Source organism: Segatella hominis, assembly GCF_019249725.2.
Lineage (GTDB): Bacteria > Bacteroidota > Bacteroidia > Bacteroidales > Bacteroidaceae > Prevotella.
The window spans coordinates 1,775,857-2,006,542 of sequence record NZ_CP137559.1 but is presented as its reverse complement, the minus strand read 5'-3'; the positions used below and the strand labels follow the sequence as shown (position 1 = coordinate 2,006,542).

Annotated in this window: 187 protein-coding genes, 3 tRNA genes, 14 pseudogenes and 1 CRISPR repeat array (2 of these 205 running past the window's edge); of the genes and pseudogenes, 123 read left to right on the top strand and 81 right to left on the bottom strand. The window is 44.1% G+C overall.

The genetic code is table 11. The features are described from left to right. The 7 genes from trpS to KUA50_RS08350 form a co-directional block, all read left to right on the top strand. Positions 1 to 849 carry the 3' portion of a tryptophan--tRNA ligase gene (gene trpS / locus KUA50_RS08380; RefSeq protein ID WP_218457298.1) on the top strand. Its footprint begins 243 nt before the window's first position, so only the last 849 of its 1,092 coding nucleotides appear in the window; its start codon lies off the left edge, out of view; the stop codon is at positions 847 to 849. Next, the gene (locus KUA50_RS08375) at positions 833 to 2,125 is read left to right on the top strand and encodes an MATE family efflux transporter (RefSeq protein ID WP_413777457.1); all 1,293 of its coding nucleotides are present in this window, start codon (positions 833 to 835) and stop codon (positions 2,123 to 2,125) included. Before trpS ends, KUA50_RS08375 begins: the two co-directional genes overlap by 17 nt. Before the next feature lie 161 nt (positions 2,126 to 2,286). Continuing rightward, a complete protein-coding gene (locus KUA50_RS08370; protein ID WP_022110403.1) occupies positions 2,287 to 2,466 on the top strand; it encodes a tetratricopeptide repeat protein in 180 nt (59 codons plus the stop codon). 68 nt (positions 2,467 to 2,534) lie between these two features. After that, positions 2,535 to 2,768 carry a 4Fe-4S binding protein gene (locus KUA50_RS08365; protein WP_022110402.1) on the top strand — a complete coding sequence of 78 codons (234 nt, stop codon included), beginning with the start codon at positions 2,535 to 2,537 and terminating at the stop codon, positions 2,766 to 2,768. Next, positions 2,768 to 3,868, top strand: coding sequence for a 3-methyl-2-oxobutanoate dehydrogenase subunit VorB (locus KUA50_RS08360; RefSeq protein ID WP_218457299.1), 1,101 nt, complete (start codon positions 2,768 to 2,770; stop codon positions 3,866 to 3,868). Before KUA50_RS08365 ends, KUA50_RS08360 begins: the two co-directional genes overlap by 1 nt. Positions 3,869 to 3,875: 7 nt before the next feature. Continuing rightward, positions 3,876 to 4,643, top strand: coding sequence for a thiamine pyrophosphate-dependent enzyme (locus KUA50_RS08355; RefSeq protein ID WP_218457320.1), 768 nt, complete (start codon positions 3,876 to 3,878; stop codon positions 4,641 to 4,643). Between the two features lie 21 nt (positions 4,644 to 4,664). After that, positions 4,665 to 5,207 carry a 2-oxoacid:acceptor oxidoreductase family protein gene (locus KUA50_RS08350; RefSeq protein ID WP_022110399.1) on the top strand — a complete coding sequence of 181 codons (543 nt, stop codon included), beginning with the start codon at positions 4,665 to 4,667 and terminating at the stop codon, positions 5,205 to 5,207. Positions 5,208 to 5,406: 199 nt separating this feature from the next. On the opposite strand, the gene KUA50_RS08345 is transcribed toward KUA50_RS08350, so the two are convergent. From KUA50_RS08345 to KUA50_RS08330, 4 genes are all read right to left on the bottom strand, one after another. Further along, on the bottom strand, positions 5,407 to 7,167 hold the full coding sequence (locus tag KUA50_RS08345) for a DUF349 domain-containing protein (RefSeq protein WP_218457300.1): 1,761 nt from the start codon (positions 7,165 to 7,167) through the stop codon (positions 5,407 to 5,409). 227 nt (positions 7,168 to 7,394) lie between these two features. Further along, a complete protein-coding gene (locus KUA50_RS08340) occupies positions 7,395 to 8,321 on the bottom strand; it encodes a magnesium transporter CorA family protein (protein WP_022110397.1) in 927 nt (308 codons plus the stop codon). A gap of 242 nt (positions 8,322 to 8,563) precedes the next feature. Then, a complete protein-coding gene (locus KUA50_RS08335; RefSeq protein WP_218457301.1) occupies positions 8,564 to 10,027 on the bottom strand; it encodes an aminoacyl-histidine dipeptidase in 1,464 nt (487 codons plus the stop codon). A 58-nt stretch (positions 10,028 to 10,085) separates the two neighbouring features. Continuing rightward, a complete protein-coding gene (locus tag KUA50_RS08330) occupies positions 10,086 to 11,084 on the bottom strand; it encodes a lysylphosphatidylglycerol synthase transmembrane domain-containing protein (RefSeq protein ID WP_218457302.1) in 999 nt (332 codons plus the stop codon). A 302-nt stretch (positions 11,085 to 11,386) separates the two neighbouring features. Between KUA50_RS08330 and rsmA the strand changes: the two genes are divergently transcribed. The 5 genes from rsmA (at position 11,387) to gmd (ending at position 15,963) form a co-directional block, all read left to right on the top strand. Next, positions 11,387 to 12,196, top strand: a complete 810-nt coding sequence (gene rsmA / locus KUA50_RS08325) for a 16S rRNA (adenine(1518)-N(6)/adenine(1519)-N(6))-dimethyltransferase RsmA (RefSeq protein WP_134842870.1) — start codon at positions 11,387 to 11,389, stop codon at positions 12,194 to 12,196. A 114-nt stretch (positions 12,197 to 12,310) separates the two neighbouring features. After that, positions 12,311 to 12,871 (top strand): ribosome recycling factor, encoded by a 561-nt coding sequence (gene frr, locus KUA50_RS08320; protein ID WP_022110392.1) that lies wholly within the window; start codon positions 12,311 to 12,313, stop codon positions 12,869 to 12,871. Positions 12,872 to 12,910: 39 nt separating this feature from the next. Beyond that, positions 12,911 to 13,843 (top strand): ribosome small subunit-dependent GTPase A, encoded by a 933-nt coding sequence (rsgA, locus tag KUA50_RS08315; RefSeq protein ID WP_218457303.1) that lies wholly within the window; start codon positions 12,911 to 12,913, stop codon positions 13,841 to 13,843. 54 nt (positions 13,844 to 13,897) lie between these two features. Then, the gene (locus KUA50_RS08310) at positions 13,898 to 14,833 is read left to right on the top strand and encodes a helix-turn-helix domain-containing protein (RefSeq protein WP_218457304.1); all 936 of its coding nucleotides are present in this window, start codon (positions 13,898 to 13,900) and stop codon (positions 14,831 to 14,833) included. 17 nt (positions 14,834 to 14,850) lie between these two features. Next, the gene (gmd, locus tag KUA50_RS08305; RefSeq protein WP_022110389.1) at positions 14,851 to 15,963 is read left to right on the top strand and encodes a GDP-mannose 4,6-dehydratase; all 1,113 of its coding nucleotides are present in this window, start codon (positions 14,851 to 14,853) and stop codon (positions 15,961 to 15,963) included. A 461-nt stretch (positions 15,964 to 16,424) separates the two neighbouring features. On the opposite strand, the gene KUA50_RS08300 is transcribed toward gmd, so the two are convergent. Then, the gene (locus KUA50_RS08300; RefSeq protein ID WP_218457305.1) at positions 16,425 to 17,324 is read right to left on the bottom strand and encodes a diaminopimelate dehydrogenase; all 900 of its coding nucleotides are present in this window, start codon (positions 17,322 to 17,324) and stop codon (positions 16,425 to 16,427) included. Positions 17,325 to 17,725: 401 nt separating this feature from the next. Here KUA50_RS08300 and KUA50_RS08295 point away from each other — a divergent pair, with 401 nt between their 5' ends. After that, a complete protein-coding gene (locus KUA50_RS08295) occupies positions 17,726 to 18,247 on the top strand; it encodes a hypothetical protein (RefSeq protein ID WP_218457306.1) in 522 nt (173 codons plus the stop codon). A gap of 105 nt (positions 18,248 to 18,352) precedes the next feature. On the opposite strand, the gene KUA50_RS08290 is transcribed toward KUA50_RS08295, so the two are convergent. Further along, positions 18,353 to 19,225, bottom strand: a complete 873-nt coding sequence (locus KUA50_RS08290; protein WP_022110386.1) for a PfkB family carbohydrate kinase — start codon at positions 19,223 to 19,225, stop codon at positions 18,353 to 18,355. A gap of 225 nt (positions 19,226 to 19,450) precedes the next feature. Between KUA50_RS08290 and KUA50_RS08285 the strand changes: the two genes are divergently transcribed. Next, a complete protein-coding gene (locus tag KUA50_RS08285) occupies positions 19,451 to 21,112 on the top strand; it encodes a putative transporter (protein ID WP_413777456.1) in 1,662 nt (553 codons plus the stop codon). A 52-nt stretch (positions 21,113 to 21,164) separates the two neighbouring features. Here the strand turns inward: KUA50_RS08285 and rsmD are convergent, their stop codons facing one another. The 3 genes from rsmD to KUA50_RS08270 all read right to left on the bottom strand — a co-directional run bounded on the left by rsmD (position 21,165) and on the right by KUA50_RS08270 (position 23,077). Next, on the bottom strand, positions 21,165 to 21,695 hold the full coding sequence (rsmD, locus tag KUA50_RS08280; RefSeq protein ID WP_218457308.1) for a 16S rRNA (guanine(966)-N(2))-methyltransferase RsmD: 531 nt from the start codon (positions 21,693 to 21,695) through the stop codon (positions 21,165 to 21,167). A gap of 103 nt (positions 21,696 to 21,798) precedes the next feature. Next, entirely contained in the window at positions 21,799 to 22,614 is an 816-nt protein-coding gene (locus KUA50_RS08275) for a DUF3822 family protein (protein WP_218457321.1), read from the bottom strand. Continuing rightward, entirely contained in the window at positions 22,598 to 23,077 is a 480-nt protein-coding gene (locus KUA50_RS08270) for a hypothetical protein (protein ID WP_218457309.1), read from the bottom strand. Before KUA50_RS08270 ends, KUA50_RS08275 begins: the two co-directional genes overlap by 17 nt. Positions 23,078 to 23,131: 54 nt before the next feature. Between KUA50_RS08270 and KUA50_RS08265 the strand changes: the two genes are divergently transcribed. Further along, positions 23,132 to 24,607: an ATP-dependent DNA helicase gene (locus KUA50_RS08265; protein ID WP_218457310.1), complete on the top strand. Its 1,476-nt coding sequence runs from the start codon at positions 23,132 to 23,134 to the stop codon at positions 24,605 to 24,607. Positions 24,608 to 24,768: 161 nt separating this feature from the next. Here KUA50_RS08265 and KUA50_RS08260 read toward each other — a convergent pair. The 5 genes from KUA50_RS08260 to potA all read right to left on the bottom strand — a co-directional run bounded on the left by KUA50_RS08260 (position 24,769) and on the right by potA (position 29,446). Then, positions 24,769 to 24,850: transfer RNA gene (locus KUA50_RS08260), tRNA-Tyr, on the bottom strand. A gap of 196 nt (positions 24,851 to 25,046) precedes the next feature. Then, on the bottom strand, positions 25,047 to 26,390 hold the full coding sequence (locus KUA50_RS08255) for an ABC transporter substrate-binding protein (RefSeq protein ID WP_218457311.1): 1,344 nt from the start codon (positions 26,388 to 26,390) through the stop codon (positions 25,047 to 25,049). A 2-nt stretch (positions 26,391 to 26,392) separates the two neighbouring features. Then, positions 26,393 to 27,187 (bottom strand): ABC transporter permease, encoded by a 795-nt coding sequence (locus KUA50_RS08250; protein ID WP_218457322.1) that lies wholly within the window; start codon positions 27,185 to 27,187, stop codon positions 26,393 to 26,395. 23 nt (positions 27,188 to 27,210) lie between these two features. Next, positions 27,211 to 27,996: an ABC transporter permease gene (locus KUA50_RS08245; protein ID WP_256624298.1), complete on the bottom strand. Its 786-nt coding sequence runs from the start codon at positions 27,994 to 27,996 to the stop codon at positions 27,211 to 27,213. Between the two features lie 46 nt (positions 27,997 to 28,042). Continuing rightward, entirely contained in the window at positions 28,043 to 29,446 is a 1,404-nt protein-coding gene (potA, locus tag KUA50_RS08240) for a polyamine ABC transporter ATP-binding protein (protein WP_218457312.1), read from the bottom strand. A 132-nt stretch (positions 29,447 to 29,578) separates the two neighbouring features. Here potA and KUA50_RS08235 point away from each other — a divergent pair, with 132 nt between their 5' ends. Further along, positions 29,579 to 30,244, top strand: coding sequence for a SprT-like domain-containing protein (locus KUA50_RS08235; protein WP_218457313.1), 666 nt, complete (start codon positions 29,579 to 29,581; stop codon positions 30,242 to 30,244). A gap of 350 nt (positions 30,245 to 30,594) precedes the next feature. On the opposite strand, the gene KUA50_RS08230 is transcribed toward KUA50_RS08235, so the two are convergent. The 3 genes and pseudogenes from KUA50_RS08230 to KUA50_RS08220 form a co-directional block, all read right to left on the bottom strand. After that, positions 30,595 to 30,795 carry a hypothetical protein gene (locus KUA50_RS08230; protein ID WP_218457314.1) on the bottom strand — a complete coding sequence of 67 codons (201 nt, stop codon included), beginning with the start codon at positions 30,793 to 30,795 and terminating at the stop codon, positions 30,595 to 30,597. 23 nt (positions 30,796 to 30,818) lie between these two features. Continuing rightward, positions 30,819 to 33,191 carry a hypothetical protein gene (locus tag KUA50_RS08225; protein WP_218457315.1) on the bottom strand — a complete coding sequence of 791 codons (2,373 nt, stop codon included), beginning with the start codon at positions 33,189 to 33,191 and terminating at the stop codon, positions 30,819 to 30,821. A gap of 225 nt (positions 33,192 to 33,416) precedes the next feature. Then, a pseudogene (locus KUA50_RS08220) lies at positions 33,417 to 33,539 on the bottom strand (Abi family protein); the annotation flags it as partial. A gap of 79 nt (positions 33,540 to 33,618) precedes the next feature. Between KUA50_RS08220 and KUA50_RS08215 the strand changes: the two are divergent. The 3 genes from KUA50_RS08215 to KUA50_RS08205 are packed head-to-tail and all read left to right on the top strand — an operon-like array spanning position 33,619 to position 35,231. Further along, the gene (locus KUA50_RS08215; protein ID WP_218457316.1) at positions 33,619 to 34,575 is read left to right on the top strand and encodes a hypothetical protein; all 957 of its coding nucleotides are present in this window, start codon (positions 33,619 to 33,621) and stop codon (positions 34,573 to 34,575) included. Beyond that, positions 34,491 to 34,883 (top strand): hypothetical protein, encoded by a 393-nt coding sequence (locus KUA50_RS08210; protein WP_218457317.1) that lies wholly within the window; start codon positions 34,491 to 34,493, stop codon positions 34,881 to 34,883. The genes KUA50_RS08215 and KUA50_RS08210 overlap by 85 nt, the downstream gene beginning before the upstream one ends. A gap of 48 nt (positions 34,884 to 34,931) precedes the next feature. Next, positions 34,932 to 35,231: a DUF5723 family protein gene (locus KUA50_RS08205; protein ID WP_218457318.1), complete on the top strand. Its 300-nt coding sequence runs from the start codon at positions 34,932 to 34,934 to the stop codon at positions 35,229 to 35,231. Between the two features lie 50 nt (positions 35,232 to 35,281). Here KUA50_RS08205 and KUA50_RS08200 read toward each other — a convergent pair whose 3' ends face one another. Continuing rightward, positions 35,282 to 36,163, bottom strand: coding sequence for an Rpn family recombination-promoting nuclease/putative transposase (locus tag KUA50_RS08200; protein ID WP_413777417.1), 882 nt, complete (start codon positions 36,161 to 36,163; stop codon positions 35,282 to 35,284). Between the two features lie 522 nt (positions 36,164 to 36,685). Here KUA50_RS08200 and KUA50_RS08195 point away from each other — a divergent pair. From KUA50_RS08195 to KUA50_RS08160, 8 genes and pseudogenes are all read left to right on the top strand, one after another. Then, positions 36,686 to 37,015, top strand: a pseudogene (locus KUA50_RS08195) (helix-turn-helix domain-containing protein); the annotation flags it as partial. A 142-nt stretch (positions 37,016 to 37,157) separates the two neighbouring features. After that, positions 37,158 to 38,099: an ORF6N domain-containing protein gene (locus tag KUA50_RS08190; RefSeq protein ID WP_218458218.1), complete on the top strand. Its 942-nt coding sequence runs from the start codon at positions 37,158 to 37,160 to the stop codon at positions 38,097 to 38,099. Between the two features lie 97 nt (positions 38,100 to 38,196). Beyond that, on the top strand, positions 38,197 to 40,287 hold the full coding sequence (locus KUA50_RS08185; RefSeq protein ID WP_218458219.1) for an outer membrane beta-barrel protein: 2,091 nt from the start codon (positions 38,197 to 38,199) through the stop codon (positions 40,285 to 40,287). A gap of 81 nt (positions 40,288 to 40,368) precedes the next feature. Continuing rightward, a pseudogene (locus KUA50_RS08180) lies at positions 40,369 to 40,557 on the top strand (helix-turn-helix domain-containing protein); the annotation flags it as partial. A gap of 53 nt (positions 40,558 to 40,610) precedes the next feature. Continuing rightward, entirely contained in the window at positions 40,611 to 41,762 is a 1,152-nt protein-coding gene (locus tag KUA50_RS08175) for a PDDEXK nuclease domain-containing protein (protein ID WP_218458220.1), read from the top strand. 262 nt (positions 41,763 to 42,024) lie between these two features. Beyond that, entirely contained in the window at positions 42,025 to 42,435 is a 411-nt protein-coding gene (locus KUA50_RS08170; protein ID WP_218458221.1) for a hypothetical protein, read from the top strand. Between the two features lie 66 nt (positions 42,436 to 42,501). Further along, positions 42,502 to 43,026, top strand: a complete 525-nt coding sequence (locus KUA50_RS08165; protein WP_218458222.1) for a hypothetical protein — start codon at positions 42,502 to 42,504, stop codon at positions 43,024 to 43,026. A 10-nt stretch (positions 43,027 to 43,036) separates the two neighbouring features. Continuing rightward, on the top strand, positions 43,037 to 43,495 hold the full coding sequence (locus KUA50_RS08160) for a hypothetical protein (RefSeq protein WP_218458223.1): 459 nt from the start codon (positions 43,037 to 43,039) through the stop codon (positions 43,493 to 43,495). Between the two features lie 67 nt (positions 43,496 to 43,562). On the opposite strand, the gene KUA50_RS08155 is transcribed toward KUA50_RS08160, so the two are convergent. Further along, on the bottom strand, positions 43,563 to 43,691 hold the full coding sequence (locus tag KUA50_RS08155; protein ID WP_256624390.1) for a hypothetical protein: 129 nt from the start codon (positions 43,689 to 43,691) through the stop codon (positions 43,563 to 43,565). A 141-nt stretch (positions 43,692 to 43,832) separates the two neighbouring features. Between KUA50_RS08155 and KUA50_RS08150 the strand changes: the two genes are divergently transcribed. Then, a complete protein-coding gene (locus KUA50_RS08150; RefSeq protein ID WP_218458224.1) occupies positions 43,833 to 44,366 on the top strand; it encodes a hypothetical protein in 534 nt (177 codons plus the stop codon). Positions 44,367 to 44,496: 130 nt separating this feature from the next. On the opposite strand, the gene KUA50_RS16880 is transcribed toward KUA50_RS08150, so the two are convergent. Beyond that, positions 44,497 to 44,661 (bottom strand): DUF6994 family protein, encoded by a 165-nt coding sequence (locus tag KUA50_RS16880; RefSeq protein ID WP_411197434.1) that lies wholly within the window; start codon positions 44,659 to 44,661, stop codon positions 44,497 to 44,499. A 47-nt stretch (positions 44,662 to 44,708) separates the two neighbouring features. Next, positions 44,709 to 45,590, bottom strand: a complete 882-nt coding sequence (locus KUA50_RS08145; protein ID WP_288698635.1) for an Rpn family recombination-promoting nuclease/putative transposase — start codon at positions 45,588 to 45,590, stop codon at positions 44,709 to 44,711. 320 nt (positions 45,591 to 45,910) lie between these two features. Here KUA50_RS08145 and KUA50_RS08140 point away from each other — a divergent pair, with 320 nt between their 5' ends. From KUA50_RS08140 to KUA50_RS08125, 4 genes are all read left to right on the top strand, one after another. Next, positions 45,911 to 46,603 (top strand): XAC2610-related protein, encoded by a 693-nt coding sequence (locus tag KUA50_RS08140; RefSeq protein WP_318346012.1) that lies wholly within the window; start codon positions 45,911 to 45,913, stop codon positions 46,601 to 46,603. A gap of 485 nt (positions 46,604 to 47,088) precedes the next feature. Beyond that, complete coding sequence (locus tag KUA50_RS08135; RefSeq protein ID WP_318346011.1) at positions 47,089 to 47,856, top strand: hypothetical protein; 768 nt, start codon at positions 47,089 to 47,091, stop codon at positions 47,854 to 47,856. Next, entirely contained in the window at positions 47,810 to 48,499 is a 690-nt protein-coding gene (locus tag KUA50_RS08130) for a DUF4840 domain-containing protein (protein WP_218456795.1), read from the top strand. The genes KUA50_RS08135 and KUA50_RS08130 overlap by 47 nt, the downstream gene beginning before the upstream one ends. Positions 48,500 to 48,836: 337 nt before the next feature. After that, entirely contained in the window at positions 48,837 to 49,757 is a 921-nt protein-coding gene (locus tag KUA50_RS08125) for a hypothetical protein (protein WP_218456796.1), read from the top strand. 168 nt (positions 49,758 to 49,925) lie between these two features. On the opposite strand, the gene KUA50_RS08120 is transcribed toward KUA50_RS08125, so the two are convergent. The 3 genes from KUA50_RS08120 to KUA50_RS08110 form a co-directional block, all read right to left on the bottom strand. Next, the gene (locus KUA50_RS08120) at positions 49,926 to 51,479 is read right to left on the bottom strand and encodes a hypothetical protein (RefSeq protein WP_218456797.1); all 1,554 of its coding nucleotides are present in this window, start codon (positions 51,477 to 51,479) and stop codon (positions 49,926 to 49,928) included. Positions 51,480 to 51,543: 64 nt separating this feature from the next. Further along, the gene (locus KUA50_RS08115; protein WP_218456798.1) at positions 51,544 to 52,581 is read right to left on the bottom strand and encodes an HlyD family secretion protein; all 1,038 of its coding nucleotides are present in this window, start codon (positions 52,579 to 52,581) and stop codon (positions 51,544 to 51,546) included. 22 nt (positions 52,582 to 52,603) lie between these two features. After that, the gene (locus KUA50_RS08110) at positions 52,604 to 53,941 is read right to left on the bottom strand and encodes a TolC family protein (protein WP_256624235.1); all 1,338 of its coding nucleotides are present in this window, start codon (positions 53,939 to 53,941) and stop codon (positions 52,604 to 52,606) included. A gap of 202 nt (positions 53,942 to 54,143) precedes the next feature. On the opposite strand from KUA50_RS08110, the gene KUA50_RS08105 reads away from it, so the two are divergent. From KUA50_RS08105 to KUA50_RS08065, 9 genes are all read left to right on the top strand, one after another. Then, complete coding sequence (locus KUA50_RS08105; protein ID WP_218456799.1) at positions 54,144 to 55,022, top strand: AraC family transcriptional regulator; 879 nt, start codon at positions 54,144 to 54,146, stop codon at positions 55,020 to 55,022. Between the two features lie 160 nt (positions 55,023 to 55,182). Beyond that, entirely contained in the window at positions 55,183 to 55,383 is a 201-nt protein-coding gene (locus KUA50_RS08100; RefSeq protein ID WP_218456800.1) for a hypothetical protein, read from the top strand. Between the two features lie 232 nt (positions 55,384 to 55,615). Beyond that, complete coding sequence (locus KUA50_RS08095) at positions 55,616 to 56,806, top strand: TlpA family protein disulfide reductase (RefSeq protein WP_218456801.1); 1,191 nt, start codon at positions 55,616 to 55,618, stop codon at positions 56,804 to 56,806. A gap of 78 nt (positions 56,807 to 56,884) precedes the next feature. Further along, a complete protein-coding gene (locus KUA50_RS08090) occupies positions 56,885 to 58,414 on the top strand; it encodes a hypothetical protein (protein WP_218456802.1) in 1,530 nt (509 codons plus the stop codon). A 109-nt stretch (positions 58,415 to 58,523) separates the two neighbouring features. Continuing rightward, positions 58,524 to 61,625 carry a SusC/RagA family TonB-linked outer membrane protein gene (locus tag KUA50_RS08085; RefSeq protein ID WP_218456803.1) on the top strand — a complete coding sequence of 1,034 codons (3,102 nt, stop codon included), beginning with the start codon at positions 58,524 to 58,526 and terminating at the stop codon, positions 61,623 to 61,625. 22 nt (positions 61,626 to 61,647) lie between these two features. After that, a complete protein-coding gene (locus KUA50_RS08080; RefSeq protein ID WP_218456804.1) occupies positions 61,648 to 63,159 on the top strand; it encodes a RagB/SusD family nutrient uptake outer membrane protein in 1,512 nt (503 codons plus the stop codon). A 79-nt stretch (positions 63,160 to 63,238) separates the two neighbouring features. Further along, positions 63,239 to 64,417, top strand: coding sequence for a thioredoxin family protein (locus KUA50_RS08075; protein ID WP_218456805.1), 1,179 nt, complete (start codon positions 63,239 to 63,241; stop codon positions 64,415 to 64,417). A gap of 177 nt (positions 64,418 to 64,594) precedes the next feature. Continuing rightward, positions 64,595 to 65,104 (top strand): sigma-70 family RNA polymerase sigma factor, encoded by a 510-nt coding sequence (locus KUA50_RS08070; RefSeq protein WP_118117510.1) that lies wholly within the window; start codon positions 64,595 to 64,597, stop codon positions 65,102 to 65,104. A gap of 27 nt (positions 65,105 to 65,131) precedes the next feature. Continuing rightward, positions 65,132 to 66,301: a FecR family protein gene (locus KUA50_RS08065; RefSeq protein ID WP_218456806.1), complete on the top strand. Its 1,170-nt coding sequence runs from the start codon at positions 65,132 to 65,134 to the stop codon at positions 66,299 to 66,301. 150 nt (positions 66,302 to 66,451) lie between these two features. Here the strand turns inward: KUA50_RS08065 and KUA50_RS08060 are convergent, their stop codons facing one another. Further along, positions 66,452 to 68,593: a M3 family metallopeptidase gene (locus KUA50_RS08060; protein WP_256624236.1), complete on the bottom strand. Its 2,142-nt coding sequence runs from the start codon at positions 68,591 to 68,593 to the stop codon at positions 66,452 to 66,454. Between the two features lie 1,218 nt (positions 68,594 to 69,811). Here KUA50_RS08060 and KUA50_RS08055 point away from each other — a divergent pair. Continuing rightward, positions 69,812 to 71,083 carry a site-specific integrase gene (locus tag KUA50_RS08055; protein WP_004312236.1) on the top strand — a complete coding sequence of 424 codons (1,272 nt, stop codon included), beginning with the start codon at positions 69,812 to 69,814 and terminating at the stop codon, positions 71,081 to 71,083. After that, on the top strand, positions 71,080 to 71,475 hold the full coding sequence (locus KUA50_RS08050; RefSeq protein WP_256624237.1) for a hypothetical protein: 396 nt from the start codon (positions 71,080 to 71,082) through the stop codon (positions 71,473 to 71,475). The genes KUA50_RS08055 and KUA50_RS08050 overlap by 4 nt, the downstream gene beginning before the upstream one ends. Before the next feature lie 104 nt (positions 71,476 to 71,579). On the opposite strand, the gene KUA50_RS08045 is transcribed toward KUA50_RS08050, so the two are convergent. Together KUA50_RS08045 and KUA50_RS08040 are read right to left on the bottom strand one after the other, a co-directional pair. Further along, positions 71,580 to 71,915, bottom strand: a complete 336-nt coding sequence (locus KUA50_RS08045) for a helix-turn-helix domain-containing protein (RefSeq protein ID WP_153094678.1) — start codon at positions 71,913 to 71,915, stop codon at positions 71,580 to 71,582. A gap of 93 nt (positions 71,916 to 72,008) precedes the next feature. Further along, on the bottom strand, positions 72,009 to 72,296 hold the full coding sequence (locus KUA50_RS08040; RefSeq protein ID WP_071122342.1) for a helix-turn-helix domain-containing protein: 288 nt from the start codon (positions 72,294 to 72,296) through the stop codon (positions 72,009 to 72,011). A gap of 240 nt (positions 72,297 to 72,536) precedes the next feature. On the opposite strand from KUA50_RS08040, the gene KUA50_RS08035 reads away from it, so the two are divergent. From KUA50_RS08035 to KUA50_RS07965, 15 genes and pseudogenes are all read left to right on the top strand, one after another. Further along, positions 72,537 to 72,857 carry a helix-turn-helix domain-containing protein gene (locus KUA50_RS08035; RefSeq protein WP_218456807.1) on the top strand — a complete coding sequence of 107 codons (321 nt, stop codon included), beginning with the start codon at positions 72,537 to 72,539 and terminating at the stop codon, positions 72,855 to 72,857. 56 nt (positions 72,858 to 72,913) lie between these two features. Continuing rightward, complete coding sequence (locus tag KUA50_RS08030) at positions 72,914 to 73,192, top strand: helix-turn-helix domain-containing protein (RefSeq protein WP_081978971.1); 279 nt, start codon at positions 72,914 to 72,916, stop codon at positions 73,190 to 73,192. 31 nt (positions 73,193 to 73,223) lie between these two features. Further along, positions 73,224 to 74,882 carry a DUF4099 domain-containing protein gene (locus KUA50_RS08025; RefSeq protein WP_218456808.1) on the top strand — a complete coding sequence of 553 codons (1,659 nt, stop codon included), beginning with the start codon at positions 73,224 to 73,226 and terminating at the stop codon, positions 74,880 to 74,882. A gap of 98 nt (positions 74,883 to 74,980) precedes the next feature. After that, positions 74,981 to 77,209 carry a type IA DNA topoisomerase gene (locus KUA50_RS08020; protein WP_218456809.1) on the top strand — a complete coding sequence of 743 codons (2,229 nt, stop codon included), beginning with the start codon at positions 74,981 to 74,983 and terminating at the stop codon, positions 77,207 to 77,209. A 179-nt stretch (positions 77,210 to 77,388) separates the two neighbouring features. Beyond that, positions 77,389 to 77,838 (top strand): DUF1896 domain-containing protein, encoded by a 450-nt coding sequence (locus tag KUA50_RS08015; RefSeq protein WP_218456810.1) that lies wholly within the window; start codon positions 77,389 to 77,391, stop codon positions 77,836 to 77,838. Then, a pseudogene (locus tag KUA50_RS08010) lies at positions 77,825 to 82,576 on the top strand (DNA methylase); the annotation flags it as partial. The gene KUA50_RS08015 and the pseudogene KUA50_RS08010, both read left to right, overlap by 14 nt. Before the next feature lie 677 nt (positions 82,577 to 83,253). Continuing rightward, on the top strand, positions 83,254 to 84,939 hold the full coding sequence (gene ltrA, locus KUA50_RS08005; protein WP_256624238.1) for a group II intron reverse transcriptase/maturase: 1,686 nt from the start codon (positions 83,254 to 83,256) through the stop codon (positions 84,937 to 84,939). Beyond that, positions 84,923 to 86,206 (top strand): DNA methylase, encoded by a 1,284-nt coding sequence (locus KUA50_RS08000; protein ID WP_218456813.1) that lies wholly within the window; start codon positions 84,923 to 84,925, stop codon positions 86,204 to 86,206. The genes ltrA and KUA50_RS08000 overlap by 17 nt, the downstream gene beginning before the upstream one ends. A 658-nt stretch (positions 86,207 to 86,864) precedes the next feature. Then, positions 86,865 to 88,790 carry a tetracycline resistance ribosomal protection protein Tet(Q) gene (gene tet(Q), locus KUA50_RS07995; protein WP_005861693.1) on the top strand — a complete coding sequence of 642 codons (1,926 nt, stop codon included), beginning with the start codon at positions 86,865 to 86,867 and terminating at the stop codon, positions 88,788 to 88,790. Beyond that, the gene (locus KUA50_RS07990; RefSeq protein ID WP_005861691.1) at positions 88,790 to 91,108 is read left to right on the top strand and encodes an ATP-binding protein; all 2,319 of its coding nucleotides are present in this window, start codon (positions 88,790 to 88,792) and stop codon (positions 91,106 to 91,108) included. The genes tet(Q) and KUA50_RS07990 overlap by 1 nt, the downstream gene beginning before the upstream one ends. Beyond that, positions 91,101 to 92,423, top strand: coding sequence for a sigma-54-dependent transcriptional regulator (locus KUA50_RS07985; protein WP_005861689.1), 1,323 nt, complete (start codon positions 91,101 to 91,103; stop codon positions 92,421 to 92,423). Before KUA50_RS07990 ends, KUA50_RS07985 begins: the two co-directional genes overlap by 8 nt. A gap of 280 nt (positions 92,424 to 92,703) precedes the next feature. Continuing rightward, complete coding sequence (locus KUA50_RS07980; protein ID WP_005861687.1) at positions 92,704 to 93,126, top strand: dihydrofolate reductase family protein; 423 nt, start codon at positions 92,704 to 92,706, stop codon at positions 93,124 to 93,126. Between the two features lie 238 nt (positions 93,127 to 93,364). Next, on the top strand, positions 93,365 to 93,970 hold the full coding sequence (locus KUA50_RS07975; RefSeq protein WP_005861685.1) for an RteC domain-containing protein: 606 nt from the start codon (positions 93,365 to 93,367) through the stop codon (positions 93,968 to 93,970). A gap of 103 nt (positions 93,971 to 94,073) precedes the next feature. Beyond that, positions 94,074 to 94,553 (top strand): Panacea domain-containing protein, encoded by a 480-nt coding sequence (locus tag KUA50_RS07970; RefSeq protein WP_004293873.1) that lies wholly within the window; start codon positions 94,074 to 94,076, stop codon positions 94,551 to 94,553. Then, on the top strand, positions 94,522 to 95,277 hold the full coding sequence (locus tag KUA50_RS07965; RefSeq protein WP_004293874.1) for a hypothetical protein: 756 nt from the start codon (positions 94,522 to 94,524) through the stop codon (positions 95,275 to 95,277). Before KUA50_RS07970 ends, KUA50_RS07965 begins: the two co-directional genes overlap by 32 nt. A 52-nt stretch (positions 95,278 to 95,329) precedes the next feature. Here the strand turns inward: KUA50_RS07965 and mobC are convergent, their stop codons facing one another. Genes mobC through mobA form a run of 3 tightly spaced genes read right to left on the bottom strand, consistent with a single transcriptional unit; the run spans position 95,330 to position 99,031 of the window. Next, positions 95,330 to 97,336, bottom strand: a complete 2,007-nt coding sequence (gene mobC, locus KUA50_RS07960) for a conjugal transfer protein MobC (RefSeq protein WP_218456814.1) — start codon at positions 97,334 to 97,336, stop codon at positions 95,330 to 95,332. Between the two features lie 37 nt (positions 97,337 to 97,373). Beyond that, positions 97,374 to 98,627, bottom strand: coding sequence for a conjugal transfer protein MobB (gene mobB / locus KUA50_RS07955; RefSeq protein ID WP_218456815.1), 1,254 nt, complete (start codon positions 98,625 to 98,627; stop codon positions 97,374 to 97,376). Beyond that, positions 98,612 to 99,031: a conjugal transfer protein MobA gene (gene mobA, locus KUA50_RS07950; RefSeq protein ID WP_032856281.1), complete on the bottom strand. Its 420-nt coding sequence runs from the start codon at positions 99,029 to 99,031 to the stop codon at positions 98,612 to 98,614. The genes mobB and mobA overlap by 16 nt, the downstream gene beginning before the upstream one ends. An 895-nt stretch (positions 99,032 to 99,926) precedes the next feature. On the opposite strand from mobA, the gene KUA50_RS07945 reads away from it, so the two are divergent. From KUA50_RS07945 to KUA50_RS07855, 19 genes and pseudogenes are all read left to right on the top strand, one after another. Further along, positions 99,927 to 100,688: a ParA family protein gene (locus tag KUA50_RS07945; protein ID WP_117587563.1), complete on the top strand. Its 762-nt coding sequence runs from the start codon at positions 99,927 to 99,929 to the stop codon at positions 100,686 to 100,688. A gap of 5 nt (positions 100,689 to 100,693) precedes the next feature. Then, positions 100,694 to 101,104 carry a DUF3408 domain-containing protein gene (locus KUA50_RS07940; protein WP_117587574.1) on the top strand — a complete coding sequence of 137 codons (411 nt, stop codon included), beginning with the start codon at positions 100,694 to 100,696 and terminating at the stop codon, positions 101,102 to 101,104. Between the two features lie 10 nt (positions 101,105 to 101,114). Next, positions 101,115 to 101,807: a hypothetical protein gene (locus KUA50_RS07935; protein WP_218456816.1), complete on the top strand. Its 693-nt coding sequence runs from the start codon at positions 101,115 to 101,117 to the stop codon at positions 101,805 to 101,807. Positions 101,808 to 101,829: 22 nt separating this feature from the next. Next, the gene (locus KUA50_RS07930) at positions 101,830 to 102,309 is read left to right on the top strand and encodes a DUF3408 domain-containing protein (protein WP_256624239.1); all 480 of its coding nucleotides are present in this window, start codon (positions 101,830 to 101,832) and stop codon (positions 102,307 to 102,309) included. Between the two features lie 156 nt (positions 102,310 to 102,465). Further along, positions 102,466 to 102,771 (top strand): DUF4134 domain-containing protein, encoded by a 306-nt coding sequence (locus KUA50_RS07925; protein WP_068856396.1) that lies wholly within the window; start codon positions 102,466 to 102,468, stop codon positions 102,769 to 102,771. Positions 102,772 to 102,791: 20 nt separating this feature from the next. Continuing rightward, a complete protein-coding gene (locus KUA50_RS07920; protein ID WP_218456817.1) occupies positions 102,792 to 103,118 on the top strand; it encodes a DUF4133 domain-containing protein in 327 nt (108 codons plus the stop codon). Continuing rightward, positions 103,115 to 105,040, top strand: a pseudogene (locus tag KUA50_RS07915) (TraG family conjugative transposon ATPase); the annotation flags it as partial. The gene KUA50_RS07920 and the pseudogene KUA50_RS07915, both read left to right, overlap by 4 nt. Before the next feature lie 561 nt (positions 105,041 to 105,601). Beyond that, the gene (locus KUA50_RS07910) at positions 105,602 to 107,413 is read left to right on the top strand and encodes a reverse transcriptase domain-containing protein (protein ID WP_218456819.1); all 1,812 of its coding nucleotides are present in this window, start codon (positions 105,602 to 105,604) and stop codon (positions 107,411 to 107,413) included. A gap of 110 nt (positions 107,414 to 107,523) precedes the next feature. Then, positions 107,524 to 108,108, top strand: a pseudogene (locus KUA50_RS07905) (TraG family conjugative transposon ATPase); the annotation flags it as partial. Positions 108,109 to 108,156: 48 nt separating this feature from the next. After that, the gene (locus KUA50_RS07900) at positions 108,157 to 108,768 is read left to right on the top strand and encodes a DUF4141 domain-containing protein (protein ID WP_370867672.1); all 612 of its coding nucleotides are present in this window, start codon (positions 108,157 to 108,159) and stop codon (positions 108,766 to 108,768) included. Between the two features lie 3 nt (positions 108,769 to 108,771). Then, positions 108,772 to 109,785 carry a conjugative transposon protein TraJ gene (gene traJ / locus KUA50_RS07895; protein WP_218456820.1) on the top strand — a complete coding sequence of 338 codons (1,014 nt, stop codon included), beginning with the start codon at positions 108,772 to 108,774 and terminating at the stop codon, positions 109,783 to 109,785. 30 nt (positions 109,786 to 109,815) lie between these two features. Beyond that, complete coding sequence (traK, locus tag KUA50_RS07890) at positions 109,816 to 110,439, top strand: conjugative transposon protein TraK (RefSeq protein ID WP_218456821.1); 624 nt, start codon at positions 109,816 to 109,818, stop codon at positions 110,437 to 110,439. Between the two features lie 11 nt (positions 110,440 to 110,450). Beyond that, on the top strand, positions 110,451 to 110,741 hold the full coding sequence (locus KUA50_RS07885; RefSeq protein ID WP_218456822.1) for a TraL conjugative transposon family protein: 291 nt from the start codon (positions 110,451 to 110,453) through the stop codon (positions 110,739 to 110,741). Continuing rightward, positions 110,722 to 112,065, top strand: a complete 1,344-nt coding sequence (gene traM, locus KUA50_RS07880) for a conjugative transposon protein TraM (protein WP_218456823.1) — start codon at positions 110,722 to 110,724, stop codon at positions 112,063 to 112,065. Before KUA50_RS07885 ends, traM begins: the two co-directional genes overlap by 20 nt. A 59-nt stretch (positions 112,066 to 112,124) precedes the next feature. Then, entirely contained in the window at positions 112,125 to 113,153 is a 1,029-nt protein-coding gene (gene traN, locus KUA50_RS07875) for a conjugative transposon protein TraN (RefSeq protein ID WP_218456824.1), read from the top strand. Positions 113,154 to 113,156: 3 nt separating this feature from the next. Beyond that, complete coding sequence (locus tag KUA50_RS07870) at positions 113,157 to 113,738, top strand: conjugal transfer protein TraO (RefSeq protein WP_218456825.1); 582 nt, start codon at positions 113,157 to 113,159, stop codon at positions 113,736 to 113,738. Positions 113,739 to 113,750: 12 nt separating this feature from the next. Further along, complete coding sequence (locus KUA50_RS07865) at positions 113,751 to 114,620, top strand: toprim domain-containing protein (RefSeq protein ID WP_218456826.1); 870 nt, start codon at positions 113,751 to 113,753, stop codon at positions 114,618 to 114,620. Positions 114,621 to 114,636: 16 nt separating this feature from the next. Then, the gene (locus tag KUA50_RS07860; protein ID WP_413777455.1) at positions 114,637 to 115,128 is read left to right on the top strand and encodes a DUF3872 domain-containing protein; all 492 of its coding nucleotides are present in this window, start codon (positions 114,637 to 114,639) and stop codon (positions 115,126 to 115,128) included. Beyond that, positions 115,125 to 115,610 (top strand): glycoside hydrolase family protein, encoded by a 486-nt coding sequence (locus KUA50_RS07855; protein ID WP_218456827.1) that lies wholly within the window; start codon positions 115,125 to 115,127, stop codon positions 115,608 to 115,610. The genes KUA50_RS07860 and KUA50_RS07855 overlap by 4 nt, the downstream gene beginning before the upstream one ends. A 168-nt stretch (positions 115,611 to 115,778) precedes the next feature. On the opposite strand, the gene KUA50_RS07850 is transcribed toward KUA50_RS07855, so the two are convergent. Genes KUA50_RS07850 through KUA50_RS07830 form a run of 5 tightly spaced genes read right to left on the bottom strand, consistent with a single transcriptional unit; the run spans position 115,779 to position 118,206 of the window. After that, a complete protein-coding gene (locus KUA50_RS07850; RefSeq protein ID WP_218456828.1) occupies positions 115,779 to 117,056 on the bottom strand; it encodes a PcfJ domain-containing protein in 1,278 nt (425 codons plus the stop codon). Further along, positions 117,053 to 117,478 carry a PcfK-like family protein gene (locus KUA50_RS07845; protein ID WP_138273797.1) on the bottom strand — a complete coding sequence of 142 codons (426 nt, stop codon included), beginning with the start codon at positions 117,476 to 117,478 and terminating at the stop codon, positions 117,053 to 117,055. The genes KUA50_RS07850 and KUA50_RS07845 overlap by 4 nt, the downstream gene beginning before the upstream one ends. Positions 117,479 to 117,501: 23 nt before the next feature. Further along, positions 117,502 to 117,741, bottom strand: coding sequence for a DUF6926 domain-containing protein (locus KUA50_RS07840; RefSeq protein WP_218456829.1), 240 nt, complete (start codon positions 117,739 to 117,741; stop codon positions 117,502 to 117,504). 12 nt (positions 117,742 to 117,753) lie between these two features. Next, positions 117,754 to 117,978 (bottom strand): hypothetical protein, encoded by a 225-nt coding sequence (locus tag KUA50_RS07835; protein ID WP_068855719.1) that lies wholly within the window; start codon positions 117,976 to 117,978, stop codon positions 117,754 to 117,756. A gap of 12 nt (positions 117,979 to 117,990) precedes the next feature. Next, positions 117,991 to 118,206 carry a hypothetical protein gene (locus KUA50_RS07830; protein WP_138273799.1) on the bottom strand — a complete coding sequence of 72 codons (216 nt, stop codon included), beginning with the start codon at positions 118,204 to 118,206 and terminating at the stop codon, positions 117,991 to 117,993. Positions 118,207 to 118,781: 575 nt separating this feature from the next. On the opposite strand from KUA50_RS07830, the gene KUA50_RS07825 reads away from it, so the two are divergent. The 3 genes from KUA50_RS07825 to KUA50_RS07815 all read left to right on the top strand — a co-directional run bounded on the left by KUA50_RS07825 (position 118,782) and on the right by KUA50_RS07815 (position 120,240). Beyond that, complete coding sequence (locus KUA50_RS07825; RefSeq protein WP_218456830.1) at positions 118,782 to 119,243, top strand: type VI secretion system amidase effector protein Tae4; 462 nt, start codon at positions 118,782 to 118,784, stop codon at positions 119,241 to 119,243. A gap of 56 nt (positions 119,244 to 119,299) precedes the next feature. Then, positions 119,300 to 119,782, top strand: a complete 483-nt coding sequence (locus KUA50_RS07820) for a WG repeat-containing protein (RefSeq protein WP_117943055.1) — start codon at positions 119,300 to 119,302, stop codon at positions 119,780 to 119,782. Between the two features lie 305 nt (positions 119,783 to 120,087). Further along, positions 120,088 to 120,240, top strand: a complete 153-nt coding sequence (locus KUA50_RS07815; RefSeq protein ID WP_318346079.1) for a hypothetical protein — start codon at positions 120,088 to 120,090, stop codon at positions 120,238 to 120,240. A 787-nt stretch (positions 120,241 to 121,027) separates the two neighbouring features. Here the strand turns inward: KUA50_RS07815 and bglX are convergent. Together bglX and KUA50_RS07805 are read right to left on the bottom strand one after the other, a co-directional pair. Continuing rightward, entirely contained in the window at positions 121,028 to 123,373 is a 2,346-nt protein-coding gene (gene bglX, locus KUA50_RS07810; protein ID WP_218456831.1) for a beta-glucosidase BglX, read from the bottom strand. A 114-nt stretch (positions 123,374 to 123,487) separates the two neighbouring features. Next, entirely contained in the window at positions 123,488 to 125,749 is a 2,262-nt protein-coding gene (locus tag KUA50_RS07805; RefSeq protein ID WP_218456832.1) for a glycoside hydrolase family 3 C-terminal domain-containing protein, read from the bottom strand. 321 nt (positions 125,750 to 126,070) lie between these two features. Between KUA50_RS07805 and KUA50_RS07800 the strand changes: the two are divergent. Together KUA50_RS07800 and KUA50_RS07795 are read left to right on the top strand one after the other, a co-directional pair. Beyond that, positions 126,071 to 126,199, top strand: a pseudogene (locus KUA50_RS07800) (glycoside hydrolase family 97 C-terminal domain-containing protein); the annotation flags it as partial. Between the two features lie 74 nt (positions 126,200 to 126,273). Next, positions 126,274 to 128,001 (top strand): alpha-amylase family glycosyl hydrolase, encoded by a 1,728-nt coding sequence (locus tag KUA50_RS07795; protein ID WP_218456870.1) that lies wholly within the window; start codon positions 126,274 to 126,276, stop codon positions 127,999 to 128,001. Positions 128,002 to 128,145: 144 nt separating this feature from the next. On the opposite strand, the gene KUA50_RS07790 is transcribed toward KUA50_RS07795, so the two are convergent. The 3 genes and pseudogenes from KUA50_RS07790 to alaS all read right to left on the bottom strand — a co-directional run bounded on the left by KUA50_RS07790 (position 128,146) and on the right by alaS (position 131,873). Next, positions 128,146 to 128,655 (bottom strand): gamma carbonic anhydrase family protein, encoded by a 510-nt coding sequence (locus KUA50_RS07790; protein WP_218456833.1) that lies wholly within the window; start codon positions 128,653 to 128,655, stop codon positions 128,146 to 128,148. Between the two features lie 61 nt (positions 128,656 to 128,716). Further along, a pseudogene (locus tag KUA50_RS07785) lies at positions 128,717 to 128,968 on the bottom strand (ATPase); the annotation flags it as partial. A gap of 241 nt (positions 128,969 to 129,209) precedes the next feature. Then, positions 129,210 to 131,873 carry an alanine--tRNA ligase gene (gene alaS, locus KUA50_RS07780; protein WP_218456834.1) on the bottom strand — a complete coding sequence of 888 codons (2,664 nt, stop codon included), beginning with the start codon at positions 131,871 to 131,873 and terminating at the stop codon, positions 129,210 to 129,212. A gap of 180 nt (positions 131,874 to 132,053) precedes the next feature. Here alaS and KUA50_RS07775 point away from each other — a divergent pair, with 180 nt between their 5' ends. After that, positions 132,054 to 132,401: a MerR family transcriptional regulator gene (locus tag KUA50_RS07775; protein WP_218456835.1), complete on the top strand. Its 348-nt coding sequence runs from the start codon at positions 132,054 to 132,056 to the stop codon at positions 132,399 to 132,401. Positions 132,402 to 132,670: 269 nt separating this feature from the next. On the opposite strand, the gene KUA50_RS07770 is transcribed toward KUA50_RS07775, so the two are convergent. The 6 genes from KUA50_RS07770 to KUA50_RS07745 all read right to left on the bottom strand — a co-directional run bounded on the left by KUA50_RS07770 (position 132,671) and on the right by KUA50_RS07745 (position 139,975). Beyond that, complete coding sequence (locus KUA50_RS07770) at positions 132,671 to 133,660, bottom strand: pectinesterase family protein (RefSeq protein WP_218456836.1); 990 nt, start codon at positions 133,658 to 133,660, stop codon at positions 132,671 to 132,673. Between the two features lie 24 nt (positions 133,661 to 133,684). Further along, positions 133,685 to 135,973, bottom strand: a complete 2,289-nt coding sequence (locus KUA50_RS07765) for a RelA/SpoT family protein (protein ID WP_218456837.1) — start codon at positions 135,971 to 135,973, stop codon at positions 133,685 to 133,687. Positions 135,974 to 136,044: 71 nt separating this feature from the next. Further along, the gene (locus tag KUA50_RS07760) at positions 136,045 to 137,412 is read right to left on the bottom strand and encodes a lytic transglycosylase domain-containing protein (RefSeq protein ID WP_218456838.1); all 1,368 of its coding nucleotides are present in this window, start codon (positions 137,410 to 137,412) and stop codon (positions 136,045 to 136,047) included. Positions 137,413 to 137,545: 133 nt separating this feature from the next. Beyond that, positions 137,546 to 138,178 carry a DUF5683 domain-containing protein gene (locus KUA50_RS07755; RefSeq protein ID WP_233524683.1) on the bottom strand — a complete coding sequence of 211 codons (633 nt, stop codon included), beginning with the start codon at positions 138,176 to 138,178 and terminating at the stop codon, positions 137,546 to 137,548. A gap of 67 nt (positions 138,179 to 138,245) precedes the next feature. Continuing rightward, a complete protein-coding gene (locus KUA50_RS07750) occupies positions 138,246 to 139,163 on the bottom strand; it encodes a ParB/RepB/Spo0J family partition protein (RefSeq protein ID WP_118117812.1) in 918 nt (305 codons plus the stop codon). A 47-nt stretch (positions 139,164 to 139,210) separates the two neighbouring features. Next, on the bottom strand, positions 139,211 to 139,975 hold the full coding sequence (locus KUA50_RS07745) for a ParA family protein (RefSeq protein WP_022110309.1): 765 nt from the start codon (positions 139,973 to 139,975) through the stop codon (positions 139,211 to 139,213). A 111-nt stretch (positions 139,976 to 140,086) separates the two neighbouring features. On the opposite strand from KUA50_RS07745, the gene surE reads away from it, so the two are divergent. Further along, positions 140,087 to 140,851, top strand: a complete 765-nt coding sequence (gene surE, locus KUA50_RS07740) for a 5'/3'-nucleotidase SurE (RefSeq protein ID WP_218456839.1) — start codon at positions 140,087 to 140,089, stop codon at positions 140,849 to 140,851. Between the two features lie 40 nt (positions 140,852 to 140,891). Further along, positions 140,892 to 142,025, top strand: a pseudogene (gene lpxB / locus KUA50_RS07735) (lipid-A-disaccharide synthase); the annotation flags it as partial. A gap of 455 nt (positions 142,026 to 142,480) precedes the next feature. On the opposite strand, the gene KUA50_RS07730 reads toward lpxB, so the two are convergent. From KUA50_RS07730 to rsfS, 3 genes are all read right to left on the bottom strand, one after another. Next, a complete protein-coding gene (locus KUA50_RS07730; protein WP_118117806.1) occupies positions 142,481 to 143,356 on the bottom strand; it encodes a phosphatidate cytidylyltransferase in 876 nt (291 codons plus the stop codon). 11 nt (positions 143,357 to 143,367) lie between these two features. Further along, positions 143,368 to 145,419, bottom strand: a complete 2,052-nt coding sequence (ftsH, locus tag KUA50_RS07725; RefSeq protein WP_218456841.1) for an ATP-dependent zinc metalloprotease FtsH — start codon at positions 145,417 to 145,419, stop codon at positions 143,368 to 143,370. A 144-nt stretch (positions 145,420 to 145,563) separates the two neighbouring features. Then, positions 145,564 to 145,923 carry a ribosome silencing factor gene (rsfS, locus tag KUA50_RS07720; protein ID WP_022110304.1) on the bottom strand — a complete coding sequence of 120 codons (360 nt, stop codon included), beginning with the start codon at positions 145,921 to 145,923 and terminating at the stop codon, positions 145,564 to 145,566. 205 nt (positions 145,924 to 146,128) lie between these two features. Here rsfS and KUA50_RS07715 point away from each other — a divergent pair. Both KUA50_RS07715 and KUA50_RS07710 read left to right on the top strand, forming a co-directional pair. Beyond that, positions 146,129 to 146,199, top strand: a tRNA-Gln gene (locus KUA50_RS07715). Between the two features lie 37 nt (positions 146,200 to 146,236). Beyond that, positions 146,237 to 146,307, top strand: a tRNA-Gln gene (locus KUA50_RS07710). Between the two features lie 175 nt (positions 146,308 to 146,482). Here the strand turns inward: KUA50_RS07710 and KUA50_RS07705 are convergent. Further along, positions 146,483 to 148,180: a pseudouridine synthase gene (locus KUA50_RS07705; RefSeq protein ID WP_413777446.1), complete on the bottom strand. Its 1,698-nt coding sequence runs from the start codon at positions 148,178 to 148,180 to the stop codon at positions 146,483 to 146,485. Between the two features lie 202 nt (positions 148,181 to 148,382). Here KUA50_RS07705 and KUA50_RS07700 point away from each other — a divergent pair, with 202 nt between their 5' ends. Further along, positions 148,383 to 149,273, top strand: coding sequence for a DMT family transporter (locus KUA50_RS07700; protein ID WP_022110302.1), 891 nt, complete (start codon positions 148,383 to 148,385; stop codon positions 149,271 to 149,273). A 28-nt stretch (positions 149,274 to 149,301) separates the two neighbouring features. Here the strand turns inward: KUA50_RS07700 and KUA50_RS07695 are convergent, their stop codons facing one another. Beyond that, positions 149,302 to 149,676, bottom strand: a complete 375-nt coding sequence (locus KUA50_RS07695) for a RidA family protein (RefSeq protein WP_006848032.1) — start codon at positions 149,674 to 149,676, stop codon at positions 149,302 to 149,304. Between the two features lie 86 nt (positions 149,677 to 149,762). Continuing rightward, a complete protein-coding gene (locus KUA50_RS07690) occupies positions 149,763 to 153,794 on the bottom strand; it encodes a two-component regulator propeller domain-containing protein (protein WP_218456842.1) in 4,032 nt (1,343 codons plus the stop codon). 263 nt (positions 153,795 to 154,057) lie between these two features. On the opposite strand from KUA50_RS07690, the gene KUA50_RS07685 reads away from it, so the two are divergent. The 6 genes from KUA50_RS07685 (at position 154,058) to KUA50_RS07660 (ending at position 164,638) form a co-directional block, all read left to right on the top strand. Further along, the gene (locus tag KUA50_RS07685; RefSeq protein WP_256624240.1) at positions 154,058 to 157,123 is read left to right on the top strand and encodes a SusC/RagA family TonB-linked outer membrane protein; all 3,066 of its coding nucleotides are present in this window, start codon (positions 154,058 to 154,060) and stop codon (positions 157,121 to 157,123) included. A gap of 59 nt (positions 157,124 to 157,182) precedes the next feature. Next, a complete protein-coding gene (locus KUA50_RS07680; protein ID WP_218456844.1) occupies positions 157,183 to 158,745 on the top strand; it encodes a RagB/SusD family nutrient uptake outer membrane protein in 1,563 nt (520 codons plus the stop codon). A gap of 34 nt (positions 158,746 to 158,779) precedes the next feature. Beyond that, on the top strand, positions 158,780 to 159,697 hold the full coding sequence (locus KUA50_RS07675; RefSeq protein ID WP_218456845.1) for a hypothetical protein: 918 nt from the start codon (positions 158,780 to 158,782) through the stop codon (positions 159,695 to 159,697). 118 nt (positions 159,698 to 159,815) lie between these two features. Next, positions 159,816 to 161,021 carry an esterase gene (locus tag KUA50_RS07670; protein ID WP_218456846.1) on the top strand — a complete coding sequence of 402 codons (1,206 nt, stop codon included), beginning with the start codon at positions 159,816 to 159,818 and terminating at the stop codon, positions 161,019 to 161,021. A gap of 17 nt (positions 161,022 to 161,038) precedes the next feature. After that, positions 161,039 to 162,262, top strand: coding sequence for an esterase (locus tag KUA50_RS07665; RefSeq protein ID WP_218456847.1), 1,224 nt, complete (start codon positions 161,039 to 161,041; stop codon positions 162,260 to 162,262). Between the two features lie 30 nt (positions 162,263 to 162,292). Next, complete coding sequence (locus KUA50_RS07660) at positions 162,293 to 164,638, top strand: glycoside hydrolase family 3 C-terminal domain-containing protein (protein ID WP_413777454.1); 2,346 nt, start codon at positions 162,293 to 162,295, stop codon at positions 164,636 to 164,638. Positions 164,639 to 164,777: 139 nt separating this feature from the next. Here the strand turns inward: KUA50_RS07660 and ilvA are convergent, their stop codons facing one another. Beyond that, on the bottom strand, positions 164,778 to 165,977 hold the full coding sequence (gene ilvA / locus KUA50_RS07655) for a threonine ammonia-lyase (protein ID WP_218456848.1): 1,200 nt from the start codon (positions 165,975 to 165,977) through the stop codon (positions 164,778 to 164,780). Positions 165,978 to 166,379: 402 nt separating this feature from the next. Here ilvA and KUA50_RS07650 point away from each other — a divergent pair, with 402 nt between their 5' ends. Further along, positions 166,380 to 169,070 carry a hypothetical protein gene (locus KUA50_RS07650; protein ID WP_218456849.1) on the top strand — a complete coding sequence of 897 codons (2,691 nt, stop codon included), beginning with the start codon at positions 166,380 to 166,382 and terminating at the stop codon, positions 169,068 to 169,070. A gap of 158 nt (positions 169,071 to 169,228) precedes the next feature. On the opposite strand, the gene KUA50_RS07645 is transcribed toward KUA50_RS07650, so the two are convergent. After that, complete coding sequence (locus KUA50_RS07645) at positions 169,229 to 170,050, bottom strand: Cof-type HAD-IIB family hydrolase (RefSeq protein ID WP_218456872.1); 822 nt, start codon at positions 170,048 to 170,050, stop codon at positions 169,229 to 169,231. Positions 170,051 to 170,263: 213 nt separating this feature from the next. Here KUA50_RS07645 and KUA50_RS07640 point away from each other — a divergent pair, with 213 nt between their 5' ends. The 5 genes and pseudogenes from KUA50_RS07640 (at position 170,264) to KUA50_RS07625 (ending at position 176,398) form a co-directional block, all read left to right on the top strand. After that, the gene (locus tag KUA50_RS07640; protein ID WP_218456850.1) at positions 170,264 to 171,418 is read left to right on the top strand and encodes a helix-turn-helix domain-containing protein; all 1,155 of its coding nucleotides are present in this window, start codon (positions 170,264 to 170,266) and stop codon (positions 171,416 to 171,418) included. Positions 171,419 to 171,576: 158 nt separating this feature from the next. Beyond that, a complete protein-coding gene (locus KUA50_RS07635; RefSeq protein ID WP_118120354.1) occupies positions 171,577 to 171,828 on the top strand; it encodes a hypothetical protein in 252 nt (83 codons plus the stop codon). A 242-nt stretch (positions 171,829 to 172,070) separates the two neighbouring features. Next, positions 172,071 to 173,888, top strand: a pseudogene (locus tag KUA50_RS16875) (family 43 glycosylhydrolase); the annotation flags it as partial. A 102-nt stretch (positions 173,889 to 173,990) separates the two neighbouring features. After that, positions 173,991 to 174,926 (top strand): annotated as a pseudogene (locus tag KUA50_RS16870) (family 43 glycosylhydrolase); the annotation flags it as partial. Between the two features lie 260 nt (positions 174,927 to 175,186). After that, positions 175,187 to 176,398 (top strand): nucleotidyltransferase family protein, encoded by a 1,212-nt coding sequence (locus tag KUA50_RS07625; protein ID WP_318346078.1) that lies wholly within the window; start codon positions 175,187 to 175,189, stop codon positions 176,396 to 176,398. A gap of 165 nt (positions 176,399 to 176,563) precedes the next feature. Here KUA50_RS07625 and KUA50_RS07620 read toward each other — a convergent pair whose 3' ends face one another. The 5 genes from KUA50_RS07620 to KUA50_RS07600 all read right to left on the bottom strand — a co-directional run bounded on the left by KUA50_RS07620 (position 176,564) and on the right by KUA50_RS07600 (position 184,489). Beyond that, positions 176,564 to 178,810, bottom strand: a complete 2,247-nt coding sequence (locus KUA50_RS07620; RefSeq protein WP_218456852.1) for an inorganic phosphate transporter — start codon at positions 178,808 to 178,810, stop codon at positions 176,564 to 176,566. A gap of 260 nt (positions 178,811 to 179,070) precedes the next feature. After that, positions 179,071 to 179,958: a Ppx/GppA family phosphatase gene (locus tag KUA50_RS07615; RefSeq protein ID WP_218456853.1), complete on the bottom strand. Its 888-nt coding sequence runs from the start codon at positions 179,956 to 179,958 to the stop codon at positions 179,071 to 179,073. A 12-nt stretch (positions 179,959 to 179,970) separates the two neighbouring features. Continuing rightward, the gene (locus tag KUA50_RS07610; RefSeq protein WP_218456854.1) at positions 179,971 to 182,061 is read right to left on the bottom strand and encodes an RNA degradosome polyphosphate kinase; all 2,091 of its coding nucleotides are present in this window, start codon (positions 182,059 to 182,061) and stop codon (positions 179,971 to 179,973) included. Between the two features lie 65 nt (positions 182,062 to 182,126). Further along, positions 182,127 to 182,903, bottom strand: a complete 777-nt coding sequence (locus KUA50_RS07605; RefSeq protein ID WP_218456855.1) for a leucine-rich repeat domain-containing protein — start codon at positions 182,901 to 182,903, stop codon at positions 182,127 to 182,129. A 287-nt stretch (positions 182,904 to 183,190) separates the two neighbouring features. Continuing rightward, positions 183,191 to 184,489 carry an NCS2 family permease gene (locus KUA50_RS07600; protein ID WP_218456856.1) on the bottom strand — a complete coding sequence of 433 codons (1,299 nt, stop codon included), beginning with the start codon at positions 184,487 to 184,489 and terminating at the stop codon, positions 183,191 to 183,193. Positions 184,490 to 184,630: 141 nt separating this feature from the next. Between KUA50_RS07600 and KUA50_RS07595 the strand changes: the two genes are divergently transcribed. Genes KUA50_RS07595 through KUA50_RS07580 form a run of 4 tightly spaced genes read left to right on the top strand, consistent with a single transcriptional unit; the run spans position 184,631 to position 186,018 of the window. Next, positions 184,631 to 184,879 carry a hypothetical protein gene (locus KUA50_RS07595; RefSeq protein WP_256624244.1) on the top strand — a complete coding sequence of 83 codons (249 nt, stop codon included), beginning with the start codon at positions 184,631 to 184,633 and terminating at the stop codon, positions 184,877 to 184,879. Beyond that, a complete protein-coding gene (locus KUA50_RS07590; RefSeq protein ID WP_256624245.1) occupies positions 184,876 to 185,100 on the top strand; it encodes a DUF3791 domain-containing protein in 225 nt (74 codons plus the stop codon). Before KUA50_RS07595 ends, KUA50_RS07590 begins: the two co-directional genes overlap by 4 nt. Continuing rightward, the gene (locus tag KUA50_RS07585) at positions 185,094 to 185,579 is read left to right on the top strand and encodes a DUF3990 domain-containing protein (protein WP_218456857.1); all 486 of its coding nucleotides are present in this window, start codon (positions 185,094 to 185,096) and stop codon (positions 185,577 to 185,579) included. The genes KUA50_RS07590 and KUA50_RS07585 overlap by 7 nt, the downstream gene beginning before the upstream one ends. Positions 185,580 to 185,634: 55 nt before the next feature. Continuing rightward, positions 185,635 to 186,018 carry a hypothetical protein gene (locus KUA50_RS07580; RefSeq protein WP_089544302.1) on the top strand — a complete coding sequence of 128 codons (384 nt, stop codon included), beginning with the start codon at positions 185,635 to 185,637 and terminating at the stop codon, positions 186,016 to 186,018. A gap of 682 nt (positions 186,019 to 186,700) precedes the next feature. On the opposite strand, the gene KUA50_RS07575 is transcribed toward KUA50_RS07580, so the two are convergent. From KUA50_RS07575 to KUA50_RS07560, 4 genes are all read right to left on the bottom strand, one after another. Beyond that, the gene (locus KUA50_RS07575; protein ID WP_218456858.1) at positions 186,701 to 188,002 is read right to left on the bottom strand and encodes a fimbrillin family protein; all 1,302 of its coding nucleotides are present in this window, start codon (positions 188,000 to 188,002) and stop codon (positions 186,701 to 186,703) included. Between the two features lie 24 nt (positions 188,003 to 188,026). Further along, the gene (locus tag KUA50_RS07570; RefSeq protein WP_218456859.1) at positions 188,027 to 188,197 is read right to left on the bottom strand and encodes a hypothetical protein; all 171 of its coding nucleotides are present in this window, start codon (positions 188,195 to 188,197) and stop codon (positions 188,027 to 188,029) included. Positions 188,198 to 188,433: 236 nt separating this feature from the next. Continuing rightward, positions 188,434 to 189,690, bottom strand: coding sequence for an ATP-binding protein (locus KUA50_RS07565; RefSeq protein WP_218456860.1), 1,257 nt, complete (start codon positions 189,688 to 189,690; stop codon positions 188,434 to 188,436). Positions 189,691 to 189,692: 2 nt separating this feature from the next. After that, positions 189,693 to 190,016, bottom strand: a complete 324-nt coding sequence (locus tag KUA50_RS07560; protein WP_218456861.1) for a hypothetical protein — start codon at positions 190,014 to 190,016, stop codon at positions 189,693 to 189,695. 264 nt (positions 190,017 to 190,280) lie between these two features. Here KUA50_RS07560 and KUA50_RS07555 point away from each other — a divergent pair, with 264 nt between their 5' ends. The 4 genes from KUA50_RS07555 to KUA50_RS07540 are packed head-to-tail and all read left to right on the top strand — an operon-like array spanning position 190,281 to position 192,906. Then, on the top strand, positions 190,281 to 191,300 hold the full coding sequence (locus KUA50_RS07555) for a type IV toxin-antitoxin system AbiEi family antitoxin (RefSeq protein WP_218456862.1): 1,020 nt from the start codon (positions 190,281 to 190,283) through the stop codon (positions 191,298 to 191,300). Beyond that, the gene (locus tag KUA50_RS07550) at positions 191,278 to 192,129 is read left to right on the top strand and encodes a nucleotidyl transferase AbiEii/AbiGii toxin family protein (protein WP_218456863.1); all 852 of its coding nucleotides are present in this window, start codon (positions 191,278 to 191,280) and stop codon (positions 192,127 to 192,129) included. The genes KUA50_RS07555 and KUA50_RS07550 overlap by 23 nt, the downstream gene beginning before the upstream one ends. Beyond that, complete coding sequence (locus KUA50_RS07545; RefSeq protein WP_318346077.1) at positions 192,129 to 192,767, top strand: PP2C family protein-serine/threonine phosphatase; 639 nt, start codon at positions 192,129 to 192,131, stop codon at positions 192,765 to 192,767. The genes KUA50_RS07550 and KUA50_RS07545 overlap by 1 nt, the downstream gene beginning before the upstream one ends. Before the next feature lie 13 nt (positions 192,768 to 192,780). Then, complete coding sequence (locus KUA50_RS07540) at positions 192,781 to 192,906, top strand: hypothetical protein (RefSeq protein ID WP_256624246.1); 126 nt, start codon at positions 192,781 to 192,783, stop codon at positions 192,904 to 192,906. 655 nt (positions 192,907 to 193,561) lie between these two features. Here the strand turns inward: KUA50_RS07540 and KUA50_RS07535 are convergent. Together KUA50_RS07535 and KUA50_RS07530 are read right to left on the bottom strand one after the other, a co-directional pair. Then, positions 193,562 to 193,666, bottom strand: a complete 105-nt coding sequence (locus KUA50_RS07535; RefSeq protein ID WP_218456865.1) for a smalltalk protein — start codon at positions 193,664 to 193,666, stop codon at positions 193,562 to 193,564. Positions 193,667 to 193,976: 310 nt separating this feature from the next. Beyond that, positions 193,977 to 194,507: pseudogene (locus KUA50_RS07530) on the bottom strand (HU family DNA-binding protein); the annotation flags it as partial. 1,644 nt (positions 194,508 to 196,151) lie between these two features. Here KUA50_RS07530 and KUA50_RS07525 point away from each other — a divergent pair. From KUA50_RS07525 to KUA50_RS07515, 3 genes are all read left to right on the top strand, one after another. After that, positions 196,152 to 197,102 carry a helix-turn-helix domain-containing protein gene (locus KUA50_RS07525; protein ID WP_218458157.1) on the top strand — a complete coding sequence of 317 codons (951 nt, stop codon included), beginning with the start codon at positions 196,152 to 196,154 and terminating at the stop codon, positions 197,100 to 197,102. Between the two features lie 128 nt (positions 197,103 to 197,230). Continuing rightward, entirely contained in the window at positions 197,231 to 198,352 is a 1,122-nt protein-coding gene (locus KUA50_RS07520; RefSeq protein WP_218458158.1) for a site-specific integrase, read from the top strand. Between the two features lie 366 nt (positions 198,353 to 198,718). Continuing rightward, a complete protein-coding gene (locus KUA50_RS07515) occupies positions 198,719 to 199,465 on the top strand; it encodes a hypothetical protein (protein ID WP_218458159.1) in 747 nt (248 codons plus the stop codon). A gap of 127 nt (positions 199,466 to 199,592) precedes the next feature. Here the strand turns inward: KUA50_RS07515 and KUA50_RS07510 are convergent, their stop codons facing one another. Together KUA50_RS07510 and KUA50_RS07505 are read right to left on the bottom strand one after the other, a co-directional pair. Then, positions 199,593 to 200,213 (bottom strand): HAD family hydrolase, encoded by a 621-nt coding sequence (locus tag KUA50_RS07510; protein WP_218458160.1) that lies wholly within the window; start codon positions 200,211 to 200,213, stop codon positions 199,593 to 199,595. Between the two features lie 12 nt (positions 200,214 to 200,225). Continuing rightward, a complete protein-coding gene (locus tag KUA50_RS07505) occupies positions 200,226 to 200,852 on the bottom strand; it encodes an NUDIX hydrolase N-terminal domain-containing protein (RefSeq protein ID WP_007897099.1) in 627 nt (208 codons plus the stop codon). Positions 200,853 to 201,108: 256 nt separating this feature from the next. Between KUA50_RS07505 and KUA50_RS07500 the strand changes: the two genes are divergently transcribed. The 4 genes from KUA50_RS07500 to mobV all read left to right on the top strand — a co-directional run bounded on the left by KUA50_RS07500 (position 201,109) and on the right by mobV (position 206,236). Then, on the top strand, positions 201,109 to 201,480 hold the full coding sequence (locus KUA50_RS07500) for a helix-turn-helix domain-containing protein (protein ID WP_007897100.1): 372 nt from the start codon (positions 201,109 to 201,111) through the stop codon (positions 201,478 to 201,480). Between the two features lie 4 nt (positions 201,481 to 201,484). After that, positions 201,485 to 202,876, top strand: coding sequence for a DUF3987 domain-containing protein (locus tag KUA50_RS07495; RefSeq protein WP_218458161.1), 1,392 nt, complete (start codon positions 201,485 to 201,487; stop codon positions 202,874 to 202,876). A gap of 114 nt (positions 202,877 to 202,990) precedes the next feature. Further along, positions 202,991 to 204,013 (top strand): DUF6371 domain-containing protein, encoded by a 1,023-nt coding sequence (locus KUA50_RS07490; RefSeq protein WP_218458162.1) that lies wholly within the window; start codon positions 202,991 to 202,993, stop codon positions 204,011 to 204,013. Positions 204,014 to 204,202: 189 nt separating this feature from the next. Continuing rightward, positions 204,203 to 206,236, top strand: a complete 2,034-nt coding sequence (gene mobV, locus KUA50_RS07485) for a MobV family relaxase (protein WP_218458163.1) — start codon at positions 204,203 to 204,205, stop codon at positions 206,234 to 206,236. 39 nt (positions 206,237 to 206,275) lie between these two features. On the opposite strand, the pseudogene KUA50_RS07480 reads toward mobV, so the two are convergent. After that, a pseudogene (locus tag KUA50_RS07480) lies at positions 206,276 to 206,518 on the bottom strand (IS982 family transposase); the annotation flags it as partial. A 182-nt stretch (positions 206,519 to 206,700) separates the two neighbouring features. On the opposite strand from KUA50_RS07480, the gene KUA50_RS07475 reads away from it, so the two are divergent. Beyond that, positions 206,701 to 208,554: a transglutaminase domain-containing protein gene (locus KUA50_RS07475; protein WP_117748686.1), complete on the top strand. Its 1,854-nt coding sequence runs from the start codon at positions 206,701 to 206,703 to the stop codon at positions 208,552 to 208,554. Positions 208,555 to 208,582: 28 nt separating this feature from the next. Next, positions 208,583 to 210,733: a hypothetical protein gene (locus tag KUA50_RS07470; protein ID WP_218458164.1), complete on the top strand. Its 2,151-nt coding sequence runs from the start codon at positions 208,583 to 208,585 to the stop codon at positions 210,731 to 210,733. An 81-nt stretch (positions 210,734 to 210,814) separates the two neighbouring features. Here the strand turns inward: KUA50_RS07470 and KUA50_RS07465 are convergent, their stop codons facing one another. Continuing rightward, positions 210,815 to 211,291, bottom strand: a complete 477-nt coding sequence (locus KUA50_RS07465) for an InlB B-repeat-containing protein (protein WP_218458165.1) — start codon at positions 211,289 to 211,291, stop codon at positions 210,815 to 210,817. 21 nt (positions 211,292 to 211,312) lie between these two features. Between KUA50_RS07465 and KUA50_RS07460 the strand changes: the two genes are divergently transcribed. From KUA50_RS07460 to KUA50_RS07450, 3 genes are all read left to right on the top strand, one after another. Then, positions 211,313 to 212,128, top strand: coding sequence for a hypothetical protein (locus KUA50_RS07460; protein WP_218458166.1), 816 nt, complete (start codon positions 211,313 to 211,315; stop codon positions 212,126 to 212,128). A gap of 20 nt (positions 212,129 to 212,148) precedes the next feature. Continuing rightward, positions 212,149 to 212,391 (top strand): S8 family serine peptidase, encoded by a 243-nt coding sequence (locus KUA50_RS07455; protein WP_117747475.1) that lies wholly within the window; start codon positions 212,149 to 212,151, stop codon positions 212,389 to 212,391. A gap of 632 nt (positions 212,392 to 213,023) precedes the next feature. Then, complete coding sequence (locus KUA50_RS07450; protein ID WP_256624365.1) at positions 213,024 to 213,266, top strand: hypothetical protein; 243 nt, start codon at positions 213,024 to 213,026, stop codon at positions 213,264 to 213,266. Positions 213,267 to 213,659: 393 nt separating this feature from the next. After that, positions 213,660 to 215,707: a CRISPR direct-repeat array (repeat unit 30 nt; unit sequence ATTTCAATTCCATAAAGGTACGATTAAAAC). Between the two features lie 214 nt (positions 215,708 to 215,921). Here the strand turns inward: KUA50_RS07450 and cas2 are convergent. The 11 genes and pseudogenes from cas2 to KUA50_RS07395 form a co-directional block, all read right to left on the bottom strand. Next, on the bottom strand, positions 215,922 to 216,185 hold the full coding sequence (gene cas2 / locus KUA50_RS07445) for a CRISPR-associated endonuclease Cas2 (RefSeq protein WP_118119984.1): 264 nt from the start codon (positions 216,183 to 216,185) through the stop codon (positions 215,922 to 215,924). 1 nt (position 216,186) lies between these two features. Beyond that, the gene (gene cas1b, locus KUA50_RS07440; RefSeq protein ID WP_218458039.1) at positions 216,187 to 217,203 is read right to left on the bottom strand and encodes a type I-B CRISPR-associated endonuclease Cas1b; all 1,017 of its coding nucleotides are present in this window, start codon (positions 217,201 to 217,203) and stop codon (positions 216,187 to 216,189) included. Continuing rightward, positions 217,200 to 217,718, bottom strand: coding sequence for a CRISPR-associated protein Cas4 (cas4, locus tag KUA50_RS07435; RefSeq protein ID WP_117693555.1), 519 nt, complete (start codon positions 217,716 to 217,718; stop codon positions 217,200 to 217,202). Before cas4 ends, cas1b begins: the two co-directional genes overlap by 4 nt. After that, positions 217,715 to 219,976: a CRISPR-associated helicase Cas3' gene (gene cas3, locus KUA50_RS07430; RefSeq protein ID WP_218458038.1), complete on the bottom strand. Its 2,262-nt coding sequence runs from the start codon at positions 219,974 to 219,976 to the stop codon at positions 217,715 to 217,717. The genes cas4 and cas3 overlap by 4 nt, the downstream gene beginning before the upstream one ends. Then, positions 219,963 to 220,634, bottom strand: coding sequence for a type I-B CRISPR-associated protein Cas5b (cas5b, locus tag KUA50_RS07425; RefSeq protein ID WP_218458037.1), 672 nt, complete (start codon positions 220,632 to 220,634; stop codon positions 219,963 to 219,965). The genes cas3 and cas5b overlap by 14 nt, the downstream gene beginning before the upstream one ends. Before the next feature lies 1 nt (position 220,635). Beyond that, positions 220,636 to 221,691, bottom strand: coding sequence for a type I-B CRISPR-associated protein Cas7/Cst2/DevR (gene cas7i, locus KUA50_RS07420; RefSeq protein ID WP_256624364.1), 1,056 nt, complete (start codon positions 221,689 to 221,691; stop codon positions 220,636 to 220,638). Positions 221,692 to 221,704: 13 nt separating this feature from the next. After that, positions 221,705 to 221,887 (bottom strand): hypothetical protein, encoded by a 183-nt coding sequence (locus KUA50_RS07415; RefSeq protein ID WP_218458036.1) that lies wholly within the window; start codon positions 221,885 to 221,887, stop codon positions 221,705 to 221,707. Beyond that, on the bottom strand, positions 221,887 to 222,957 hold the full coding sequence (locus KUA50_RS07410; RefSeq protein ID WP_218458035.1) for a hypothetical protein: 1,071 nt from the start codon (positions 222,955 to 222,957) through the stop codon (positions 221,887 to 221,889). Before KUA50_RS07410 ends, KUA50_RS07415 begins: the two co-directional genes overlap by 1 nt. 123 nt (positions 222,958 to 223,080) lie before the next feature. Beyond that, the gene (cas6, locus tag KUA50_RS07405) at positions 223,081 to 223,860 is read right to left on the bottom strand and encodes a CRISPR-associated endoribonuclease Cas6 (RefSeq protein WP_218458034.1); all 780 of its coding nucleotides are present in this window, start codon (positions 223,858 to 223,860) and stop codon (positions 223,081 to 223,083) included. After that, on the bottom strand, positions 223,850 to 224,806 hold the full coding sequence (locus KUA50_RS07400; RefSeq protein WP_218458033.1) for a helix-turn-helix domain-containing protein: 957 nt from the start codon (positions 224,804 to 224,806) through the stop codon (positions 223,850 to 223,852). Before KUA50_RS07400 ends, cas6 begins: the two co-directional genes overlap by 11 nt. A gap of 422 nt (positions 224,807 to 225,228) precedes the next feature. Then, a pseudogene (locus tag KUA50_RS07395) lies at positions 225,229 to 226,557 on the bottom strand (AAA family ATPase); the annotation flags it as partial. Positions 226,558 to 226,829: 272 nt separating this feature from the next. Here KUA50_RS07395 and KUA50_RS07390 point away from each other — a divergent pair. Both KUA50_RS07390 and KUA50_RS07385 read left to right on the top strand, forming a co-directional pair. Continuing rightward, positions 226,830 to 227,831, top strand: a complete 1,002-nt coding sequence (locus tag KUA50_RS07390; RefSeq protein WP_256624366.1) for a porin — start codon at positions 226,830 to 226,832, stop codon at positions 227,829 to 227,831. Between the two features lie 204 nt (positions 227,832 to 228,035). After that, positions 228,036 to 228,731 carry an HAD family hydrolase gene (locus KUA50_RS07385; RefSeq protein ID WP_022110868.1) on the top strand — a complete coding sequence of 232 codons (696 nt, stop codon included), beginning with the start codon at positions 228,036 to 228,038 and terminating at the stop codon, positions 228,729 to 228,731. A 49-nt stretch (positions 228,732 to 228,780) separates the two neighbouring features. Here KUA50_RS07385 and KUA50_RS07380 read toward each other — a convergent pair whose 3' ends face one another. Further along, positions 228,781 to 229,614 (bottom strand): lipocalin family protein, encoded by an 834-nt coding sequence (locus tag KUA50_RS07380; protein WP_218458030.1) that lies wholly within the window; start codon positions 229,612 to 229,614, stop codon positions 228,781 to 228,783. A 223-nt stretch (positions 229,615 to 229,837) separates the two neighbouring features. On the opposite strand from KUA50_RS07380, the gene KUA50_RS07375 reads away from it, so the two are divergent. Next, positions 229,838 to 230,686 carry the 5' portion of a GDP-L-fucose synthase family protein gene (locus KUA50_RS07375; protein WP_022110870.1) on the top strand. 360 nt of this gene lie beyond the right edge of the window, so 849 of the gene's 1,209 nt are visible here — the first part of the coding sequence; it begins with the start codon at positions 229,838 to 229,840; its stop codon lies beyond the right edge, outside the window.

The window sequence follows — 230,686 nt, the reverse complement described above, 5'->3', positions numbered from 1 at the left end:
CTCTATATCCAGAGTATGATTCCGGAATTGGCTGAGTTGACTACCTACTTGATGAACCTCATCTCTGTATCTCGTGTGCAGAGAAATCCTACCGTGAAGACGGAAATCAAGATGCGTAACTTCGAGGCTAATATCCCATTGGGCTTCTTCTGCTATCCTGTGAGCCAGGCTGCCGATATTACTGCCTTCAAGGCTACTACCGTTCCTGCTGGTGAGGACCAGGAGCCTATGCTGGAGGTGACCCGTGAGCTGGTGCGCCGATTCAATCAGATCTATGCGCCTGTATTGGTGGAACCTGAGATTCTGCTCCCTGAAAATGCGGTTTGCCGTCGCCTTCCTGGTACCGATGGTAAGGAGAAGATGAGCAAGAGCTTGGGCAACTGCATCTATCTGAGCGATGACGAGAAGACTGTTTGGAAGAAGGTGAAGAAGATGTCGAATGGTGAGCCTCGCATGAGCATGGAGGAGCCTGGACACTTGGAGGGCAATGCTGTGTTCACCTATATGGAGGCTTTCTCTACTGATGAGGACTTCGCTGAGTTCTGGCCTGAATTCAAATCTCTCGATGAACTGAAGGAGCAGTATGTGAAGGGTGGTATCGGTGATGGTACTTGCAAGAAGTTCTTGAACAGTGTGCTCAACAAGATGCTCGACCCTATCCGTGCCCGCCGTCATGAGTTTGAGCAGGATATTCCTGAGGTGTTCAATATCCTGAAGAAGGGTAGTGAGGATGCGCGTGAATTTGCTGCGCAGACAATGGATGAGGTGCGCAAGGCTATGCGTATCGACTACTTCAGTGATGCTGCTTATATTGAGGAGCAAGCAGCGAAATATAGAACGCGTGAATAAACGAATATTACAATTAGCGGTACCGTCGATCATTTCTAATATCACGGTGCCGCTTTTAGGTTTGGTGGATGTCGCTATTGTCGGACATATCGGCGATGCGGCTTATATCGGTGCCATTGCCGTGGGATCGATGCTCTTCAACGTGGTATATTGGCTGTTCGGCTTCCTGAGAATGGGGACGAGCGGGATGACTTCGCAGGCGTTGGGCAGGAGAGACTTGGCGGAGGTGATGAGGCTCTTGGTGCGCTCCTTAGGCATCGGTGTGGGGATTGGTCTGCTCTTCTTTGTGCTCCAGAAATGGCTCATTGGGGGTGGCCTCTGGGCGATGTCGCCGGAGGCTGATGTGGTGGAACTTGCCCGCAGATACTGCTATGTCTGCATCTGGGGTGCTCCTGCCGTATTGGGTCTGTATGGGTTCACGGGATGGTTTATCGGTATGCAGAATACCCGTATTCCGATGATGGTTTCGCTGACGCAGAATGTGGTGAATATCATCGCTTCTCTGCTATTGGTCTTCGTGGGCAAGATGACGGTGGAGGGCGTGGCACTCGGTACGGTCATCGCCCAATGGTGGGGCTTCCTCATGGCGTGTCTGCTTTTCCGTCTTCATTATCGCCGGTTGGGCAAGTATGATTTCCGTCAGCATCTCTTAGCTGCGGAACCTCTCAAACGGTTTTTCTCGCTCAACAGGGACATTTTTCTCCGTACGGTGTGTCTGGTGGCTGTCAACCTCTTCTTCACGGCGGCTGGTTCCAGGGAGAGTACCTTGGTATTGGCGGTGAACACCCTGCTGATGACGCTCTTCACCATCTTTTCCTACTTCATGGATGGTTTTGCCTACGCTGCAGAAGCCCTGAGTGGCAAGTATTACGGGGCTAAGAACATGGTGGCCTTTCGGGAAGTGGTGCGCAGGACGATGGGCTTCGGGTTAGCGGTGGCTGCGGGGTTCACCTTATTATATATGATAGGAGGAGAATACTTCCTTGCGCTCCTGACGGATGATGAGCGGGTGATAACGGCTGCGGGTGATTACTTCTGGTGGGCGGTTCTGATTCCCTTAGCTGGAATGGCGGCCTTTGTCTTCGATGGCATCTTCGTGGGCATCACTCGGTCGAAGTCGATGCTCTGTTCTACTGCCATCGCTTCGGCTTCCTTCTTTGCCCTGTTTTTCATCCTGCATCCACTGATGGGCAATCATGCCCTGTGGCTGGCTTTCATCATTTATCTCGTTTTGCGTGGCATCGTACTGTATGTAATCTACCAAAATAAAATGTAGTAATATCGGATATTATTCTTGAAAAATTGCACACTAAAAAGTAGTGTGCGCATTTTTTTAGAAAATCAACATTAATATAGTTTAAATCTTCCGCTTTTATTCTTTTTCTTAGCTGAAATTTAGTACTTTCGCAGCGTAAAACTTAAAAATAAATAGAGTAAATGAAAGCAGAAGATTATTATCAACAAGGTAACGCCTGGCGCAAGCAAGGCGACTTTAAGCGTGCCATCGACTGTTATCTGGAGGCCATTGCGCTCGATCCGGAGAGTCCTGCCGTGGCTGCCAAGGAGATGCTGGATGATATCATGAGCTTCTATTGCAAGGACTACTACAATCCATAATAACCGACATGTGGACAACGGCAGTTTTGGTTTACTCCAAGCGTAAAGATAATTAGAACGAAAAGAATATGAGTAAGATTAAAGGGGCTATTGTAGTCGATACAGGGCGCTGCAAGGGATGTGCGCTCTGTGTGGTGGCTTGTCCTCAACATGTCATTGCATTAGCCGAGAAAAAAGTAAATGTGCATGGTTATCGCTATGTGGAAGCGGCTGTGCCGGATGCATGCGTGGGTTGTACTTCGTGCGCCATCGTATGCCCTGATGGATGTATTACCGTGTATCGTAAGAAGGAGAATGAATAATGGCTGAACAACAGAAACGTGAAATAACTTTGATGAAGGGTAATGAGGCGATTGCTCATGCCTGCATCAGATGTGGTGTGGATGGTTTCTTTGGCTATCCGATTACTCCACAGAGTGAGATTATAGAGACTTTGGCTTTGCTCAAACCTTGGGAGACTTCTGGTATGGTGGTGCTCCAGGCTGAGAGTGAGGTGGCTGCCATCAATATGGTCTATGGCGGTGCGGGTGCTGGTAAGCGTGTGCTTACTACTTCGTCCAGTCCGGGTGTGGCTTTGATGCAGGAGGGTATTTCCTATATGGCGGGTGCCGAGATTCCGGGTGTCATCGTCAACGTGCAGCGTGGCGGTCCTGGACTGGGTACTATCCAGCCTTCGCAGGGTGACTATTTCCAGGCTACCCGTGGTGGTGGTAATGGTGACTATAATGTGATCGTATTGGCTCCGGCTTCTGTGCAGGAGATGGCTGACTTCGTGGACTTGGCTTTCACCTTGGCTTTCAAATACCGTAATCCGGCGATGATACTGAGTGATGGTGTCATCGGTCAGATGATGGAGAAGGTGGCGCTTCCTCCGATGAAACCACGCCGCACGGAGCAGGAGATTGCGGAGGAATGTCCTTGGGCTACCATCGGTCGTAAGAAGGACAGGAAGCCGAATATCATGACTTCCCTGGAACTGAAACCGGAAGTGATGGAGGAGCGCAATCTGATGATGCAGGAGAAATACAGGAAAATCCGTGAGACGGAGGTGCGCTACGAGATGCAGTATTGTGAGGATGCCGACTATGTGATCGTGGCTTTCGGCAGTGCTGCCCGTATTGCAGAGAAGAGTATCGAGAGTGCTCGTGAGCAGGGTATCAAGGTGGGACTTTTCCGTCCGATCACGCTCTGGCCTTTCCCTACTCAGGAAATCCATCACTTGGCTGAGAGTACGAAGGGTATCCTTGTGGCTGAAATCAATGCCGGACAGATGGTGGAGGATGTACGCCTGGCAGTAAACGGTTTGGTGCCTGTAGCGCATTTCGGTCGTTTGGGTGGTATTGTGCCTGAACCAGAGGAAATTGTGGAGGCGCTCAAGCGATTAATTATTGATAAGAAATAAATTATACATTATGAATGATATAATTTCGCCAGAGAATCTGGTATATAAGAAACCGACACTGATGAACGATGTTCCGATGCATTATTGCCCGGGCTGTTCGCATGGTGTGGTGCATAAGCTTGTCGCCGAAGTGATAGAGGAGATGGGTATGGAGGATAAGGCGGTGGGCGTTTGTCCTGTGGGCTGCGCTGTTTTCGCTTATCGTTATTTGGATATTGACTGGCAGGAAGCGGCTCATGGTCGTGCGCCTGCAGTGGCTACGGGCATCAAACGTTTGTGGCCCGATCGTCTGGTGTTTACTTACCAGGGTGATGGTGACTTGGCTTGTATCGGTACTTGCGAGACGATTCATGCCCTAAACCGCGGTGAGCATATCGCCATTATCTTCATCAATAATGCCATTTATGGTATGACGGGCGGCCAGATGGCTCCTACTACTCTGCTGGGTCAGAAGACGGCTACCTGTCCTTACGGTCGTCAGCCAGATCTTCATGGTTATCCGCTCAATATCACCGAACTTGCCAGCCATCTGACGGGTACTTGCTATGTGACCCGACAGAGCGTGGAAACTGTAGCGAGCATCAGGAAGGCTAAGAAAGCTATCCGCAAGGCCTTTGAGGCGAGTATGCAGGGCAAGGGTTCCAGTCTGGTGGAAATCGTTTCTACCTGCAACAGTGGTTGGAAACTTTCTCCTGTGGAAGCTAATAAGTGGATGGAAGAGAATATGTTCAAGGAGTATCCTAAGGGAGACTTGAAGGATACGACGGGAATGTAAATGAGAAATGAGAAACGAGAAATGAAGACAGAAATTATTATATCTGGGTTTGGTGGTCAGGGTGTTCTCTCTATGGGAAAAATCCTGGCTTATTCTGGACTGATGGAGGATAAAGAGGTGACTTGGATGCCTGCATACGGTCCGGAACAGCGTGGCGGTACGGCGAATGTGACGGTAATCGTGAGCGATGACCGTATCTCTTCGCCTATCTTGAGCCATTATGATGTGGCTATCGTACTGAATCAGCCTTCGCTCGATAAGTTTGAATCGAAGGTTAAGCCGGGCGGTGTGCTGATCTATGATGGTTATGGTATCATGAATCCTCCGCAGCGTAAGGACATCACCGTGTATCGTATTGATGCGATGGACAAGGCGGCTGAGATGAAAAACGCTAAGGTGTTTAATATGATTGTACTGGGTGGTCTGCTGAAGGTTTGTCCTGTGGTGAGCACAGACGGTCTGAACAAAGCGCTCTTCAAGTCGTTGCCTGAGCGCCATCATGGTTTGATCCCACTCAATATGAAAGCGGTGGAAGAGGGCATGAAAATCATAGAAAAGATGTAAGTGTGATATAAGTCCTGTTCGTGCAAGGCGAGAACAGGCTTAAGGGTCTAAAAAAAAGTCCCACAGATTTCACAGATTAACACAGATCTTTTGAAGAGAAATAAATCTGTGGATATCTGTGAAATCTGTGGGACTTTAAATTTTCATCGGTCTATGTAAGACCTATGTAAAGTCCGTGAGATCTGTGGGGCTATATATTTTACTTGTTTTCTGCATCAATAGCCTTGATCTTCTTTTTTACCAGTTCGAGATCATCCTTGAGCTTCTGCACCTTGCGGTTCATTTCCTCTACGAGACTGTTGCCCTTCTTGCTGGCAGCATTGAGGAAGCCGAGGTTGTTCTCATAGGTTGTGATATCATTGCGCAACTGGTCGTAGCGGCGCAAGAGTCGTCCACGCTCATTGTCCAAGGCATCAGAACCCTTCTCGGCCACATTCTTCAGATTGTTCTTGAAATTGTCGAGACGGCGCTTGGCATTGCTGATGTGCAAGTCCTTATAGATCTTGTCGAGCACTTCGTGATACTCCTTGTAGATATTGTCCTTTTCCTTGAAAGGCACATGACCGATGGAGTTATATTCCTCTGTCAGCTTCTGCAGTGCCTGCTGCACGTTCTCTACAGGGTTTTCGAGCAAGTCCTTCAGTTTAGCCACTACTTCGCGCTTCTTCGCCAAGTTGCTGTGCTCCGTGTTTCTGGTGCCCGCATTAGCCTTGTTGCGAGCCTCGAAGAATTTGTTGCAAGCATCGAGGAAGTCCTTCCAGAGCAGTTCACCCTGTTTGCGAGGCACAACGCCCACGGTCTTCCATTCTTTCTGCAGCGCAATAATTTTGTCGCCCGTCTTCTTCCAGTCTGTGCTATCAGCAAGTTGCTGTGCCTTCTTGACGAGTTCCTGCTTCTTTTCCAAATTGCTGGAATATTGCGATTTCAGTTCCTTGAAGAACTCAGCTTTCTTGCTGAAGAATACATCATTGATGGTGCGGAAGCGCTCAAAGATCTTCACATTCATTTTCTGAGGAGCAAAACCGATTTCACGCCATTCCTGTTGCATAGCGATTACCTCCTTGGTAGTAGCCTCCCACTGTGCAGCGGTCTTGATGGCATCCAGGTCGATAGCCTCCAACTTCTCGCAAAGTGCCGTCTTCAGTTCGAGATTCTTCTCTTCCTTAGCGCGGATATCCTCAAAGTACTGCTGATGCTTCTTGTTAATCACGGTGCTGGCAGCCTTGAATCGGCTCCAGATTTGCTCGCGCAATTCCTTGGCAACAGGACCGATTTCACGGTACTGCTGGTGCAAGTCCTGCAACTGATGGAAGGCAGAGATGACATCCTCTTCCTCATCGAGTTTTTCGGCAGCTTCGCAGAGCGCAGTCTTTGCCTCGAGGTTTTTCTTGAAGTCATATTCGCGTGCCTCACTGTTGAGTTTCAGGAGGTCGTAGAACTGCTCCACGTAGAGCTGGTAGTTGCGCCACAGCTCATTCGCCTTGTCGGCAGGCACGGCCTTGATATCTTTCCATTCCTGCTGCAGGGTCTTGAAGTCATTATATGATTGGTTAGCTTCCTCAGGAGAGGTAGCCATTGCCTTGATCTTTTCAATAATCTCAAGTTTTTTTGCTAAATTTTCCTGCTTTTCCTCTTCTTGCTCCAAGAAGATCTTGGCGCGTTTTTCCTTGATGATCTGCATTTCAGCCTTGAAGGCTTCTTCTGTGTCATCAGGTAGAAGTACGAATTTTTCCGGGTCACCACCTTTTTCTAAATACTCCTTAGTTTGAGCATCTCGTTCTGCGAGGTGAATCTTGTAGAAAGTTGTCTTCAGATGGTCGAGCTCTTCCTTGTTAGGAGCTTCGGCACTGCGAGCGATTTCTTTCACTCTTTCGAGCACTTCCTGCTTGGTGGCATACGCCTTCTTGGCAGGTTCTTCCATGGTTCCCTGTAAAAGGGCATTTTCTTGAGAGTCCATCATTTCACTGTATTTAGTTTATGATTCGATTTCTTGGCAGATAACGGTGCCGCTATCTGCCACATACACACACAATAATTTTGCAAACTTAAGTAAAAAAAGCGAAAAATCCTAATTTTATTTTTTATTTTTGCTTTTATCCTCGCTTTTTTATATTTTTTTATCATTATTTTCTGACTTCTTGTGTTCTTCTGGCGCTGTCCATGCGCTATGCGGCACTTGGCTTCCCCTTAGAGCAAGCGCTTATAGCGTAAGAATCCCCACGTCAATCCAGATACGACGATAGAGATAAGGATGGCGATGCCAAAGCCGATGGAACTGTTTTCCATACCGTTGATGAGGTTCATTCCGAAGAAGGATGAAATCAGGGTAGGCAACATCATGACGATACTGATGGACGTCAAGGTACGCATCGTGGTATTCATGTTGTTGTTGATGATGCTGGAATAGGTGTCCATCGTGGATTCCAGAATATCTGAGTAGATATTGGTGGTTTCTCGCGCCTGGGTCATCTCGATGTTGACGTCCTCAATCAGGTCGGCATCCAACTCATCCACCTGGAGTTTGAATTTCAGTTTAGACAGCAGGTTTTCATTGCCTCGGATGGAGGTAATGAAATAGGTGAGGGAATCTTGCAGACGTGACAGACCGATCAGGCTTTCATTGTTGACGCCATGATCCAGGTTGCGCTTGGCTTTCTCGATGAGCGAGTTAATCTGCTTGAGTCGCTTCAGATACCATACGGCAGAGGAAAGGAAGAGACGGAAAATCATGTCCACATAGTCGGTGAAGCCTTCGCCTCGCTTCTGCTGGAAACTCACGAAATCAATCATCATGTTGGTTTCGTAATAGCAGACGGTGATGGTGACATCCCGCTTGTGGATGATACCCAATGGCACGGTAGTATAAGGCGTGCGGCTTCTGATTTCCTTGACATAAGGAATACGGAGGATGATGAGCATCCAGCCATCGTCGTATTCGTAGCGGGCACGCTCATCGGTATCACTGATGTCCGAGAGGAAATAATCAGGGATTTTGAATTCGTCTTCCAGCAAGCGCTGGTCTTCGTCGGTTGGACAAGTTACTTGTATCCAGCAGTTAGGCTGCCATTCATTGATAGCCTTCAGATGATTCTCTGTATTCCAATATGTTCTCATTGTTGCTAATCTCCAAAAAATAAAAGTTTGGGGTATGGAGATTAGCTATGCCCCCAAAGCGGTGAATGGGTTTCTTTCTGCTGAATCTCCACGCCTACAATTCATTGTTGTTGTCCGCGTGATAATCGTCCATCTGTTTGATATTTAAAATTTCGGCTGCAAAGGTAACTAAAATAAACCAAAATGGCAAAAATAAAGCCGGGAATTTTCTTCCCGGCCCTATATTTTAACCTTTTTGTAATTTATTTGGTTGGAATCTCGGCAAGCAACTGCTTCATGAGATTCCAGAATGGTGCTACGCAACTGATCTGGCAACGCTCAAACTGGGTGTGAGGGCTGCAGAGGGTAGGACCGAAGGAAACGACATCGAGGTGTGGATATTTGCCCAAGATGATAGAGCACTCCAATCCGGCATGAACTGCCTGCACCTTGCCGTCTTCGCCGTTCTGCTCCTTATATACCTTGAGTACATGCTTCAGAATGTCACTGTCTGGGTTTGGATTCCAACCGCCATAGCTGCCGCTGAATTCCACCTTCATGCCTGCCATAGAGAAGCAGCTCTCAAACATGGTGGCGATGTAAGCCTTGTAACCTTCGTGTGATGAACGGGCGAGAATCTTGATGGCTGCCTTTCCTTCGCCGATCTCTACGATGGCAAGGTTGGATGAGGTTTCTACGATTTCTGGCATAGATGGAGCCATGCGCAGTACGCCGTCGTGGCAAGCATAGATGGCATCTACGAGATTGTCCTGTATCTCCTGTGGTACTTCCATCTTAGGAGTCTCTACGTTCTCTGTGAAGAATTCTATCTTTTCGATGTTCTCGATTCCCTTGAATTCATCCTGGAGCTCTTCCTTCCAGTCTGCTACCAAGTCCTGGAGTGCCTCTACGTTCTCCTTTGGCAAGGTGAGTACAACCTCTGCTTCGAATGGGATGGCATTGCGCATATTACCTCCGTTCCAGGAAGCAAGACGAGCGTCGAGTTCGGCAATGGCTTCACGTACGAAACGAACCATGCATTTGTTGGCGTTGGCACGACCTTCGCAGATTTCGATACCAGAGTGACCGCCCTTCAAACCCTTCAAGGTTACCTTGACAGCAGCATCTTCCTGGTCGGTTTCTACTTCCTTGTAGTCGAGGGTTGCAGTAATATCAATACCACCTGCACTACCGATGACGAATTCACCCCAAACCTCAGTATCGAGATTGAGCAGGATGTCGCCGTTCAGTTCTCCTTCAGGGAGTTCGTTGGCACCAAACATACCAGTCTCTTCATCGCGTGTGATGAGACCCTCTACCGGACCGTGCTGCAAGTCTTTAGCCTCCATGACAGCCATGATAGTAGCCACGCCCAGACCGTCGTCGCTACCGAGGGTAGTACGGTTGGCATGAACCCAGTCGCCATCGATGATAGTCTCGATAGGATCGGTTTCAAAATTGTGCTTGCTGTCTTTTGCTTTCTGAGGCACCATATCCATGTGCGCCTGCAGGATAACCCCCTTGCGGTTCTCCATACCAGGAGTTGCAGGTTTGCGCATCACGATGTTGCCTGCAGGGTCCAGGAAAGCCTCTACACCAGCTTCCTTTGCCCAGTTGAGCAAGTAAGCCTGAATTTTCTCCAAATGTCCTGATGGACGTGGAACTTGTGTCAATTTGTCGAAGTTACGCCAGATTTCTACTGGGTTCAGATTCTTAATTTCAGCCATAATACTTTATTTAATTAGAAATGTTTTTTAATTAGAAATTAGAAATGAGAAATGGTTTTTATATCTTTCTCATTTTCTTATCCGTGAACGAGAGCGAAATCCATGCATAGATGCCCAGCAGGATGACGAGCAGAGTCTGGATGGAGTGGACAATCAGCACGAAGAACAAGGCATCGTTTGATGAAATGCCATAGAGAATGAGCATCGTCTTCACGGCAAAATGCCAAGGTCCTGCTCCGTTCGGAGTAGGCACAACTACGGCGATACTGCCGATGATGAAAGTCACCAGTCCGCACATCACGCTGAGATGACTGGTTGCCTCAAAGCATTGGAAGGTGAGGAAATAGTGCAGGAAATAGCAGAGCCAGATGCCCAAGGTGAAACCGATGAAAAGCGGTACGTTCCTGACGTCCTTGAGCGATGCAACTCCCTGCCAGAGTCCCTGAAGGGTGGCTTTCACCTTATTATATATAGAAAGTTTCTTGAGCAGGAAATGTAACAGGATGAGGATGGCTATGCCGCAAATGGCAGTAACGATGTATCCCGTGGCAGTAAACTGGTGCAGAATACTTTCCATACTGGTGCCTGTCTTGTCGAAGAAATTGAGGAACACCGGTATCTGCAGGAGAAAGACACAACCGGTAATGAGTAATACCAACAGAGAGTCGATGATGCGCTCTGTTACCACGGTACCCAAGGACTTGGGGAATGAAATTCCCTCCCAGCGTTTCAGTACACCGCAGCGGGCAAACTCTCCAATGCGAGGCACCAGCAGACTTAGGGCATAACTCATGAAAATGGAGTTGACGCTGACACTATTTCGAGGGTGCTCTCCAATGGGGTCGAGTGTCTGTTTCCATCTCCAACCACGGAAGGTCTGAGCCAAGATACCGAACGGGAATGAAAGGAGCATCCAGGTCCAGTTCATCTTGTGCAGCAGGATGTCTTTCACCTGCTGGAAATCGAATCCACGGTACATCCAGTAGAGGATAGCACCTCCCAAGAGGAGTGACCAACCCACCTTCAATATATTGTTTATCGTCTTCTTGATATTCATAGTTGGTGCAAAGGTACGATTTTTATCTGCAATAGCGAATGAAAAACATTACTTTTTAGCATGTAAGTGATTATTTTTAGCATAAATAAACATCAGAAGCACTTTCCTACTGCATGAATCTTGGCTTCCAGCGCCGTCTGTTCTGATACTGATTTTGTGAAAAGTTGATAATTTAACAGAGTTAACTGCATGAATATCAAAAAAAAATAGTAAATTTGCAGAATTATTGGGTGATTTGTCGCATTGCATGGTCGAAAAAGGAATGAGACGCATCACTTCTTGAAAACAACTTATAAATTAGCATGAAAGCGGTTAAACCAAAGAAAAATCTCGGTCAGCATTTCTTGACCGACCTGAATATAGCTAAGCGTATTGCCGATACGGTGGATGCTTGTCCTGATATTCCTGTGCTGGAAATAGGTCCTGGCATGGGCGTTCTTACCCAGTATCTTGTGGAGAAACCTCGTCTGGTAAAGGCAGTAGAAATCGACTCTGAATCGGTGGCTTATCTGCATGAGAATTTCCCTCAGCTCCAGGATCGTATCATCGGTGAGGATTTCCTGCGCATGGATCTCAACCGGATTTTTGACGGAGAGCAGTTTGTGCTTACTGGCAACTATCCTTATGATATTTCCTCTCAGATTTTCTTCAAGATGCTCGACTACAAGGAACTCATTCCATGCTGTACGGGTATGATTCAGCGAGAGGTGGCTTTGCGCATTGCTTCAGAACCGGGAAACAAGGCGTATGGCATCCTAAGTGTCCTGATACAGGCTTGGTATGATGTGGAGTATCTCTTCACAGTGGATGAGGGCGTGTTCAATCCGCCTCCAAAGGTGAAGAGTGCTGTCATCAGAATGACCCGCAATGATGTGAAGGAATTGGGCTGTGATGAAAAACTCTTCAAGCGCCTCGTCAAGACCGTGTTCAACCAGCGTAGGAAAATGCTCCGCGTCAGTCTGAAACAGATGTTCCCAGGAATGACTCCACGTGAGGATTTCTATACCACAGACATCATGACCAAGCGCCCGGAACAGCTCACTATCCAGCAGTTTGTGGAACTCACCAACTATGTGGATGAGGAACTGAAACGCCTGGAAAGCGCAAAATAATTAGCTGATAATTTGGCTAATTGATAAGAAATGCCTATTTTTGTGGCGGAAAAGAAGTCCTACGGGCAGAAAAGAAATAGAAACTAACAATAACAAGTAATAAAATAAAGAATTATGATAGACGTAAAAGAAACTTTGAGTTCAGCAGGTGAGCGTATGGAGATGGCAGCGATGTATCTCGCAGAGGAGCTCTCTCATATTCGTGCAGGACGTGCCAATGTGGCTATCCTCGATGGTGTAAGAGTCAACAGCTATGGCAGTATGGTACCGCTCAATCAGGTGGCTAATATTACCACTCCTGATGCCCGTACCATCGCTATCCGCCCTTGGGACAAGAAGGCCATCAAAGATATCGAAAAGGCTATTATGGATAGTGGTGTGGGTATCACTCCTGAAAACAATGGTGAAATCGTGCGCCTGGGTATTCCTCAGCCAACTGGTGAGCGCCGTAAGGAACTCGTGAAGCAGTGTGGCAAGATTGCTGAGAAGGCTAAGGTGGAGGTGCGCAATGTGCGTAGCGAAATCAAGGACAAACTGAAGAAGGCTATCAAGGACGGCCTTTCTGAGGATTTGGAGAAGGACGCTGAGAACGAGTTGCAGAAATTGCACGATAAATACATCAAGCAGCTTGAAGCACTGATGGCTGAGAAGGAAAAAGAAATCATGACCGTATAGTCTTACTGACTCTTTGACAATCATTATTGCAGTGAGTAGATGAAAGGACTAGTCATCAAAAATACAGGAAGCTGGTACACCGTCAAAACTGACGATGGCCAGCTTATTGAAAGTAAAATCAAGGGTAATTTCAGATTGAAGGGCATCCGCAGCACCAATCCTGTGGCTGTGGGCGACCATGTGGAAATTATCACCAATCAGGAAGGTACGGCTTTTATTTCTGCTATTGAGGATAGGCGTAATTATATTATCCGAAAGTCGCCTAATCTCAGTAAACAGAGTCATATCCTCGCCGCCAACGTCGATCAGGCTTTGTTGGTGGTTACTGTCAACTATCCGCAGACTTCCACCACTTTTATTGATAGATTCTTGGCCAGTGCCGAGGCTTATAGCGTGCCGGTCATCCTCGTGTTTAATAAGCACGACCTTCTCTCTGAAGAGGAATTGCATTATGAGAAGATGATGTGTACGCTCTATGAGACCGTGGACTACAAGTGTGTTGAGATCTCTGCCGAAACGGGAGAGGGTGTGGAACAGTTGTTCCCTATCCTGAAAGACAAGATTTCTCTCCTGAGCGGCAATAGTGGTGTGGGGAAGTCAACGCTCATCAACCGCCTGATTCCTCATGCTTCCCAGCGTACTGCAGAAATCAGCGATGCGCACAATACGGGTATGCACACCACCACATTCAGTGAGATGATTGAACTGCCTGGAGGTGGTTATCTGATAGATACTCCGGGAATCAAGGGCTTCGGTACGTTTGATATCGAGAAAGAGGAACTGACCAGTTATTTTAAGGAAATCTTCCATTTCTCCAAGGACTGTCGTTTTTCCAACTGTACGCATACCCACGAACCGGGTTGTGCTGTCATCAAGGCGGTGGAAGAACACTTCATTGCCGCCAGCCGATACCAGAGCTACTTGTCCATGCTCGAAGACAAGGACGAGAACAAGTATCGTGAGGCGTTTTGAGAAATGAGAAATGAGAAGTGAGAAATGAGAAGTGAAGAGTAAAGGAATATATTCATGGCAAAGCAAGAACAGAAGGACATAAAGCAACGTATTGAGCAGGGGGAGTTTGCTCAGAGTGCAGAGATCAGTGCAAGCTATCTGGATGAGGATATTCTCATCATTGATAATATCAAGGTACTTGCCAATCCAGATCCTGTGAGACTCCAGATGAATATGATTGCTTCTTGCCAGAAAGGAAATCTGAAGCTGGAAGTAAATGGTAAGACCGTAGAAGTGGGCAAAAACGATATCTTCGTTTGTCCGCCTAATTCTGTCGTGGATATCATTGAGTTTTCATCGGATTTCACCTGCGTGGCTCTCTGTGTCACCAATCATGGAATGCAGAATATCCTGCGATCACATATTAATGTGTGGAATCGCGCCATGTATGTGGATAAGGTTTCTGTCATCAGGATGACGAGCGAGGAAATGCTGTTCTATGCCAAGTTTACCGAACTGGTGCGTCTCTGTCTGGATGAAGAGCGCATGGAGCATTCTTCCTGGAATCCTTATCGCCGCGAAATTGTGGAAACCTTATTGAAAACGGCACTTCTCGCCCTTTGCAATGCTTTCACGACCGAGGTGGCTGATGTGACTAAAAACAATTCTTCGACTTATGATATATTCGACAGATTCCTGGTGATGCTGCAACAGAATGAGGTGAAACACAAACCTGTAGAGTTCTTCGCCCAGCAGTTGTGCATTACTCCGAAATACCTTTCCATCGTCTGCAAGCGCCATAGCAATAAGACGGCTATAGAATGGATTACGGAATACACGCTTGCGGATATCACTTACTACCTGCGTTCCACCAATAAGTCTATCAAGGAAATATCAGGTATTTTAGGCTTTTCCAATACCTCGTTCTTCGGTAAGTATGTAAGGGAACATTTCAAGATGTCGCCGCTGAAATACAGGATGAGCCTAAGAGGTAATAGTATAAATGAATAATAATTAATATAGAGATCATGGATAATAGAAAAGTAGCCCTCATTACGGGTATTACGGGCCAGGACGGCTCTTATTTGGCAGAGTTACTATTAGAGAAAGGTTACGATGTGCATGGCACCATTCGCCGTTCTTCTACTGACTACCGCGAGCGTATCGCTCATCTGGAAGGTAAACCTAATTTCCACCTTCATTATGCCGACTTGGGCGACTCTATGAGTATCATTCAGGTGATGAACAAGGTGAAACCAACCGAAGTTTATAACCTGGCAGCCCAGAGCCACGTTCAGGTAAGTTTCGATTCTCCTGAGTTTACAGCCGATGTAGATGCTACAGGTGTGCTCCGTATCTTGGAGGCTATCCGCCAGTGCGGTCTGGAGAAGACCTGCCGTATGTATCAGGCTTCCACATCCGAGCTTTATGGCAAGGTAGAGGAGGTTCCTCAGAACGAGAATACACCATTCCACCCATATTCTCCATACGCCGTAGCCAAGCAGTACGGTTTCTGGATTGTCAAGGAGTATCGTGAGGCTTACAATATGTTCTGCTGCTCTGGTATCCTCTTCAATCATGAGAGTGAGCGCCGTGGCGAGACTTTCGTTACCCGTAAGATTACTCTTGCTGCAGCCCGCATCAAACAGGGTAAGCAGGAGAAACTCTATCTCGGCAACTTGGATTCTTTGCGTGACTGGGGTTATGCGAAGGACTATGTAGAGTGTATGTGGCTTATCCTCCAGGCAGAAAAGCCAGAGGACTTTGTCATCGCTACCGGTAAGCAGCACTCTGTAAGAGAGTTTGCCCAGTTGGCTTTCCATCATGTAGGTATCGAACTGAAGTGGGAAGGCAAGGATGAGAACGAGAAGGGTATCTGCGTAGAAGGTCCTGAGAATCTGATTGGCAAGACCCTCGTAGAGGTTTCACCAGATTTCTACCGTCCAACAGACGTTGTCAATCTCTGGGGTGATCCTACCAAGGCCAAGGCAAAGCTCAACTGGAATCCTAACACCACCTCTTTTGAGGAATTGGTGAAGATCATGGTAGAGAGCGATATGGCCAAGGTTGCTGCCGAGGATGCAGGTCAGAAGGTTCGTTGCAACCTCGTGGAATATCTTGAGAAGGGTATCGTAAAGTAATCATCTGATTTTGTAATGATATAGAGGGTGTGGCATCAGTCACACCTTTTTTTTGTTCTGAAATCTGTGGGACTTTATGTTTTATCTGATGAAAATACAGAAATTTGTGGGAAAAGTCAGAAAAAGGCGACAGATGAATGTAACAAATCGGTAAAAATGTGCTAAAAATCGTTCATTTGCAGCAAATTGAATGATTTTACCATTTTATGAACGATAAGTGCTAATGCCTTTTTGATAAAGTTACTATCTTTGCAGCGTGAAAACAACAATATATATTTTAGGTTAATAGGTTTTAGGTTTATTTTTGTTTAGGTAGAATTTAGTACAAAGGAAAAAAACGAGAACGCTGTGACAGCGCCCTCGTTTTTTTTGTTTGTATCCCCTTTTGATAGCGGATACCTATTTTCTTTTTCAATAAACTTAAAATGCTCTACTTGAGATGCTTTGTATAGAACAGCCTCTTATACCAAGTGAGCGATGATTTCCTCGCGAGAAGCAGGAAGCATGTCAATCACTGGAATCTCTGGCATTGTGTAGCAACCTGGTTGCAGGCGCATAGAAGCACGAGCTACGTTCACCAATACCTGAGCAGTAAGAGCAGGGTTGTTGATGCTCATGTTGAACTCGAAGCGCTGGTTCTGTGTCTTACCAGAAACACCCTTGCGAATCAGGTTCACACCATGACCCATATCCTTCACGTCGTCAACAGAAGCTACTGCGAATACGTGAGTCTCATCGTTAGCGAAATAAGGGTCTGCCTTGATTTCAGCAGTAACAGCCTCAAGAGTAGCACCTTCTTCCAACTCTACATAAACCATACGACGGTGGATGCTTTCACCCAATGGGATGGTAACAGAGAGTGCATTCTTAACACCCTTCTTGCTTTTTACGCAAACAGAGTGACCCATGCTCATACCAGGACCGAAGTTGGTATAAGTCAGACCCTTTGGAGCAAGGCTCTCCATGAGTACACGTACGATAGAGTCTGAACCTGGATCCCAACCAGCAGAGATAACACTTACCTTGCCAGCCTTCTTGCAGTTCTCCATCTGCTTGGTGCGGTAGTCGAGGATGCTGGTGTGGATGTCGAAGCTATCGACGGTGTTGATGCCAAGAGCCACAATCTTCTCTGCATACTCTGGGCATGAACGGGTAGGAGCTGCTAAGATGGCAACATCTACATCTTTCAACTTTGTGATGTCATCTACTACTTCATACTGAGCCAATTCAGCAGGTTTGTCCTTATCGCCCTGACGACGTACTACACCTGCAATCTCGAAGTCTGGAGCTGCTTCAAGAGCCTCTACAGAAAACTTACCAATGTTGCCGTATCCTATAACGGCTGCTCTGATTTTTTTCATTTCTTTTATTGTTGTTTATTGTTATTATTATATTCTCAATTCTATTCTGAATCTATCCGAATTCTCTTTCGAATCTATTTCTTTGCAATTGTTTTTAGCATGACATTGCAATATTGTTTTGGTTTTATTTCTATTTCGGTTGCAAAATTATAGCTTTTCTTTGAGATAATGAACAAAATAACAGATTTTTAACTATCTGAATGTGCAAAAAGTAATAAAATTATATATATTAGGTATTTGTTGCTTGTAAATTGTAAGGATGGCGACTTTTCCACCTTATAGTTTGATGTTTTCGTTGAAAAATATGAATAATTGTTACTTTATTTGCGAGTTTGATAATTTAATGCTATATTTGCAGCCGAAGTGAGTGACGTATTTATATTTAAAGGAGAAGTAAAAAGATGAAAAAAACAATTTTAAGTTTAGGATTTTTGCTCGCTGTTTCTCTTTCGGGTTTTGCGCAGAATGAAATCGGACAGAAGACCGTGAATGGAGTGGAGCAGAAGAAGTCTGATAATGGGGTGGAGCAAAAGAAGATGGAGAATGCAATGAAGTCGGTAGAGAAAGAGCAGCAGGTTGCATTGTCTCATGCCGGCACTTTCGCCAAGAGGTTTGAAACTTTTGTCAAGAGTGCTTCTGCCAACAGGGAATTGTCTGATGCCCAGAAAGAAAAGATAGACTCTACTTATCAGGCTTATTTGGAGGAATACAGTATTGTGAAAGATTCTATCAGCGATGAGGATGTGCGCCGCGTGAGCAAAGCCAGGGTGGCTTACCAGAAACTGCAGGTGCGCAACTTTACTGACAAGACTACTGATCAGGTTACTGATGTGGCCAATACGATAGGCACAAAAGTCTCTAAGGTTTTCAAGCGTACCAAGAAAAAGGTGCAGGGAGCCATAGAGGGATTCAAAAAAGAATAATTAAGTAATTCCTGTTTTCTCTGACAGGTCCCTCATTAAAAAGGTCCCACAGATTTCACAGCAGGTCCATATAAAACTCTGTGGGGCCTTTTTCTGAACTTACCTTTATTTCTTTATGATTTTTTCCACATCATCAATAGACCGGTTGAACGGACCATTGTGCTCCAGTTTGATGGTGCACATGGCAGCTGCAAATTTTCCAGCTTCCGTAGGAGTTGCACCCTGCAGTCTCTTATACAGATAACCAGCCGAATAAGTATCTCCGCATCCGGTGGCATCTACCACTTCGTGAGGAGGATAGGCAGGAATCTCATAGAACTTATCATCTACATAGACGAGGGAACCTTCGCTGCCAAGGGTGATAATCACCTCGGTGACTCCCCAGGCATGAATCAGTTTTGCTGCCTCATGGGCATCTTTCAGACCCGTGATGGTTTCCATTTCAGTCTCGTTCACCTTCAGGTAGTAGGTATGCTTCAGTACCTTCAACTTCTCTTTCCAGTCGATAGGATACACCTTCTCGTCTCTCACCTCGCGTAGATAACCCTGAACGTCGATGGAAACCCTTCCCTTGCTAGACAGATATTCCACCACCTCCGTTGGAAAATCATCAGCCAACAGACTACCTAAATGGAAAACCTTGGCATCTACATGCTCCAACTGCTGGATGGTAAACGGATCGGCCTTTGCCAATACGCGCTGTTTGCGCTCATTCTGGTTTTCTCCATAGATATTCTCGAAGAACACTGTGTTGCGGGAGGCATTCATCGATACGTCGATGCCAGCCTTGAGCATCTTCTCTACTGGTTCCTTTTCTGTAGGATCCATGGCTGTAACCAGTGAAAAAGTTACATCCTTGGGAAGCTGGTTGATGGCATACGAGAAATAGAATGAGGTGCCGCCAGCCATATAGACGGTACGGTTTGGAGTCACAATCTTGTCTTTTGTGATGTGACCGATACAACAGATATCTTTCATTATAATCGTTTTTATTTCTGATGAGCTGAGCCTTCACAGGAGGCTCACTTCTTTGTTCTTTTTGCAAAACGGTTGCAAAGTTACTAAAAAACCGGGAAAAAGAAAAAGTTTTCTTACTGTTTCTGAGAAATAAAATCGATTTTATTTTGTTTTGTCCCTGATTCTGATTACCTTTGCACTCGAAATTGAATAAAAACTCAATAAAACAACTATTGATAGATTTAGATCATGTGGTTTGATGGATTAATCAACGTACATTCGGCGGTGCAGGGCATCGTCATTCTTTCCTTGATTTGTACTTTGGGTCTTGCGCTTGGTAAGCTCCATATCAAAGGCATATCATTGGGAATCGCTTTCGTCTTTTTCGTGGGAATCGTAGCCGGACATCTCGGTCTGACTGTCGATCACAATATGCTGGAGTTTGCTGAAAGCTTTGGTCTCACCATGTTTGTCTATGTGCTCGGACTCTACGTGGGTCCTAACTTCTTTGGTTCCATGCGCCATGAGGGTATTTCGCTCAACCTCTGGAGCTTGGCGGTCATCTTGGTGGGCACGCTCTTCTCACTGCTCCTGTGCTGGGTGCTTCCTGTGAGTTTGCCGGATATGGTGGGTATCCTCTGTGGTGCTACTACCAATACACCTGCGCTCGGTGCTGCCCAGCAGGCTTTGCAACAGTTGGGCATGCCGAGTGGTGGTGCTGCCTTGGGCTGTGCGGTCACTTATCCCTTGGGCGTTGTGGGCGTCATTTTAGCGATGATGCTGCTGCGCAAACTCTTTGTGAAGCCTGAGGATCTGCAAATCAGAAGCAATGATGATGACGACCATACTTCCATCGGACAGTATCTGATTGTGAATCCGGCACTCAATGGTAATACGATTGCTGAAATCTCCATGCTCACTCACCGTAAGTTTATCATCTCTCGTGTCTGGCGTGGTGAACAGGTGATTGTGCCACAAGCTGATACCGTGCTTCATACAGGCGATAATGTGTTGGTGGTGACGAATAAGGACGAGGTGTCTGCCATGCAGATTCTCTTCGGTAAGAAAGTGGATAAGGAGTGGAATAATGATAAGGTGGACTGGAATGCCATTGATGCTAAGGTGGAAAGCCGCATCATCGTGGTTACCCGTCCGGGACTCAATGGTAAGCGACTCGGACATCTTCAGATGCGCAACAGCTATGGTGTGAATGTGAGCCGTGTGCTCCGTGGTGATATCCGACTGTTGGCTACCGATGATTTGCGACTTCAGTATGGCGATCGTCTTACGGTAGTGGGCGATCCTACCAGTATCGACCATGTGGAACAGTTCTTGGGTAATGCTGTCAAGACACTCAACGAACCTAACTTGGGTGCTATCTTCCTCGGAATCATCTTAGGTCTTGCCGTTGGCACGATTCCGTTTAACATCCCTGGCATGTCTGCTCCGGTACGTCTCGGTATTGCCGGTGGACCTATCGTGATGGGTATTCTGATTGGTGCTTTGGGACCTCGTGTGCATTTCATTTCCTATATGACTCGCAGTGCAGGTTTGATGTTGCGCGAATTGGGTCTTGCCTTGTATCTGGCGTGCTTGGGTTTGGAGGCTGGCGGTCAGTTCTTCGAGACAGTTGTCCGTCCCGAAGGTCTGATGTGGGTAGGCATCGGCTTCCTCATCACACTGGTTCCTGTAGTCATCGTGGGTTTCATTATTCTGAAAACCAAGAAGTATGATTTCGGAAGCATCTGCGGCATTCTCTGTGGAAGTATGGCCAATCCGATGGCGCTGAACTATGCCAATGATACCTTGGAAGGGGATACACCAAGCATCACTTACGCTACGGTTTATCCCCTGGGCATGTTTGTCAGAGTGATTATCGCTCAGATTCTCATCATGTTCTTTGTCTGATAACCATCAGCGTAGTTATCAGGCAAAGGGCAGGTTACCAGAAAAGGGGTGACTATCTGAAGAGGGAGAAGTTGACGCTGCCGTAACTTCTGTGCTCTAAAAATCTCGGATGGGCGGAAAAGTCATGGTTCTTGCCATGCTCGAAAACGAAGATGCCGTCCTCGTTGAGCAGCTCGCCGTTTAATACTAAGTCTGGAATCTTTGCCAGGTCTTCCAAAGCATAAGGAGGATCGGCAAAGATGAAGTCGAACTTCTGGTGGCAGGATTTCAGGAAGCGGAACACATCGCCACGTACCAGGATGTCTCTGTCTTCATTGAGTTTCTTGAAACATTGGCGGATGAAATTGGCATGATCACGGTCGGCTTCTACGCTTACCACTTGCTTGCAACCGCGCGATACGAGTTCCAAGGAGATGCTTCCTGTTCCTGCGAAAAGGTCGAGGGCAGTGGCATCTTCAAAGTCAATGTAACCCTGGAGCACATTGAAGATGTTCTCCTTGGCGAAGTCTGTGGTAGGGCGCGCCTTGAATGTACGGGGAATGTCAAAATGGCGTCCCTTATATTGTCCTGTAATAATTCTCATAATTCTTTCTGTTTATCAATCTGATTGTTGTTTATAAATCCTGATCCTTTCTGATTTAAATCCTGATTTTTTTGATTGAAAATCGGATATTTCTGATTTTTCTTTATTTGCTCAAGTATAGAGTCAACAGGTCGAATGGCATGCCTTTTATCTCTGTGATGGGGGCACGGTTGAACTCTGCACAAGGATTCAGTACATTCACTTTCCTGATATAGAGTTTGGTGTTGTAGAGAAGCCATTCTTTGTCTGGAATATCACCTACGAGATGCAGCTCGTCCTGCTGCTGGTCCATTCCCAACTGCTTCCATATATACATCATGAAGTAGATGGCATCCTTTGGGTGGGGTGCTTCGAATGAATTGAAGAACTTGAAACGGTTCTTTTCAAAACTGAAGATATCCACTTTTTTGTCATGGAAATAGGCAAACAACTTGCGTCTGATTCCTGCGAAACTGCGCTGGTGAAGGTAGTTCCATACGGGTTGCAGGATAGGGGTGAAGCGCACGTTGCTGAAATTGTCTTCTACCACCAACTTCAAATCCTTGTTGATAGGGAAGATGGCCACAACATTCAGTGATGGTTGCACCCGGTAGTGAAGGGCATCACTGTCGTGCTTCGTGAAAGCATGCTGGTAGAGGATGGTGAGGTTTTCCTCCTTAAAATCTTCTACCGGTACGATGAGTACAGGGGTATCTATATACACTCTTACCTTCGAGTATCCTCGTTGCAGCAAGTCGCTCTCCTTGAAAGCCTGGCGCAGGTTTGCCGCCATGGAGACTCCACTTTTCACCGTGTAAGGTTCGTATATCACTTGATGCTCGGCTTCTCTGTCCACGACGGAAAAGCTGAGTGTATTGTTGCTCACGCGGATAGTGAGTCGGGCTTGTTGCCAATTCTTGTTGTTACCAGTTACCTGCATTGTTGTTGTCTGTTGTAATGTCACCTATCTTTAGTCCAGGATATGCTCCTGAAATCATTGCATTGTCTATGAGTTCCTGTACGGCATTCTCGTCCAGTCCGTTGAGGAAGTCTTCATAAGAGGCACCGCATTCCATCAGCGGAATCTGCTTGCCGCTCTTGCTGACGATGGTTGTGGCAGAGAGCGTAAACTTCTTTCCGTCAGAATAGGGGATATACTGTAGGGATTCCTGCAGATATTTTCCCTTGATGAGTGTCTGGAAATCCCCCGAGTAGCCTCCGTGCCGTGCCTTATATCTCTCTTCTGCCGTACGTATTTTCATAAGTGTTTCCTTCACCGCCTTTTCCCGTTCTTGCTTGGCAGACTGGAAACGGAGCGGCTGAGAGATACTCAGCGTGCAGAGTACTAAAAGCACGATGACGCATGCCCCCAATATATAATTTATGTTTATTTTTCGTTTCATTTCAAAAAGTATTGTTACTTTTGCAAGTGCAAAGATACAAAATGTTTTTGAAATATGGTCAAAGAAGAGTTAAAATATCAGATATTACAACAATTTGGGTTTCAGCCTACTTCTGAACAGGCGCATGCCCTGGAGGTTTTTGCTCAATTCCTCACAGATACGACCCCTCATTGTGCGATGATTCTGCGGGGTTCTGCGGGTACGGGTAAGACTTCCCTCTCGGGTGCCATCGTACGTACCTTGCAGGCTATCCGTCAGAAGGTCATGCTTTTAGCTCCTACGGGTAGGGCGGCTAAGGTTTTTTCGCTCAACAGCGGTTGCCCTGCCTATACCATCCACCGCCGTATCTACCGTGAGAAATCTTTTGCCGGTGTGGATGGGAAATTCAATCTGAATGATAATCTCTATACCGACACCTTGTTTATGGTGGATGAGGCTTCCATGGTTTCTAATCTCGGATTGGGCGATGGTAATTTCGGAAGTGGCTTTTTGCTGGACGACCTGGTGCATTTTGTTTATCAGGGACGCAACGACCGTCTGATGGTCATTGGCGACAAGGCTCAGTTGCCGCCGGTGGGGGAGGAGGAATCTCCTGCTCTTCAGGCGATGATGCTGGAGGGCTATGGACTGAAAGTGTACGAGTGCGACCTCAATGAGGTGCTCCGCCAGAGTCAGGAGTCCGGTATCTTGTATAATGCTACGGTCATTCGCCAGATGATTACCCATGATGATATCACCCAGTTGCCTCTCATCCGCTTCCAGGGCTTTGCCGACATTGTGATGATGCCGGGCAATGAACTCGTGGAGAGTCTTGCCAACAGTTATTACCAGGTAGGACAGGATGAGACGATGGTGATTACGCGCAGCAACAAGAGGGCGAATATCTATAATAATGGTATCCGCAATATGGTACTCGACCGGGAGGAAGAACTCTCCGGTGGTGATATGCTCATGATTGTGAAGAACAATTATTATTGGACAGAGAATGAGCGGAAGCAGATGAAGGCTTCGGGCGATACGACTGAAGTGAGAAAGGAACTGCAGTCGATTCCTTCTTTCTTAGCGAATGGTGACCGGGCGAAAGTATTGAGGGTGCGTCGCCACCTGGATCTTTATGGTTTTCATTTTGCCACACTTTTGCTCCAGTTTCCCGACTATGATAATTATGAAATCAGCGTAACGGCTCTGCTGGATACCTTGCAGAGTGAGGCTTCAGCCCTTACCCGTGAGCAACAGGAACAGCTTTTCCGTGGGGTAGAGGAAGATTATCAGGATATTCCGCTGAAGGCAGACCGCATGAAGGCCATCCGGGAAGACCAGTACTTCAATGCCGTGCAGGTGAAGTATGCCTATGCCATCACTTGCCACAAGGCACAGGGTGGACAGTGGGAACATGTCTATGTAGATCAGGGATATATGACGGATGATATGTTGACACCTGATTATATCCATTGGCTTTATACCGCCTTTACCCGTGCCAAGAGTAAACTCTTCTTAGTGAATTGGCCTAAAACACAGACGCAAGCCTGAAGAGTTCCCTGCTCTGGAAATAATTTTTGCTTGGGGAGGGAGAAATTTTTCCTTGTCCAGCCAAAAATAAAAGAGTGGGCAGGTGGGTATATAAAAACGAAGAATCCGAAACCTAATGAAAGGAATCGGATTCTTTATTTTTTGAGTTGTTTTGGGAAAAGTGGGTGGTGATGGATTCGAACCACCGAAGGCATAGCCAGCAGATTTACAGTCTGCCCCATTTGGCCACTCTGGTAACCACCCTTGCTCTATGTTTTCAAAAGCGAGTGCAAAGGTAGTGTTTTTATTTCATTCCACCAAATTTTTCTGCAACTTTTTTCTCTTTTTCTTCAAAAAACTTCATTTTCCCCTATAAAATACACCTTTTCTCCTTCCTTTTCCCTCCTTTTCCCTTTCTCAAAGCCCTTTTCCCTTTTTACCTTTTTACCCTTTTCCCTTTTTACTTTTTTACCTTTATCACGTGTCTCCTGTGATGTTTTCTCGACAGTCGGCGATGTTTATAATGCTCAATTTTCTTAATCGCCACAAAGATGGTGATGGCAGCCACGATAGCCAATAAGAAGATGACGATTCCGCCACCGAGGTTGTCGCCCTTAACCTTCGACCACATATCGAGCACTTCAGGAGTATGGTCGCCTGCATCATGAATCATGGCACATCTTGCCACCACACTGCTGTCTGGGTACATGATAGGGTTGAGATGGGCTTTCCTGCCAGCCTCCCCGAAGAAGTAAGCTAAGTTCACCTGCTCCGGATAGGTCTCCTGATCGCTCATGGCATCCAGTATCTTCTTGCCTGCCACACTGCTCACATAACCCGTGGTTTCCATGTTGGCAAGTGCCACGTCCTGCTGACAGAGATAGTTGATGAAGTAGGCGGCAGCCTTTGGATTTTTGGCGTATTTAGGGATTACCCAACCGTCAAACCATACGTTGCTTCCTTCCTTTGGCACTTCATATCCTAATTCCACGCCCACATTCTTCGCCTCCTCAATAGCCCATACGGCATCGCCGCTCCAGGTCATGTTGAGGTAAGCCTTTCCCTTGGTCATGGTCTCCTTTCCGAAGTCAGCTTCCCATCCTTCGATGTTCGGTTTGAGTGCTTTGAGATTTTTCTCTACCGTAGCCACGGCGTTGGGTGAATAGTCATTCATCAGTTCTGGAACCGTAACTTTCCCGGCTTTCAGGTCCTTGCGGTGTGCCCAGATGAGTGCTGTACCGTATGAGTCGCGGTAGGAGTCTTTCATCAGCAGTCTTCCACGGTATTTCCGGTTCCATAGCGTGCCCCATGTCTGTGCATCTTTCAGAGGTACATGTACCTTATTATATAATATACCACAGGTTCCCCACATATAAGGCACGGCGTAGTGGTGGGCGATACGCTGACTATTGCTTGTAGCATCTATCTGCTCCACGATGTATGGAGAAACATTTTTTAGATAGTTGGGGGTCTTGCCAAATGCGGTGTCTATGGGCAGCAGTAGGTCTTTACGCAGCATTCGCTCGATGATGTATTCCGACGGGCAGACCACATCGTAGTCCTCATGTCCACGTTCTATCTTGGTCAGCATCACCTCATTGATGTCGAAAGTCTGGTAGATGATGCGGATGTTCTTGCCGGTCTGCTGCTTATACCAGGCAGGGAAGTTGGCTAATACATCTTCGTCAATGTAGTCAGCCCAGTTGTAAACCTTCAGTATCTCCTCCCGGTTCTCCTTGTTGTAGCAGGAAGAGAGCGGCAGGATCATCAGCAGGGTTAGGACAAATAATATCTTATTCTTCATTCTTATTTCTTCTTATTTTTGTCAGAACGACGGTTGATGATAACGAGCATGACCAGCACCAGCACAAAGATGATGGTGGATAGCGGACGGAGTTCCGGCGTAAGTCCACCCTTGCGCGCATCGGCATAGATAAAGGTGGAAAGGGTCTCCAGTCCCTCATTTCCGATGGTGAAGATGGTGACGGCGAAGTCATCGATACTCATCGTGAAGGCGAGCATAAAACCGGAAATCATACCGGGCAGTATCTCTGGAATGATGACCTTGCGGAGCGCCTGTATCGGTGAAGCTCCTAAGTCGAGTGCTGCCTCATAGAGGTTGGGATTCATCTGCTTCAGTCGTGGCATGACGCTCAGGATGACGTAAGGCAAACAGAAGGTGATATGCGAGAGTACCACCGTGGTATAGCCCTGCGGAATGCCCAACGTGATGAAGAGCAGGAAGAGCGAGATACCGATGATGATGTCGCCGTTGAGTATCGGGATATTGTTGACGAATGTAATCGCCAACCGTGCTTTCCTGTTGCGCAGGTTGTGGATGCCGATGGCGGTCAGCGTACCGAAGAGGGTAGAGACAGTGGCGGTTATCAGTGCGATGGTCACCGTATTGATCAGTGCTGCCGTCAGCGAATGGTGGGTTCCCTCTACGAAGAGATTCTTGTAGAGTTGCAGAGAGAACCCCGTCCAGTTGCCCATCACCTTTGCCTCGGTAAAGGAGAAGATGACGATGATGAAGATAGGGGAATAGAGAAGCAGCAGGAGCAGCCACAGATAACCCTGACAGAAGATGTTCTTCATCATGTTCTTGGAGAATAAGGTCTTCATCATCTGATACCTCCTTCCTGTTTGCCGTTGTCACCGGCTATGAGGGTTGAGGCTCCTATCAGGAAGAGCATGATGAGCGAAAGGGCTGCACCATAGTTCCACATGGAGTTGTTGATGTTCTCCTGAATGGTGGTTCCGAAGAGTTTGATGTTGTTCATCGTCAGCAGTTCGGAGATGGCAAAGGTGGAGATGGTAGGCATGAATACCATCAGAATGCCACTTGCCACTCCCGGCATGGAGAGGGGCAGGATCACTTTGAAGAACTGCTGCCATGGCGATGCACCCAAGTCTTCGGCAGCCTCTATATAACTGCGATCCATTTTCTGCAAGGTGTTGTAAATCGGATAGATCATAAACGGGATGAAGTTATATACCATACCGAATAGCAGTGCACCTTCACCTAATGGCAGGTCAGCAAAGTCGAAAAGTGCCACGGTGGCAAGGGTACGTACCAGGATGTTCACCCACATCGGCAGGATGAAGAGCATCACGATGGTGCTGGCATACTTCATCTTGGTCTGTGTCAGGATATAGGCTGCCGGATAACCTAACAGGATGCACAGCAGGGTGTTCAGGAATGCAATGCCTATCGAATACACGAAGGTGTTGATAGCCTCTGGATGGGCTAAGAACTTTTGGAAATTATAGAGTGTGATGTTGCCGTACTCATCGGTGAATGCGAAAAACACGATGAGTATCAAAGGCAATACCACGAAAATAGTCGCGAATATGATGTATGGAATCGACCAACTTTGTCGCGAAGAGATAAACTTAATGAGTTTCAATTTCTGATCTGCAATGTTTTATATTTTAATCTGCATCTTTTTTGAATTACTGGAATCGGATGTTTTCCTGCGGAATGGTGATGGCCACGTGGTCTCCCAAATCCCATACATCCTGCGTATCTACATAGAGCTTCTCGCCCCAGTCTGTGTCGATGGTGAGATGATAGTGGTCGCCCTTGTAGAGGATGAAGCTGATGTCGCCCGTAAAGGTTCCCTCACCCTCGTTGTCGAAGAGTTCTATTTTGTCGAAATCGATGTTTACTGGGATGACTTCCTTGCCGTCTTCATCCGTATGAATCTGATTCTTCTTCTCTTCCGGAATCTCTATCTGATATTCGCAGCCTAAGAACTCGATGGTGCCGTCACCGTTTACCTTTGCCTCGAAGGTATTCGTGGTGCGCTCCTTCTTCATGATGTGGATATTGTCGGGAATCACGTTCATACCGATGGTCTGTCCTACCTCGAAATGCTTGTAGTTTTGGATAAGGAATTCGCATCCCTTGTCACTCTCAACTAACATTTCGTAGTGTACACCCTTGAAGATGGAAGAGGTAATCTTGCCCACAAACTGGGCATGTGCTGTATCGGTGCTCACTTCGATGTCTTCCGGACGGATTACGACATCTACCTCCTGGTTGCATCCGAATCCCTTATCCACACAAGGTATTTCTGATCCGGCTACCTTTACCAGACAGTCGTGTATCATCGTTCCGCAAAGGATATTGCTTTCACCGATAAAGTCGGCCACGAAGGCATTTGCCGGTTCGTTGTAGATGTCAGTAGGGGTGCCTATCTGCTGTATTTCTCCCTCGCTCATCACCACGATGGTGTCGCTCAGGGTCAGCGCCTCCTCCTGGTCGTGGGTCACATAGACGAAGGTGATGCCCAACCGTTCGTGCATCTCCTTCAACTCCAACTGCATGTCCTTTCTCATTTTCAGGTCGAGTGCAGCCAATGGTTCGTCAAGCAGCAAGACTTCCGGTTCGTTGACAATGGCTCTTGCGATGGCGATACGCTGCTGCTGTCCACCCGAAAGCGAGTTGACGTCACGGTATTCATAGTCGCTCATGTTCACCATCTTGAGGGCGCGTTTCACCTTTGGCATGATTTCCTCCTTCGGTGTATTCTTCAGTTTCAGTCCGAAGGCGATGTTGTCATATACATTCAGGTGAGGGAACAGGGCATATTTCTGAAATACCGTGTTCACATTGCGCTTGTAAGGTGGTAGATTGGTAATGTCATTACCGCTAATGGTAATAATACCCTCTGTGGCAGTTTCAAAACCCGCCAAGAGTCTCAATAGGGTAGTTTTACCACAACCCGAAGGACCGAGTATGGTCATGAATTCACCCTTTCTCACAAAGAGGTTGATGTCATGTAGGGCTGTTTTCTCCCCAAATCTTTTTGACACATTCTGGATGTCAATGATATACTGTGCAGTTTTATTCATTTCTCGTTATAAAATTTGCGTGCAAAGTTACTCATTTTTCAATAAATATTGAATAAAATGCTGGAAAAATTGTATCTTTGCAACCGGTTTGACACAAAGATAGGGATATTCCTGTATTTATATACATTTTTTATGATTGTAACTGTTGAATGGATGGAAAAATGGTTCAGGTTCTTCGACGACGAGTACTTCGGAGGAAAGTTGCCTACACCTGAATTGGGGGTTACCCGGGCCAAGACCAGGCTCGGGCAGATGGCGTATAAGAGAGCTACCCGATGGGGGCGTACGAAACTTTATGATTTTAAAATTTCTATGTCCACCTATTACGATATGACAGAGAAGCAGGCCAAGAGTGTGCTCCTCCACGAGATGATACATTATATTATTGGTTACACTGGACTGAAGGATACGTCTTCGCATGGGCTTGTCTTTCGAGGGATGATGGATAAACTGAACCGCACCTATGGCTGGGATATCCGGGTGATGACTTCTACCAAGGGATGGAAGGTGAACGAACAGGTGGTTAAAAAGAAAAAGGCACAGGGTCCGCAGACCTATCTGATCTTAGCGATAGAAATGCAGGATGGCAAGCATTTTCTCTCACGGGTCAATCCCGGTTTTGCCCGTCGTATCGAAGGTCAGTTGGTGAAACTTCGGGAGGTGAAATCGCATTGTTGGTACACCACCCAGGAAAACTACTTTGAGGATTATCCGCAGGTGCGCAGTCTCCGTGGTCGTCGCATTTCAAAAGCCGATTTCGATCGTCTGCTGAATGTCTTGACTCCTTTTCATTTCTGATATTTCATCGTCCCACAGATTTCACAGATCTCCACAGAACTTATATAGTACTATTGAGATTGTAGAGTCCCACAGATTTACACAGATTTACACAGATTTATTTTTACTTCAAAAAGATCTGTGTAAATCTGTGAAATCTGTGGGATTTTATGATATCAGCAAGAGCCTTTATAATCTCAGCAAAACTATGTGAAATCTGTAGGATTTTGCTCTTGCAATAGAGCTGGATGATAAGGGAAAAGGATTGGTGGATTGGAAGGAAGTGTGAAAAAGACAAAGGGCTGGACTCCAAATCCGGAATCCAGCCCTTTAACGCTTTTCATTATCTGTTTCTATAGCAGACGATGGTGTCAGTCATCGCCCCACTTATCGCTGTTTCCCCACAAGTCTTTGTATTCAGTCTTGGTCGTTTGCTCGTCTTTCACGTCAAAGTTGCCGATACATTCTCCCTTGAGGTCTGCTCTATGTACGCTGGCGATATTCAAGCCTTCGTTGCAGAGAGCCTCGAGCTGTATCACTTTAATTTCTGGAATTATATAGTTCTTCTTCATTTTGCGTAACTGTTATTGTTGTCTTATCTGATTATTATCTTCTTTCCGTTCACTATATACATTCCCTTAGGCAGTCCCTCCAGGCTGCAACTGCGGCGCACCATCTGTCCGTTTATGTTGAACACGCCCTCTATGCCACGCTTGTAGGATGTGCAGTCGGTGCTGCCGTGTATGTCGGCGATGCCCGTGGTGCTGTCTTCCACTCCGTCGATGAGCAGCGATATGGATTTTGCTGTAGAAGAATTGTCCAGCTCAAACCAGCAGCGGAACGCCTTCAGTCCGTATGAATACTGTTTGCCATTCTCGTTGTGCGGCACCTGTATCAGCTTTCCCTTATACATGAAGTAGTCGCCGTTGAGGTCGTCTCTGCCCGAGATAATCTTGTTCTTACCATTTTCATCCTTGTCGTATGTCTTCGCCATTGTGCCTTTGCAGACCATCTTGCCATGGCCATCGCCGGTGGCATCGAATTTTATGGTTGATTCCCATGTTTTGGTGTTTACATACTCATTCAGCTTCTTCCTGTCGAGCGTCACCATCGTGATGTCGTAGTGGTTGGCTTCCAAGGTCTTCGTCAGTCGGTTGTTTGGGTCGGAAGACGACTCGTAGTTGGTACCCAGCCAGCTGCTGTTGTCCTCGCCTGCTGATGTGTAGAAGTGTTCTACGGTGTAGGGTGCCGACTTCACCTGTGTATATGGTGGGTACACGATATATGGCTCGAATGCTGTTACCATCACGGCATCGTCGCTGTCTGGCTCCACGGTCACGAACTGTACGCTGTTTTTCGTCAGTGCCGCAAGCTTTGCCACCTTCACGGCATCTCCGAACGTGCGCTTCATCTGTCCCCATGTCAGGTCTACGGGCAGAATGAGCGAGTTCCACATATTGTCGTTCAGCTTGCGGTTCAGATGAAGCACGCTGTTCTTGTATTCGTCTGTCGCCTTGGTCAGATAGCGCAGGTCGGTAGATTCCTCGTCGAGAATCAGCTCCGGGTTGCGTCGCGGTCCGGCATAAAGCAGCTTGAATTCGTCCACGGCGGTCAGCTCGTTGGCGTCAACCTTCGACTTGTCTGTAGGGTCGACATAGAAACCAATGCGGAGAGTCACGGGATTGTCGTTTGTTATTTCTTTCCCATTCGGGGCTTTGTCGAGACAGATCTGCACCTGGTTCTCATACTTTCCCTCGAAGAAGGCACGTCCGATACCGGCTCCTTCGTATGTATTGCCAAGCGTCTCGGCATCAGCCTGACTGATACCGTTGAGGGTTGCTGTTGAGTATTTATCTTTATTCGGATTGCCTTGGACATCGAGCTCCGTAATGAACAGGTTTGCTAACGGATTGCCGTTCTGCTTGATGTTCTCCGAACTGTTCGCTGTGCTGAATCCGTTGCATCGCAGCAGGTACCATCCTCCCTTGTGTACCTTCACGTCCTGATAGAATGTGAAGCCGCGCAAGCCTTTGGTGTAGCAGTAGAAATACTGGCCGTAGTAGGCTTGATGGGGTTCAGTTCTACCTGTCCAACTCTCATCTTTGGTGTTGCTAATTAAGTTATACGTCTTGTGCATCTTTTTGTCTCCAAAGTATACGTGGCTATTTACGTCATTAGGTAAATTTTCACCTCCGATTATCCATTTTGCAGCATCTGTATCATTTATCCTGAAATCAGGACAAGTAATAAGGAAAGAGGCATCGACAACCGATTTCATATTTGCAGGGGCTGTTTTGAAGAGTTCGTAATACTCATTCTTTGTTATTATCTTCCATAGCTGATTGTCGTATTCTTTGGTTCCAGGTGTGGCTTCGCCTATATAATTGCAGTTTTTATTTTCGTCATCAGGATATGCCGTGAGATAACCTTGGCCAGCGATATTGACGAGATATACCTTGCTCGTTTTTGAATAGCCTTCGCCTTTTTTAAAGGTGACTTTAGATCCTCCTCTGTCCATAAACAACATATTTTTTTTAAAGAATTTATCCCAGATGATACCCATATATGTGCCAGTTGAAGAACCTTTCACCTTGCTTTCCAGAAAATATGTTTTTGAATAACTATTCCAATACATATAAATAGGATGTGGTGAAACATTCAGTGCAGCTTGTGTGCCCCATAAACCACCAATGCTCAGAAACTTTTTCGCACCGACGTTATACAGACACACAATCTTGTTTCCGTCGGTTACATTTGTTCCATTTGCACAATAATCTGGCGAAGGATCAATGCCAGGAAGGTCATCAACCCCTCCTATAACCGTTTTTTCTGTTCCGTTGTTTTCCGTCGCTTTATTTTGTGCCGAGGCTACAGTAGCATTTGCAGCCATCAGTACTGCGGCTAAAGCAACTGCCGCAATGCTTCTTTTTGTTTTGGCAAAAGAAAGCAGATACCTTTTACTCTTCATAATTTATTAATCTCTATTGTTGATTTTTTTTTCTAAAAATACTTATTCATTCAAATGTGTCAATTGTGACAGCTATGTTGTCGTCCTGAGTCATCCTGATATGAAAGAACTGCAAAGATATGAATAAAATATTTACGATAAAAATTCCCCCCTGCCATTATTGTTATTTATGATTTATTAATAAAAATGAATGTATATGTATCCATTCAGCGGTAGTCAAGAATTAATGTTGCGATAAATGGCATTGACGTTTCCAATAGTAAGCAGTTCTCCTAAAATCCACGATGGTGGGTAAGGCTCTGAGTAGGTTCGTTTGAAATGGAGAATGAACTCCTCTTTAGATTTTATGATATCAGCAAGAGCCTTTATAATCTCATCAAAACTATGTGAAATTTGTGGGACTTTTCCTCAAATTTCTCCTATTTTCTTGACTGGTAGATCTTATACCAATACGTTTACCTTGAGCACCAGTTCTGCTGCCAAGGGTACCCGTGCTGCTGGTACTCATCTCAGTTATGTCTCTCCTAAGCAACAGATGTTCGTATATAATGGTACGGATGCTGCTGTGAAGAGTCTGAAAAGTGCTGAGGTGAATGGCGAAATCGTGCTGAATGTAAACCTCACTCTCAGCGGTCTTTCTTCTGCTATCGCCACGATTGATAAGGCAACCCTTACCCTTCCTGGTTATCTGCAGATTTCATCTGTCAATGGTAATGGCAATGGCGTTCCTGTGGTCAACGGTTCGAAGATTACTGTGGAAAATGTTTCTACAAGCAGCGACCTCCGACTCACCATCAAGGCTAAAAAACTGGATTTCGCAAATCAGGATGCTTATGGTAAGGTTGTCATCGGCAATAATGGCTCTATCAAGATGGACGGTTATTTCGACCTCGGTATTGAGGCTAATATAACGGGTGTTCCTACATCAGCACTGTCCATTGGTGCCAACGTGACAGTCAATGATATTTACTTGAAGTCTGCTACCGGTATCTTCGACCCGGAAATCAATATCTCAAGCTTGGGTGATGTAGCTGTGACAGGTGTTCCTGACTTCCTTTCAGAAGATGGCGTAAGAGCTGACTTGGATAATCCTCAGATTATTCTTTCTATCAAAAATGATATGGATGCAGCGGCTAAGGTGAGCGCAAAGGTGATTTCTACCAAGAACGGTCAGAACTTGGCTACCGTGCAACTCCCTGAGATGCATATGTGCCAAGCTACGAGGTTTATGCACCATTGGCATTTGCTGAGGGTGCTGTCATCGAATATGCAGATGATTTCGACGGTTGGAATGATGATTTGGATGAACTGGAATTGGCAGAGGGTACTTATCTGCGTCTTACTGCTGATGCACAGAATCTGGTTCCTGCTACCCTCATCGTAGAGGCTACTCCACTCGGAGTGGATGGTACAGACATCAGCAACCAGATAGAGGTGAATATCAAGCAGGGTACTGTGAAGGCATCTACTGATGGTGTCAAAGCTGCAACTTCTCCGCTGGAAATCGAACTCCGTGAAAAGGTAAAGGGCGCATTGCAGAAACTCGACGGACTCTCTTATAAGGTAAAAGGTAAGGCAAGCCATGATGGAACTACCGTGATCGGTATCAACCTCAACTCTGAGAAGCATACCCTGAAGTTGGAAAACATCAAGGTGAAACTCGTGGGTAAGGTGATTGGTAACTTCAATTAATGACAGAGAGTAGTAACAGAATAATAACACACATAAAAGACAAAGAAAATGATGAATAAAATATATAAGCATGTCTTGGTTGCCTCTCTGCTCATGATGGGTGGCACCGCAATGGCTCAGACGCTCAATTCCGCTTACTTTACTGACGACTACAAGTTCCGTCACGATATGAACCCGGCTTTTGAGAACAAGCAGAACTATATTACCATCCCAGCTTTGGGTAATATCAATGTCAACCTGCAGGGCAACTTCGGTTACAAGGATGTTGTGACTTTTCCCATCGGTCAGCTCCATTTTCTCACCGCACGGCAATTCTCTACTCCAAAGTATCTGATGATATTTCCTTAGCATTGTGTGCAAGACTTGGTTTTGTTACAGGAGCCTTGCGAATCAATAATCTACATCTCCGCTTTCAGCTTCTGTATCAGTTCTGCCGACAGCCCCGTTATTTCCATCACAGTCGCTTCATCCATGCCCTTTGTCAGCATCTTCTTGGCAATCTCATGGCTTTTCTTTTCCATTCCTTTTTCCATTCCTTCAGCAATACCTTCACGCTTGGCGGTGTCTACGGAATTCTTGATGTCGCGATACGCTATCTTACTGGCTTCGTACTCCCTCAATTCCTGCGGAGTAAACTTGGCAATCTCGGCTTCCTCAAAGAGGCGGTCGAAGACCTTGTCGCATAACTCCTTAGGGCGCTGGGTAAGCTTGTAGAGATTCTTCAGCGCATAGAGCCACTTGTCGTAAAGCGTCTCCAGTTCCTCCAGCGATTTGTTAAACTTGGCTATTTCTACATAGATGAACTCCAGCTTGTCGTAGAACACTTTATGAGTGGCGGTATCGCACAACTGTACACTATGGCGGATTTTTTCCTTTTCGAAGGCTTCCTCGTTCATGTCGAAGTTGAGCAGGGCAACGGTATATACATAGTTGAGTTTGAAGTCCCAATCCTTCCCCTTTGGTGCCTGTTCACGGATAGGGAATGTGGAATAGAACAGGGAGCGGTCCTTGAAATATGTCTGATAGGCATTCTGCATTTCTACGATGAACTTCTCGCCGTTTTCGCCCTCGCAGTATACGTCGAAGATGGCTTTGCGGTCGGTGTAGACGTCTCCCACATGCTCAGGGTTGAGATACGAAACGTCCTTCACAACCTGTTTGCCATCAAACAAACTGTTGAGAAAACAAATCAGCAAATCCTTGTTTATTGCTGTTCCAAAAATTCGCTTGAAGCCGAAGTCGGTCAGCAAGCTGATATATCTTTCTTCTACCTGTATCATACGCATTTTTTTTATTCCTTTGCAGGGATACGTTTTGATTCCTTTGTCTTGATACGTTTTATTCTTTTGCAAAGATACTCTGAAATTTAGTAACTTCCAAATATTTAGGCTGTTTTTTAGCTAAAATGAGTAAGCGTGCTGGATAATATCAATCATACACCTCACCGACGGCACCGATGCCTTCGATACGCTCTATATCGGCTGCGAGAAGTTCCCACAGCACGATTTATACCCATCTCATTAAGGTTGCCGAATTGAGACAATATTGGAAAGGGAACATTTATCCAGAGCGAGACAGGGCTGTTTATGAAGAGCATTTTATTAAAGCTAATGTTTGGAAGAGAAACTTGAAACTAAATCAAATTAGCGATTTTTGGAAACCGGTCGTACCGTTTTGATTATATCCAATTGGAGTTGGTGGGGTCATATAAAAATAAAAGGAATTATGGGCAAATATCGCTTTCCTCGCATACAGGAGGTTCGGAGGCCATACAATATATACGTTTTAATTCTGATATGTAGGAACAACTTATATTATTGGACGAAGAAGGGCATCCGTCCCTCTTTGCTCCTATAATGATAGCCTCGCTTTCGACCTGTGCGCAATTGGAACGTGATAATATCTCATTCCGATTGCAGTCAGGAAGGAAGCGGTATATAGAGAAAGGTGGAAAACTCGGACGCAAGATAGGCTCTGTAAAAACGGAAGAACAGATGAAAGCCGAATATAGGGACGTTATTAGTTTGCTCCGCAAGGGATATTCCATTCGGGATGTGGCAAAGTTGAGTGGTAAAGGGGTAAGTACCGTACAACGAGTGAAGCGATTAATAAGAGTACAATCATCGCAATAATACTATTAATTTTACGTTCTTTTCAAAGAAAGGGGTTGTGCAATAGTGGCTTAAAGGCTAAAAGCACTACCTTTGCATTATAATAATAAGTAACAATACGTTTGAGGTCACAATTTGTGATCTTAAAAATAAAGATAGAAATATGGCAGACATAACGGAAAAGACAGGAAACGGCGAACTGGTCACAAATCGTGACCAGTTGGTTGTTGTAGATAATATAGAGTCTCTAATAAAAGTAATTAGAGGACAGCAAGTTATGCTTGACCGTGACCTTGCCACACTTTATGGCGTTGAAACAAAGCGTCTTAATGAGCAAGTAAAACGTAATATTAAACGATTTCCTGAAGATTTCATGTTTCAATTGACCAAGGACGAATGTTTAAGGTCGCAAATTGCGACCTTAAACGAAGGACGCGGACAACATTTAAAATACATGCCTTACGTATTTACTGAAAACGGAGTCGCTATGCTTAGTAGTGTTTTACGTTCTGACACTGCGATTGAGGTGAATATTCGAATAATGCGAGCTTTCACTTCTATGCGTCACTTTCTACAAAACAATGCCGAAGTGTTTCAGCGTCTCTCGACTATGGAGTACCATCAATTGGAAATGCAACAACACTTGCAAGAATCCGACAAGCGTATAGAAGAAGTGTTTCGCAGATTGGACGAGGGCAATGCAAAGCCGAAGCAGGGTGTGTTCTACAATGGGCAAGTTTATGATGCCTACACTTTCGTGTCCGACTTGGTTAAGAGTGCAAAGAAACGTATTGTCCTTATCGACAACTATGTTGACGAGACCGTACTGACATTGCTCGATAAAAGAGATAATAACGTGTCTGCAATCATCTACACTCAGCAGATAAGCCGTCAGTTCCAACTCGACATAGACCGTCATAATGCTCAATATGCACCGATTGATGTTGAAACATTCCGTTTATCACATGACCGCTTCCTTTGTATAGACGATGATGTGTATCATATAGGAGCATCCATAAAGGACTTGGGCAAAAAGTGGTTTGGTTTCTCCAAGATGGAGATACTTACACCAGATGAATTGGTAGAAAGAATCAACAAAGGGTAATACACTACTATAATACGTATAGCAGAACATTCTCGTTTGTGTATTGTTTTTCGTACTTTTGAATAACATAGAAAAAGATAACTTAAAAAGATAAAATATGGCCAACAAGATATTTCTTTTAGGATTATTTCTGCTTTCTGTTGCCAACGTGAAAGCTCAAACTCTGACGCAAACGGATTCGCTCACAATGGAGACAATGTTGCACAATCTTCCAGAAGTGATGGTAAAAGGTTCTCGCCCCATTGTCAAGGCAGAGCGGGGTATGCTGTCGTACAATATGCCGCTACTCTTAAAACAATTGCCTGCCGACAACGCTTACGAGGCATTGACACGCATACCTGGTGTCAGCGATGCTACTGGCAGCATATCGTTCTCTGGCAATGAGGTGACGCTGATTGTCAACGGACAAGCCACCACATTGACGCAGGAACAACTGACAGAGCGTCTGAAGGCAATGCCTGCCGCACAGTTGGCAAAAGCCGAGGTGATGCTGTCTGCCCCTGCCCGCTATCACGTGCGTGGCATGGCTATCAACATCGTCACGAAAGACTACGCCGGTACCAATCAGCTTTCAGGACAAATCATTGGTGGCATGCGGCAAAACAAATACGCCAATGAGTTTGGTAATTTATATCTTTCCTTGCAAAGAGGCAAGTTTGGACTTGACGCACAATATAAATATGTAAACGGCAATTCCTACGGTGAGTCTTCACGCATAGCCAATCATCCACTTGGCAACAATCGTATACACTATAATGATGAAACCGGGCAGAAGTCGTTTGGCATTACACACGACTACCGACTAGGGATGAATTACACCTTTGGCAAGAACCATCGTCTCGACGTAGCCTATACGGGACAATGGGACAAGACAAACTCAAACAGCCGCACGACAGGTTCAAGCATAAGCGGAATGCATCGTGACAGTCATGAATATCTGCACAATGTGGATGTTAACTATGCGCTTCCTTTCGGACTAACCCTTAGCGGTTCGTACACTTACTATCGCACGCCTCAGCAACAAGCCCTCGATGGTACGATAACTACGGAAAACAAAAATGAAACAGAACGCAACCTGACAAGCGGCAGCGAGCAGACCATCAACAAATGGATGTTCACAGCCGACCAAACCCATTCCTTGGCACACGGCTGGGGATTGTCGTATGGTGTGAAAGGGCAATTCACAAGCAACAAGAGTTATCAGACCACAATAGACAAGGATGGGAGCGTTTTGCCCGATGGGACAAGCAGCGTGGACCTCAACGAGCGTATATGGAACATATATGCAGGTTTCAGCAAGCAGATAAACAAGGCTATTAGTCTTGAAGCATCTGTTGCTGCCGAGCAATATCACTCTCCCATATGGGATAAATGGCGCGTATATCCTACGCTCAATGCTTTGTGGAACGTCAATGACAACCATTTGCTCAATCTATCATTCAGTTCCAACTCTGAGTTCCCGAGTTATTGGTCCACTATGAGCAATGTGTTCTACTCGTCCACCTACACCGAGATACATGGCAATCCCGATTTGAAACCCTTCTCTTATTATAATGTCAATCTGATGTGGCAGATAAAGCGACGTTATACGCTTATGGCTTTTGCAAGTCTGAAACCTGATTATTCTGTGCAGTTGCCATATCAAACCACAGACCGCATGGCAGTGATAATGAAGGAAACCAACTTCGACTATTCCAATAGCTTTGGATTGCAAGCATCAGCCATATTCAGTGCAGGCAAATGGCTCAACGGAAACGTGTTTGCAGTAGGAACCTACAAGCACGACAAGAGCAGCCACTTCTTCGACTTGCCGTTCAATCGCAAGAAACTGTCGGTTAGACTTGGAGGCACGGCATCCGTAAAACTATGCAGCACGCAGGACTTGCGTCTCATTCTTAATCCGTTCATTCAGTCAAAGGCAATACAAGGAGTTTACGACATAAGTCCTATCTTCAGAATGAATGCCAAACTGCAATGGTCTTCGCATGATGGAAGATGGGGATTGCGCCTTAATGGCAACAACATCTTCAACAATAAATACGATACCCGTTCCGTGCAAGGCAACCAAGACTACCGTATGAAGATCAACTACAGCTGGGCATCTGTCACCTTCGCAGTTATCTATAAGTTTGGTGGCTACAAGGAGAAGACGGTCAAGGAGGTAGATACCTCGCGCATGGGACACTGAGGATGGTATAACTTTTAGCATGTAAATATAGAAATAAAAAGTGCATCACCAAGATGTTCAAGTCTCTTGGAAAATAGGGAAGAACAGATGAAAGCCGAATATAGGGAAGTAGTAAGTTTGCTCCGCAAGGGATATTCCGTTCAGGATGTGGCAAAGTTGAGTGGTAAAGGGGTAAGTACCGTACAACGAGTGAAGCGATTAATAAAAGTGCATCACCGCAATAATACTATTGATTTTACGTTCTTTTCAAAAAAAGGGGTTGTGCAATAGTGGCTTAAAGGCTAAAAGCACTACCTTTGTAAATAATATCAAAACAGAGTATAATGGAAGAAAACAATATAACAGTAGATAAAGCTGTCCAAACCATAAAAGGGGCAATTTTGCGAGCTCAAGCACAGGCGAGCCAGTCAAGTAATGCCATACAGTTGTCTTTATATTATGGTATAGGGCGTTATGTGTCTATCAATTTACAGCAAGCACATTGGGGCGCAAAAGCTCTTGATAGTATTAGTGAGAGATTGCAGCGTGAATTACCAGGATTAAGAGGCTTTTCTTCAGGCAACTTGAAGAAAATGCGTATCTTCTATGAGGAATGGCAATGCCTTTCAATTGGTTCGCCATTGGCGAACCAATTACAACAGCTTGAAAATAAGATAGAAGAAGGTGTTGAAATAGGAGAAAAGACACTCCTTTGTATTAACAGACCTATAGAGTCAGCAGACTTACGTATAGAGGATTTTGTGGGCATTAGTTTCACTCATCATATGGAAATTTTGCATAAAACTACCACTTTAGATGAGCGTATCTACTACATACATCAAGTGAACTTGCACCATTGGAACAAGTACGTATTACGGAAATACTTATCTGATGATCTATATCACCATCAAGGCAATATGCCTAACAATTTTCCGAAAGCGATACCAGACTTCAAGCAATCAATGAAAACAATATCAATGTTTAAGGATGAATATTTGCTTGATTTCATCAATACTGAAAATTTGGGATTGGAGATAGAGGATATTGACGAACGTGTAGTTGAGCAAGAAATTGTAAGAAACATGCGCGATTTCATTCTTCAATTCGGAAAGGATTTTATCTTTATGGGTAACCAGTATCGTGTCGTACTTGAAGGAGAAGAAATGTTCATAGATCTTTTGTTCTTTAGTCGAGAACTTGCAGCAATGGTAGCCGTAGAACTAAAATACGGTAAGTTCAAGCCTTCATATTTGGGACAACTATGTACATATCTACAGGCATTAGACCTTACTGTTAAAAAAACACACGAAAATCCTTCTATTGGTATTGTGTTATGCAAAGAAATGAACAAGGCTTTTGTTGACATTGTTGTGAGGAACTACGACAGCCCAATGGGAGTAGCAACATATAAAACCAAACAGGATATGCCTGAAGAATTACAGAAGGCTTTGCCTGATTTGGATAAGATGAAAGATTTATATTGCAAATCGTTGTAAATGTGTATTCACATTTTATAAAATACTTATTAAGGAGTAAGGCTATAATGTTCTTACTCCTTTTTCGTATCTGTCACAATGGATGTTAGGGGCTTTAGATGGCGATGTCGTACTTTTTATACTTTTATATACAGCAATAACTGTCATCCAAATGTTAAAATCGGACAGGATTGGCAGAAAATCCACGTAAACCTTGCAATAAAACTAGGAAATTGCCGTTTTTTATGGTGTAACTTTGTAAGGTTAAACTAAATAATAAGAAATGAAGAAATTCGTGATTTGCCTTCTCGCTTTTCTTATTTGTGGTTGTAGAAGAACGATTGATTTCGATTTCGACACCTACAAACAATCTCTCCATATCAGTAATGGCTATTTTTATAACTTATGTTTTGAAAATGACTCCGTTCTTCCAAATGGAAAATCATACGAAGGCGCATTATTTTTGATATGGCAAGATTCATTATGTGTACCTCCTGCAAAAATTGATTTGAACAACTATATTCCAAATGGATATATTGTTAGCCGTGGTGGAATACCATCATCTGAAAGAAAGATAAAACTAAAAGCGAACTCCACCTATACAATTTCATCCACAGGCTTGGGTGCTGTGGAATGTCGTATTAAGGCTTGGACAAATCGCAATGGGAAAATTTTAAAAGCAGTCAAATATTGACTATAAAAACCTAATCTTAGAATCCTTGAAAAGAAAAGTTGAATGTTCAATCAGAAATTTTACTATATGTGGCAAAAGTATTTCATAGTAATAATTTTGTTCTGTTTGTATGCCTGTAAAGGTGAAAGAAAAGAGCAAAATATAAACTCAACAATAATTGAGAAGAAATGGGCGAAAGATTGCAGTAATGATTCCAAAATTCATGTTTTATCGTCTAATGCTCAATTTGCAAATGGGAAAAAAGTTCTAACGAACAAGCAGGAATATATGCAAATGACAAAAGATTGCATATATAATGTAGAAACTCTTGTTGCGAAATATCTTGACGACAAAGATAAAAATCATTATTCTAATAAAAACAATACAATAGATTGTTATTTTAGACAATACTTATGCTATAAAGAAAATATGCATCTTTTTGTATTCGCAAATCTGTATGCATATAGAACTACAAAATATGAAATAAATACGACCAACGCATTTGCAGATAATCCTAAAAATCATGTTATTAATCCTCTCAATGGCAACAATAAGGACTATAAAATGTTGTTAGTGAACTTATCAGAAAGGTCAATATGTAGTTTTCATTAAAGTTTTCAATATGAAGTATATTATAACATTTGCAATGTGTTTGTTCTTGATGTGCTCTTGTGACAATCATGATTTTGAACTATCTGAAAAAGAACAAGTTTTTTACATCAACCAAATGCTGTATTTTTCCATTGAGCCATGGGACAGCCTTAGCAAAGCATATTCTTATGACTTTTTCCTACGAAACCCGAAACCATGCAAGGAAGTTGACACCATTTATTTAGAAAGGAAGATTCCAAATAAATTTGAAGTAATTGAAACCTCTTCATACACACGAGAATATAATCGCGACCCTTCATTCATTAAATTATTGCCAAATACACAATATATAGTAGCACATACTGGAATGGGCGCCACAGTAAATATTTTCAAATATTATTATACTGACCCTTTTGGTAAATTACATGCTAATGATTCACTGAATGAACATATTAACGTGGACTCCATCCGAATCCGCCTTAATAGATAAAGCATTTGTCTTGCGCCCAACCAACGTAGGGCAATGGCTTTTCCTTTGTGGGCAGCAGCCATCGGCATCATCTTCTGTTACGCTTCGCTTCATCTGCACCTTTTTTGGTGAGAACAAAGATTTTCTCGAACACCGTACCGATGGCACTGATGCCTTCGATACCCTCTATATCGGCTGCGAAAAAATTCCACAACACGATTTATATCCAATTGCGATTGGTGGGGTGAGATAACCAATATTTTACGTTAATAAGTCTTTAGACATTTGGAATTTCTGCAAATAAATGCTATTTTTGCAAATTAAATAATAATTTATACCTAATAAAACGAGAATGAATATGAAGAAGATTTTAACAATGCTATTTTCATTGCTAACTGTTGTGATATTAAGCAGTTGCGATGAAGTGAAAGACTCGCCCCTTTTGTTTAAGGCTACTTCAAACACTAATCCTGAATATATAAGTGTCAGCTATTATCCCGAAGAAATAGGTTATACTCTTTACCCTAAGGAATCGAAATACTTCATCTATTCGTACACTTATATTGATGGTGATTTAGAGCTGACATGCACTAACTGCGACAATATTAACTATTCATTAGATTGCAGTTTTGGAATAGTAAAAAACAATAAAGGGAAAAATATCTCTGCCACCGAGGAAGAGGTTGGTGTCTCTGTGAAAAATACCGATAATAAGACACTTCGCATTCACTTTGCCAAGTTGAAGGATGAAGATTTGCCGTTGGGCTTCTTAGGCGCACGAGCCACTATAAAAGTATATGGTCGAGTAGGAGGAAAAGATGTAACCACAAATATTTCAGTTTATCGCTCAAACCTTCGTAAGCAACCTGATGATGACGTTAGTAAAAAGTAAAGACATCAAAGACTATGAAACTTCAATGAAGTGAAATCCCTCCTAATCCGCCTTTTCAGATAAAGCCTTTGTCTTGCGCCCAACCAACGTAGGATGAAGGCTTTTCTTTTTTCAGCGGTATGCTCCGCCTTCAGCACCTCCTTCGCTTCGCTCTCCGCACCTTTGGCTTTTGCAATCTCTCAGGCGTGAGAGTCAATAACGAAAGGTAGCCATGACTTTTCCCATCGGTCAGCTCCATTTTCTCACCGCACGGCAATTCTCTACTCCAAAGTATCTGATGATATTTCCTTAGCATTGTATGCAAGACTTGGTTTTGTTACAGGAGCCTTGCGAATCAATAATCTACATCTCCGCTTTCAGCTGCTGTATCAGTTCTGCCGACAGCCCCGTTATTTCCATCACAGTCGCTTCATCCATGCCCTTTGTCAGCATCTTCTTGGCAATCTCATGGCTTTTCTTTTCCATTCCTTTTTCCATTCCTTCAGCAATACCTTCACGCTTGGCGGTGTCTACGGAATTCTTGATGTCGCGATACGCTATCTTACTGGCTTCGTACTCCCTCAATTCCTGCGGAGTAAACTTGGCAATCTCGGCTTCCTCAAAGAGGCGGTCGAAGACCTTGTCGCATAACTCCTTAGGGCGCTGGGTAAGCTTGTAGAGATTCTTCAGCGCATAGAGCCACTTGTCGTAAAGCGTCTCCAGTTCCTCCAGCGATTTGTTAAACTTGGCTATTTCTACATAGATGAACTCCAGCTTGTCGTAGAACACTTTATGAGTGGCGGTATCGCACAACTGTACACTATGGCGGATTTTTTCCTTTTCGAAGGCTTCCTCGTTCATGTCGAAGTTGAGCAGGGCAACGGTATATACATAGTTGAGTTTGAAGTCCCAATCCTTCCCCTTTGGTGCCTGCTCACGGATAGGAAATGTGGAATAGAACAGGGAGCGGTCCTTGAAATATGTCTGATAGGCATTCTGCATTTCTACGATGAACTTCTCGCCGTTTTCGCCCTCGCAGTATACGTCGAAGATGGCTTTGCGGTCGGTGTAGACGTCTCCCACATGCTCAGGGTTGAGATACGAAACGTCCTTCACAACCTGTTTGCCATCAAACAAACTGTTGAGAAAACAAATCAGCAAATCCTTGTTTATTGCTGTTCCAAAAATTCGCTTGAAGCCGAAGTCGGTCAGCAAGCTGATATATCTTTCTTCTACCTGTATCATACGCATTTTTTTATTCCTTTGCAGGGATACGTTTTGATTCCTTTGTCTTGATACGTTTTATTCTTTTGCAAAGATACTCTGAAATTTAGTAACTTCCAAATATTTAGGCTGTTTTTTAGCTAAAATGAGTAAGCGTGCTGGATAATATCAATCATATACCTCACCGACGGCACCGATGCCTTCGATACGCTCTATATCGGCTGTGAGAAGTTCTCACAGCACGATTTGTATCCAATTGCTATTGGTGGAGTAAGATAATTGCTAATTTTTGCAGAAAATAAAAAGAAACTTTGTATCTTTGTCGACAAATAAAAAGAAGTATGAAAAAGATAGTTTTTATTCTACTCATTTTTTGTAGTTTTCTTGTAGTATGGGGATGCAATAAGAATAAAACGAAATGTGTTCCACAGAAAGAAGCAACTTCTGATTCTTCTATGAGAAGTAATGACGACACTCTAAGCCTTATGATAGAGCATGAGGTTGACGATGTTGATTATGGAGTGATTATAAAACGTGGCGACAAGACCATTCATCGCTTCGGATACAAATATCCTGAAGATGATGATCTTGTACCAAATGAAGAACGTATTGATAGTTGTCTGTTGACTGACTTGAATTTTGACGGTATAAAAGAAGATGTGCTGTTTTATTTGGGTAGCTTTGGTGCTTCTGGCACTAAACATTTTGATGCATATGTTTGGAATCCTAATACTGAGCATTATGACAAAATTGAAGAATTCAAAGATATTCCAAACCCCAAAATCAGCGACAAATACAAGTGTATTCTTTCAAAAGTGCATGTTTCTTCCGCAGAGAACGAATATGTAAAATATGTATGCACCAATGGACATCTCATTAAGGTTGCCGAATTGAGACAATATTGGAAAGGGAACATTTATCCAGAGCGAGACAGGGCTGTTTATGAAGAGCATTTTATTAAAGCTAATGTTTGGAAGAGAAACTTGAAACTAAATCAAATTAGCGATTTCTGGAAACCGGTCGTACCGTTTTGATTATATCCAATTGGAGTTGGTGGGGTCATATAAAAATAAAAGGAATTATGGGCAAATATCGCTTTCCTCGCATACAGGAGGTTCGGAGGCTATACAATATATACGTTTTTTGAATGCAATAATAAGTAACAACACGTTTAAGGTCACAATTTGTGATCTCAAAAATAAAGATAGAAATATGGCGGATAATATAGAACATCAAGATAAAGGAGAACTGGTCGCAAATTGCGACCTTAAACGAAGGATGCGGACAGCATTTGAAATACATGCCTTACGTATTTACTGAAAACGGAGTCTCTATGCTTAGTAGTGTTTTACGTTCTGACACTGCGATTGAGGTGAATATTCGAATAATGCGAGCCTTTGTTTCCATGCGCCACTTCATGGTGAATAATGCTTCTATGTTCAGCCGCTTAGAAACAATAGAATATCACCAGTTGGAAATTTCAAGAAAAAGAACTTAATACATAAATATAAAGTAAGCAATGAAAAGGATTTGGATTTTTCTGATGGCGATGCTCAGCATCGTTTCTTTTACAGGTTGTGATATGACTGAGGAACCTAACGGACCAGTTACAGTTACTGACTATGACAATCTGTTCGATGGGACTTATACTATTAACAACGATGGATGCTGTGTGCTTAAAGGATTAAAGCCCGTAAGTGCTGCTGACATTGAAAATAAGGTAAAGGGCTATGGATGGAAAGTCATAGGCATGTATAAAGTGCAGGATAACGGCAGACTTTCACAAACAGACTACCGCAAGACAGTCGATAACTGCGGATATGTAGATTATTGGTTTGAGCCAGATGGTCATCTGATAGGTCTCCACCATGGCGATACCGATGGTAAGTTCTATAATAAGACAGAATGGTTTTATGATGCTGTAACTGGATTCATCATGCGTGGTTCAGCAAGTCAAAGTATGCAAAGCCGCTATATGCAAGTGTTGTCTGTAGTTACGCTTCAAGGAAAGAAGTCAAACAAATTCTATATGTACACAATGCAGAAACTGGGCGATGCAACCGATGAGCATGGAAATCTGAAACCATTCTACGGCATGGTGGTTTATAAGCGCATGACGGACAACGAACTTGAGGCAACCAAGAAAGCTTATGGTTACGATGCAAACGTAAACTATACGATAGACTCTGAACATAACAATAATAATATAGTCTCGCCGTTATATAAGAAAAACAATAGTAATGAAAAAGATATCAATGGTCATTGTGGCTATTTCAGCCATGATTAGTTTAAGCGGATGCCATGAGGATCCTACTTATGTGGATTCTTACTTCCAGCGTCAAAGTGTAATTGAGGAGCTGAGTAATGAGCTTAAAGGACAATACAGCAGTATATTCATTCCTGTAATCTATAATGCATCGCAAGAACAGATGGATTATAAAAGTTTATGGAAGGGTGAGGTCACAGAAAATGGTCAACCTATCATCCACTACACTTTTGGAGGGTACGAAAACCGGACTGTCACCTTACAGCAAGTCCCAATCAGCTGGATAAGTTTTGTCATAAAAGATACTAAATTGGCAGAAGCAGTCAAGCTGTTGCCCGATTATGATATTTCGATACTTTATTCTTTTGCAAGCTCAGACGAAGAAACAGGAGGAGCGAGCAAAATGGGGAAAATCATATATAGCGATAGCAAAGTACCAGTGACATTGAACTATGGCGGACAGCAGCATCTTGTGCTTTTCAACTTTAAATGTCCTTCGCAATTTGTTTTTGATGCAGACAAGCGTCCTATCTCTCCGGGAAGGATCCAACTGGAACTCAAATCTATTATTGTTGACAATGTAATTGTCCAAGAAATTGATGGCTATTCAGGAGAAGAGTTCTTTCTTAGTATTATGGGCAAAACAGATCCAATCTCGAAATGAATGAGACGAACTGGCGGTATCAACTATCGGCAATGTGGAATCATGGGAATTTGGCTATCGAAGCTAATGCAAACAATTTATTCATGATGAAGAATCACATTGTAGATGAATTATCTGCATCATATTATTCTTTCAAACAAATAGATCAAAGTAGTAGTTATAATCAGTAGGCAACTTTAAAGATTGTTTATAGTTTTGACTACGGCAAGAAGACATCCAAAACACCTGATTATAAACATCAAAATAGTGAAAGTGCAATCTTAAAATAAGAAGGCAAAGACATAATCAAGTCATTGGTAACATGTTCATGCGAAATGCAAATTAAAAATTACGAATTATGAAAAAAATACCATCTATAATAATTGTAGTTTGGGGAATAGCGGTATTATGTACACTATTCTTGAGTTCATGCAAGCGACCAGAGGTCTTAGACAATAGTACTCTTGTAAATAGCGCAAGAAACGTGGCTTTGACCTTTGGTCCTGCGTATGTTCCATTTTTTAAAGAGGCTAACGTATCGGATGTTCAAGTTTTCAAAAAGAAGGATTACGGAGGAGACAGCCGCCCTCAAATAAGAAAACAGATAGGAAGAAAGTTCTATACTGTAACTTTTACATATGATAGTACTGCCGTTAAATTTGATTTTGGATTTGCAGCAAGAGTCAGAATATGGAAAGATACAGGGGAACCATTAGATGTTATATTTGGTAATGGTTGGGGAAGAAATTTTTTCTTTTTAAGTTTTAAGGAACAAACAGATCATTCTGCAAATGACTATGAGAAAGTGGCTTCTGACTCTATTGTTAAAGTTCCATTGCAAACTGTACATGAACCAGAGAACATTTGGAATTCCAATGCTGACAACAAACAAGACAGCCTATCAACAAGGGATTTTCTAACAAATACAGAGAAAGAGAAAATAAAAGAATTGGCTTCACAAGTACCAGATAGCATAAGAAATCGTTTTGCAGTTTTAGTGGATAAATGGAATTTTGCAATAGACCATAATCCTAAGACGCGATATAGTGCAAGCATACATTCATATGCAAAATTGCCTGAGTTCATTCCTCTCAAATCAATGGGAAAACAAATAGTTCCACTAATTATGGAACGAATGATAAACTCTTCCGATTTTTATTTTCTTGTTCTTTATGAAGCTGTTCTGGAAGGAAATGAAACGAAAGACGATTCTAAGTTTAGCGAAAGCGAACAAATCAGAGCTATAAGGTGTGTAAAAAAATGGCTGGAAAAACAATAATAGGCAAGTTCTTCTATTATAATTGAATCTACATCATTTCTCCTGTGCCGCAGAATATATAAGATGTAACAAATGCAACTATAGAATTGGTGGAAAGGATCAAATTGGTAACGGCAACCACCAGAAAGGACCTTATAATCTCTGCAAGCCTTTATAATCTCAGCAAAACTATGTAAGATTTGTGGGTCTATGCATTATTTTCTTTTTCATTTTACGTCCCACGAAGTTCCAAGCAGGCATTTTCTTCAGCGTACTTCTTATAGGCTGAATATCCCACAGCAGAAAGATAAGCAATACGGCAATGCCGATCAGACAGGTGATGCTATAGAGCTGACGGATGCTGATCATCAGAAGATTGGTAGCATCGTAGGGCAAACCGCGCGACATATTGTCTGCCATCTGATAGCGAAGCCCGAAACTGTACAAGCCTGAGCACATCGCCGATATCGGACCATTTCTAATGATACCAGCCATCGTCAATCCCATGAAGAAATGCTGAAACGGCATCAGTTCTTCCAGATAGACAGTGAGCATGCAGAAGAAGATGGCATTGCCGATGCTTCTGAGAAAAATGGGCAGATAGAGTGCTTCGATGTTGAGTCCTGGATCAATGAGAAAATACATCATCACGGGATAGCATACCATGGCTGCCACACCTATCGTGAGCAGGCGGGTGTATTTCTGGTGAAGAACCTTGCACCAGAACAAACAGAAGAGGCAACCGACAATGGCGCCTACCCATTCCACAAAGTTGAGCACATTCGTAGTGAAGGTGCCGAAATGCAGCACACCACCCGTAAAGGCGGTTTGCAACACCTTAGGTGTACTGCCCATGAACTCCACGAAGGCGAAGAGGATGAGCAATGGGATGAGCCGCTTATACTTCCATGCCGCTGGTTCGATGTAAGGGTGTCGGATGTGGAACATTCGCTGGATGCAGAAATATCCCGTTATGATGAAAAGCAATACATCCATCTGCATCATCTTCGAATCGAGCCAGTTGTAATGCTCGCCGTAATTGAAGAAGAAAATGAATTCCAGCATCCATGCCGACCACAGGATGCAACCTAAATAGTCGATACTGATGAAGGGTAGGGGTTTCATGAAGCGGAAGTCGTGGGTGGTGACATACACGATGAATGCCACCAAGAGCAAAGCTCCCGTCATTGTCCAGTTGATGATGCGCCAATCCTGATAGATATAGATCAGGTGTTCGGTGACCCAAGGCGACAAAAACATGTTTCCCAGAACGATGCAGTAGAGCAGGGGGAAGAAGATGGTGAAATCGCGCTTGGAGGTCATCCACAACTGGATGTTACTCATACACTCGAAGGTTCCGCAGAGCTTGAAGAAGCCTGCGATGTAAGCGAGGATGCACATCACGGGCACCGAGTCGGTCCACATGATGAGGAAATTACAAGCCGCAACCACCAGTGCCGCATTCAGCAGGAGTTGGCGGTTGGTAAAGCGGAACTTCATCTTGAAGAGAAAGGGGAATGGCATCGCCACACCCACCACGTTGAACATGATGATCATGAGCACGTCTTCTCTCATCAAACTGTACTCGCCCATAACCTGGCTCATGGCTCCTCCATAGATTCCGCCCGACATCAGAAAAATGAAGGCGAAGAGGAGATAAATCCAAGGCTGCAATCGGCGAGGAATATATCCATTGAACGAAGGAACCCGGAAAGGTCCCTGAAGCATTGGAGGTCCTGGCATTTTCTATAGTTTATAGTTTATAATTTATAGAACATTCTATATGGTTTATAGTTTATAGAACATTCTATTTAATGTGAACCTTGGTTTCTACGTTCAGTCCGGCACGGAGCAAGGCTATCTGTTTCGGGTCGTTGTCCTTGGTCAGGGCGATGCGCACAGGCACGCGCTGCTCAACCTTCACGAAGTTGCCGGTGGCATTATCTACCGGAATCATCGAGTAGGCATTGCCGGCTGCAGCAGAGAGGGCTTCTACCTTGCCGTGGAAAACAACATCAGGAATAGCATCGGCAGTAAACTCCACTTCTTTGCCCACGCTGATACCAGCCATTTGGGTTTCACGATAGTTGGCTACCACCCATACATCGTTATCATCCACGATGCGGGCAAGCATCTGTCCCGGTTGTACCAACTGTCCTTCGTGGATATCCTTTCTTCCCATCACGCCGTCGCAGGTAGCCACGATGACGGTGTATGAAAGGTTGAGGCGGGCAAGGTTGAGCTGGGCCTCAGCCACACTCTCACCGGCACGAGAACCGCCGAGCTGCTGGGTCTGTACGTTGTGTACCGAAGCTGCACTTGCCTTTCTGCTGCTTGCCTGTTCATAGCGAGCCTTGGCTCCTAAATATCGGGCGTATGCATTGTCGTATTGTTGGCGGGTAACAGCATCCTTCTTCATCAGAGCAGCAAAACGTTCGAAATCCTGTTTGGCATTCAGCATATCTACACGGGCTTCCTCTATGCCGGCAGCAGCAGTCTGCACATTGCTGGTAGTGGTACCCATGCTCGCAGTCACTACCGAAGAACTGGATTTGGAACCACGCAAACCAGCTTCTGCCTGAGCCACATGCAGACGGAACTCAGCGTCCTCGATGATGACGAGTGTATCGCCCTTCTTCACATGCTGATAGTCAGTAAAACGGATTTCCTTGATAAAACCTGGCACACGGGTATTGATCGGTGTGATGTGACGGTTTACCTGTGCATCATCGGTATAGGCCACGTTGCTGCCATGAAAGAAATGACTGAAACACCAGCCGATGGCTCCCAGGAAAAGGAGGATAATCACTACATTATATATTCTCTTGATGATTTTCTTGTTCATTGCTTTAATTATTTTATTGTTTCTAAATTTCTCCAGCCACGTATTTCATGCGATAGTAGGCATAGACGATGTTGATGCGGGCATCTACTTCGCTTAATTCTGCATTGAGCTTGAGGTTGGAAGCATCTACCATATCCGTAACCAGTGCCAACTGACTGAGATAGCGGGCATTCATCACCTCGTAATTCTGCTGTGCCAGTTCTACGCTCTTCTTCTGTGTTTCCAGTTCCACGTAGGTCTGCTGGTACTGCACGTAGGCAGCCTGTACCCGGTTGTTGAGTTGTTCAGCCTGAACGGCATGTGCCTCTTTAGCCTGACGGGTCTCCACGGCAGCCTGCTTGATGCGCTTGTTGCTCTTGAAGAGAGAGCTGAGACTATATTTCACGCCCACGCCCACATACCATACGTTGAGGTTCTTATCCACCGGTGGCAACTCGAAGAGGATAGGACCGTCGAAGTTGTCGGCAGCAACGAATGCTACTTTTGGAAGAAGGTCGCTCTTGGCAATCTTCTCCTTCTGTTCGGCGATGCGGATGGCATTATTGCTCTGTTCCATGAGCGGAGAACTTACCAGACTGGCAGATTGCCAATATGCTTCACCATCCTTGGCGTAATTTTTGTCAGCTATTGTAGCATCAGGAATAATCTGTTTGCCGGCATCAATGTCCAGCGTATTGCAGAGCTGGTGGTTGAGGATGCTGCGGTTGTTGTGGAGTGCAGTCAAACCGAGTTTCAGACTCTCCATCTGCAGTTCGTAACGGGTGATGTCGTTTTTCAGCGCCATGCCCTGTTTCTGCTTTTCCTTGATGTCATCAATAAGCTGTCGGGTCAGTTCGATATTCTTTTCATACACTCGGATGCGGTTATCAATTTTATATAGGTCAAGATATTGACCGAGGGCGATGAAGCGAGCCTGTTGACGGGTCAGTTTGACGCCCACTTCAGCCTGAAGTTTCCCGAGTTCAGCCAGTTTGATACCCGCATTGATAGCACCTCCGGCATACACCACCTGTTGAGCCTGTAAGGCGAAATTATTACCCACGTGAGGGGATTTCAAACCATGAACATTAGAAAAGTTGCGGTCGGTAAGAAGGGCATTGCCGATATAACTGAAAGAAAGCGAAGCATCCAGGTCGGGCAGTCGTTTGCTTTTGGCAGATTCAATGCCGAGGTTGGCTGCTTCTACACCCGTTTTGGAAGTGCGAAGTTCCTTGTTGTTATCCTCTATCTTTTCGAAGAGTTGGCTGATAGACATAGGCAAATTCCCGTCCGAAGCCAACTTCACTTGGGGTGTTTGGGCAAGTGCCCAAGGCGAGCCTCCCAACATCAGGAAGCAGACTAACATGAATTTCTTTATCATCCGTTTTTTATTTTTAATATGATCTTTCGGTATCCTACTTATATACCAATTTTGTTTTCGGGTGCAAAGTTACGACGATTTGGACAATTTGCCGTTTTAAAAAAAACGCAGTAGATGGACGATTTGGGAACTGATATTCTTTTATCTCACATATTTTATTTAATTTTGCGCCCGAAAAGAGAATAAAAACAGAATACGACCCGTGATAGATTTATCAGAATTAAGCAGCAATCAGGAGGCCAATCTCCTCACTACTAGTTTAGAGGAATGGCAAGAAGAACCGCAGGTATTGACTTACGGTGCGATATTGATATGTCGTAGAGGAAAGGCTACACTCCACATCAATTATAAGGATTGGGAACTTCATGAGGGAGCGGTCATTACCGTTTTTCCCAATGATGTGGTGGAGTTGACGGTCTGGAAGGAAGACGGAACTCCGGTTTCGCCAGAAGTCCCCTCTTTTCAGGTAGAGATGCTCAAATACAATCCGTCTTTATTGCGAGAGGCAAGTTTACAGTTGGAGCAAACGGTATATTCAGCATTGCGTGAAGATCGCTGCCGTCAGGATACTCCCATCGTAACGAACATCATCAATGCGATGTTTTCATTGTTAAAGGTATATTTTGATCAGTCGGAATGTACCTGCATCTCCCAGTTAGTACTTTGCCAGTTGAAGGCATTTTTCATCGGTTTCCATGAGTATCTGTTGCGTAATCCCGATCAGCATCCAGACGAGGTGAAATCCTATCGTGTCCGTGAACTGTTCAATCGTTTTATGATGCTGATGGAGCGAGATTACAAAATATCGCGTGATGTAAATTACTATGCAGAACAGATGCATATAACCTCGAAGTATCTGACGAACATCGTGCGCCAGGTAACGCACCATACGCCTAAGTCCATCATCGACCAATATGTGATTCTGCAGCTCAAGATGCAACTCAAGCGCAGTTCACAGAGTATCAAGGAAGTGGCATGGGAATATCATTTTGCAGATACCAGTTTCTTCTGCCGTTATTTCAAGAAACATACGGGCATAACACCGCAGCAAATAAGAGACGGAGCCCACTTTAAAAAGTAACTGTGCGCTAAGCAAATGTATGGTATTTTTTAGAATAGCAAGAAGAAAATGAGAAAAACCTGACTCATAATTCAATAAAAAATAGTATTTTAGCAGAAAGTTCTATCGTTTACAAAGAATAGTCGACAGTTGTAAAAAAGCACGATACCAAATAGGAAGTTTGGTGAAAGACAAAAACATTTTAGAAAGAGAATATGACGCAGGATTGCTTAGATTTACTTTCAACAGCGCAGACAAGCGCTTGTCTAAAAACATCAACGTAATTGGAGTTGAAAAAACAGCTTCGAAAGTCGAAGGAATGTCCCTTCTCCAACGTATCAAAAAGAAGGAAGCCCCTTCGAAGTACCTACCAGCATTCTAAAAAGATAATGATGTATATACTCAACTTGATAATTGAAAAACCATTTCCCCATATAAAAAGAACATATAAGCCAGAATAGTTTAATGCCAAAATGTATAAAATATTGCTTGTTTAATATCATTTCTATCCAAAAACTAATATTTTTCTGTTTTTTTTGTTTTTTCATTCCCCTATTTTTCTTTCTATCCGTTATCTATATAAATTTGAAACATAAAATTAAAATTTTTAGACTATGAGAAAATTCAGTTTGATGATGATTGCTGCTTTATGCGCAGGGTGGGCTCTCCAGGGCTTTGCCCAGCATTCAGTAACTATCAAGGGTAAGGTTAAGTTTATCGAAAAAGACTTCAAGGTCTCAGTTTATCAACGTAGTGGTACTGATAAAAAAATACTTGCCGAGGTTCCTGTGAATGATGACCACACCTATTCAATTACGGTGCCTTTTGACAAACCTGGTACTGCAACAGTAGATTGCGGACAGTGGCAAGGTGTTGACGTTTGGTTGGAAGATGAAAATATGGATATTGATTTTCGTGGTATAGATACCGCTAAGATTAAAATCAAGAATCCTCCTTATGTATATATACGCGCAGGAAAGAAGAATGAGGTTATGAACCTTGTTAATTTTGTGGGTTATCGTGGGTATCAGGCAATGATTGCCATCTCACAGAATGTTTGGAAAACCAAAATTGAAGATCAGAAAGAGAAGAGTACGTTGACTAACGCAATGTATGATGCCAATTATGACAATAGTGATGCTTGGATGAAATATATCGTTGAGCACTATGCTGATATGACCAGTGTACTCGTTCCGCTTAGTCAATTGGATGAAGATAAAGATGTAGATTTGATCAATGCTACATTGAGTCATTTGGAGTCTACATCAGAATCTGCCAAGCAAATTGTGGCTGATTATCGCAAGAAAAAAGCCGAAGAAAAAGAAATGCGTGAGCGCATGAGAGAAGGTAACCCTGCACCGGAATTTACTTTCCAAAACGAAAAGGGAAAGACCATCAATATTAAAAAGTTGAAGGGTAAAATCATCGTTCTCGACTTCTGGGCAAGTTGGTGCGGTCCTTGCCGTAAAGAAATTCCTAATGTCAAGAAGGTATATGCCGAATATAAGGATAAGGGTATCCAGTTCCTTAGCGTATCAATTGATGCGAAGAAAGAAGCTTGGACTAAAGCCTTGAAAGAAGAGCAGATGCCTTGGATGCAAGGATGGACTCCTGATGCAGGTAAGAGTGTGATGAACACCTACCAGTTTGGCGGTATTCCATTTATCATCCTCATTGACAAGGATGGTAACATTTATCGCAAGAATCTGCGTGGCGAAGATATCAAGAACGCTATTGATGATTGTCTTGCAGGTAAGAAAGTTGCGCCTAAGGTAGTAATGAGCATGGGCGCAGCCATGATGTAACCGACTTTAAAACATTAACCGCTCCTTGTGTAAAAGCAAGGAGTACATTATTAATTAAAACAATAGGAGAGACTTAACATGAAGAAAAGTTTTATTTGGATGCTCGCTGCTCTGGCTGGCGTAACAATGGTTTCTTGTTCAAGTGACGATGATGGACCATCTGCTGGTCCTACCGTAGGTATTACTGCTGTGCAGGTAACACCTTCTGGTAGTGTAAAATCTTATGCCTGCGTGATTAAGCAGGATGCTATGACTATAGAGAATACCAATGACAGTGTAGATTGGGATGTGATTGATGCTTCTCTCAGCAAAACTAAGGTTATTGCTACTGCAACTTTAGGTGCTAAAGTATATTATAATGATGTAGAAGTGGGAACTCAGGGGGTTGAAGTAAATGCTTCTTCACCTGTAACACTGGTTGCCAAAGACAATAATGGTAACTCAAAATCTTATACATTGAAGGTGGTGAAGGCTAAAGTGGCTTCCGGTGCTGATATGATTAAGAAAGCAAGTACCTTTACCAACTTCCCTTCTGGTTTGATTGATTATGATATGACCTTCTTCAATGGTAAGTTCTATGCCATCACAACATCTCTTTCTGGCTCAGGAGAGGTTAAAACAGAAAACTACCAGTTGTTCAGTTCTGAGGATGGCTTGAACTGGACTGAAGTTGATTACAAAACTGATGCTACAGGTCTGACTCTTCCTGACGGTCAAACAAACTACGTCATCGGTGGTGAAGGTGCACGCTTGGCTGTGTTTAATGGAAGAATGTACATCTTGGGCGGTGCTCGTACTAAGGGAAATGATAAGTATGGCAATGAGGCTGAAGTTGACTGGGGTATGCCTTCTATCAACTACTGGAGAAGTGTTTCAACAGCTGACGGTGAGACTTTCAAGTGCGATACATTGGGCATGAAGGTACTGGATCATGAGGGTCTCGAATCCGATGGTCTTTATGAATTATCTTCTGCTTACTTCAATGTGGCAACCATCAAAGATAAGATGTTTATTCAGGGCGGTTATTATTTTGGATTTGGTATGGCACAGGGTGCAAGACGCTACGCTTACACTACTGATGGTAAGAACTGGAATGCTGTAACTCCAACTTCAAGTGATCCTGACTTTGATGTTACTCGCAGAAATGCAGCTTCTTTCTTCACTTTCAAGGGCAAACTCTGGTGTGTAGGTGGCTTCACTAACTATATTGGTAGCCAAAATTATATGAGAACCAATGTATATTCTTCTGCTGATGGTTTGACATGGGAGAAAGCAGGTGAGTTGACTGGTGCTCCTGCTATGTATCATGCAAAGGTAATTGCTGGCGATGATGTTGCTTTCATGATTGGTGGAGAATACGTGGATGCTGATGGTAGTACCCATGTATTGTCTAATAAGGTTTACCGTACCACTGATGGTGTAAACTGGACAGAGGTTACTACTGTACCTTCTAATTTTGAGGGTGTTCGTGGTAGTGCTGGTGTAGCTCTTGGAAATACCGCATTTATCTTCGGCGGTAACAAGACTGCCATTTCCGATATGTGGGGATTCCCATTGGGCGCTTCTGATGTATTTAGCACAGATACATGGATTAAACTGATTAAGTAATTACTTATACACAATTTTCAGGGAAACTTTCCGTCCAAGGATTCCTTGGGAAAGGGAAGTTTCCTTTTTTCATTTTCAGTATTTAATGATATTCTAATATATTTCGCTCATGAAAACGAAACTATATATACTCTTGGCTTTTGTCTTCTGTTCGCTGACGGCTCTTGCTCAAGAACATACGGTAACAGGACAGGTGCTTGATGAAAGTGGTGAACCTATGCCTATGATTTCGGTATCTGTAAAAGGTACCCATAAGGCTGTTTCTACAGCCGAAGATGGTACGTACAGTATTCAGGCAGAGCCTAATAGCATACTGGTCTTTTCCTTTGTGGGTTATAATCGCCAAAATATAAAGGTTGGAAACAAAAATAAGATTGTTGTTGTCATGAAAGAGAGTTCTGCCATGAAGATGCAAGACTTGATTGTTGTTGGCTACAGCAAGGTGGAGCGTCGTGACCTTACAGGATCAGTTTCTTCTGTTAAACCAAAAGACAATGTTTCATTTCAGTCTGTTGACCAGATGCTGCAGGGGCGTGTTCCTGGTCTCTTTATGTCCAATTCTTCTGGTCAGATTGGTGCAGCAAATGTATTGACCATTCGCGGTATCAGCTCTATCATGGGCGACAATAACCCTCTTTATGTCATTGATGGTGTACCTATCTATGGTACAGATAGAACATCCAATTCCGTAAACACTACTGGTGGTAGTATTCCAGGCGTGGCTTTAGGTGGTATGCAGACAGGTGGTGGAACACTTACCTATAACATTGATTTAAACAATTCCTTTGAGAAAAACCCATTATCAAATCTTAATCCAGATGATATCGAGTCTATTGAGATTTTGAAAGATGCCTTTGCTACAGCTATTTATGGCTCCAGAGGTGCTGCAGGTGTCATCTTGATTACTACAAAGAAAGGATCAAAAGGAAAAACTAAGGTCCATGTAGGTTACACTCTTGGTATTGATAATCCAATTGGAAAAGTCAAATTGTTGAATGGAGATAGCTACAGTCAGATATATTCACTGTATTATCCTCATGGTAACTATCCACAAGGCTATAATACCGATTGGCTCGATGCTATCACACGTACTGCCGTCAGCCATGGTGTAAATGCATCTGTTTCTGGTGGTAATAAAAATACAGACTATTTCGTTAGCCTTTCGTATGATAACAACGAATCATACGTAATCAACAACGATATGAAGCGTTATTCTGCAAGACTGAATCTGAATACTGTTCTTGCTCCTAAATGGAATATGGGTGTGAGTGTTTCGCTGAATAAACTCGACAATCATGCTTTGGCTGCAAGTTCTATCTATGCTGCAGCTATCAAGAAAGCTCCTAACTTGCCTGTTTATGATGAAAATGGTGAATACTACTATGGATATTCTCCAAACTCAAAGGGTGCTGCAGAGGCTTTCAACCCTGTGGCTATGGCTTATATCAATGACGAGAGCGTAGAGGATACCCGTGTCATTGGTAATGGATATATTGAGTACAAACCTTTCAGCTGGCTTTCTTGGCGTACAGAAATTGGTGCAGATATCTACAATAGTTTCTCTAATATCCGCAAGGGCGACTTACCAGATAATCTTACCGGTGTGGTGGGCAATCAGGCTACAGAATCTACCACTTTAAATTATAAGACAGTGGTCAACAACCTCCTGAATGTCAACAAGATGTTCGGTCATGATCATTTCCTCCAAGGTATCATTGGTCAGAGTTATGAATATACCAAGGAGCGCATCACATCTGTGGCAGGCGATAACTTTTTCAGTCCTGATTTGAGTGGAGTAGGGGCTGCACAAACCAAGCGTGTCACTGCAGCCTATATGCAGCAGTCTGCCCTCTTCTCTGCTTTTGCACGTGTCAACTATCAATATAAGCACACCTATATGTTGGGTCTTACTTATCGCATTGATGGTTCATCACGCTATAATCGTAATCACCGCTATTTGAGTACCCCTTCTATATCATTGGGCTGGCGTATGTCAAATGAAAAATTTATCAAAAAGGGGCTTCCTTTCGTCAATGAACTGAAACTCAGAAGTTCATTCGGTTTATCAAGCAAGGATGGTAACAACAGTTATTATGGTGCACAGGCTGTCTATGCACTGAACCAACTCACTACCTATGGAGGAAAGAATTATCTTCAGATGTCACAACCGGGAAATGAGAACCTTCGCTGGGAAAAGACCTATACCTTTGATGCAGGTCTGGACTTGGAAATGTTCGATCATAGAGTGAAAATGACTCTTGATTATTATTACAAGAAGACAACAGACATGCTCTTCTCTTCAGACCTCCCTCTCTATACTGGTTATAGCAAGGAAAATCAAAATATCGCCGACATGAGCAACCAGGGTCTGGACTTCCAGCTCATCACCACTAATATCCTGACAAAGGACTTCCAGTGGCAGACGATTCTCAACCTCTCTCGAGCTACCAATAAGATACTGAAATTGAGCTTTGAGGGTAACCAGCTTGATCAGGCAAACAGTTCATATAAGTATTATGAAGAGGGAAAGCCTGTTGCTCAGTGGTATTTACATAAGTGGGCTGGAGTGGATCCTGCTACTGGTAACCCTTTGTGGGAATACAAGGATGGTACTATCTCTACTACTCCTCCTGCTGCAGATTACAATAATTCCCAGGCAAATAAGTTTGTATGTGGTACTGCATTGCCAGACTTCTATGGTTCCATCACCAATACTTTGATGTATAAAGACTTTGAACTCGATTTCATGTTCAATTTCTCTGTGGGTAGCAAGATGATTAACAGTACTCGTGCCACTTTGCTCAATTATACGAGCGAGGATGCATACAACTTGTCTCAAGATATCATGAACATGTGGCAAATAGAGGGACAGCAAACAGATATTCCTAAGTTGAACAACAAGTCTGTGATTGGTAATTATGACTATACTACAGCCATTACCACGACTCGTTTTCTGGAGAATAACTCCTACTTGCGTCTGAAGACAATTACGTTTACCTACAATTTCCCTCAGACATTGTTGGCACGCACCAAGTTCTTCAACCAGTTAAAAGTATTTGCAACCATGACCAATGTGTTCACCCTTACAAAGTATTCCGGTGTGGATCCTGAAGTAAGTGCATTCGGTTCTTCAGCTCTGGCTGCCGGTTATGATAATATGACCATGCCTCAGTCTCGCAGTATGCAGTTTGGCGTGAGAGCAAGTTTCTAATCACATTTAACAAGCAATGAATATGAAAACAAAAATATTTCAAATCGGTGTTTTGGCAGCATCCCTCTTCTCTTTCTGCGCATGTAATCTGGACTATGCACCAGAGAATACACTCGTGGATGAAAAGGTGTACAAGACTCAGAAAACGGCAGAGGCTGCACTGCTTGGTGCATACGTGCGCTTGAATGTTTTCCTGGCTGGTGCGCCTCAAGACCAGAATAACTATGCTAATGCAGGCTATACCCTGTTGATGGGTGATATGGCTACAGACAACATGGCCATACGCTCTTCTGCAACTGGCTATTTGGCTGTAAAGACTAGCTCTTTTACTTCGTCTGAGCATGATGGACTCTTGGCTCGTATGTGGTCTTGGGGTTATAATGCCATCGATTATGCTAATAATATCATCAATAAAATCAATGAATTTGGTCAGTTTAACGAAACCATGGAGCGTCAGTATATCGCAGAAGCTAAATTCATCCGTGCTTACGTTAATTTCCAGTTGCTTTGCATGTATGGCGATCAGGCCTTGTTGGGTAACGACCAAGGTGAGGGTATTATCCTGAGAAGCGATGCTTATAATGGTTATAATCCAGATGACATTGCATCCCGCTCTACAAATGCCGATTGCTGGAATTTCATTCTAAAAGATTTGGAGACAGATGCACTTCCTGATTTGCCAGATGATGTTCCGTCAGTAACAGAAAGAATACGTGCCAATCAAACAGTAGCCAAGGCGCTCCTGAGCCGAATCTATTTGTATAAAGGCACATATACCAATAATCAGGCAGATCTGGAGAAGGCGCGCGATTATGCCAAGGAAGTAATAGCAAAGAACGGTTATTCTTTCTCTTCGTCAAGCAGCGAGTACAGTACGGCACTCTTCCCAACGAATGAGTCACCTCAAGGAAATACGTATCCTAATCCAACTACCCGCAGCAATGAACTCATTTTCTTTGAGCCGAGCCGTATCTACACAGATAATTATCCTAACGGATTGAGTTATTATCGCAAGACGAGCTATTATGTTCCTGCTTCAATGAAAGAACTCTATGATGAAAATGACGTCAGAAGAACTTATCTTATTTGGCAAGGATCCAAGACGGATTATCCGAACGACTTGACAACAATGAAATATAGCGGTTATGATGATGTTCTCTTCATCCGTATGGCAGAAATGAAACTTACTTATGCAGAAACGCTCGTCAGGACATCTGGTGCAGTATCTGCAGAAGCAGTCAAACAACTCAATGATGTACATCAGCGCGCTTATCCAAGCGGTTCAAAACCAGCTCCGTACCAAACCTCTGATTTCGATTCGAAAGAAGCATTCCTAAAAACTGTGCTGAAAGAGCGCAATCGTGAATTGGCATACGAGGGACATTACCGCTGGGATCTCATGCGAACAGATAATATCTTGGGTGACCACACATTGGGCGCCATTGAGAAAAATAGATGGAATTTGCCAATACCAAACTATGAGATTCGAATTTCATATGGTAAGTTGAAGCAAAATACTGGTTATCAGGAATAATAGCAGTTTATTGAATATTAGTTTTAGAATATAGTTAATTTGAAAGAAATTCATGATGAAAATTAGATTCTTTTTTATTATGGCTGTTTTATGTGCCTTTTCCGCAGTGCAGGCACAGGGCGAGCAGCCTGTCACAGCTACAGAGATTGTTAAATCAGAAGGAGTTGCATTTGTAGAAGGAAAAACATTTGCAGAGGTCTTGCACAAAGCCAAAGAAGAAGGCAAGATGCTTTTTATTGATTGCTATACCAGCTGGTGTGGTCCATGCAGGATGATGGCTACCCAGGTGTTCCCACAGAAGAAAGTGGGTGACTATTTCAACGAGCATTTCGTATCTTTCAAAATTGATATGGAAAAGGGAGAAGGTCCAGAACTTAAAAATAAATTTTCTGTGAGAGCTTATCCTACTTTTCTCTTTCTGGATGGAGATGGAAAAGAAATAAATAGAATTGTGGGTGGTGACTCGGATGCTGATAAATTCCTTAAATCAGTTGATGATGGAATAGGAACATTAAGTTTGTCTTCCCTTGCGAAGCGCTATGAAGGCGGTGAACGAGATACAACCTTCCTCTTGTCATATCTCAAAGCCTTGGATGGTGCCTATGATTCTAAAAAAGCCAATGAAGTGGCAGGAGTACTTTTGGAGGGCAGAGATCAGGATATGCTTACAAATAAAGGCTTGTTTGATGCCTTCCTAAAATATAATACCACTCCGCTTTCTCCTGCATTCCAGTATGTGTTGTCACATAAAGCAATGTTTATAAAAAAATATGGAGACGAACATCTTGACAGAGCAATAGAAAGTGTTTGGATGTCCTATCCACGCTCTTTTGTCACTAAGGAGTCTGATGGCAGCGTAAAAGTAGATGAGGTAGCCATGGAAGCCTACAAGAAAGAGATGAAGAAATGGAAAGTAAAGAACGCTGATGAGGTTATCCTTAACTACGATATGTATGTGGCTGAAAGTAAATCTGACTGGAAAACATTTGCAGCACTATGTACCAAGAGCATCAAGAAATATGGTGAGTATGATATGAGCATTTATAATTGGGCTTTACGTATCCAGCAGTATTGTAAAGATCCGAAAGTAAGGGAAACTGCAATCGGTTGGATAAATGCACGTATGAAGAATATTGCCAAGGAAAAAGCCAAGGAAATGGAAAGACAAAAGAACCTCGAGCCTGGCGAAATTCCTGCCATGACTATGATGGATTTCAGTCAGTACTACGTAAAAATGATTGAAGATTTGAAAAAATAAAGTGGATTTATCATAATTCATACTGTTGGGTGTCACAAGTTTTTCCTTCTCTCTCTTGTACTTGTGGCACCCTTTAAGTTTAAAAAAATATTAATTTTTTAAGTTTTGTTCGTTTATGTAAGGAATTATTCATACCTTTGTTAAAAAAAGATATAAGCTATTGTATAGAGGAGCATAATGGCAACAGACGAAATAAATAAAAGGAATCAATTTAAGGAATTGTTTGAACAAAACTATTCCAAATTGTACTATGTGGCTCTTACCTTCGTGAAGGATGAGGAAGACGCCCATGATATAGTTAGCGATTTCTTTGCAAGTTTGTGGGAGCAATATGATGGAGATGCTACTCTCTATAAGTATGGATACTTATATCGAGGTGTGCAAAGGCGCTGTATAGACTTTATCAGACATAGTAAGGTAAAGGACAGGTATAGTGAAATATATCTTTCAGAAACAATCCCATTCTTTTGTGAAGACGAAAAGGAGGATGAACGTCTTAAGAAGATAGAGAAGATAATAAATGACATGCCAGATAAAACTAAATTTGTAGTAGATCAGTGCTACTTGGAAGGTAGGAAATATGTTGAGGTAGCTGAAATGATGAGCATTTCTAGAGAAGGCGTTAGAAAACATATAACAAAGGCTTTGAATATATTAAGATCAGCCTTTAATGTAGAGAAAAAATAAATGAAATCGTAGGTATAAAATATAACTATGGACAATGAAGATAAACTATTAATACAGGAATATTGTTACATCAGGACCAAACAAGAACATAAAGCTCCTGACGTGAAGAAAGCTTGGGATCAGTTTGAGCATGAACATATCATGAAAAAACAAAGTCTCAAGACTAAAAGGCATGTCATGTTTTTGCGATATGCGGCTGCTATTGCCATTATCCTCGTTATGGTAATGGGAGGTATCGGAATCTGGTGGTCAGAAGGAGGAAAACTGGTTGTTGAAAACTACAATACCAGAAAGTACATAGAGATGCGTAAGGCAAAAGGAAAGGAAAAACTGGTTGCATTCGAATCAACCAAAGGGCCACAGAAAATTCTAATCATGGATGAAAAAAGTATTAATCCAACAAAAAGAACAACAAAGAAAACGGAGAAAGTGGATACGCTTCATCATAAGGTTTTCTTGGCCACTGATATATTGGACGTTGCTTTTAGAAAAATCATCACTCCAAGAGGAAAAACATTTGAAATAACTCTCAGTGATGGTACACAGGTTGCGCTGAATGCCGACAGTAAATTTACTTTTCCAGTTGATTTCGCAGGCAAACCGGAGCGTATCGTACAACTGGAGGGAGAAGCTTTCTTTAAAGTGGCTAAAGATGCCAAACATCCATTTGTCGTGGTTACCCCTTCAATAATTACAACAGTTCTTGGAACTGAGTTTGTTGTAAAGGCATATGCTGATGGAAATCCTCAGGTTACGCTGCTAAGCGGTTCTGTGAAAGTGAATAAGATTGGAGCTACATCCGCTCAATCTGTGATATTAACCCCAAAACAACAGCTACACCTCACTTCTGATACTCATACAATGAGTGTTTTGAATGTTGGCGATCAGGCATTTCTTTCTTTGAAATGGAAGGATGACATGTTTTCTTTCTATCATACACCATTAATGGAAGCAATTCAAGAAATGGGGCGTTGGTATAATGTAGGAGTCGAGATTTCTGATAATTCTCTTATCAAGGAAACCATAACTTTGGAGATTTCCCGTAAAGTCTCTCTTGAAGACTTTGTCAATAGTATCAATCTGACTAACAATTTATCTGCCATCTTGGACCAAGGGAAGATTATAATTTGTCCAAAGAGTGCCAGTCAGGGCATTAATTGTTTCACTATCTATGCGGCACAAGATGTTAGAAATTAAAGATAAACCAAAATTTTTCACTCTAAAAGTGTTGTCACTATTGTGCTACTCAGAAGACATACTCATAATAAAAACCCCGAAAGTTTTTTGTCTAACTTTCGGGGTTCATATCATTTATGACGTACCCTTTTATGTAGGGTAGGTTAGGGGTTATAGGCCCCTTGCTTTCAAAAAGCCGGAGGCGTCTGGCTGTTTCATGCCTGTGAAGTCGGTAAACATTTCCATCTGATCCTTGGTGTTGCCTCGACTCAGGATCTTGTCACGGAAGGACTGTCCTACGGCTGGATCTAAAGCGCCATGCTTCGCAAAGTAATCGGCAATGTTTACTGCAAGTACTTCTGTCCATAGATAACTGTAATATCCGGCTGCATATCCGCCATCCCATACGTGATTGAAGTAGGAGGTGCTGTAACGTGGTGGTATCTGTGTGTTGAGCAAACCTATCTTGTAAAGCTCTTCTTTTTCAAAGGCACCTGCCATATATGGGGATGGTACTTCATCTTCACTGATCTTGTGCCATGCCATGTCAAGACAGGTGGCTGCCAGGTTCTCGCCTAATGAATAGGCTGTCTGGAAGTTGATGCTCTTCAGCATGCGGTCCTTCAAATCACTTGGCATCGGCTTGCCTGTCTCGGTATGACGGGCATAGTGGTCGAATATCTCTGGGATGGATGCGAATGACTCGTTAAACTGCGATGGCATCTCTACGAAATCGCGTGCTACAGCTGTTCCGGATAGTGTGTTGTATCTGCAGTCTGAGAGCATGCCGTGAATGGCATGACCGAACTCATGGAACAGGGTGGTGACCTCATCCCAGGTAATCAGGGATGGCTGACCCTCTGGTGCCTTGGCATTGTTGCATACATTATATATGATAGGCAACTGACCGCGCTGCTTGCTCTGCTTGGCAAAGGCACTCATCCATGCTCCGCCACGCTTGGTTGGACGGCGGAAGTAATCACTATAGAAAAGGGCGATTGGCTTGCCGTTCTTGTCGCTTACTTCGAATACCTTCATGTCTGGGTGGTAGGTTGGTATGTCCTTACGCTGCTTGAAGTTCAGACCATATACACGGTGTGCTGCATAGAATACGCCATTTACCTGCACGCTGTCGATATTGAAATATGGCTTTACCTCGTCATCGCTGATATTGAGCATTTCCTTTTTCATTTTGGCTGAATAGTAGAAACGGTCGTATGGCTCCAACTTGAAGTCCTTGCCTTCTGTTTTCTGAGCATATTCCTCTATCGCCTTGGTCTCAACATCTGCCTTAGGTGCATACTCCTTGATAAGCTGTTTGAGGAAATCATCCACATTCTTGGAATTCTTCGCCATAGTCTTTTCCAATGAGTAGTCGGCATAGTTGTCATATCCCATCAGTTTTCCCTTCTCTGCACGGAGTTTCGCTATTTCTGTGACGATAGGGAAGGTGTTGAAATCAGGATTGGTGCCATCTGCACGATGGATGCTTGCCATATAAACCTTGCGACGGAGTTCACGGTTCTGCAGGTTGGTGAGGATAGGCTGCTGCGTGGTATTGATGATGACGATGCAGTATGGTGACTTGCTGCCACGGCTTTCTGCATCCTTCTTGCATTGTGCGATATCTGCCTCACTCAGTCCGGCGAGTTCTTCCTTGCTGTTTACCCAAACCACTGCATTGTTGGTTGCGGCTGGAAGGAGATTGTCCCACTTCTGCTGCAAATCTGAGATGCGGGAATTGATCTGCTTCATGCGCTCCATCTTCTCTGGAGAGAGCAGGGCGCCGGAACGTACGAAACTCTTGTAGATGACCTCGGTGAGTCTCTGGTCTTCTCCCTTGAGTTTCTTATATTCGTTGTCGTAAACGTACTTGATGCGCTTGAATAGTTTCTGATTGAATGAAATCTCGTTGTCCAGTTCGGTGAGCATTGGTGTCGCCTTCTTCTCTGTTTCTGCGATAGCAGGTGTTCTGTGGGCACTGGTGAGTCCGTAGAAGATGCTTGTCACTCTGTCGAGCAACACGCCACTCTCTTCGAAGGCGAGGATGGTGTTCTGGAAGGTAGGCTTCTTCTTGTTGTTGACAATCTTCTGGATGTTGGCACGCTGCTCCTTGATAGCAGCTTCGATAGCAGGAAGATAGTCACTCTCCTGAATCTTACTGAAATCAGGAGCTCCGAAAGGAAGGTTGCTCTTCTGCAAGAGAGGATTCTGACGACTGCCGCCCGCATTTTGGGCGAACGATGAGGCTGGCATCTGCAGCAGGGCAGCAGCCAAACCGAGTGTTAGGAATGTCTTGTTAAGTTTCATCATGTTTTTTGTTTATATTGCAATTATTCTACAAAGATACGCTTTTATTTCGGATTACCGCACATTTTATGGTTTCTTAATAGTGACAAAGCGTAGAGAGGCAGTATGGTAACATGCCTTGTAGCATTGTTGTTGTTGTTGATTTTTAGTTATTTTCAGGTATAAAATAGTATGTTGTTGTAAAAGTTTTTGTACTTTTGCAATAGCATAGTTTAATGATACAATATAATGATGAAACAAACTTTTATACTTCTGTTCTTCCTGTTGACGGCAAGAGTTCGCAGTCTTGAGATGGAGTGTAATTTGCTGATTTTCAGTAATATAGCTGGTAGGAAATCTACATGACCTAACGAAGCGCTTCATTAAGGTCTAATGATGCGCTTCATTAACACTTAACGATGCGCTTCATTAACACCTAACGATGCGCATCATTAGACCTTAATAAAGCGCATCGTTAGAGTTCGTACTTGCACTTCTTTAGAGGAAATGGAACTTAAATATATATTTGTTAATAAAAATGCTTAATTTTCGTTGTCTATAGCTACAGTATCTTTTTGTATTCTCGTGATACAAAATCAGCGAGGGGAAATCCCAATTTCTCTCATTCACAACTCATTTTCCTACCATTGTACCCCAAATGTGGTTTCTGCAAACGGTTTTGACCTCAAACAGCATGACTTGCGAAAATCGGGTGTTAAATTTTGTTTTGCACTCTGTTGGACATTTTCAAAAACGTGACAGAAATATCATTGTGCTGAAACCTGAGAACTTGAGGCTGGAGATGATTGGTATCTTAAAGGATATGACGAAGAGTTATGAGACGGGCGAATGCCTGAATGGGGAGGAATAAGGGCTTTATGTTTCTCTCCTGGAAAGTACATATAAAAAGTGTTTGAGAGAAGAATGAGGAAAGTTTACTGGTTATCAGTTACTTTCCTCATTTTGGTTAAAAGTGGCGAGGACAGACGAAGACGGGAATACGACAAGATGAGACAGAGGAACGTTACCTATCCGTAACCTATACCCCCAATGGGGAATGTTGAGGTTCGGAAGAATAAGGAAGGTTACGAATTGAATTTGAACGCTCTGATTTATAGTGAGTTACTGATGAGCAACGTAAAATTTTTGGTTACGAACCAAATTTGCCGTGTTCTGCCGTGAAATGCGTAGCAAGAAAAGACTCTTCATGTATTAATTTTGAACGCAAAAAAGAATGACGTTATGAAGAGTACATTTTCAATTATCTTCTACCTCAAAAGACAGGTAGTAAAGAAAGATGGTACTGTTCCAGTTATGGGACGTATCACAGTGGACGGAACACAGGCGCAGTTCAGTTGCAAGACAACTGCCAATCCAGATTTGTGGGACACCAAGGGCGGACGCATGATAGGTAAGAGTATGCAGGCTTTGGAAGTGAACCGCAAATTGGACAAGATGCGTGTGAGTATCAGCAAGCATTATCAGGAGATTATGGACAGGGACAACTTCGTCACTGCCGACAAGGTGAAGAACGCCTTTCTTGGCTTGGAGTATCGTTGCCATACACTGATGAAAGTCTATTCTCAAAGCCGTGATGAAATGGAAAAGCAATATAAGGCTGGCATGAAATCTTTGAGTACATACACGAAGTATAGAATCGGGTGTGCCTATGTGGGCGAGTTCTTGCAGACGCATTACCATGTGAAGGATATTGCTCTGAAAGAGTTATCGCTGCCTTTTATCACAGACTACGAGACTTTTCTCAGAACCGACAAGCACTTGAAGATAAACTCTGCGATGGTGTTTGTCCGCAATCTCCGTGCAATGGTATTCCGTGCCATAGATAATGAATGGCTCGTAAAAGACCCATTCAGACGATATGAGTACAAGGAAGAAGAGACCACAAGAGAATTTCTGAGCAAAGAAGAGATTCACCTGTTGATGGAAACACCTATCACAAGAAAGAAGATGAGTATGGTGCGTGACTTGTTCCTGTTCTGTTGTTTTACAGGTCTCGCTTTCATTGATCTGTACAACTTGAAGGAAGAGAACATCAAGGAATTTTTCGATGAAGGTGAATGGATTGTTATCCATCGACAGAAGACTGGAACGGAAGCCAACATCAAGTTGCTTGATTATCCCAAGCAAATTATGGAAAAATACCGTGGATTGTGTGAAGACGGCAGGGTGTTTCCAGTACCCAACTACCAAAGTTGTATGGATTCGCTCAAAAGACTGGGAAAGAAATGTGGTATCACCAAGCCGCTTTCCTGGCATATGAGCCGTCATTCGTTCGCAACCTCGGTTTGCCTCTCCAACGGAGTTCCAATAGAAACCGTGAGTTCAATGCTTGGTCACAAGGACATAAAGACAACCCAGGTGTATGCCAAGATTACCAAGGAAAAATTGAGCAAAGACGTGGAAAAGTTGTCTCAGCAAATAAATAACATTGAGGAATTCACGTTTGGAAATGTTTGCAACGATAATACTAACACTATAAATGGCAGAGTATGAAACGACAAGTGATAACAATACAAGAAGATATGGTCATCTACGCCCCACATCATGGTGAGGTGTGGATGACAGTTTGGGAGATTGCTGAACTGTTGAATGTAACGGGGACAGCAGTGAAGAATACCATCAAGCGCATTTGGAAACAAAGTGTGCTGAAAGACTTCCAGCATTCTCAATACATCAAACTTGAAAATGGATATTCTGCGCATGTCTATGATATGGAAGTGATTATCGCCATAGCACTTCAAATGGATACATACCAAGCCTTGTTGTTCAGACAATGGTTTATCAGTAAGGTTGTGAACCGCAAGGATTTCCAAGCAGAGCAAGTAAAACACGAGTATCCGATGATTATTGTGATGAACGGAACGATGCCAAGAGGTGCAAGTTAGAAATTCTCATCTTTTAATAAGATTCCTACACCTTTATAATATAATAGCGTACAGGGGGAACGATTTTTGTCGTTGTACCCTGTACGCTATTTTTTGTTTCGCTATTATGAAGCAGTACCCTCCCCTTGTGAAACATTGCCGTCGATTATCGGCTTGCGATAATTACCAGTGAGAAGTGCTTGTATCTCGGATTCCGGATAGAGGGTCTTGCCACATAATATAATGTAGGGCAAGATGCCTTGTTTGCGATATTCCTGCAAGGTACGGCGACTAAGCTTCAAATGCTCGGAGAGTTCCTTGTCGGTGAGGTATCGCTCCCCGTCCAAAGGTGGGCTGTAGGACTCGATGAATGAAGATAGCCAGTTGTTGGCTTTCTTCAAGGATTGCATGGCGGTGTCTATCGACTTGCTCTCATGCGTAAGAAGTTGGTTCATGTTCATTGTTTACAATTTGGATTAAGTGGTGAATATAAAATGTGTAGGCTCGCACAGGGTGAAGTTTTAGGCTTTGCCTTGGGCGAGTTTGGCTTTACGCTATACCGATTTGATTCTGGCGATAAGCGGAACGATGGCTTTGACCTCTTCGGGGCAGTAATAGAATTGGCGACCTATCTGGGTATGCCCCAAGAAACGGCGGTCGCGAAGTTTTTGCAAGGTGCGCTGGCTGATGCGAAGTTGCTGGCAGACCTCATGACCTGTAAGCCATTTGTTCAGACGCTTGCCGTTAGCCTTATGCTTCAGCAACTCAACTTTCTTTACCAAGGCATCATATCTTGCCATCATCAAGTCGAATGCCTTCTTTTCCATTGTTACTACTTCCATATTCTCTGTTTTATTGGTTCAACAAATTCGGGTGCAAAGTTAATGTGTGTATGTAGAAAAACAATGAAAATGAATAACTGTGGCAGTGCTTTTCTGGGGTTTGCCGACCGCTTGGCAAGAAAAATCAAGAAAATTATACGTGGGTCATTAATGAGTTGTTAAACGGGTATTTCGCAAATGGTTAATTTTGCCGCCGAGAAATAAAACAACGAATTATATAACATTTCAAACGGAATTAGAATGGAAGTAATAACAATGGAAAGTGCAGCCTTCAAAAAGCTGACAGAACAGTTGACAGAAATAGTCCAGTACGCGCGATTGGCAAAAATGGCATTTCAAGAGAACTTGACGGGTAAGGGATTGAAGCCGATGTTGACCAATGACGATGCAGCTAAGATGCTTGGTGTGAGCAAGCGCACCTTGCAGCGAATGCGCTCAGAGAACCGCATTGATTTTATTAAAATTGGCAATCAATGCCGATACCAAGTTGAAGCCATTGAAAGAATGGTTGAGGAACGAACAATAGCAAAGGAAACAAGAGCATGGAAGATGGAACATTGAGAAAACTGGAGTTATATCTTCATGACCTACACAAAAAGATAGACGGCATCTACGACATGCTGATGTTGAGACACGAACGAGAGACGGAGCAAAAAGGAAGTTCTGCCATCAATGAAAAATTGCTTGACAACCAAGACCTCTGCCTCTTATTTCAAATATCCCCTCGTTCCCTTCAACGCTATCGCAGTCTGGGAGTGCTTCCCTACAAGCGTTTGGGGCAGAAAACCTATTACACGGAAGAGGATGTGATGCAGTTTGTAGAGAATAATGTCAAAGAATTCAAGAAAGAGAATGTGGAGCATTACTTGACTCGCATTCATCAGAAATTCAAATAACAACAGTATTCACCATTAAACATTTACAATTATGGTACAAAAGAAAAAGAGTGATGAACAGGACGTGCTGGTAGTCCGTGACGAAAAGACGGGCGAAATCAGTGTCGTCGCCGGACTCAGCAGGGACGGCACACCGAAGCGAGCGCCCGCCAAGGCGGAGAACGCGCCAGACTTCCTGCGTTTTGACCGCAACAGTGACTTGATGGACAGTTTCTTCCGAAACTTCTTCCGCCAGTGCAAGGAGCCAAGCCGATTCGGATTCTACCGCATCGCGGCAGACCAGGTGGAAAACCTGCTTGGCGTGATGAAGGAGTTGCTGAAAGATCCGGAGGCTAACAAGGAGATTCTTTCCGCCCACAAGGTTGACACCTCCAATTATGAGAAAGAGGCAAAGCAATCGGAAGGTCAGGCGAAAGAAACCGCATCATCGGACGATGCGTCCAAGACGCAAGCTAACACAGAAAAAGAGAATGTATCATCTGAACAAACCAACGAAAAAGAGAACGACATGGAACAGAAACCAGAACAGACCGCAACCGAACAGCAGGCACAGACCGCTCCGGGTGTAAAGCAGAACCTCATTAGTGGTAACGATGTGAACCTGCAGGAATTGGGTGCCAAATATGGCATAGACTTCAACAGTATGAATGAGAAGGATATGAAAGCCCTGCTCAACTACGGCAAGACGGGGCTTGTGATTGTGAAGCCGACCTTCGGCGGTGAACAGATAGAGATACAGGCCCGTCTGTCATTCCGCAAGGACGATAACGACCAGTTGCAACTCGTGCCGCATTTCGTGCGCAATGAGCCAAAACTCGATGTCGCTTACAAAGGCTATACCTTCACTCCAGAGGACAAGAAGAACCTGTTGCAGAACGGCAACCTCGGAAAGGTAGTGGATTTCCCCGACAAGAACACAGGTGAGCTGCGTCCTCATTTCATCAGTATCGACCGTCTCACCAATGAGATTGTTGACATACCTACCAACAAGGTGCGCATACCCGATACCATCGGCAAGACACCTATTACCAAGGACGACAAGAGAGTGCTCTACTCAGGTATTCCGCTTCGCAAGGAGATTGAGCTTGCCAACGGGCGCAAGTTTACACCGCTGCTGCAGGTGAATGTGGAACAGCGTGGTGTGGAGTTCGTGCCTGGCAGCACAAGACAGGCACAAGGTCAGAAACAGAATGGCGACAAGAAGCAGACCGCTGACAAGCAGGAGCAGAAGGCAGAAGGTGATACGGGCGGTCAGAAGAAGCAACAAAATCCCAACCACTGGCTCAATGAGGATGGAACCATCCGCCGACTCAACACCTATTTCAAGAAGGAGTTGACCGAGCAGCAGAAGGACGACTATGTGGCAGGCAAGACCATAGAAATCAAGGAAGTGCCCAACAAGAACGGCACCGGTACCTATACCGCCTACGTAAAGTTCGACTTCGACAAGATGCAGCCACGTTCCTACCGCAACAACCCCGACCTAAAGCAGGCAAAGGAACAGATTCCTACCAATGAGAACAAGGTACAAGTCGCCGTCAACGAGCAGGGCAAGACCCATGAGGCGACCAAGCACACCAAGGAGCCGCTGAGTCCGGGACAGTCTGCGCCAAAGAACGAAAAGCAGCAGAAGGAACAGAACGCTGAGGAACAGAAGCCAAAGAGAAAGGCAAGAAGCGTGAAGATGTAGTTGCCGCCACTTGATCCACAGAGTTAATCATCCATCATAACAACCGACATCTGCGACCGTCTATCCCACGGTTGCGGATGTCACAAAAACAACAGACAATGAAGACAATCATCGCAGAGAAACCAAGCGTAGCCAAGGAAATCGCCCACATTGTGGGAGCTGACAAGCGTGAGGAAGGCTATATGCATGGCAATGGCTATTTTGTGACATGGGCATTCGGACATTTAGTGCAGCCAGCCATGCCGGAAACTTACGGCATGAAGGGATTCCATGCAGAGAATCTGCCTGTGGTTCCCGACCCGTTCGTTCTTGTTCCCCGACAAGTCAAGACAGAGAACGGCTACAAACCCGATGCAGGTGTGCTTGCCCAGATTAAAATTATCGGCAAGCTGTTTGACAGCAGTGAGCGCATTATCGTAGCAACCGATGCCGGACGTGAGGGAGAATTGATTTTCCGATACCTCTATGCGTATCTCGGTTGCAGGAAACCTTTCGACCGTCTCTGGATCAGTTCGCTTACGGACACTGCCATCCGTGAGGGACTTCAGAACCTCAAGGACGGAAAGGAGTATGACAATCTCTATCATGCAGCCAAGGCACGAAGTGAGGCAGACTGGCTCGTCGGCATCAACGGCACACAAGCCCTGACGATAGCCGCAGGACGTGGCACCTATTCCGTAGGTCGTGTGCAGACTCCGACCCTTGGCATGGTGTGCGAACGCTATTGGGAACACAAGCGTTTCGAGTCGAAACCGTTCTGGCAGGTACACTTCGGTGTGGTTGATGCAGACAGTGGCAATATACTGAAGTTCACATCTGCCAACCGATGGACAGACAAAGCCATCGCAACCGACATATATAATAAGGTGAAAGATACCGGTTCTGCCATCATAACAAAGGTCGCAACCAAGCGAAAGGTGGAGAAGGCACCGCTCCTTTACGACCTCACCACCTTGCAGAAAGAAGCCAACTCCCAGCATGGCTTCACGGCAGAGCATACACTCTCCATCGCCCAGAAACTCTACGAGGCAAAGTTCATCACCTATCCAAGAACATCAAGCCGCTATATCTCGGATGATGTATTTGCCACCCTTCCCAAACTTTTCAAAAATCTGGAGAATCATTCGGAATATGGAGAAAAAGTGAAACTCTTGCCTGGCAGTGAGGACTACAGCAAGAACAGCGTGAATGCAGCCAAGGTGACCGATCACCATGCCCTGCTCATCACAGAGAATCCTGCCATCGGTCTTTTCAAGGACGAGAAAATCGTTTATGACATGATATTGTGCCGGATGATTGAAGCGTTCTCGGCAGACTGCATCAAGGACATCACATCAGTAACGGCGCAAGTGGATCATGACGTCGAATTTGGCATCAGTGGCTCCATCATCCGACAGACTGGCTGGCGAGCGTTGTCGCTCAAGGAAAAGAACAACAGGCTGGACAAGGATGCAGACGCAACCGACAATGAGGTCAAGGAGCAAGTCATTCCCAACTGGCAAGAAGGACAGCATGTCACTCTTTCTGGCTGCACCATCACGGAGGGCAAGACCAAACCGAAGCCATTGCATACGGAATCCACATTGCTTGCAGCAATGGAAAATCCGTGCAAGCGAGAGCAGATCCAAACTTGTTTGGATTTGCCGAGTGCAGCCGGATTTGGCGGAACGCAAACCGCAGGCAAAGAGATAGAAGATGATACGATGCGCCAGGCAATGAAGGACTGCGGCATAGGTACACCAGCTACACGTGCCGCCATCATCGAAACCCTGCTCAAACGAGAGTATATGGTGCGCCAGAAGAAGAAACTTGTGCCGACAGAAAAAGGACTCGCCCTACATTCCGTGGTGAAGAACATGGCGATTGCCAATGTGGAGATGACGGGCAAATGGGAGGCGGAACTTGCCAAGATTGAACGAGGTGAAGCAAGTGCAGACGGGTTCACCCATAGTATCGAAGGCTATACCCGTGAAATCACTGCGGAGCTGTTAGGTTGTGACAGACTTTTCAGCCACAAGGATTCCGGCTGCCAGTGTCCTAAATGCAAGCAAGGCACTATGCAGTTCTTCGGAAAGGTAGTAAGATGCAGTAACAAGGAGTGCGGTATGCCAGTGTTCAAGCAGGTAGCAGGAAAGTTGCTCACTGATGCCGACATCACCGACTTGCTTACCAAGGGCAAGACCAGAACGCTCAATGGTTTCACCAGCAAGCAAGGCAAACCATTCTCCGCAGCCATAGCCTTTGACGAGAATTTCAACACGAAATTCGTCTTTGCAGAGCGCAAAACAGCAGAAAAGCGAGGAAATGTGAAGAGATACAAGAAATAGTTTGTACCTTTGCCACCGAAACATGGTTCATAAATGGTGTCTTTATTCAGGATGCTTTTATTTACTGTGGATTAAGTGGCGGCACTCGGAGGGATACCGAGTGCCTTTTCTTGCTTTCACACAAACACCAACCGCCATCCACGGTTTATTATTCACCACTTAATCCATTCAACAGACAGATGAACAGAAAGAAACAGGCACAGACAGAACTGTCCTATTACGGACTGTACCTCCTGAACCATCTCAGGGAGAACCGTTTTCCACAAGCCAACGATGCGGACTTTATCCGCGAACGTGCAGACCATGCCGCAGAAGTATATGAGCAGGCACGGCGTGATGCCCTCTTTGCCGATGCGGCACAAGAACTTGCCATGGCAGCATTGCTGAAAGGTCTCCGCTTTTCCAAGTACAGCATCCTGTATGATGTTGTTGACAGTGAGTTTCCACTGGAGGTAGCAGTAGAAGATCAGGAAGCGTTTGTCAAGAACCTCCTGCCTTTGGTTGATAACGTGTATTCCATTTACAACCTCACCGATGACGATTTTGCCCAGTCACCGGACTACGACCAGCTCTACACAGAGTTGACGGGAGCCGTAGCCCTTTTCATAGAGTCAAATGGCGTACAATAGAAAGCAACGTCTGAACGACAACATCAAGGCGATAGAGACGGCATTCATCCTTGACAGGGAACAGCGCACACCGACCGCCCGTGAGCGTCTCCTTCTGGAGCGTTACTGCGGATTCGGTGGATTGAAGTGCATCCTGAACCCTGCCAGGGAACTGGCGGATGCCGTCCATTGGGCAAAGTCAGACCTTGAGTTGTTTGCTCCAACCGTGGAGCTGCATAGACTTATCCGTGAAAACAGCAAGAACGAAAGCGAGTACAAACAGTTGATGGACAGTCTGAAACAGTCTGTCCTCACGGCATTCTACACGCCGTCAGCCATTACAGAGGCTTTGGCGGATGTATTGAAAGAGCATCATATCATCCCCGAAAAGGTTCTTGAACCCTCGGCAGGCATCGGTGTCTTTGTCGATTCCGTCTTGGATAACAATCCCAAGGCAGACATTATGGCATTTGAAAAAGACCTGCTTACGGGAAAGATACTTCGCCATCTGCACCCAAAGCAGAAAGTGCGCATAGAGGGATTCGAGAAGATAGAAAAGCCTTTCAATGACTACTTCGACCTCGCCATCTCAAATATTCCGTTTGGCGATGTTGCCGTATTTGATCCGTCCTATACAGCCATGAAAGGCATGAGGGCACTTGTCACCAGACGCATACACAACTACTTCTTTGTCAAGGCTCTTGATACGGTAAGGGACGGCGGGTTAGTTGCCTTCATCACCTCACAAGGCGTATTGAATGCCAAAAACAACAGTGCCGCGCGTTTTATGATGCTCTATCATGCAGATCTCGTGTCAGCGATTCGTCTTCCCAACAACCTGTTCACGGAAAATGCCAATACGGAAGTGGGCAGTGACCTCATCATCCTCCAGAAAAACAGCCAAAAGGAGTCGCTGCGAGGAGACGACAACCTGCTTGATACCGTCTATAATGACGAGAACCGCATTCCGACAAACAACTACTTTCTGGAGCATCCGGAACGCATTATCCATACAACAGCAAAGTTGGATACTGACCCGTTCGGCAAACCTGCAATGATATACACGCATGAGGATGGTGTGGAAGGCATTGCAGAGGATTTGCGAAAGATGCTCCATGAAGACTTTAAGAAGAACCTCAAATTGAACCGATACTTGGGGATAGAGGAAACAATGGCTGAGGAAGTTAAGGAGGTAGAAGATACAGAAAAGATAGAAAAAACAGAGAAGATAAAGCCTTCCTTTGAGGAAAAGCAGAACGATACGGTAGTATCCTTGCAAAAGCAGGAAAAGCCTACTGATGATGCAGAGCTATCCCAAAAGTCCAATCATCAGCAGCCACCAGTCCAAATGACGCTGTTTGACCTTTGGGGAATGGAAGAAGAAAACCGTCAGGCTGTACATTCAACGAAGAAAAAAGCAGAGGTAACAGTGGGTGCTGTCGCCAAGAAAGTGTCAAGAAAGAAAGCAAGTCCATTGGTAAAAAGCGTCAATCCGACTTTTGAAGTTGTGACAAAGCCTGTGGAAAAAGAAGAAAAGCCTTCGTTGACAGATGCAAAAGAGCAGGAAACAGCACAGGAGACAAAACCAATCCTGCCTGGTGATGAGCCATACGCAAGCATCTCTTGGGAAGAGAATCCGCCAATCAACGGCTTTTACGAGATGATGATGACCATGGCTCCCGAAGACAGGGTACGGCTGCGCCAAAAGGCGGAACTGCACCGTCAGGAGCAACTCAAGGCTCTGGGCGTTGAAGATACGCTTGATCCGAAGTTCAAACCTCCGATGGAACCGATAGAAGTTCTCAAAGCTCAAATCGGGCATGGACAGTCGAAAGAGAATGAGGCAAAAGAAGATTCCAAGACTCAGAACATATTGGAAGAAACAAATCATGAGCGGGAACAACAAAAAGAGCAAGAAAGAAAGCGGGAAGAGCAGGCAAGGAAGAAAGAGGATGTTATGAAGCCCCGTCCATTTGATGAGAAACTGGAAAGTTTTCATCGTGAGGGTTCTATGGTGCTCGACTCTGCCAGAAACATCGGTGTATTGAAAGACCTTACCAAGTATGGTGCTACCTTCATGCCGTTAGATCTGAATATGGAGCAGAAAGAAAAGGCAGTCTTGTATATCGCCCTCCGTGATGCTTATCAGAAACTTTACACTTATGAAGCGGAAGAACAGACGGAAAACAAGCAGATGCGTGAGAGTCTGAATGTCTATTATGACGCTTTCTTCATCCGCTTCGGCAACCTCAATGCCAAGCAGAGCGTGAAGTTCATCCTTATGGATGCCTCAGGGCGCGACATGCTGTCATTGGAACGGGTGGAAAACGGACAGTTCACAAAGTCAGACATCTTCGACCATCCTGTATCTTTTTCGCTTGACGAGGTCAGCCATGTTGATTCTCCAGAGGAAGCGCTCACCGCCTCGCTCAACAAGTTCGGCCGTATCGACTTGCCGTATATGACAGAATTATCGGATATGCCGGAACAGGAACTGACGGAAGCGCTTAAAGGACGCATCTATTACAATCCGCTCATAGACGGCTACGAGATAGCCGACCGCTTCATTGCTGGCAATGTCATAGAGAAAGCGGAGCGTATAGAAGAATGGCTGAAGGAAAATCCAGACCATGCAATCGTGAGAGAGTCGTTGGAAGCCTTGAAGGCAAGCTTTCCCGAACCGATAGCCTTTGAGGACCTGGACTTCAACTTCGGTGAGCGTTGGATACCTACAGGTGTCTATTCCGCTTACATGAGCCACCTCTTCAATACACAGGTCAGCATCGTCTATTCCGACAGCATGGACGAATATTCGGCAAAATGCAGTATGAAGACCATGGCCATCACGGATGAGTATATGGTGAAGGGATATTACCGCCAATATGACGGCATGAGTCTCCTGAAACATGCCCTGCACAACACCTGTCCCGACATGATGAAGAGCATCGGTGAGGATGAACACGGCAACGACATCAAGGTGCGTGACAGTGAGGGCATACAGCTCGCCAATGCCAAGATTGACGAAATCCGCAACGGGTTCACTGAATGGCTGGAAGAGCAGTCTGACTCCTTTAAGGAACGCTTGACAACGATGTACAACCGGAAGTTCAACTGCTTTGTGCGTCCGAAGTATGACGGTTCTCACCAGACCTTCCCCGGCTTGGACTTGAAAGCCCTTGGCGGAAAGTATGGAGTCAAGAGTGTGTATCCAAGTCAGAAGGACTGTGTTTGGATGCTTTTGCAGAACGGCGGCGGGATATGTGACCACGCCGTAGGTACAGGCAAGACCCTCATCATGTGCATGGCTGCGCATGAGATGAAACGCCTCGGTATGGCTCATAAGCCGATGATTATCGGACTGAAAGCCAATGTCGCGGAGATAGCTGCCACCTATCAGACAGCTTATCCCCATGCGAGGATACTCTATGCCTCGGAGAAGGATTTTTCCACCAAGAACCGTGTCAGTTTCTTCAACAACATCAAGAACAACGACTATGACTGTGTAATCATGTCGCATGACCAGTTCGGGAAGATACCGCAATCGCCAGAACTCCAGCGGCAGATATTGCAGGCAGAGCTTGATACCGTGGAGGAAAACTTGGAGGTGATACGCACGCAGGGCAAAGACGTGTCACGGGGAATGCTCAAAGGCTTGGAAAAGCGAAAGCAGAATCTGGAGGTGAAGTTGCAGAAGATAGCCTACAGCATCGAGCAACGTACCGATGATGTGGTGGATTTCCGCATGATGGGCATCGACCACTTGTTTGTGGACGAGAGCCACCAGTTCAAGAACCTCATGTTCAACACCCGTCATGACCGTGTGGCAGGACTCGGCAACAGCGAGGGAAGCCAGAAGGCACTCAACATGCTCTTTGCCATCCGAACCATACAGGAGCGGACAGGCAGAGACTTGGGAGCGACATTCCTGTCGGGAACAACCATCAGTAACTCACTAACAGAGTTGTATCTGCTCTTCAAGTACCTGCGCCCCAAGGAACTGGAGCGTCAGGACATCCGCTGCTTCGATGCGTGGGCGGCCATCTTCGCCAAGAAGACTACCGACTTCGAGTTTAACGTCACCAACAACATCGTGCAGAAGGAACGTTTCAGATACTTTATCAAAGTGCCGGAGCTTGCTGCCTTCTACAACGAGATAACCGACTATCGCACGGCGGAGGCGGTTGGTGTGGACAGACCACAGAAGAACGAGATTCTTCATAACATACCGCCGACACCCGAGCAGGAGGACTTCATCCAAAAACTGATGGAGTTTGCCAAGACGGGCGATGCCACCATCCTCGGCAGACTGCCACTGTCGGAAACGGAAGAGAAGGCAAAGATGCTCATAGCCACAGACTATGCCCGAAAGATGGCTCTCGACATGCGCATGATAGACCCGACTTGTGAGGACCATTCCGACAACAAGGCAAGCCATTGTGCCAAGATGATAGCGGACTATTACAAACGCTATGACAATCACAAGGGCACGCAGTTCGTGTTCTCCGACTTGGGAACATACCGACCGGGCGAATGGAACGTGTATTCAGAAATCAAGCGTAAGCTGATAGAGGATTACGGCATACCGTCGTCTGAAATCCGCTTCATTCAGGAGTGCAAGAACGAGAGGGCAAGAAAGGCGGTGATAGCAGCCATGAACGAGGGTTCGGTACGAGTATTGTTCGGCTCCACCTCCATGTTGGGTACAGGTGTAAACGCGCAAAAACGGTGTGTGGCTATTCATCATTTGGATACACCGTGGGTGCGACATGAAGTCGCATAGATAATTGTTGGAATGATACTTTAAGTATCAGTTTTAACCCGCTGTTCCGTCAGCGGTAGCCTACCGACCGATGCACCTTAATGTTGTATTAAGCGGTCGGGACAAAGTACACTTTCACAAGACAAGACAGAACCGTGAGGGGAAGTCAAGTATGGTTAGTATCATACCGTAGAGTGGCGAGGCTGGATAGTATGGTTAGCGTAAGCGAACTGTTAGTAAACTTCGTAAAGTCGTAAAAGAGTGCAAGATACTGATACACTCTACCCAAAATGGGATGCGGTCAGATAATCCTCTCCATGGTAGGATTACACGGATGTAAAGACCGTCGGAGGATGAGACAGAACCTAACCTATCCGTTAGTTATCTATGTGGAACATGGTAAGCCTGTACATCTCCTGTCAGACAAAAGACAGGTAAGCTGAAAGTAATGGATGCTGAATGATGTGCAGGTATAAGATAACAGAGAAAGCGAATGCCGTTCTGTAATGGGACGGATAGGGTTTGAGCCACTTATCACGAGTTGACAAGGGACAACATCAACCTACCACGAAAGTGGGCAGACTTCTGTGGTAATGTTTGGGAGGCAAATACCCAACATTAGCCAAATGGTAATTCTTTACAATAAACTTTTAGAACTTTTTAAAGTAGGAATGCAAATGAACGATAAAATCAAAGAAAATCTCCTCGACCAATCGTGTGCGCCGACTGACAACCTGCAATCAAATTGGGACAGAATAGACTGGACTAAGGCGGAGCAAGCTGTTAAGAAGCTTCAAGCTCGTATTGTAAAGGCTCAGAAGGAAGGCAGACATAACAAGGTGAAAGCCTTGCAATGGACGCTTACCCACTCTTTTTACGCAAAAGCCTTAGCCGTAAAGAGGGTTACTTCTAACGGGGGTGGTTGTACTCCTGGGGTTGACAAAGAAATATGGGATACCCCTAAAGCTAAAACGCAAGCAATAACCCAACTCAAACGCAGAGGCTACCAGCCAATGCCGCTGAGAAGAGTTCATATCAAGAAGAGCAACGGCAAACTGCGACCGTTGGGAATACCGACAATGAAAGACAGAGCCATGCAAGCACTCTATCTTATGGCATTGGAGCCTGTATCAGAAACTACAGCTGATACTCGTTCATACGGTTTCCGCAAGGAACGCTGCTGTATGGATGCAGTACAGCAATGTCATAACATTCTCCGAAAGGGATATTCTCCCGAATGGATTTTGGAGGGTGACATAAAAGGGTGTTTTGACCATATCAGCCATGAGTGGTTACTTGCCAATATCCCAATGGATAAGGCAATACTCCGAAAATGGTTGAAATGTGGCTATGTTTTCAACAAGCAAATGTTCCCGACCGAGGAAGGAACACCGCAAGGTGGTATAATTTCTCCGACACTTGCCAATATGACTTTGGACGGATTGCAGAAAGCTCTTGCAGATAGATATAAGCGCCATCATGTTAATGGTAAGTTGTATTCACCAATGGTGAACCTTGTACGTTATGCGGATGATTTTATCATCACTTGCGAGAACAAGGAAACTCTTGAAAATGAAATCAAGCCATTGGTTGCTGAATTTATGTCTGAAAGAGGTCTGACCTTATCAGAGGAAAAGACGGTGATAACCAACGTGCATGACGGTTTTGATTTTCTTGGCTTTAATATCCGCAAATACGGCAAGGACATATTGACCAAGCCGACAAAGAAATCCGAGAAACGCTTTATGGAGAATATCCGTAAGGTAATTAAGGAGAACAAGGGTTGCAGACAGGAGTCGTTAATCAGAATATTGAACTCTAAAATCCGAGGATGGGGAGGTTATTATCAGCATGGAGCGACACGTGATTCATTTCACAGAATCGACCATCAGATATTCCTCTCACTATGGCAATGGGCAAAACGCCGTCATTCCAAGAAAGGGAAACGGTGGATAAAAGACCGATATTGGCATGACATTCGAGGGAACAAATGGACTTTCGCTTCAAAATTCAAGAAACCAAACGGAAAGGAAGACCAATTGACATTATTGTCTCTGACTTCATCGTTTCCATTCCTGCAATACACGCAGATTAAAGGAGACATGAACCCGTTTGATGCAGACTGTCGTCTGTACTTCTATAAAAGAAAGAAGTCGAAAATGCTTGTTACGCTAAAAGGACGCAAGTCACTGCTGTACCTATGGGAAAAGCAAGGACGCAAATGTCCTATATGCGGTGAGCCTATTGATACGCACAAGGCATGGAATGTCATGCCAACCGTTCAAAACGGAAAGAAATGCAATCTGTTGGTTCATGATGAATGTTTTAAATTATCCCGCAAATCAAATGGAAACAAGAAGTAGTTTGAGCCGGTCTCTGCATACAAACAGAGGCTTAGAAAAGCTTGAGCCGTATGAGGGGAAACTCTCATGTACGGTTCTTAGGGGGGAAGAGGGCAGCAATGCCCTTGACCTACCCGATCGACCGTCAGACTTGGCACAGCGTGACGGTCGAGGCGTGCGTGCCGGCAACGAGATTGCCAAGCTGTATGCCGACAACAAGGTTGATGTCATCATCTATGCGGTGGAAAAGTCGCTTGACTCGTACAAGTTCAATCTGCTGCACTGCAAGCAGACGTTCATCTCACAGTTGAAAAGCGGAGCCTTGGGGGCGAGAACCATTGACGAGGGAGCAATGGACGAGAAATCGGGCATGAATTTTTCCGAGTATATGGCTATTCTCTCCGGAAATACCGACTTGCTTGACAAGGCGAAGTTGGAGAAGAAGATTGCTTCTCTGGAGGGTGAGCGCAAATCGTTTAACAAGGGCAAACGTGACTCAGAAACAAAGTTGCAGTCAAAGACGGCAGAGTTGGGCAACAACAAAGCCTCTCTCAAGGGAATGACCGAGGACTACGGCAAGTTTATGGGCAAAGCCAAGAAAGACAAGGACGGAAACATCCTCAACCTCATCACTCTTGATGGTGTGGAGTCCACGAACTTAGAGGTTATAGGAAAGCATCTGCAAATGTTGGCGGAGAAAGAGACAACTGGCGGACAATACAAGCGGATTGGAGAAATCTACGGATTCCCAGTCAAGATTGTCAGCGAGACAAGTTTCGAGAATGGTCTTCCATTTGTTGACAACCGCTTTTTTGTCGAGGGCAATTACAAGTACCAGTACAACTACGGTCACATTGCCAAGTCGGACCCGATAGCAGCGGCAAACAACTTTCTGAATGCCTTACAGAAGATACCAAGCTACATTGAGCAGTATGATTCAAGATGCAAGGCTTTGGAAAAGGAAATACCGCAACTGGAAGAGATAGCTGGCAAGACTTGGAAGAAAGAGGAAGAACTGAAACAATTGAAGTCTGAACTTGCCGCACTTGACCGAAAAATACAACTGGAACTTGCGCCGCCCACGCCCGAAGTCGCCGAAAAGGAGAACGAAGGGCAACAGGTCAAGCCGGAAGCGGAAGATGTGCGGAACAGGCAGGCGCAATATTCCGAAAATGCACCGCCGCAGATACGCAATCCATCGGAAAGTATTATCCCCAATCACACCATAACTGGGCATCCGGGGCTGTATGCCAAGGAGGAAACCCGGTTCAAAGGATTGAAAATATAACCTTAGGAATTTTATCTGAAGTATTAATAGGGGCTATCCCAAAAGGTCTAAAAGTAAATTTTATCCTCTCTGCAAGTATCTGTAGGATGGTAACTGCATTTTTTCTTTTTGGGCAGCCCTTATTAAAATTTATTCTTATTTTAGGTTATATACATTCATGTCCATTTATGTAAAAAATTCCTGCTGACCTTGTTTATGTCTTGTCAGTCACCATTTGCAAAACCATATTTGACCCTCAAAGAGGCTGAATTTGATAAGCAACTTGCTACATACTCATAAAAGGAGCTAAATAGAACACGAATGGGAAATACTCAAATGCCAAACTAAAGAAGATATTGGCCAAAATAAACGCTATACCGAGAGAGAAACTTGATTTTTCAACTTCCTAAAACGGTGTTGTTCAAACATTTCTACTTATTTGTACTTACCAGTTGAACCTACGCTTCCCTAATAAAATGTCTATGATAAAAAAAGTTAAAAAATCCTCCCACTTTTGTTAGATATATTTTTTTTGTGTAATTTTGTAATCGTTATGCGGCAGTAATAATATACATATTAATACGAGTTAGTAATCCTGTAGTTCTCACATGCTACGAGGAGGTATTAAAAGGTGCGTTTCGACAACGCATCTAATGTAGTATATTATTGCTTAATCCAAATGAATATTATAAATTTAGGAATTCTTGCTCACATTGATGCAGGAAAAACTTCCGTAACCGAGAATCTGCTGTTTGCCAGTGGAGCAACGGAAAAGTGCGGCCGTGTGGATAATGGTGACACCATAACAGACTCTATGGATATAGAGAAACGTAGAGGAATTACTGTCCGGGCTTCTACGACATCTATTATCTGGAACGGGGTGAAATGCAATATCATTGACACTCCGGGACACATGGATTTTATTGCGGAAGTGGAGCGGACATTCAAAATGCTTGATGGAGCAGTCCTCATCTTATCCGCAAAGGAAGGCATACAAGCGCAGACAAAGTTGCTGTTCAATACTTTACAGAAGCTGCAAATCCCGACAATTATATTTATCAATAAGATTGACCGTGCCGGTGTGAATTTGGAGCGTTTGTATCTGGATATAAAAACAAATCTGTCGCAAGATGTCCTGTGTATGCAAACTGTTGTCGATGGATCGGTTTATCCAGTTTGCTCCCAAACATATATAAAGGAAGAATACAAAGAATTTGTATGCGACCATGACGACAACATATTGGAACGATATTTGGCGGATAGCGAAATTCCACCGACTGATTATTGGAATACGATAATCGCTCTTGTGGCAAAAGCCAAAGTCTATCCGGTGCTACATGGATCAGCAATGTTCAATATCGGCATCAATGAGTTGATGGACGCCATCACTTCTTTTATACTTCCTCCGGCATCAGTCTCAGACAGACTTTCAGCTTATCTCTATAAGATAGAGCATGACCCCAAAGGACATAAAAGAAGTTTTCTAAAAATAATTGACGGAAGTCTGAGACTTAGAGACGTTGTAAGAATCAACGATTCGGAAAAATCCATCAAGATTAAAAATCTGAAAACTATTTATCAGGGCAGAGAGATAAATGTTGATGAAGTGGGTGCCAATGATATCGCGATTGTAGAGGATATGGAAGATTTTCGAATCGGAGATTATTTAGGTGCTGAGCCTTGTTTGATTCAAGGATTATCTCATCAGCATCCCGCTCTCAAATCCTCCGTCCGGCCAGACAAGCCCGAAGAGAGGAGCAAGGTTATATCCGCTCTGAATACATTGTGGATTGAAGACCCGTCTTTGTCCTTTTCCATAAACTCATATAGCGATGAATTGGAAATCTCGTTATATGGTTTGACCCAAAAGGAAATCATACAGACATTGCTGGAAGAACGGTTTTCCGTCAAGATCCATTTTGATGAGATCAAGACTATCTACAAAGAACGACCTGTAAAAAAGGTCAATAAGATTATTCAGATCGAAGTGCCACCCAACCCTTATTGGGCCACAATAGGGCTGACTCTTGAACCCTTGCCGTTAGGGACAGGGTTGCAGATCGAAAGTGACATCTCCTATGGTTATCTGAACCATTCTTTTCAAAATGCCGTTTTTGAAGGAATCCGTATGTCTTGCCAATCAGGATTACATGGATGGGAAGTGACAGATCTGAAAGTGACTTTTACTCAAGCCGAATATTATAGCCCGGTAAGTACACCTGCTGATTTCAGGCAGCTGACCCCTTATGTCTTCAGGCTGGCTTTGCAACAGTCAGGTGTGGACATTCTCGAACCGATGCTATATTTTGAGTTGCAGATACCCCAGGAGGCAAGTTCCAAAGCTATTACAGATTTGCAAAAAATGATGTCTGAGATTGAAGACATCAGTTGCAATAATGAGTGGTGTCATATTAAAGGGAAAGTTCCATTAAATACAAGTAAAGACTATGCCTCAGAAATAAGTTCATACACTAAGGGCTTAGGCATTTTTATGGTTAAGCCATGCGGGTATCAAATAACAAAAGGCGGTTATTCTGATAATATCCGCATGAACGAAAACGATAAACTTTTATTCATGTTTCAAAAAACAATGTCATCAAAATAATGGAGCGGTCAGGAAATTTCTATAAGGCAATACGGTTGGGATATATACTTATCTCCATTCTTATCGGATGTATGGCATATAATAGCCTCTATGAATGGCAGGAGATAGAAGCATTAGAACTTGGCAATAAAAAAATAGACGAGCTCCGAAAAGAAATAAACAATATCAATATTCAAATGATAAAATTTTCTCTATTGGGTGAAACGATACTGGAATGGAACGATAAAGATATCGAGCATTACCATGCACGGCGTATGGCAATGGACAGTATGCTCTGCCGTTTCAAGGTCACCTATCCAGCAGAGCGCATCGATAGTGTGCGCAGTCTTTTAGAGGATAAGGAACGACAGATGTTCCAGATAGTCCGGTTAATGGATGAACAACAATCTATTAACAAGAAGATAGCCAATCAAATTCCGGTTATTGTGCAGAAAAGTGTGCAGGAACAGTCCAAAAAGCCAAAACGAAAAGGTTTCTTGAGCATCTTCGGCAAAAAAGAGGGAACGAAGCCAACGACAACAACGACTACGCTCCGTTCATCCAATAGAAACATGGTCAACGAACAGAAAGCGCAGAGCCGTCGATTGTCAGAACAAGCCGATAGTCTTGCTGCCCGTAATGCAGAACTTAACAGACAACTGCAAGGATTGATTTGCCAAATCGAAAAGAAGGTACAATCTGATTTACAAAATAGAGAAAGCGAGATAACAGCCATGCGTAAAAAATCATTTATGCAGATAGGCGGCTTGATGGGATTTGTTCTTTTGCTGTTGGTCATTTCCTATATCATCATACACCGTGATGCAAAGAACATTAAACGATACAAACGCAAGACAACGGATTTGATCGAGCAATTGGAACAGTCCATGCAACAAAATGAGGTACTCATAACCTCCCGAAAGAAAGCGGTACATACTATTACCCATGAGTTGCGTACACCACTGACGGCAATAACCGGCTATACCGAACTTTTGCGGAAAGAATGCAATAGCGGTAATAATGGGCAATATATCCAAAATATACTGCAATCCTCCGACCGTATGCGGGATATGCTCAACACTTTGCTTGACTTCTTCCGCCTGGACAACGGCAAGGAACAGCCCCGTCTGTCACCCTGCCGGATTTCTGCAATCACGCACACACTTGAAACGGAGTTCATGCCTGTTGCCGTGAACAAAGGGCTGTCCTTGTCCGTGAAGACTGGACACGATGCCATTGTATTGACCGACAAAGAGCGAATAATACAAATCGGGAATAACCTGCTGTCAAACGCTGTCAAGTTCACAGAAGAAGGCGGTGTTTCTTTGATTACTGAATATGATAATGGAGTTCTGACACTGGTCGTTGAAGATACAGGTACAGGCATGACAGAAGAGGAACAGAAACAAGCGTTCGGTGCGTTTGAACGTCTATCAAATGCCGCCGCAAAGGAGGGTTTCGGGCTTGGGCTTGCCATAATGCGTAATATTGTGTCGATGCTTGGCGGAACAATCCGTTTGGACAGCAAGAAAGGGAAAGGCAGTCGTTTCACAGTTGAAATTTCTATGCAGGAAGCTGAAGAACAGCTTGGATATACAAGCGATACACCTGTTTATCATAACAATAAATTCCATGATGTTGTCGCTATTGACAATGATGAGGTATTACTTCTGATGCTGAAAGAGATGTATTCCCAAGAAGGAATACACTGCGACACTTGCACCGATGCTGCGGCACTGATGGAAATGATACGCCAGAAAGAATACAGCCTGTTGCTGACAGACTTGAATATGCCCGGTATAAACGGTTTCGAATTGCTGGAACTGTTGCGTTCGTCCAACGTGGGCAATTCACCAACAATCCCGGTGGTTGTGGCAACCGCTTCGGGCAGTTGTAACAAAGGGGAACTATTGGCAAAAGGCTTTGCCGGATGCCTGTTCAAGCCGTTCTCCATATCGGAACTGATGGAAGTTTCCGACAAATGTGCCATAAAAGCGACACCGGACGGAGAACCTGATTTTTCAGCCTTGCTGTCTTACGGCAATGAAGCCGTCATGCTGGATAAGTTGATGACGGAAACTGAAAAAGAGATGCAGGCGGTACAGGATGCGGCAATAGAGAAAGACCTGCAAAAGCTGGATTCTCTTACACACCACCTGCGCAGCTCGTGGGAAGTACTACGTGCCGACCAACCGCTAAGGGAACTTTACGGATTGCTTCATGGCGATACACTCCCGGATGGTGAAGCGTTAAGCCGTGCTGTGACTGCCGTGTTGGAAAAAGGAGCGGAAATAATCCGGTTGGCAGAAAAGGAAAGGAGAAAATACGAAGATGGATAAGACAAAAATAATTGTGGTGGAAGACAACATTGTGTATTGCGAATATGTCTGCAATATGCTGTCACGGGAGGGCTACCACACTATGAAGGCTTACCATCTCTCAACCGCGAAGAAACATCTGCAACAGGCAACGGATAATGACATCGTGGTTGCCGACCTGCGTCTGCCTGACGGTAACGGTATAGACCTTTTGCGCTGGATGCGAAAGGAGGGAAAGATGCAACCCTTCATTATCATGACCGACTATGCCGAAGTGCATACCGCAGTGGAAAGCATGAAGCTCGGTTCGATAGACTATATCCCCAAACAGCTTGTGGAGGATAAACTGGTCCCTCTTCTCCGTTCCATACAGAAAGAACGACAGGCGGGACAACGCCGTATGCCCGTGTTTGCCCGTGAAGGTTCCGCCTTTCAGAAAATCATGCACCGTATAAGGCTGGTAGCCGCTACCGATATGAGCGTGATGATATTCGGAGAGAACGGAACAGGTAAAGAACATATTGCCCACCACCTGCACGACAAAAGTAAACGGGCAGGCAAGCCATTCGTGGCGGTGGACTGCGGTTCACTCACTAAAGAGCTTGCACCATCAGCTTTCTTCGGACACGTCAAGGGCGCGTTCACGGGTGCGGATAGTACCAAGAAAGGGTATTTCTATGAAGCGGAAGGCGGCACGCTGTTTCTGGACGAGGTGGGCAACCTTGCGTTAGAAACCCAACAGATGTTACTCCGTGCCATACAAGAGAGGCGGTATCGCCCGATCGGTGACAAATCGGACAGAAGTTTCAATGTTCGCATCATCGCCGCCACCAATGAGGATCTGGAGGCGGCAGTGAGTGAAAAGCGTTTCCGGCAGGATCTGTTTTACCGTCTGCATGACTTCGGGATAACCGTTCCGCCCTTGCGTGACTGTCAGGAGGACATCTTGCCGTTGGCGGAGTTCTTCCGCGAGATAGCCAACAAGGAATTGGAATGCAATGTGAGCGGTTTCAGTTCCGAAGCACGTAAAGCGTTGCTGACACACGCATGGCCGGGCAACGTGCGGGAACTTCGGCAAAAGATAATGGGAGCTGTATTGCAAGCGCAGGAAGGTGTGGCGACGAAAGAACATCTGGAGCTTGCCGTAATCAAACCTACCTCACACGTCAGTTTCGCCCTGCGCAATGACGTGGAGGATAAGGAACGGATATTACGGGCGTTGAAACAGGCAAACGGCAACCGGAGTGTCGCCGCAGAACTGCTCGGAATAGGCAGAACAACACTATACAGCAAACTTGAAGAGTATGGACTTAAATATAAATTCAAGCAATCATAGCCCGTAATTCACTGAATTTGGCTATCTTTGCATAACATTTGAGAAAAACGGCGATTGGCAGGAGCTTTTTGCCGCCAACATATAGGATAAGACCGCAAGGCGTTTCAAGCGAAAATCTGGTAAATTGGAACTACGGAGACGATTGCGTGATGCTTATGCTATGCTTATGCATAGCGTGCATTCACGTACTCTCCGTAAAGGCTTTACCAGAGCCATCGCTTGAAGGTAGTGTGAATTGCACGCTACTTTTTTTACCCTTGCCTAACGAAAGGAAACGATTATGGGTAAAGTTCAGATTCTCGCCGTACTGACGATGGACGGATGTCTTTCTTCAGAGTTATATGATAAAGCACATCAGGATTTGTGCCTTGACCGTTGCGGTCTTGATGAAATCAGGGAGAAAGCCCTTTACCATGTCACACCGGACTATTCCATTTCAATGCTGCACGAATGGCGGAAAGACGGTACAAACATTCGTTACCTCGCGGAAGCCACACCAGACACGTCGGACTATATCAACGGACTGCTGCGTATGCACGCTGTGGACGAAATCATACTATACACCGTTCCTTTCATCGCGGGAACAGGACGGCATTTTTTCAAATCGGCTCTGCCGGAGCAACACTGGACGCTTTCCTCCTTGAAAAGCTATTCCAACGGTGTATGTCGCATTATCTATATCCTTGATAAAAAAGCAAGATAGCCAAAATGTGCGGCAAGCATACATTTCTATTTTCAGGAATAGAATAAATGTTCTGATTACAAACAATTTAAGTCGGAGATAATTTGTCCTTGTGAAAAAATATTGAATTTTATGCCTTTGAAATCCAGCACCTTGTAAAATTGAGTGTTGGATTTAATATTTTCTGCCGCGCTTTTTGCCAATTATATTTATGTGCGCACGCAGAAAACAAAGTGTAATTTTCAAAATTGACAGAACCATGAATTATTTCTTGTTGGCGGAAACCGACTTTTTCCGCCTGATAAACGAAGCCGGCGACTGCAATATGGAAACGGCATACACGGCTTTCGCCACCCAAGTGATCGAACTGTGCAACGGCGGCATGGACATGAACCTTACCGTCATCGCGCTTGCCTACATCGAAATCGAGTTGCAGCACCATCCCGTGCGTAATCTGTCAGAAGAAAAAAGAGAGATTGCCGCCTACGTCAGCAAGGCTCTGTCTTTCGTAAGAAAGATGCAGAAATTCCTTGCCACGCCCCAAGTGCCACCACTAATATCCGCCAATAACGCAACAGAAACCACCGCCAGCCTCCTGCAATGGACGGGCAATGCCATCGACCTCGTGGAACTTATCTACGGCATCGACGAGATGGGCTGCATCAACAACGGCAACATGCCGCTCAAACAGCTTGCCCCGCTCCTTTACAAGATATTCGGGGTTGAGTCGAAGGACTGCTACCGTTTCTACACCGACATCAAACGCCGGAAGAACGAAAGCCGCACCTACTTCCTTGACAGAATGCAGGAGAAATTGAACGAGAGGATGCTGCGCGATGATGAGTTGGATCGTATGAGGAGATAAAAAACAAATTCATTAGAATAAATCACATCAATTCAATTCATTATTTTGTTATATTAGAAAAAGATATTAACTTTGCATTGAAATTGATATAGTCATAATTCAGATGAACTCAATACACGATATAACAGACTACATTATCTTACGAGTAAAATCGGAAGATAGATTTGCGTCTTTAATAAATTTAAAGTTGCAGAAGTTATTGTATTATGTTCAAGCATGGTCTTATGGTATCAATAAAAAACCTATGTTTGACGGCGAGTTTGAAGCATGGATTCATGGTCCGGTAAATCGAGAAATCTACAATCGATTTAATTCTACAAAATATCTCTATTCAGAAATCAATATTGATGATTGCATGAATCACAATGTGAGTTTATCATCAGAAGACGCTGAATTTATTGACTTTATATTGGAGAATTATCTTAAATATAGCGGTGCTGAATTAGAACGATTGTCCCACAATGAGATGCCTTGGATTGAAACACGTGGAGATTTAAATGTAAATGAGCGTTGTGACAAGGTTATTACTCCAGAACTAATGATTGAGTATTATGGGAAAAAATGGGAAACTATTAAATCTTAATTCAGATTCTCCTAAATACGGAAACAAATCATTAGTTACCAAAGAACAAGAAAATGAGTTAAAGAGAAGGAAGATAACTTTTTCCTTCTCTTACTTTAAGCAGATACCTAATTTTCAGATTGGAGAGTGTTCTAAGGGATGGCATATTGGGCTTCTTGAACGATTAGGTGCTTTGGGTACTATGACACCGCAAGAAGTATTAGAAGAAAATAGAGGTAGTATTGCATTAAGATGTCATCCAATAGATTGGAGTGCTAAAAACATTCCTATTCAACGAAAAGATTTAGATTGGCTACCAAAAGAAATATTGGACAATGAGACAGATTTTCCAATAATGCAATTTTCGATAACAAAAAGTACGGGGCGTATTGTAGGTTATTTTGATCGGGATTCTTCTATATTTCACATAGTATTATTAGATCCTGAACATAATATACAACCGGCAAAGAAAACTAATTATCAAATACAACCAACTACAAAAGGGTTATCTCAATATGATGATTTATTAAATAAGTTGGAACGAATTAAAAGTATCGTATCAGATTGTTCTGATAAAAAGTGCAAATTGCATTCACATATTAGTGTTATAGAAGAATTACATGACAATATTGTTTATATAGGACTTGATAATGACTTCTATAGCACTTATCAAGAAATCTTAAAGAAAATTCCATTGCAAAAAATTTTGGAAAACGGAATCTTAGTAAGTATGGATAATGCTTAAGTTCTAAAAAAATGAAGAAAGGTTTATGGTAAGCCTTTCTTCATTTTTTTATTTACTTCTGCTGCAACAAATGCTTCAGGTTGTCATCGCCTGCGATGCGCTCCAGTTCATCCTGCACAATCTGCTTCACCTCTTCCTTGATGCGCCGGTAGTTCGCCTGCACCGTTTCCTTCATGTGGTCGTTGCCGTCCTCGTCCGTGAAATCGGTAATGACAGGAATTTTCTTGTAGGCACTTTCCTCCCGTTTGACCTTTTCGGCATCCACCACAATCTCGCAGTGGAAAATCTTCTGCTCGATGCGCTCGTTGAAGTTGTCGGACACAGAACCGACAAACATACCTTGGGTGAGTCCGCTAATCTTGCTTGGCGGAATGAGACTGTCCATCTGGGTATTGATGGATGTAGAGACATCCTGACGGTTGATGGAAATGGATTGACGCTTTTGGAGCACTTTTCCAAAACGCTCGGATAAAGTCTTGGCGGTTTCGCCAACGACCTGCCCGCTGAAGATATTACCAACGGTATTGATAACCACCTTAGCCTCCTTGTCTCCATAATCACGAACCAACTGCGAGAAGTCCTGAAAACCCAGGCAGACGGCAACCTTGTTGCTTCGTGCCGTGGCAATCAGATTATCCAAGCCTTTGAAATAGATAGTCGGCAACTCGTCAATGATAACGGATGATTTGAGTTGTCCCTTCTTGTTGATGAGTTTCACGATGCGGCTGTTGTACAAGCCGAGTGCAGCACCATAAATGTTCTGACGGTCGGGATTGTTGCCGACACATAGAATCTTCGGTTCTTCGGGATTGTTGATGTCGAGTGTAAACTCGCTTGCGGACATCACCCAGTAGAGTTGTGGTGAGATCATTCTTGAAAGTGGAATCTTTGCGCTTGCAATCTGCCCCGCTAACTGCTCCATCGCTCCACCTTGCCATGCATCCATGAATGGAGAAAGATAGTTCTCCAGTTCGGGATAGCTCGTCAGAATCGGAAAGACATCCTCGTATCTGCGGTTAAGCAATTCGATGGCATGGGGAAAGGTACAATACTTTCCGTTTTTATAGATGCGCAAATACCAGATGATAGCTGCAAAGAGGATAATCGGACTTTCCACAAAGAAGTCGCCCTGCTTCTGAACCCACGTCTTGTTGAGGTTGAGCATGATGGTGTATGCACTTTCGTAAGCATCGGAAATATCACTCATGAAATCCGGGTGAATCGGATTGCAGCGATGACTTCTGCGAGGATCGTCAAAGTTGATGACATAGAACTGGGGCTTGACCTTATATCCATTCTGATGGTTCATCATGTGATTGTAGGCAATCGTCGAAAGGTCGGGAAACTTGAAATCATAGATATACATCGAGTAACCCTTCTCTATCTGCTGTTTGATGTAGTTGTTCACTACAGCAAAGGACTTACCACTACCCGGTGTACCTAACACGATGGTGGCACGGAATGGATTGACCACGTTGATCCATCCTCTCTGCCATTTCTTCTTGTAGTAGAAGCGAGTGGGAAGATTGACAGAATACTCGTTCTCCATGAGTTTGGTCTCCTGCATGAAACTCTCGTTCTCATTATTGAAGACATCCTCCATGAGGTTGTGTTTCAAGAGTCTACTCATCCAGAGTCCTCCCATCAACAGGCAGATATAACCCGCTGTCATTGTAAAGATGTACAGCGTGGCATTGCCCAAATGAGATATAGGCAACAATAATATCCACCAGTTGAGGAAGAACAGACAGAAACCTACGACAAGAACCGTCCAAATCTTGCTCCAACTCATCTTCTCTGCCTTTACGCCCTTGGTTCCCAAGCATGAGAGAGCCAAGAGTAAGAGCGAGAACAATTTTGTGTAGAGGATAGAATGAAATAAACTACCTGTACGGTTGAAGTTAATCAGGATTCTGTCAACAACCCCGATTGTCACTCCCCACATGCGCATTGCCTCATAGCAATACCAATATACATTCATAATTGCGAGTATAATACTCACGGCACGGAGAAAATCCATTATTTTTCCCAATGCTCTCAAATCGTCTTCTTGTGCCATTGTTTTTCTGTTTTGAAGTTATACCTTGATAATACGATTAAAGGTTTCTCCCTTTTCGCTTCTTTTTCTTTCTGCGTAACTCTCTATCGAATGCTGCTTCCTGTGCCTCATTTGATGAACCTCCTCCAGACATAAGTCCAAGACCGCTGCCGTACTCATCGAACAAGCCAGAGCTTTGAAGTTCCTTCTCCAAGACAACGCCATCTTCCGTTGGAATGGTAAGCGGTATCGGTTGCTCATTCTCGTAAGGCAAGGTGAAGAGCTCCTGCAGGGCATTGGCAGAAAGATTCGTTCCAAGCCTTGAACCATTGAAAACGCTTTGGGTGCGGTGGTCAATGAATGTTGCTCCGTAGATACGGCCGTCAGCTGTATGGCGGAAAACAACATCAATGCCCTTTGCTTTCAGAAGTTCTATGAACTTATCCTTATGGTATGTCTGCTTCAAGACTGCTTCTACGCTATGACGGGTCATCTCGGAGAGTTTCTTGTCTTCCTTGAACTTCTTGGTAGAATAAGCGAACCGCTTTTCTATCGCCTCCACACCGACAGACTTATCAATCTTGGAAGCCTTGAAAGGATTTCCAACTTTGTTGCCCTGTCCGTCCGTGGCAGAATAGACAAAACCATGATACTCACGACCGCCAACTTCGCCTCTGACTTCCTCCAAGGATATATTATATAAGGAAAGAAGTGCACGGTATTCGCCCAAGGACTGGAACCTGTAGGTAGCGCAGAGAGATTTTACGGTATTGGCAACCTGCTTTTTCACATTGCCTTGGCTTATATCCACCTTGCGGAGTGGATTGTCTGCCTGGCGTTGCTTGCGGTCTGCCTTGTGGAGATTGTACTTCTCCTCCAAGTCACGGGTGATAGCCTTGCTCCTATGGTAGTTGTATCGGCTATCCAAACACTTGCCGTTTTCATCCACTCGGATGGTCACGATGTGCATGTGATGACGGTCGATGTCCTCATGCTTGTAAACCATGTATGGCTGGTTGCCATATCCCATGCGCTCCAAGTATTCACGGGCGATGTTCTCCATTTCCATATCCGTCAGCACATCATCTGGATGCGGATTCAAGGATATATGCACGACAGGCTTCTCTGTTCTGATGTGCGGAGAAAGGTATCGCTGGAAATCACGCAAGGCATTGGCGATGCTCGTCTTTCCCGAACAATCATCGAAGATCTTGTTTGTAGCCAAGAGTTTTCCCTCTTCCTTGTTAATCTTCTCACCATTGTATGCCAGAGCCCCATACAATGAACTTCCAAAACTTATCTTTGCGACCATCTTTCCTCAAACTTACGGGTTAGTTCAACAATCTCACGGGTAAGAGAGACCAGTTCCCTGGTGCAATTCTCCAGCTTATAGAGCAAAGCCATCGCCTTTTTCTCTGAGAAATGACAACGGAGTTCCTTGACAACCTGGTTGTAGTTGTTGCCAATCATTCGGTACTGCGAGTGAAAAGAAGAAAGCTTGGTGTAGTATTCCACCAGTGTCTTGTCCTCGCGCAGCACCTTGAACGGCTCGCCGAAGATGCGTGCCTTGGCAAAGACAGCCTTTGCCTTCACATCAGTCTGCTCATACATGACGAGGAATTTCATCCACTCGTCATCGTCGAACCGAAGCATCACATGGTGCGACTTCGGGTTCAGCTTGGGGATTCGTCCCCCTCGTTTTCTTTCTGTGTTCATATTAAAATGGATTAAGTGGTACATGCGGCAATAATGGAATTGCACAAACTATCGTCAGATTGGAACATGGGGAGCCCGACTTCGGAGAGGCTACCAACCCGGCAGGGCAAGGTCTTTGAGGTACCCTCGAACATCTGCTGCGCTCGGAAGAATGAAAAGGAACTTTTCTTCTTCACTCGCTGGCACGATGTTACGGAGAGTAACTCCAAAGGTTTTGAGTAACTCAAAACATACCTTGCTATGTCTTTGAGGACATAAAAATCCGCTTAGGGTGGATTGAAGTTAGCCTTCGTAAGAAGCTGTCCCCATCCCGAATGGAAGCTGTTCGGGAAATCCAGTCCTTTGCGGAGCATCAAGCCTTAGTTCTTCTCGGAACGATATGGATGCGCTATCCATCGCTTTGCCTTTCGGGTGCAAAATTACGGCTAAAAAAGCACCCTTGGAACAGATGCACCCCAGACAACCACTGCAACTATCGGCAACATGCTGCCACAGGATTTGAAAACCATTGTTTTTCGGATTTTTCGTTGTTACTTTGCAGCGTGAATGACAGACATACGTGTCTTGAATGATGCAAAACAGACGGCATATTCAGATGCTCCAATGCAGTCATATAAAACGTATTACATGTAATATGATAAAACGTTTGACATGCAAACAGAATGATATGGCTGCACGGAAAAGGAATGACATATAGGTGTACCATAAAACATTACAGTATGAAATTAGACAGACATTAAAACTGCTTGTCTGATACGAATACAGAATGATTGTCAAGGATGCCTGTATGTTATATGGAATACAGACCTGCATCGTAACATATTGTCTGTATCACCAACAAGAATACAGTATATTATAACAATAAACAAGATGTATAACTCATAAAAAGACAAACATGAAGAAAGAACCAACATTCATCGCCTTCTCCACCCAAAAGGGAGGGGCTGGCAAGACAACACTAACGGTGTTGATGGCAAGTTACCTTTATTATGTCAGAGGCTACGATGTCGTGGTGGTTGACTGCGACTTTCCACAGTTCAGCATCAAAGACATGAGAGAACGTGACATGCAGAGTATCGAGAGCAACGAGTATCTGTTGAGACAGACACATGAGATGATGAAACGAACTGGCAAACCTGCCTATCCAATCGTGGAGAGTCGTCCAGAAGAGGCAGTGGAAACTGTTAAGCCTTTCTTGGATATGGATACTCCGCCAGACTTCATCTTCTTCGACCTCGCAGGAACGATTGACAATCTCGGCGTGATAGATACCGTTGCTACAATGGACTACATCTTTTGCCCAATTACGGCAGACAACGTGGTATTGAGAAGTTCCATCATGTTCGCCAGCCAGTTGAATGATATGTTCGTCAGTGTCGGAAAGACCAATATCAAAGAGTTGAATATGCTTTGGAATATGGTTGATGCAAGAGAGAAGACAGACCTCTATGAGAAAGCTGGTCGTGTGATGGACGGATTGGGCTTGTCGGTTTTGGATACATTCATTCCCGACAGCAAGCGATTCAGAAAGGAATGTGCAGAGGATGGCAACAAAGCGGTATTCCGCTCCACAATCCTTCCTCCCGACAAGCAGTTGATAAAGGGCAGCAACATAGAGAAACTTGCTGACGAAATTCTATCAATCATCAAGAAGTAATGTGTATGGCAAAGAATCTGAAAGTAAACATCGACTCGGAAGAGTTCAGAAACTCATTCCGACCACACATGCCACCAAGCAGGGCGTCAACGGAAGAACCTATACAAAAGGAGGCTCCAAAGAACGAAGTCAGCAAACCGAAAGAAGCGATACCTTCCAAGGGTACTTCATATCTCATGGATGAATACCAAGAAAGGTACATCCGCAGGTCTGAGAATCCTGCTCGTTCTGGCAAGATGACATACATCCGAAAGGAGTATCATGAAACCATCATGCGCCTCGTGTCTGTCATTAACCGTGAGGACATGTCCTTGTCGGGTTATATAGACCATGTGCTGACAGAACATTTCCAAAAATATGGGGAAGTTATCAAAGAAGTGTATAAGAAGAATAACAAGGACATAATCATGTGGTAATATGGGAATAATGTTAGTGATAATTGTGCTCCTGTATTTTGTATGGAGCATAGCAGTTTTGGTGTTTGATGCCGACATCTGGCTTAGAAACAAGTTGGGAATAGAAAAGGTCAAGGTTGAACCTAAGGAGAACCCACCTATTCCTGCGGATGACTTCATCGTCAGACACATTTATACCGTCTCACCGAAAAAAGTCCCAACGGAAACTGTGCAAACTAAGCAGGAGGACGAGGGTGAAGTGATAAAGGAAAGTGAGGTTACATTCGAGGAAGACAGTTCTCCGAGGAAGTCCGCTCGCATCCCTGATGATAAGTTGGATGAAGTTTTCACAAATACACGTATTGAGGATGTTGGCGTGAAGTATGATGAATCGGAAGAAGAAGCAGTTGTTGAACAAGCAAGTGGCAATAGCTTCGAGGAGATAGACAAGGCTGTTGAAACGGCAAGCAAGCAGAATGCCACAAACAAAGAATGTGCTCATGCTGGCAAGGTGTTTTCTGAAATGGAAGGCAACGAGCTTTTCAACATGATAGCGGAGCGTTCCCAGATTATCAAACGCAGAATGAATGCGTTGATGGAATTGCACATGTCGAACATTTCCACCGTTAAGCCTATGTCGGAAAAAGCAACAAAGGTTATCGAAAAAAAGAAACTTGTTGTTCCTGAAAACTTCAAGGATTTCAATATTAGAGATTTTGTATAACAATTAAAACGTAAGAATTACGATGAAAAAAAGAAACAGTGTTAAAAGACAAATTCCTTCGATAGATGACAAGGAGTTGTATGAGATTTACATGAGAAATCATGATGAGTGCAAGAAGAAAATTCATAAGCAGATTGACGCTTGTCTTGATGAGGCTTTTCCAAACAGTTCTTCATACAAAGAGAATGATTTGGAGGGGGATGTAACATTTGGAAATTTCGAGATGGGACAGTTTGAACCAATTGATAGAACGGAGAAAAACCGTAGCGAGCAGTATGTAGATAAGTTCATGGTAGATGCAGACTTTACTGTAAGACCAAGAAAACAAATCTATATCAGAGAAGAGACCCATGAGCGCATTATGAGGCTTGTGAATGTCGTTGGCAAGGGACAGGTTTCCATGTCAAGTTACATTGATAACATCATCAACGAGCACTTCAACGTATATGATGCAGAAATTAAAACTGCATTTGAGGAAGGTATAAAGGCATATCGCCTCTAACAATAATAATAGTACACCAATGAAAAAGAAAGACTACGGCTAAAATCTCAGTTCGCCACTGAATCCACAAGTCGGCATTATGCCGCATGAGTAAACAAAAGTATCAACCGCCAAACGGGATCATCCAATCCCCAAGGCACAGACAAAAAACGATTTATGAACAAGAAAAACAGAATCATTCTTCTCGCTGCGATGATTGTCGCAGCCGTATCACAGACATTCGCGCAAGGCAACGGACTTGCAGGTATCAACGAGGCAACAAGTATGGTGACCTCCTACTTCGACCCGGGCACGAAGCTCATCTACGCCATCGGTGCCGTGGTAGGTCTCATCGGAGGCATCAAGGTGTATGGCAAGTTCTCATCAGGCGACCCGGACACGAGCAAGACTGCCGCAAGCTGGTTCGGAGCCTGCATCTTCCTCATCGTGAGTGCAACCATCCTCCGCTCATTCTTCCTATAATATAATAAGGTATAAGACTTATGGCTGACTACCCAATCAACAAGGGCATCGGTCATTCGGTTGAGTTCAAGGGACTGAAGGCACAGTACCTCTTCATCTTCGCAGGTGGACTGCTTGCCGTCTTCTTCCTTGTGGTCGTCCTCTATATGGCAGGTTCGGACCAACTGGTCTGCATCGGCTTGGGTCTCACGCTCGGATCATTGCTTGTATGGGGAACATTCCATCTGAACAACAAGTATGGTGAGCATGGACTGATGAAGCTCCTTGCCTCCAAGAGCCATCCACGCTATATCCTCAACCGAAGGAAAACAAACCGAATGTTCAAACATAAAAAGAAAGAAGAATGAGAAATATCAGAAAATCAAGCACCCTTGAAAGCAAGTTCCCGTTGCTTGCCGTGGAGCAAGGCTGCATTATCTCCAAGGATGGCGACATCACGGTCGCCTACGAGGTGACGCTCCCCGAAATCTTCACGGTAACATCGCAGGAGTATGAGTCGGTACATGCCGCATGGTGCAAGGCTATCAAGGTGCTGCCAGACTACAGCATCGTACACAAGCAGGACTGGTTCGTGAAAGAGAACTATGCGCCGGACTTGCAGAATAGCGACATGAGCTTTCTGTCAAGAAGCTATGAGCGACACTTCAATGAGCGTCCTTACCTGCATCACCAGTGTTACCTGTTCCTCACCAAGACCTCCAAGGAGCGCATGGCACACCAGAGCAATTTTTCCACCTTGTGCCGTGGGCATATCATCCCCAAGGAAATCAAGGACAAGGAAACGGTAGCAAGATTCCTTGATGCCGTGGAGCAGTTCGCAAGAATCATCAATGACAGTGGTTATATATCGTTGCGAAAGTTGACAGACGATGAAATCACAGGCACGGAACGAACAACCGGACTTGTAGGCAAGTACCTCTCGCTCTCCACTGAGAACGTGCAATGTTTGGAGGACATGGAATTGTCTGCACGAGGTATGCGTATCGGGAACAAACATCTTTGTCTGCATACCTTGTCGCAAACGGAAGACCTGCCAACGGAAGTATCTACGGACAACCGCTTTGAGCGATTGTCCACTGACCGAAGTGACTGCCGACTATCCTTTGCCGCTCCTGTTGGCTTGCTGTTGTCCTGCAACCATATCTATAACCAGTATGTATTCATAGACAACAGTGACGAGACCTTGCAGAAGTTTGAGAAGACCGCCCGCAACATGCACTCGCTGTCAAGGTACAGCCGACAGAACGCCATCAACAAGGAATGGATTGACGAGTATCTGAACGAGGCTCACTCACAAGGCTTGCAGTCTGTCCGTGCCCATTTCAATGTCCTGGCATGGGGCGAGGATATGGAAGAGTTGAAGCATCTTCGCAATGATGTGGGCAGTCAGTTGGCAAGCATGGAATGTGTGCCACGCCACAATACGGTGGATTGTCCGACACTCTTCTGGGCAGCGATACCCGGCAACGAGGGTGATTTTCCGTCAGAGGAAAGTTTCCATACCTTCATCGAGCAGTCGGTATGTCTCTTCACGGAGGAAACCAACTATATGGATTCTCCCTCGCCGTTCGGAATCAAGATGGCAGACCGTATCAGTGGCAAGCCGCTGCACATTGACATCTCTGACTTGCCGATGAGAAAAGGCGTGACAACCAACCGCAACAAGTTCGTTCTCGGACCATCGGGAAGCGGGAAGTCGTTCTTCATGAACCACCTCGTCAGACAGTATTATGAGCAAGGCACGCATGTGGTCTTGGTGGATACGGGAAATTCCTACCAGGGACTCTGCGAGATGATCAACAGAAAGACAGGCGGAAAGGACGGTATCTACTATACCTATACGGACGAGAGTCCCATCTCATTCAATCCGTTCTTCACCGAGGATAAGGTCTTTGACATCGAGAAGCGAGAGAGCATCAAGACATTGCTCCTGACGCTTTGGAAGAAGGACAACGAGCCTGCCACACGAGCGGAAGAGGTCGCCTTGTCAAATGCCGTGTCGCTCTACATCGGTAAACTGAAAGAGGAAAGCGACATCGTTCCATGCTTCAATACCTTCTATGAGTTTGTGGGAACGGAATACCGCAAGGTGCTGGAAGAAAAGAAAGTCCGTGAGAAAGATTTTGATATAGACGGATTTCTCAACGTGCTGGAACCTTACTACAAAGGTGGTGAGTACGACTATCTGCTTAACTCCGACAAGGAGCTTGACCTGCTGCACAAGCGGTTCATCGTTTTCGAGATAGATTCCATCAAGGGTGCGCCCGTCAAGGCTGCATAAATAACTATTCCATTAGCAAGGAATTAGGCAAGTGTACATTGAAAAAACCTATCATCCGCCTACTTATCCATTCAACGAAAGACGATGGGGAGTGTAGCATGTAGGAAATCCATAAGTCAATCAGCTATCAGATTGCGACTGAATGGTGGGATGAAAAGATAGACAAAGGATAAAATCTATACTGATTGAATGATAGTCCAAGCGGTATCTGCGCGTACCTGCAACGTAAGATAGCTAAACTCGTTGTATCGTGACACTCATTTTCCAGTCTTTGAGGAGAACAGAGCATGTACTTGTCACGACGCATCTGCAATAAGCAGAAAAGGACGAAAGTCATATCCTCCTGTCTATCAGGCAAGAGTTATTATGCAAGCAAACGGGGATTGCCTAAATCGGAAAGCCACTTGTAAGGCTATGAGGTGCAGACCTCTGAATATCTGACAAGGCAACGGAGCCTCCGTAGTAGTCCGAGCAGGATAATGACCTGCACATGGCAAAGGGAGGCAGTTAATTCTTTTAATACAATTAATGAAAAATGTGTGAGACATTATGAGAAATTCAGAAAGAGTATTAAACAGTCTGGCTATACACAGCCGACAACCGAACTATAAATTTGAGCGGCTTTACCGCCTGCTCTTCAATGAACAGATGTACTATGCTGCCTATCAGCGCATTTATGCAAAGGAGGGTAACATGACCAAGGGGGCAGACAACGCCACCATTGACCACATGAGTATATCACGCATTGAAAAACTGATAGTTTCGTTGAAAGACGAGTCATATCAGCCCATACCGTCAAGGAGAGTTTATATTCCCAAGAAGAATGGGAAGAAACGACCTCTTGGCATACCCACATTCAATGACAAACTTCTGCAAGAAGTTGTCAGAATGATTTTGGAAGCGATATATGAAGGTAGCTTTGACAACAATTCCCATGGTTTTAGACCCAAGCGAAGTTGTCATACAGCCTTGCAACAAATTCAAAAGTCATTCAATGGGACACGTTGGTTCATAGAAGGGGACATCAAAGGCTTCTTTGACAATATCAATCATAACACATTGATAGACATTTTAAGGAAGCGAATTGACGATGAGCGTTTTCTTCGATTGATACGCAAGTTCCTCAATGCGGGATTTATTGAAAATTGGGTATTCAACAAAACATATAGTGGCACGCCACAAGGTGGAATAATCAGCCCGATATTGGCAAACATCTACCTTGACCAACTTGACACTTATATGCGTGAATACATCCAAAAATTCAACAAGGGCAAGGAAAGAGCAGACAATCCCGAAAGGGTGAAATTTGAGTACGGCAAAAGTCGTGCAGTGTTGAAACTCAAAGCGGTAACAGACAGGGAAGAGCGCAAATTCATAGTCAAAGAAATAAAACACTTTGATAAGGAAAGAGCAAAAATTCCTTGTGGTGTGGATATGGATGCAAATTTCAGACGCCTAAAATATGTACGGTATGCAGATGATTTTCTGTGTGCTGTCATTGGAACAAAGAAAGAGGCGGAAGCCATCAAGCAGGACATCAAAAAGTTCCTTGCCGAGAAGCTTTCGCTTGAACTTTCAGATGAGAAGACACTCATTACACATGGAAGAAAGTCTGCAAAGTTCCTCGGCTATGAAATCTATATCCGCAAATCTGTATTGACCAAGAGAAACAAGGCTGGCAGATTGACAAGACCCTTTAATAATAAGGTGTACTTGAAGATGCCGACGCAAGTGATTAGAAAGAAACTCCTTGACTATGGTGCATTGGAGATAAAGATGCACAATGGAAAGGAGTTTTACAAGCCTAAGCACCGACCATATCTCATCAACAGTGATGACTTGGAAATCTTGGAAAGATACAATGCTGAAATAAGAGGTATCTATAACTTCTATTCAATAGCAAACAATTGTCATTCGCTTCATACATTCAAGTATATCATGGAGTATAGCATGTACAAAACCTATGCGTCCAAGTATAGAAGTTCTGTAGTGCAAATCTGCAAGAAATACAAGAAAGACGGAGTGTTCACAGTAAGCTATAAGAACAGAAAAGGACAAACCTTAAAGAGGCAGTTTTATCACGATGGGTTCAAGCGTAAGAAACAAGAATATGGAGATTGCTATGACAGATTACCTGTTCAATACTTTTACCACGGAACAAGTCTTATCGACAGATTAAAGGCAAACCGTTGTGAATTGTGTGGAAAGGAAAACGTAAAACTTGATATGCACCATGTGAGAAAACTCAAAGACCTTCAAGGAAAGGAAGATTGGGAACGCCACATGATTGCACGCAAGCGTAAGACGATAGCTTTATGTCGTAGCTGCCATAAGAAAGTCCATTACGGTAGTATAGACTGATAGAATTAATGGAGAGCCGGATACGCCGAAATGTGTAAGTCCGGTTCGGGGGCGAGCATTTGGAAACCTACCATAGTAATATGGCAAGGCGCTGGGTGCTTAGCCTACATCATCCAATTTTGTTCCCAGTCACGACCATCATCATCATGGAGCTGTTCATCAACAAGATGCGCCGCCTGAAAGGCATCCGCAAGATGATAGTGATAGAAGAAGCATGGAAAGCGATAGCTTCGGCAAACATGGCTTCCTATATCAAGTATCTCTATAAGACGGTCAGAAAGTTCTTCGGTGAGGCGGTTGTGGTAACCCAGGAAGTAGAGGACATCATATCCTCCGCTATCGTGAAGGACAGTATCATCAACAACTCAGACTGCAAGATACTCCTTGACCAGAGGAAGTTCATGAACAAGTTCGAGCAGATACAGTCATTGCTCGGATTGACGGAAAAGGAGAAGTCGCAGATTCTCTCCATCAACCAGTCCAACGACCCCTCACGTCTCTACAAGGAAGTATGGATAGGAGTCGGAGGAACGCAGTCGGCAGTATATGCCACAGAGGTGTCCACGCAGGAATATCTCGCCTATACGACTGAGGAAAGTGAGAAACTGGAGGTAAGGGCATTGGCGGAGAAACTCGGCGGTGACATGGAAGCCGCCATCCGGCAGCTTGCAGAGGACAAACAAGAGAACAAGTAAATTCATTATCCACTTAATCCAAAAGTAAAAATGAGAACAAAAGTAATCATGACAATCTGCCTGTTCCTGCTGATGGTGGGAAAGGCAAGCGCACAGTGGTCTGTCATAGATCCTACCAACATTGCGCAGAGTATCATCAACTCGTCCAACAACATCGTCCACACGTCTTCGACGGCTCAGAACATGATCAACAACTTCAAGGAGACCGTGAAGATTTACGAGCAGGGCAAGAAGTATTACGATGCGCTGAAGTCGGTGAACAACCTCGTCAAGGACGCACGCAAGGTGCAGCAGACCATCCTCATGGTGGGTGACATCACGGACATCTACATCAACAACTATCAGAAGATGATGCACGATGACAATTTTTCCGTGGAGGAACTCTCCGCCATCGGCTTCGGCTACACCAAACTGCTGGAAGAAAGCAACGATGTGCTGACGGAGTTGAAGAACGTGGTGAATATCACGACCCTTTCCATGACGGACAAGGAGCGAATGGACGTGGTGGAACGCTGCTACTCGAAGATGAAGCGTTACCGCAATCTCGTGAGCTACTACACCAACAAGAACATTTCCGTGAGTTATCTGCGTGCCAAGAAGAAAAACGACCTCGACCGCATCATGGGACTCTACGGCAAGTCAAACGAGAAATACTGGTAGCCTATGGATTTCGAGAACCTTCACCAGATACTGCGTTCCCTGTATGACGAGATGATGCCGCTGTGTTCCGACATGACGGACATTGCCAAGGGACTTGCAGGACTTGGGGCGCTGTTCTATGTCGCCCTGAGAGTTTGGCAGTCACTGTCAAGGGCAGAGCCGATAGACGTATTTCCGCTGCTCCGTCCATTTGCCATCGGACTTGCCATCATGTTCTTCCCGACCATCGTGCTCGGTACGCTCAACAGCGTGATGAGTCCCATTGTGCAAGGTACACATTCCATGTTGGAGACACAGACCTTCGACATGAATGAATACCGGGCGCAGAAAGACAAGTTGGAGTATGAGGCGATGAAACGCAATCCGGAAACCGCATACCTTGTGAGCAACGAGGAGTTTGACAAGCAGCTTGACGAACTCGGCTGGTCACCCGGCGACGTGGTGACAATGGCGGGAATGTATGTGGAGCGTGGCATGTACAGCATGAAGAAGAGCATCCGTGATTTCTTCCGTGAACTGCTGGAGCTGCTGTTCCAAGCCGCTGCACTGGTCATAGACGTGCTGAGGACATTCTTCCTCATTGTCCTGTCCATCCTCGGACCGCTTTGTTTCGCCATATCGGTATGGGACGGATTCCAGTCCACGCTGACGCAATGGTTCTGCAGGTACATACAGATTTATCTCTGGCTACCCGTTTCGGACTTGTTCAGTACCATCCTTGCAAAGATACAGGTGCTGATGCTGCAAAACGACATCGAGGCATTGCAGAACGACCCGAATTTTTCCATTGAGGCAAGCAACGGTGTTTACATCGTTTTCCTCATCATCGGAATCATCGGTTACTTCACCATACCGACTGTGGCGGGATGGATCATACAGGCAGGTGGCGGCATCGGCAACTACAACCGGAACGTGAACACGGCAGGCTCACTGGGCGGAAGCATCGCAGGAGCAACGGCTGGAAATGTGGCAGGACGTGCCGGAAGGCTCATCAAGAGCGGATTTAAGAAACGATAGTCATTAACGAATAAAACAACGAAAAGAAAAATGGAATTTAAGTCATTGAAGAATATAGAGACCTCGTTCAGACAGATACGCCTGTTCTGCATCGTCCTCGTCATCGGTTGCGCTGTCGTCGCAATATGTTCGGTGGTGTTCGCATTCCGATTTGCAGAAAAGCAGCGCGAGAAGATATACGTCCTTGACGGCGGCAAGTCGCTGATGCTCGCCCTCTCGCAAGACCTATCACAGAACAGACCTGCCGAGGCAAGGGAACACGTGAGACGCTTTCATGAGCTGTTCTTTACGCTATCTCCCGAAAAGAGCGCCATCGAGCACAACGTGAAACGAGCCTTGCTGCTGGCAGACAAGAGCGCATACAACTATTACCAGGACTTTGCGGAGAAAGGTTTTTACAACAGACTCATCGCGGGAAACATCAACCTGTCGCTGCAAGTGGACAGCGTGGTCTGTAATTTTGACAACTACCCTTATCAAGCCAAGACCTACGCACGGCAGGTGATACTCCGAGAGAGCAACGTGACGGAGAGAAGTCTTGTCACCGTATGCAGGTTGGTGAACGCCACACGCTCCGACGACAACCCGAATGGTTTTACCATTGAAGGTTTCACCATTGTGGAGAACAGGGACATCAGTACAGTAGAACGATAAAAATAGCAAGAATGGAAAATCCGATTAAGACAATCCAAGAAAAGGTGAATGATATGAAGGGAAGACTGCGTGACAGGCTGGATTCCCTTCCGCCAAGGGTAAGACTGAAAGTCGTGCTTGTCATGTTCGGCTTGTTTGCCCTCTGTAGCCTTTACATGATAGGTTCAGCCATCATCAACTTCGGAAACGGCAAGACCTCTAATATAGAGATTGAGCATATTGAGAGTGTAAAGTTGCCCACCGACAAGGGGCAGCAAGTGACCAACCTGAAAGAATTGATACATGGAGAAGGAGAAGAATGACAAGATGGAGCCGGCTAAGGCTCCAAAGGAAAAGAAACCTTTAACAGAGGAACTGCGTATCAAGCGCAACAAGATGATTGCCATACCGTGCATGTGTCTCGTCTGTGCATTGGTGTTATGGCTCATCTTCAAGCCGTCGGCATCAGAGGGTGAGAAAGGCAGCAAGGGATTCAACATGGAAATGCCCGATGCGGAGAAGACAGATGTGGAGGCAGACAAGCGCAAGGCATACTCCAATGAGGATCTTGCCAATAAGCAAAGGGAAAAAAGCAGGGCAATGAACACCCTTGGAGAATACATGCCAGGCATTGATTCCACAGCATCCGGTCAAGGTAAGGATTTTGACCTGATGCAGTCTGGGCAGCAGCCAACAAAAGTGGAAAGACAGGAGGCGGATGCCATCCGCTCGTCTGCCGAAGCATACCAAACCTTGAACACGACCTTGGGCGGTTTCTATGAACAGCCACAGCAAGGGGGAAGCAGCGAAGATGCTGAGTTGAGGAAACGTCTTGACGAGCTGGAGGCAAGCATGATGCAGCAGGAAAACAAGCGTTCCAATATGGATGAGCAAGTTGCCCTTATGGAGAAGTCCTACCAACTTGCGGCAAAGTACATGCCTGGTGGAAATGCCAATGCGGCAAGTCCTTCATCGGCAGAAACTGCAACAGAGGAAAACAAGGAAGCTTTCACCAAGGGCAAGAAAGCCAAGGTTTCCCCTGTAAGGCAAGTGCAAAGGCGTGTAGTCTCGTCCTTGAACCGCCCCATGAGTAACGAGGAGTTTGTCGCCTCTTACTCGGAAAAGGCTTCGGCAAGATTCAATACCGCCATCGGAAGAGGTGGTGTTTCCGACAAAAACACGATTTCTGCCTGCATCCACGGCAACCAGACCATAACGGACGGACAGGCAGTAAGGTTGAGATTGTTGGAATCTATGCGTGTAGGCAATAGGGAGATACCACGAAATTCTGTCATTGTCGGAGTGGCACGATTGCAAGGTGAAAGGCTTTCCATAGCCTTGAAGTCCATTGAGCACAACGGCATGATTATACCGATTGAGCTTGCAGTCTATGACAATGACGGTCAGGAGGGCATCTTCATCCCAAAGTCGATGGAGGTTGACGCAGCCAAGGAAGTGGGTGCCAACATGGGAAGCTCGCTGAACAGCAGCATCAACATTTCCTCCAATGCCGGGGCACAACTTGCCTCCGACTTGGGAAAAGGTGTCATACAAGGCGTGTCGCAGTATATCTCCAAGAAGATGCGTACCGTCAAGATACACCTGAAGGCTGGCTACAGGGTCATGCTCTACCAAGAGGAAGATTAGCCGAAAGGCAACAACATTTATACCACTTAATCCAAAAGTTTAATTAAAAGCAAACTAAAATGAAGAAGACAACAATCATGTTCGCCCTTATGCTGGGTGTAGCCTGCACTGCATCAGCGCAGAAGACAGGCAAGAAAAAAGCGCAGAAGTCTGTAAAGACTGAGCAAGTAAGCAATGTTTCTTCCGGCCAGGAAGAGAAACTTACCTTGACCAAGGAGGTGTATCCGCAGAAGGAAGAGAACAGCAACCTCTATCACGGCTTGACCAAGAAGCTGACCTTCGACCGCATGATTCCACCTCATGGTTTGGAAGTGACTTATGACAAGACGGTTCATATTCTCTTTCCTGCCTCTGTCAAGTACGTTGACTTGGGTTCAGAGGATTTGATAGCCGGCAAGGCGGACGGTGCGGAGAATGTTATCCGTGTAAAAGCAGCCGTGAAGAATTTCAAAAAGGAGACCAATATGAGCGTCATCACGGAGGATGGCTCATTCTACACCTTCAATGTGAAGTATGCCAAGGAACCGCTCATGCTCAATATCGAGATGGCGGACTTCATCCATGACGGTGAGGTGGTGAACCGTCCGAACAATGCGCAGGAGATTTATCTCAAGGAGTTGGGCAAGGAAAGTCCCATGCTGGTACACCTCATCATGAAGTCAATCCATAAGGAGAACAAGCGCAAGGTGAAGCACATCGGCAGCAAGCGTTTCGGAATCCAGTATCTTTTGAAGGGCATCTATGTACACAGCGACTTGCTGTATTTCCACACAGAAATCAAGAACCAGAGCAACGTGCCGTTTGACGTGGACTATATCACGTTCAAGGTGGTGGACAAGAAGGTGGCGAAGCGAACCGCCATTCAGGAGCAGGTGCTTCTTCCTGTCCGTGCCTACAACTATGTGGTGCGTGTGGCTGGCAAGAAAACGGAGCAGACGGTGTTCTGCTTGCCGAAATTTACCATTCCTGACGACAAGGAACTTGTCGTGGAGATGAACGAGAAGGAAGGCGGTCGCCATCAGTCGTTTGTCGTGGAGAACAGTGACTTGGTGCGAGCTTTGACAATCAACGAACTTAGCGTGAAGTAACGGATGAAAAGAAGAAACATTGCAATCATGGCGTTGCTTGCCCTCACCGCAGGGCAGGCATTCGCCCAACGATGCCTTCCTCAGATGAAAGGCATCGAGGTGAAGGTCGGCATGGCTGACGGAGTATATAACGGCAAGAAGTCCTGCAAGGCTGGCTATTATGCAGGTCTCGGACTTTCGAGCTATACCAAGGGTGGTGACAAGTGGACGTATGGGGCGGAATATCTGCAAGTACATCAGCCTTACCGTGAAACTTCCGTTCCAATGGCACAAATGACGGGCGAGTTCGGTTATTCCTACAACTTCCTTTCCGACAACAGCAAGACAGTGCTGTTCTATATCGGAGGTACGGCACTGGCTGGCTATGAGTCCGTAAACTGGGGCAAGAGAACCATGTCGGACGGAGCGACCTTGCAGAACAAGGGAGCGTTTATCTATGGCGGTGCCGTGGCATTGGAAACGGAAATATACCTGTCGGATGCAATAGCTTTGACCGCTTCCGTTAAGGAAAGGCTTGTTTGGGGCAACAGCACGGGACATTTCCACACGCAGTTTGGTATTGGCATGAAGTTCATCATCAACTAAAACAGTGAGCCTATGGACATCAATGAAATCAAACAAGTGCCTATTGTGGACTTTCTCTATATTCTCGGCATTGAGCCTGTCAAGCACAAGGCTTCGGGACTTTGGTATCATGCGCCATACCGCAACGACCGCAATCCTTCGCTTCGGGTATCAACGGACAAGAATGTCTGGTATGACTATGGCGTCGCCAGAGGTGGTGACATCTTCAACCTCGCAGGGGAGTTCATCAACAGCAATGAGTTTGTGGCGCAAGCCAAGTTCATATCAGAAACACTTGGTGGCAGCTTCCCGACATCGTTTCCGCATTATCAAAGGATAGCGGAAAAGGCTGTGAAGGCGAAAGGCAATCCCTTTAGTGATATTGTGGAAAAGCCTTTGAGTCATCCTGCTCTCAGGCAGTACTTGCGTGAGCGTGGCATATCGGCTGACGTGGCGAGCCGTTTCTGCTGTCAGGTGGAATACCGATATAATGGCAAACAGTTCTTTGCTGTCGGTTTTAAGAACAACAGCGGTGGCTACGAGATACGCAACCGCTTCTTCAAAGGTTGCGTGTCGCCAAAGGACGTCACTCTCATTGGCAGGAACAGCAACGTTTGCCATCTGTACGAGGGTTTTATGGATTTCCTCTCTGCCGTAATTCTCGGCATAGGTCGTGGTGAGGATCATATTATCCTCAACTCGGTGGCTAATATGCAAAAGGTGCATCATCTTTTGGATGGCTATGCACAAGTGTACTGTCATTTGGACAATGACGAGGCAGGCGAGAATGCCTGTGTAGAATTGCAAAAGCGATATGGCGATAAGGTCATTGACCATTCGCATCTATACACTGGCTACAAGGACTTGAACGAGTACTTGATGAGCCATAAGACAAGAAAGTAACAATCATTCAAAAAGCATCAAGACAATGAAGAAGAACAATAAAATCAAGAAATCAGTGAGCGTGTTGGCATTCCTTTTCGTGTGTGCCTTGTCGGTAATCCTTTCATCGTGCAGCGATGAGCTGGACATTCAGCAATCGTATCCTTTCAAGGTGGAGACGATGCCTGTACCAAAGGACATTGTGCGTGGACAGACCGTTGAAATCCGCTGCGAGTTGAAGGCGGAGGGCAAGTTTGACGGCACCATCTATACCATCCGCTATTTTCAGCATGACGGAAAAGGCTCGCTGAGAATGGAGAACGGAACGGTGTTCCAGCCTAACGACCGCTATCTGTTGGAGAACGAGAAGTTCCGTCTTTACTATACTTCGGCAAGTACGGAGACACAGACGCTGACAGTGGTGGTGGAGGACAACTTCGGCAAGTCATACGAAATGGAGTTCAGTTTCAACGATACTGATGAGGAGGAAGAGTTTGCGAGAAGTGCCAACAAACTCGGTAGCGTATGAGGTTGATGATATTGTTAGCCTTACTTCTTGTGTCGGGCAGCTTGTCTGCCCAGACGCAAGGGGCGATAAAGCGAGTTTGTCATGTGTCACGTTTTGAGTTGGCTGTCGCCTGCATCAAGAAGTACGAGGGTCTGCATGGACCGAAGCATCATCCTTATGTCGGATATGGGCACAAGCTGTTGCCTTGCGAGCGGTTCTCTCCAAAAATGACGGAACGGCAAGCCGATGCCTTGCTGCGCTCTGACCTCAGAAAGCTTTGCGCCATGTTCCGTGGTTTCGGTCGTGACTCGCTGCTCTTGGCTGCACTTGCCTACAATGTGGGATGTGGAAAGGTGATGAAAAGCCGGATGTATTCCAAGATGCGAAGTGGCAACAGAAACATCTATCGTGATTATGTGGACTTCAAAAGGTGGAATGGAAAGATAGTGCCTTCCATCGAGCGAAGAAGAAAAATGGAGTATCTGCTCTTGTTTACTCCATAGAATAAGGTTTTATAAAATAGGACAGTCCTTTTGATTGGGGGCTGTCCTTTGTTCTTTGCAAGCATCGCAGATAAGGAAAAGACGGTTTCTTTGCCACTTTCTTTTCCGCTCCTCGGCTCATGAAAGAAAGTGGCGGAACGAATTTTCATCGCTCCGCCGATATGGATTTCATGTCGTTGCAACCATACGCTGCTCTATAAGTCTTGCATTGCTGTTCACCAAGTTGATGATGTCTGCATGTTGTTCGGTGTCCTTGTTCTGTAGTCCGTGGCATTGTACGACTTTCATCTGTTCGAGTGAAAACTCCACTGTTTCAACTCTTTGTTCGGCTATTCTTGCAGAGAAGATGATGCAGTCGGGATTGAGTGAGTAGTTTGTACCGCTGCCTACGCAATGGTGCATCGCCTTACCCTCAAGAACGTGCTCCCTGACGCTTTCAAGCATTCTCACCACGATATTGCCGTCCGTGAACATCAAACCGAAGAAACGGCTCTTCATTTCCTTGAATTTGTCCTCGTTCTTCAATGCCTTGCGTATCTCCTCCTCGGTGCGCTCCTTTTCTTTCTTTGCTCTGATTTTCTCGGATATTCTGTCGTGCTCGGCTTCAAGGTTGTCGGGGCAAATGTAATGTGGACTTCTGATGTCCTTGCCCATTTCCACCAACATACAGATGTAGTCCGCCCATTTGCCGATGTCTGTAATAAGGTAATGGTTGCGGTTGGCTATCTTGTAGGCATTCCAACAAGTTTCCAAGTGCCGTGGGTGGTCTATGAAGTGGCGGACGTGTCCGTAACGACATTGTTTCATCATCGTTTCGATGCGGTGGTCTGTCAGCATCGCCTTGAACAATGTAAGCGGTTCGATGCCGTGAAACGCTCCGTCAAAGCCGTTGCGCCATATCTGAGGAATGACTTTCATATCGGGGCAGACCGGAAATGAAGCAATATGCTGATAGGTGGTGTTGTCTTTGCGCAGTTCAATGTCGGAGTCGTAGCAGAACGTGTCCATATAGATACCCATTGTGCGCTTGCGTGCCATAACCTCCACCTTGCCTTTCTCGTTCATCCAATAGCGTGCCACCTCCCAACAATAGATGTCTGCCTTTTGTCCCTTGCGGTAATAGGCTTTCATCTGATATGCTCGCATGAGTTGCAGTCCCTTACGCTCGGTGAGTACACAGAAATAGGTAGAAGACATTGCCTTCTGTCGCTTGGTGCGCTGCACTTCCAACTTTGCCTTACACTTCGGACAGACACATTTATCCGCATCCTCGTCCGTAGTCCAAGTGTGTCCGCAGTCCATGCAGGTGGTCTGTCCGTGCTTCAACTGAAAGGCATAGTGGTCAAGACACTCACGGAATGCCCATTGCATTTGCGCTCCCTTGATAGGTCGTAACCCCTTGTTTGAGGTTACGACTTGCTTCTGATATTTCGTTCTTGGTTTCATAACGTGTCGAATAATGATGGTTGGTGTATTTCGTTGTCTGCTCTCTGTGAGGTGCGCTTGGCGGTATCTCGGTTACGCATCTTGTTCATCTGCTCTTGCTGATATTGGCGGATGGCTTCCTGTCTTGCCTGTGCCTTCTCCTCTTCTGTGAGTTCGATGTGGTGGTTGACAGACACTTGGCAGTTCAATGGTTTGCCGACCTCGATGTCCTTCTCCTCGTAGTAGTGGATGGCTTGTCCATATATCTCGTCATCGCAAAAGCCGTTGCAACCGCTCTTCTGTACCCAATTAAGGATATAGGTGACGCAATCGTCTATGTTCTTGTCGGGGTTGTCATACTTGGCTGCAAAGAGTTCGTCCTCCATAGCACGCTCCTCCAAATAGGCTTGTATGGTTCTCTTGAAATATTCTGTAGTGTTCATATCTGATGTTGTTAAAGGGTTCGTTACTCATGATAGATGATGTCGCAGTCCTCAACTTCTGTAGGCAGTCCGAAGAACGGATAATGGCTGAAGTAAGGTTCTGTGCACATGTCCTCGTTGTATCTCGGACTTACTATCTCAATATTGTTCTTGCGTATGGCTTCGTCCACCATACGGACTTCCTCGTCAGTCAGTCCGCTTGCATCGCCATTGATGATGTAGCAGAGTGCCCATGTAGGTATTGCTTCAATGCTTCTGTTCATATCGCTTGCTCATTAAATGGTTTGCTTGATTAGCTCAATCGTGTATTTAGGGTTCACCTCGTTGAAGATGAAGTCCACAAAATCACGCCTTGCGTCCTTGTTCAACTCTCGGTAAATGTCCTTGAATGATGTGATGTTACCATTGATGTATGTGTCCACCATATACTCAAAGATGTTGTCCACCTCATAATATCTGCACTGCTGTGATGCAGTCTTTGAATGTCTTTTTGTTCCCATATTCTTGTATGCTTAAAGTGTCAATAACCAAATGAATGTTCCAATCAGTACCACCATAGAAAGAATGGAAATGATGATGCCGAAGATGAACTTCACAATTCCCAATATGACTTCACCGACCATGCAGAGAGCCATATATCCCAACCAAGCCACCAAAGTGATGAGGGTTGAGCCGACTGCGGAGAACAATCTCCACCAAGTCTGTGTTATATTGATGTTTGTTGTCATATAGCCTTGAATTAAATTTATTTGCGGTTCCAGGAGCTGAAGGGAAGTTCTCGTTTCTTCACCTTTTTGTCGCTCCCTTTTCCGACATTTTTTTTGCGTCTTCCTGTCGCATCGGTCGTTTCGTTTCAGGTGCCTTTCAAGGGCGGCGAGGCTGGAAATACAAGGTTTTTCGGAAAAATACTACCCAACGGTGTGGAGATTTTTTCGAAAACCGAAGGCTCGACCTTTTATTTCCAAAGCCCGCTGCCATACCTTTGCACCTGCACGATAACGGTTGATGCCAAAAGGAAAGACCCTGTGGAGGAAAGAAAATCAGAGCGGCAAATGAAAATAGAAACTTCACGGAAGTTTTTGGACTGTGCGATAAAAAATGGAACTGCGAGTTGTGGTTATAAAAGTTGCATTCAGTACTGATAGCTTAAAGTTGTTTAGACTGACACTTTGACATTATAAAATTTCCCAAATAAAATAGGCATGATGTTTGTATTTGATATTAATGAATTTTGAATGATACGACTCAGCCAACAGTCCCGGCTAAGCCGCATGGATTAAAAGGGACTTAAACGTAAGCGACAATGGCATTAACGTATAAAACATTAAGTTCAAATTTTGCTAAAGTAAAGGATAAAAGTGTTGCTCAATTAGGAACATTCATTGGTGGAAAAGTTGGAGAGAATATAAAATCTGAAGTGTTTAAAAACGGATGCGCTATCAGATTGTCATATGCTTTCAACTATTCAGGAGTACCAATATCACCATCCGATGGGGCCGTTTCTTCTGGTGCTGATAAAAAATGGTATCTCTATCGTGTGTCTGATATGAAGAAATTTATCATAAAACATATAGGAGGTACTCCTTTGAAAGGTTCTACTGCAAATAGCTTCAAAGGCAAAAAAGGCGTTATCGTCTTTAATGATTGTAATTGGAGCGATGCCACCGGACATGTTGATTTGTTCAATGGTATACAATGTGAGTATGAAGCAGCTAACGATTATTTCAATAATTGCAATTCGGAGTTACTATATACTCTCAAGTAATTTTTTTGAGGGTGTCTCTTTCTATGAATAGACACCCTCCTTTAATATTATACCCTATGAAAAAGTTCCTTTTTATTTTTCTGTCATGTTTACTTTTCCAACAGCTGACAGCTCAGACCATTGTAAAATTTGACAATGGTAATAACATTATATATAAAAACTTACAAGGAAAAACTATTGTAAAGAATAAAAAATATACAATAGCATTTACTGATACGATTTCATCTATCGGCTTTGTCGGCACGAGAAAAGGTGAAATAGTTTGTATTAATAATGCAGGTAAAGAACTATTTGAAGTATATAAGATTGACAATGGTCCAGATTATGTCAGTGATGGCTTGTTCAGAATTGTAGGAAAAAACAGCAAAATAGGTTTTGCTGATACATGTGGAGCTATTGTTATTCCACCCGTTTTTTCGTATGCTACACCTTTTCACAATGGAGAGGCTAAAGTTTCTTTTGGCGGCAAGAATGAAAAACAAGGAGAATACCAATCATGGAAAAGCAACCTTTGGTTTTTGATAAAGAAGTCCAAATAGTTTTTAAAAGCATTGGATATGTTTTTTAACAGAACTAACAAAAGTAGCAGAATATTTCCAAAGCCCGCTGCCATACCTTTGCACCTGCACGATAACGGTTGATGCCAAAAGGAAAGACCTTGTGGAAGAAAGAAAATCAGAGCGGCAAATGAAAATAGAAACTTCACGGAAGTTATTGGACTGTACGATTATCGCATACTCATTTCTGAGAAATGGATACAACGTCGTCTTACAAACGTCTTGAAAAATGGAAATCGCATACAAAAATGGCACAGCCTTCAGAGAAATTCCGGTGAAAGAAGAGTATGGCTTGTCCATGCTTCTTGCATCGGGTTTTCTCCAAGGCTGTGCAGCCAAGCATGAAAGTGGTCGTTGAGGTTTACATCAATGACTTCTTTCTTGCGGTGGAGTATGCAAACAAAATGGTACGGCAAATCAAGGAATGGTGTTTCTTTTGATCGGTTAGCCTGCAACCGACAAAAAGAAGCACTTTTCCTCATGCCGTACTACTGAGACATGAAAGGGTGGCGTGCCACTGTTTCATGTCGTTTGGATTGTGCAATAAAAATGGAACTGCGAGTTGTGGCTATAAAAGTCAGCCGTTGTCAGCACGGCAAACAAAGAAAAGTCCTTGGCAGTATAGTCTTGAAGCATTTCAAGGCATACTGCCAAGGATTTTTCTTGCCGTGCCATAGTCGGAGGAAGTTAGTCTGAGGTACGAGGACTGTCTTTCTTCGACGACGGCTGACTTTTATACAAAACACACGAAAGGATGAGAATATGCAAACGAAATAGACCATTCAAAACAGGAACCCTTACCACATATGTTTGAATGGATTGAAATGGAAATAGCAAAGAATAGAGAAGAATATGGTTTAATAAAAACAGATTTGTCCAAGCAAAAAATCGGGGATAAAAAATCTTAAAACATTCTTTATCCCCGATTAAATATCGTACCTTTGCAACCGAAAGAGTTCTTTGGGTGGTTATGCAAATCACAGCAGGATGCTACATTCTGTTTATTTCTAATTCGTAACCTCTTCTTTTTATGAGATAAAAACTTATCTCATTCTCAATCACTTATAAAAAATACGTACTTTCAATTCCGGAAAATGGAAAATTCAAGGGACTAAGCTACATTACTAAAAATCCCGGCAAGAGAATAGCTGTATGCCATCTCCTGCCGGGATTTCCTGAAAACTTACAGTCTTGTATTTATCATTGTATGTTCATTTGCTTTTGGCACTAATTCTTAACTGTAAGATTCTGGGTCTTTACCTCTTTACTGTTTCCTCCCACCATAATCTGGAAGTCGCCAGGTTCAATCACATGCTTTAATTCTGCGTTATAGAATTTGAGCATTTCAGGAGTGATGTCGAAGCTGATTTCCCTGCTTTCTCCTGCAGCTAGATGGATGCGCTGGAAACCTTTCAGTTCCTTGACAGGGCGAGAGATGCTGGCTACCATATCACGGATATAGAGCTGAACTATCTCGTCGGCATCACGGCTGCCCGTATTCTTTACGTTGATGGTGGCGGTAATCTTCCAGTCATCCATATTGACTTCATGGCTGCTCAGCTTCAAATCGCCATACTCGAAAGTGGTGTAGCTCAATCCATAGCCGAATGGATAGAGAGGACCATTGCTTACATCCAGACAATTGCTGGCAAACTTGGCAAATTTCTGATTGTCATCAGGTACTGGTCTTCCCGTATTCTGATGATTGTAGTAGAGAGGCTCCTGTCCGGTTGTCTTTGGCATGGAAGTGGTGAGCTTACCTGATGGAACCTTGTCGCCGAAGATGACGTCGCAAAGTGCATCTCCCACTTCAGAACCACCAAACCATACGTTCATGATGGCAGGAATGTGTTCTTTCTCCCATGACAAAACCGTAGGGCGACCGGCAAAGTTGAGCAATACGACAGGTTTTCCCGTCTTTGCGAGTTCTGCCAGAAGTTCTTGCTGCACATCAGGCATTTCCAGATTAGTGCGGCTTGCACATTCTCCACTCATGTCGGCAGTTTCGCCCATGGCGCATACAATCACGTCTGCTTCCTTTGCTATCTGCAGTGCCTCGTTCTTCATCTTTACCTCATCTCCCCAGGCGATAGATTTACCCAGTTCACCGTTCTTCTGAAGCTCTCTATCGCGCCAGATATTGCTGCCCTGTGCATATAACAAGGTGGCTTTGCCATCGAGCGCTTTCTCCATCGCCTCCTTGATAGTGGTGTATTTCTCTGGAGCCTGAGCTACACTCCATGTGCCGGCTATATTGTTGCGGGTATCTGCAAGAGGACCAATCAGCGCTATCTTTCCCTGTTTCTTCAGAGGAAGAAGATTTCCTTCATTTTTCAGAAGCACGAAGGTCTCGGCTGCTACGTCGCGAGCTATCTGTCGGTTTTCGGCAGAGTAGATGTCGGTCTTGTTTCGCTTGGTATTGCAGTAGCGGTAAGGATTGCTGAACAATCCCAGTTTGTATTTTGCCTCGAGTATGCGTCGGCAGGCGATGTTGATATCTTCTTCTGTCACTTTGCCCTCTGCCACACTTTGTGCCAGATGCTTTACGAAGGCATTGGAGCACATATCCATATCCGTACCAGCCAGGAGTGCCTGTTCTGATGCTTCTTTCAGATCCTTGGCAGTGCCGTGATTCAGAATCTCGGCGATAGATGCATAATCTGTTACGAGAAAGCCCTTGAATCCCCATTGTTTTCTCAAGACATCGGTCATCATCCAGTGGTTGGCGGTGGCAGGGATGTAATCTATCAGGTTGAACGAAGACATTACGCTTCCTACGCCAGCCTTTACCACGGCTTCATAAGGAGGCAGGTATTGGTTCATCATACGTATGCGACTCATATCCACGGTATTGTATTCCTTGCCGCTCTCCACGGCTCCGTAGAGGGCAAAGTGTTTGAGGCACGCCATGATTCTATCGGCTCTCAATATCTCTTCCGTGCGCATATCGGCGCCCTGGTAACCCTGTGTGAGTGCAGCACCCATCACGCCGCTCAGGTAAGGATCCTCTCCGTTACCCTCGCTGATTCGTCCCCATCGGGCATCGAGTGCAATATCTACCATGGGCGAGTAAGTCCAGTTGATTCCTGCCGCACTGGCTTCCTTTGCCGATACTTCGCCTACCTTCTTCATCGCTTCTGTATCCCAGGAGCAGGAGAGGGCGAGGGGGATAGGGAACATGGTCTCGTAACCGTGGATTACGTCCATGCCCACCAGCAGCGGAATGCCCAGACGGCTGTTCTTGATGGCGATGTCCTGGAGAGCCTTGATTTTGTCGAGCCCCTTGATGTTGAATACGCCGCCCATGTTGCCTTTTGCAATGTCGCCACCCACCTGGGTGTTCAGGGCTCCACCGGTAGTGATGTCGCCAGCCACCATCAGGTTGAGCTGACCGATTTTCTCCTGCAGAGTCATCTTTGCCATCAGCTGGTCGATATACTCCTTCATCGGCAGGATTTTACCTTTTTGAGTTGTTGTTGCAACTTTTTTCTTGCTGGCGGGTGTGTGGGCGATGGCAGGAACCATCAGCGAGCCAGCCAGCAGAAATGATAGTGATATGAATGCTGTTCTCATATTTATAATGTTAGTAGGGTTATTATGTAACTTATATCATTGTTAGTATTGTTTTGCAAAAGTAATAAAAAAAAGAGAACCCACATAGGATGAAGGGTGAAAATGTGGATTTTTTTATTTCAGTTCAAACGCCTTTTTGAGTTTCAGCTGATCGGAAGCATTTCCGACGAGCGCCTCAAACTTGCCTGCTTCAGCCTTCCAGGATGCAGCTGTTTCATCATAGAAGCTGAGTGCCTGCTTATTGATGGTGATGTTTACATCCTTGCTCTCTCCCGGCTGCAGGTAAACCTTCTGGAATCCCTTCAGCTCCTTGTAAGGGCGATCGACAGAAGCCTTTACATCATGGATATAGAGTTGGATGGTTTCTGCACCGGCACGTTTGCCAGTGTTCTTTACATTCACGGTAAAGGTGATAGAGTCATTCTGATTCATCAGATTCTTATCACTGCGAAGATTAGAGATGGCAAACTGAGTGTAGCTCAATCCATGTCCAAAGGCGAATGCAGGCTTGATGTTTTTCTTATCAGTCCAACGGTAACCTACGTAGATGCCTTCCTTATACTCCTCATCAATGATGTTGCCCTCAGTCTTGGCTCCACCTTCCTTGCGCCAGGTGCCCGGATAGGTGTTTAATGCGTGGGCACCCACTTCCTGCAATGAGTTTACCCATGTGAATGGTAATTTGCCGCTAGGATTCTTGTCACCGGTGAGGATAGAAGCCAGAGCTTCACCGCTTTCGCTACCGATAAACCATCCCTGTACGATACCTGCTACCTTCTCTTTCCAAGGCATAGCCACAGCATTACCCGAGATATTCACATAGATGAAGTTCTTGTTGGTTTTAGCCAAAGCCTCTATGAGCTTGTCTTGAGCGTATGGCAATTCAAGCTGTTTGCGGTCGTGACCTTCGCAATCCTGATAATCGCTCTTGTTCAAGCCGCCAAACATCACCACGTAATCAGCATGCTTGGCCTTTTCTACGGCTTCGGCTATCAGCTCAGTCTCGCTGCGTTTGTCCTCCAGATTCTGTCCGGTAGTTACGCCATTGTAATTTCCGCTAACATCGCCTACATAACCTCTGGCAAACTCCACTTCCACATTATCTTTTTCCAGTCGTGATTTTAATCCATCGAGTGGCGAAATCTCCCGCTGTACCTTGAGAGAAGAGCTGCCTCCGCCCACGGTCATCATCTTCACGGCATTTTCTCCTACTACCAAAACACGTTGTGCCTTCTGGGTCTTGATAGGAAGCACATGGTTCTTGTTCTGGAGCAGTACGATGCCTTCTTCGGCAATCTGTCTGGCTGCTGCATAGTGGCTGTCAGAACAGAGGAAACCGTGAGGACGGTTCGGATTCATGGTGGTGCGATAGAATAGGCGTAATACGCGGCGCACCTTTTCATCCAATTCCTTGGTGGTGTATTTACCTTCCTGGATACCTTTTATATATGGTACGGCAAGGTAGTAATTATCGTAGGCATTGCTGGCACCCATAGTCAATCCATTCGTCCATGTGCCGAACTCTATGTCGAGCCCGTTCTTCACGGCTTGGTCAGTATCGTGTGCGCCTCCCCAGTCGCTTACCACTACGCCGTCATATTTCCAGTCGCCCTTCAGAATCTTGTTCAGTGTCCACTGGTTGTGGCAGTTGTGTTCGTTCTTGTAGAGATTGTATGCACCCATGATTCCCCAAGTCTTTCCTTTCTCTACAGCAGCCTTGAAGGCTGGGAGATAGATTTCATGGAGGGCACGGTCGCTCACGATGACATTTACCTGATGACGGTATTCCTCGTCGTTATTGAGGCAGTAATGCTTTACGCAGGCTGATACTCCCTTAGACTGTAATCCTTGGATATAAGGTACAACCATGATGCTTGCCAGGTAAGGATCTTCACCCATATATTCGAAGTTGCGTCCGTTCAATGGGGTGCGATAGATGTTCACGCCAGGACCTAGAATCATGTCTTTTCCTCGATACAGAGCCTCTTCGCCTAATGATTCTCCATAGATTCTGCTCATCTGTGGGTTCCAGGATGCTGCCAGGCAGGTGAGGGCAGGGAAGGCAACGCAGGAGTCGTTGGTCTGACCAGCCTGCTCCCATTCGTCCCACAGTACATCAGGGCGAACACCGTGAGGACCGTCATCTGTCCAGAAATCAGGAAATCCCAAACGGGGAACTCCTGCAGAGGAAAACTTACTCTGTGCATGAATGATGCGAATCTTTTCTTGCAGCGTCATGCGGGCAATGGCATCGTCGATGCGTTGCTCTACTGGTTTGGTGTTGTCGAGGTAGACGGGCAACTTACCAGTTTGTTGTGCGCTGGAGGTGGCTATAGCCGCCATCGACAGTGCGCAGGATAGAATGAAGTGTTTCATGTTTCTTGTGAATATTATTTCTTATGAATATTAAATTGTTAGTTATGAAAATGCGTATCTGTCATTTTTGGATGCAAAGTTACTAAATAATTAGACATAAAACGAGTGCTTGCAAAGAAAAAGTGGAAAAATATCATTGGTGATTTTTATAAGTACCTGATAAAGAGTGCTGTATGTTTATTCCATCCACTTTCAATGGTATGGAAGATTATGGAAACCTGTTGTTAATGAGGTTGTTATTGCGTTTTTTGTCGTTTTTGTTCCACTATTTTATTAATGAGGTTAGGAAAACTCGAAAAAAACTATTAAATTTGCAATCGCAAAAATGCCAACTACAAGACCAATCCTCAGGCTTATGTCATCACCAAGAAGACTGTGACCAGCAAGTCTGTCTTGAAGTTGAACTCTGTTGCAGGTGGCGGATTTGCAATTAGCATTCTTGCACAATAACACAATAAAATGCAGAATTTTGAGTTATTATGAAAGAAAGTTTTCTTGAATTAATAATTATGCTCATGAAAAGAATGAATAAAATGCTGTTGGCTGCTGCTTTGGCGGCAACCACACTTTCTGTTCAGGCAGAACAGAAGAAGGGACCGGCTTGGTTGAGTGATGCACTTTTCTATCAGATTTATCCATCTTCCTATATGGATACTGATGGCAACGGTATTGGCGATCTGCCGGGTATCACTTCCAAGTTGGATTACATCAAGTCTCTGGGGGTGAACGCCCTCTGGCTCAATCCGATCTTTGAGTCGGGATGGTTTGATGGTGGCTATGATGTCATCGATTTCTACAAGGTGGATCCTCGATTCGGTACCAATACCGATTTGGTTACTTTGGTCAATGAGGCCCATAAGCGTGGCATCAAGGTTTGTCTCGACCTGGTGGCAGGACATTCCAGTACCAAGTGTGCCTGGTTTAAGGAGTCTTCCGAGAAAGATCCTAACCAGCGTTACAGTGATTATTATATCTGGATGAATGATATCCCTGAGAGTGAGAAGAAAGAAATAGAAGCCCGTCATCAGGAAGCAAGTCCGGAGTCTAGTACCCGAGGAAGATATGTGGAGGCTAATGCTCCTCGTGCCAAGTATTATGAGAAGAATTTCTTCGAGTGCCAGCCTGCCTTGAACTATGGTTTTGCTCATCCAGATCCAAATCATCCTTGGGAGCAGGGCGTAGATGCTCCAGGACCACAGGCTGTCCGCAGGGAGATACGTAACATCATGGCTTTCTGGTTTGATAAGGGTGTGGATGGCTTCCGTGTAGATATGGCGTCATCGCTTATCAAGAACGACCCCGACAAGAAGGAGGTTTCCAAACTCTGGAATGAGATGCGTGCCTGGAAGGATAAGTATTATCCAGAGACCGTCTTGATTTCAGAGTGGGCTAATCCGCAGCAAGCCATTCCTGCCGGCTTCAACATCGATTTCTACATCCATTTCGGTCTCAAGGGCTATGCCTCTCTGTTCTTCGACCGCAAGACTCCATGGGGCAAGTGGGAGCAGAGTTACCAGAACTGCTATTTCGACAAGCAGGGCAAGGGCTCGCTCAAGGAGTTTAGCGAGAACTATACCAAGGCATTCAATGCCACCAAGAATCTCGGCTACATTGCTGTTCCATCTGCCAACCACGATTACCAGCGTCCTAACATCGGTACCCGCAACACGCCAGACCAGTTGAAGGTGGCGATGACCTTCTTCCTCACCATGCCTGGTATTCCGTTTATCTATTATGGTGATGAGATTGGTATGAAGTTTCAGATGAATCTCCCTAACAAGGAGGGTAGCAATGAGCGTTCTGGTACCCGCACTCCGATGCAGTGGACCAAGGGCAAGAATGCCGGATTTTCTACGAGTGCACCCGATAAGCTCTACTTCCCTGTAGATACGGAAAACGGAAAGTTGACCGTTGAAGCTCAGCAGGGAGATCAGAATTCTCTGTTGTCATATACCCGTAAGTTGACCGCTTTGCGTCATTCTGCAAAGGCTCTTGACAATGAGGGTGATTGGAAGCTCCTGAACCAGAAGGGGCAGGAATATCCGATGGTATATGAGCGTACTTTGGGTGAGGAGAAGTATGTTGTTGTTGTGAATCCTGGTGCCAAGGCAGCCTCTCTCAATATCAGCTCCGTAGGTGGTAAGGCAATTTCTGTTCTTTCCACAGGAAAGGTTGTGTATAAATCAGGAAGAAAGACTGATGTGATTAAAGCTTCTGGCATAAGTGCCGCCATATTCAAGGTGGAAAGATAGAGCTTTTATAAAAACAGAAATGCGTCCGTATTGTGCGGGCGCATTTTTGTTTTACGGTCACGAATCATCTTCATTATGCAGCTTTTATTACACGTCGTTGACCTACTAATACGATGATAGTCTCCTTGCCAAGATACCTTTCTATCAATCTTCCTTCAGATACCAGTCCTTGATATATCCGGAATAATGCTTGGCAAACTCCTCGGCTTGTCCGGGATTGCAAGACTTCACCTTCCTAGCTGGAATACCAGCCCAAATCTCATGTGCAGGAACCTTAGTGCCATGGGTAACTACTGCACCTGCAGCAATGATAGCTCCTTCTCCGATATCTGCCTTGTCAAGCACAGTGGCATTCATGCCGATGAGAGCACCTTTTCTAACTGTGGCTCCATGAACGATGGCCCCATGTCCCACAGATACATCATCTTCCAGGATGCAAGGCATTGTACCGGTTTGATGAATGCAGGCGCAATCCTGCACATTTACCCTGTTTCCACATCTGATAGCATCCACGTCTGAGCGCAATACCGCACTATACCAGATGCTGCAGTCATCGCCAAGAATACAATCGCCGGTCAGTACGGCATTCTCAGCGATAAAACAATTCTTTCCCCATCGGGGAGTCTTTCCCTCTACTGTCTTTATGATAGCCATATTAAAATATGTATTTAAATTTGGGTGTAAAGGTAACAAAAAATATTGGAATCACCTTATACTATTTCAGATACTTCTTCAGCCACAAATCGAAGAACTTGTCATATACCACGTAGGCATCATCCTGCTGGGTGATGAAATCTTTTTCCAGCAATCCCTTCAAGGCAGAGTTGACAGAACTTGGTGATGGGAGGTGGTATTTCTTGGCAAAGGCTCCGCTCTTTACGCTTCTGGCTTCGCCCTCTGCAGAGATGGCAATGAAGACATTGCGCTGCTTTTCCGGCATCTGGCGTAGAAGGGTCTCGTAGGTGTCTTTTCTGCAAAGATACAACTTTTATTCCGATTATCATAAAGTGATTATCATAAAATGATAATGAAATAAGGAATTTTATCATTTGACGATTATCATAAACTAATAATTATGATATGGAGACTCCTCTAATGTCAATAGAAAAAAGGGTTGCAATCCTCGAAAATATGGATTGCAACCCTTTATACCTTATTATATATAAGAGTTAAGGTTACTCTATGATATACTCTTTGGGAGTGACTTATTACAGCTGAGCCAACTCTACAACCTTATCTACTGCAGCGCTCAAGCCGTCCTTGTTTTTACCGCCAGCCTGGGCATAGTGAGGCTGACCGCCACCGCCACCCTGAATCAACTTGGCAGCTTCGCGAATCATCTTACCTGCGTTCAAACCGTGATCCTTAACCATATCATCGCTGAACATTACGCTGAGCATAGGCTTGTCGTTATAAACAGAACCTACCACGCAAATCATGTTCTCTGGCAATGCCTCGCGAACCTTGAATACCAAATCCTTGGCAGCTGCTGGCTCCATTGGTAATACGGCTGTAACAACCTTCACACCGTTGATTTCTCTTGCATTCTCTACGAGCTTATCCTTAGTGCGCTCCACAGCCTGAGCCTGGAACTTCTCAACATCCTTCTTCAAGGCATCGTGCTCGTCGATGTACTTTCTGATAACACCCTCGAGATCCTTGGCGTTGTTGAACAAGCCCTTCAACGCTACGATGGTATCCTGCAAGCCGTAGATTGCCTCCTCGCATGCCTTACCTGTCAAAGCCTCGATACGGCGGATGCCGGCTGCAACGCTGCTCTCAGAGATAATCTTGAAGAAACCAATCTTGCCGGTGCTCTTGGCGTGAATACCACCACAGAACTCAGCAGATGGACCGAAGCGAACCACACGAACCTTGTCGCCATACTTCTCGCCGAAGAGGGCGATAGCGCCAAGTTCCTTAGCCTCCTCGATAGGAGTATCGCGGTGCTCATCCAATGGATAGTCGGCACGGATCATCTCGTTTACCATGTGCTCTACCTTGCGGAGCTCCTCATCAGTTACCTTCTGGAAGTGAGAGAAGTCGAAACGCAAGGTGTCCTTATCTACATAAGAACCCTTCTGCTCTACGTGCTCGCCCAAAACCTGCTTCAGACAGTAGTCGAGCAAGTGGGTAGCTGTATGGTTGGCAGCGCTTCCCTCGCGGCTCTCGATATCAACGCAAGCCATGAAGTCAGCATTTACATCCTTTGGCAACTCCTTTACGATGTGGATGCTCTGGTTGTTCTCACGCTTAGTGTCGATGACCAGAATGGTCTCATTCTCGCTGACGAGCACACCCTTGTCGCCAACCTGTCCACCCATTTCGCCATAGAAAGGAGTGTTGTCGAGTACCAGCTCATAGAAACTGTTCTTCTTCTGAGTCACTTTGCGATAGCGGAGGATGTGGCACTCATATTCTGTATAGTCGTAACCAACGAAATTTTGGTCGCCTTCCTGCAATACCTCCCAGTCACCGTTCTCAACGGCAGCAGCATTGCGGGCACGTTCCTTCTGCTTCTTCATCTCCTCATCGAAGCCGGCTGCATCAACGGTGTAACCATTCTCACGGCAGATCAACTCTGTGAGGTCGAGAGGGAAACCGTAGGTATCGAAGAGGCGGAATGCGCTCACGCCGTCGAGTTGAGTCTCGCCATGAGCCTTGAGCTCGTCCATATCACCATTGAGGAGGTTGATACCCTTCTCCAAGGTGCGGAGGAATGAATCCTCTTCCTCTTTCATCACGCGGGTGATGAGTTCCTGCTGAGCTGGCAACTCTGGGAAGGCTGCACCCATCTGCTCTACCAATACATTGACGAGCTTGTACATGAATGCCTGCTTCTGACCGAGGAATGTGTAAGCGTAACGTACGGCACGGCGCAAGATACGGCGGATTACGTAACCAGCCTTGGCATTGCTTGGCAACTGGCCGTCGGCGATAGAGAAGGCTACGGCACGGAGGTGGTCGGCGCAAACACGCATAGCGATGTCGACCTTCTCCTGCTCATCCTTGCCCTCACCATTTTCACCGGTAGGAGTAGTAAAGCCATACTTCTTGCCAGAGATTGTCTCAATTTCCTTGATGATTGGCTGGAAGATATCTGTATCATAGTTAGAGTGCTTGTCCTGCAACATGCGAACCAAGCGCTCGAAGCCCATACCTGTATCGATAACGTGCATTGGGAGTGGTTCAAGAGAACCATCAGCCTTGCGGTTGTACTGCATGAACACGATGTTCCAGATTTCGATGACCTGAGGGTTATCTTTGTTTACCAACTCACGGCCTGGCACCTGAGCCTTCTCTTCCGGAGTACGAGAATCCACGTGAATCTCTGAGCAAGGACCGCAAGGACCTGTTTCGCCCATCTCCCAGAAGTTGTCGTGCTTGTTACCATTGATGATGTGGTCGGCTGGCACGTGCTTAGCCCAGTAACCTGCAGCCTCGTTGTCGCGTTCCAGACCTTCCTCCTTGCTACCCTCGAATACGGTAACATAGAGGTCGGCTGGGTTGAGCTTCAAAACTTCAGTAAGATACTCCCATGCCAAATCAATGGCACCCTCCTTAAAGTAGTCGCCGAAGCTCCAGTTACCGAGCATCTCGAACATGGTGTGGTGGTAAGTATCGTGACCCACCTCTTCGAGGTCGTTGTGCTTACCGCTTACACGGAGACATTTCTGAGTATCAACACGACGTACATCCTTGCCTGGATCTTTTGTACCGAGGATGATGTCTTTCCACTGGTTCATACCAGCGTTTGTAAACATCAGCGTAGGGTCATCCTTGATAACCATAGGTGCTGATGGAACAATTTTGTGGCCTTTTCCTTCGAAGAATTTCTTGAAGGATTCGCGCACTTCATTAGCTGTCATCATATCTATTTTATATTTATCTTTAATTTCTATTTCCTGTTTGGAAGAGGGGATGGCGACATCCTCTCTTTGAATTATTTTTGCCCTTTAGGGCATTTTCTCCCCAAAAACTTTGCAAAGATAAGAAGAATTGTTTAATTTTGCAACTAAATTAATTATTTTTGAAATTTAAGTGGGTAAAATATGGCATTAAATACAGATAAACCGGTGAAATTATACTACTCCATCAAAGAAGTAGCTGAAATGATAGGGGTGAATGAATCTACTCTGCGTTATTGGGAGAAGGAGTTTACCTTTATCAAACCGAAGGTTACTGCCAATAAGGTGCGTCAATATACAGAGAAGGATATTGAGCAGATTAAGGTGATTTATTCGCTGATCAAAGTGAAGGGATTTAAGATTGCTGCTGCCCGAAAATATCTCCAGCAAAACCGTTCCGGTGCTGATAAATCATCGGAAGTCTTGGATACTTTGATTAGCGTGAGAGATCAGTTGAAAGACTTGAAAAAGCAAATCGATACATTGGTCTAAGCTGGGAACTGTTTTTATTTTAGCACTGTTTTTTAGGCACGGATTATGTAGATTGCACGGATTTAATATTATGAATATGATATTCCAATATGGAGGATTATAGAATATTCTGATATTAGGAATACAAAAGAGGAATAAGATAATGGGAATGAAACCTGCTTGGAGGTTTTTGTTTTTCCCTTATCCTATTCCTCTTTTTTAAAAGAAATCTTCTTTTATAGAAATCTTCTTTTTGTTTTATCTAAATCTTCCTTTTTGATGGCGGAAGATTACCAGCAATCTTCTCCGAATGCATCAAGAAGCGTTACTTTGGCAGCTTCTTTCTTGGTGAGTTGCTTGCTCCATTTTACACGATTCTTGGTTGATGCTCCTTCGCCTTTGTTGCCATATTCTGCATAACGGGCAGTTTCTTCATTCTTGGCATTATTCCAGTTGTGCCATCCTTCTGGACGGATATGTTTGCCCAGTTCACAATCCATGAAAATGGTGGCTGCAAATGGACGCCAAGGACGGCCTAAATATACTTTGTCCACATCCTTGTCGGCTGTCAGTCTGCACTTGTAGAAGACATAGCCGTACTTCTGACCTGCTGGGGTAGAGGCTGCTGTGATATAGCTGTTTGCCTTGCTGTGGATTTCGCAATTCTGGAACCAGGCAATACTTGGACCGAAGATGAAATCAGTTGTTCCCTCGATATAGCAGTCGTAGAAAGCTACTCTTGTGCCACCTACGCCAGTATAGACTGTATCCTGATTGCCCAATAAGCGGCAGTTTTGTACCAGGATATGGTCGCCTTCTGTATGCAGGGCTACTGCCTGTCCTAACTTGGCTGCATTATTTTCAATGGTGATATCCTTGAGCGTGATGTAGCTTCCTTGAACCTTGAGGGTATAGGTGCGGAAGGTGCCCATCGGTTTACCTTTTACGGCTGCTTCTGAATCCAGACCGCCTACTGGCATCTTGATGTTGGCATGGTCATCCCACGTAATGATGGTGTTGTCACGGTCTTCACCACAGATGGTGATGTTGGTGAACCACGATGGGATGATGAGCTTTTCCTTATACACTCCTTTTTTTACATAGATGACCTTGGTATAGTCCATGAAGGCTCTGCAGACTTCGATGGCTTCGTCGATGGTGCGGAATTCACCTGTTCCATCTCGGGATACTACCAGGGTATCCGGGTTGTCATACTTGTTGGCGGCAAGCACTGGCCATGCCGCCAAGAATAGCATCATTGCTAATAATACCTTTTTCATTGTTTACAGTAGATTTATATAGAATTATAATATTCTCTGCACATCCTGCAAGTCCTCGATATTCTTGAGCATATCGGTAATCTTCTTAACCTCATCTCTATCGTGGACACGAAGTTCGATGGTACCGTCGAAGATACCATTGTCGCTGCTGATGGTAAGCTTGTGGATATTGACACCCAACTGGTCGCTGATAACCTTGCTTACATCAAGCAACATGCCCTTGCGGTCGATGCCCTGTATCTCGATGGTTGCATCAAAGAGTAGCTGCTTGTGCATGTCCCATTTGGCATCTACGATGCGGTTGCCATAGCTGGATTTCAACTTGGCTGCTACCTGGCAGGCACGCTTGTGTATCTCTATGCGGTTCTTGTTGTCGATGAATCCCATGATGTCATCTCCAGGGATGGCATGGCAACAGGTAGGGAAGATAAACTGGTTGATGTTTTCTTCTGTGATGATCAGCGGTTTCTTCTTATTGAAATCCTTGCCCACAATGAAGAGTTCTTCCTTTTTCTCTGTGCCGGTTTCCTGCTTTTTCTCCTTGCTCTTGCTGCCGAGGAATGGGATATAGTTGCGCCAACTGCTGGATTGTTTTTCCTTCTTGTTCTTACCCTGCAGTTCGTCGAGATCCTTTTCTCCTAAGATGATGGTATGGTTGCCTAAAGCCAGGAAGAAGTTCTCATGCTTCTGGATGTTATGGAAGTCGCAAAGTTTATCTACGATAGACGTTGTTGTCTCCATCGCATTCTTCTGGAGCCACTCGCTGAGTACTTCCTCACCTTTCTTCTGTATCTCACGGTTGTCTCGTCTCAGAATGGCCTGTATCTTGCTTTTTGCCTTGGCTGTGCTGACAAAGTTGATCCATGCTGGTTGTACATGCTGGCTCTTACTGGTCAGAATTTCCACCTGGTCGCCACTCTGCAACTTATGGCTGAGCGGAACCAGTTTATGATTGACCTTGGCACCGATACAATGGCTTCCCAAGAAGGTATGGATCTGGAAAGCGAAGTCGAGTGCAGTACAGTCGGCTGGCATGGTCTTGATTTCTCCCTTAGGAGTGAAGACGAAGATTTCTGATGCAAAGAGGTTGAGTTTGATGGCATCAAGGAAGTCCATGGCATCCGGTTGTGGGTCATCCAGAATTTCCTTGATGGTGCCGAGCCAGTCGTTCAGCTCGTTTTCATCCTCAGTATATTCGTTTTCTCCCTCTTTGTATTTCCAGTGTGCGGCAAATCCCTGTTCTGCCACTTCGTCCATGCGGTCTGAGCGAATCTGTACTTCTATCCAGCGTCCCTGCTTACTCATCAGGGTGACGTGGAGGGCCTGATAGCCATTTGCTTTCGGATGGTTGAGCCAGTCGCGCAGACGGTCTGGATGACTCTTGTATATCTTGCTGATGGCTACATAGATATTGAAGCATTCGTTCACCTCGTTTGCCCTTTCTTTAGGGGTAAAGATGATGCGGACTGCCAGAATATCGTAGATTTCGTCGAACGAGACATGCTTGTTCTGCATCTTGTTCCAGATGGAATAAGGGCTTTTTACACGGGCTTTGATCTTGTATTCTACGCCCAACTTATCGAGTTCTTCACGGATAGGGGCGGTAAACTGTGCAAAGAGATTGTCACGCTGTGCTTCTGTATCTGCAAGTTTATGCTCTATGTTGGCATATTCCTGCGGGTGGTCGTATTTGAAACTGAGATTCTCCAATTCCGTCTTGATCTTGTTCAGTCCCAGGCGGTTAGCTAATGGAGCATAGATGTAGAGCGTTTCTCCGGCAATCTTGTATTGTTTGTTGGCCGGTTGGGAAGCGAGGGTACGCATGTTGTGCAGACGGTCGCAGATCTTGATGAGGATGACACGGATATCATCGCTCATGGTGAGCAGGAGTTTCTTGAAGTTTTCTGCCTGCGCAGAAGCCTTATCTCCAAAGATACCACCGCTGATCTTGGTCAGTCCATCTACAATCTGTGCTATTTTAGCACCGAAGATATTGGTGATGTCTTCTACAGTATAGTCAGTATCTTCCACCACGTCATGAAGCAGGGCTGCACAGATACTGGTAGAGCCTAATCCCATTTCTTCGCAGGCGATTTGAGCCACGGCGATAGGGTGCATGATATATGGCTCACCAGAGAGTCGTCGTACTCCTTTGTGAGCTTGTCGTGCAAAGTTGAAAGCTTTCGTTACGATATCTACTTTCTTGCGGTGGCGTGAAGCCACGTATGTGTCTATCAAATGCTGGAAAGCATCATTGATGAGCTTGTTGTCAGCCTGCTCTCTTTCCAGTTCCTTCAAGTTCTGATCGTTCATGGTTTTACCCTCCTGCTGAAATTTTTAGTTGATGAATCAGTATGTGTTGTCTGTCGGCAAATCAAGGTGTTTTACTTCACCTTGATCTTCTTGCCGGCACGTATTGTGTTACCAGAAATACCATTCAGTTTGCGAAGTTTCTTCACGGTCGTGTGATTGCGTGCTGCTATTTCTGATAAGGTGTCGCCATTCTTGATGGTTACACTCTTGCTGCGAGTTGTCTTTTTCTTTTTTGATTTCTTGCTCTTTCTGCTGTAAGAGCTTTTACTTCTTGAACTGTAAGAAGATCTGCTGCGGCTATAACTGTGGTTGCGGCCTACAGATGGTGTATCTTCCTTGACATCCACTACATCGCGTTTCAACAGCAGTTCATCGGTCTTGAAGTTGTAGATAGAGTCTTCATTGTCGATGAATGCTCCCACGAGAGATTCTGGCAGACGTACGGTCTTAGGCTTGTTGAGTCCGTTGACGATGTCGCGGCGGTATTCTGGGTTGAGGTTGCGCAGATGTTCGATATTGATATTCAATACCTGTGCAATCTGCTCTAAGTGAAGATCTCTGTTTACTACTACGGTGTCGGTCTTGGCTGGCAACTCTGTGACCATCGGACAGATATTATGCTCGCAGTAGTAGTTCATGATATAGTTGGCTGCGATGAATGCTGGTACATATCCACGGGTCTCCTTTGGGAGGTATGGATAGATGTTCCAGTAGTCAGCAGAACCCTTGGCACGGTGGATGGCCTGGTTTACCTTGCTTGGACCGCAGTTGTAGGCCGCGATTACCAATCCCCAGTCATCGAAGATCTTATAGAGGTCACTCAGGTAGTGGGCTGCAGCATAAGATGCTTTCACCGGGTCGCGGCGCTCATCTACCAATGAGTTTACTTCCAGTCCATAGCGCTTGCCTGTGGCCAGCATAAACTGCCAGAGACCTGTGGCACCTACTCTTGAAACAGCCTTCGGATTGAGCGCTGATTCAATGACTGGCAGATATTTCAATTCCAAAGGCAGGTTGTATGCCTCCAAAGCCTCCTCGAAGATAGGCATGTAGAAATTGCTGGCTCCCAACATAAAGCTGACAGAGCGGCGTAACTTGCCGCTATAGCGGTCGATGAATTTCTGTACCACCTCATTGTATGGCATCTCTATGATGGTAGGGAGTCTCTTCAGGCGGTCGATATATACCTCTTTAGGGTATGTTCGGTTTTCGTCCTTGTAGTTGCATGCTGTATCCAGCATCATATATGTCTGAGCATTGTAGAGATGGAGTAGGCTGTCGAGATTGTCCTCCAAACCGGTAGGAACTTCGATTTCTTCTGCTTTTCCGTCTTTGTCTGTTACGGTGATTACATCATCGTTGTCACCGTTTTCGGTTTGCGCTTGCATTCCGGTAGAACAGCTAAGCAATATAGCTGCAAATATGATTACTTTCTTCATTCTGATATAATGGTCTATTTTGCTTTTTCGATTTTCTTATATATATAATAATGTATATAGTTTCTTCCCGTAATGTTTTTCCCTTTTCCTGAATGGGTATTTCCCTTTTCCTGAAGAGGCAGGAAGGTTTTCTTTAGAATGTGAGAGAACATTGCAGGCCAAGCGTAGAAGAACGCAATGGGTTGCGGGTTCTCTGGTTGTTGTTGATTACCGTAGGCTCTACTCTGAGCGACAGGTCGTCTGAGATGTCAAATTCAGAGAGGGAAGCATCCACGTATGCATCAATGACGGAGAAGGCATATACGCCTATCATCACAAACATACTCATGTCTCTCCATCTGCGATAGCGGTCTTTGCGTTTGCGGAAGATTTCCTTATATCGCTCTATATTGCTGGCATCTATTTGGGCTCCCAAGTGCAAGAACTGGTTGTAGCTCTGTGTGTTGGGGTCATCGTCCATGATGTCCAGATATGCCTGTGAGTAGTCATGATACATCTGGTTGTTCCAGCTCATGGCATAGGCACATCCCACGAAGCCGCCGTAGATGATAGGCAGCTTCCAGTATTTCCTGTTGTAAATCTGTCCTGCACCCGGCAATACGAGAGCAAGCCACATGGCACGCTTGGTGTCTGGTCTCCAGGTGGCCCAGTTGCGCTTCTTTCTCAGCGCTTTAGGGGCGAGTGCTTTGCTCAGGGAGGCACTGTCGATGGTAATCGAATCCTCCAGGCTCAGGCTTTCTACGGCGAGTGAGTCCTTTTGTGCCATCGCCTGTGTTGTGCCCAGCCATAGCAGTGCCATGATGCAGATATGTGATAACTTGAAATTCACTTTCTTAATTTTTGTTTTGGTTTAATTGGTCGAAAACGCTCATGATGCGCTCCAATTCTTCCTCGTTGGCGAAAGGAATGCTGATTTTTCCCTTGCCCTTTGGTGAACAGGTGAACTGTACTTTGGTGTTGAGGAATTTAGAAAGACGGTCTTTCAGCATCGTAAACTCCTCTGGTACCTGTGACTTGGATGTGATCGTCTTCTTGCCACTCTCGATGTCCTCACCGTTTTTCAGGTGCTGCACCATTTCTTCTACCTTTCTAACTGAGTAACCGTTTTTCTGGATTTCCTTGAAGAGTTTGATTTGTAGCGACGGACTGTCAAGTGCAAGCAGTGCACGGCAGTGTCCCATGTCGATTTCCTTCTTCTGCAATGCCATCTGTACTTGGGCAGGCAGTTTCAGCAGGCGGAGGTAGTTGGCAATGGCTGCTCTACTCTTGCCCACGCGCTCGGAAATCTTCTCTTGTGTCATTCCCTCGTTTTCCAGGAGATGCTCATAGGCAAGGGCGATTTCGATGGCGTTGAGGTCCTGGCGCTGGATATTCTCCACCAAAGCCATTTCCATCACGTTCTCGTCGCTGATGGTGCGGATGTAGGCAGGGATAGCCAGGAGACCAGCCAGTTGGGACGCTCTCCATCGGCGCTCACCGGCGATAATCTGGAATCTGTTTTCCGATACCTGTCTCAGGGTGATGGGCTGGATGATACCGATAGCCTTGATGCTTTCAGCCAGTTCGTGCAAGGCTTCCTCGTCAAACTCACGGCGAGGCTGGTTGGGGTTCGCTTCTATCTGGTCGAGCGCTATCTCATTGATGGTGCTGCTGCCCTGGGTGCGAACGCCTTCTGTTGATATCAATGCATCGAGTCCACGACCCAAGGCATTGCTTTTCGTTCCGTTATTGTATTTCTTATGTACTGCCATTATGTTGTTTTTAAGTGAAGAGTGAAGAATTCTCTTGTCTTTACTTGTTAACTATTCTTGTTGATGATCTCTTTTGCCAGTGCCAGATGGTTCTTGGCACCGTTTGACTCTGCATCGTAGAGGATGACAGGGAGACCGTGACTTGGACTTTCGCTCAACTTCACGTTGCGCTGGATGACACTCTTGAACACCAGTTCCTGGAAGTGTCGTTTTACCTCGTCATAGATCTGGTTGGCAAGGCGGAGACGGCTGTCATACATGGTGAGCAGGAATCCTTCGATTTCCAGTTTCGGATTCAGCTTACTCTTGATAATCTTGATGGTGTTGAGCAGCTTGCTGATACCTTCAAGAGCGAAATATTCGCACTGTACCGGGATGATGACGCTGTCGGCTGCGGTAAGCGAGTTGACAGTGATGAGTCCCAGTGAAGGAGAACAGTCGATGAGGATATAATCATAATCATCGCGGATAGGTTCCAGCAAGGTCTTGATTACTTTCTCACGGTTCTTAAGGTTGAGCATTTCTATTTCAGCACCCACCAGGTCGATATGGCTTGGGATAATGTCCAAACCGTCAATATCGGTGGTATATATCGCATCGCGGACATCGGCATGGTCGATGATACATTCGTAGAGCGAGCAGTCCACCTCCTTGATATCGACACCCAAACCGCTGGAGGCGTTTGCCTGAGGGTCAGCGTCAACAACGAGGACAGTCTTCTCCAATGTGGCCAGCGATGCAGCCAGATTGATAGTAGTTGTAGTCTTTCCTACACCACCTTTTTGATTAGCTAATGCGATAATTTTTCCCATTTTCTATATGTTATAATAGTGAAAATCGATGCAAAGATACATATTTTATGCGAGAAATACGTTACTTTATAGTTTTTTTATTACTTTTGCACCCAAAAGAAAGGAAATTTTATGGAAAATAAGAAACCTTTAGTTTTAATTTCGAATGATGATGGCTATCATGCCAATGGTATCAAAACGCTCGTCGGCTTCCTCAAAGGTTGGTGCGACGTGCTGGTTGTGGCTCCTGAAAGTGCCCGGTCGGGATATGCCTGTGCCTTTTCTGCCACAGAACCATTGCGACTGAAACGCCGCAAGAATATGGGAGAGGATGTGGAAGTATGGTCATGCAGCGGTACGCCTGTTGACTGTGTGAAGTTGGCATTAGATCAATTGCTCTCTGGGCGTACTCCAGACTTGATTCTGAGTGGCATCAACCATGGTGATAATTCCAGTGTCAACAATCATTATTCCGGTACGATGGGTGTTGCCAAGGAGGGGTGCATGAAGCGTATTCCTTCTGTGGCCTTCAGTAGTTGCAATTACGATGAGAATGCCGATCTTTCTCCGTTGAAGGATGGGGTTGTCGCTATTGTGAAGAAAGTACTTGCGGAAGGTTTGCCTATTGATACCTGTCTGAATGTGAATTTCCCTGCGAATCCGCCTTTCAAGGGCTTTAAGATGTGCCGCATGACTCGTGGTTCCTGGATTCATGAGGTGGAAAAGCGTCATCATCCGCGTGGCTACGATTACTATTGGATGGTGGGAGAATATCGCAATGATGAGCCGGAGGCTACTGATACCGACCAGTGGGCTCTGAATCATGGATATATCTCCATTACACCTACCAAGATAGATGTGACAGACTATGAATTACTGAATAGTTTCAAGATTTAAACCTTCACTCAAGGATTTTATAAACTTCTCACGCTAAGATATGAAGTATTATTTGATAGTAGGCGAGGCAAGTGGTGATTTGCATGCCAGCAGATTGATGCGCTCGTTGAAAAAAGTGGATGAATTGGCAGAGTTTCGTTTCTTCGGCGGTGACTTGATGGCTGCTGAAGGTGGAACCCGTGTCAAGCATTATAAGGAACTGGCATATATGGGTTTTGTGCCGGTTCTCCTGCATCTGCGTACCATCTTTGCCAATATGAAAAAATGCAAGCAGGATATTGTGGAATGGAAACCTGATGTGGTGATTCTTGTAGATTATCCGGGTTTTAATCTGAATATTGCTAAGTTTCTGAAAAAGAACACTTTGATACCTGCTTACTATTATATATCTCCTAAGATATGGGCATGGAAGGAATGGCGTATCCGCAGTATCAAGAGGGATATAGCCGAACTCTTTTCCATCTTGCCTTTTGAGGTTGATTTCTTTGAGAAAAAACACAAGTATCCGATTCATTATGTAGGCAATCCTACGGCACAGGAGGTGAATGAGTTCAGAGCGGATTATCATCAGACATACGCTGAGTTCTGTGTTGAGAATAATCTGGACACAAGAAAGCCTATTATAGCTCTGTTGGCTGGTAGTCGTCTGCAGGAAATCAAGGATAATTTGCCAGCCATGATAGAGGTGGCTGAGCGTTTTGAGGATTATCAGATGGTCTTGGCTGGTGCTCCTTCTGTTGATGATGAATATTATCAGAAATTCATTGAGGGAACTCCTGTCAGGTTGGTCAAGAACAAGACATATCCGCTTTTGGCTCAAAGTAAGGTGGCATTAGTAACCAGTGGTACTGCCACATTAGAGACGGCTCTTTTTGATGTTCCGCAGGTTGTCTGCTATGAGACACCGCTTCCTAAACTGATACGTTGGGCTTTCAATCATGTCCTCAAGGTGAAGTATATCTCATTGGTCAATTTGGTGGCCAATAAGGAAATCGTGAAGGAGATGTTTGCCGACCGCTTTACGGTGGATGGTATTGCCGACCAGTTCTTCCAAATTCTTCCAGGAATGCCTGGCAGAGAAAAAATGTTAGCAGGTTATCAGGAGGTTCGTGAGAAATTGGGCAATCGCATAGCTCCAGATCAGGCTGCTACCATCATGTATGACCTGATCAAGAAGCATCGAGAGGAATTGATTCGTCTGGCAAAGGAAAGGGCTGAGGCTGAGGCTAAAGCGGCTGCTGAGGCTGCTGAGCGTGCAAGAATCAAGGCAGAACAGGAGGCTGAACGTGCAAGGATTAAAGCCCAAGAAGAGGCTGAACGTGCCCGTATTAAGGCAGAGGAACAGTTGCGAATAGCAGAAGAACAAATGAGGAAGGCGCAGGAAATGAGTGAGGAAAATTCCCATCAGAATCCTCCAGTCTCAGAATAGGTCTGACCAGTTTTTATCATATTTTATATCCTAACGGAAGTGGGGTAAGAGGTGTTGCAGCTGTTTTTGCTTGCCTGGACGGGAAATAATCGGTAGTGCGATATCTTTTTACTTGTATGAAACAAAAAGGACGTACTTCTTTGCGAAGCACGTCCTGATAATATAAAATGTTTCTTGTTTGTTGAACTTATAGGATTGACTTATCCGAACAGTTGGAGGGTGTAGAGATAAATCACTGCGGCAGGAATTGCCATAAGTGAAGAATCGAAACGGTCGAGCATACCTCCGTGTCCCGGAAGAATATTGCCACTGTCTTTCACGCCGATGGTGCGTTTGAATAGGCTCTCTACCAAGTCGCCCCATGTGCCAAATACTGCGACTACCAAACCTAATCCCATCCACTCAGGGATGTTCAAGGTATGCAGGGTTTCTCCTGAATTGGCAAAGTAACCGACGATGGCTGCAGCGATCAGTACGAAGATACCTCCGCCGATGCTTCCTTCCCAACTCTTGGCAGGGCTGATGCGAGGGAAGAGCTTGTGCTTTCCGAAGAGAGAGCCACTGCAATAGGCACCTGTATCATTGGTCCAGAGGAAGATGAATATGCTCAGCGGTAAGAGCATGTCGTAATGTATCTGTCCGTCTTCTGCTGATACTTCAAATGCCAATACGTTGATGAGCGAGAATGGGAGAGCGATGTACATCTGTGAAAGCATCGTGTAAGCCCAGTCGCCAACAGCATTCTTATTGCCTGTATATAACTCATAGATGAAGAGATATACAATCGTGAAGATGTATGGGATGAAGACTACGAAGTTGTAGCCTGTAACACCCGTACGGAATCCCGCTACGGCAAGGAAGAAATATACACCTGCTACGGTAGAGATGAAGCGGTTGACGCAAACGTCTTCTATCTCATTGTTGACTAACCCGCAGTATTCCCAGATACTCAGGCCAGTGATCAGAGCGAAGAGGAGTACCATTGCTCTCGGTTGCAGGAAACATGAAACCATACAGCCGACGAAGAGTACGCCGGTGATGGTTCTGATGATAAGGTTCTTTTGTTTGTCTGTCATGACTTTTGGTATTAATTATTATCGTCCTGCTTGTCTTCGGCATTCTTGTTGTTTTCCTCATGCTCCTTGATAGCAGCCTGTACCTCTGGAAGTTCCTTGACGGTGTCGTCGATCTTAGGCTGTTCGTCCTCCATGATTTCCTGAGAACGGCTCATCCAAGGGCGCTTGCCGAAAATCTTCTCCACGTCTTCTGCCATGATAACCTCTTTCTGTATCAGGAGTTCAGCCAGCGCATTGTGACCCTCCTTGTGTTCCATCAGGATGTTCTTGGCACGGGTATATTGTTCGTTCACCATCTTGAGTACCTCCTCGTCGATTTCTCTTGCCGTTGTCTCAGAGTATGGGCGCTGGAAAGAGTATTCGCTCTGGTTGTAATAGCAGATGTTTGGCAATGTCTTACTCATACCGAGGTAAGCCACCATGCCGTATGCACTCTTGGTAGCACGCTCCAGGTCGTTCATCGCACCAGAAGAGATATGTCCTGTAAACAGTTCCTCTGCTGCACGTCCACCCATCAGCGAGCACATCTCATCGAGCATCTGCTCCTTGGTGGTAATCTGTCTCTCCTCAGGCAAATACCATGCAGCACCCAAAGCCTGTCCGCGAGGTACGATGGTAACCTTGATGAGCGGGTTGGCATACTGGCAGAACCATGAGATCGTAGCATGACCAGCCTCATGCAATGCGATGCTGCGCTTTTCATCTGCAGTCATCACCTTGGTCTTTTTCTCCAGTCCACCTACGATACGATCGACAGCATCGAGGAAGTCCTGCTTGCACACAGCCTTCTTGTCGTGGCGTGCAGCGATGAGGGCAGCCTCATTACAAACATTGGCGATATCTGCACCCGAGAATCCCGGAGTCTGACGAGCCAGGAGGTCGATATCTACTGTATCGTCTATCTTGATTGGTTTCAGATGAACCTGGAAGATGGCCTTGCGCTCGTTCAAGCCAGGCAGATCAACGTGGATTTCACGGTCGAAACGACCGGCACGGAGCAGGGCACTATCCAGCATATCAACACGGTTGGTAGCTGCAAGGATGATGACACCACTATTGGTACCGAAGCCGTCCATCTCTGTAAGGAGGGCATTCAGGGTATTCTCACGTTCATCGTTTCCGCCCATGGCAGGGTTCTTGCTGCGGGCACGACCCACGGCATCAATCTCATCGATGAAGATAATGCTTGGCGCCTTTTCCTTAGCCTGTCTGAAGAGGTCGCGAACACGGGATGCACCGACACCCACAAACATTTCAACGAAGTCGGAACCGCTCATAGAGAAGAATGGTACACCTGCTTCACCGGCTACAGCCTTTGCCAGGAGTGTCTTACCTGTTCCCGGAGGACCCACGAGGAGTGCTCCTTTAGGAATCTTACCACCCAGGTCGGTATATTTCTGTGGGTTTTTGAGGAACTCCACGATTTCCTCCACTTCCTGTTTGGCACCTTCCTGTCCGGCCACGTCCTTGAAGGTAATACCTAATGTATTTCCCTTTTCATACATGCGTGCTTTGCTCTTGCCGACATTGAAGATACCGCCGCCAGAGCCGCCCATGCCACCGCCCATTCTTCCAGATACCCACCAGATGAGGAGGAAGAAGATGATGAGTGGGGCGAAGTTGATCAGGAGGCTGATGAAGTCGTTGCCTTTCTCGTTGACATAGTTGTAAGATTTGATTTTCTTAGCCTTCACCATGTTGTCGAGATATTTGTCAACTTCGTCTATCGAACCATACTGCACTTCAACATAAGGAGCAGGTCCTACGTCCTTCGCACTGGTATGATATACATCTCTGATATGATTTGGGGCAACGTACACTTTCAGGTTGCCGTCGTTCTTATTGGCAGTAACGCTCAGTACGTATCCCTTTTCGATGTATTCCTTGAATTCTGTGTAAGTAGCCTTTTTGTTTGCACTTCCACCTAATGCATCACCACCACCATTCAGAAAGACCACTATCAAACTGATGAGGATGATGACGTAAAGCCAGCTCATATTGAACCGAGGCATCTTTGGCGGTTTTCCGCCGCCATGATTATTCATTCTGTTTCCTTGTTCCATATCTTCTGAAATTATATGAATCCTATATCGTGTATAAAACTATACTATGGTAGTCTTACACCTTATTATATTTATACCTTAATTATATATATCAACTTCAATTATGTATATACCAACTCCGGATAAAGGAAGTTGTCTCACTGATTAGTCGAGGTCAGGAATCTCAGTCAGGTTGGCGTCTTCCCAGAGGTGCTCCAGATCATAGAACTGTCTAACTTCTGGTTGGAAGATATGCACAAGTACATCCACGAAGTCGATAGCAACCCACTGGTCATTTCCCAATCCCGCTACATTTGCAGGTTTTTCTCCCAGATTTTTTCTGCAGAAATCGCCTACAGATTCAGCGATAGCTTCCACCTGTGATGGAGAGTTGCCCTGACAGATGACGAAGTACTTTGCGATAGTACCATCGATGTGCGTCAGGTCGGCAATCACAATTTTACTACCTTTTTTTTCCTGTATTCCTTCTTTAATTGTCTCTACTAATTGTTTTGTTGTATTCATTGATGATTATCTATTAATTGTCTCGTTTATGTTTTTTCTTTATAAAAGCCTTGCAAAGATACGCTAAATACATGGAAAAACCCCGAAAAACGATAAAAATTGAGATTTTTTAGAAAAAAGACGCTGATTTTTTTGGTAATTCAGAAAAAAGTAGTACCTTTGCACTCGCAATTGTGATTAATGCTTATAATGATTGCTAAGATATTGGGATATGGTGTAATGGTAACACTACAGATTCTGGTCCTGTCATTCCTGGTTCGAGTCCGGGTATCCCAACTTCTTCATCATTGTCATCAATCATTAACCTGCACATTGGGATATGGTGTAATGGTAACACTACAGATTCTGGTCCTGTCATTCCTGGTTCGAGTCCGGGTATCCCAACATAATTGGTTAAACTGAATGGCATCTTCCTTATGAAGGTGCTTTTTTTATACATTCATACGAGAAAATATAAATCCCTTAGTGTTTCAGCAAGAAGAACACTAAGGGATTCTTTTTTTTCAGGATTTTTTCTTGTATGGTATAAAGCACTGAACTTCTTCCTGTTTTAGGTTTGTCAGAAGTCTGCTTTCCGTTCTATGAATATTTCCTTTCCTGATAAAGGATGTGTGAATCTGATAGACTCGGCATGGAGGTAGAGGCGGGGTGCCTTCTCGCAGCCATAGAGAGGGTCGCCAAGGATAGGGGCATTCAGTCCTTCCCGGTGGGCACAATGTACACGGAGCTGGTGGGTACGTCCTGTTTGGGGATAGAGAGCGAGGCGGAGGTGCTGGTTGTTTCCTTCGTTTTCTTTGTTACCAAAAGCATCGTTTCCTTCGTTTCCAAGAACTTTGTATTCCGTAATCGCTTCCTTTCCCTGTTCATGATTTACAATCTGGCGTGGACGGTCGAGATAGTCGGGCATCAGAGGGAGAGAGAGGATGCCTTCTGGCAGGATGCTTCCTTCTTTCGCACATACGATGGCTATGTATTTCTTCTGTATCTGATGACTTGCGAATTGTTCCTGCAGCCGATGGTAGGCAAACTCTGTTTTGGCAATCACCATGAGTCCGCTTGTAGCCATGTCCAGCCGGTGTACAATCAAAGGACCCGTAGCCTCCGGGTATTTTCTTCGCATGATGGAATAGACGGAAGTGACGCCTGGTTCTTTTCCTGGTACGGAGAGCATTCCGGCAGGTTTGCAGATAACGGCAAGTTCCCGGTCTTCATAGAGTGTCTCCAGGGTAAGTGGCTGAGATGCATGATTGAGCATCGTGTTTACTTCCGGTAGCATCCAGCGGAGTATCGGTTTGCACTTACCATTGCAGGCTGGATAGAACTGCAGGTGGTGTCTGATTTCCTCTTTCGGACTTTCGCCCCACCAGAACATCGCCATCTGCAGGGGTTTCAGATGATGTCTGAAAGCATACTGGAGCAGTTTGGGTTCGCAGCATTCTCCGCTTCCGGCAGGAGGAACCATCTTCAGTGCAGCTCTTTTGGAGAGGAGTGACAGGTTCGGCTGGTCTTCCAATGCAGTATCTCTGAATATTTCCAACAGATCTTTTTCTTCTCCTTCGGCATTGAGCATTCTGAATTGTGCAAATAGCCATTGCTGCAGGGCATCAGAGAGTTGTTTGCGCAGTTGCTTGAGTCTGGAAATATTGTTCTGATAGTCTTCGTATTCCGTCTCTAATGTAGTCTTCTCGGCAAGTGATTTCTTGAGTCGGCGCAGTTCGGCCTTCATGAATTGGCTTTCTTTGGTCATCGCCTGTTCCTCTTCGGCAGAGAGATTGCCCTGTTTTCGTCGGAGATCCCTTTGGGCCTTCTTTTCTTTCATTTTTTCCTGAAAACCGGCTATGGCTTGTTGGCGCTGGGCAAGCAGGTCTGCGATGAGTGTCCGGGCCTTCTGCATCCGTTCATCCTTTTCCAGTCGCAGGATACTTTCGTTGATGCGGGTAATCTCAGCCTCATGGGTCTTGAAATATCCATCAGGCTGTAGGTAGTCGAAAACGGCAGGTACGAAGTCATCCCAGTCGCTTCTGCCTCCTATCTGACCGCTATAGGCAGCCAAGTATCCGCCTTCAACGATGAGTACTCCGAACATTTTTCCCCGGTCGATTTCCTCGCGCCATTCCTTCTTGTTCTCAAGATAGGTCTGCAACTCCTTGCATATCTGTATGCAAAGAGGGTGCGGTTCGTAGTCGAAAGGATTGTTCATCTTTTCGGGAAAGTCAGTTCCTGTAGAGGATATATGGAAAGGATGTAGTATCATCATTTGTTATTTTAGGTGCAAAAGTACATATAATTATTTGTTCCTCCAAAATAAATATTTGAAAAAATTTGTGTACTTCATCGAAAAGCCTTACTTTTGCAGTCATAAAAAATGAACTGTCACAGAAGAACTGTCGCAAAAAGGGATAGACGTATGAGTGTACAGATATAAAAATGTGCAGGCAAAAGAAAGAATAGATGTAAGTATGAATAGAAACAGCAACCTCTTTTATCATCTCGTAGCATTCCTCACCGTAGCAATATGGGGAACCACTTTTGTATCAACCAAGGTGCTGATGCTGAACGGACTTTCTCCAGCCCAGATTTTTACCATGCGCTTTTCCATCGCATACGTTCTGATGCTGGCATTCAACCACCGTCGCATCTTTGCCGACTCTTGGAAGGACGAAGCGAAGATGATGTTATTAGGCATCACGGGAGGATCACTCTATTTCTTAAGTGAGAATGAAGCGATGAATTTCACCACCACCACCAATACATCCCTTATCGTATGTTCCTGTCCGCTTTTTGCTACCCTGCTGGTAAGGTTGGTATATCGGGATTCCGCCCGCATCAACCTGATACAGATACTCGGTTCGCTTTTGGCTTTTATGGGTATGATTATTGTGGTGCTGAATGGTAGGTTTGTGCTTCATCTCTCCCCCGTAGGCGATGCCCTGGCGTTTACGGCATGTATGTGCTGGGCTATCTATTCCCTGATGATGAAATCGGTGACGGGAAAGTATAGTGCCGCCTTTATCACCCGCAAGGTATTCTTCTATGGAGTATTGACGATATTGCCTTATTATCTGATTATACCGGGATTCCCTTCTTGCGAGGTCTTTGCCAAACCTCAGGTGATAGGCAACCTGTTGTTTTTAGGTTGCTTGGCTTCCATGATCTGTTTTCTCACATGGAACTGGTGCCTTTCCAAGTTGGGTACGGTAAAGGCCACCAACTGGGTATATTTCAATCCGATCACTACCATGATCTTTGCTTCATGGATATTGGATGAGAAAATCACTCCTTATTTTCTGATAGGTGCCACTTGCATCCTGATAGGCATGTATGTGGCAGACAAAAAAACGGTAGCATAAACTCCAGGAGTTATACTACCGATTTCTTTTACTTAGCAGCCAGAACCTCTACTTCAACGAGTGCGCCCTTTGGCAACTTCTCTACTGCTACAGCAGAACGTGCTGGGTATGGCTGGCTGAAGAACTCTGCATAAACCTCGTTCATGGCAGCGAAATCATCCATGCTGTTCAGATAAACAGTAGTCTTTACTACATGAGAGAGGTCAGTACCGGCAGCCTTCAGGATGTTCTGGGCATTAGTAAGACTCTGACGGGTCTGCTCCTTGATGCCACCCTCTACGAAATTGCCTGTTGCAGGGTCGATAGGAATCTGACCTGATGCAAATACGAAACCGTTTACTTCGATAGCCTGGCTATATGGACCGATAGCTGCAGGCGCATTGTCTGTGTGAATTGCGTTCATAATTTCTTTTCTTTTTCTATTATTAAATCAATCTAGATGCAAAGATAAGCAATTTTTCCCATAATAGGCCTGTTTCGCATCAAAATTTAATAAGTTTTCTTACTATATTCGCTCGGTGTACATCCAAATTGCTTCTTGAAGCTGGTTGAGAAGTGGGAGAGGGTGTTGAATCCCGTCATGTAGGCAATCTCCGAGATGTTGTACTTGCCTTCCACGATGAGGGTGGCGGCACGATTGAGCTTATAGGTCTTGAAGAAGACGCTTGGATTCTCTCCTGTGAGTCCCTTGACCTTGTAGTAGAGCTTTGTGCGGGAGATGTGCATCAGTTTCGTTACCTTGTTGACATCCAATTCCGAGTTGGCTAGTTCCTGCTCCATCATATGATAGAGTTCGTCCATGAAGAGCTTGTCTTGTGGCGACAGCACTTCTTCCACATTCTTGTCGGTCTCCGTGGCGTTGGTCAGGATGGTCTTGGTCTTCTCGCGGTTGGTGAGTTGCGAGTTGATCATTGCCAGGAGAACCTTGGGGGTGAATGGTTTGGTAACGTAGGCATCTGCTCCACTGTTCAGACCCTCCACTTGGTTTTCGGTGGTGGTCTTTGCCGTTACCAGGATGACTGGGATATGGCAGAGTTGGATGTCTTGCTTGATTTCCTTGCAGAGATCATAGCCGCTCATTCCCGGCATCACCACATCGCTGAGGATGAGGCTAGGTTCTTCCTCCCTTGTCGCCTTCAAGGCACTCTCGGCATCGAAACGGTAGATGATGCGATAGGATGACGCCAGGAGGGTACGAAGATAATGCACCACTTCGGTGTCGTCATCTACGATGAGTATTTTCGGACGGTTGTCTGTACTGTTATCTTGACTTACCTTGTCTGCCACTTTCTGACTGTCGTGCAGTGGAAAAGCCATCTTCTGGTCTTGCTCCAAAAGGGCTTTCTCGTTGGCGGCATAGAGGCTCTCATCGGTAGGCAGGGTAACGGTGAAGATGGCTCCCTGGCAGTCCTTGCGATTGCCCGCCTTTAAATCGCCATGGTGAAGGACGGCTAGGCTGCGGGCATAGTAGAGTCCAATGCCAGTACCCCAGTTGATGGTGCCTGTGGACTGGTTGTTCAACTGATAATATCGCTTGAAGATATTCTCCACCTCATTCTGTGGGATTCCCTTGCCTGTATCAGCCACCGTGATGGTGATAATCTGTTCTCCCTTGTTAGTGGTACCGGTGTCGAAAGATACATCTATCTTACCGCCACGAGGGGTAAACTTCATGGCGTTGGACATCAGGTTGTTGATAATCTTTTCCAGTTTGTCGGAATCCAGAAGCATCAGGTAGGAACCTTCTAGTCCGTGACAGTTCAAGGTGATACCTTTCTCCTCTGTATTCACGATGAAGAGGTCCATGATGCGCTTCATCTCGGTGATAATGTCGGTTTGCTTGACGTGCAAGCGGAGTGTGTCGTTCTCCAACTTGTTGAAGTCGAGCAACTGGTTGACGAGTCTCAGCATTCTATCCACGCTTCGGTTGATGATGTTCAATAGCAACTTGTCGTGCTTGTTGATGCTTTCACTTTCGCAGAGTTGTTCCACAGGTCCAGAAATCATGGTGAGTGGTGTCCGGAACTCATGCGAGATGTTAGCGAAGAAACTCATGTTCATCTTGTTGATGCGCTGTTCCTGCTCCTTCTCATCCTTAGCCTTTTGAACCATGTTCTTCTCAATGCTGATGCGCATCTTCTGCCGATAGATCACGAAGCCGACGCATCCCATTATAATAAGGTATAGGCACCAAGCCCACCAAGAGTTCCAAGGCTCAGGGGCGATGCTTACCTGTATGCTTTTTTCGGCGATGATATTGTCGGAGTCGTTGCCTGCCATCTTAACCTTGAAGGTATAGTTGCCAGCTGGCAGATTAGAGTAGTACGCCTCGTTGTTATTGCCTGCATCAATCCATGTATTGTCGAATCCTGCCATTTGGTAGAAGTAATGGATGTGCTTGTAGTCGCTGTAGTCGATGGCCGAAAAGGCGATGCTGAAGCTGTTCTGTTTGTAGCTTAGGTGAATATGGGGTGATTCTTCCATACTCTCCTCGATGCATCCATTCTTGCCAGGAAGCATAATCTCATTATGTACCTTGAGTGTTTCGAAAAGCAGACTTATCTGTTGGTTCGTGTTTACGTTTTGGGGATTGAAGATGGTGAGTCCCTGGGTACCGCCGAAGATGAGAGTTCCATCTGACAGCTTGCACGATGCCCTATCGTAGAATTGGAAGCCTTTCACACCGTCAGCCTCGTTGTAGGTGGTTACCTTTTCTGTTTTTCCATCTATCTTGTTGAGTCCATACAGCGTACTGACCCAAATGTTTCCATCTCTATCTTCCTCGATGCTGGAAATGTCGGAGCAGGAGATTCCTGCTATGGTGGTCAGCTTGCGGCTCTTTGCGTCATACTTCAAGAGTCCGTTGGTAACTGTACCCAACCAGATGTTGCCCTTGCGGTCTTGATAGTTCTTGGTAGGGATATACACACTTCGCTTGATGCACTTTTTCCAGTCAACCGGATTCACTTTAAACTCTTGGACATCGAAGTTGTTTCCATTCATTTCGAGGATGGGTTTGTAGAAGGCCGATATGAGCATGTTGTCATTCTGCAAGTGCATGATGCAGGGAATGAAGCAGAAAGTGGTAGGGAAGAGTTGTTTTTTTGTCATCTCTCCACTTTGTGCTGAAATGCAGTAGATGTTGACGGATGCCGTGGATACCCAGATGTTTCCCTTTGCATCTTGGCTGATGTCCATAGGCATGAAGCAAGGGTAGGAGGCTACCTTGTTGAGATTGTTGCCATCGTATTGGTACTTTGCCACATGGTCGCCATTGGCTAGCCATAGATGATTGCTGCTATCCACAAAGATGTTGATGATGGCATTCTTCTTGTTGCCGTTGCTGTAGGAAACCATCGGTATGTCCTTGAGTTGCTGGGTTTGCAAGTCATACATATAGAGTCCGTTCTTCTTGGTAGAAATCCAAAGGTGATGATTCCTGTCGGTGGCTACGGAGAGTACGGGCTGTTTGCCGATGGCACGTTGAAGGGCAGGCATGCTATTAAACATATCCTTGTATCTGTAGATGGTTTTTACGCCATCGTCTTCAGACCCGAGCCAAAGGTTGCCCTTGGAGTCGGTAAACATCTTGTTGACTTGCATATCAGGCACTTCGAATGGGAAATTCTTGTCGCTTTGTGGCAGGATGGTTCCCTCCTGGGCATTGAAATAGAATAATCCGTGCTTGGTGGTGCTGAGCAGAAGATTGCCTTTTGCGCCATACGGATGGATGCAGTTGACCATGTCGTTGGGGATTTGCAAGCCTTGCAATGCTGCAGGGAGATGTTGCCATTTCCTGGTATCCGTATCAAAGAGCTGCATTCCATTGTAGCCAGAGATGTAGAGCTGATGCCCATCGAGGAGAAAAGAGGCGATGGGATAACTCTGTACAGGGCTTTGGACGATAAGTTTGAGGTCTTGGGTGCGATACCCCTTGACAGAGTAAGGGGTAACAATCCACATCACATCTTTTCGGTCTATATGGCAAGAGATATGATAGCAGTTCTTCTCCAGCATCTTGGAGAGCCTGGTGATGGCTGTGTTGGTATTTTCGTCATATTGATATAGGTCTGTCTTCGTGAGGAAGAAGATTCTTCCCTCCTTGTCTTCCAGGATTTTTTCGATGTTCTTGTTATTGCCATTGATACTTACTCGTTTGAAATTGCCATTGGCCTGGTATAGGCATACGCCATTGACGGTGGCTACCCAGAGTCGGTTGTGGGAGTCACGATAAATGTCGGTAATATTGTTGTCGGGCAATCCCAGTGAATCGTCCACGCAGTAGTATTGGTGATACTGGTTGCCATCATACTTGTTGAGACCACGGAAGGTACCTATCCAGATTTGTCCGTATCTGTCTTCGCAGATGCTCTTCACCTGTTGGTTGGAGATATGATCAGACAGGACGAGGTTCTTCTCGGGTGAAGAGACTTCGGGGATGTCTTTTTGGTCCTGGCAAGCAGTAAGAAGAAGGGCTGCCAAGAGGATGAGTACGTTATAAAATACCTTTGTTCGTTTCATAATCGATGGTTTTGGTAGTTGCTGCAAAAGTACTATAAAACCTTGATATATACAAGGTTTATAAGACTTTTTAAACAAATACGCAAGTTTTTGAACATATAGGAAACCCCATTTTGAACAAAAACGTAACACAAGAAAACAAGTTAGAAAAAGGTGTATGATAAAAAGCAATACCTTTGCAGCCGTAAACAATCAACTGATTTACAAGAATAAAAGCTTAACTAACAAAGTATTATCTTTAATGAGTAAAATCTATGAGAAAAATGAATGATTACAGAAGGTTCCTGACCTTCGTGTTCTTATTGATGATTTCCGGTTCTGCTGCCTTGGCGCAGGAACTGATGAAAGTCGCTGGTCTCGTAGTTGACCAAAATGCCGACCCTTTGATTGGTGTTACCGTGCGTGTGCAGGGAGACAACAAGGGTGGTACTGTAACTGATATGGATGGTAACTTTACAATCCAGGTGCAAAAAGGTAAGACCCTTGTCTTCTCTTATCTTGGCTATAAGAATAAAGAGGTATTAGCCAACTCTTCCAGACTCAAGATTACATTAAATGAAGACAACAAGGTACTCGACGATGTGGTGGTTGTAGGCTATGGCGTTCAGAAGAAAAGTTCTGTAACAGGTGCCATTTCTCAGGTGAAGAAAGAGGATATGGAGAATCGTACCATCACCAATGCCAAGTCTGCTCTTCAGGGTAAGACCGCAGGTGTACAGATTGTCTCTTCTTCTGCTCGTCCGGGTGCATCACCAACCGTTCGTATCCGTGGTTTCTCTTCCAATGGTTCTTCCGATCCTCTTTATGTAGTAGATGGTGTGCGCCTAGGCGATATTAGTGGTATCGATCCTAATGACATAGCATCTATGGAAGTGTTGAAGGATGCCGCTTCTGCTGCCATATATGGTGCAGAGGCTGGTAATGGCGTGGTTCTCATTACTACGAAGAAGGGTACTGTGGGTAGTGGAAAGATAACATATGATTTCCAATATGCCATCGAATCGCTTGCTAAAAAGCCTAAGTTGCTCAATGCCGAAGAATATATCCAATATATGAAAGAAGGTAAGACCTTTACCGAGGATTATCTCCTGAAGAATTGGGATGGAACAACCAATACCTCCTGGGTAGATGCCATCTATGGTAAGGGTAAGATGCAGAAGCACAACCTGGGCTTTACGGGTGGTAACCAAAATGGCAACTACTATCTTTCGCTTACTTATCTTGACAATGATGGTATGGTAAGAGGTAATAATGATCTCTATCGTCGTCTCACCGCTACCATCAATGCTGAATATCAGATCAAGCCATGGTTGAAGGTGGGCACTACTAACCAGATTGAAAAATATAACGCCCGTTCTGTTTCTGAGGGTTCTGAGTATGGTTCTATGATGGCAGCTGTGCTTTCTATGGATCCATTGACCCCCGTTGCATACGAGGGTGGAAACTTGCCTGCTCATGTTGCTAGTGCCTTGGCAAGCGGAAAGCATCTCTTGACCAATGCGGCTGGTAACTACTATGGTGTGTCTGCTTTCTATGCAGGTGAGCAGTTCAACCCATTCGTGATGCGTGACAATGGCATATCTCGCAACAGTGGATTCAATGTGAATGGTTCCATTTATGCAGATTTCAAGCCTATCAAGGATCTTGTGCTTACTTCTCGCTTTGGTTACCGTTTGTCGGGTACTCGCAGTTCTTCCACTTCACTTCCTTTCTATGGAAATGCAACGCAAAGCCGTGATTATGTAGATCAGAGTGCATCTTCTTCTACCTCTATCTATTATCAATGGGAAAACTTTGCCAACTATATGAAGAAGTTTGGTGACCATACCGTGAATGCCATGGTTGGTATGTCTTTCCAGGAATCTACCTACGATTTCGTGCAGGGTGGTTTGCAGGCTAATGGTGAAGACGCTGTCAAGAAAAACAATCCATTGTTCTACTATCTGAATTTCGCATCCGCTTCTGCTACCAAGTCTGTAGGTGGTGAGAAAACTCGCTCAGCCAAGTATTCTTACTTTGGTCGTTTGAGTTACGATTATAAAAATCGTTATTATCTGCAGGCTTCCCTCCGTGCAGATGCTGCCGACTTATCTAAGCTTCCAGCTACCAATCGTTGGGGATATTTCCCAGCTGTGTCTGGAGGTTGGACCATTTCTGAGGAAAAGTTCTTCGAGCCTTTAAGAGATGTTGTGGCTAGTTTGAAATTGCGTGCCAGCTGGGGCCAGAATGGTAGCTTGGCTTCCTTGAGTGGCTATGCCTACAGCACCGATATGGCGCAGGGTAGCATTTATCCGTTAGTTTCTGGTAATAATTATACAACGTCTGTTAGTCCATCTAGTATGGGTAACGATAAACTGAAGTGGGAAACATCAGAGCAGACCGACTTGGGTATTGATGCGCTCCTCTTTGCTGGCAGAATGAACTTCAGCATGGACTATTTCGTGAAGAAGACCAAGGACTTGCTCGTGGGTGGTACCACTCCATCTTTGGTTATCGGCGGCACTACATCCCCTATCAATGCTGGTAACGTAAGCAACAAGGGATTCGAGTTTGAACTCGGTTGGAGAGACAACATCGGTGATTTCAGCTACAGTGTACGTGGCAACCTCGCTACCTTGAAGAACGAGGTTACTTATCTCGACCCATCCTTGACTCGTTTGCAGGGTACTACCTTTATGAATGTGCCTCTCACATACTTCGAGAAGGGCTATCCTGTGTATTACTTCCGCGGCTATCAGTTTACAGGCATAGACCCAAAGACGGGCGATCCAACTTTTGCCGACCTGAACGATAGTGGTGATTTGACCGATGATGACAAGATGGACTTGGGTAGTGCCATTCCAGACTTCACCTATGGTATCACCTTGACCGCAGCTTACAAAGGTTTCGACTTGGCAGTATTTGGTTCTGGTGCATCAGGCAACAAGATATTCAACTGTATCAACCGTACCGACTACCCTATGGTCAACAAGATGAAGGAACTCTTCTATGACGACCGTTGGACGGAGAGCAATCCTAATGGTAGCAAGCCACGTGCTGGTGCCAACAATATGGACAAGTATGCTACATCCAGCGCAATGGTATATGATGGATCTTATTTCAAGATTAAGCAGATTCAGTTGGGCTACAGTTTGCCGAAGACTCTTCTCAAGAAGGTAGCAATCAGCAACTTGCGCCTCTATGTGTCTCTCGATGACTTCTTCACCATCACCAAGTACCCAGGCTTCGACCCTGAGGTTTCTACCAATAGTGTAGTGGGTATGGGTATCGACAAAGGCGGTTATCCAACCTCAAGGAAGGTAGTGATGGGCTTCAACTTGGAGTTCTAAGGTCTGGAGGTTCATATAACTAACAATACATATTCTATATATAATAACATTAGGAAATTATGAAAAAGAATATCATATATAGTCTGCTTCTCGTTGTGGCAGTGTTATTTGCCGGTTGTGAAGACAGACTCGATATAGCAAAGCATGGCAATATGGGTGGTCAGGATGATTTCTACAAGACCAATGAGCAGACCGAGCAGGCGGTGGCTGCCATGTATAGCCGTGTGAAGGGATTGTATTATACTTGGTTCTTTACCAAGAATATGCTTTCGGATGATGCTTGGTGTGGCGGTGGTAATCGTGGCGACAACAACTCATACGAGCAGTTGAATGAATATACCTTCGATTCTAGCAACGGTAATATCGAGGGCCTGTTCTCGGGCCTCTATGGTGTCATCTATCAGTCAAACCTCGTCATAGAGAAGGTGGCTAATGATACGGAAGTCAAGAAACGTGCCATAGCCGAGGCTTATTTCTTCCGTGCTTGGGCTAACTTCGAGCTGGTTACTCTTTGGGGTACAGCTCCATTGGTAGATCATCTCTTGGCTACAGATGAGTACCGTCAGCCAAACAGTACTCCAGAGGCACTTTGGGCTGTTGTGGAGGCAGACTTGAAAGAGGCTATCGGTATGAATGCCTTGCCTTCCAAGAAGAACAAGGACGATCAGGAGACGGGTATGCGTGTTACCCAGGAAGTGGCAAAGGCTTATTTGGGCAAGGCTTATCTCTTCCAGAAGAAGTATCAGGAGGCTGCATCCGTACTCAATGAGGTGGTGGATTCCAAGAAGTACGACCTCTTCCGTGGCGACTATGACATGCAGTTTCATGCCGTCAACAACAACAACTGTGAGTCTATGCTCGAATTGCAGTGGCGTAACGACCAGGAGCAGACTTGGTCCCAGATGGACATGACCTTCCTGATGCAAGGATGGCGTACTGGCAATATGACGCTCGAAGGCAAGGCTGCCGACGAAGTTGCTCAGGGAACCTACGGCTTCTTGAACCCTCGCAAGTCTCTCTATGATGCATTTGTAAAAGCAGAGGGCAAGAATGGATATCGTTTGCAGAAGACCCTGCTCAACAGTAATCAGATAGCAGCATACGGTGTGAAGTTGAATCCTGGTCAGAACATCTATGGATGTGAAGGATACCTCTTCTTTAAGAACCGCTTATTGAAGAGTGACAACATCATGGATGCCTCCTGGTTCCAGGGATTTCAATATACCGACCGAAAGATTATGCGTTATGCCGAAGTTCTCCTCCTGGCTGCCGAGGCAAACCTGGAGGCTGGCAACACAGACGTAGCGCTGAGAGACATCAATGAGATTCGTATTCGCGCCAAGGAAACTCCATTGACTAGCGTTACCTTGGACGACATCAAGACGGAGAAGCGCTTGGAACTCTGTCTGGAAAGTACCCGATTCCAGGACTTGGTACGTTGGGGTGATGCCAAGAAAGCCTTGGCTTCACAGGGTAAGGAAATTCCTAACTACTCTTCCAAGGGCGTAAGTTGGGATTTCTCCAATTCTACTTTCGGATTCCAAGACAAGCACATGTTGCTTCCTATTCCTTTGAAGGAAAGAGAATTGAATCCTAATATCCAGCAGAATACGGGATGGTAATCTTCTAATTAACTGATATTTAAATGATATTGATATGAAAAAATATATAGGTTCAATATTAAGTCTGTTTATTGCAGGGCTGTGTTTCACAGCCTGCGATAACGATGCTCTTGATGGTATGCAGGGAGTATATGCAGATATGCAGAATTATACATCGCAAGAGGCTACCGTGCAGCCTACCACTAAGTTAAAGAAAGGCTTGAAGGCGCTCAATGTAGATATAAAAGATGTAAAGGGAACTGCCATTCAGATTAGTTTTGGTAGTACCGAGTGGATTCTTCCCGCTGCCTCTTATACCGTAGCTGAGACCGTGGCTAACAAAACTTGTATGGTCAAGGTGAATGGTGAGGCAATGAAGAGTGGCGACATCGACGTATCTCTTATTGGGGGCAAGTATTACTTGAACGGTTTGTTTGCCAATGCCGCCGGTCAGCGAGTGAAGTTGAATTATGTAGGAGAGCTTGCCTTCGTCGTGGGACAGGATGACCCAGAGGCATCGGGCTATACTCTTACTATCGCTCCAACTCAGATTGTCGATTGGTCAACGGGTGCTCCTGTCGTCGTGAATCCTAATGCTACCAAGTATATCATCTCTATCAAAAATCCAGCAGGTCAGCCTGCTGCTTATCTGGAAGCCGTGAATGCCAATCAGCTCGGTCATACAGACTTGGCTGGTGAATATACCATTCAAGGGAATGCTTCAGAGCCTTGGTTGATGGGCAATGGTTATGCTTTCCCTCAATACGGTTTCATGGGTGGTAGTTACTTCGTGGATGAGGCTGGTGTCGCGCAATACATCACGGCAGGTAAGATCATCATCTCTACCGTTAAGGATGCAGAGGGACAAGACTTATTCTCATTCGAGGGCGCTGACCTTGAAACCCAGAGTGGTGTAGATGGAGCGGCTGGTAAAGGATCATTTAAGATTAAGTTTGCTGCCATCGCCAAGTAAAGCCTTGAATAGGAAGGTAGATACCTTTAATCAAGCAATAGTTTTTGAATAATCAACAGTTATTGAAAAAGATAATAGAGTTTTGGTAATTAATATAAAAAGTAAAACGTTATATCCAATGAAAAGATTTTCGATATTAGCAATAACATTGTGTGCGATTGGTGGATCTGCCTTCGGACAGCAAGCCTTGTTCGGAGGACAGATGCCTCTATCTCCTGAGATTCATGCAGACAAGACCGTTACTTTCCGCTGCATGGCACCAGAGGCACATAAAGTACAGATAACAGGTGACTTCTTGCCAACTAAGAAAGTTGATACCCCGATGGGTAAGTATGATATGCCTGGAGTAGCCGATTTGAAGAAGGATGAGAAGGGTGTGTGGTCTTTTACAACCACTGCTCCTTTGGCACCAGAGCTTTATAGCTATACAATGATGGTGGATGGCGCCAGTGTTACCGACCATCTCAACGTCTATACCGTGCGTGACATCGCCAACGTTTCCAACTATTTCTTGATAGGTGGGGGAAAGGCAGATCTCTACAAGGTCAACAAGGTAGCGCATGGAACCGTATCAAAGGTCTGGTATGATGATGCCAAAGCTGGCCTTACTCGTCGTATGACAGTATATACTCCCGCAGGTTATGAGACCAGCAAGCAGAAATATCCTGTGCTTTATCTCTTGCATGGCATCGGTGGCGACGAGGAAGCGTGGATGGATTTGGGACGTGCTTCGCAAATCCTCGATAACCTCATTGCGCAAGGCAAGGCGAAGCCAATGATCGTCGTCATGACCAATGGCAATATCTCTCAGGAGGCAGCTCCAGGACAGACTTCGGATAATCTGATAGTTCCTACATTGGGATTGCCTAAGACCATGGAGGGCTCTTTCGAGGTATCTTTCCCTGAGGTAGTGAAGTTTGTGGATGCCCGTTATCGCACTTTGGCAAATAGTCAGAACCGTGCCATAGCAGGTTTGTCTATGGGTGGATTCCATTCCCTCTATATTTCCATCAACAATCCTAAGACCTTTGGTTATGTGGGGCTCTTCTCGGCAGCCATTGGCAAGGAACAAAGAAGTGGTGGCGCCAACGAGTACATCTATGATAACTTCGACAAGAAGTTGGCAGACTTGTTTGCTGCCAAGCCAAAGCTCTTCTGGATTGGTATCGGCAACACCGACTTCCTGTTTAAGGACAATACCGCCTTTAGAGAGAAACTGACCAAGAACCATTATCCGTTCACCTATATGGAGACCGATGGCGGTCATATCTGGCGCAACTGGCGCATCTACCTGGGTGAGTTTGCCCAGAAAATCTTTAAGTAATTTCAAGCAACATCATAATGAAAAAGATAACATTTTTGGCAACAGCCTTGCTCTTGAGCATGAGCAGCTTTGCACAGCAAGCTTTGTTCGACAACGTACCTGTGGTATCTCCAGAGGTAAACGCCAACCATACAGTAACCTTCCGTCTCAAGGCTCCCAATGCACAGAAAGTGCAGATTACGGGCGACTTCTTGCCTACCAAGCAGATTGATACCCCTGTGGGAAAGTATGATGCACCGGGAGTGGCAGACTTGGTGAAGGATGACAAAGGAGTATGGAGCTTTACCAGCACTAATCTTTCTCCTGAGCTTTATTCTTATAATCTCATCTTGGATGGTGTGAAGATTGTGGATCCTGGAAGCGTCTATATCACTCGTGACATCACTTCGGAAACCAATATTTTTATCTTGTCTGACAAGAAAGGCGACTGTGGTGACCTCTACACCGTCAATGAGGTGCCTCATGGCAATGTGCAGAAAGTTTGGTATGACAGTCCTACGCTCAAGATGCAGCGTCGTATGACGGTCTATACTCCAGCAGGTTACGACAAGGGAAAGGATTACCCAGTGCTCTACTTGCTTCATGGCGCAGGTGGTGATGAGGATGCTTGGACAACCTTGGGACGTGCCTCCCAGATTCTCGACAACTTGATAGCTACAGGCAAGGCTAAGCCTATGGTCGTGGTGATGACCAATGGCAATCCTAATTGCCAGGCTGCTCCAGGTGAGTGGTCGGCAGGTCAATACATTCCTTCTTTCTATGGCTATCAAGGTGCCAAGGCGGTGGCTACGATGGATGAGAGCTTCCCTGATGTGATGAACTATGTGGAGAGCCATTACAAGGTGGGCAAGGATAAGGCGCATCGTGCTATCTGCGGTTTGTCAATGGGTGGTGGACACTCCTTTGACATTTCTCGCCGTTTCCCTAATAAGTTTGATTACGTTGGTCTATTCTCCGCTGGTTTGCATGTGGGAAAGACTGGCGATTTTCGCACCGATTTCTATAAGATGCTGCAAGAGGACGAGGAGGCGAAGCAGCAGTTGGCAACCTTGTTTAAGAACAAGCCAAAATTGTATTGGATAGGTATGGGAAAGACCGACTTCTTGTATAAGAGTACAGCCGGCTTGCGTCGCTATTTCGATGAGAAGGGGTATAAATATACCTATATGGAGACCGAGGGCGGCCACATCTGGCGCAACTGGCGCGTCTATCTCACAGAGTTTGCACAAAAGATTTTCTAACGACATAAACGATTTGATAATATGATAAAAATTAAGAAAGTAATGATTACCACTTGTGTGTTCTTGGCTTCGACTACATTGTGCCCAGCCCAGACAACACCCAAGTTGGGCGTTTCTCCTATTGAGGATGTCATCCAGGCTATGACCCTTGATGAAAAGATAGAACTGTTGGTGGGCTCTACTGGCAAAGTAAAATCAAACATGACGGCTACCATCGGCAACCAAGGTCAGTTGGTGCCTGGTGCCGCAGGACAAGTGAATGGCATCGAGCGACTTGGTATTCCTACTACCGTAGTGGCAGATGGACCTGCTGGTCTGCGTATCGATGCCAAGCGCAAGGATACCAATAAGACATTCTACTGCACTCATTTCCCTGTGGCTACCGTGATGAGTGCCACCTGGAATGCCGACTTGGTTCACTCTGTGGGTACTTCTATGGGCGACGAGGTAAAGCACTATGGTGTGGATGTCCTCTTGGCTCCAGCCACCAACATCATGCGCAACCCACTTTGCGGTCGTAACTTTGAGTATTATTCAGAGGATCCATTGTTGGCAGGTAAGATTTGCGCAGCTATGGTGAATGGTATCGAGAGCAATGGCGTGGGAACTTCCGTGAAGCACTTTGCCTTGAATAACCAGGAGACCAATCGCACGCGAAACAATGTCATCGGCAATCCTCGTACTTTTAGAGAAATCTATCTCAAGCCATTCGAGATTGTGGTGAAGGAGTCTCAGCCTTGGACCATCATGACCTCCTATAACCTCATCAATGGCACGATGTCGAGCGAGCGTTGCGACTTGGTGACTGAAATCCTTCGCCATGAGTGGGGCTTCAAGGGTATGGTGATGACCGACTGGTTTGGTGGCATCAATGCCGTGGCACAGATGGAGGCAGGCAATGACCTCTTGATGCCAGGAAAGGCGGACCAATGTGACGAGATTCGCAAGGCGGTGCTCAATGGTCGCTTGTCGTTGGAAATCATCGACCGTAACGTGCGTCACATCCTGGAATATATCATGGAGACCCCAAGATTCAAGCAGTATGTGGCTGACAACAACCCAGACTTGAAGGGACATGCCGAGGTGGCTCGCAAAGCTGCTACCGAGGGTATGGTATTGCTCAAGAACAACAAGAATACCTTACCTATCATCCAGAAAGTAAAGAACATCGCCCTCTTTGGTAACACCTCTTATGATTTCATCGCTGGCGGTACTGGTTCTGGCAATGTAAATCATGCGTATGTGGTAAGTCTCTTGGATGGCTTGAAGAATGCTGGCTATCAGGTGGATGGGGCTATCCGCAAGGCTTATGAGGAGTATGCACCTAAGGCAAAGGAGTCTCTTCCTAAGCCTGAGAATCCATTAGAGGCTTTCCTTCCAGGACATTTTATCCCGGAAATGAGCCTTGCTGAGTTGGATATGGCTGCTGCCGTGAAGAACAACGACATGGCTATCATCACCATTGGTAAGTCATCTGGTGAGTTCTTGGATCGTCATCTCTCCGACAACTTCAATCTCACCCAGGCAGAGAAGGATATGATAGCAGGTGTTTGCAATGCTTTCCACAAGGCAGGCAAGAAGGTGGCAGTCATCTTGAATGTTTGTGGTGTAATCGAGACCAAGAGTTGGATGGCAGCTCCTGATGCAGTCTTGTTGTCTTGGTTGCCTGGTCAGGAAGGTGGTAATTCCGTTGCCGACATCTTGACGGGTAAGGAGAATCCTTCTGGTCGTCTGCCAATGACATGGCCTGTTAGTTATAATGATGTTCCTTCCAAGGACAATTTCCCTTATCCTGATGATGTCAAGGTAAAGGATGTAATTGGTATGTTCATGGGCAAGGGCATCGGTAGCAAGGGTAACGTGAAGAATGTGGATTACACCGAGTATAATGATGGTGTTTATGTAGGTTATCGTTATTACCAGACTAAGAATGTGCCTGTATCTTTTCCTTTTGGTTATGGTATGAGTTATACTACCTTTAAGTATGGCAAACCTGTGGTAACGAAGGATGCACAGGGCAATATCAAGGTCCTGGTGACTGTGAAGAATGCTGGTAAGGTAGCTGGTAAGGAAGTTGTTCAGGTATATGTGGCAGCTCCTGGCAAGGATATGGATAAACCAACCAGGGAACTTCGTGGTTTCGCCAAGACTAAGAATTTGCAGCCTGGTGAGTCGGAGACAGTTACTATCGACATCCCATACAAGAACCTGGCTTCTTTCAATGAGGTTGATAGTCAGTGGCAGGTTGAGGCTGGTAATTACAAGGTGATGGTGGCAAAGAATGCTGCCGATCTCAAGCCTCTCACTACCGTGATTACTGAGGAAGCTGGTGTAACCGAGAAGGTTCGCCCTTGCTTGCTCAAGGAAGTAAAGTAGCTCTATTAAAGATAAAGCTCAATAACAAAAGAGCTTGATGGTAATAAAGCTTTTAATGATATATAAAAAGAGGATGCGCTATCAACTGACGGCGCACCCTCTTTTTATATTTTATGGATTTTTGTAAGTCTCTGCACGGTTATACTATCCAGAGATGGAATCCCTTTGATTCCAAAGCCTCCTTGATTTCTTTTACATGTTCCTCGTCTCTTGTCTCCATGGTGAGGCGGAGCACGCAGGCATTCACCTTGTTGCGGTTGGCAGAACGGTCGTGGTGAACACCGGTGATGTTGCCACCCAATCCGGCGATGACAGAGCAAACCTCTACCAATTCGCCCGGTTTGTCATCCAGCTCCATCTCGATGGTGCAGAGACGGCCGCTCTTGGCAAGACCACGGGTGATGACACGGTTTAGGATGGTTACGTCGATGTTACCGCCACTTACCACGCAGATGGTTTTCTTGCCCTTCACCGGAACCTTGTTGTACATCACGGCTGCCACGCTGGCCGCACCGGCACCTTCGGCTACCATCTTCTCGCTCTCTATGAGTTTCAGGATGGCTGCACAGATTTCGTCCTCGCTCACGGTTACGATTTCGTCTACGTAGTTGGAGCAGGTTTCAAAAGTAATCTTGCCCGGTTCCTTTACGGCAATACCATCAGCAACGGTCGCTACAGAAGGCAACTTCTCCTGTTTATGATCGTGCAGACTCTGTACCATACTTGCTGCTCCTTCTGCCTGAACACCATATACCTTGACGTTAGGATTCAGCGACTTGATGGCAAAGGCCACACCAGAGATAAGTCCACCGCCACCTACAGGAACGACGACAGCTTCTACATCAGGCAACTGGTCGAGAATCTCCAGACCGATGGTGCCCTGACCAGCGATGACATTCTCATCATCGAAAGGATGTACGAAGGTATAGCCATGCTCGTCCTTCAGTTGCAATGCCTTCTGGTAGGCATCATCATAGACACCAGGTACCAGACAGACCTCTGCACCGAGACGCTTGGTGGCTTCCACCTTACTAATAGGAGCACCCTCTGGCAGACAGATAAGACTCTTCACTCCCATGGCGGTGGCACCGAGAGCTACACCCTGAGCATGGTTGCCCGCAGAACAGGCTATCACACCCTTCGCCTTTTCTTCATCGGTGAGTTGTGAAATCTTATAGTAAGCACCACGAATCTTGAACGAACCCGTCTTCTGGAGGCACTCAGGCTTCAGATAGACATCACTCTCTGGGTTGATTCTTGGAGTGTGAACCAGCTCAGTCTTTCTGATAACTTTGCTCAGCACGAAGCGAGCCTTATAGAAATTGTCTAATTGTAACATAACTGCTGATATGCTTTTATTTGTTATGTGTGCAAAGGTACACATAATTCTATAAATAACAAGAATAATTATATCTTTTTTATTTTATAAACAAAAATAAAACGCTTCTTTTCTCTTGTATTTGAGGAAAATGTTGTATTTTTGCCACCAATTGTTTGAGACGAAATGAATATACCTAAATGAAAAGTGAGGTTTTCTGCGTGTTTTAACGATTTGTGACTTTTAATTCATGAATACTTGCCCTCTGTCTGATGATAAAAACCTACTTTTGCAGTCGGAATGAGACAGGCAGGTTTTGCATGAGATAATTGGTATCCTGTATCTTTATACAAAGGTACTCGCATAGGTAATTTCTGCATCTCATTTTAATGTACTTTTTGATAATAAATAGCTAAAAACAAAATGAAGAAGAAACAAACATTTTGTTCTGCCATTGTACTTTCTGCTGGTGTAGCTATGGCTGCATCTACGGGAGTCATCGCTCCTGAAATGAGAAATACTGAGGGACAGACTTCTGAGATTTCTACTGCTTTCAAGAAAAAGGTGAAAGCGGTAAGTGATCATTCCAATGAGGCGAAAGAGGTGACTCCTACTGAGGAGAGTGTGACCAGTCCTATAGAAGGGGTAATCAACAATCAGTTTGTGGATGAGGCTACCATGAAGGGTGACCTGATGAATATGTTGGCTAAATTCTCCAAGTATCTGAAGAATGACTTCCAGGATTGTGCTGCGCCAAATTCTGTGAATGAGGTATGTGGTGCTTTCAAGTGTAATAGTACCATGCAGAATAATGAGGACGGTGTTCGCTCCAATGCCGACCTCTCCATGATTTCTGCTTTCCTCGTAAAATATGGTAAGGACAAGGTGACTCTGCCTGAGGGCGTTACTTGGGATGACCTGGAAAAGATGGCGATGAAGAGTCTGGTTTTCGCTTACTCTACCCATAAGGCAAATAAGTTGAAAACCTGTTCTGGTAACAACTACTGGGGTTCTACTTCCGGTAGCGATTATGTTTGGGAAAGTTCACTTTGGGCGATGTCCGTAGCTTATTCCGCTTATTTCCAGTGGGATAAACTCTCCGACAAACAGAAGGGATATATCGAGAAACTCCTGAAGGCTGAATGCAATTATGAGTTGAATCGCACGATACCTACCGGTTATAACGGGGATACGAAAGCTGAAGAGAATGGTTGGGAGGCTGATGTGCTGGCTGCTACATTGGGTCTGTTCCCTAATGATGAGATGGCTCCTAAGTGGTTTGAGCGCCTCCGTGAGTTTGCCATCAACAGTTATTCTCATAAGAATGATGCCCATAATACGACCGTTATTGATCCGCATTATGACAAGAAGACCGTGGCTGACCTCTATAAGGGACAGAATCTTTTTGACGACTATACGCTCCAGAACCACAACTTTTTCCATACGAGCTATCAGAACGTAGTGATACAGGAGTTGGGCGAGGCTGCTCTGGCGCTGAAACTCTTCCAGCAGAAGACCATCGGTGAGGAGAAGTGGAAGACCAATTCGCTCATGCACAATAATGACAAGGTGATGAAGGAGGTGCTCAACTGGCTGGCTCTGGCAGATGGTGAACTGGCTATGCCTAATGGTAATGACTGGAGCCTCTTCCTTTTCGACCAAATCACTTCATACACTACCAATGCGTGTTTCCTGAACGATCCAGATGCGCTGATGCTTGAGAACTTGGCTTACAAGAATATCAAGGCACGCCAGACTACAACGTCTGACGGATCCTGGCTGTTGCGCTCTGATATCGGAGCACGCCGTATGGGTGTAGAAGCTCACCGTGTGATGATGACCTGGCTGATGCATGAGGCCATATCTACAGCAGATGTAACCCCTACAGATTGGAATGCGTTCAACCAGCGTTATGCTGCAGCCCGTATATTCCCTTGCCAGAATATAGTCCGTGCCTCTACTGCCGACCGTTTCACCTGTTTCTCATGGAGTGCAGGTAAGGGCAGTTATACCGGATACATTGCAGCCAACAGTGCGGATAAGAACAAGATGATCGTACCTTACCGTGAGAACAATACCGGTAACTTCCTCGGTAGTTATCAGGTAAGTGGTAAGAGTACAAACGCCACACCTGTAGTCAGCGGCATCTATAATCTCCGTGGCAACAGTTATACGATGAACGGCGAACTGAATATGAATGACGGAACGCTCAACAATCGTTTCGCCATCTATTCTACTCCAGGTAATGCTGTCATCTATACCGATTATGTGCGTGCCAATGCAGCTGCCACCATTACCAAGGATCAGGGAGGTCTGATGGCTATCAGTACCGACGAAATGACGCGAACCAAGCGTACGCTCTATTTCGACAATGCCAAGAATCAGGAGACGGGTATGACCCACAAGCAGAGTGATGGTTCTCAATTCCTCACCATGAATACCAACTGGGTGAATATCGATAATGCTCTGGGTGTTGTCAACGTAGATGGTAAGACCATGGGCTTTGGAAACCGTGCCAACAACAATTCCGTGAATACTTCCAAACTCTATGCTTCTTATAGCGACAAGAGTAAGGATGTGAAGGCTGGCGACATTGTAGATAAGCGCAATATCATCTATTATAGTAATGTGAATGCTGAAAGTACCCGCAAGCTGATGCAGAAGGCTATCAGTTTGAAGGAGATGGTAGCTGAGGGATGGAATGGTGTTATCGCTACAGACCCTGATGGTGCTTCCTACATGCTTTTGTCTAACTTCTGTGGTGATACCCGATGCCAGTTGAAGAATGTGCAACTCAATGGTGCAGCGCCTGTATTTACGGTAGAAACCAATATTGTGGATTCCAAGGCAGATGCCACTTTCCTCTTGGACGTCAATCATTCCAAGGGCGAAATCTTAGGCTTCACGGTCAAGGGCTCCGGTTTGCAGGCTATTCAGGATGCAGAGGATTCCACCAAGGTTTATCTCAAGAACCTGCAGGCATCAAGTATCAAGGTGACTTTGAATTATAAGGCTAAGAATGTAGAGAAGTCCATCACTCCTACTTTAAAAGCCAACCAGGTGATAGCCGTTTATTATAATGATAAGACCGGTGAACTGGTAGTTACATTGTGAATGGGAAGAAAGTCGTTCAGAAATAATCGGAAGTCATTAGAAGATTTCCTGCGATCCTCAGAAATCATAAGACAATCATCAAAAAAGTTGGTTTCACCCAGAATGAAACCAACTTTTTTCTCATTTCTCATTTGTAATTTCTCATTTTATAGTCTTTCTCATTTCTCATTTCTCATTTCCAGAAAATGGTTCAGCGCAGCAGCCACACCATCTTCTTCATTGGAAAGAGTAACGTAGTCAGCTTCCGCTCTTACCTCAGGAGCAGCATTAGCCATAGCCACACCGACACCGGCAAGTTTGAGCATACTGAGGTCATTATATCCATCACCGAAGGCTATCATGTCTGCAGGAGTGAGATTGATTTTACCCAATAATCTCTGCAAAGACTGTGCTTTGTCGATGCCGTTAGGAACCAGTTCCAGGAAGAAAGGAGCCGAGCGGAAAACAGACATTTTGTCGCCTACAATGCCAGAGAGTTCTTCTTCTGCCTTCTGCATGTCGGTAGGGTCGCCAGTCATCAGGAGTTTGGTAGGATGAGGCTCCAGCGCATCAAGCAGTTTTTCAACCTTCCGAATGTTCATCTTGTTGATGCGGGATTCTTCCTTCACATACTGGTCGTCTGGTATTTCGGTGATGATCTCATTGCCGGCATATCCTAAGAGTGCATAGTTCTTTTCCTTGGCATACTGATATAATAAAGGTATCACGCTATCTGGCAGATATTGTGAGAAATATTCCTCACCGGTCTTGGCATCCACAATCTTTCCGCCATTATAGGAAAGAATGAATCCTCCTCGTTTTTCCAGTTCAAGACATTCTGCTACTGGTTGGATACCGTATGTAGGGCGCCCGGAAGCTAAAATGATGATAGCACCATTGTCTTGAGCTTTCAGGAGAGCCTGACGGGTGCGAGGTGTCACCACTTTCTCGTGGTTGGTCAGCGTGCCGTCGAGGTCGAGAGCGATGGCACGATAAGGAATCTTTTTATTTTCCATTATGTTTTTTCTTTTATGATTTTATTTTCTTTGATGAAGTTATTTCTATGATGGATAGTGCGACTGCTATAGATGATAGAGGCTGCAAAGTTAAGATAAAAAAAGGAGTTTGGGAAACTTTTTTGTGAAAATCTATTCATTTCTCATTAAATAGTTGTACTTTTGCAGCAACTTTTCTATTTTTTTATTTAGATAATCATGACATCAATATTTATATTACAGTTGATTTGCTGCATCATTACCGGCATGTTGGGCTTGCATATAGCAATGGCTTCTCTGCAAGTGAGATGGAAGGTAAGACGCTACGAGACCTCTCGGTGGTTGCTTTGTGGATCAATGGCCGTATTCTGCATACATTACTTCTTGCAGATGACTCAGGGATTTCGTGCCCAAGGTGCTGATGTGGGGGCAGTCGTTAATATCATGTTCTACACTCCCGTGGTTTTTGCCATCACCCTATCCATCATCAATATGGAGAGCACAAGAAGCGTCATGCGTCGCTATTGTTTGCGTAGTGCGGCTGCCTATGCGCTGATTGTCGCCATCTTCATCTTTGGCGTTTTCAGCAGCAAAAGTCTCCATCTGGGCGGTTTGTTATACGTGATGCTCGCACTCTTTATGGGAAGTATGGCATACTTCATCTATGCCAGCTATTCTGAGGTACTGAAGCGCAAGAAAAAACTGTTGGAGGAGTCGGCTGGCGATCTTCTGCCACACGTTCGATATGCACGATCCAGTCTTGTATTGGTATGCGTCTCAGCAGCCTTTCTGCCTATAGTCATTCTCTTCGACACCTTATTGTTGCTGGTAGGTCCGCTGATTTTGCTTGCTTTCATATTCTTTGTATATAGTTTTATCTCGTTGGGCTATTATATTACACCTGGTGAGAATATACAGGAAGAACTGGAGGATCAGGAAGAACTGGAGGAATCAGCTACATTGACAGATCAGCTTGCCTATGGAGATCAGCAGGATGCCGTGGCTGATGGACAGGCAGATTTGAACATTTTCTCCCAAAAACGGATGAAAGAGATTGGAGCAGCATTGGAAAAATGGTGTGATGACAGAATGTACAAAGACTGCAATGTCACCATATATTCGCTTGCTGCCAACTTGGGTTGTAAGAAGAATGAACTTACCGAATATTTCAATCTTTCTCAGCATACCAATTTCCGTACATGGCTCAGCGATATCCGCTTTAATGAGGCGGTTCGCATGATGAAGGAAAGACCGGATTTTAGCAATGATGCCATATCTACTGAGTGCGGATTCTCATCCCATACACAGATATACCGCATTTTCAAGCAAAAGACAGGGCTGTCGCCTAACCAGTGGCGCGAACAGATGATATAGCTTTAATGGTTAATAAATGTTTAAAAAGGTGTTGCATTCCTACGAATGCAACACCTTTTTTGGTAGGAATGCAACAACAACCATAGGAATGCAACACCTCTTTTTGGATTTTTACTGCTACCTTTGCATTAAAACTTAACAACCGAAAGCTAAAGATTATGATACAAGACCAACAAAACTCTCTTTTTTCTGTGTCCTATGTCATCGTGGTCATCGGAGTCATGGCGGTGGTGTTTTCTATATCCATCGTCTTTATGATGGCATACGACTATCACATCTATCTGGCCGGAAATAGAAGAAGGAAATTCAGTTTCGCTGATTTCATCAAGCGCGAGCAGTATTATCTCTATATCCTTGTATTCTTCCTGCTAATTATAATAGGTGAATTGTTGAGGAATAACCTCAGGTAATACCTTTGTCTGAATGTTATGATGCAGAAGAAATTTTTCTTCATGAACGCTTGTTAGTTTACATATTATTTAGTATCTTTGCAGCCGCAACTCAATAAATGTAGTTTTAACACTATAAGCAACTCTTTTATGTTTGGGCTTGTAAGGATTGAGCTTATTAAAAAAATAAGTATATGGAGTTCTTGATGTGTATTATGACATAAACAACAAAAACAATAATAACACTAACTTAAAAGAAAATCATGAAGATGAAGATTACATTCAGTTCTTTGTTGCTGGCAGCGTTGGCATGGGGAACACCTCTCCAGGTTTCTGCCGCAAAGAAGGCTGCAACCAACAAAAAGTTTGCAGGTTATCTCTTCGCTTATTTCGAGGGAAGTGGCAACCAGCAGGAACATCTGCGTTTTGCCATCAGTGAGGATGCCAAGAACTGGTATGCGCTCAATGACAACCAGCCTGTCATCGCCAGCGACTCTATCAGTACCAGTGGCGGTATTCGCGACCCTCATATCCTTCGTGGTGGAGATGGCTGCTATTACATCGTGGCTACAGATATGAACACCGTGAAGAATGGATGGAAAGATAATCCGGGCATCGTATTGATGAAATCAAAAGATTTAGTGAACTGGACGCACTCTAAAATCGTGTTGAAGGAAGACTACAAGGAGCATTTCAGCGATGCCTATTGGGTATGGGCTCCACAGACCATCTATGATAAGAAGGCCAAGAAGTATATGATCTATTTCACCCTTCAGCGTACGGGCGATGGCAGAAAGAGTCTCGTTACCTATTATGCTTATGCCAACAAGGACTTTACGGGTTTCGAGAGCGAGCCAAAGGTACTCTTCAATGCCAAATATGGTTGCATCGATAACGACATTATCGAGCGCAACGGCGTTTACCACATGTTCTATAAAGGAAACATTAAGAATGCTGAGGGCAAGGAAATCCAGAATGGTATCCAGCAGGCTACTGCCAAGAGCCTGAAGGGACCTTGGAAGGAGGACTTCAAGTTTATCGATGCTTACGCAGATAGCAAGACCGGTGTGGAAGGTTCCGGTGTATTCAAACTTAATGACAAGAATGAGTATGTGCTGATGTACGACCTTTATGGTTCAGGCCGTTATGAGTATCAGATTTCCAAGGATCTGAATACTTTCTCTACCAAGCCCGAGTCTTTCCGCAAGGATTTCTTCCCTCGTCATGGAACGGTTTGTTCTGTAACCAAGGACGAGATGGAGAGATTGCAGCAGAAGTGGGGCTATGTATTGAAGCACGATTTCGTGGCAACAGGCAATCCGCTCTTCTCTCATATCCATACTGCCGACCCTGCCGTTTTGGTAGATAAGGACACCTTGTGGCTTTTCGCTGGTCATGATGCCAAGGGTAATCATCCAAGATACGAGATGCACGACTGGAAGATTTTCTCTACCACCGATATGAAGCATTGGACCCAGTATCCAACCCCACTGATGGTTTCTGATTTTAAGTGGGCAAAGAGCAAGCAGGCTTATGCGGGTCATGTGGTGGAAAGAAACGGCAAGTACTACTGGTATGTTTCAACCAACTGGTGTGGCATCGGTGTGGCAGTGAGCGATAAGATTACGGGTCCTTACAAGGATGCGTTAGGCAAACCGATGCTCACCAACAAGGATTGCTTCGATTCCAAGCACAGTTGGGCTTGCATCGACCCAGCCATCTTCATCGACGATGACAATACACCTTATATTATATGGGGTAACGGACAGTGCTACATCGCCAAACTGAAGGATAATATGGTGGAGATTGATGGCGAAATCAAACGCATCGATGTAGGAACCGAGTTCCCATTCACCGAGGCTCCTTGGATTCACAAATATGGCAAGAAATACTATCTGAGCTATGCTTCGGGCTGGCCAGAGAAGATAGCCTACGCCATGGCGGATAACATCATGGGACCTTGGACAGCCAAGGGCATCATCAGTGAGATTGCCGGCAACAGTAATACCACTCATCCTGCCATCGTCAACTATGACGACCAGTGGCTCTTCTTCTCTCATAATGGTGCCTTGCCTGATGGCGGAAGCTACAAGCGCAGTGTTATCATCGAACCGATGGCTTACAATGCCGATGGAACCATTCGTCCTATCGCTCCTACCACCAAGGGAGCCAGCGGATTGGGCAATCCTATCCTGCCAGGCTTCCATGCCGACCCGGAAATCCTGTATTCCAACAAGACAGGTAAGTACTACATCTATTCTACCACCGATGGAAAACCGGGCTGGGGTGGATATAAATACTACGTATATTCTTCTGCCGACCTGAAGGAGTGGAAGAACGAAGGTGTGCCGCTCGATGCCAAGAGCGACCAGATTTCCTGGGCTAACGGCAATCTCTGGGCACCAGCTGCCATCGAGGTGAAACAGAAGAACGGCAGCTACAAGTACTATCTCTATTTCAGTGCCCGTCCTAATGACAACGGCAGAAAGCAGATGGGTGTAGCGGTTTCTGATTCTCCTACAGGTCCATTCGTTGACCTGGGTCACCCTCTTCTGGCGAAGAATCATCCAGGTTGCAACGGTCAGCTCATCGATGTGGATGTCTTCATCGACCCAGTATCGAAGAAGCCTTACCTCTATTGGGGCAACAGTTTCATGGCAGGTGCCGAGTTGGAGCCAAGCATGACCAAGATTAAGGACGAAACCGTGACCGTGATGACTCCAAAGGGTGGAAGCCTGCGAGACTATGCTTATCGCGAGGCTCCATACGTGTTCTATCGTAACGGACTCTACTACTTCATGTGGTCGGTGGATGATACGGGTGCAGCCAACTATCATGTGGCTTACGGAACATCCAAGTCTCCGCTCGGACCTATCGAGGTTGCGAAGGATCCTATCGTCCTGATTCAGGACCCTCAGCACGAGATTTATGGCACAGCCCATAACTCCGTAATCCAGAAGCCAGGCACGGATGAGTGGTACATCGTTTATCATCGCATCAACAAGGATTACATCCATTTCCAGCCAGGTGTTCACCGTGAGGTTTGCATCGACAAGTTGGAATTCAATGCAGATGGTACTATCAAGCGAGTTGTGCCTACACATGGAGGAATCCAATAAAAACATATAAACAGAATTTCATACAATTCCTTTCTTACAATCCCCTGCAGAAATCCTGATAGGAAATCCTGCAGGGGATTGTTTTTGCCATATATTCCGCTGAATTGTATATTTAGGTTAAAAAATGACAAGAAAGTTTGGTGGTTTGAAAGGAAAAACGTATTTTTGCGAATGAAAAGAGGATTTTTAAGTAGAAGATAAATCAACGTTTAAACAAAAAATAACACTATACTGGCAAATAGAGTTACCCCGACAACATGATGGAAATATATTTTCGTTTGATACAGTTTTCCTTAGGACTTTATGAAGGAAAGGAGTTCTTGGATGGAACAGCACTGACAGGTTTCGACTGGAAGGCTTTCTTCGATTTCGTCAAGAAACAAACCTTGGTGGGAATCGCGATGGATGGAGTCCAGAAGTTGCCTAAGGGAGTAGCTCCTACCGAGAACTTGTTGTTGATTTGGTTCGGACTGAGCCACAAGCTCATGATGCGCAATAGTATCCTGAATAAAGCCACAGCGTATGTATATAAGAAAATAAGAGAGGCAGGTTATCCTTGTTGTATTCTGAAGGGCCAGGGCAATGCTATGCTTTATCCCCATCCTGCTTCGAGAACTCCGGGTGATGTGGATGTGTGGGTAGATGCTTCCCGCGAAGAAATCCGTTCCTTGGCTTGTTCTCTGGCGAAAGATAAGGGGTATGTAAGCGATGAGAGTCTCAATCATGTGGGACTTTTCATCAATGAAATAGCCGTTGAACTTCATTCCACTCCTGCCATCATGGCCAATTTCTTCTATAATCACCGTTTGCAGAAATGGCTGAATGAGGAGAAGGGAAGACAGTGCAGCCATCTGGTTAGTTTGGGCAGTCGTCCGGTTTCATCTGGTAGCGATGCACAGAAGGGACTGGCTGAGATGAAGGTTGCCGTTCCTACGGCTTCTTTTAATGCAGTCTATCAGTTGTATCATCTCTATCATCACTATTTCTATGAAGGAGTAGGGTTGCGTCAGGTGCTTGATTATTATTTCGTAGTGACGGGTTTGATGGATGAATTGGAAAAACTGCAGACGGGTTCTGCTATTTCAGATTCGGAAAATCATTCTTCTCTGACTGAAATCCAGCAGACGTTGAAGCAGTTAGGATTATGGAATTTTGCAGGAGCGATGATGTATGTTTTGCGTGAAGTGTTAGGACTTTCGGAGGACAAGATGTTGGTTCCTGTAGATATCCGACGGGGCGAGATGTTGCTTCATGAAATACTTGCTGGTGGAAATTTCGGCAGGTATGACAGTCGCAATGGTCTTGGAAATGGTTTTATTGGTCATAATTTGCAGCGTTTATGTCGCGACTTGCGATTCCTGCGCTATTATCCAGCTGAGGCTCTGAGCGAACCTCTGTTCCGCATCTGGCATTATGGCTGGCGCCATTTCCTGCCAAAAAGGACATTAGAAATGAGAAAGACGATAAAATGAGAAATTAGAAATGAGAAATTAGAAATGAATATGAAAAAATGAATATGAAAAAATGAATATGAAAAAATGAAAAGAGGATGTGTCATGGACTTTGACACATCCTCTTTTCTCATTTTATCATCTTTCTCATTTGTCATTTCTCATTTCTCATTTGTCATTACTAATTTAAGCTTCCATGAACTTCTTGGCAGCTCTGAGCTGGTGTCTCATCACGCTCAGGAATTCCTGACTCTCTTGGAGGATGTTGAGATAAACCAAGGAAATCTGCATCAAGCTATTATCCTTCATGTTCTGCAGGCGGTCGATGTGTTTCTTGCGAAGCACTGAAAGTTCATCCTTGCAGGCATCAGCCTCGGCCAGAATCTCACGATAGTTCTCATATCGGTTGGTCTCAATTTGTTCGCAACTCATCTTCATCAGGTCATTGATCTTCTGACGTACAGGAGCAAACTCGTTGATGTATTCAGTTGGCAAAGGATTGAAGTTGTTGTCCACGTGCTCCTTCACCGGGTCGAGCATACGGCGGAGAGAGTAGATGAACTGCTGGTTGCTGTTGGCGCCCAGATGGAACCAGGTGTTGCGCTCGATGGCAATCTCCATAGGAGAGCGTTTCAGACCGAGCATCTCCTGACGGCGGAATTTCTTCAGCATGTCCTGCTCTTTCTTCAGTTCCTTGTTGGCATGGCGAAGATCACGGGTGCTCTCGCTGGCAAGACCATCTACGATGAGATTGAACTCATATAGGGCGAATTTGCAAACGAAGCTCTGGGTGCGAGATACCTGGCGACGAAGCAAATCCCATACAATCTCTGGGTCGTGGGAGCGCATCATCAGCTGGAAGGTGCTGCCCTTGCTTTCCTGCTTAGCCTTCTTGTTGTACTTGATATTGCTGCGGATGAGCAAGAAGATGACCAGAGCCATGAAAGCACTCTGAACGAGGATGCCACCGAAATGCATGGTCATACAAACAATGGCGCAGACTATGAAAGCAACACCAGCTGTGATAAACCAACCACCGATAACACTCAATACACCTGTTACACGGAATACGGCACTCTCGCGGCTCCAGGCTCTATCGGCAAGTGAAGAACCCATTGCCACCATGAAGGTAACGTAAGTGGTAGAAAGAGGCAACTTGAGGTTGGTACCGATGGTGATGAGCATAGAAGCAAGTACCAGGTTGACTGCAGCGCGAACTACGTCGAAAGCAGCACTCTCTTCGAGTTCTACGGCATTCTTATCGAAACGGGAATTGATCCATCTTTTCAAGGAATTTGGCAGATACTTGTTGAGCCAAGAATCTGTAGCCTGACAGTTGCGCACGATGACACGGGCAACAGAAGAACTGCCAAACATCTCATCGCCTTCATCCTGACGGCTCAAATCTACAGAAGTCTTGATCACATTCTGTGCCTTCTTAGAGGTTGCCATTGCAACAATCATCACGAAACCGGCAGCGAGGAGATAGACAGGAGTGGTCTTGGCACTCTCCATCAATGAGGTCATCATAAAGCTGTCTGGTGCAGCGCCGTTGGCATTTGCCATATAGTCATTGTAAGAAGAAAGACCAGCCAGAGGCACACCGATGAAGTTGACAAGGTCGTTACCTGCGAATGCCATAGCCAGGGCAAAGGTACCCATCAGAACGGTGAACTTGAAGATATTGACGCGGCAGAGGTGGAGGAATTCCATCACGATGGCAGAAACCACGAAGGTAATGACAAGCAGCAACCCGATGTTCTGGTCGATATAGTCGCGCCACTCACTTGGCAGATAAGGACTCTTGCCGAGACCCTTCATGAAGATGAAGTAGGAGAGGGCCGTGAAAGCGATTCCACCAAAGATAGCGATGGAATAGCGGGAATGCTTTTTGTAATTGAAGGTGAAGACGATACGGGAAATCCACATCACGAGTACACCGAAAACAAAGGCGATGATGACAGATGAGAAGATACCCATGATCACCTCCAAAGCCTTGTTGCTGTTGAGCAATACACCATAGTTGAGGCTATCGTCACCGATCATCTTGAGAGTGGCAAGGATAAAGGCACCTCCCAACAACTCGAATACCAAAGACACGGTAGTAGAGGTAGGCATACCTAAGGTGTTGAACACATCCAGTATGATAACATCAGTTACCATGACGGCAAGGAAGAGCGTCATCACTTCTTCAAAGGTAAAGTGGTCCGGACTCATGATGCCATGACGGGCGATGTCCATCATACCTGATGACATGATAGCACCGAGAACCACACCGCAGGAAGCGATGATCAGCACCGTGCGAAACTTAGCCACCTTAGCACCGATGGCAGATTGCAGAAAGTTGACAGCATCGTTGCTGACTCCCACAAAAAGATCAAACACTGCCAGACAGAGCAGGAAGATCACAATACATAAATAAATTGTACCCATTTATTTCTATTTAATATTTATAATGATTATCTGATTTTACAATCTATCCATTTCGTGATGATAAGAAATCTATCATTCGGCTTTCTGCCTGAGGCATTCCGCCTCTGGTTTTCCGGGTGCAAAGGTACTATGGGGATATTACAGGCGATTTAAACAGATATTACAATCCGGTTAAAATGTATTTCTATTGCTTTTTCAGGCACCGTCTCATCATAGAAAAAGCGAGGATTACACCAATTTCTCTGTGTAATCCTCGCTTTTTAGTGACCTTCATATAGCCCATCCACGATACTGTCGGCAAGTGAGATGTTCGGCACCATGATGGTGTCGCATTCCAGATACTCGCATGCCCGGATGAAGATTTCGGCAGCAGGAATGATGACATCGGCACGGTCTTCCTTCAGCGAGAAGGAAATCTCACGTTCCTCGATGCTCAGCGGCTGCATCATCTGGTAGAGACGCTTCAGTTCGCTGAGGGACAGTTCCTTGCCGTTCGTCTTGTTGTGGCGGGCCAACTTGTTGAGCTTGTTGATGTTTCCACCAGAACCGATGATGCGGATATTGCCATATTCCTTGGCATATCTGCAGAGGTTTTCCTTAAACAGTTTTTCTGTATCAGCCGTCACCTTCCCACTCAGCATTCTCAGCGTACCCATGTTGTAGGAGAAACTTTCAGCCAGCGTTCCGTCGTGGATGATGGAAACCTCGGTGCTTCCACCGCCCACGTCGATATAGGCGAAGTTTCCCTCATTAGAGTCGGTCTTCTCCACCAGGTTGTTGTAGAGCATTTGCGCCTCCTCCTGTCCTTTGATAATCTCGAGTTTGATGCCGGTCTGCTTTTCTATTTTCTTCAGCAACTTCTTGCCGTTTTCAGCATCTCGCATGGCAGAAGTGGCACAGGCACGGAAGGCATCCACATCGTTGAGTTTCATGAATTGCTTGAATCCCTTCATCATGTGGAGCATCATCTTCTCCCTTTCCTTGGAAACCTTGCCGAGGGTAAACACATCCTTACCCAGGCGCAGCGGAATGCGGATGAACATGATTTTCTTGATGCGGTCTTCCTCGCGTGGTGCTTCCGGATCAAATCGCTTGATGAGTAGTCTGGCTCCGTTGGAACCAATATCGATAGCTGCTAATGTTGTCATTACAATTACTTTTTATGGTTCTTTTAATTCCTCCTGATAGGCTTTATACAATTCCTCCTGGCTTCTGAATGCAGGTCCTTCTATGAACTCGTTGTTTCCCTTTCCATCTACTATGCGGCCGTTTGCGGTATCTCTCATGCCGTATGATACGGTGCGGAGCAGGTCTGCCTGCATATCCTCGTCATATACTGGGGTGAGCACCTCGATGCGGTTGAGGAGATTTCTCGGCATCCAGTCGGCAGAACCGATGAAATATCTTGGTTTGCCGCCATTAGCGAAGATGAGGATACGGCTGTGCTCCAGGTATCTGTCGATGATGCCCACGCAGTGAATGTTCTCGCTGAGGTTGGCAATGCCCGGCACGAGCGAACAGTTGCCACGTATCACGATGTCTATCTTCACTCCAGCCTTGGAAGCCTGATAGAGCTTAGTCACCATGTCGGTATCGGTGATGTGGTTGATTTTCATCTTCACCCAGGCCTCCTTGCCCTCGTTGGCATTCTTGATTTCCGTATCCAGCATTCTGAGGATGCGGCTCTTCATGGAGTTAGGAGAAACGAGCAGTTCGTTGAAACGGAAAGGCGAGAAAGGACGGTCGATGAAGTCGAACACCTTAGCCACCTCATTCACGATTTTCGGACGTGCCGTCATCAGCAGATAGTCAGTATAGATCCTGGCATTTCCCTCGTGGAAGTTACCCGTTCCGATGCAGGCGATATTGCCCTTCTTGGATTCGATATAGAGCAGTTTGGAGTGAATCTTCAATCCCTCCACACCGAAGATGACGTTGACGCCTTCCTCCTGCATGCGCTTGCTCCACTTGATGTTGCTCTCCTCGTCGAAGCGAGCCAGGAGCTCTACTACTGCAGTTACCTTCTTGCCGTTGCGTGCCGCAGTAATCAGGGCCTTCACCACCTTGGAGTCCTTGGCCAGACGGTAGAGTGTAGTCTTGATGGCTTTCACCTCAGGCTTGACGGCAGCCTCGCGCAGCACACGGATGTAGCCGTTGAAACTGTGGTAAGGCACGTGGATATAACGGTCTTTCTGACGGATCTGGTCGAGAATGCTCTCGTTGGAGAGGAACTCCGGTTTCATGATAGGCGTCCACTTCGCATATTTCAGTTCCTTGTGTCCGCAGTCAGGGAAAGACATCAGGTCCTTGTGGTTCTGGTATCTTCCGCCCGCAAGCGAAGCATCCAGCTCCTTGGTGTTCAGCCGTTCGCGCAGTTTCTTCTGCAAGTCCTTAGGCATTTCGCGGTCGTAGATGACGCGCACCGCTTCGCCCTTCTTACGGCTGTTTACACCCAAGGCAATCTTCTCCATCGTACCGAAGTCAGCATCATTGTCCATCTCCATTTCCGCATCCTTGGTAAACTTGAAGGAATAAGCACGGTAAGAACTCTCCTTGAATCCGAGGAAAACTAAAGGCAGACAGTAGCGGATCACGTCGTCCAGATACATGATGTTGTCGAATCCGTCGCTTGAAGGAATCTTCACCCAGCGGCCATACACACGGTCAGGCACCTTCACCACAGCATATTTCTTCTTGCCCTTCTTGTCGTCTTTCTTTTTCTTGCCCTTTTCATCCTCGTCATTATTTTCCATTTCGGTCTTTTCGATGGCGAGGTAGATGCGGTTGTCCTCCAGGGTAGAGAGGTCGTCTATCTCGTTGAGCCAGATAGGATTGACAGAACCGTTGAGCTTGTCGTAGAAGAACTGTGTGAGGAAGTTCTTCTGCTCATCGTTGAGATTGGTTTCGGTGACAAGGCGAACCTTGTGAACTTCAAGTTCGCGGAAAACCTGATCCACCGCTTCAGTGTATTCTTTCGAGTAAGATTCATTGAGCTTATTGATGGTTTTGAGAGACTTCTTAATTTGTGCTTCCATATCCTTGGTGAGGTTGCGGTCAATCATGCGGTTGAGCGAAGCCACACGCACACGGAAAAACTCATCGAGGTTGTTGGAATAAATGCCGAGGAAGGAGAGCCGTTCGAGCAATGGAACAAATTCCTTCTTGGCTTCCTGCAGAATGCGATGGTTGAAGTACATCCAGCTCACATCGCGTTCTACGTATGCTTTTTTAATTATTTCTTCTTTGGTCATAATCTTCTAAGTCGATATAAAATTTTATGAGACTATGTGTGATAATCAAGTTAGTGAGAGAAATGTTATGCTTTAGCCTTCTTTTTCTCTTCCTTCTTGTTTTTGTCAGCAGGCTTCAGTTCTTTTTTTACCTCAGATTTCTTTTCCTCAGCTTTCTTAGAATCTTTCTTTACCTCAGATTTCTTTTCCTCGGTCTTTTTGGACTCTTTCTTGTCCTCAGCCTTTACGTTTTCCTTTTTATCGTTTTGCGCTTTGGCATCATCTTTCTTTCCGGCAACTTCAATAACGAGGAAATCAGTATCTCCGTCAATAAAGTGGAGAGCCTTGCGGAAAGCTTTGCTGGCACCAGCAGGTACAATGATATCGTGAAGAAGATCGCAGTCATCAAAAGTATGACGGCTCAGTTTGGCAGGAACGCCAGCAAAAGTAATCTTCTTGAGTTTGTCGCATTCAGCAAAAGCATATCCCCTTACTTCCTTTACACCGGCAGGGATATAAACGTTATCCAATTCATCACAATCATAGAAAGCATCGTGCTCTATTTCTTTCACGGAGTTGGCTATGATGACATTCTTGAGTTGTTTCTTGCCACGGAAAGCCATTTCGCCAATGACGGTCACACCCTCAGGAATGGTGAAAGTGGGTTCTTTACTCATGCAATAGATGAGGCGCTTCTTGTCTGTAGAATAAACAGCCTCTCCATCATAGTCAAAGTCATCACTGTCAATTTTCTGAAGGGCGAGGTTGAGCACTAAGCTTTCAAACTTATCATCCTTCTTACCTTCTTTCTTGGAACTCTTTTTCTTGAGAATCTCCAGAATTGCTTTCTTGTTCTCTTTCATTTGTTTATAATGTTAATATGAATGTCTTCTCTTGCTCCAACAAGCAGGAAACATGTATTTCTTTTCGAGTGCAAAGGTACGATGATATTTTGAAAGCAGGGGCGCAAAGCGCATTACGTGTTTGTGACGATTATGTTACAAGGTAGTATTGTATGTTACAGATATATTTCAGATACATTACAGAGAGGGATGGGGATAAAAAAATCCGGTTAGAACCCCATGAGTTCCAACCGGATCTGTTCATTATATAGTTAGGATTATTATCTAAACCGTATTTTCATCTCTGTTTAGATGAAGATATATTTCAGCACGAAGAGGATTGCCAATACCCACATAGTGATGCTCAGCTTCTTGATGTTTCCGCAGCAGGCATTGATGGCCACATAGCTGATCATACCGCAGAGAATACCATCAGAAATACTGTAGGTGAGCGGCATCATGATGATGGTGATGAAAGCAGGGATAGACTCAGCATAATCGTTCAGGTCGATGTCCTTGATAGGCGACATCATATACAGACCCACGATGACGAGCACTGGAGTAGTTGCTGCAGAAGGAACTGACAGGAACAGTGGTGCGAAGAACAGGGCCACTAAGAAGCACATGGCAGTAATGAAGGCAGTAAGACCCGTACGACCGCCCTGGGCAACACCCGAAGCACTCTCCACATAGGTGGTAGTAGTACTTGTTCCGAAGCAGGCACCAGCCACGGTAGCCACGGCATCCGCCATGAACGCCTTGTTGAGTCCATGAATTCTTCCGTCCGGTTTCATCATGCCCGCTTTGGTGCAGACGCCCACGAGCGTTCCCATCGTATCAAACATGTCGATGAAGAGGAAGGTGAAGACGATGATCACCATATCGATGGAGAAGACGTTGGAGAAATCAAACTGGCAGAAGATAGGCGAAACCGAAGGTGGCACATCTACCAGTCCGTGTATTTCCGTGATGCCCATAGGAATGCCGATGAGCGTAGTAGCGAGAATACCGATGAGCAGGTTGCCAGGCACTTTCTTGATGACGAGCACGCTGGTCAGGATGATGCCGATAACGCCGAGCAGGGCAGAGCCTTCGGTGATCTTACCGATGGTGACGAAAGTTGCCTCATTGGCAGCCACGATACCTGCATTCTTCAGACCGATGAAGGCGATGAAGAGGCCGATACCAGCACCGATGGCACGTTTCAGGGAAGCCGGAATAGCATCCACCATCATCGAGCGGATACCGGTAGCGGAGAGGATGATGAAGATGAAACCTTCGATGAGAACAGCCGTGAGCGCCATCTGCCAGGAATAGCCCATAGTGAGGCAGACCGTGAATACGAAGAAGGCGTTCAGACCCATACCAGGAGCCAGTCCGAAAGGTTTCTTGGCATAGACAGCCATCACGAGTGTACCCACGATGGCAGCCAGTACGGTGGCAGTGAACACAGCGTGTGTATCCATGCCCTGAGCGGCGAGATGACTGAAGATGTTAGGATTAACGGCCAGGATATAGGCCATGGTGAGGAAGGTGGTGATACCCGCAGCCACCTCCGTTTTCAGTTTGTTTTGAGTAGGGTCAAAACCGAATAACTTTTGCAACATGTTGTTTAAAATTAATATGTGTTTAGAAATTTGCTGCGAAATTACAAATAAAAACTGAAATTCGTATAAAATTATTGAGGAAAATGGAGAAAACTCATTTGTTTTTAGTAAATTTGCCCACAAAAGAAAAAGTATATAGTTATGGAAGTACAAACAAAGCTTACTGCCGGTCAGATAAGCATCATGATAAATGCCCGTATCAAAGATATGGCAATGTGGTTGATGGAAGACTTCAAGTATTCTCTTGAAGAGGCATTAGATTGTGTTTATAATTCGGAGTTATTTGAAAGACTTCAGGATTTGGAAACAGGGTTATATTATGAGAGCTCCGGATATAACTATGAGTTGTTGAAGGACGAACTGAAATATGGAAAAATAGTTGGAGAATGATGGAATTAGAGAATAAAACTTATTATATTATATATTGTGTGAGCCAATTTGCGCAGCGTTTTGGCTTATCCTTGAAGCAATCCTATGCTTATCTTAAAAGATATAAGGGATTGGAATTCTTGTATGAATGTTATGGGGCAGAGCATCTTCTTTCATTAGATGATGCAGTGGATGATTTGGCAGTTATTTGTCATAGGTATGGAGGAGGTTTAGTATGTTAGAATTATATCATGGGTCCAATTTGTTCATAGACAAGATTGACTTTACTAAGTGTAAGCCTTATAAGGATTTTGGTCAAGGCTTTTATCTGACCGATATTTTTCCACAGGCAATGGATATGGCCATCAAGCGAGCTCGTATAATTGGTTCTGGTTCTCCTGTCGTGACAAAGTTCTTGTTTGATGAGAAACTTTTGACTGATGGAAGTTTGAAAGTATTGGCTTTCGATAGTCCTTCAATAGAATGGGCGAAATTTATTATTGCTAATCGTAAAAGAGATAATGATAAATTTGTTCATGGCTATGATGTGGTGGTAGGCCCCGTAGCTGATGATGGTGTTGCTTTTCAACTGGAAAGATATTTGAATGGGGGGATGAATTTAGAACAACTTGTAAAAGAGTTGACCTACAAAAAGTTGAATCGCCAGTATTTTTTCGGTACGGAAAAAGCTATTAGTTATCTCCAGCTGATAGATGAATAATCTCTTTTAATAGATTATAATATAGTATTAACAGGTATAAAGTAATTAAATAAATATGAAGTTGATTTTTAAATATTTTTTTATTTCTCTATTGTTCCTAAATGGGCAATTAGTTCATGCACAATCATTTAAAATCGACAGCTTAAAAGGTAAAAAATGGGAGTTGCAATTGCCAAAAGGAAAGTCTTATACTTCGAGTCTTATATTCAAAGATACGACATACACAACTAGTTTCTCCTTTAATGGACAGACTCATACTATAGAGAAGCCATACTTAATACAGCAGGAAAACGTAGAAACATTTTATGTTATTTTTCCATCAGAAGGAAAGGGTACAAAAACTTTCTCTGTTAAGTTTAAAGTTTTAGAATTTACCGACAAGTTGCTAAAATTGCAAAATACAACAACAAATGTTGTAAATACGTATTTCGCAAAATAAACAACTAGTAGATTGTAAAGTCTAAAAGTTTAGTAAGGCACGTGTGATATTTCATCAATCATCAGTATGTGACGAACGACGTTTTACTCAACTTTTAGACTTTACAGACCACTAGTAAGACAGTGCTTTTTGCAACATATTTCTCTGTTTGATATTTTTTGTTTAATAAAATTCTTAGATTCATTATTTTTTTGTATTTTTGCAGCCGAAAAGAGTTGTTAGGCAGCAAACGTATGCAGATTGCAGAATTTAGAACTGTTGCTAAATCATTACCTCTGTTGAGGTGAAAAACTCATAAATAGTTCATTTTTAGCTATTCGGCTGATTTTAGCGTAATTTTATCAGAAAATAGGTGTATGCTATTGTATAGAAGATGTTATGTGGCGGTAATGAAAAGCTCTTATAGCGAACCATTTGTTTTGTTTTATAAGTTGAGGGATAATAACCTTTCTTTATAATACCAGAAATGATTTTGACCGGAAATGACTTTGACCAAATGACCGGAATTCCTTAGGGCTAACGTTCAATGTAGTTAAAAATAAGCTCCCAAAGAGAAAGTAATCATCATTGCCTGATTGGCTTCAAAATTCGTTTTATCTTTCATAGGGAATAAAACGAAAGAAAAAACACCCAACCCCTGTCAAGGAAAAGGCTTGCATGGACAGGAGTTGGGTGAAATCAATTACTTGGCAAGTACAGGACGAACCCAATATTTTCTGTCTTTATGTTGCATTGGGTCGATACCAAAAAAAACAATCACGCCATCTTGAGTCATGATACGAAAAATGGAGCCCTTGTCGTCATTTCCTTCAGAAGAAGTCCAGAAATCAAAAACACTATAACCCCCATTATCTTTATTATAAAGAGTCAGCTGGGTCTTAGTATATCCAGCATACACACCGGTGAATATAACGATATCATCCTTTATATTATTGATGATGCTTTTCTCTATCTTAACAGAAGGCGAACCCTCTGCGGCTTTTAAATTACCAAAGTCATACAAAAGTCCTCCAAATAAAGTTTTTCCATCTGAATCTTTTACCACTTCAGTAATTTCATATGCATTAGGAGTACGCCAGTTCTCTCCCCATGCGAAATCCTTGCCTGTCTTTGCAGCCTCATGCCAGTCCATTTCTTTATCCACGTTCTGGGTGGCAAATCTTGGACCACCTGGCCACAACTGTACCCAACCCACCAATTCGTCTTTGCCATTAATAGTGGCATGGCTTTGCCCTTTGGTAGGCACAGAAGTAATGGTGTAGTACTTGCCTGCTGCAAGACCGGTCGTTGTTTTGCTGATGAGCACGCCGCCATTCCATACCTCGATTCCCATGCCAGCAGGCACAACCACATAGCTGAAATCGCCAGCCTTTACATTCTGTTGGGAAAACAGGGTAGTCTGGGTGTCGCTTGTCTTAACATTGAACTTAGTCTCATTCTTCTGGGCAGAAAGACCAGTCACCCATTTGCCATCAGCAGTATTTTTCACGCAAATATCTAATGCACCTACCTTATCCGCTTCCACAATGCGCAGCACGGCTACCTTGGCACTCAATGTTATCGCAAGTCCATCTTTGCCGGTTGTAGCTTGCGTCGTCTTTCCAGCAGCAGCCAAATAGTTGGCTACGCCATTTAATGTGCCAGTTTGTCCGGTCAGGTCCACATTGTTGCTTGGAAAATAAGCATACCAGTCGGCAGCCTCGTTAGTAGCCATGGCATTTGCACAGGTAAACTGCTCGCCAGTCTTTTGGAACGTATAGTCTTCTGTTATCTTACTGTTGCTTACAGAAACCTGATCATTGGTCTCAAATGCAAACTTCCATGTACCGCTTTCATCTGTCATGGAGGCACGCGTGCTTAAATTCTCGACAGAAGCACTGAGGGTCAAGCCCTTCTGTGTTTGAGTTTCACTCATTTCGTCATTGCTGCATGCTGTGAAAGTAACAACAGCCAACATAATAACTGAATACAATTTTACTCTCATCTCTTTCTCTTTTTAATTCCTGATTTAACGAATGTAACCAACCTCTCCCCAAGGACTCGTTGCATCATTATCACCACTTGTCACGTCATCGCTGAAGCTGATAGAGCTTTTTGCAGATTCGCTTGGATTATGATTAGGACTTGCAGCGAGAAAATCCATAGGCTCAATGAGAAAACTCTTCAAGAGAGGTTTCATGTAAATTCTTTTTCCATAATTGTTGTCCGTTTAAAATAAAACTAATACCTTTTTCTTATTTGAAAGTGCAAAGATACTAAAAAAATATGGATTGTAAAAATTACAAATATTAAATAGTGTTATAATTTCATTATAATTGTACAAGTTATAGCGCTTTTATTGTGCAGATTGAGGTAATTCTGTTGTGCAAGTTGAGGCTATTTCGTTGTGCAAGTTGAGGATTTTTGTCACCTATTCTACTTCTCTCTCAACATCCATTTCCACGTAGGAAGAACATGAACCTGCTTGCCATCTATCTCAAGTTCTTCCTTCTCCTCCATCGTAAGAATATATCCCTCAGCCAAGCCATAAGCATTCATGGCTTCCATCAGTCCCTCGATTTCGCGCTTGCGAGTTTTCTCATCATTCATGGCTATCGTTACTTGATAAGCCTCCTTGATTCTCATGCCCTCCCTCACCACAAAGTCGCACTCCTTCTTATCGGCATGATAGAAAACATCATACCCACGACGCTTTAACTCGATGAACACGATGTTTTCCAACTTCACTCCCATATTGTCTGTGGCATTGAATCCGATGCGACTCACGATGGCATTGTCGATGAAGTAAATCTTCTTCGGGTTCAGCATCTGCACCTTTACCGATGGCGAATACTTCATGAGCTGGAATATCATATAGGTTTGCTCGATGTACTCCAAATAGTTTTTGACGGTTTCGGAATGACGAATGCCCACTATCTTACCTAATGAGGTATAGGTAATGCGCTTCGTGGCATTGCTGGCAATAAAAAAGATGAGTTCCTGCATCTCCTTATCATTGGTCAACCCATTACGAGCCATCACATCACGGAAGATGATGCTATCGTAGAGTGAAGAAAGGTAACGGGTGGATGGCGACTGGAGATACTTAGGAAATCCACCTTTCTCCAAATACTCCTTAAAATGCCCCAAGAGGATGGCACACTTGCTGGTTAGATAAAAGTCCTTGGCTTCCAGCTGCACCTTTGCCAACTGCAAGTATTCTTGAAAGGAAAAAGGGAAAATCTCTACTGCGATATAACGCCCCGTGAGATGAGTGCCAAGCTCTCTGCTCAGCATTCGGGCATTTGATCCAGTTACAATCACCTTATTGCCTTCGTTGTAGAGACGGCGCACAAAGGTCTCCCAGCCCTTCACATTCTGTATCTCATCAAAATAATAGGTATGCTGCTCACCAAAGAGTTCGAAGAAACATTCTTGCAATGTTTGGAAATCTGCCACAGTAAAGTTGACAAGTCGCTCATCATCAAAATTGAAAAAGAAGTCTTGCTCCGGCAACTTGTTACGTATTTGCTGGAGCAAAACAGACTTTCCACAACGTCTTATACCAGTAATAATTAGTATCTCCGTTGTGGTAAGCCACTCTTCCTCAATAGTTCTCGGAACCGTATCTTGCGCTATATTCTTGCCGTATTCCTGCTGCTCAAATATAATTTTCTTCAATAACTCTTTCATGTTCAAATATTTAATCGCCTGCAAAGATACGATTTTTTATGATAAATTCCAAGAGAATCCTTCTTTTTGCTCATTCTGAATGAGTAATTTCTGCTATTTTTGCTCATTCGGAATGAGTAATTCGAAGCAAAACCACTCATTTCGAATGAGCATTTCTCGAAATTCACCTTATATTCACCTTCTACCTTGCATCCACTGACCCTCATTTCCTGCGCCTTCCCAGATCCGAAGGTGTAATAGATAGCCTCTGCCTCATCACATACCTCGCCTTGCGAATCGGCAAGGGTGAGATGGATGATAGCAAAGCCGCAACTTATATGATGCAAGGAAGCCTTTCTTACGATTGCGTGACATATATCAAAGTATAAATAAACCTAATATTTTACGCCATAAGATACAAGTCATCACATTATTATATATATGCATCATCTTTCATAGAAGACATCCCTGTTCAATCTTCGCACTATGTTAAATAGTATTGAATAAGATGAAATATTGAACAAAAAGTTCGTTTGTTTAAGTTTTGTTCATTATCTTTGCAATGTTCAATCAAATTGAACACAACTGATATATTGAACAAATAATATAAAATGATGGCAAACAATATCATAATAAACCAAGCATTGGATGCTCTTAGAGCAAGCCTTCCTGTGGGGGATGTTGTGTCAACAACAGCCGTCAAAGTAAATTGTACCAATGAAAATGATGTCACTGTTAAGATCATGAATGTAGATTTTGTGTGTCATGTAAGGGAAAACATAACCAAGGCCACATTAAATCCGACATTAGCGACTATGCAAACTATGAACAATGACAAGCAGCAAATCTTGCTTGTTACGCAATATGTCACGCCACAGGTATCAACAGAATTGGCAAATAGAGGTATCAACTATCTGGACTGTGCAGGAAACTGCCTTGTCAGATATACAAAGGCAGGAAACTTGATTTTCCAAATATTTAATCAAGGAAGGAAAAATACAGAGTCCAAGGTGAAAACCTATCCTGTGTTTCAAGATGCAGGATTGAAAATCGTGTTTTATCTGTTGCAAAATGCAGACAATATAAAGAAGCCTTATCGAGAGATAAAAGAGCAAATTGGTGTATCTTTGGGAAGCGTGAAAAACGTCTTGGATGAACTTGCAAGACGTGGCTTTGTTTGTGACACTAAAAACGGTCGCATAATAAAAGACAAAAAACAACTACTTGACTTATGGGTAAACAATTACAATGAAGTATTGAAACCCAAATTGTTGGTAGGCACAATGGCATTTAGAACAGAAGAGAATAGAAATGAGTGGAAAAACATTGCATTACCAAAGGGCATGTCATGGGGAGGAGAGCCTGCCGCAAACTTGACGGATGGCTACTTACAACCAGGACTTTTCGACATATACACGGAAATACCTGCAGCACATCTTATACGAACAGGTGTCGTCAAGCAAGATGCAAATGGGGAAATTCATCTGTACAACAAATTTTGGAATTGGGAAACAGACAACAGAACTGTTCCTGCTATATTAATCTATGCAGACTTGATGGGTAGTGGCAACAGTCGCTGCTTGGAGGCTGCGCAACGCATATTAAAGAATGAACTTAGAGATCTCAAGTGAAAAGATAAACAATCCATTCCTTATGGATTTGTTGGAGAAACTTACAGATAGCTTCCGTAAAATGGATCATGACTTCTTTATCATAGGAGCCACCGCCAGAGATATAATCATGCAGCAGATGCTGGACACGTCATCACGTAGAAAGACAAGAGACTTGGATTTGGCAATAGCTGTTCCTAATTGGCAGGAATTTGACAAAATCAAGAACAGTTTAATTGCGGATGGATTTGAAAAGGACAAGGCAAAACACCAACGCTTCTATTATGGTGACTATGAGATAGATGTTGTTCCGTATGGATATGTCGCCAAGGAAGATGACAACATCTATTGGCCACCCGAAGAAACGGTTGCCATGTCCGTAAAAGGGTTTGACGAAGTGCTTTCTGATGCGATAACGGTTAGTATTGATGACAAATTCACCGTAAAGATAGCTTCTTTGCATGGATTATTCTTGCTGAAGTTCAATGCTTGGATGGACAGACATCTAACCACAAACAAGGATGCAGAGGATATGACGTTCATATTGGATAACTACCTTATGGCAAACTTGAATCGAGAAGCATATATGGAAGTGTATGATTGGGAAGATTTTGACGAATATGTGGCTGGTGGCTATTGGCTGGCAAACGATTTGGCAAAGTTATTGAACCGAGACCAACTTACATATTATGCGGACAAAATTGATGAGGAATTGCAGTTGGAAGAGAGAAGCTATTTGATAAGCCAAACTCTCAATTCACAATCGGGTTTGAATTATGACCAAGTAAGGAGAACATGGCAAGTCATTTCAGAAGTGTTTCGCTCTGCTACAGAAGAAAGGAATTTATAATGATAGATATAAAATATTGTAGTCAAAAAGGCTTATGTGATACAAACCAAGATTTTATCTTGTGCAAACAATTACAAGATGGGAGTTGCATCGCTATCCTTGCCGATGGTATGGGTGGCTTACAATATGGTGAGATCGCAGCAGCCACTGTTGCACAAAGCATTTATAAAATATTGGCAGAACATGATTCTGTGGATATAAGAGAGCTGTTAGCAAAGGCTTTTGAACAAGCAGACATTGCAGTTGCAGATAAATGCAAGGCTCTTTGTTGCAAAATGGGAGCAGCAGTTACCGTCTTATACATAAAAGATGATACTGCCTATTACGCATGGCAAGGAAATGTCCGTCTATATTACAAAAAAGAAAAAGATATACATCAACTTACTGAAGACCACCAGAAGGAAGGTGATAATTGTACTTTTCTGACTCGTTGTGTAAATGGAAGAGGTTTCCGCAACCCTATATCCATTCAAGAAACGAAAATATCAGACATGGACTTGTTGTTTTTATGTACAGATGGATTTTATCAATCCAAGGATTGCATAGATTCTGTTATAGTAGAAAGCAAATTGCCAAGTCGTATAGAATACTTGGAAGATGATGCATCCTGCATTCTCATACAGTTGCATAACCCTTGATAAGATAAGAGATATGGCAAAGAAGAAGCATAAAGGACATACTGTAAGATTTGTGGTGAATACAAGTCAAACGAGTCATTCTCGGGGAAAGGTCATGCCCAAACATCTGTATGGTAAGCTGTTTGCAGATAAAGGCTAAAAAACCTCACCCAGGGTTTGCCATGTCGAAGAATTCACTTATCTTAGTGTAACGAAAAAAAAGGGTGCGTCACAGACTTATGACACACCCTCATCTTTATATAAATCTCTCTCTATTTCTAAAGTGATTCATGTATATATAATTGTTCTATTCTTACTTGCTCAAGCTGACAGAATGGCTCATGTTAGTCATTTCTGGAATTGAGTTTACAACGTGTTTCAAGAACATGCCCATGCAAAGAACCATACCTGAAAACATAACTGCGGCGAAAGCCATTGTAAAAATAGTCATCATAATTATTAACCTTTTTAAAATTTATTATTTGTTATTTCTTAAATACGAGTGCAAAGTTAACACTTTTTTATCGAATAACGGCATCTTTTGCCGAGAAATATCATTGCAATATGTTTTTCTTGATATGGGTCAACCACTTGTTTTTAGCCTTGAAAATGACGTTTTGCTATCGGATATGTTGTTTTTGTGACAATAATTTATATATCATCATTTTTCTCGCTTTGTTATGTGTGTAACAAGATAGGGTTTCCTGTCAGATGATAAGAAAAAAGGGTGCGTCACAGACTTATGACACACCCTCCCTAACTTAAAAGTTCTAATGAAAAATACAAAGAGTTCGTTTAAGAACGGATTATCAATCCTATCCCATACAACTTGACATGCCCAAAGAAGTGGCAATTGCCGTTAAGAAACTGATGGCGATTTGAAGAATGGTCTTCCAAGTGTCTGCTTTTATTTTACTCATTTTGATTCAATTTTAAAGGTTAAACTAAATATTTTGTGTGTTTCACATGAGGTTAATTTTCCCTTGGTCTGTTAGGACTTCGGGAGGGTAGGGGCGCCCCGCCAGCTTCACTCTGGCGGGGGAGAGGTTACTTCAATTCGTAGTCTCCATCGCCGTCCTGTCCAGTGTCGCCCTTATTGTCGCCGCTTGGGTTGGAACCGGTGCCTTGGCTGGTGCCGCCGCTCTGCTCGGTGTTACCTCCTGCAGGAGTGCCGCCGTTTGGGTTAGAGCCACCGCCATCAGAACCGTCGCCAGGAGTAGTTGGAGTGTTGATGTCCACGTTGGCTTTGCCCTCCTTGATGGCCTTGATGACTGCAGCCTGAGCGCTGCGGCTGGCTACGAGGTTGAACTCTGCATCGGCAATGAGGTTCTTGAACTCAGCGCCTGGCTCCCACTGAACCTTCACGTCAGTGATGTTCTGAGCGGAGAACTTGTCTGCATCCTCAGCGCCCTTGGATGAGAGGAGGATGGAGAAATCACCGAGATCGCCGAGGCGGATTTTCTTGCCTTCGAGGAGCTGCTCTCTCATGCAATCTACGGTCATGTAGAGGATGGCAGAGATGTCTGCGCGAGAATAGACGCTGCCGTGGCTGGAGATGTGCTTGGCAAACTTCTCGATAGTCATCACATCAGAATACTGAGATACGGCGAAGGCATTCTTCTTCTCGGTCTTCACCAGGTTGAGGTCGGCCTGGTCGGGGGTCTTACCCTCTCGCTTTGCCTGGTTGATACGTGATTTAGCCTGATTGATTTCAAGGAGGTTACTGTTCACTGAGCGCATGGTAATGCTGTAGTTAATCATACTTTGTGTGTGTTTTGATGGTTGATATTTCAATTCCCCAGAAGCCCCGTTTCTTGCCCTTATTTTGGTCGTCATTGATGTCCGGCGCCTTACATCAATCGAGACTTAAATGTGTCGTCTGTAAAGACCGACTTTCGGTACAAGAGAAGCTTTCTTTCGATTGCTGGTGCAAAGGTACAACAATTTGGAGTTGAAAACAAATTTTTCCGCTACAGATTTTTTAGGGGTGTCTGTAAGTGTCTGACAGATAGTGCTTTACAACGATATTTCGGAAATCAATTGCTGCATTTTGATAGAATTGGAAGAAAATGAAGGAAGCGGTTCAGAATTTTAGAAAAGCGGTCATAAAGGTCAATGTCATTGTTGGTCAAAATCCTTCGGGGGATGGGTCAAAAAGCCTATAGTATAATATAAATATATATTTATATTATACTATAGAAAAAATGACCAATACTTCTTATAAATTGACCAACTATGACATTGACCTTTTTGACCAGAATGCTACTTAATAGGAGAATCATTTTTAATTGTTATGATTGTTTATGTTGTTGACTATCAATAAGTTATGTAGTCTAATCTATTTTGCTCGCGACACATTTATAAGTGCAATAAAGATAAAATATACTAACAATCAGCATCTGTCTCTATAGTCTTCTCTATTCAATTCTGTAAAATATTCAGCCCAAAACTGCAAATTGAGGCCTTTTTCTTGTCTCTAAAATGGATGTTTTGCCATCAAAATTGGACTTCTTATACCCCCAAAATAGCTATTTTCTGCTTTTACGTTAAAAAAAATAATAAAATTCGATATTATATAAAAGATTTATTATCTTTGCCAAAAGATATGAAATACGGAACATTTTAGATGCTGATAACATATAGAGTGAATTAGAATTACCCCCCCAAGTGGCGGAGTTAAGTACTTTATTATGAGTGACTTATAAATCCTAACTCATGGGAGTTGAATCAACCATAGGCAGTAATACGTAAATTAGAGAGGGAACAATTATTGTGTATTTATACTATGATAAGAAATCCCTATTTATGGAGCGTTTTTCGGCTTATTCTTTCACTTAAGAGCTCAAAACTGCGGATTTTTTCACTAAAACCCCTTATTTTTAAGCTCAAATATATAGGTTTTCAGGAGCGAAATCGTGATGTATAGTAAAATTGTCGAACAAAAATAAATATATTGAAGAAAAAGAAGTAGAATTTAATGAGATTAATCATGCTATCAGTGAAATCAAATATTATTCTGAAAAGCACATTCACATTGATTACCTCTTTTGTATTTAGAGCCTTATAACTAACCATAACTTACTATGACCAACCAAACATAAAGCCTTGATTTTCAATACTCTTTGATTTTTAACACTTTCTGAGTGCTTTTTGGCAGTTCCCGATTTTCCACATATTTTTGCAGCGTATTTCTACCGTGGAGAATTTGCGGAGCTTTTATTTTGTCATATTGTGAACGTAGTTGACAATGATTTACGAGTGGTTACGATGGAGGACAGATTTGAAGCTGATAGGCAAAAAGCGTTATATCGTGGACTGGGTTGACAAAGATTGTCAATGGTTCACTTCCGTTTACTCCATTGGTAGAATACTCAAATCAATTTGAACAAAGCAATATCAAAGAGTATGAGACCGACAAGAAAATGTGAATTTTGTGGCAATACATTCGTGCCAAGAAGCGGTATGCAGAAATACTGTTCCGAGGAATGTCAGGCAGAGGCAAAACGTCTTAGGAAGAAAAGACAGCAGGACTTGATTAACGGTATTGAGCCAATCATGGATCTGCAACATCAAGAGTATCTTACATTCTCAAAGGCAGCTGTGCTGATGGGATGCACCCGACAGTATATCTACAAACTTGTGGCTAACGGCAAGTTGAAGGCATCAAGATTGAGCAGCAGAATGGCATTCGTTAGAAAATCTGATATAGAGAAGATGTTTGAGGGTAATCCCTACAAGCGTGTGATTCCTGCCAGCAAGAGCAAGCTCAGTAAAAAGGCAAAAACAGAAAAGCCAATACGAAAGCAGGAACCGACAAAAGGGAAAGAGGAGAATGAGGTGCTTGACTATTATTCGGGCGAGGAAGTGATGTCCATTTATAAGGTCAAGAAGTCTTGGCTCTATACATCCGCCAAGCGCAACCAGATACCGATGTGCCGTATCGCTGGCAAGAACTATTACAGCAAACGGCACATTGATGAGTTCTTCGGAACTGCCGTTGACCTCAACAGCATAACGGAATGGGTGACTGCTGATGATGTAGAGGAAGCCTTTAGCATGAGCAAGTCAGCACTTAGGGCATACACCTACCGTCATAAGATACCCACCAAACGTGAGTACGGTCGTACCTATTATTCCAAGGAACATCTTGAAGAACTTCGCAGGACTGACCTCATGAACGATGACAACTATTATACCACCGAACAGATGCAACAGTTGTATGGTCTGACAAGTGCCAACATCTGCCATATCGTGAGAGTTCACCATATCAGTAAGGTAAAAGTGGGCGTAAAAAACCTGCTTTTGAAGACGGATGTGGAACGTGCAATGGCAGAAAGGGCAGCAAAAGGACTGTGATTTCAAATGATTTCATCATTATCCATCAGTTACTATGAATAATTGGAGTCACGGAGATTTCATTCCGTTATTTTGCAGCTGTGAAGAGACACTTCACCACGAATAATCATCAATAATACATATCAGTTATGAGCAACATTTGTAAGACCGTATCATTGCGTACACGCAAAATCAAGGACGGACGCATGCTGTCCTATTATCTTGACTATTATCCAGGCTATCGTGACGAGAGCACGATGAAAGTCATCCGCCACGAGTCGCTTGGCATCTACATTTATGCCAAGCCGAAGAACCAGACGGAACAGAAGTACAACCTCAACCTTACGGCAAGAGCCGAGGCGATACGCTGCCGTCGCTTCGAGGCTATCGTCAACGAGCGTTATGATTTCTTCGACAAGGAGAAGATGAAAGGCGATTTCCTTGCCTATTTCAAGAAACTGGCGGACAAGAAGAACTCCAAGTGGCAACACGTTTATATGCACTTTCGTACCTTCACGCAAGGCAAGTGTACCTTCGGGGAGATAAACGTGGACTTGTGCAACAGATTTCGTGAGTATCTGCTGACAGCACCACAGGGACTGCATAAGAACAGAAAGCTGCATATCAACTCAGCAGCCAACTACTGGTCAACGTTCCGTGCTTCAATCCACACTGCCTATCGTGACCGCAAGATAAAGGAGAACCCGAACGGTTTCTTGGAGCGTATCGAGACAATCCCGACTGACAAGGAGCATCTTTCACAAGACGAGGTTATCCGCTTGGCATCCACACCTTGCTCTGCTCCTGCCTTGAAGCGAGCCTTCCTGTTCTCTTGCCTAACGGCTTTGAGAAAGAGCGACATCAAGAAGCTCACTTGGGAAGAAATACAGCCATACGGCAGCGATGGTGTGATGTATGTCACTACACGAATGCAGAAGACAAAAGACATCGTGCATAACCCAATCAGTGAGGAAGCCTTGGAACTGATAGGCTATTCACCGGATAAACGTGGCAAGGTGTTCCCCGATTTCAAAGACTCCATGACACAGGCACCATTGAAGAACTGGCTGAGAGATGCAGGGATAACCAAGCATATCTCCTATCATTGCTCACGCCACAGCTTTGCCTGTCTCCAGCTCGATGCAGGAACCAGTATTGCGGTTGTGCAGCGTTATCTCGGTCACAAGAATGTGGCAACGACAGAAGTGTATGCCAAGATTTCCGATGCACAGAAACGTGCTTCGGTTGGCTGCATTACGTTGAGAAAGTAACCATTTGACAATAACACGCAGAAAAGGACTGTTGGAATGATAGTGTTCCAATAGTCCTTTTCTCGTTTTGTTGGTTCTATTTGCTGTCGTGGATAGAACCAATTCGACAAATACATCCTAATTTCTGTTGATATTAAAGAGGAACTGCAAATTTCCCTTTTCTTTGCCCTTACCTTTGTAGTCAGCAATTAGCAGCAACTGACACTAACGAGAAGTTTAAAGTATGATTCAGAGTATGAAATCATATTAGAACGCTAATAAAGCGTAAAAGAAAGAGTGCCAAAGAACGTAAATGCGGTTTTTACATGCTTCTGCATCTAACTTTGTGGAAGTTTTTGAACGAATAACAATAAAACGAATACAATAATGATAGAAAACAAGACAACTTCAGATTGTACCATCTACGCTTTTGTTGGTACTGCAATTCTCGCCATCTCTCTTGTCGTGGCTATGTATGTAGGCAATGACTTTCACCAAAGTCTGTTTGTCGAGTCAATCATCTTTGTAGGGAGCAACATCCTGCTTTGGGCGATATTCATTTCTATGGTGAATTATCCCTATGAACTGATGACCGTTGGTAGCAACAGCAAGACAAAGAAAAACGTTGTAGAAGCAGAGCCAGCAACAGAACAAGAACAGCCAATGCAAACATTACCACAAACAGAGTCAGCACGATACAGTCATGAAGACTATGCCAAGCGTGTAGAGGCACAAGAAAAAGAAGCACAGGAGGAAAAGGACAAGCGAACAAGAGCCGTACTTGACTATGTGCATCGTACCATGTCAAGGTTTCTTTATGAGGAAGATTTGTACAAGGTAATTGAGGCTGTCAAGGAATGGAGCAACGACACCAACTATACCCCGACAGCAATAAACCGCTTCAAGGAGACGGTTGAGAATATCCCTTTAAGGCACTTCGTGTGGAATATCGCAGAGCGTTTGGGTAAACGTGATTACACAATGGCCATGCGAATAGCTTTTATCAAGGCATTGTTCCCCAAACCGTTTGAAGGCTTGGACTACAGTACATTGAAGAACCTGAAAGCACCATGCTCCAATGATATAATCCCTATTGACGAGCCTGCCAATGGTGGATATGATTTCCATGGATGATAATGTAGCCTTTGGCAAAATCGCTTTTCTTCCCTATTTCCTTATAATTGGATATTACAACTAAAAAAGCCGTATCTTGACCAAATGGTCTTGATGCGGCAGATTTCATAATTAGTCAGTTCGTCTTTTATAGAATTTTACTTATATCATGGGGTGTCTTAAAATAATAGTCTGCACGTATAGGATTAGATACATTGTTGCTCCATAAAACCAATCCGGAATCAACACCGGCATTGTCAGCACATTGAATATCATAAATACTATCACCAATATAGAGAGCATTTTCGGGGTTTATATGGGCTTTAGCCAAATATGCTACTAAGGGTGCTGCTTTGGGCTTATGTTCATCAGTATCATCTGCACATACAATTGTGGAAAAAAAGTCCGCTAACCCTAATGGTTCAAAATCAGAATGATATTCTTGATATGTTTTGGAGGTTACAATGCCTAAAAGATAGCCTTTTGATAAAAGGGATTGCAAGCATTCTTTGATACCTTGAAAAGGTTGAATAGTGTGCTGGAGCAATTTCATATTCCTATCCCATCGTTTCAAAGCATCTTCTATGTCGGGTATTTTGAGTAATTCCAACGCATTTCTTCCGGTAATACCTAAAGCAAATTTCATACTTTCATATTGAGGTGCACGTCCCGTTATTTCTGTAATTGTTTTTATTAAAGAGTTGATGACTGCATATTCCGTATCTATCAATGTACCGTCTATGTCGAATACGATATGTTTATATTTCATATGTTTTATTTATTAGTCAAATAATACTTGCCAGTTTTTATCAGAGTAAGCAGAAAAGCACATTTTAATTTGTTCTTCGTTATTTTTCTCTTTTGCAAGAATAGGTAATTCTTCCAATCCGAAATAGGCACTCTCATCCGTTTCAATATTGGGTCGGAAAGATCCGCTTTCAATCTCACAAAGAACAAAAACTTTACAAACATTGTAGGCATATGGGGGAATATTATGTAAATTTCTATCCTGTATGGCTATTACCCGGATAGCTTTTACATTTAACCCTGCCTCTTCTTTTACTTCTTTTTCTGTATTAGTTTTGATACTCTGATTTATATCGACCCAACCACCGGGCAAAGACCAAGTTCCATTTTTCTCTTTCACAAGCAATATTTTATCATCTTTGAATATCGCAGCTCGTGTATCTAATTTAGGAGTTTGAAATCCAGTTTCATTGCAAAACAGATTCTTTACTTTTTCTATGGGTATTCCACTTTGCAGGCTGAGCATTTCTGCTGCAATTTCTCTAATGCGTTCAAAGCGTTCTATATCAAATACATCTTTGGAGTATGTCAATCCCCCTTGGGCAATGAATTGTAGTTCTTTTGCCCATTCAAGCCATTGTGGTTGTACTATTTTATTCATATAGTGAATGTTTGTATCGTTATATTGATATGCAAAGGTAATGTTTTGTTTCTAAACAATGACACAAAACACGTTCTCTTATACGGGTTCACCTTTATTTTAACAATATCATTGATAGATAGTTTCGGATAGGTAACTATCCAATAATCCCCATTGTTAGAGTTATTCCTTCGTGAATGACAAATGACTGTCACGACCCTCAGTAACGGAAGCATCATTCTGTTCCTTTGTCCCAGTTTTTTAGAACAACTTGTATATGACAAAGGAATTAACTTTCAACGACCTTCCAATGGTCGTTGCCCAGCTTCGGGACGAAGTGGTGGGCATGAAGCAGATGATCATCAGTCTGCAATCACAGAACAAGCCACACAAGGCGAACACGCACATACCTATGAGTGTGGAGGAAGCATCGGCATACCTGAAAATGCCGATGGCAACTCTCTACATGAAACTTGGAAACGGCAGCATTCCTGCCACCAAGCCAGGCAAGCGTTACTGCCTTTATCAAGATGAACTTGACAAGTGGCTGGAGACTAACCGCAAGAATCCGGTACCTCTCACAGCAGAGGAGGAGAATGCAGCCATTCTTGCAGGAAACAAGCGCAAGCCGAAACCCTTAAACTGGTAATGCTATGGATGCGCTTGAACTCTGCAACAAAATCAACATGGAAGCCGAGTCTTTAGCGGACTCAGGCTTCCCTCTTGAGGTGTTTCCACAAAAAATGCAGTCCATCATCATAGACATGGTGGTGCACGGCAATTTCAAGGTGGATTATGTCGCCATGTCCATGCTGTCGGCAGCATCAGCGGCTCTTGGCAATACCTATCGTATTCACGTTAAGCAGGATTGGGACACGAATGCCGCCCTTTATATCATATTGGTTGGCAGACCTGGCATGGGCAAAACCCCACCATTACAGCTTGCATACAAGCCAATTCGGGAGTATGAACGAAAGCTGTTTGACAAGTTTTGCTATGAACTTGACCTATATGAGGCAGCATGTGCAACAAAGGAAAGCGGAAGCAAGGAAATGAAGAAGCCTATTCTGAAAAGGGTCACATTGGATGACTTTACATTGGAGGCTCTGGTATTGGAGCATTACAACAACTTGCGTGGCATAGCCATCAACTATGATGAAATTCTCGGACTGCTTGCCAATACAGACAGGTATGGGAAAAATCCCATGCTTGAACGCCTACTTTCCATTTGGAGCGGATGCCACTTGGAGAACACACGTGTCAAGAATGACCGCCCACAACGTGTAGAAGAGCCATGTGTCAACATCATCGGTACAACACAGACCAAACGAATGAAGGAACTGATGGCTTCCAAATTCATGGATACAGGTTTTCTTGACCGTATTCTGGTTGTATATCCCAAATCCAAGAAAGTTCCACACTGGCTGGATGAGGAAGACAGCCATGTGCGCCAGAGCGAGGCTTCAAGAAAATGGGCTGACATCATCGGGAAAATCTTTGGACTTGACTATGCAAGGTGTAATGACACAAATGAATGTTGTCCAAATATCCTTTATATGGACAAGGACGCACATTCACTTTTCTTTGGTTGGTGGAACAGAAATGTGGATGCCATCAATGCCATAGAGGACGATGAGGATGTTGAAACGAGGGTGATGAAGCACAATACCCACGTCGCACGCATTGCCTTATTGCTCCAAGCTCTAAGATACGCCTGTGGCGAGAGCCATCTGCAAAGTATTGATGTGGATTCCATAGAAGGAGCATTACTGCTCAATGAATATTGTGAGAATTGTTATCAACGCTGCCGAGCCTTTGTTGCTGAAGACACCTGTGATTCTATGTCCAAGGAGTTGCTGTATCTGTTGGAAGACAGTTTTGACACAAAAACTGCCATTAAAACAGGAATGGAGAATCTGCGTGTTACAGACCGTACTGTGATGAACTATATAAAGGAGCTTATGAAGTCTGGACTAATCACAAAGGCAAAGAAAGGATTTTACGAAAAAGTAAAGTTCGAAACAGGACAGGCAACTGAAACATAAACCAACCTGTTTTCAGTATTCATTTGTTTCAGTTTTTCAGTTGACAAGTGCGTAACTGAAAACATGAAAGAACTGAAAGCTGAAATTCACCAATAATTCATTTCAGTTACGATGATGAACGAGTATAGATTTCACTTGGAGAAATACAGATCGGGTAATCGTTACACATGCCCGAATTGTGAGCGCAAGCGTTGTTTCACAAGATACATAGATGATGAGGGGGGAGTATCCTTCCCTGACAATGTAGGCAAATGCGACCATGAGCATAGTTGTGGGTATCACTATACTCCTAAAGACTATTTCCGTGAGCATCCAGGCTTTCTATCTAAGGACAAATTGCCATATCCGACAAGAAGGAATATCCAACCGAAAGTCGTAGAAAAGCCTATTTCCTATATCGCCAACGCTATTATGGAGCGTTCCTTGTCTCATTACGGAATCAATCCGTTATACCAGTACCTTTCCAAGGTCTTTGGTGAACAAGAGACAGAAAGGCTGATGAAGATGTATCATGTCGGAACATCCTATAAGTGGGGAGGCTCAACCATTTATTGGCAAGTTGACAAGGATGATAAGGTGAGGACTGGCAAGGTCATGCTATATAATCCCAAAGACGGACATCGTGTGAAAGAGCCACGTTCTTATGTTGGATGGGCGCATGCTTTTCTTCTTCTTCCAGATTTCAACTTGTGCCAATGTTTCTTTGGTGAGCATTTGCTGGCACAGCATCCCACAATGTCGGTCGCTATTGTCGAGAGCGAAAAAACTGCCATAATCGCATCACATTTCATCCCCAATTTCATCTGGTTGGCAACTGGAGGTATGCATGGCTGTCTCAACCAAATCGCTGTCAAGGTATTGGGAGCTCGGGACATCATTCTGTTCCCTGACCTTGGAGCAACGGACAAATGGAAATCAAAAATTCCATTGCTGCAATCTGTTTGCAAAAGGGTTGTCATAAGCAACATCTTGGAAGACAATGCCACCGATGAACAAAAGACCAAAGGTCTTGACATTGCAGACTTCCTGCTGATGACGGAAACACCGCAGATGGCGCTACAAAGGCTGATAAAGCAACATCCGCCACTCCAACATCTGATAGACTGTCTTGGGTTGGTGTTGGTGGAAGAGTCATAGCAGAGTGGGTAAGGATCTGCGAGCACGCTTGCGTGACGGACTTTCAAAAAAGTCCTAAACATAATAGGGACTTTTAGATTCACCTGCTGACGCTGTTCACTTAAAAAGTCCTTCTATTATGCTCAGGCTCCGCCCGAGACCTGTCTCCAATTATACAATAACTACGTTACAAGTTCAAATGAAATTCTTATGGAAAGAAACATACCACGTGCCGCCATCCATGTAGGCACAGACAAGAAATCGTTCTCGTCCCAAGTGGGCAACGAGGCGGAACGCAGAGGTTGGGACGAGAAACGTTACAAACTAAAAAACGCGGACATAGACAAGAACAACCATTATAACTACTCACGCAAGAGACTCAACTTTGAGATAGTCAAGGGCGAAAAGATAGTGCCTCTTGGTTCCCAGTCGGTGCCGTTGCATGAACGCTTGCAGCACAGACTTGATGAACTTGGCTTCAAGCCGTATATGGATGCCAAGCGTCCCCACCAAGTTTCAAGGAACAGTCCGAACTGCACTGTCGGCATCATCTTCAGTGGTGACCATGATGTGCTTAACAGGCTTGCCTTTGGTGAACAGAAACTCAACACATCAGATCCAAATGCTGACCACAGCAAAGTTGTATTGCAAAAAGGCATCTATGACTGGGCATTGGACACCTACCGCTTTGCATGTGAGAAATGGGGAGAAGAGAATGTCATCGGCTTTGATGTGCATTGTGACGAGACAAGCATCCATGCCCATGTGCAGACCGTGCCTGTTGAACAAGTAAAGAAACGTGGGCGCATCGGAAGCAAGTACATTCACAAGGATAATCCAGAAAAGGTTCTCTCTACCAAGGAATGGAGAGCACTTCCAAAAGAAGAACGTGACAACTACACAAAATCGGAAGCGGCAAAGGGTGTTGTTGAAAGGGTCTCTTATGCCAAAGTGTGGGGAGAGCGAGCAAAGGACAAATCACAATACCTTTCCCAACTTCATACCGACTATTACAACAAAGTTGGGCATAAGTATGGTTTGGCAAGAGGCTTCTCCTATGATGAACTTTCAGAGGAAGAGAAGCGAGGACGCAAGCATAAGAACAAGATGGTGCTTGAAGCTGAACGTCAGGCGAAAGTCGCTCTTGACAAAGTGGAGAAATATGCAGTGCTTGCCACAATCGACAAGAAGGAGCTGACCATTCCTTTACTCAACATCAAGGCTCCAGTTCAAGAAGCGATGAATGCCGTAAAGAAAGAACTTGCCATCCCTATTCCTGCACTTATAGGACAAAAGGCGTGGCGTGAGGAGCGTGTGGCAAATATCTACGCTGCAATCAAGGCTCTTGTAGCAGCCATTAATGCAGAACGTGACAAGCAGAATGAAGGTGTACGCAAGTCTGTTAACAAGACATACACTTACTATATGCAGAATCTCAATAAGCAGATAGAGGAGAACAAGTCGCTTCGTGCCGAGAATGATGCGCTAAAGACTGAAAACAACAAAGTCAAACAACGCATCTCTCAACTTGACGAGAAGGCTGTGGAGCGAGTGACTACTCAACTTGTCTGTGCGAAGGAAGAACTCGCCAGTGCCAAAAGTTATAATACTACACTTATGGAAATGTACAATGATTTGAAGGCTCGTTGGAATGCCATTTGGCAAGAGCCTGAAATGACAGACGCATGGAGACGAGTGGAAGCACGTAAGGAGAAAGACGCAAAAGAAAAGGCTCGGCAAGAAGCCGAAGCCAAACGTGAAAGCATGGCTCGGCAAAACAGATACATAGGAGTGCTTGACAAGTTCATCCATGAGGGACATGAAGCTTTAGCATCCTTTGCAAAAACAGAAAGAGTCAACTTCAACGAGAAAGAATCGGCTTCCATATACTATGGCATTATTGCATCTGCTGTAAAGCATAATATTGGATTAGACTCTAAAGCCTGTATAGATTCGGCAGCAAAGAGGTTCTTGTCTGATATGTCTTGGCATGGTATTACAGACTTCAAGCAAGAATGTATTACCAGTTGGACAAAACTATTCGCCACAAATGAAGTTCAATTCACAGACAACGCCATTGACAACTTTCTCACTTTTGTTGACCACATGTCATGCAGCGCAGACACATACGTTTCACTTGGTGGCTCAAATGGGTGCGCTGACCAACTTACAAATTGGGACGGAACACAAAAAGTGGGATTGGGAGCTGTTCAAAGAAAAAAGGAAAAAGGTTTCTCGCTATAGTTTAAGATAATGAGCATAAGAACTTACCTGTTGGCGGAATTAATTTAGTGCATACTTAATTCTGCCAATGGGCTTGTTGTTAATGAAGTTTACGTATTGCAGAATGGTAAGTGCACTAATTTTGCCAATGATTCTGGCAAACAAACCATTCGTTATTTTCGCATAGTTCCTGATTGCCAAGAACTGGTCTGTAAGTTGTGAGAATATTGTCTCAATCCTCTTTCTTGCCTTTGCAAACGGAATGAATGTCGGCTTCCAGTCCTTGTGGTTGAGCCGATACGGACACTATAGTCTTATGTGTGCGGTTTTAGGAAACTGTTAAATTGTTATATTGTAACGCTTGGGGGTGATGCCATGGACCAGTCCCCATGACATCAAAAAACAAAATAATTTCTTTTCTTATCCTTTGTTCTCGTTTTTTTCCTTATTTTTGCAAACAGAATAAATAAAAGAAGCAGAGTATAATGAAAATGAGAAAAATGCTCCAATACAGACTTGCTGATTTAGATAGTATGCTGGTATTGCTCTTCGCTTTTTTGCAACCCATCTCGGCTCAAAAAGCTGATGACAATGTGCATATATTGCAATGCAATGATAGATACGTCTTCAAAACTGATGACGCAGGTAAGACTATTGTTGTTAACACTACGGATTATGAGTATGGTGTAACCCAATATTCCGCTATAGTTCAACCATGTGCTTATTACGGAGAATTTATTCGTTTGGACAAGGCACAGTGTAAGGGGTATGCACAATACAAGTCAGCCATCCCTCGTAATGTCTTTTACGATGATACCAAGATTTGCTACTTTAGCTATCAGATTCCAAAGGTTGGCAAGACTCTGAAGGCTTCTTTTACTCGAACCTATCTCAATCCTATTTATTTCACAACTATTCCTTTGTGTGAAGCTAATTATGTAGAGCATAAGAAGATAGAGGTAATCAAGCCAAAAGCCTTCCAGCAGTTTCGGATAAAAGAATATAATCTTCCTGCTGGTATAGAAAAAAGTACTACATGTAATGCAGAGGGAGATTCCGTTTTTACTTATGTGATTCATTCCTTACCTGCACAGCTGATAGAACCTAATTCTCCATCTTGGGGATATAGTGCTCCTCATCTCTTGGTGTTGGGAGCATTCCAAAGTCTGCAAGATATGTTTGTCTGGTCTCATCAGTTGGCTAATGTGGATTGCTCTATTCCTAATCAAGAAGAAATACTAAGAGAGATACAGAAAGGGGCAAAAAACGATTATGACAAGATAGCCAATACTTACGCCTGGGTACAGCAGAATATCAGATATTTGGCTTTTGAGGCAGGCATTTCTGCCCATCAACCGGCAACACCTGCTGAAACTATTCGTAAGCGTTATGGTGATTGCAAGGCCATGGCTCTTTTGCTCAAAACCTTGCTCAAGGCTCAAGGCTTTGATGCTCGTCAAACGGATATAGGGACATGGGATGTACCTTATTCTTTGCAGGAAAATCCTTCTATTGCATCTATTGATCATGCGATATGTACGGTTTTCTATCAGGGAAAGCCATATTATCTGGATGCTACGAATCCATATATTCCTTTAGGCTATGTGCCAGACAATATACAAGGAAGGATGGCTTTGGTAGAAGACGCAGATAGCTTTCGTATGAATAAGTTACCTGAGCTGGCTGCTGATTCTTGCTTTTCTTCTATAACATATCAGGCAACCTTGGAATCTGGGGATGATGGAAACTATGATATAAAGGGAAAATTGTACTCTAAATGGAAGGGCGATATGAAGTCTTGGATACTAGTGGGGATTGACGCTACGGCACAAGATGAAAAAGAGAAGGCCTTGGTGGCAGCGATGGGGGGTGATGAACGATTGGATAAGATTGGGGATATTGTGATGACGGGAAATAGTCCTCGGGATGAGTCTTTGAATATCACTGCTTTTTTTATGAAAAAGGGAGCTGGGCAACTGGTTGACGGTAGTGTTTATTTAGATGCCAATCTCGATGAGAGCCTTTTTCTGACTCCAGTGGATACAACCAAACGGGTTTCCGATTATATGATAAGTATGAAAGTCAAAAATGTGCGTAAGGTCAGTCTCTCTATACCAAAAGGTATGCATGTGCAGGAACTCCCTGCTCCTTTTGCGTCGCATTCCCATTGGGCTGACTTGTCTTGTACGTTTTCCAAACAAGGCAATCGTGTCGTCATGAAAAAGGAATATGTTATCAAGAACAGGCGAGTAGCCTTGAAGGATATTCCGGCATGGAACAAAATGGTTTCCGAATGGAATGATGCCTGCAATCAGCAAGTAGTTATATTAACAAAATAAGTAATTGATATTTTAAAAGGTTGAGATTATGAAGAATGTAAGAATGGCGGGAGTTGCTTTCTTCTTATTGATGATGCAACTCGTATGTTTGTCGGTTAAGGCCGACAACAAGGCTGATTATCTCAAGTTGGCGCAAAAAGTACGCCAGGAAGTATGGGACAATACGCCTGTTGATTTCAAGAAACGTGCTGTGCCCGAGAAATTCAAGAAGGAATCGGCGGTGATTCTATCTTATTACAAGGAACTGAGTACCGATTACCATCGCAAGGCTACGACAGAGTTGTTTATCAGTGGAAGACTGACACGCCAGATAGATTGCGAGGATATGGAGCGTATGCTGATACAAATCAACGACAAGAAAGCCCTGAAGGACTATTCAGAATTCTCTTTTCTTACAAAATCGAAGAAATGGCAGGGCGGATATCATCATACGACCAATACCATCTTGGGAATTCGTGTGTTGAAGAAAGACGGCACGGTGCAGGTGGTGGATTTCGACGATTACGTAGATGTGAAGGAAGGTAAGAAAGGCAAGGAACTCAGTCAGAAGATTGCGGTGCCAGGTTTGGAGATTGGCGACTGTATTGATGTCTTTTCGTTAGACCAGATAGACACTCAGGAACAGCAGTTGGATCCGTTTGTATTTTTCTTGCGCCAAAGTGAGCCAGTGCTCTATAGCCGTATTCATTGTGTGTTAGATCAGAGTCTTGCCACAGTTTTTCGTTCCATGAATGGTGCTCCCGAGTTTAAGCAGACAACGGATAAGGACAAGAATGCCGTGCTCGACCTGACTATGGACCAGCCTGTGGATGCAGAACCTTCCGTATGGTACAATGCAACCGTTCAGTCGCCTTACATCATGATGTTTATTACTCCTACCAAGACCAAAACGGTCATCGTAGAGAAGGCCATGCGCCAGAAGGGTGTTCGTGCCAATCCGGATGTGGCACCTATTCTGCAGGATGACTGGAAACTGATGAAGACTTATGTGTCTAAGGGGGGATATTCTCCTGCTGGTCTTCCTAGTACGTATAAGAGCGTCTTCAAGTCTGCCAAAAAAGAGGGGATGTCTGCCGAGGAGAAAGCTGACCGTATTTATTCTTTTGAGTATATTAGTTGGGGATCTTCTCAGAGGGCTTTTAATAAAGTACCCAACTACTTGCGTAAGTTAGGAGTAGAATTGGAGATGGGCATCACGACACCTCTCGGAGCACTTCCAGTGGATCAGTTGATCAATTACAATTCCACCACTTGGTTCTTCCGTCTCAAGGGAACTAACTTGTATTATTTCCCTGGTACTTATCCTAAGGTTGCTTCCGAGATACCTTATATATATCAAGGAAGAAAGGCGTATATGCAAGATTCCGAGGAACAAATAACGATACCTGTGAGTCAAGCTGAAGACAATAAGTCGGTGACTGATATGGTGGTTAAACTTGATGGTACTAAACTTGATATCAGTAGGAAGGTAACTTATTCGGGTGAACAGAAAATGTACGGTCAGTCTTTGGTGAGTCCTGATAACACGCTTTTTGGTTCAAGCCAACTTGAAGCTTATTGGCGATATTTGAAATACGACGACAAAGATCCGTACTCTTGTTATACTAAGAAGGAATCTGCTGAATTAAAAGGAGCTTTCAATGAATTTCGGAAAAATGCCATAGATCCGTTTAAGGCTGAAATCAGTAGTTATCACGATGGTAATCCTGTGCAAGTCGGTGGCTATGGAGTAGATTGCGTGGGAATCCGTCGAGATAGTTCTAACTTTGTTTATCATGTAGATTATGTGATGGATGGAATGGTGAAACGCGCTGGAAATAACTATTTGTTGTCGGTAGGTAAGTTAATAGGAAGTTCGTTGAAAATAGAAGGCAAGGATCGAGAGCGTATCGATGATGTTTGGCGCAAGATGGCGTTTGCTGATGAATGGAATATAGAGATTCCGTTGCCGCAAGGATATAAGGTCTCTGCTGAAGCATTAAAGAAGATTGAGACTTCGGTGGCTAATGAGTGTGGAGAATTCACGGTTAAGGCTACCGCTGGAAATGAAAGTGTAAAAGTGTATGTGCGCAAATGTTTTGCTCATAGAGTGGAACCTGTCTCAAACTGGAGCAAACTGTTGGCTTTGGTTGACGCTTGTAGCGCTTTCGCTGATAAGCAGATGGTAATAGCGAAATGAATGTAAGTTTATTGAGTATATTTTTATACGCTAAAAGTGGGTGTTAAAGAGTCCCGCGGACGTGCCGCAGGACTCTGTGGTTCAGCCCTCCAATGAACCACTGGGATTCTGATCTCCAGTGTCGCTGTCCGACTTGAAGTAGGCAGTGAGGGTGGTGTTGGAATTGAGCGTTACGCTACGTGAGGCATTGGTGTTGCCATCGCTCCATCGGTTGAACTGGTAACCTTCGGCTGGCGAGGCGCTGATCTCCACCGACTGACCGGCAGGGCAGCGAACGGCACCGGTCACCGAACCACCGATAGAGGGATTGGCGATGAGCTTGACCTCAAACTTCCCATCGGTAGGGAGTACATCGGGAACAGCAGGAGCGACGGGAGCTACCGAACCGTTATCGTCGGGAGTGAGGAACACATCGGCGCTGCTGCCGTAGCTCTTGCAAGCCTTGGTGAACGCATCGTCCGTCTTGTATGCCGCCAACATGCTGTTGTTGTCGATGAGGTATTGGGTCGATACCTTGGTCTTGCCGTAGTCGTTGCGGCTGTGCACCCAGGCAAACACACCGTCACCGTCGTCTGCACCATGGGCGAAACTGCACCCGTCGATGGCGGGAAGGCGATACTCCTTCGTGAAGGGGTTCCTGTTAGAGAATATGACTGCGATGTAAGCTGGGATTGGAATCTCGGTTATGCAGGAATTGATTTTGGCGAAAACATAAATTTCGAGAATGGAGTGAGATACTCGATTCAATTGCCTGCGGGTAGTACAAGTGCCCTATATCGTACGGATATTGTAAATGAAGAAGCAATCGTCAACTTCATAGGCGGTTACACAGAGCCGGTGAAGCCAATCCAGTACACTTGGTGCAGTCTCTTTGACAACCATACCACGGATGTGCTTGGGGAAGTAAAATTCTATTATGACCGTCCGATTGCCCTTTCCGCAAATCCGATTATCAAGCTTAACATCGAGAATGAAAATCTCACAGTCAAGGAAGTTGTACCGACAATTTCGGAAGAAAATGGGGACTGGGTGTTGGCTGCGGATTTCGAGAACATTCCGCTTATCTCGGAAAAGGGATATACTATAATTATACCCGAAGGAACAATCGTTTCCAAAGAAGGAGATGTTGTTGTCAATCAACGCAATGTAATGGAGATTGGGAGCAGCAGTGGCATTGTTGAGATTGAGAACCGTGAAGTATCGATAAACTCAACAAATGGTGTCATATCAATAGGACAATTTTTTAAGGGATGTAATATAAAACTGTTCTCCCTTGATGGGACAATGATATACAACACAAAAACATCGGAAGGAAACGTCTCTATTTCTGTACCGACATTTGGAGTTTATCTTCTGTCCATAAATGGTAAAACGTATAAGATCGCAGTTAAGTAACTAAAGTTTCCCACCCCTAAATAAAGGGGTGGGAAACTTTAGTAATTACTGTTGGCGCACTTTGTTCAAATGGAAATATTTCTTATTTTTCTCAAACCGGAGATAAGCTAGATGTGGTTGCTCCTGGTGTTGATGTGTTGTCTACACTGCCTAATAACGAAACCGGCCTTAAGGATGGTACATCAATGGCCTGTCCACATGTAGCAGGTTTGGCGGCTCTCATTCTTGAACGAAATCCCCCGTCTTACCGTAACACAAGTTAATGACATCATAGAAAACAATACAAAGAAAGTTGGGCCAAATAAATATAATGAGACACGTAAAAACGGTACTTGGAATAGTTATTATGGTTATGGTCTCATCAATGCAGAACAAGCACTAATCAATACCCCAAGATAAACAATGCGAAGAATTAACAGCGATTTATGAATGTGTTCAGAACATATACAAATAAATATAAATCCATTGCGTTACTCGTTCTCATATTGCTAACGAGTAACACAATGGATGCTCAGACAATATATGATAAGAATCGTGCGATGTTTACTTATAGAATAAAAGGGGATGATTGGCAATCACATCCTTTGAGGGAGTAGTTTCAACCGTACCCCCTGAAATATCATTGGATAACTCTTGTTTGTCACATTATGGGTGCGGTTGAAACGCCCCATCCGATCACTATTCTGTAGTTTTTAATGTAATCGAAAGTTAAATACGTTAAATCTCACGCTTTTCGTATATACACAGAATCCATATTGCCACTTTTCTACCGTTTAGAGCGTATAACATTGATAATCAACTAATAATAGATACTTACCTTGTATATATCAGACTTTGTCTATAGAAATATGCTAAGGTTATTACCTATGATATTATACAGCTTTGTCCGAAAGAAATGGTATCATCTGGATTAAAGCTATCATTGGATAATTTGCTTACCTACATTGACCAGAAGGCTGCCCTGTTGGATCTCATCGGTCAGCTGAAGGAGGAATTCCCCGAAGCGACCATCCACGGTCACAACGAGTTTTCTGCCAAAGCCTGTCCTTGTTTCGATGTGAAGAAGGAATTAGCTCCCTATTTTGAGAAAGGGGGTGGGGGAATAAATAAACAAGGGTACGTTCCTTGTTGGATATAGAGAATATAAAAGCGTGTTTACAAGGAGGCTTTAGTCTTCGTTTTGTAGCCACGCTTATTTACTCTTGTATGCAAGAAAAGCTATACCACCGAACGTTTGGAGTGGGTATTCAAGCATACCAAAGGGTAATCTACTGGAATTGAACCAATTATTAAAAGGGACTTTTAAGTAACTCATATAGTCATTTAGCCGGCATTGACGATTAACCTTGCTCCAACAAATCCTTGTCTGTCAGAAAATCTAAGAGTCCAACCGTCAACACTCGCGTCAAGCTAAGAATCACCTCCACAAATTCTTCTACAAGTTGCACCTCGTCCAAGACTATATAATAAGGTTTGCCATAAAGGTACGATTAAACTGGCGGACTTCTCCAAGGTAGCCATAACTAAGCAAATTTCAATTCCATAAAGGTACGATTAAAACGCTTCCTGAGTGTACGACATTCTTTCCTGATTCTATTTCAATTCCATAAAGGTACGATTAAAACTTACTAATGAGCATATACTTCCTGCACAAGCGGATAATTTCAATTCCATAAAGGTACGATTAAAACTCTCTTTTGTCTGCTGATATGGCGAAGCAACAGAGATTTCAATTCCATAAAGGTACGATTAAAACGTTTCCTCCAAGCCCTGCGTGGAGCAGATATCCCTATTTCAATTCCATAAAGGTACGATTAAAACTTGGCTCGACTTTAATTTAAGAGATCGAGTATTTGAATTTCAATTTCATAAAGGTACGATTAAAACTCGCCATCAAAGTTGTTAAGCCAGAGGGTAGTAGATTTCAATTCCATAAAGGTACGATTAAAACTCATCCGTGACACTCTCTTTCGGTAAAACCTCTCCAATTTCAATTCCATAAAGGTACGATTAAAACCAATCTACGAGCAATCTACGAGCCTATGCTCGCATATTTCAATTCCATAAAGGTACGATTAAAACATGTTTGGAAATTAAACCGTAACTATCCTCGTGAATTTCAATTCCATAAAGGTACGATTAAAACTGACTTGTCGCATTCTGATGTTTTTTCAGTTGCTCCATTTCAATTCCATAAAGGTACGATTAAAACGCAATAGATTTAGAATCTCAGTATAATTCTAAATATCATTTCAATTCCATAAAGGTACGATTAAAACGAAAGAAAACCGCCGGTAGGCAATATCCTTAAAAAATTTCAATTCCATAAAGGTACGATTAAAACTAATAAGACGGTTGCTGATGGTTTGAATATTCATAATTTCAATTCCATAAAGGTACGATTAAAACAGAAAATTCGTGCGATATATTCACGGAAGGTAATGGATTTCAATTCCATAAAGGTACGATTAAAACATATTTAAAGTTCAAAAGCGGCTTTTCTATATCAAATTTCAATTCCATAAAGGTACGATTAAAACTCACGTGAAATGTAAAGTCGGAAATAACAATTCAATTTCAATTCCATAAAGGTACGATTAAAACAACATAATCGCCTAAATACTTATTATAAATACGTACATTTCAATTCCATAAAGGTACGATTAAAACTTCTCGGTCTTGGAAGTTTCCTAAAAGAGATAAAACATTTCAATTCCATAAAGGTACGATTAAAACTCCACCATCGGTGTAGCGGTGTTCTTCTTGCCTCTTCATTTCAATTCCATAAAGGTACGATTAAAACTTATCGTTCGAGCACTCTCTAATAACGTCATGAAATTTCAATTCCATAAAGGTACGATTAAAACGCTACCACTGAGCAGGCGCCTACAGGTGATATTTAATTTCAATTCCATAAAGGTACGATTAAAACAAACTGATATGTAGCCCTACACAATCCCTACGCTATTTCAATTCCATAAAGGTACGATTAAAACAACCGTTGTGCGCCGTTGTACCGACTTCGGCAAAATTTCAATTCCATAAAGGTACGATTAAAACGATGAAGAAGGATGGAGTAATGCCTTCCAGTCTTCGCAATTTCAATTCCATAAAGGTACGATTAAAACTTTGATACCGCCTATATTCCACCATTCCTGCCAGATTTCAATTCCATAAAGGTACGATTAAAACACACCCACCAGCACGATAGCAAGATTATCCCTACAATTTCAATTCCATAAAGGTACGATTAAAACTCATTAGTTTCTTTTGTGCATGATTTGCGCGCAGATTTCAATTCCATAAAGGTACGATTAAAACGGTAAATGATACCTATCAGCTATATATTTGCGTTGATTTCAATTCCATAAAGGTACGATTAAAACACCCGGTGCCCCTGGCTATGCTGCTGCGGTCGGTATTTCAATTCCATAAAGGTACGATTAAAACTCCCGTCCGAACCATCGCCAGCGCTCGCCATCGACATTTCAATTCCATAAAGGTACGATTAAAACCCAAAGTACACTTTTTCGCCCTTCGCTACCATCTATTTCAATTCCATAAAGGTACGATTAAAACCCGTTAAGTCTAAGGCATACAAACCCCGAAGACTTTATAGGTTTGCGGGTGCAAAAATACAAAAAAATCTTCAGAAAAATGTCGATGCCTAAAGATATTTTTTCTGCGGCCTTACGACAACCTGCCTATTTATGGAGGTTTCAATAAGTCAAAGAACACTTTCGGAGGTTTTGCCGAACTCAAAACGGCAAAATAGAACCACATCGACAACTCTTTATAAGAAATTATCGGTAGTCATTCTTTCTTTTCCAAGAATCTGTTTGTTCATATTATACCCCATTTTATTGGTGAAAACAATGACACTATCCTCGGATTCATCAATGATAGCTTTCATCTTCATTTGCAATTCACGAAGTTTAGCTTCAGATAATTCTCCCTCCAAAACTGAGTTCTGAATCCAACACAAATACTGACGGCAAAGCTTCAACATTTTGCCAACTCGCTTCTCACCTACATCGTAAACTATAATCACATACATATCACCAATACATTTTAAAAGGTTTATATTCTTCTATTCCCAAAATATCTTTCAGTAGCTTATAGCATTCAAGTTTTATAAGATGCTTATAGCTTACATTGCGTCCCAAAGAACGATGACGGAATGTCTCGTCATATCGCTCTTCCATAGCTTTTACAAAAATCTTCTTTCCCTTTTCGTTCAAAAGACATTTGTTGAGTTTCTTATCAAAATGACTGGTGCTTAAAGCATGCTTATTGAGTACCTTGAAGATGACTCTATCCACGATAATAGGCTTGAAGATCTCGGATATATCAAGACATAGTGAAAAACGCCTTTCTCCTGGAGTATGCAGAAAGCTTATCGTTGGATTGAGCTGAGTTTGATGAACAGCCCGGAGAGTTTCAGTATAACACATCATGTTGCCAAAAGAAATGAGAGCATTTACCTCGTTCTCTGGCGGTTGCTTGGTTCTTGCCCCCATGTTGAAATCATCGAGAATAATATCGAATGCTGCATAATAAGCCTGTCTGATATTTCCCTCAATTCCCATTATCTCATCTACAGCCTTAGCATCTGGCAAAGTATTACTCAATCTCTTAATGGTATCGATAATATCCTGCAGGTCTTTTCCTCTACGATTATAATAGTTGAGGTTCATAACCATATTCCAAGCTGCTCCCTGAATGAATTTTCGAGCCAATTCAACTCTTTTCTTCTTGTTTTGGTACGCAGATGTTTGTGCCAACAACGCCTTGCCAGAAAGAAGACTTTCCCTTGGCATGAAGCTTCCGGTATAGTTCTCATAATAGTCGAAGAAGTGGACAGGAATACCTTTCTGTCCCAGAAAGTTGAACAAAGCGCTATTTGCCCGCAGACTTCCAAAGGCATACAGTTCCGCAACATCCTCAATAGGAATGTATCGAGGTTGCTGCTTGATTTCTTCATTATCTTCATTCACGATAACAGGCGTGAACTTCAGCGTATTATCTCTGCGTTCCATGATGCCTGGATTGAACAGATAGAAACTTCTTTTCATTCTTCTTCCTCCAACTCGTTTATATAACAAAAATCGAAATAACTACAATTCTTACAGATGCCTTTCTTAACTTTAGACGGGCAAACATCTTGAGAGATTATCTTAATAATGTCCTTAGATATAACCTGAATGTCATCTCTATCAACATCTGTCAAGATTACTTCTTTTGTCTTTCTCAAAAGAGGATATTCCAAGATGCCCTTCACGCCATCAATTCCATGTTGCTCGAAAACATACATGTAATATTTCAGTTGCCATTCATGAGCTTTATCCACCTTATTAGATTTCTTTATCTCGTGGATGACCTTGTTCTTGGCATCATAGTAATCTACTTTGATACCATCAATCTCCACTTCCTCATACTTTGATGTACGTTGTGGATAACTTGATTCATGCACCAGTTTTCCTTCATAGACCAAGTCTGATTCTTGTTCCATGTTGATACCATTGGCAAACAGCCATAGTTTGCGATGGCAAAGCTGGTAATAGTTGAAATGAGTACCTGTTACTATCATAAGTAATTATCCTCTTGAAAATACGAATTATTGTTATCTGTATTAAATTGTAGTCCTAATTCTGATGTATAAGGTATTCTTACAACAAGTTCCTTTTTATGTTCAATGCTATCCTTTACAGGATAAGCAAATGATTTCCATTCTGCTTGCCCACTATAAAAAAGTAATCTGAGACGATTTGTAGACACAGACACCAATAGCGACTCAGCCTTAACAAAAGCATAATCCAAAAGATATTGCTGGTATTCTTCCGACAATGAAATTGGTAATACTTTATATCCATCAAATTGTTTATAGTAATCCTCTTCTTTCTGTTCACTATATTCCAATGGAGCCATTTCTTCTGATATAAATTTTTCAAAAATTCGCTTAGTATCCTCATAATCAATTTTGTCTTCTTCTGCCCAGTCTGGATAAACATAGTCTATATATTTCTGCAAGATATCCTCTTTGATAACGCCATTATTATTTGCCACAATCATATCAAATGCATAAATGGTTCTAGCTATCACCTCTTTGTTTCTATAAATAAAGTGATCCTTCTCGCCAGACTCTCTAAATATGAAGCATGGGCAAATATCTTTCTTACATTTTCGGTTAATTCTACCGAAACGTTGAACAAGTGCATCTATTGGTGCTGGTGACGTAAAAAGCACATCGAAATCAATATCAAGGCTTACTTCTATTGCTTGTGTTCCAACCAACAATCGTATATCTGATTCTTTCAGCAAGAGTTCCTTATCGTTTCTATCTTTTGCACAAAAACGCCCATGAAGCAAGACCTTGTTTTCAGAATCCAATGATTGAAATACATATTGGGCATCGTCTACAGTATTACATACGACAAGTACTTTAAGCCCCTTATCTATGCATTCTTGCATGAAATAAATGTTATCTAACAACGTCCCCTCTTTAAACACTATCTTGTGACGTATAAGCCTCGCATAGAGTTCTTGATTTGCCACAACATTATAGCAAGAGGGTAAAACTTCAAACAACTCTTTTTTCATATATGTTGGCAATGTCGCAGTCATCACATGAACTCGAACATCCAACTGATTTACTGCAAAATGAAGTAGAACAATAAGTTGAGCAAATGTTCTTGCATCATAGGCATGAATCTCATCTATTATAAAATAAGCTCCACTCCATTCAACAAGTCCTTTTTCAAAGCCATTTAACCCATACAAATGTTTTAACATTTGAAATGGAGTCGTAACTTTAAATGGAGTCACCATTGTTTTGAAATTTTCTGCCATTTTCTTTATGTTAGAACAATCATATGAACTACTCGAAAATTTTGCATCAAGATATTGCAGTAATTTGCTATGCAACAAACCTACCTTGTCCTTCCCAATATCAAAGAAAAGCCGTTCATACATAGCATTGATAGAGGCGGTATAAGGTAAAATATAAAATACTCTTCCCATCCCCCTGCTATGTATCTGTTTCCGCAACCAATTCAGTGCCGCTTCAGTCTTACCTGTACCTGTAGGCGCTGTTAAAATAACATTACCCTCTTTATCACCAGCTAATTTCTGATGATCATAAAATGTAATTCTATCAAAGAAAGCAAAATCACTCGAATCAATACAGTTAATCTTTTGGATTCCTGCAGAGGCTAAATGATCACATTGTTTGAGTGCACCTACTAACAATATGTTTTCTATTGTTTGCTCATGCAGTAATCCTTTTGCGTTTCGGATGTAACTCTTTATAATTTTTTTTAGGTCTATTGGACAATGTGTCTTTTGCTCAATATCATATTGCTTCATCAAATTCCAAACAAAGGGAGAATTCAGCTTTTTACATTCGTCATTGTAATCCAATCCGTCATCTTCTAAGCACCATTCATCTTTTGTATAATTTTTATCAATAAAATCATACAAATCTTTCAAAGATTTATGATGTCCTAAAATAGCCAACAAACCTCCACTACCAAGAATATCTCTACTATCAGAATTTTGTGCAAAATACACAGAAAACATTTCATGACGCTGATGATACCATTCATTGTTCTTTCCCAAAAGATACTTTTGGAATTCAACATGTGATTTGCCTGTATCATGCAAAATGATTGCCGTTCTTAACGCTTTCCAAAATTCCATACCATAGCGCACAGTTATATCAGGAAGAGCTTCTTTTAATTGGCAACAAATATGTAAGCAATCATCTATATGTTGCTCCAGAGAAATCTTTGGTTCTGACTTAGCCAGAACCAAAGATTTCGCATTATTTATAATCTTATTCGTCTCCAAAATTCAATTTGTGAAAATAAATATCAATTTCTTTGTTATCAATCAAATCTGTATAAGCTGTTAATGATGTATCGAAATCATCAGCATCATAATTTATGACAGAGTATGGTTGGGTTCCAATATTCTCACGCGGCAACACATTCGTAAAGTATTGAGGTAAAGCTTGAATTGTTCCAGGAAGAAAATGCCCAATAAAAGGAACTATTTGTCCTCTTATTTTGGACGCATTTTTCTTCTCATGTAAATCTCGCTCTGATATAGAACAAATTGTTGCCAAATCATTGCTTCTACCAAGAAGAAGTTGAAAAAAAGGCTGTTTGAAATAATCCACTAGTTTTGTTTTCTTGAGATAAACAAATAGTCTACAACCATAAAGGAATTCTCTTCTTAAAACATTTGATTTGACTTCTTTCTTTGGCACTCCATCTTTTGATTCTATTTGATATATTGTTTCTAAATCTTCTGATTTAGACTGATAGTCAAAATAGTAACCAATTTCTTCGTTCTTAAAATTCAAATACTTTCCTGCACATGCATTAATCAATCCCAATACCGTACTCAGTGGTGGAACACATAAAGTTGGTTGATACCCTGATATAATATTAGGATATCTGAAACTTGCTGTCCACGATGTTATTTCTATACGATATATTCTCATGCTATCTTATTTGGAATTTTAATTGTTCGGAAAATTTATCTATTGCCGCATTTACTGGCAGATATTCGATTCTATCCTTATAATCATCTGCCAATTCTTTCAGTTCTTTATCATAATCATCAAAGAAACCGCTTCTGCGACCAATAAAAACTTTTCCTATAAAATTATCCTTGTATTCATTCAAAACTTCTCGCAAGCCTGTGACATTCAATAAAGCCTGTTCATCTCTCTCACCACGTGATATTGCGATATGCGAGAAGGGATGATTACCCGTATTCATAGAAGCCAAGACTATAAATTTAGGAGTTACGTCTCCCATATTATTTGTCTGCATTGCTCCACCAGAGATATTTTTTAATGATAGAACAGTATCGACGATTCGTTTCTGACGAACAGCTAATGGAAGACGAACTAACTTACCTGTACCAAATGGATCTATAATTTCAGATGCACCTTCTTTGATTGCTTTTTCCTTTAAGGTCTCTGAAATATTTTTGTATCCAGAGCGATTATAGTCAGAGAAAGTACCAACCATATCTACATCCAAAGAAAACATACCTTTCATGATTGCACTGTATTCTTGACGAGCATATGGAACAGAATCCCCATTCTGACGTGCCATACTTGACCAATTTGAAACAGGGCGAACAGAAGCAACAGAAATCAAAGCTGAATTTTTTAGTGGAGAGACACGTGTAACAGTTATGTTTCTTGTTTTTTTCTTACCCTTCTCTTCATACTCTTCAGTTGCAGCTCTCATATATCCAAAGATATCATCGTCTGGATATGTCAAAGGATCAGCAGTGGTAAATGCAATATTCTTATCTCTTATTACTGGTGACAACGTCCAGCCAACGTTCTTTTGCAAAGCTTCTCTCCACCAAAATCGCCAAGCCTGCCCTGAAACATAGACAAAATTAAGTCCATTCTTATATATAGACTTAGTCTTTACTGCATTGTCAAAATTTGACATAGTGTCCTTACCTGCATTGTTTAATGCTACTACATCTACATCCAATAGAACATAGCCTTGTACTTTTATATTTTCTTTCATCATAATTAAATAGTTTTTATAATTCTTTGTTATCTTCTATATTTACTTTCTTCTTTAATTTATGCAATCTTTCATAAATTGCTATCAATAAAACATCCCTCATTTCTTTCCAAGAATCGGAATCAGGAAAGAGATATTCAACATAATCTTTGACTGTAACTATAGCCTCTTCATGTTCTCCATCATAATTAGGCTTCACTATATCAAGATAAAACGTCTTAACAAGAATGAGTTCGTTACAGCATTTAGTTTCGTCATAGCCTTTCCAATATTTCTATCATCGTTATTGGCAATAATAAAGTCGGCCATTTGATTAATTTTTTCTATTGTTTCAACTTTCATTTTTCTTATTTTTATAGCGTAAATTTTTACAATATTAAAATCTAAAATTTCTTTTTTTGAATAAACTAACATTTCTGGAAGAATGGATTTTCCATTTATAAGATTTTTGTAAATCTTATTATCCCAGTATTTAAAGTCATTCTCTGTTACTTTTTTAACTTCTTTTCCTACTATCAAGTTATATTCACCATTTGAAATATACTTTCCGCCTTTTATATAATAATACTGCGAGACAAAATCGCGCCAATTATCACAATATTTGCTTTTCATTACAAATCTGTAGAAATGCCAAATTGGAAAAGGCAAAGAAATAATCTGCAAATCTGGAGAAGCTCCAAAATTAGTATAAAGATACATTCGTAAATCACATTGCATATGTTCCTCAAATTGTATAGTTTTATTCCTTAAAACCTCATCCACAAATCTAAATAAAGCAGTACTTGTTGATGCTGATTTCGATTTAAATACAGACTTAGAAATGTTGTTGTTAATCGCTTCCATATTTCGCCTACAAACTAACTCTGCAAAAAAAGCTGTTATTTCAGGATTACTGCAATTCAACAATGATATACGTCCTTGGAGTTGTTCACAAGCTAATGGTAAGAAAAAGCACCTTATGATAATTTCTTTAGATACCATTATTCCATTTTGAAAATCATGATGAAAGTTAACATATGTACCAGAACCTGTCAAAATAGAATTATTACGTCCAGCAACAAAAACATAACCATATCTTCCTGTTATACGACAAAAGCCTTGCTTGCCGTTTACATTATTAATAAGAGATTGGTAATATTTTAATGTTTCTATTTTTTCTTTTCCTTTAAAAGCTGTTTGGGTAATAGGGGAATTTAAAAAGAAAGCATGAACTTTACCTCCCCATTTATTCACATATATACTTGCAGCTTTCTCGATTAAATCCATCAAATTTGCATCAGGATAATAATGAGAAAACTCTTCTAAAGCATAGCCTCCAGCATCAACAAACGGATCCCCCGTGGGCTTAAAAAGCCATTCATAATCAATGTTTTTATATCTTGTTTCATAAGTCTATTCTTTCATTTTTATAAATCCAAATCCCTGTGAACATTGTTCTCCGACTCCTCCTTCATAAGCTATCTTCATCAATTCCAGAGGTGCTTTCATGCGGAAGGAGCAGAGATATCCACGTACTCTTGATTCGTATGGAGTACTGGCTTTTATTGTTACCAACTTTGACTTGACCTTTTTATCAATCAATTCAAATGAAAACTCCTTATCTTCCATATTTAATGGCTGACCATGAATGCTCTCATATCTTGCTTTCAATCCCTTTAATATGCCTTCAGCAAACATAGGATTGTCAGGAGACAAATATTGCGTTTTGTTATTTTCATGAAGCTTAACACAAATAGGAGACTGAGCTTGAAAAATCATTTCTTCTGATAATTGTGGCATTGGTATAGCCTCTACTCCAACAACATCGAAAGCAACTTGATATTTCTTATTGCCAATAGTAAAGCTTTGATGTGCAAATATACCTTGAATGAACTCTAAAGTACTTTTTTCCGGTATGAAACTAATGTACCATACTGCTCTTTCACCAATGATTTTCAAACACCCTGCTTCTGGCAAAGGTCTTACTTTCTCAAAGATGAAGGGTGAATAACAAAATAGCTTAAACCTCTTTCTTTCATGTAAGAGATAGCCATTTTCATGAAGCCATGATGAATATTGCGTATCAGCTTGCGCCAATATGCGATAAATGACTGCCGACTGCTCGTACTGATAATTAAAGGGCAGCAAGTCACCAAATTTTCTATTTATTTTTAATGTGATTTTAAACTTCATCTTTTTTGTATTTTATTATTGTTTCCACTCTTTTTTCTCTACCTATCGTTTCTGGATAAGCGTAATGTCCTAAGCCAGATTCCCAAGGATTATCTTCCAGATACTCAGCATACCACCATCGTTTGTATTCTGTTTCTATAATGCCAAAGTCACGAGCACTGAGAATCAAAGCACGAAGTGATAAACCATAGACATTCTTAAGATCTATCATTTCTTCCAAGGAAATATTCATCCTTTTTGCTCCTCCCATCTCTTCTATATATGTCTTCTTGGGGAAAATAAAGTAACCTGCAAACAAATCACAACGCTTCTCCAAAGATAATGAAGGATTGTCGGGAAATGTAAAGAGCAAATGAGCCAACTCATGCATGGCTGTATAACGAAGCTTTTCTACCGTAGTCTTGCTTGGTCTCATATCAAGTACGATCAGAGGGTATCTGTGATTTGCCCAGGTGCTTAATCCATAAACAAATTCTGGCAATTCTGCAGACATCACCTTGATTCCTTTTCTCTCTAATAACCGAAGAACACTTGCTATGGGACCGTCACCGCAACGCCATTTCTCTCGTAAAAGGTCTGCTGCCTGTATCGCATCCTCCAAAGTAGAGATCTTCGTCCCTAAAACGGGATTCTTAAAGGTGGAACTGAAACCTGCTTCATGCTCCTTCTCTAAATATTGCTCTGCCCAAAAAGAAAGTTTGGCTTCCAATGCCAACAGTTCTTTTTCAGACATTTTGCCATTGGCATTTGTTCGTAGCGTAGGCATATCTATGTCTATATTGGTTCCCCAAAAATATTTTTCACTGATGCGCAGGGCATTAGCCAAGGCCAACAATGCTGGTCTCTTTGGGCGCATGATGCCTCTTTCATACCGAGATATACTCTGCTTGGTGATGGCTCCGCCTGTTCGCTCTACCAGCTTATCCATGCTTAGTCTCATCATCATTCTTGCTTCATGTAATCGAATTGGAAATTGGTCTTTTGTCATTATGATTCTTTTTTTTGATGACAAAAATACAAATTATTTCTCAAAGTGTAACTTTTTGATAACGTTATTTAACTAAAAATATATAGATATTAGGTTCAGTTGCCATAAATCACCAAAACGTCTCTTGACGATGCATACTACGATCGGTCATTTGGTCAAAGTCATTTCTGGTCAAAATTATTCCCTGTATTCACCATCCATGGTCACAACGAGTTTTCCGCCAAAGCCTGTCCTTGCTTCGATGTGAAGAAGGAATATTCACAATATATTGAGAAAGGGAGTGGGGAATAAATAAACAAGGCGTACGTCCTCATTCAGAGGAGCGTACGCCTTGTGATTATTTCACTTCCTCGCAAACCACCATTTCCGTGCTTTTATACACTATGATAATCTTGTGTAGCTGCGTGGTGGTTTGCGAGGAGGAAATTGAACAGCTGCTTTCGCGCTACTTTATTTGGTATCACGAACTTGGTCTTTCCCTGATAATTTCCTGCGATGGTAACCATTCCGAAGTAGTAGAGCAGACTCACGAAATTATCCGGGTCGCCTATCTGCTCGGCAGGAAAGCCGGTCTTGAGCTCGCCAGCCACAAAGCCGTTTTCTACCAGTTGCTGGATGATAGAGGCATCGTGGGCAAACTCCTTGTCCTTGCGGATGAGCATACGGAGCTTGTTGTAATCCAGTCGGATGTTTTCCTCTATCATATTCTTAGGAAGTCTTCCTCGGTTTCTGATATAATTATCGATGAAATAGAGCACCATGTTGGAATTGTACATGGTGGTTTCGCCGTATGAATCCTTTGCAAAACAATAGTTATCGTACCATGGCTTCATCAGGTCTATCAATTCATCCACGGTGTAGTTGTGGAGATGGAGGGTTTCGGTATAGTAAGTGAGCATTTCGCGCACCTCTTCTTCCGTGAAGCCCGTCATCTCGTTGAACTCGTATGAAAGGGAATAGTTGGTGCCGATGTTGAAACCGCTGGTCAGATCATCCATGGTAATAGGACTGACGCCCGTTACGAAAACTCGCTCTAAGGTGGAATCGGTAGCCGACTTGATGGTGTCGAAGAACTTACGGAGATAACCCATGCCATGAGTTTCTGCCTGATAATTGTTGAGACAGTCTGGTTCTGCCAGGATAGTATTCGTGAAATGGTCGTACTCATCAATAAAGAGATACACTTTCTGTCCTGTCTTCTTACATTCCTTGCAAAGATAGTCCAACTGTTCTACTGCGCCATCCTTCCTGTTCATCTCTTCTTTGATGTTGGCAGGCAGATATTGTGCATACACATCGCAGAAGTAATTAAACTCTGTGTTGCAATGTGCATCGAGTCCCTTCTTGTAATTCTCAAGATTGGCATCCACCACGGCAAAGTTGAGCGAGATAATCAGATAGGTATTATGTTCAGGTGTAGGATTCTCGCCGATATACAATCCTCCAAACAGTTCCTCAAACCTGTCAGCCATATTGATGTCGTAATACTGTTTGAGCATGGAGAGGGTAAGGCTCTTGCCGAAACGACGAGGGCGGATATAGAAGAAATACATGTTGGATCTTTCTATTTCTTCTATAAAATCTGTCTTATCTACATAATAGCAGTCGTCTCTTCTCACGGTAACGAAGTTCATGATTCCGTAAGGGATGCGCTTGCGATAAATGTATTCGCGCTTGGCATTTTTCTTCTTTGTGATATTACTATCCATGAGCGATTCTCCTTATATATTTTTATTTTGTCGCAAAGTTAGTATAAATATTTGGAATAAGCAAATCATCTCGTTGTTTTTGTGTTTTTTAAAACTGCTATAATTTATGGCTGATTTCTTTTTCTTCATCATTTTGTAACAGCCGTGTCGTAAGTTAGAAATATATTCTTCGTATCTTTGCACCCGAATAAAGGCTATGGCCTCATGATGTGTGCTAATATATTAATAATGTGAATATGAAGAAGAAGACAATGGCCCTGCTGCTCTGCGCTATGATGTCTGCAGCGGTGTTTGCTCAGGATGAAAAGAAGGAGGTTGACTGTACTCCGAAGATTGGCGGTACGATACGCTCGAAGTACGAATTCCAGACCGAGGAAGGGGAGGGACGCTTCGAAGTGAGAACTGCCCGTATCAATGTGACTGGTAATGTGACCAAGCAGGTGAGCTACAAGGCGGAAATCGACCTCTGCGATGAGGGCAAAATCAAGATGCTCGATGCTTATACCCGTATCAAACCATGGAGTACGCTCCAGTTTACTATCGGTCAGGAACGTGTGCCTTTCACCATCGATGCGCACCGCTCGCCTCATCAGCAGTATTTCGCCAACCGCTCGTTTATCGCCAAGCAGGTGGGTAATGTGCGTGATGTCGGTGCTGAGGTGGGTTATACCTGGAACGTGGGGTTCCCTATCATCGTGAATGCGGGTGTGTTCAACGGCTCCGGTCTTACCAACCAGAAGGATTACTGGACCAAGGGCATCAACTATTCTGCCAAGGCGCAGTTCCTCTTCCCGAATGTGAATCTCGTGCTGAGTACGCAGAAAATCAAGCCTTCTGACGTGACCGTCAATATGTATGATGCGGGTATTACCTTCCATCGTGGCGGTCTGATCGCTGAGGTGGAGTATCTCTTCAAGCATTATTCCAAGAATGCGTTTCATGATGTGCACGCCTTTGACGGGTTTGTATGTTATGATATTCCGGTGGCCAACCAGAAATGTCTGATCAGGAAGGTTTCTCCATTGGTAAGATATGATTTCATGAGCGACCACAGTGATGGCACCCGATATGGGGCTACGGATGAGGACCCTGGCGTGTTGAAAATCAACGACTATAAGCGCCATCGTGTGACTGGTGGTGTGACGCTCAGTCTTGCCAAGCCTTTCATCTCTGACATCCGTATCAACTACGAGAAGTATTTCTATCGCAACGGCGGTGTGGCCAAGACTTCTGAGAAGGACAAGATTGTAGTAGAGTTTATGACTCGTTTCTAAAAAGATCATATTCTGATATAAATAATAACTTTTGGTTCTGAAAAGTAATTCTCTATTAAGTTTGAATGAATGACGGACGTGCAGCAGTCGCTTTTAGCAGATTGTTGTGCGTTTTTCTTTGTCAGTTCGGGGAAAAGTATTATTTTTGCAGATGGGGTTCTTATATAATGAGAAATTACAAATTAGAAATGAGAAATGAGAAATATGAAAAAACTGGATCATATCAAGGCAATCGCTTTTGATGCCGACGACACCCTCTGGGCCTTGCAGACTTACTTCGAGGAAGTGGAGGCTGAGTACTGTGACTTGCTTTCTGACTATGGAAGCAAGGAGGAAATCTCTGCTGCGCTCTTTGAGACGGAGGGGGGAAACATGGAGGACTTGGGATATGGCGTCAAGGCGTTCACCATCTCATTAGTGGAAAATGCCATCAAGGTGAGCGACGGAAAGGTGCCTGCCCGCGTGATAGGCAGAGCGGTGGAATTGGGAAAGACGCTGCTGAGACTGGATGCCAAACCGCTCGAAGAGGTGGAGGAGACTCTGGCAAAACTCAGAAAGACGGAATATAAGTTGGCGGTCTTTACCAAGGGCGAACTGCAGGATCAGGAGAATAAACTCTGGCGATCGGGACTGCAGCGATATTTTGATGTGGTGAGCATCGTGAGCGACAAGAAACCGGAAGCTTATCGCCGACTTTGTCGTGAGTTGGGCGTGCTGCCGGAGGAATTGGTGATGGTGGGCAACAGTTTCAAGAGCGACATTGCGCCTGCCCTCAAGATAGGAGCTTCTGCCATTCATATCCCATTTCATACGATATGGGCGCATGAAAAAACGGAGGAGTTCGAACATGAACGCCTCCGTCGTATTACTCATTTTTCGGAAATTCTCCATCTCGTTTAGTCTTGTTTCAAGGATTTCTCTCAGATTTCAAGCGATGAACGCATGAACTTTATTTGAGTTCTTCCTTGATTTTTTCCGCTGCTTTCTGGGCTGCATTCTGGGCTGCGGCATTGGCAGTGCGCGCATTGGCCTTGCGGTGATAGCTCTGGATATTGCCCCGAGAATCACGGAGAGCGAGCGAATCATCCTTCATATAGACGAAAGAAAGCGTGTCGTAGGTGGTCTTCTCGTTGAAAACGACATTGTTAAACTCGTATCTTCCTTTCACTAAGATCAGCTTGCCGTTGTAGGCGTGCCACTCTGTGTAAAGGGGAACTTTAGGATATTCCACAGGACTGTCGTCCTCTACCGAACTGTTGGTCGCCACCATTCCCACGGAGCGTGCTTCTCCCATTCGCTTGAGCGTAAATCCGTATTCGCGCGGAATCATGTAGGTTTCCACGATGCTGTCGGGCATATTGGCGAGAATGCGCTGCTGCTGCCTCTTGGAGAGGTGGGTGACATCTCTGAGATGAGGCATCACCTGATAGGTCCAGGTGGCTTTCAGCTTGTCGAGGTCGATGACCATGCTTGCCTTATTTTTTTCCTTGGCAGGGATGATGCAGATCCAGTCGCCCACTTCGATGTTGCCAAATACCTGGCGGTTGCGGTTGGCTTCGAGAATATTATATTTTACAGGATCGCCACCCTGATTGGGGAGTATGATTACTACGGAGTCTGTGCATCCCATGCAGGCAAGTCCGTAGATAGCTTTGTCGCCCTTGGCTGGTTTTGACATGCTGATGGGCAAGTTCTGCTGAGATACCGGTGGCTTGGGACCACGATGGCAGGAAAGCATGGCCAAGGTGGCAAATCCGATGATTAAAAATGTCTTGATTTTCATTATATTTATTCCTTTTGTGGTGCAAAGATAGTGCAAATCGAAGACAATACAAAAATAAAAATGAATATTTTTTGATTTTTTATTGTTGAGATGCCGCCTATCTTATCAAAAGATAGTGCAAATTGCGATAAATACAAAATAAATCCCTAAAACTTTTTATTCTTTGAGAGAAAAATCGTAATTTTGCACGGAGAAAATAATAACTTAAATTTTTGATGTAAAAATGTTGAGTAAGGATAGTAAGATTTACATTGCTGGGCATCATGGCTTGGTGGGTTCCGCTATTTGGAACAATTTGAAGAAACGTGGTTACAATAACTTAGTGGGCCGTTCGCATAAGGAACTGGACCTGACCGACCAATATGCCGTTCAGAAATTCTTCGATGAGGAGCGTCCGGATGCTGTGGTCTTAGCTGCTGCTTTCGTGGGCGGCATCATGGCCAATTCGCTCTACCGCGCCGATTTCATCATGCAGAACATGAAGATGCAATGTAATGTCATCAGCAATGCTTACAGTCATGGTGTGAAGAAGCTGCTCTTCCTGGGTTCTACCTGCATCTATCCGAAGGATGCACCGCAGCCTATGAAGGAGGATGTGCTCCTTACTTCTCCTCTGGAATATACCAACGAGGAGTATGCCATTGCCAAGATTGCTGGACTGAAGATGTGCGAGAGCTACAATCTGCAGTATGGCACCAACTATATCGCTGTGATGCCTACCAACCTCTATGGTCCGAATGATAATTTCCACTTGGAAAACAGTCATGTGATGCCTGCGATGATGCGCAAGATCTATCTGGCTAAACTGATTCATGAGGGCGACTGGCACAGTATTGAGGTGGATATGAACAAGCGTCCGATCAACCCTACTGATAAACTGCGCGAACTCATCGGCGAGGGCAACGTGGATGGTCATAACGACCATGAGCGTATCCTGAAAGCCCTGGAGTTCTATGGTATATATAATAATAAGGTGGTGCTCTGGGGTACAGGTACTCCGCTGCGTGAGTTCCTCTGGAGCGAGGATATGGCGGATGCCAGCGTTCACGTGCTCCTGAATGTAGATTTCAAG

Excerpts from the sequence above, each read along its gene's own strand:
- KUA50_RS08370 (WP_022110403.1), top strand. The coding sequence starts at position 2,287 with ATGAAAGCAGAAGATTATTATCAACAAGGTAACGCCTGGCGCAAGCAA.
- KUA50_RS08365 (WP_022110402.1), top strand. The coding sequence starts at position 2,535 with ATGAGTAAGATTAAAGGGGCTATTGTAGTCGATACAGGGCGCTGCAAG.
- KUA50_RS08360 (WP_218457299.1), top strand. The coding sequence starts at position 2,768 with ATGGCTGAACAACAGAAACGTGAAATAACTTTGATGAAGGGTAATGAG.
- KUA50_RS08350 (WP_022110399.1), top strand. The coding sequence starts at position 4,665 with ATGAAGACAGAAATTATTATATCTGGGTTTGGTGGTCAGGGTGTTCTC.
- KUA50_RS08345 (WP_218457300.1), bottom strand. The coding sequence starts at position 7,167 with ATGATGGACTCTCAAGAAAATGCCCTTTTACAGGGAACCATGGAAGAA.
- KUA50_RS08340 (WP_022110397.1), bottom strand. The coding sequence starts at position 8,321 with ATGAGAACATATTGGAATACAGAGAATCATCTGAAGGCTATCAATGAA.
- KUA50_RS08335 (WP_218457301.1), bottom strand. The coding sequence starts at position 10,027 with ATGGCTGAAATTAAGAATCTGAACCCAGTAGAAATCTGGCGTAACTTC.
- KUA50_RS08330 (WP_218457302.1), bottom strand. The coding sequence starts at position 11,084 with ATGAATATCAAGAAGACGATAAACAATATATTGAAGGTGGGTTGGTCA.
- rsmA (WP_134842870.1), top strand. The coding sequence starts at position 11,387 with ATGAAAGCGGTTAAACCAAAGAAAAATCTCGGTCAGCATTTCTTGACC.
- frr (WP_022110392.1), top strand. The coding sequence starts at position 12,311 with ATGATAGACGTAAAAGAAACTTTGAGTTCAGCAGGTGAGCGTATGGAG.
- rsgA (WP_218457303.1), top strand. The coding sequence starts at position 12,911 with ATGAAAGGACTAGTCATCAAAAATACAGGAAGCTGGTACACCGTCAAA.
- KUA50_RS08310 (WP_218457304.1), top strand. The coding sequence starts at position 13,898 with ATGGCAAAGCAAGAACAGAAGGACATAAAGCAACGTATTGAGCAGGGG.
- gmd (WP_022110389.1), top strand. The coding sequence starts at position 14,851 with ATGGATAATAGAAAAGTAGCCCTCATTACGGGTATTACGGGCCAGGAC.
- KUA50_RS08300 (WP_218457305.1), bottom strand. The coding sequence starts at position 17,324 with ATGAAAAAAATCAGAGCAGCCGTTATAGGATACGGCAACATTGGTAAG.
- KUA50_RS08295 (WP_218457306.1), top strand. The coding sequence starts at position 17,726 with ATGAAAAAAACAATTTTAAGTTTAGGATTTTTGCTCGCTGTTTCTCTT.
- KUA50_RS08290 (WP_022110386.1), bottom strand. The coding sequence starts at position 19,225 with ATGAAAGATATCTGTTGTATCGGTCACATCACAAAAGACAAGATTGTG.
- rsmD (WP_218457308.1), bottom strand. The coding sequence starts at position 21,695 with ATGAGAATTATTACAGGACAATATAAGGGACGCCATTTTGACATTCCC.
- KUA50_RS08275 (WP_218457321.1), bottom strand. The coding sequence starts at position 22,614 with ATGCAGGTAACTGGTAACAACAAGAATTGGCAACAAGCCCGACTCACT.
- KUA50_RS08270 (WP_218457309.1), bottom strand. The coding sequence starts at position 23,077 with ATGAAACGAAAAATAAACATAAATTATATATTGGGGGCATGCGTCATC.
- KUA50_RS08265 (WP_218457310.1), top strand. The coding sequence starts at position 23,132 with ATGGTCAAAGAAGAGTTAAAATATCAGATATTACAACAATTTGGGTTT.
- KUA50_RS08255 (WP_218457311.1), bottom strand. The coding sequence starts at position 26,390 with ATGAAGAATAAGATATTATTTGTCCTAACCCTGCTGATGATCCTGCCG.
- KUA50_RS08250 (WP_218457322.1), bottom strand. The coding sequence starts at position 27,187 with ATGATGAAGAACATCTTCTGTCAGGGTTATCTGTGGCTGCTCCTGCTG.
- potA (WP_218457312.1), bottom strand. The coding sequence starts at position 29,446 with ATGAATAAAACTGCACAGTATATCATTGACATCCAGAATGTGTCAAAA.
- KUA50_RS08235 (WP_218457313.1), top strand. The coding sequence starts at position 29,579 with ATGATTGTAACTGTTGAATGGATGGAAAAATGGTTCAGGTTCTTCGAC.
- KUA50_RS08230 (WP_218457314.1), bottom strand. The coding sequence starts at position 30,795 with ATGAAGAAGAACTATATAATTCCAGAAATTAAAGTGATACAGCTCGAG.
- KUA50_RS08225 (WP_218457315.1), bottom strand. The coding sequence starts at position 33,191 with ATGAAGAGTAAAAGGTATCTGCTTTCTTTTGCCAAAACAAAAAGAAGC.
- KUA50_RS08205 (WP_218457318.1), top strand. The coding sequence starts at position 34,932 with ATGATGAATAAAATATATAAGCATGTCTTGGTTGCCTCTCTGCTCATG.
- KUA50_RS08200 (WP_413777417.1), bottom strand. The coding sequence starts at position 36,163 with ATGATACAGGTAGAAGAAAGATATATCAGCTTGCTGACCGACTTCGGC.
- KUA50_RS08190 (WP_218458218.1), top strand. The coding sequence starts at position 37,158 with ATGGCAGACATAACGGAAAAGACAGGAAACGGCGAACTGGTCACAAAT.
- KUA50_RS08185 (WP_218458219.1), top strand. The coding sequence starts at position 38,197 with ATGGCCAACAAGATATTTCTTTTAGGATTATTTCTGCTTTCTGTTGCC.
- KUA50_RS08175 (WP_218458220.1), top strand. The coding sequence starts at position 40,611 with ATGGAAGAAAACAATATAACAGTAGATAAAGCTGTCCAAACCATAAAA.
- KUA50_RS08170 (WP_218458221.1), top strand. The coding sequence starts at position 42,025 with ATGAAGAAATTCGTGATTTGCCTTCTCGCTTTTCTTATTTGTGGTTGT.
- KUA50_RS08165 (WP_218458222.1), top strand. The coding sequence starts at position 42,502 with ATGTGGCAAAAGTATTTCATAGTAATAATTTTGTTCTGTTTGTATGCC.
- KUA50_RS08160 (WP_218458223.1), top strand. The coding sequence starts at position 43,037 with ATGAAGTATATTATAACATTTGCAATGTGTTTGTTCTTGATGTGCTCT.
- KUA50_RS08150 (WP_218458224.1), top strand. The coding sequence starts at position 43,833 with ATGAAGAAGATTTTAACAATGCTATTTTCATTGCTAACTGTTGTGATA.
- KUA50_RS16880 (WP_411197434.1), bottom strand. The coding sequence starts at position 44,661 with ATGCTAAGGAAATATCATCAGATACTTTGGAGTAGAGAATTGCCGTGC.
- KUA50_RS08145 (WP_288698635.1), bottom strand. The coding sequence starts at position 45,590 with ATGATACAGGTAGAAGAAAGATATATCAGCTTGCTGACCGACTTCGGC.
- KUA50_RS08140 (WP_318346012.1), top strand. The coding sequence starts at position 45,911 with ATGAAAAAGATAGTTTTTATTCTACTCATTTTTTGTAGTTTTCTTGTA.
- KUA50_RS08135 (WP_318346011.1), top strand. The coding sequence starts at position 47,089 with ATGAAAAGGATTTGGATTTTTCTGATGGCGATGCTCAGCATCGTTTCT.
- KUA50_RS08130 (WP_218456795.1), top strand. The coding sequence starts at position 47,810 with ATGAAAAAGATATCAATGGTCATTGTGGCTATTTCAGCCATGATTAGT.
- KUA50_RS08125 (WP_218456796.1), top strand. The coding sequence starts at position 48,837 with ATGAAAAAAATACCATCTATAATAATTGTAGTTTGGGGAATAGCGGTA.
- KUA50_RS08120 (WP_218456797.1), bottom strand. The coding sequence starts at position 51,479 with ATGCCAGGACCTCCAATGCTTCAGGGACCTTTCCGGGTTCCTTCGTTC.
- KUA50_RS08115 (WP_218456798.1), bottom strand. The coding sequence starts at position 52,581 with ATGAACAAGAAAATCATCAAGAGAATATATAATGTAGTGATTATCCTC.
- KUA50_RS08110 (WP_256624235.1), bottom strand. The coding sequence starts at position 53,941 with ATGATAAAGAAATTCATGTTAGTCTGCTTCCTGATGTTGGGAGGCTCG.
- KUA50_RS08095 (WP_218456801.1), top strand. The coding sequence starts at position 55,616 with ATGAGAAAATTCAGTTTGATGATGATTGCTGCTTTATGCGCAGGGTGG.
- KUA50_RS08090 (WP_218456802.1), top strand. The coding sequence starts at position 56,885 with ATGAAGAAAAGTTTTATTTGGATGCTCGCTGCTCTGGCTGGCGTAACA.
- KUA50_RS08085 (WP_218456803.1), top strand. The coding sequence starts at position 58,524 with ATGAAAACGAAACTATATATACTCTTGGCTTTTGTCTTCTGTTCGCTG.
- KUA50_RS08080 (WP_218456804.1), top strand. The coding sequence starts at position 61,648 with ATGAAAACAAAAATATTTCAAATCGGTGTTTTGGCAGCATCCCTCTTC.
- KUA50_RS08075 (WP_218456805.1), top strand. The coding sequence starts at position 63,239 with ATGGCTGTTTTATGTGCCTTTTCCGCAGTGCAGGCACAGGGCGAGCAG.
- KUA50_RS08070 (WP_118117510.1), top strand. The coding sequence starts at position 64,595 with ATGGCAACAGACGAAATAAATAAAAGGAATCAATTTAAGGAATTGTTT.
- KUA50_RS08065 (WP_218456806.1), top strand. The coding sequence starts at position 65,132 with ATGGACAATGAAGATAAACTATTAATACAGGAATATTGTTACATCAGG.
- KUA50_RS08060 (WP_256624236.1), bottom strand. The coding sequence starts at position 68,593 with ATGATGAAACTTAACAAGACATTCCTAACACTCGGTTTGGCTGCTGCC.
- KUA50_RS08055 (WP_004312236.1), top strand. The coding sequence starts at position 69,812 with ATGAAGAGTACATTTTCAATTATCTTCTACCTCAAAAGACAGGTAGTA.
- KUA50_RS08050 (WP_256624237.1), top strand. The coding sequence starts at position 71,080 with ATGAAACGACAAGTGATAACAATACAAGAAGATATGGTCATCTACGCC.
- KUA50_RS08045 (WP_153094678.1), bottom strand. The coding sequence starts at position 71,915 with ATGAACATGAACCAACTTCTTACGCATGAGAGCAAGTCGATAGACACC.
- KUA50_RS08040 (WP_071122342.1), bottom strand. The coding sequence starts at position 72,296 with ATGGAAGTAGTAACAATGGAAAAGAAGGCATTCGACTTGATGATGGCA.
- KUA50_RS08035 (WP_218456807.1), top strand. The coding sequence starts at position 72,537 with ATGGAAGTAATAACAATGGAAAGTGCAGCCTTCAAAAAGCTGACAGAA.
- KUA50_RS08030 (WP_081978971.1), top strand. The coding sequence starts at position 72,914 with ATGCTGATGTTGAGACACGAACGAGAGACGGAGCAAAAAGGAAGTTCT.
- KUA50_RS08025 (WP_218456808.1), top strand. The coding sequence starts at position 73,224 with ATGGTACAAAAGAAAAAGAGTGATGAACAGGACGTGCTGGTAGTCCGT.
- KUA50_RS08020 (WP_218456809.1), top strand. The coding sequence starts at position 74,981 with ATGAAGACAATCATCGCAGAGAAACCAAGCGTAGCCAAGGAAATCGCC.
- KUA50_RS08015 (WP_218456810.1), top strand. The coding sequence starts at position 77,389 with ATGAACAGAAAGAAACAGGCACAGACAGAACTGTCCTATTACGGACTG.
- ltrA (WP_256624238.1), top strand. The coding sequence starts at position 83,254 with ATGAACGATAAAATCAAAGAAAATCTCCTCGACCAATCGTGTGCGCCG.
- KUA50_RS08000 (WP_218456813.1), top strand. The coding sequence starts at position 84,923 with ATGGAAACAAGAAGTAGTTTGAGCCGGTCTCTGCATACAAACAGAGGC.
- KUA50_RS07990 (WP_005861691.1), top strand. The coding sequence starts at position 88,790 with ATGGAGCGGTCAGGAAATTTCTATAAGGCAATACGGTTGGGATATATA.
- KUA50_RS07985 (WP_005861689.1), top strand. The coding sequence starts at position 91,101 with ATGGATAAGACAAAAATAATTGTGGTGGAAGACAACATTGTGTATTGC.
- KUA50_RS07980 (WP_005861687.1), top strand. The coding sequence starts at position 92,704 with ATGGGTAAAGTTCAGATTCTCGCCGTACTGACGATGGACGGATGTCTT.
- KUA50_RS07975 (WP_005861685.1), top strand. The coding sequence starts at position 93,365 with ATGAATTATTTCTTGTTGGCGGAAACCGACTTTTTCCGCCTGATAAAC.
- KUA50_RS07970 (WP_004293873.1), top strand. The coding sequence starts at position 94,074 with ATGAACTCAATACACGATATAACAGACTACATTATCTTACGAGTAAAA.
- KUA50_RS07965 (WP_004293874.1), top strand. The coding sequence starts at position 94,522 with ATGGGAAAAAATGGGAAACTATTAAATCTTAATTCAGATTCTCCTAAA.
- mobC (WP_218456814.1), bottom strand. The coding sequence starts at position 97,336 with ATGGCACAAGAAGACGATTTGAGAGCATTGGGAAAAATAATGGATTTT.
- mobB (WP_218456815.1), bottom strand. The coding sequence starts at position 98,627 with ATGGTCGCAAAGATAAGTTTTGGAAGTTCATTGTATGGGGCTCTGGCA.
- mobA (WP_032856281.1), bottom strand. The coding sequence starts at position 99,031 with ATGAACACAGAAAGAAAACGAGGGGGACGAATCCCCAAGCTGAACCCG.
- KUA50_RS07945 (WP_117587563.1), top strand. The coding sequence starts at position 99,927 with ATGAAGAAAGAACCAACATTCATCGCCTTCTCCACCCAAAAGGGAGGG.
- KUA50_RS07940 (WP_117587574.1), top strand. The coding sequence starts at position 100,694 with ATGGCAAAGAATCTGAAAGTAAACATCGACTCGGAAGAGTTCAGAAAC.
- KUA50_RS07935 (WP_218456816.1), top strand. The coding sequence starts at position 101,115 with ATGTTAGTGATAATTGTGCTCCTGTATTTTGTATGGAGCATAGCAGTT.
- KUA50_RS07930 (WP_256624239.1), top strand. The coding sequence starts at position 101,830 with ATGAAAAAAAGAAACAGTGTTAAAAGACAAATTCCTTCGATAGATGAC.
- KUA50_RS07925 (WP_068856396.1), top strand. The coding sequence starts at position 102,466 with ATGAACAAGAAAAACAGAATCATTCTTCTCGCTGCGATGATTGTCGCA.
- KUA50_RS07920 (WP_218456817.1), top strand. The coding sequence starts at position 102,792 with ATGGCTGACTACCCAATCAACAAGGGCATCGGTCATTCGGTTGAGTTC.
- KUA50_RS07910 (WP_218456819.1), top strand. The coding sequence starts at position 105,602 with ATGAGAAATTCAGAAAGAGTATTAAACAGTCTGGCTATACACAGCCGA.
- KUA50_RS07900 (WP_370867672.1), top strand. The coding sequence starts at position 108,157 with ATGACAATCTGCCTGTTCCTGCTGATGGTGGGAAAGGCAAGCGCACAG.
- traJ (WP_218456820.1), top strand. The coding sequence starts at position 108,772 with ATGGATTTCGAGAACCTTCACCAGATACTGCGTTCCCTGTATGACGAG.
- traK (WP_218456821.1), top strand. The coding sequence starts at position 109,816 with ATGGAATTTAAGTCATTGAAGAATATAGAGACCTCGTTCAGACAGATA.
- KUA50_RS07885 (WP_218456822.1), top strand. The coding sequence starts at position 110,451 with ATGGAAAATCCGATTAAGACAATCCAAGAAAAGGTGAATGATATGAAG.
- traM (WP_218456823.1), top strand. The coding sequence starts at position 110,722 with ATGGAGAAGGAGAAGAATGACAAGATGGAGCCGGCTAAGGCTCCAAAG.
- traN (WP_218456824.1), top strand. The coding sequence starts at position 112,125 with ATGAAGAAGACAACAATCATGTTCGCCCTTATGCTGGGTGTAGCCTGC.
- KUA50_RS07870 (WP_218456825.1), top strand. The coding sequence starts at position 113,157 with ATGAAAAGAAGAAACATTGCAATCATGGCGTTGCTTGCCCTCACCGCA.
- KUA50_RS07865 (WP_218456826.1), top strand. The coding sequence starts at position 113,751 with ATGGACATCAATGAAATCAAACAAGTGCCTATTGTGGACTTTCTCTAT.
- KUA50_RS07855 (WP_218456827.1), top strand. The coding sequence starts at position 115,125 with ATGAGGTTGATGATATTGTTAGCCTTACTTCTTGTGTCGGGCAGCTTG.
- KUA50_RS07850 (WP_218456828.1), bottom strand. The coding sequence starts at position 117,056 with ATGAAACCAAGAACGAAATATCAGAAGCAAGTCGTAACCTCAAACAAG.
- KUA50_RS07845 (WP_138273797.1), bottom strand. The coding sequence starts at position 117,478 with ATGAACACTACAGAATATTTCAAGAGAACCATACAAGCCTATTTGGAG.
- KUA50_RS07840 (WP_218456829.1), bottom strand. The coding sequence starts at position 117,741 with ATGAACAGAAGCATTGAAGCAATACCTACATGGGCACTCTGCTACATC.
- KUA50_RS07835 (WP_068855719.1), bottom strand. The coding sequence starts at position 117,978 with ATGGGAACAAAAAGACATTCAAAGACTGCATCACAGCAGTGCAGATAT.
- KUA50_RS07830 (WP_138273799.1), bottom strand. The coding sequence starts at position 118,206 with ATGACAACAAACATCAATATAACACAGACTTGGTGGAGATTGTTCTCC.
- KUA50_RS07825 (WP_218456830.1), top strand. The coding sequence starts at position 118,782 with ATGGCATTAACGTATAAAACATTAAGTTCAAATTTTGCTAAAGTAAAG.
- KUA50_RS07820 (WP_117943055.1), top strand. The coding sequence starts at position 119,300 with ATGAAAAAGTTCCTTTTTATTTTTCTGTCATGTTTACTTTTCCAACAG.
- KUA50_RS07815 (WP_318346079.1), top strand. The coding sequence starts at position 120,088 with ATGGCTTGTCCATGCTTCTTGCATCGGGTTTTCTCCAAGGCTGTGCAG.
- bglX (WP_218456831.1), bottom strand. The coding sequence starts at position 123,373 with ATGAGAACAGCATTCATATCACTATCATTTCTGCTGGCTGGCTCGCTG.
- KUA50_RS07805 (WP_218456832.1), bottom strand. The coding sequence starts at position 125,749 with ATGAAACACTTCATTCTATCCTGCGCACTGTCGATGGCGGCTATAGCC.
- KUA50_RS07795 (WP_218456870.1), top strand. The coding sequence starts at position 126,274 with ATGAATAAAATGCTGTTGGCTGCTGCTTTGGCGGCAACCACACTTTCT.
- KUA50_RS07790 (WP_218456833.1), bottom strand. The coding sequence starts at position 128,655 with ATGGCTATCATAAAGACAGTAGAGGGAAAGACTCCCCGATGGGGAAAG.
- alaS (WP_218456834.1), bottom strand. The coding sequence starts at position 131,873 with ATGATGACAGCTAATGAAGTGCGCGAATCCTTCAAGAAATTCTTCGAA.
- KUA50_RS07775 (WP_218456835.1), top strand. The coding sequence starts at position 132,054 with ATGGCATTAAATACAGATAAACCGGTGAAATTATACTACTCCATCAAA.
- KUA50_RS07770 (WP_218456836.1), bottom strand. The coding sequence starts at position 133,660 with ATGAAAAAGGTATTATTAGCAATGATGCTATTCTTGGCGGCATGGCCA.
- KUA50_RS07765 (WP_218456837.1), bottom strand. The coding sequence starts at position 135,973 with ATGAACGATCAGAACTTGAAGGAACTGGAAAGAGAGCAGGCTGACAAC.
- KUA50_RS07760 (WP_218456838.1), bottom strand. The coding sequence starts at position 137,412 with ATGAAGAAAGTAATCATATTTGCAGCTATATTGCTTAGCTGTTCTACC.
- KUA50_RS07755 (WP_233524683.1), bottom strand. The coding sequence starts at position 138,178 with ATGGCACAAAAGGACTCACTCGCCGTAGAAAGCCTGAGCCTGGAGGAT.
- KUA50_RS07750 (WP_118117812.1), bottom strand. The coding sequence starts at position 139,163 with ATGGCAGTACATAAGAAATACAATAACGGAACGAAAAGCAATGCCTTG.
- KUA50_RS07745 (WP_022110309.1), bottom strand. The coding sequence starts at position 139,975 with ATGGGAAAAATTATCGCATTAGCTAATCAAAAAGGTGGTGTAGGAAAG.
- surE (WP_218456839.1), top strand. The coding sequence starts at position 140,087 with ATGGAAAATAAGAAACCTTTAGTTTTAATTTCGAATGATGATGGCTAT.
- KUA50_RS07730 (WP_118117806.1), bottom strand. The coding sequence starts at position 143,356 with ATGACAGACAAACAAAAGAACCTTATCATCAGAACCATCACCGGCGTA.
- ftsH (WP_218456841.1), bottom strand. The coding sequence starts at position 145,419 with ATGGAACAAGGAAACAGAATGAATAATCATGGCGGCGGAAAACCGCCA.
- rsfS (WP_022110304.1), bottom strand. The coding sequence starts at position 145,923 with ATGAATACAACAAAACAATTAGTAGAGACAATTAAAGAAGGAATACAG.
- KUA50_RS07705 (WP_413777446.1), bottom strand. The coding sequence starts at position 148,180 with ATGATGATACTACATCCTTTCCATATATCCTCTACAGGAACTGACTTT.
- KUA50_RS07700 (WP_022110302.1), top strand. The coding sequence starts at position 148,383 with ATGAATAGAAACAGCAACCTCTTTTATCATCTCGTAGCATTCCTCACC.
- KUA50_RS07695 (WP_006848032.1), bottom strand. The coding sequence starts at position 149,676 with ATGAACGCAATTCACACAGACAATGCGCCTGCAGCTATCGGTCCATAT.
- KUA50_RS07690 (WP_218456842.1), bottom strand. The coding sequence starts at position 153,794 with ATGAAACGAACAAAGGTATTTTATAACGTACTCATCCTCTTGGCAGCC.
- KUA50_RS07685 (WP_256624240.1), top strand. The coding sequence starts at position 154,058 with ATGAATGATTACAGAAGGTTCCTGACCTTCGTGTTCTTATTGATGATT.
- KUA50_RS07680 (WP_218456844.1), top strand. The coding sequence starts at position 157,183 with ATGAAAAAGAATATCATATATAGTCTGCTTCTCGTTGTGGCAGTGTTA.
- KUA50_RS07675 (WP_218456845.1), top strand. The coding sequence starts at position 158,780 with ATGAAAAAATATATAGGTTCAATATTAAGTCTGTTTATTGCAGGGCTG.
- KUA50_RS07670 (WP_218456846.1), top strand. The coding sequence starts at position 159,816 with ATGAAAAGATTTTCGATATTAGCAATAACATTGTGTGCGATTGGTGGA.
- KUA50_RS07665 (WP_218456847.1), top strand. The coding sequence starts at position 161,039 with ATGAAAAAGATAACATTTTTGGCAACAGCCTTGCTCTTGAGCATGAGC.
- ilvA (WP_218456848.1), bottom strand. The coding sequence starts at position 165,977 with ATGTTACAATTAGACAATTTCTATAAGGCTCGCTTCGTGCTGAGCAAA.
- KUA50_RS07650 (WP_218456849.1), top strand. The coding sequence starts at position 166,380 with ATGAAGAAGAAACAAACATTTTGTTCTGCCATTGTACTTTCTGCTGGT.
- KUA50_RS07640 (WP_218456850.1), top strand. The coding sequence starts at position 170,264 with ATGACATCAATATTTATATTACAGTTGATTTGCTGCATCATTACCGGC.
- KUA50_RS07635 (WP_118120354.1), top strand. The coding sequence starts at position 171,577 with ATGATACAAGACCAACAAAACTCTCTTTTTTCTGTGTCCTATGTCATC.
- KUA50_RS07625 (WP_318346078.1), top strand. The coding sequence starts at position 175,187 with ATGGAAATATATTTTCGTTTGATACAGTTTTCCTTAGGACTTTATGAA.
- KUA50_RS07620 (WP_218456852.1), bottom strand. The coding sequence starts at position 178,810 with ATGGGTACAATTTATTTATGTATTGTGATCTTCCTGCTCTGTCTGGCA.
- KUA50_RS07615 (WP_218456853.1), bottom strand. The coding sequence starts at position 179,958 with ATGACAACATTAGCAGCTATCGATATTGGTTCCAACGGAGCCAGACTA.
- KUA50_RS07610 (WP_218456854.1), bottom strand. The coding sequence starts at position 182,061 with ATGACCAAAGAAGAAATAATTAAAAAAGCATACGTAGAACGCGATGTG.
- KUA50_RS07605 (WP_218456855.1), bottom strand. The coding sequence starts at position 182,903 with ATGAAAGAGAACAAGAAAGCAATTCTGGAGATTCTCAAGAAAAAGAGT.
- KUA50_RS07600 (WP_218456856.1), bottom strand. The coding sequence starts at position 184,489 with ATGTTGCAAAAGTTATTCGGTTTTGACCCTACTCAAAACAAACTGAAA.
- KUA50_RS07595 (WP_256624244.1), top strand. The coding sequence starts at position 184,631 with ATGGAAGTACAAACAAAGCTTACTGCCGGTCAGATAAGCATCATGATA.
- KUA50_RS07590 (WP_256624245.1), top strand. The coding sequence starts at position 184,876 with ATGATGGAATTAGAGAATAAAACTTATTATATTATATATTGTGTGAGC.
- KUA50_RS07585 (WP_218456857.1), top strand. The coding sequence starts at position 185,094 with ATGTTAGAATTATATCATGGGTCCAATTTGTTCATAGACAAGATTGAC.
- KUA50_RS07580 (WP_089544302.1), top strand. The coding sequence starts at position 185,635 with ATGAAGTTGATTTTTAAATATTTTTTTATTTCTCTATTGTTCCTAAAT.
- KUA50_RS07575 (WP_218456858.1), bottom strand. The coding sequence starts at position 188,002 with ATGAGAGTAAAATTGTATTCAGTTATTATGTTGGCTGTTGTTACTTTC.
- KUA50_RS07570 (WP_218456859.1), bottom strand. The coding sequence starts at position 188,197 with ATGAAACCTCTCTTGAAGAGTTTTCTCATTGAGCCTATGGATTTTCTC.
- KUA50_RS07565 (WP_218456860.1), bottom strand. The coding sequence starts at position 189,690 with ATGAAAGAGTTATTGAAGAAAATTATATTTGAGCAGCAGGAATACGGC.
- KUA50_RS07555 (WP_218456862.1), top strand. The coding sequence starts at position 190,281 with ATGATGGCAAACAATATCATAATAAACCAAGCATTGGATGCTCTTAGA.
- KUA50_RS07550 (WP_218456863.1), top strand. The coding sequence starts at position 191,278 with ATGAACTTAGAGATCTCAAGTGAAAAGATAAACAATCCATTCCTTATG.
- KUA50_RS07545 (WP_318346077.1), top strand. The coding sequence starts at position 192,129 with ATGATAGATATAAAATATTGTAGTCAAAAAGGCTTATGTGATACAAAC.
- KUA50_RS07540 (WP_256624246.1), top strand. The coding sequence starts at position 192,781 with ATGGCAAAGAAGAAGCATAAAGGACATACTGTAAGATTTGTGGTGAAT.
- KUA50_RS07535 (WP_218456865.1), bottom strand. The coding sequence starts at position 193,666 with ATGAGTAAAATAAAAGCAGACACTTGGAAGACCATTCTTCAAATCGCC.
- KUA50_RS07525 (WP_218458157.1), top strand. The coding sequence starts at position 196,152 with ATGAGACCGACAAGAAAATGTGAATTTTGTGGCAATACATTCGTGCCA.
- KUA50_RS07520 (WP_218458158.1), top strand. The coding sequence starts at position 197,231 with ATGAGCAACATTTGTAAGACCGTATCATTGCGTACACGCAAAATCAAG.
- KUA50_RS07515 (WP_218458159.1), top strand. The coding sequence starts at position 198,719 with ATGATAGAAAACAAGACAACTTCAGATTGTACCATCTACGCTTTTGTT.
- KUA50_RS07510 (WP_218458160.1), bottom strand. The coding sequence starts at position 200,213 with ATGAAATATAAACATATCGTATTCGACATAGACGGTACATTGATAGAT.
- KUA50_RS07505 (WP_007897099.1), bottom strand. The coding sequence starts at position 200,852 with ATGAATAAAATAGTACAACCACAATGGCTTGAATGGGCAAAAGAACTA.
- KUA50_RS07500 (WP_007897100.1), top strand. The coding sequence starts at position 201,109 with ATGACAAAGGAATTAACTTTCAACGACCTTCCAATGGTCGTTGCCCAG.
- KUA50_RS07495 (WP_218458161.1), top strand. The coding sequence starts at position 201,485 with ATGGATGCGCTTGAACTCTGCAACAAAATCAACATGGAAGCCGAGTCT.
- KUA50_RS07490 (WP_218458162.1), top strand. The coding sequence starts at position 202,991 with ATGAACGAGTATAGATTTCACTTGGAGAAATACAGATCGGGTAATCGT.
- mobV (WP_218458163.1), top strand. The coding sequence starts at position 204,203 with ATGGAAAGAAACATACCACGTGCCGCCATCCATGTAGGCACAGACAAG.
- KUA50_RS07475 (WP_117748686.1), top strand. The coding sequence starts at position 206,701 with ATGAAAATGAGAAAAATGCTCCAATACAGACTTGCTGATTTAGATAGT.
- KUA50_RS07470 (WP_218458164.1), top strand. The coding sequence starts at position 208,583 with ATGAAGAATGTAAGAATGGCGGGAGTTGCTTTCTTCTTATTGATGATG.
- KUA50_RS07460 (WP_218458166.1), top strand. The coding sequence starts at position 211,313 with ATGGGCGAAACTGCACCCGTCGATGGCGGGAAGGCGATACTCCTTCGT.
- KUA50_RS07450 (WP_256624365.1), top strand. The coding sequence starts at position 213,024 with ATGGTATCATCTGGATTAAAGCTATCATTGGATAATTTGCTTACCTAC.
- cas2 (WP_118119984.1), bottom strand. The coding sequence starts at position 216,185 with ATGTATGTGATTATAGTTTACGATGTAGGTGAGAAGCGAGTTGGCAAA.
- cas1b (WP_218458039.1), bottom strand. The coding sequence starts at position 217,203 with ATGAAAAGAAGTTTCTATCTGTTCAATCCAGGCATCATGGAACGCAGA.
- cas4 (WP_117693555.1), bottom strand. The coding sequence starts at position 217,718 with ATGATAGTAACAGGTACTCATTTCAACTATTACCAGCTTTGCCATCGC.
- cas5b (WP_218458037.1), bottom strand. The coding sequence starts at position 220,634 with ATGAGAATATATCGTATAGAAATAACATCGTGGACAGCAAGTTTCAGA.
- cas7i (WP_256624364.1), bottom strand. The coding sequence starts at position 221,691 with ATGATGAAAGAAAATATAAAAGTACAAGGCTATGTTCTATTGGATGTA.
- cas6 (WP_218458034.1), bottom strand. The coding sequence starts at position 223,860 with ATGAAGTTTAAAATCACATTAAAAATAAATAGAAAATTTGGTGACTTG.
- KUA50_RS07400 (WP_218458033.1), bottom strand. The coding sequence starts at position 224,806 with ATGATGATGAGACTAAGCATGGATAAGCTGGTAGAGCGAACAGGCGGA.
- KUA50_RS07390 (WP_256624366.1), top strand. The coding sequence starts at position 226,830 with ATGATGTCTGCAGCGGTGTTTGCTCAGGATGAAAAGAAGGAGGTTGAC.
- KUA50_RS07385 (WP_022110868.1), top strand. The coding sequence starts at position 228,036 with ATGAAAAAACTGGATCATATCAAGGCAATCGCTTTTGATGCCGACGAC.
- KUA50_RS07380 (WP_218458030.1), bottom strand. The coding sequence starts at position 229,614 with ATGAAAATCAAGACATTTTTAATCATCGGATTTGCCACCTTGGCCATG.